This window comes from Hanstruepera marina (genome assembly GCF_019880635.1).
GTDB lineage: Bacteria > Bacteroidota > Bacteroidia > Flavobacteriales > Flavobacteriaceae > Hanstruepera > Hanstruepera marina.
Map to the genome: position 1 here is coordinate 1 of NZ_JAINVX010000004.1, position 230,686 is coordinate 230,686.

The 230,686-nt window shown below is 33.9% G+C and carries 223 protein-coding genes and 1 pseudogene (1 of these 224 cut by a window edge); 116 read left to right on the top strand and 108 right to left on the bottom strand.

The window, feature by feature from the left end:
• Window positions 1-1,140, top strand: a 1,140-nt coding sequence (locus tag K7G76_RS10785; RefSeq protein ID WP_223034232.1) for a T9SS type A sorting domain-containing protein, incomplete at its 5' end; no start/stop codon positions are given.
• A 74-nt stretch (window positions 1,141-1,214) separates the two neighbouring features.
• Here the strand turns inward: K7G76_RS10785 and K7G76_RS10790 are convergent.
• Window positions 1,215-2,597 carry a T9SS type A sorting domain-containing protein gene (locus K7G76_RS10790; RefSeq protein ID WP_223034233.1) on the bottom strand — a complete coding sequence of 461 codons (1,383 nt, stop codon included), beginning with the start codon at window positions 2,595-2,597 and terminating at the stop codon, window positions 1,215-1,217.
• 257 nt (window positions 2,598-2,854) lie between these two features.
• Between K7G76_RS10790 and K7G76_RS10795 the strand changes: the two genes are divergently transcribed.
• Window positions 2,855-3,802 (top strand): NAD(P)H-dependent flavin oxidoreductase, encoded by a 948-nt coding sequence (locus tag K7G76_RS10795; RefSeq protein ID WP_223034234.1) that lies wholly within the window; start codon window positions 2,855-2,857, stop codon window positions 3,800-3,802.
• Between the two features lie 148 nt (window positions 3,803-3,950).
• The gene (locus K7G76_RS10800) at window positions 3,951-4,943 is read left to right on the top strand and encodes a fasciclin domain-containing protein (protein WP_223034235.1); all 993 of its coding nucleotides are present in this window, start codon (window positions 3,951-3,953) and stop codon (window positions 4,941-4,943) included.
• Window positions 4,944-4,995: 52 nt separating this feature from the next.
• On the opposite strand, the gene K7G76_RS10805 is transcribed toward K7G76_RS10800, so the two are convergent.
• The gene (locus K7G76_RS10805; RefSeq protein WP_223034236.1) at window positions 4,996-5,571 is read right to left on the bottom strand and encodes a GNAT family N-acetyltransferase; all 576 of its coding nucleotides are present in this window, start codon (window positions 5,569-5,571) and stop codon (window positions 4,996-4,998) included.
• Window positions 5,572-5,576: 5 nt separating this feature from the next.
• Window positions 5,577-6,212, bottom strand: a complete 636-nt coding sequence (locus K7G76_RS10810; RefSeq protein WP_223034237.1) for an alpha/beta hydrolase — start codon at window positions 6,210-6,212, stop codon at window positions 5,577-5,579.
• A 53-nt stretch (window positions 6,213-6,265) separates the two neighbouring features.
• Here K7G76_RS10810 and K7G76_RS10815 point away from each other — a divergent pair, with 53 nt between their 5' ends.
• The 5 genes from K7G76_RS10815 (at window position 6,266) to K7G76_RS10835 (ending at window position 11,478) form a co-directional block, all read left to right on the top strand.
• The gene (locus tag K7G76_RS10815) at window positions 6,266-6,691 is read left to right on the top strand and encodes a PaaI family thioesterase (protein ID WP_223034238.1); all 426 of its coding nucleotides are present in this window, start codon (window positions 6,266-6,268) and stop codon (window positions 6,689-6,691) included.
• A 1-nt stretch (window position 6,692) separates the two neighbouring features.
• Window positions 6,693-7,814 carry a chorismate-binding protein gene (locus tag K7G76_RS10820; protein WP_223034239.1) on the top strand — a complete coding sequence of 374 codons (1,122 nt, stop codon included), beginning with the start codon at window positions 6,693-6,695 and terminating at the stop codon, window positions 7,812-7,814.
• Window positions 7,815-7,863: 49 nt separating this feature from the next.
• Window positions 7,864-9,624: a 2-succinyl-5-enolpyruvyl-6-hydroxy-3-cyclohexene-1-carboxylate synthase gene (menD, locus tag K7G76_RS10825; protein ID WP_223034240.1), complete on the top strand. Its 1,761-nt coding sequence runs from the start codon at window positions 7,864-7,866 to the stop codon at window positions 9,622-9,624.
• An 80-nt stretch (window positions 9,625-9,704) separates the two neighbouring features.
• Window positions 9,705-10,580: a DUF255 domain-containing protein gene (locus K7G76_RS10830; protein ID WP_223034241.1), complete on the top strand. Its 876-nt coding sequence runs from the start codon at window positions 9,705-9,707 to the stop codon at window positions 10,578-10,580.
• Window positions 10,581-10,647: 67 nt separating this feature from the next.
• A complete protein-coding gene (locus K7G76_RS10835; protein WP_223034242.1) occupies window positions 10,648-11,478 on the top strand; it encodes a CvfB family protein in 831 nt (276 codons plus the stop codon).
• On the opposite strand, the gene K7G76_RS10840 is transcribed toward K7G76_RS10835, so the two are convergent.
• Entirely contained in the window at window positions 11,473-12,591 is a 1,119-nt protein-coding gene (locus K7G76_RS10840; protein WP_223034243.1) for a C1 family peptidase, read from the bottom strand. The two genes, K7G76_RS10835 and K7G76_RS10840, sit on opposite strands and share 6 nt — an antisense overlap.
• Before the next feature lie 51 nt (window positions 12,592-12,642).
• Between K7G76_RS10840 and K7G76_RS10845 the strand changes: the two genes are divergently transcribed.
• The 4 genes from K7G76_RS10845 (at window position 12,643) to K7G76_RS10860 (ending at window position 15,707) form a co-directional block, all read left to right on the top strand.
• Window positions 12,643-13,482 (top strand): 1,4-dihydroxy-2-naphthoyl-CoA synthase, encoded by an 840-nt coding sequence (locus tag K7G76_RS10845; RefSeq protein WP_223034244.1) that lies wholly within the window; start codon window positions 12,643-12,645, stop codon window positions 13,480-13,482.
• Window positions 13,483-13,491: 9 nt separating this feature from the next.
• Window positions 13,492-14,394: a 1,4-dihydroxy-2-naphthoate octaprenyltransferase gene (menA, locus tag K7G76_RS10850; RefSeq protein WP_223034245.1), complete on the top strand. Its 903-nt coding sequence runs from the start codon at window positions 13,492-13,494 to the stop codon at window positions 14,392-14,394.
• Window positions 14,395-14,578: 184 nt separating this feature from the next.
• Window positions 14,579-15,256, top strand: a complete 678-nt coding sequence (locus K7G76_RS10855) for a metal-dependent hydrolase (RefSeq protein ID WP_223034246.1) — start codon at window positions 14,579-14,581, stop codon at window positions 15,254-15,256.
• A gap of 10 nt (window positions 15,257-15,266) precedes the next feature.
• A complete protein-coding gene (locus K7G76_RS10860) occupies window positions 15,267-15,707 on the top strand; it encodes an SRPBCC family protein (RefSeq protein ID WP_223034247.1) in 441 nt (146 codons plus the stop codon).
• An 11-nt stretch (window positions 15,708-15,718) separates the two neighbouring features.
• Here K7G76_RS10860 and K7G76_RS10865 read toward each other — a convergent pair whose 3' ends face one another.
• Window positions 15,719-16,453, bottom strand: coding sequence for a LytR/AlgR family response regulator transcription factor (locus K7G76_RS10865; protein ID WP_223034248.1), 735 nt, complete (start codon window positions 16,451-16,453; stop codon window positions 15,719-15,721).
• A gap of 120 nt (window positions 16,454-16,573) precedes the next feature.
• On the opposite strand from K7G76_RS10865, the gene K7G76_RS10870 reads away from it, so the two are divergent.
• Genes K7G76_RS10870 through K7G76_RS10880 form a run of 3 tightly spaced genes read left to right on the top strand, consistent with a single transcriptional unit; the run spans window position 16,574 to window position 19,928 of the window.
• Window positions 16,574-19,204, top strand: a complete 2,631-nt coding sequence (locus tag K7G76_RS10870) for an ATP-binding protein (protein WP_223034249.1) — start codon at window positions 16,574-16,576, stop codon at window positions 19,202-19,204.
• A 2-nt stretch (window positions 19,205-19,206) separates the two neighbouring features.
• Window positions 19,207-19,593, top strand: a complete 387-nt coding sequence (locus tag K7G76_RS10875; protein ID WP_223034250.1) for a response regulator — start codon at window positions 19,207-19,209, stop codon at window positions 19,591-19,593.
• Window positions 19,590-19,928 (top strand): Hpt domain-containing protein, encoded by a 339-nt coding sequence (locus tag K7G76_RS10880; protein WP_223034251.1) that lies wholly within the window; start codon window positions 19,590-19,592, stop codon window positions 19,926-19,928. The genes K7G76_RS10875 and K7G76_RS10880 overlap by 4 nt, the downstream gene beginning before the upstream one ends.
• On the opposite strand, the gene K7G76_RS10885 is transcribed toward K7G76_RS10880, so the two are convergent.
• Entirely contained in the window at window positions 19,925-20,866 is a 942-nt protein-coding gene (locus K7G76_RS10885; RefSeq protein ID WP_255572999.1) for a sterol desaturase family protein, read from the bottom strand. The two genes, K7G76_RS10880 and K7G76_RS10885, sit on opposite strands and share 4 nt — an antisense overlap.
• A gap of 44 nt (window positions 20,867-20,910) precedes the next feature.
• On the opposite strand from K7G76_RS10885, the gene K7G76_RS10890 reads away from it, so the two are divergent.
• The 8 genes from K7G76_RS10890 to K7G76_RS10925 all read left to right on the top strand — a co-directional run bounded on the left by K7G76_RS10890 (window position 20,911) and on the right by K7G76_RS10925 (window position 31,436).
• Window positions 20,911-21,615, top strand: a complete 705-nt coding sequence (locus tag K7G76_RS10890; RefSeq protein ID WP_223034252.1) for a DUF2490 domain-containing protein — start codon at window positions 20,911-20,913, stop codon at window positions 21,613-21,615.
• A gap of 5 nt (window positions 21,616-21,620) precedes the next feature.
• Complete coding sequence (locus K7G76_RS10895) at window positions 21,621-22,655, top strand: o-succinylbenzoate synthase (RefSeq protein ID WP_223034253.1); 1,035 nt, start codon at window positions 21,621-21,623, stop codon at window positions 22,653-22,655.
• 3 nt (window positions 22,656-22,658) lie between these two features.
• A complete protein-coding gene (locus K7G76_RS10900; protein ID WP_223034254.1) occupies window positions 22,659-23,636 on the top strand; it encodes a CPBP family intramembrane glutamic endopeptidase in 978 nt (325 codons plus the stop codon).
• Complete coding sequence (locus K7G76_RS10905; RefSeq protein ID WP_223034255.1) at window positions 23,620-24,684, top strand: AMP-binding protein; 1,065 nt, start codon at window positions 23,620-23,622, stop codon at window positions 24,682-24,684. The genes K7G76_RS10900 and K7G76_RS10905 overlap by 17 nt, the downstream gene beginning before the upstream one ends.
• Window positions 24,685-24,848: 164 nt before the next feature.
• The gene (locus K7G76_RS10910; RefSeq protein ID WP_223034256.1) at window positions 24,849-26,501 is read left to right on the top strand and encodes a TonB-dependent receptor plug domain-containing protein; all 1,653 of its coding nucleotides are present in this window, start codon (window positions 24,849-24,851) and stop codon (window positions 26,499-26,501) included.
• 156 nt (window positions 26,502-26,657) lie between these two features.
• A complete protein-coding gene (locus tag K7G76_RS10915) occupies window positions 26,658-27,305 on the top strand; it encodes a vWA domain-containing protein (protein ID WP_223034257.1) in 648 nt (215 codons plus the stop codon).
• A 78-nt stretch (window positions 27,306-27,383) separates the two neighbouring features.
• Window positions 27,384-29,078 carry a glutamate formimidoyltransferase gene (gene ftcD, locus K7G76_RS10920; RefSeq protein WP_223034258.1) on the top strand — a complete coding sequence of 565 codons (1,695 nt, stop codon included), beginning with the start codon at window positions 27,384-27,386 and terminating at the stop codon, window positions 29,076-29,078.
• A gap of 147 nt (window positions 29,079-29,225) precedes the next feature.
• On the top strand, window positions 29,226-31,436 hold the full coding sequence (locus K7G76_RS10925; protein ID WP_223034259.1) for a VWA domain-containing protein: 2,211 nt from the start codon (window positions 29,226-29,228) through the stop codon (window positions 31,434-31,436).
• A 36-nt stretch (window positions 31,437-31,472) separates the two neighbouring features.
• On the opposite strand, the gene K7G76_RS10930 is transcribed toward K7G76_RS10925, so the two are convergent.
• Both K7G76_RS10930 and K7G76_RS10935 read right to left on the bottom strand, forming a co-directional pair.
• Window positions 31,473-31,895, bottom strand: a complete 423-nt coding sequence (locus tag K7G76_RS10930) for a DoxX family protein (RefSeq protein ID WP_223034260.1) — start codon at window positions 31,893-31,895, stop codon at window positions 31,473-31,475.
• A 54-nt stretch (window positions 31,896-31,949) separates the two neighbouring features.
• Window positions 31,950-33,593, bottom strand: coding sequence for an acyl-CoA carboxylase subunit beta (locus K7G76_RS10935; protein WP_223034261.1), 1,644 nt, complete (start codon window positions 33,591-33,593; stop codon window positions 31,950-31,952).
• Between the two features lie 143 nt (window positions 33,594-33,736).
• Here K7G76_RS10935 and K7G76_RS10940 point away from each other — a divergent pair, with 143 nt between their 5' ends.
• From K7G76_RS10940 to ettA, 8 genes are all read left to right on the top strand, one after another.
• The gene (locus tag K7G76_RS10940; protein ID WP_223034262.1) at window positions 33,737-34,087 is read left to right on the top strand and encodes a DoxX family protein; all 351 of its coding nucleotides are present in this window, start codon (window positions 33,737-33,739) and stop codon (window positions 34,085-34,087) included.
• Between the two features lie 8 nt (window positions 34,088-34,095).
• On the top strand, window positions 34,096-34,626 hold the full coding sequence (locus K7G76_RS10945) for an NADPH-dependent FMN reductase (RefSeq protein WP_223034263.1): 531 nt from the start codon (window positions 34,096-34,098) through the stop codon (window positions 34,624-34,626).
• Between the two features lies 1 nt (window position 34,627).
• A complete protein-coding gene (locus K7G76_RS10950; RefSeq protein ID WP_223034264.1) occupies window positions 34,628-34,909 on the top strand; it encodes a GNAT family N-acetyltransferase in 282 nt (93 codons plus the stop codon).
• Between the two features lie 10 nt (window positions 34,910-34,919).
• The gene (locus tag K7G76_RS10955) at window positions 34,920-35,357 is read left to right on the top strand and encodes a MarR family winged helix-turn-helix transcriptional regulator (RefSeq protein WP_223034265.1); all 438 of its coding nucleotides are present in this window, start codon (window positions 34,920-34,922) and stop codon (window positions 35,355-35,357) included.
• 36 nt (window positions 35,358-35,393) lie between these two features.
• On the top strand, window positions 35,394-36,266 hold the full coding sequence (locus K7G76_RS10960) for a pirin family protein (protein WP_223034266.1): 873 nt from the start codon (window positions 35,394-35,396) through the stop codon (window positions 36,264-36,266).
• 11 nt (window positions 36,267-36,277) lie between these two features.
• Window positions 36,278-36,994, top strand: a complete 717-nt coding sequence (locus tag K7G76_RS10965) for a pirin family protein (protein WP_223034267.1) — start codon at window positions 36,278-36,280, stop codon at window positions 36,992-36,994.
• A 108-nt stretch (window positions 36,995-37,102) separates the two neighbouring features.
• Window positions 37,103-37,285, top strand: coding sequence for a CAL67264 family membrane protein (locus K7G76_RS10970; RefSeq protein ID WP_223034268.1), 183 nt, complete (start codon window positions 37,103-37,105; stop codon window positions 37,283-37,285).
• Window positions 37,285-38,976, top strand: a complete 1,692-nt coding sequence (gene ettA, locus K7G76_RS10975; protein ID WP_223034269.1) for an energy-dependent translational throttle protein EttA — start codon at window positions 37,285-37,287, stop codon at window positions 38,974-38,976. The genes K7G76_RS10970 and ettA overlap by 1 nt, the downstream gene beginning before the upstream one ends.
• Before the next feature lie 30 nt (window positions 38,977-39,006).
• On the opposite strand, the gene K7G76_RS10980 is transcribed toward ettA, so the two are convergent.
• The 3 genes from K7G76_RS10980 to K7G76_RS10990 all read right to left on the bottom strand — a co-directional run bounded on the left by K7G76_RS10980 (window position 39,007) and on the right by K7G76_RS10990 (window position 40,735).
• Complete coding sequence (locus K7G76_RS10980) at window positions 39,007-39,255, bottom strand: hypothetical protein (protein ID WP_223034270.1); 249 nt, start codon at window positions 39,253-39,255, stop codon at window positions 39,007-39,009.
• A gap of 77 nt (window positions 39,256-39,332) precedes the next feature.
• Window positions 39,333-40,238: an MBL fold metallo-hydrolase gene (locus K7G76_RS10985; RefSeq protein WP_223034271.1), complete on the bottom strand. Its 906-nt coding sequence runs from the start codon at window positions 40,236-40,238 to the stop codon at window positions 39,333-39,335.
• Window positions 40,239-40,267: 29 nt separating this feature from the next.
• Window positions 40,268-40,735 (bottom strand): GNAT family N-acetyltransferase, encoded by a 468-nt coding sequence (locus tag K7G76_RS10990; protein ID WP_223034272.1) that lies wholly within the window; start codon window positions 40,733-40,735, stop codon window positions 40,268-40,270.
• Between the two features lie 343 nt (window positions 40,736-41,078).
• Between K7G76_RS10990 and K7G76_RS10995 the strand changes: the two genes are divergently transcribed.
• Window positions 41,079-41,966, top strand: coding sequence for a chromosome partitioning protein ParA (locus tag K7G76_RS10995; RefSeq protein ID WP_223034273.1), 888 nt, complete (start codon window positions 41,079-41,081; stop codon window positions 41,964-41,966).
• 90 nt (window positions 41,967-42,056) lie between these two features.
• Here the strand turns inward: K7G76_RS10995 and hutI are convergent, their stop codons facing one another.
• The 3 genes from hutI to fumC all read right to left on the bottom strand — a co-directional run bounded on the left by hutI (window position 42,057) and on the right by fumC (window position 46,236).
• Complete coding sequence (gene hutI, locus K7G76_RS11000) at window positions 42,057-43,295, bottom strand: imidazolonepropionase (RefSeq protein ID WP_223034274.1); 1,239 nt, start codon at window positions 43,293-43,295, stop codon at window positions 42,057-42,059.
• 93 nt (window positions 43,296-43,388) lie between these two features.
• A complete protein-coding gene (locus K7G76_RS11005) occupies window positions 43,389-44,798 on the bottom strand; it encodes a T9SS type A sorting domain-containing protein (RefSeq protein WP_223034275.1) in 1,410 nt (469 codons plus the stop codon).
• Between the two features lie 40 nt (window positions 44,799-44,838).
• Window positions 44,839-46,236 (bottom strand): class II fumarate hydratase, encoded by a 1,398-nt coding sequence (gene fumC / locus K7G76_RS11010; protein ID WP_223034276.1) that lies wholly within the window; start codon window positions 46,234-46,236, stop codon window positions 44,839-44,841.
• 190 nt (window positions 46,237-46,426) lie between these two features.
• Between fumC and K7G76_RS11015 the strand changes: the two genes are divergently transcribed.
• Window positions 46,427-46,600, top strand: a complete 174-nt coding sequence (locus tag K7G76_RS11015) for a hypothetical protein (protein ID WP_223034277.1) — start codon at window positions 46,427-46,429, stop codon at window positions 46,598-46,600.
• Between the two features lie 76 nt (window positions 46,601-46,676).
• Here the strand turns inward: K7G76_RS11015 and K7G76_RS11020 are convergent, their stop codons facing one another.
• From K7G76_RS11020 to prfB, 3 genes are all read right to left on the bottom strand, one after another.
• Window positions 46,677-49,139 (bottom strand): TonB-dependent receptor domain-containing protein, encoded by a 2,463-nt coding sequence (locus K7G76_RS11020; protein WP_223034278.1) that lies wholly within the window; start codon window positions 49,137-49,139, stop codon window positions 46,677-46,679.
• A gap of 111 nt (window positions 49,140-49,250) precedes the next feature.
• Window positions 49,251-49,592, bottom strand: a complete 342-nt coding sequence (arsC, locus tag K7G76_RS11025; protein WP_223034279.1) for an arsenate reductase (glutaredoxin) — start codon at window positions 49,590-49,592, stop codon at window positions 49,251-49,253.
• A 9-nt stretch (window positions 49,593-49,601) separates the two neighbouring features.
• Window positions 49,602-50,712, bottom strand: a protein-coding gene (gene prfB / locus K7G76_RS11030; RefSeq protein ID WP_223034280.1) for a peptide chain release factor 2 whose coding sequence is annotated in 2 segments (ribosomal slippage) — window positions 49,602-50,648 and window positions 50,650-50,712 — 1,110 coding nt in all. Because the reading frame shifts where the segments join, the coding sequence is not laid out codon by codon here.
• 90 nt (window positions 50,713-50,802) lie between these two features.
• Here prfB and K7G76_RS11035 point away from each other — a divergent pair.
• Window positions 50,803-51,825 (top strand): threonine aldolase family protein, encoded by a 1,023-nt coding sequence (locus K7G76_RS11035; RefSeq protein WP_223034281.1) that lies wholly within the window; start codon window positions 50,803-50,805, stop codon window positions 51,823-51,825.
• A gap of 57 nt (window positions 51,826-51,882) precedes the next feature.
• Here the strand turns inward: K7G76_RS11035 and K7G76_RS11040 are convergent, their stop codons facing one another.
• Both K7G76_RS11040 and K7G76_RS11045 read right to left on the bottom strand, forming a co-directional pair.
• The gene (locus tag K7G76_RS11040) at window positions 51,883-52,212 is read right to left on the bottom strand and encodes a YegP family protein (RefSeq protein WP_223034282.1); all 330 of its coding nucleotides are present in this window, start codon (window positions 52,210-52,212) and stop codon (window positions 51,883-51,885) included.
• Between the two features lie 93 nt (window positions 52,213-52,305).
• Window positions 52,306-52,629 (bottom strand): YbaB/EbfC family nucleoid-associated protein, encoded by a 324-nt coding sequence (locus tag K7G76_RS11045; RefSeq protein ID WP_223034283.1) that lies wholly within the window; start codon window positions 52,627-52,629, stop codon window positions 52,306-52,308.
• Window positions 52,630-52,703: 74 nt separating this feature from the next.
• On the opposite strand from K7G76_RS11045, the gene K7G76_RS11050 reads away from it, so the two are divergent.
• From K7G76_RS11050 to K7G76_RS11060, 3 genes are all read left to right on the top strand, one after another.
• On the top strand, window positions 52,704-54,761 hold the full coding sequence (locus K7G76_RS11050; RefSeq protein ID WP_223034284.1) for a S9 family peptidase: 2,058 nt from the start codon (window positions 52,704-52,706) through the stop codon (window positions 54,759-54,761).
• A 79-nt stretch (window positions 54,762-54,840) separates the two neighbouring features.
• Window positions 54,841-55,881, top strand: coding sequence for a PLP-dependent cysteine synthase family protein (locus K7G76_RS11055; RefSeq protein WP_223034285.1), 1,041 nt, complete (start codon window positions 54,841-54,843; stop codon window positions 55,879-55,881).
• A 139-nt stretch (window positions 55,882-56,020) separates the two neighbouring features.
• On the top strand, window positions 56,021-57,280 hold the full coding sequence (locus tag K7G76_RS11060) for an aminotransferase class I/II-fold pyridoxal phosphate-dependent enzyme (RefSeq protein WP_223034286.1): 1,260 nt from the start codon (window positions 56,021-56,023) through the stop codon (window positions 57,278-57,280).
• A gap of 46 nt (window positions 57,281-57,326) precedes the next feature.
• On the opposite strand, the gene K7G76_RS11065 is transcribed toward K7G76_RS11060, so the two are convergent.
• Entirely contained in the window at window positions 57,327-58,445 is a 1,119-nt protein-coding gene (locus K7G76_RS11065) for a GTP cyclohydrolase (RefSeq protein WP_223034287.1), read from the bottom strand.
• Between the two features lie 18 nt (window positions 58,446-58,463).
• A complete protein-coding gene (locus K7G76_RS11070; protein WP_223034288.1) occupies window positions 58,464-59,453 on the bottom strand; it encodes a transporter in 990 nt (329 codons plus the stop codon).
• A gap of 103 nt (window positions 59,454-59,556) precedes the next feature.
• Here K7G76_RS11070 and K7G76_RS11075 point away from each other — a divergent pair, with 103 nt between their 5' ends.
• From K7G76_RS11075 to K7G76_RS11090, 4 genes are read left to right on the top strand one after another with little or no spacing between them, the layout of a single operon-like run.
• Window positions 59,557-59,835 carry a DUF4834 family protein gene (locus K7G76_RS11075; protein WP_223034289.1) on the top strand — a complete coding sequence of 93 codons (279 nt, stop codon included), beginning with the start codon at window positions 59,557-59,559 and terminating at the stop codon, window positions 59,833-59,835.
• 29 nt (window positions 59,836-59,864) lie between these two features.
• Window positions 59,865-62,291, top strand: coding sequence for a YfhO family protein (locus K7G76_RS11080; RefSeq protein WP_223034290.1), 2,427 nt, complete (start codon window positions 59,865-59,867; stop codon window positions 62,289-62,291).
• Window positions 62,284-63,561: a glycosyltransferase family 4 protein gene (locus tag K7G76_RS11085; RefSeq protein WP_223034291.1), complete on the top strand. Its 1,278-nt coding sequence runs from the start codon at window positions 62,284-62,286 to the stop codon at window positions 63,559-63,561. The genes K7G76_RS11080 and K7G76_RS11085 overlap by 8 nt, the downstream gene beginning before the upstream one ends.
• On the top strand, window positions 63,562-65,016 hold the full coding sequence (locus K7G76_RS11090) for a lipopolysaccharide biosynthesis protein (RefSeq protein WP_223034292.1): 1,455 nt from the start codon (window positions 63,562-63,564) through the stop codon (window positions 65,014-65,016).
• A 78-nt stretch (window positions 65,017-65,094) separates the two neighbouring features.
• Here the strand turns inward: K7G76_RS11090 and K7G76_RS11095 are convergent, their stop codons facing one another.
• Both K7G76_RS11095 and K7G76_RS11100 read right to left on the bottom strand, forming a co-directional pair.
• Window positions 65,095-66,186 carry a hypothetical protein gene (locus tag K7G76_RS11095; protein WP_223034293.1) on the bottom strand — a complete coding sequence of 364 codons (1,092 nt, stop codon included), beginning with the start codon at window positions 66,184-66,186 and terminating at the stop codon, window positions 65,095-65,097.
• Window positions 66,187-66,310: 124 nt separating this feature from the next.
• Window positions 66,311-68,470 carry a cytochrome c3 family protein gene (locus tag K7G76_RS11100; RefSeq protein ID WP_223034294.1) on the bottom strand — a complete coding sequence of 720 codons (2,160 nt, stop codon included), beginning with the start codon at window positions 68,468-68,470 and terminating at the stop codon, window positions 66,311-66,313.
• 147 nt (window positions 68,471-68,617) lie between these two features.
• On the opposite strand from K7G76_RS11100, the gene K7G76_RS11105 reads away from it, so the two are divergent.
• Both K7G76_RS11105 and K7G76_RS11110 read left to right on the top strand, forming a co-directional pair.
• Window positions 68,618-69,076 (top strand): RNA methyltransferase, encoded by a 459-nt coding sequence (locus tag K7G76_RS11105; protein ID WP_223034295.1) that lies wholly within the window; start codon window positions 68,618-68,620, stop codon window positions 69,074-69,076.
• Window positions 69,073-69,912 carry an alpha/beta hydrolase family protein gene (locus K7G76_RS11110; RefSeq protein WP_223034296.1) on the top strand — a complete coding sequence of 280 codons (840 nt, stop codon included), beginning with the start codon at window positions 69,073-69,075 and terminating at the stop codon, window positions 69,910-69,912. Before K7G76_RS11105 ends, K7G76_RS11110 begins: the two co-directional genes overlap by 4 nt.
• Window positions 69,913-69,958: 46 nt before the next feature.
• Here the strand turns inward: K7G76_RS11110 and K7G76_RS11115 are convergent, their stop codons facing one another.
• The 13 genes and pseudogenes from K7G76_RS11115 to K7G76_RS11170 form a co-directional block, all read right to left on the bottom strand.
• Complete coding sequence (locus K7G76_RS11115) at window positions 69,959-70,447, bottom strand: TlpA family protein disulfide reductase (RefSeq protein WP_223034297.1); 489 nt, start codon at window positions 70,445-70,447, stop codon at window positions 69,959-69,961.
• A 217-nt stretch (window positions 70,448-70,664) separates the two neighbouring features.
• The gene (locus K7G76_RS11120) at window positions 70,665-70,913 is read right to left on the bottom strand and encodes a DUF1428 family protein (RefSeq protein WP_223034298.1); all 249 of its coding nucleotides are present in this window, start codon (window positions 70,911-70,913) and stop codon (window positions 70,665-70,667) included.
• Between the two features lie 8 nt (window positions 70,914-70,921).
• A pseudogene (locus tag K7G76_RS11125) lies at window positions 70,922-71,528 on the bottom strand (DUF1287 domain-containing protein).
• 62 nt (window positions 71,529-71,590) lie between these two features.
• The gene (locus K7G76_RS15420; protein ID WP_255573000.1) at window positions 71,591-71,731 is read right to left on the bottom strand and encodes a hypothetical protein; all 141 of its coding nucleotides are present in this window, start codon (window positions 71,729-71,731) and stop codon (window positions 71,591-71,593) included.
• A gap of 21 nt (window positions 71,732-71,752) precedes the next feature.
• The gene (locus K7G76_RS15425; RefSeq protein WP_255573001.1) at window positions 71,753-72,064 is read right to left on the bottom strand and encodes a hypothetical protein; all 312 of its coding nucleotides are present in this window, start codon (window positions 72,062-72,064) and stop codon (window positions 71,753-71,755) included.
• Between the two features lie 64 nt (window positions 72,065-72,128).
• Window positions 72,129-73,304 carry a DmpA family aminopeptidase gene (locus K7G76_RS11135; RefSeq protein ID WP_223034299.1) on the bottom strand — a complete coding sequence of 392 codons (1,176 nt, stop codon included), beginning with the start codon at window positions 73,302-73,304 and terminating at the stop codon, window positions 72,129-72,131.
• Window positions 73,305-73,410: 106 nt separating this feature from the next.
• On the bottom strand, window positions 73,411-74,322 hold the full coding sequence (locus K7G76_RS11140) for an SPL family radical SAM protein (RefSeq protein ID WP_223034300.1): 912 nt from the start codon (window positions 74,320-74,322) through the stop codon (window positions 73,411-73,413).
• The gene (locus tag K7G76_RS11145; RefSeq protein WP_223034301.1) at window positions 74,306-75,028 is read right to left on the bottom strand and encodes a DNA alkylation repair protein; all 723 of its coding nucleotides are present in this window, start codon (window positions 75,026-75,028) and stop codon (window positions 74,306-74,308) included. Before K7G76_RS11145 ends, K7G76_RS11140 begins: the two co-directional genes overlap by 17 nt.
• Before the next feature lie 153 nt (window positions 75,029-75,181).
• Window positions 75,182-75,937 carry an endonuclease/exonuclease/phosphatase family protein gene (locus tag K7G76_RS11150; protein WP_223034302.1) on the bottom strand — a complete coding sequence of 252 codons (756 nt, stop codon included), beginning with the start codon at window positions 75,935-75,937 and terminating at the stop codon, window positions 75,182-75,184.
• Between the two features lie 194 nt (window positions 75,938-76,131).
• Complete coding sequence (locus tag K7G76_RS11155; RefSeq protein ID WP_223034303.1) at window positions 76,132-77,184, bottom strand: DUF6090 family protein; 1,053 nt, start codon at window positions 77,182-77,184, stop codon at window positions 76,132-76,134.
• Between the two features lie 152 nt (window positions 77,185-77,336).
• Window positions 77,337-77,843 (bottom strand): flavodoxin family protein, encoded by a 507-nt coding sequence (locus K7G76_RS11160; protein WP_223034304.1) that lies wholly within the window; start codon window positions 77,841-77,843, stop codon window positions 77,337-77,339.
• A 77-nt stretch (window positions 77,844-77,920) separates the two neighbouring features.
• The gene (locus K7G76_RS11165) at window positions 77,921-78,238 is read right to left on the bottom strand and encodes a winged helix-turn-helix transcriptional regulator (RefSeq protein ID WP_223034305.1); all 318 of its coding nucleotides are present in this window, start codon (window positions 78,236-78,238) and stop codon (window positions 77,921-77,923) included.
• 153 nt (window positions 78,239-78,391) lie between these two features.
• Entirely contained in the window at window positions 78,392-79,564 is a 1,173-nt protein-coding gene (locus K7G76_RS11170; RefSeq protein ID WP_223034306.1) for a cytochrome-c peroxidase, read from the bottom strand.
• 605 nt (window positions 79,565-80,169) lie between these two features.
• Between K7G76_RS11170 and K7G76_RS11175 the strand changes: the two genes are divergently transcribed.
• From K7G76_RS11175 to K7G76_RS11190, 4 genes are all read left to right on the top strand, one after another.
• Complete coding sequence (locus K7G76_RS11175) at window positions 80,170-80,844, top strand: dioxygenase family protein (RefSeq protein WP_223034307.1); 675 nt, start codon at window positions 80,170-80,172, stop codon at window positions 80,842-80,844.
• Between the two features lie 105 nt (window positions 80,845-80,949).
• Entirely contained in the window at window positions 80,950-81,843 is an 894-nt protein-coding gene (locus K7G76_RS11180) for a YitT family protein (protein WP_223034308.1), read from the top strand.
• Between the two features lie 2 nt (window positions 81,844-81,845).
• Window positions 81,846-82,421, top strand: a complete 576-nt coding sequence (locus K7G76_RS11185; RefSeq protein WP_223034309.1) for an HD domain-containing protein — start codon at window positions 81,846-81,848, stop codon at window positions 82,419-82,421.
• An 11-nt stretch (window positions 82,422-82,432) separates the two neighbouring features.
• Window positions 82,433-83,584 (top strand): adenylate/guanylate cyclase domain-containing protein, encoded by a 1,152-nt coding sequence (locus K7G76_RS11190; protein WP_223034310.1) that lies wholly within the window; start codon window positions 82,433-82,435, stop codon window positions 83,582-83,584.
• A 59-nt stretch (window positions 83,585-83,643) separates the two neighbouring features.
• Here the strand turns inward: K7G76_RS11190 and K7G76_RS11195 are convergent, their stop codons facing one another.
• Complete coding sequence (locus K7G76_RS11195) at window positions 83,644-84,351, bottom strand: hypothetical protein (RefSeq protein WP_223034311.1); 708 nt, start codon at window positions 84,349-84,351, stop codon at window positions 83,644-83,646.
• Between the two features lie 251 nt (window positions 84,352-84,602).
• Here K7G76_RS11195 and K7G76_RS11200 point away from each other — a divergent pair, with 251 nt between their 5' ends.
• A complete protein-coding gene (locus K7G76_RS11200; protein ID WP_223034312.1) occupies window positions 84,603-85,667 on the top strand; it encodes a DUF3667 domain-containing protein in 1,065 nt (354 codons plus the stop codon).
• Here the strand turns inward: K7G76_RS11200 and uvrA are convergent.
• Complete coding sequence (uvrA, locus tag K7G76_RS11205; RefSeq protein WP_223034313.1) at window positions 85,664-88,450, bottom strand: excinuclease ABC subunit UvrA; 2,787 nt, start codon at window positions 88,448-88,450, stop codon at window positions 85,664-85,666. The genes K7G76_RS11200 and uvrA overlap by 4 nt on opposite strands.
• 234 nt (window positions 88,451-88,684) lie before the next feature.
• On the opposite strand from uvrA, the gene K7G76_RS11210 reads away from it, so the two are divergent.
• Window positions 88,685-89,269, top strand: coding sequence for an RNA polymerase sigma factor (locus K7G76_RS11210; RefSeq protein ID WP_223034314.1), 585 nt, complete (start codon window positions 88,685-88,687; stop codon window positions 89,267-89,269).
• Between the two features lie 59 nt (window positions 89,270-89,328).
• The gene (locus K7G76_RS11215) at window positions 89,329-89,475 is read left to right on the top strand and encodes a hypothetical protein (protein WP_223034315.1); all 147 of its coding nucleotides are present in this window, start codon (window positions 89,329-89,331) and stop codon (window positions 89,473-89,475) included.
• 36 nt (window positions 89,476-89,511) lie between these two features.
• Here the strand turns inward: K7G76_RS11215 and K7G76_RS11220 are convergent, their stop codons facing one another.
• Window positions 89,512-90,168, bottom strand: a complete 657-nt coding sequence (locus tag K7G76_RS11220; protein ID WP_223034316.1) for an endonuclease III domain-containing protein — start codon at window positions 90,166-90,168, stop codon at window positions 89,512-89,514.
• Window positions 90,169-90,204: 36 nt separating this feature from the next.
• On the opposite strand from K7G76_RS11220, the gene bcp reads away from it, so the two are divergent.
• Window positions 90,205-90,654, top strand: coding sequence for a thioredoxin-dependent thiol peroxidase (gene bcp, locus K7G76_RS11225; RefSeq protein WP_223034317.1), 450 nt, complete (start codon window positions 90,205-90,207; stop codon window positions 90,652-90,654).
• Between the two features lie 145 nt (window positions 90,655-90,799).
• Window positions 90,800-91,216, top strand: a complete 417-nt coding sequence (locus K7G76_RS11230) for a hypothetical protein (protein ID WP_223034318.1) — start codon at window positions 90,800-90,802, stop codon at window positions 91,214-91,216.
• A gap of 62 nt (window positions 91,217-91,278) precedes the next feature.
• Here K7G76_RS11230 and K7G76_RS11235 read toward each other — a convergent pair whose 3' ends face one another.
• On the bottom strand, window positions 91,279-92,727 hold the full coding sequence (locus tag K7G76_RS11235; protein ID WP_223034319.1) for a TonB-dependent receptor: 1,449 nt from the start codon (window positions 92,725-92,727) through the stop codon (window positions 91,279-91,281).
• A gap of 91 nt (window positions 92,728-92,818) precedes the next feature.
• Between K7G76_RS11235 and K7G76_RS11240 the strand changes: the two genes are divergently transcribed.
• Both K7G76_RS11240 and K7G76_RS11245 read left to right on the top strand, forming a co-directional pair.
• Window positions 92,819-93,580 (top strand): MBL fold metallo-hydrolase, encoded by a 762-nt coding sequence (locus K7G76_RS11240; RefSeq protein ID WP_223034320.1) that lies wholly within the window; start codon window positions 92,819-92,821, stop codon window positions 93,578-93,580.
• Window positions 93,580-94,083 carry a hydrolase gene (locus K7G76_RS11245; RefSeq protein ID WP_255573002.1) on the top strand — a complete coding sequence of 168 codons (504 nt, stop codon included), beginning with the start codon at window positions 93,580-93,582 and terminating at the stop codon, window positions 94,081-94,083. Before K7G76_RS11240 ends, K7G76_RS11245 begins: the two co-directional genes overlap by 1 nt.
• Here K7G76_RS11245 and K7G76_RS11250 read toward each other — a convergent pair.
• The 9 genes from K7G76_RS11250 to K7G76_RS11290 form a co-directional block, all read right to left on the bottom strand.
• Window positions 94,076-95,794 carry a hypothetical protein gene (locus K7G76_RS11250; protein ID WP_223034321.1) on the bottom strand — a complete coding sequence of 573 codons (1,719 nt, stop codon included), beginning with the start codon at window positions 95,792-95,794 and terminating at the stop codon, window positions 94,076-94,078. The two genes, K7G76_RS11245 and K7G76_RS11250, sit on opposite strands and share 8 nt — an antisense overlap.
• A 2-nt stretch (window positions 95,795-95,796) precedes the next feature.
• Window positions 95,797-96,963 (bottom strand): DUF4249 domain-containing protein, encoded by a 1,167-nt coding sequence (locus K7G76_RS11255; RefSeq protein ID WP_223034322.1) that lies wholly within the window; start codon window positions 96,961-96,963, stop codon window positions 95,797-95,799.
• A gap of 53 nt (window positions 96,964-97,016) precedes the next feature.
• Window positions 97,017-99,755 (bottom strand): carboxypeptidase-like regulatory domain-containing protein, encoded by a 2,739-nt coding sequence (locus tag K7G76_RS11260; protein WP_223034323.1) that lies wholly within the window; start codon window positions 99,753-99,755, stop codon window positions 97,017-97,019.
• A 13-nt stretch (window positions 99,756-99,768) separates the two neighbouring features.
• Window positions 99,769-100,497, bottom strand: coding sequence for a hypothetical protein (locus K7G76_RS11265; RefSeq protein ID WP_223034324.1), 729 nt, complete (start codon window positions 100,495-100,497; stop codon window positions 99,769-99,771).
• A 93-nt stretch (window positions 100,498-100,590) separates the two neighbouring features.
• Window positions 100,591-101,238, bottom strand: coding sequence for an alpha/beta hydrolase (locus tag K7G76_RS11270; protein WP_223034325.1), 648 nt, complete (start codon window positions 101,236-101,238; stop codon window positions 100,591-100,593).
• Window positions 101,238-101,570, bottom strand: coding sequence for a DUF4870 domain-containing protein (locus K7G76_RS11275; protein WP_223034326.1), 333 nt, complete (start codon window positions 101,568-101,570; stop codon window positions 101,238-101,240). The genes K7G76_RS11270 and K7G76_RS11275 overlap by 1 nt, the downstream gene beginning before the upstream one ends.
• A gap of 4 nt (window positions 101,571-101,574) precedes the next feature.
• Window positions 101,575-102,828 (bottom strand): dihydroorotase, encoded by a 1,254-nt coding sequence (locus K7G76_RS11280; protein WP_223034327.1) that lies wholly within the window; start codon window positions 102,826-102,828, stop codon window positions 101,575-101,577.
• Window positions 102,825-104,750, bottom strand: a complete 1,926-nt coding sequence (locus K7G76_RS11285; protein ID WP_223034328.1) for a BatA domain-containing protein — start codon at window positions 104,748-104,750, stop codon at window positions 102,825-102,827. Before K7G76_RS11285 ends, K7G76_RS11280 begins: the two co-directional genes overlap by 4 nt.
• A 69-nt stretch (window positions 104,751-104,819) precedes the next feature.
• Window positions 104,820-105,851 (bottom strand): glycosyltransferase family 2 protein, encoded by a 1,032-nt coding sequence (locus K7G76_RS11290; RefSeq protein WP_255573003.1) that lies wholly within the window; start codon window positions 105,849-105,851, stop codon window positions 104,820-104,822.
• A gap of 78 nt (window positions 105,852-105,929) precedes the next feature.
• Here K7G76_RS11290 and K7G76_RS11295 point away from each other — a divergent pair, with 78 nt between their 5' ends.
• On the top strand, window positions 105,930-107,825 hold the full coding sequence (locus tag K7G76_RS11295; RefSeq protein ID WP_223034329.1) for a M61 family metallopeptidase: 1,896 nt from the start codon (window positions 105,930-105,932) through the stop codon (window positions 107,823-107,825).
• A gap of 56 nt (window positions 107,826-107,881) precedes the next feature.
• Here K7G76_RS11295 and K7G76_RS11300 read toward each other — a convergent pair whose 3' ends face one another.
• The 8 genes from K7G76_RS11300 to K7G76_RS11335 are packed head-to-tail and all read right to left on the bottom strand — an operon-like array spanning window position 107,882 to window position 116,454.
• Window positions 107,882-109,369 (bottom strand): S10 family peptidase, encoded by a 1,488-nt coding sequence (locus tag K7G76_RS11300; protein WP_223034330.1) that lies wholly within the window; start codon window positions 109,367-109,369, stop codon window positions 107,882-107,884.
• A gap of 60 nt (window positions 109,370-109,429) precedes the next feature.
• Complete coding sequence (locus K7G76_RS11305; protein WP_223034331.1) at window positions 109,430-109,726, bottom strand: hypothetical protein; 297 nt, start codon at window positions 109,724-109,726, stop codon at window positions 109,430-109,432.
• A gap of 38 nt (window positions 109,727-109,764) precedes the next feature.
• On the bottom strand, window positions 109,765-110,529 hold the full coding sequence (locus tag K7G76_RS11310; protein ID WP_223034332.1) for a TIGR02757 family protein: 765 nt from the start codon (window positions 110,527-110,529) through the stop codon (window positions 109,765-109,767).
• A 15-nt stretch (window positions 110,530-110,544) separates the two neighbouring features.
• Complete coding sequence (locus tag K7G76_RS11315; protein WP_223034333.1) at window positions 110,545-110,934, bottom strand: hypothetical protein; 390 nt, start codon at window positions 110,932-110,934, stop codon at window positions 110,545-110,547.
• A gap of 32 nt (window positions 110,935-110,966) precedes the next feature.
• On the bottom strand, window positions 110,967-111,533 hold the full coding sequence (locus K7G76_RS11320) for a hypothetical protein (RefSeq protein WP_223034334.1): 567 nt from the start codon (window positions 111,531-111,533) through the stop codon (window positions 110,967-110,969).
• A 54-nt stretch (window positions 111,534-111,587) separates the two neighbouring features.
• On the bottom strand, window positions 111,588-113,288 hold the full coding sequence (locus K7G76_RS11325) for an LIC_10190 family membrane protein (protein WP_223034335.1): 1,701 nt from the start codon (window positions 113,286-113,288) through the stop codon (window positions 111,588-111,590).
• Window positions 113,289-113,304: 16 nt separating this feature from the next.
• The gene (locus K7G76_RS11330; protein ID WP_223034336.1) at window positions 113,305-113,967 is read right to left on the bottom strand and encodes an ABC transporter ATP-binding protein; all 663 of its coding nucleotides are present in this window, start codon (window positions 113,965-113,967) and stop codon (window positions 113,305-113,307) included.
• Window positions 113,968-114,015: 48 nt separating this feature from the next.
• The gene (locus K7G76_RS11335; protein WP_223034337.1) at window positions 114,016-116,454 is read right to left on the bottom strand and encodes a DUF5916 domain-containing protein; all 2,439 of its coding nucleotides are present in this window, start codon (window positions 116,452-116,454) and stop codon (window positions 114,016-114,018) included.
• Between the two features lie 218 nt (window positions 116,455-116,672).
• Here K7G76_RS11335 and folE point away from each other — a divergent pair, with 218 nt between their 5' ends.
• Both folE and K7G76_RS11345 read left to right on the top strand, forming a co-directional pair.
• On the top strand, window positions 116,673-117,269 hold the full coding sequence (gene folE, locus K7G76_RS11340; RefSeq protein ID WP_223034338.1) for a GTP cyclohydrolase I FolE: 597 nt from the start codon (window positions 116,673-116,675) through the stop codon (window positions 117,267-117,269).
• Window positions 117,270-117,323: 54 nt separating this feature from the next.
• On the top strand, window positions 117,324-117,632 hold the full coding sequence (locus K7G76_RS11345; protein WP_223034339.1) for a hypothetical protein: 309 nt from the start codon (window positions 117,324-117,326) through the stop codon (window positions 117,630-117,632).
• A gap of 34 nt (window positions 117,633-117,666) precedes the next feature.
• Here the strand turns inward: K7G76_RS11345 and K7G76_RS11350 are convergent, their stop codons facing one another.
• From K7G76_RS11350 to K7G76_RS11385, 8 genes are all read right to left on the bottom strand, one after another.
• Window positions 117,667-118,251: a type 1 periplasmic binding fold superfamily protein gene (locus tag K7G76_RS11350; protein ID WP_223034340.1), complete on the bottom strand. Its 585-nt coding sequence runs from the start codon at window positions 118,249-118,251 to the stop codon at window positions 117,667-117,669.
• A gap of 20 nt (window positions 118,252-118,271) precedes the next feature.
• Window positions 118,272-120,674, bottom strand: coding sequence for a TonB-dependent receptor (locus tag K7G76_RS11355; RefSeq protein ID WP_223034341.1), 2,403 nt, complete (start codon window positions 120,672-120,674; stop codon window positions 118,272-118,274).
• 421 nt (window positions 120,675-121,095) lie between these two features.
• Window positions 121,096-121,590 carry a DUF6787 family protein gene (locus K7G76_RS11360; protein WP_223034342.1) on the bottom strand — a complete coding sequence of 165 codons (495 nt, stop codon included), beginning with the start codon at window positions 121,588-121,590 and terminating at the stop codon, window positions 121,096-121,098.
• A 47-nt stretch (window positions 121,591-121,637) separates the two neighbouring features.
• Window positions 121,638-122,069, bottom strand: coding sequence for a DUF6146 family protein (locus K7G76_RS11365; RefSeq protein WP_223034343.1), 432 nt, complete (start codon window positions 122,067-122,069; stop codon window positions 121,638-121,640).
• Window positions 122,070-122,186: 117 nt separating this feature from the next.
• Window positions 122,187-122,822, bottom strand: coding sequence for a DUF937 domain-containing protein (locus K7G76_RS11370; protein WP_223034344.1), 636 nt, complete (start codon window positions 122,820-122,822; stop codon window positions 122,187-122,189).
• Window positions 122,823-122,875: 53 nt separating this feature from the next.
• Window positions 122,876-123,838, bottom strand: a complete 963-nt coding sequence (locus K7G76_RS11375; RefSeq protein ID WP_223034345.1) for a D-2-hydroxyacid dehydrogenase — start codon at window positions 123,836-123,838, stop codon at window positions 122,876-122,878.
• A 76-nt stretch (window positions 123,839-123,914) separates the two neighbouring features.
• Complete coding sequence (gene serC, locus K7G76_RS11380) at window positions 123,915-124,976, bottom strand: 3-phosphoserine/phosphohydroxythreonine transaminase (RefSeq protein WP_223034346.1); 1,062 nt, start codon at window positions 124,974-124,976, stop codon at window positions 123,915-123,917.
• Between the two features lie 73 nt (window positions 124,977-125,049).
• Window positions 125,050-126,108 (bottom strand): acyl-CoA reductase, encoded by a 1,059-nt coding sequence (locus K7G76_RS11385; RefSeq protein ID WP_223034347.1) that lies wholly within the window; start codon window positions 126,106-126,108, stop codon window positions 125,050-125,052.
• Window positions 126,109-126,184: 76 nt separating this feature from the next.
• Between K7G76_RS11385 and K7G76_RS11390 the strand changes: the two genes are divergently transcribed.
• The 18 genes from K7G76_RS11390 (at window position 126,185) to K7G76_RS11475 (ending at window position 141,026) form a co-directional block, all read left to right on the top strand.
• Window positions 126,185-126,538 carry a 4Fe-4S dicluster domain-containing protein gene (locus K7G76_RS11390; protein ID WP_223034348.1) on the top strand — a complete coding sequence of 118 codons (354 nt, stop codon included), beginning with the start codon at window positions 126,185-126,187 and terminating at the stop codon, window positions 126,536-126,538.
• 153 nt (window positions 126,539-126,691) lie between these two features.
• Complete coding sequence (locus tag K7G76_RS11395) at window positions 126,692-127,468, top strand: DUF6090 family protein (protein WP_223034349.1); 777 nt, start codon at window positions 126,692-126,694, stop codon at window positions 127,466-127,468.
• A gap of 3 nt (window positions 127,469-127,471) precedes the next feature.
• On the top strand, window positions 127,472-128,236 hold the full coding sequence (locus K7G76_RS11400; protein WP_223034350.1) for a DUF6090 family protein: 765 nt from the start codon (window positions 127,472-127,474) through the stop codon (window positions 128,234-128,236).
• Between the two features lie 20 nt (window positions 128,237-128,256).
• Complete coding sequence (locus tag K7G76_RS11405) at window positions 128,257-129,021, top strand: DUF6090 family protein (RefSeq protein ID WP_223034351.1); 765 nt, start codon at window positions 128,257-128,259, stop codon at window positions 129,019-129,021.
• A 164-nt stretch (window positions 129,022-129,185) separates the two neighbouring features.
• Window positions 129,186-129,929: a DUF6090 family protein gene (locus K7G76_RS11410; RefSeq protein WP_223034352.1), complete on the top strand. Its 744-nt coding sequence runs from the start codon at window positions 129,186-129,188 to the stop codon at window positions 129,927-129,929.
• Window positions 129,930-129,943: 14 nt separating this feature from the next.
• The gene (locus K7G76_RS11415) at window positions 129,944-130,669 is read left to right on the top strand and encodes a DUF6090 family protein (RefSeq protein ID WP_223034353.1); all 726 of its coding nucleotides are present in this window, start codon (window positions 129,944-129,946) and stop codon (window positions 130,667-130,669) included.
• A gap of 53 nt (window positions 130,670-130,722) precedes the next feature.
• Window positions 130,723-131,490 (top strand): DUF6090 family protein, encoded by a 768-nt coding sequence (locus K7G76_RS11420; protein ID WP_223034354.1) that lies wholly within the window; start codon window positions 130,723-130,725, stop codon window positions 131,488-131,490.
• Window positions 131,487-132,242 (top strand): DUF6090 family protein, encoded by a 756-nt coding sequence (locus K7G76_RS11425; protein ID WP_223034355.1) that lies wholly within the window; start codon window positions 131,487-131,489, stop codon window positions 132,240-132,242. Before K7G76_RS11420 ends, K7G76_RS11425 begins: the two co-directional genes overlap by 4 nt.
• Before the next feature lie 229 nt (window positions 132,243-132,471).
• Entirely contained in the window at window positions 132,472-133,794 is a 1,323-nt protein-coding gene (locus K7G76_RS11430) for a metal-dependent hydrolase family protein (protein ID WP_223034356.1), read from the top strand.
• Window positions 133,791-134,030 (top strand): hypothetical protein, encoded by a 240-nt coding sequence (locus K7G76_RS11435; protein WP_223034357.1) that lies wholly within the window; start codon window positions 133,791-133,793, stop codon window positions 134,028-134,030. Before K7G76_RS11430 ends, K7G76_RS11435 begins: the two co-directional genes overlap by 4 nt.
• A gap of 6 nt (window positions 134,031-134,036) precedes the next feature.
• Window positions 134,037-135,353, top strand: coding sequence for a DcaP family trimeric outer membrane transporter (locus K7G76_RS11440; protein WP_223034358.1), 1,317 nt, complete (start codon window positions 134,037-134,039; stop codon window positions 135,351-135,353).
• Between the two features lie 41 nt (window positions 135,354-135,394).
• Entirely contained in the window at window positions 135,395-135,832 is a 438-nt protein-coding gene (locus K7G76_RS11445; RefSeq protein WP_223034359.1) for a hypothetical protein, read from the top strand.
• 323 nt (window positions 135,833-136,155) lie between these two features.
• Entirely contained in the window at window positions 136,156-136,308 is a 153-nt protein-coding gene (locus K7G76_RS15505) for a DUF5993 family protein (protein WP_223034360.1), read from the top strand.
• A gap of 4 nt (window positions 136,309-136,312) precedes the next feature.
• Window positions 136,313-136,840 (top strand): disulfide bond formation protein B, encoded by a 528-nt coding sequence (locus K7G76_RS11455; protein ID WP_223034361.1) that lies wholly within the window; start codon window positions 136,313-136,315, stop codon window positions 136,838-136,840.
• 237 nt (window positions 136,841-137,077) lie between these two features.
• Window positions 137,078-137,827, top strand: coding sequence for a hypothetical protein (locus K7G76_RS11460; protein WP_223034362.1), 750 nt, complete (start codon window positions 137,078-137,080; stop codon window positions 137,825-137,827).
• A 102-nt stretch (window positions 137,828-137,929) separates the two neighbouring features.
• A complete protein-coding gene (locus K7G76_RS11465; protein ID WP_255573004.1) occupies window positions 137,930-138,985 on the top strand; it encodes a linear amide C-N hydrolase in 1,056 nt (351 codons plus the stop codon).
• A gap of 169 nt (window positions 138,986-139,154) precedes the next feature.
• Window positions 139,155-139,817, top strand: a complete 663-nt coding sequence (locus K7G76_RS11470; protein WP_223034364.1) for a hypothetical protein — start codon at window positions 139,155-139,157, stop codon at window positions 139,815-139,817.
• Window positions 139,818-140,321: 504 nt separating this feature from the next.
• Window positions 140,322-141,026 carry a hypothetical protein gene (locus K7G76_RS11475; RefSeq protein ID WP_223034365.1) on the top strand — a complete coding sequence of 235 codons (705 nt, stop codon included), beginning with the start codon at window positions 140,322-140,324 and terminating at the stop codon, window positions 141,024-141,026.
• Here K7G76_RS11475 and K7G76_RS15430 read toward each other — a convergent pair.
• A complete protein-coding gene (locus tag K7G76_RS15430; protein ID WP_255573005.1) occupies window positions 141,019-141,150 on the bottom strand; it encodes a hypothetical protein in 132 nt (43 codons plus the stop codon). The two genes, K7G76_RS11475 and K7G76_RS15430, sit on opposite strands and share 8 nt — an antisense overlap.
• A gap of 52 nt (window positions 141,151-141,202) precedes the next feature.
• On the opposite strand from K7G76_RS15430, the gene K7G76_RS11480 reads away from it, so the two are divergent.
• A complete protein-coding gene (locus tag K7G76_RS11480) occupies window positions 141,203-142,807 on the top strand; it encodes an alpha/beta hydrolase (RefSeq protein ID WP_223034366.1) in 1,605 nt (534 codons plus the stop codon).
• Window positions 142,808-142,833: 26 nt separating this feature from the next.
• Window positions 142,834-143,511: a toxin-antitoxin system YwqK family antitoxin gene (locus tag K7G76_RS11485; RefSeq protein ID WP_223034367.1), complete on the top strand. Its 678-nt coding sequence runs from the start codon at window positions 142,834-142,836 to the stop codon at window positions 143,509-143,511.
• A gap of 89 nt (window positions 143,512-143,600) precedes the next feature.
• Here the strand turns inward: K7G76_RS11485 and K7G76_RS11490 are convergent, their stop codons facing one another.
• Window positions 143,601-143,804 carry a hypothetical protein gene (locus K7G76_RS11490; protein WP_223034368.1) on the bottom strand — a complete coding sequence of 68 codons (204 nt, stop codon included), beginning with the start codon at window positions 143,802-143,804 and terminating at the stop codon, window positions 143,601-143,603.
• A gap of 434 nt (window positions 143,805-144,238) precedes the next feature.
• On the opposite strand from K7G76_RS11490, the gene ychF reads away from it, so the two are divergent.
• The 4 genes from ychF to K7G76_RS11510 all read left to right on the top strand — a co-directional run bounded on the left by ychF (window position 144,239) and on the right by K7G76_RS11510 (window position 150,490).
• Window positions 144,239-145,333, top strand: a complete 1,095-nt coding sequence (gene ychF / locus K7G76_RS11495) for a redox-regulated ATPase YchF (protein ID WP_223034369.1) — start codon at window positions 144,239-144,241, stop codon at window positions 145,331-145,333.
• A 140-nt stretch (window positions 145,334-145,473) separates the two neighbouring features.
• A complete protein-coding gene (locus K7G76_RS11500; protein WP_223034370.1) occupies window positions 145,474-147,330 on the top strand; it encodes a DNA topoisomerase IV subunit B in 1,857 nt (618 codons plus the stop codon).
• Window positions 147,330-147,818: a hypothetical protein gene (locus K7G76_RS11505; RefSeq protein WP_223034371.1), complete on the top strand. Its 489-nt coding sequence runs from the start codon at window positions 147,330-147,332 to the stop codon at window positions 147,816-147,818. Before K7G76_RS11500 ends, K7G76_RS11505 begins: the two co-directional genes overlap by 1 nt.
• A complete protein-coding gene (locus K7G76_RS11510; protein WP_223034372.1) occupies window positions 147,815-150,490 on the top strand; it encodes a DNA gyrase/topoisomerase IV subunit A in 2,676 nt (891 codons plus the stop codon). Before K7G76_RS11505 ends, K7G76_RS11510 begins: the two co-directional genes overlap by 4 nt.
• Here the strand turns inward: K7G76_RS11510 and K7G76_RS11515 are convergent, their stop codons facing one another.
• The gene (locus tag K7G76_RS11515) at window positions 150,491-151,987 is read right to left on the bottom strand and encodes a YfcC family protein (RefSeq protein ID WP_223034373.1); all 1,497 of its coding nucleotides are present in this window, start codon (window positions 151,985-151,987) and stop codon (window positions 150,491-150,493) included.
• 65 nt (window positions 151,988-152,052) lie between these two features.
• Here K7G76_RS11515 and K7G76_RS11520 point away from each other — a divergent pair, with 65 nt between their 5' ends.
• Complete coding sequence (locus K7G76_RS11520; protein WP_223034374.1) at window positions 152,053-152,718, top strand: uracil-DNA glycosylase; 666 nt, start codon at window positions 152,053-152,055, stop codon at window positions 152,716-152,718.
• A 299-nt stretch (window positions 152,719-153,017) separates the two neighbouring features.
• On the opposite strand, the gene K7G76_RS11525 is transcribed toward K7G76_RS11520, so the two are convergent.
• From K7G76_RS11525 to K7G76_RS11545, 5 genes are read right to left on the bottom strand one after another with little or no spacing between them, the layout of a single operon-like run.
• Window positions 153,018-153,872, bottom strand: coding sequence for a substrate-binding domain-containing protein (locus K7G76_RS11525; protein ID WP_223034375.1), 855 nt, complete (start codon window positions 153,870-153,872; stop codon window positions 153,018-153,020).
• Window positions 153,872-154,741 (bottom strand): nucleoside phosphorylase, encoded by an 870-nt coding sequence (locus K7G76_RS11530; protein WP_223034376.1) that lies wholly within the window; start codon window positions 154,739-154,741, stop codon window positions 153,872-153,874. Before K7G76_RS11530 ends, K7G76_RS11525 begins: the two co-directional genes overlap by 1 nt.
• Entirely contained in the window at window positions 154,711-155,673 is a 963-nt protein-coding gene (locus K7G76_RS11535; protein WP_223034377.1) for a DUF1835 domain-containing protein, read from the bottom strand. Before K7G76_RS11535 ends, K7G76_RS11530 begins: the two co-directional genes overlap by 31 nt.
• A complete protein-coding gene (locus K7G76_RS11540; protein WP_223034378.1) occupies window positions 155,673-156,002 on the bottom strand; it encodes a translation initiation factor in 330 nt (109 codons plus the stop codon). Before K7G76_RS11540 ends, K7G76_RS11535 begins: the two co-directional genes overlap by 1 nt.
• A 2-nt stretch (window positions 156,003-156,004) precedes the next feature.
• Window positions 156,005-156,955: an isopenicillin N synthase family dioxygenase gene (locus tag K7G76_RS11545; protein ID WP_223034379.1), complete on the bottom strand. Its 951-nt coding sequence runs from the start codon at window positions 156,953-156,955 to the stop codon at window positions 156,005-156,007.
• A 209-nt stretch (window positions 156,956-157,164) separates the two neighbouring features.
• Between K7G76_RS11545 and K7G76_RS11550 the strand changes: the two genes are divergently transcribed.
• On the top strand, window positions 157,165-159,084 hold the full coding sequence (locus K7G76_RS11550; RefSeq protein ID WP_223034566.1) for an alpha-ketoacid dehydrogenase subunit alpha/beta: 1,920 nt from the start codon (window positions 157,165-157,167) through the stop codon (window positions 159,082-159,084).
• Here the strand turns inward: K7G76_RS11550 and K7G76_RS11555 are convergent.
• Window positions 159,078-160,397 (bottom strand): dipeptidase, encoded by a 1,320-nt coding sequence (locus K7G76_RS11555; RefSeq protein ID WP_223034380.1) that lies wholly within the window; start codon window positions 160,395-160,397, stop codon window positions 159,078-159,080. The genes K7G76_RS11550 and K7G76_RS11555 overlap by 7 nt on opposite strands.
• Window positions 160,398-160,465: 68 nt before the next feature.
• Between K7G76_RS11555 and K7G76_RS11560 the strand changes: the two genes are divergently transcribed.
• Together K7G76_RS11560 and K7G76_RS11565 are read left to right on the top strand one after the other, a co-directional pair.
• Window positions 160,466-160,879 carry a 3D domain-containing protein gene (locus tag K7G76_RS11560; protein WP_223034381.1) on the top strand — a complete coding sequence of 138 codons (414 nt, stop codon included), beginning with the start codon at window positions 160,466-160,468 and terminating at the stop codon, window positions 160,877-160,879.
• 64 nt (window positions 160,880-160,943) lie between these two features.
• Window positions 160,944-163,094 (top strand): S9 family peptidase, encoded by a 2,151-nt coding sequence (locus K7G76_RS11565; protein WP_223034382.1) that lies wholly within the window; start codon window positions 160,944-160,946, stop codon window positions 163,092-163,094.
• Here K7G76_RS11565 and K7G76_RS11570 read toward each other — a convergent pair whose 3' ends face one another.
• Window positions 163,095-163,649: an ExbD/TolR family protein gene (locus tag K7G76_RS11570; protein ID WP_223034383.1), complete on the bottom strand. Its 555-nt coding sequence runs from the start codon at window positions 163,647-163,649 to the stop codon at window positions 163,095-163,097. It abuts the gene before it with no gap.
• 643 nt (window positions 163,650-164,292) lie between these two features.
• Here K7G76_RS11570 and K7G76_RS11575 point away from each other — a divergent pair.
• On the top strand, window positions 164,293-164,769 hold the full coding sequence (locus K7G76_RS11575; protein ID WP_223034384.1) for an Hsp20/alpha crystallin family protein: 477 nt from the start codon (window positions 164,293-164,295) through the stop codon (window positions 164,767-164,769).
• Window positions 164,770-164,904: 135 nt separating this feature from the next.
• Window positions 164,905-165,597: a hypothetical protein gene (locus tag K7G76_RS11580; protein WP_223034385.1), complete on the top strand. Its 693-nt coding sequence runs from the start codon at window positions 164,905-164,907 to the stop codon at window positions 165,595-165,597.
• Here the strand turns inward: K7G76_RS11580 and K7G76_RS11585 are convergent.
• Window positions 165,587-166,177 (bottom strand): pseudouridine synthase, encoded by a 591-nt coding sequence (locus K7G76_RS11585; RefSeq protein WP_255573006.1) that lies wholly within the window; start codon window positions 166,175-166,177, stop codon window positions 165,587-165,589. The genes K7G76_RS11580 and K7G76_RS11585 overlap by 11 nt on opposite strands.
• Before the next feature lie 131 nt (window positions 166,178-166,308).
• Here K7G76_RS11585 and K7G76_RS11590 point away from each other — a divergent pair, with 131 nt between their 5' ends.
• Genes K7G76_RS11590 through K7G76_RS11600 form a run of 3 tightly spaced genes read left to right on the top strand, consistent with a single transcriptional unit; the run spans window position 166,309 to window position 169,792 of the window.
• On the top strand, window positions 166,309-167,865 hold the full coding sequence (locus K7G76_RS11590) for a DEAD/DEAH box helicase (RefSeq protein WP_223034386.1): 1,557 nt from the start codon (window positions 166,309-166,311) through the stop codon (window positions 167,863-167,865).
• Between the two features lie 29 nt (window positions 167,866-167,894).
• Window positions 167,895-168,896 (top strand): NADP-dependent oxidoreductase, encoded by a 1,002-nt coding sequence (locus tag K7G76_RS11595; protein ID WP_223034387.1) that lies wholly within the window; start codon window positions 167,895-167,897, stop codon window positions 168,894-168,896.
• A 50-nt stretch (window positions 168,897-168,946) separates the two neighbouring features.
• Complete coding sequence (locus K7G76_RS11600; protein WP_223034388.1) at window positions 168,947-169,792, top strand: universal stress protein; 846 nt, start codon at window positions 168,947-168,949, stop codon at window positions 169,790-169,792.
• An 88-nt stretch (window positions 169,793-169,880) separates the two neighbouring features.
• On the opposite strand, the gene K7G76_RS11605 is transcribed toward K7G76_RS11600, so the two are convergent.
• Complete coding sequence (locus K7G76_RS11605; protein ID WP_223034389.1) at window positions 169,881-170,720, bottom strand: OmpA/MotB family protein; 840 nt, start codon at window positions 170,718-170,720, stop codon at window positions 169,881-169,883.
• A gap of 151 nt (window positions 170,721-170,871) precedes the next feature.
• Between K7G76_RS11605 and K7G76_RS11610 the strand changes: the two genes are divergently transcribed.
• The gene (locus K7G76_RS11610) at window positions 170,872-171,309 is read left to right on the top strand and encodes an SRPBCC family protein (protein WP_223034390.1); all 438 of its coding nucleotides are present in this window, start codon (window positions 170,872-170,874) and stop codon (window positions 171,307-171,309) included.
• Window positions 171,310-171,313: 4 nt separating this feature from the next.
• On the opposite strand, the gene K7G76_RS11615 is transcribed toward K7G76_RS11610, so the two are convergent.
• The gene (locus K7G76_RS11615; RefSeq protein ID WP_223034391.1) at window positions 171,314-171,589 is read right to left on the bottom strand and encodes a hypothetical protein; all 276 of its coding nucleotides are present in this window, start codon (window positions 171,587-171,589) and stop codon (window positions 171,314-171,316) included.
• A gap of 338 nt (window positions 171,590-171,927) precedes the next feature.
• Between K7G76_RS11615 and K7G76_RS11620 the strand changes: the two genes are divergently transcribed.
• A complete protein-coding gene (locus K7G76_RS11620) occupies window positions 171,928-172,305 on the top strand; it encodes a hypothetical protein (protein ID WP_223034392.1) in 378 nt (125 codons plus the stop codon).
• A 20-nt stretch (window positions 172,306-172,325) separates the two neighbouring features.
• Here K7G76_RS11620 and K7G76_RS11625 read toward each other — a convergent pair whose 3' ends face one another.
• The 3 genes from K7G76_RS11625 to K7G76_RS11635 all read right to left on the bottom strand — a co-directional run bounded on the left by K7G76_RS11625 (window position 172,326) and on the right by K7G76_RS11635 (window position 174,890).
• A complete protein-coding gene (locus K7G76_RS11625) occupies window positions 172,326-173,342 on the bottom strand; it encodes a S1C family serine protease (protein WP_223034393.1) in 1,017 nt (338 codons plus the stop codon).
• A 60-nt stretch (window positions 173,343-173,402) separates the two neighbouring features.
• Window positions 173,403-174,251, bottom strand: a complete 849-nt coding sequence (locus tag K7G76_RS11630; RefSeq protein WP_223034394.1) for a DUF1853 family protein — start codon at window positions 174,249-174,251, stop codon at window positions 173,403-173,405.
• Window positions 174,252-174,473: 222 nt separating this feature from the next.
• On the bottom strand, window positions 174,474-174,890 hold the full coding sequence (locus tag K7G76_RS11635) for a GOLPH3/VPS74 family protein (protein ID WP_223034395.1): 417 nt from the start codon (window positions 174,888-174,890) through the stop codon (window positions 174,474-174,476).
• Between the two features lie 153 nt (window positions 174,891-175,043).
• Between K7G76_RS11635 and K7G76_RS11640 the strand changes: the two genes are divergently transcribed.
• The 6 genes from K7G76_RS11640 to K7G76_RS11665 are packed head-to-tail and all read left to right on the top strand — an operon-like array spanning window position 175,044 to window position 179,805.
• Complete coding sequence (locus tag K7G76_RS11640) at window positions 175,044-175,880, top strand: ABC transporter ATP-binding protein (RefSeq protein WP_223034396.1); 837 nt, start codon at window positions 175,044-175,046, stop codon at window positions 175,878-175,880.
• A 2-nt stretch (window positions 175,881-175,882) separates the two neighbouring features.
• The gene (locus tag K7G76_RS11645) at window positions 175,883-176,641 is read left to right on the top strand and encodes a hypothetical protein (RefSeq protein WP_223034397.1); all 759 of its coding nucleotides are present in this window, start codon (window positions 175,883-175,885) and stop codon (window positions 176,639-176,641) included.
• A 2-nt stretch (window positions 176,642-176,643) separates the two neighbouring features.
• Entirely contained in the window at window positions 176,644-177,321 is a 678-nt protein-coding gene (locus tag K7G76_RS11650) for a hypothetical protein (protein ID WP_223034398.1), read from the top strand.
• 5 nt (window positions 177,322-177,326) lie between these two features.
• On the top strand, window positions 177,327-177,986 hold the full coding sequence (locus K7G76_RS11655) for a CPBP family intramembrane glutamic endopeptidase (RefSeq protein ID WP_223034399.1): 660 nt from the start codon (window positions 177,327-177,329) through the stop codon (window positions 177,984-177,986).
• Window positions 177,987-177,990: 4 nt separating this feature from the next.
• On the top strand, window positions 177,991-179,097 hold the full coding sequence (locus tag K7G76_RS11660; RefSeq protein ID WP_223034400.1) for a sensor histidine kinase: 1,107 nt from the start codon (window positions 177,991-177,993) through the stop codon (window positions 179,095-179,097).
• Window positions 179,098-179,805 carry a LytR/AlgR family response regulator transcription factor gene (locus tag K7G76_RS11665; protein ID WP_223034401.1) on the top strand — a complete coding sequence of 236 codons (708 nt, stop codon included), beginning with the start codon at window positions 179,098-179,100 and terminating at the stop codon, window positions 179,803-179,805.
• A 78-nt stretch (window positions 179,806-179,883) separates the two neighbouring features.
• Here K7G76_RS11665 and K7G76_RS11670 read toward each other — a convergent pair whose 3' ends face one another.
• The 6 genes from K7G76_RS11670 to K7G76_RS11695 all read right to left on the bottom strand — a co-directional run bounded on the left by K7G76_RS11670 (window position 179,884) and on the right by K7G76_RS11695 (window position 188,874).
• Entirely contained in the window at window positions 179,884-181,698 is a 1,815-nt protein-coding gene (locus tag K7G76_RS11670) for a CocE/NonD family hydrolase (protein WP_223034402.1), read from the bottom strand.
• A gap of 15 nt (window positions 181,699-181,713) precedes the next feature.
• Window positions 181,714-182,325, bottom strand: a complete 612-nt coding sequence (locus K7G76_RS11675) for a hypothetical protein (RefSeq protein WP_223034403.1) — start codon at window positions 182,323-182,325, stop codon at window positions 181,714-181,716.
• Between the two features lie 118 nt (window positions 182,326-182,443).
• Entirely contained in the window at window positions 182,444-183,166 is a 723-nt protein-coding gene (locus K7G76_RS11680) for a LytR/AlgR family response regulator transcription factor (protein ID WP_223034404.1), read from the bottom strand.
• Window positions 183,153-184,136, bottom strand: coding sequence for a sensor histidine kinase (locus tag K7G76_RS11685; RefSeq protein ID WP_369412204.1), 984 nt, complete (start codon window positions 184,134-184,136; stop codon window positions 183,153-183,155). Before K7G76_RS11685 ends, K7G76_RS11680 begins: the two co-directional genes overlap by 14 nt.
• Window positions 184,137-184,413: 277 nt before the next feature.
• A complete protein-coding gene (locus tag K7G76_RS11690; RefSeq protein ID WP_223034406.1) occupies window positions 184,414-187,980 on the bottom strand; it encodes an ABC transporter permease/M1 family aminopeptidase in 3,567 nt (1,188 codons plus the stop codon).
• Between the two features lie 21 nt (window positions 187,981-188,001).
• A complete protein-coding gene (locus K7G76_RS11695) occupies window positions 188,002-188,874 on the bottom strand; it encodes an ABC transporter ATP-binding protein (protein ID WP_223034407.1) in 873 nt (290 codons plus the stop codon).
• 207 nt (window positions 188,875-189,081) lie between these two features.
• On the opposite strand from K7G76_RS11695, the gene K7G76_RS11700 reads away from it, so the two are divergent.
• From K7G76_RS11700 to K7G76_RS11720, 5 genes are all read left to right on the top strand, one after another.
• Window positions 189,082-190,209 (top strand): sensor histidine kinase, encoded by a 1,128-nt coding sequence (locus K7G76_RS11700; RefSeq protein WP_223034408.1) that lies wholly within the window; start codon window positions 189,082-189,084, stop codon window positions 190,207-190,209.
• Complete coding sequence (locus K7G76_RS11705) at window positions 190,202-190,906, top strand: LytR/AlgR family response regulator transcription factor (protein ID WP_223034409.1); 705 nt, start codon at window positions 190,202-190,204, stop codon at window positions 190,904-190,906. Before K7G76_RS11700 ends, K7G76_RS11705 begins: the two co-directional genes overlap by 8 nt.
• A 101-nt stretch (window positions 190,907-191,007) precedes the next feature.
• On the top strand, window positions 191,008-191,634 hold the full coding sequence (locus tag K7G76_RS11710; protein WP_223034410.1) for an ABC transporter ATP-binding protein: 627 nt from the start codon (window positions 191,008-191,010) through the stop codon (window positions 191,632-191,634).
• Complete coding sequence (locus tag K7G76_RS11715; RefSeq protein ID WP_223034411.1) at window positions 191,631-192,833, top strand: ABC transporter permease; 1,203 nt, start codon at window positions 191,631-191,633, stop codon at window positions 192,831-192,833. The genes K7G76_RS11710 and K7G76_RS11715 overlap by 4 nt, the downstream gene beginning before the upstream one ends.
• Complete coding sequence (locus K7G76_RS11720) at window positions 192,823-193,257, top strand: hypothetical protein (RefSeq protein ID WP_223034412.1); 435 nt, start codon at window positions 192,823-192,825, stop codon at window positions 193,255-193,257. The genes K7G76_RS11715 and K7G76_RS11720 overlap by 11 nt, the downstream gene beginning before the upstream one ends.
• A gap of 80 nt (window positions 193,258-193,337) precedes the next feature.
• Here K7G76_RS11720 and K7G76_RS11725 read toward each other — a convergent pair whose 3' ends face one another.
• From K7G76_RS11725 to K7G76_RS11760, 8 genes are all read right to left on the bottom strand, one after another.
• Window positions 193,338-194,891: a M20/M25/M40 family metallo-hydrolase gene (locus K7G76_RS11725; RefSeq protein ID WP_223034413.1), complete on the bottom strand. Its 1,554-nt coding sequence runs from the start codon at window positions 194,889-194,891 to the stop codon at window positions 193,338-193,340.
• 731 nt (window positions 194,892-195,622) lie between these two features.
• A complete protein-coding gene (locus K7G76_RS11730; protein ID WP_223034414.1) occupies window positions 195,623-196,312 on the bottom strand; it encodes a GOLPH3/VPS74 family protein in 690 nt (229 codons plus the stop codon).
• Between the two features lie 140 nt (window positions 196,313-196,452).
• Window positions 196,453-196,881, bottom strand: coding sequence for an organic hydroperoxide resistance protein (locus tag K7G76_RS11735; protein WP_223034415.1), 429 nt, complete (start codon window positions 196,879-196,881; stop codon window positions 196,453-196,455).
• A 93-nt stretch (window positions 196,882-196,974) separates the two neighbouring features.
• A complete protein-coding gene (locus K7G76_RS11740; protein WP_223034416.1) occupies window positions 196,975-197,790 on the bottom strand; it encodes a hypothetical protein in 816 nt (271 codons plus the stop codon).
• 125 nt (window positions 197,791-197,915) lie between these two features.
• Window positions 197,916-198,596, bottom strand: coding sequence for a hypothetical protein (locus tag K7G76_RS11745; protein WP_223034417.1), 681 nt, complete (start codon window positions 198,594-198,596; stop codon window positions 197,916-197,918).
• Window positions 198,597-198,695: 99 nt separating this feature from the next.
• Window positions 198,696-199,754, bottom strand: a complete 1,059-nt coding sequence (locus tag K7G76_RS11750; protein WP_223034418.1) for an NAD(P)-dependent alcohol dehydrogenase — start codon at window positions 199,752-199,754, stop codon at window positions 198,696-198,698.
• Window positions 199,755-199,843: 89 nt separating this feature from the next.
• Complete coding sequence (locus K7G76_RS11755; protein ID WP_223034419.1) at window positions 199,844-200,437, bottom strand: DUF6134 family protein; 594 nt, start codon at window positions 200,435-200,437, stop codon at window positions 199,844-199,846.
• 37 nt (window positions 200,438-200,474) lie between these two features.
• Window positions 200,475-201,338, bottom strand: coding sequence for a winged helix-turn-helix domain-containing protein (locus tag K7G76_RS11760; protein WP_223034420.1), 864 nt, complete (start codon window positions 201,336-201,338; stop codon window positions 200,475-200,477).
• A 124-nt stretch (window positions 201,339-201,462) separates the two neighbouring features.
• On the opposite strand from K7G76_RS11760, the gene K7G76_RS11765 reads away from it, so the two are divergent.
• Together K7G76_RS11765 and K7G76_RS11770 are read left to right on the top strand one after the other, a co-directional pair.
• Window positions 201,463-202,044 (top strand): hypothetical protein, encoded by a 582-nt coding sequence (locus K7G76_RS11765; RefSeq protein WP_223034421.1) that lies wholly within the window; start codon window positions 201,463-201,465, stop codon window positions 202,042-202,044.
• Window positions 202,045-202,079: 35 nt separating this feature from the next.
• Entirely contained in the window at window positions 202,080-203,540 is a 1,461-nt protein-coding gene (locus tag K7G76_RS11770) for a serine hydrolase (RefSeq protein WP_223034422.1), read from the top strand.
• 56 nt (window positions 203,541-203,596) lie between these two features.
• Here K7G76_RS11770 and K7G76_RS11775 read toward each other — a convergent pair whose 3' ends face one another.
• The 3 genes from K7G76_RS11775 to K7G76_RS11785 all read right to left on the bottom strand — a co-directional run bounded on the left by K7G76_RS11775 (window position 203,597) and on the right by K7G76_RS11785 (window position 206,909).
• On the bottom strand, window positions 203,597-203,977 hold the full coding sequence (locus tag K7G76_RS11775; protein WP_223034423.1) for a hypothetical protein: 381 nt from the start codon (window positions 203,975-203,977) through the stop codon (window positions 203,597-203,599).
• A 12-nt stretch (window positions 203,978-203,989) separates the two neighbouring features.
• Entirely contained in the window at window positions 203,990-206,107 is a 2,118-nt protein-coding gene (locus tag K7G76_RS11780) for an elongation factor G (protein ID WP_223034424.1), read from the bottom strand.
• A 172-nt stretch (window positions 206,108-206,279) separates the two neighbouring features.
• A complete protein-coding gene (locus K7G76_RS11785) occupies window positions 206,280-206,909 on the bottom strand; it encodes a dioxygenase family protein (RefSeq protein WP_223034425.1) in 630 nt (209 codons plus the stop codon).
• A gap of 299 nt (window positions 206,910-207,208) precedes the next feature.
• Between K7G76_RS11785 and K7G76_RS11790 the strand changes: the two genes are divergently transcribed.
• Window positions 207,209-208,132: a peptidoglycan DD-metalloendopeptidase family protein gene (locus K7G76_RS11790; protein ID WP_223034426.1), complete on the top strand. Its 924-nt coding sequence runs from the start codon at window positions 207,209-207,211 to the stop codon at window positions 208,130-208,132.
• A 6-nt stretch (window positions 208,133-208,138) separates the two neighbouring features.
• On the opposite strand, the gene arsB is transcribed toward K7G76_RS11790, so the two are convergent.
• Genes arsB through K7G76_RS11815 form a run of 5 tightly spaced genes read right to left on the bottom strand, consistent with a single transcriptional unit; the run spans window position 208,139 to window position 211,121 of the window.
• Window positions 208,139-209,173 (bottom strand): ACR3 family arsenite efflux transporter, encoded by a 1,035-nt coding sequence (gene arsB, locus K7G76_RS11795; protein WP_223034427.1) that lies wholly within the window; start codon window positions 209,171-209,173, stop codon window positions 208,139-208,141.
• The gene (locus K7G76_RS11800) at window positions 209,170-209,787 is read right to left on the bottom strand and encodes an arsenate-mycothiol transferase ArsC (protein ID WP_223034428.1); all 618 of its coding nucleotides are present in this window, start codon (window positions 209,785-209,787) and stop codon (window positions 209,170-209,172) included. The genes arsB and K7G76_RS11800 overlap by 4 nt, the downstream gene beginning before the upstream one ends.
• A 10-nt stretch (window positions 209,788-209,797) precedes the next feature.
• Complete coding sequence (locus tag K7G76_RS11805; RefSeq protein ID WP_223034429.1) at window positions 209,798-210,286, bottom strand: GNAT family N-acetyltransferase; 489 nt, start codon at window positions 210,284-210,286, stop codon at window positions 209,798-209,800.
• Window positions 210,287-210,294: 8 nt separating this feature from the next.
• A complete protein-coding gene (locus K7G76_RS11810; protein WP_223034430.1) occupies window positions 210,295-210,768 on the bottom strand; it encodes a DUF6428 family protein in 474 nt (157 codons plus the stop codon).
• Between the two features lie 20 nt (window positions 210,769-210,788).
• Window positions 210,789-211,121: an ArsR/SmtB family transcription factor gene (locus K7G76_RS11815; RefSeq protein WP_223034431.1), complete on the bottom strand. Its 333-nt coding sequence runs from the start codon at window positions 211,119-211,121 to the stop codon at window positions 210,789-210,791.
• Between the two features lie 139 nt (window positions 211,122-211,260).
• On the opposite strand from K7G76_RS11815, the gene K7G76_RS11820 reads away from it, so the two are divergent.
• The 6 genes from K7G76_RS11820 to K7G76_RS11845 all read left to right on the top strand — a co-directional run bounded on the left by K7G76_RS11820 (window position 211,261) and on the right by K7G76_RS11845 (window position 218,963).
• A complete protein-coding gene (locus K7G76_RS11820) occupies window positions 211,261-211,935 on the top strand; it encodes a TetR/AcrR family transcriptional regulator (protein WP_223034432.1) in 675 nt (224 codons plus the stop codon).
• Between the two features lie 3 nt (window positions 211,936-211,938).
• Window positions 211,939-213,606 (top strand): peptidase domain-containing ABC transporter, encoded by a 1,668-nt coding sequence (locus K7G76_RS11825; RefSeq protein ID WP_223034433.1) that lies wholly within the window; start codon window positions 211,939-211,941, stop codon window positions 213,604-213,606.
• A gap of 2 nt (window positions 213,607-213,608) precedes the next feature.
• Entirely contained in the window at window positions 213,609-214,961 is a 1,353-nt protein-coding gene (locus K7G76_RS11830) for an HlyD family secretion protein (protein WP_223034434.1), read from the top strand.
• A 5-nt stretch (window positions 214,962-214,966) separates the two neighbouring features.
• Window positions 214,967-216,364 (top strand): TolC family protein, encoded by a 1,398-nt coding sequence (locus K7G76_RS11835; RefSeq protein WP_223034435.1) that lies wholly within the window; start codon window positions 214,967-214,969, stop codon window positions 216,362-216,364.
• A 73-nt stretch (window positions 216,365-216,437) separates the two neighbouring features.
• The gene (locus K7G76_RS11840) at window positions 216,438-218,732 is read left to right on the top strand and encodes a DNA topoisomerase 3 (RefSeq protein ID WP_223034436.1); all 2,295 of its coding nucleotides are present in this window, start codon (window positions 216,438-216,440) and stop codon (window positions 218,730-218,732) included.
• 75 nt (window positions 218,733-218,807) lie between these two features.
• Window positions 218,808-218,963 (top strand): hypothetical protein, encoded by a 156-nt coding sequence (locus K7G76_RS11845; protein WP_223034437.1) that lies wholly within the window; start codon window positions 218,808-218,810, stop codon window positions 218,961-218,963.
• On the opposite strand, the gene K7G76_RS11850 is transcribed toward K7G76_RS11845, so the two are convergent.
• The gene (locus tag K7G76_RS11850; RefSeq protein WP_223034438.1) at window positions 218,960-220,078 is read right to left on the bottom strand and encodes a DEAD/DEAH box helicase; all 1,119 of its coding nucleotides are present in this window, start codon (window positions 220,076-220,078) and stop codon (window positions 218,960-218,962) included. The genes K7G76_RS11845 and K7G76_RS11850 overlap by 4 nt on opposite strands.
• Window positions 220,079-220,170: 92 nt before the next feature.
• On the opposite strand from K7G76_RS11850, the gene rlmF reads away from it, so the two are divergent.
• A complete protein-coding gene (gene rlmF, locus K7G76_RS11855; protein ID WP_223034439.1) occupies window positions 220,171-221,025 on the top strand; it encodes a 23S rRNA (adenine(1618)-N(6))-methyltransferase RlmF in 855 nt (284 codons plus the stop codon).
• On the opposite strand, the gene K7G76_RS11860 is transcribed toward rlmF, so the two are convergent.
• The 3 genes from K7G76_RS11860 to K7G76_RS11870 all read right to left on the bottom strand — a co-directional run bounded on the left by K7G76_RS11860 (window position 221,022) and on the right by K7G76_RS11870 (window position 225,986).
• Window positions 221,022-222,245 (bottom strand): class I SAM-dependent rRNA methyltransferase, encoded by a 1,224-nt coding sequence (locus K7G76_RS11860; RefSeq protein ID WP_223034440.1) that lies wholly within the window; start codon window positions 222,243-222,245, stop codon window positions 221,022-221,024. The genes rlmF and K7G76_RS11860 overlap by 4 nt on opposite strands.
• A gap of 16 nt (window positions 222,246-222,261) precedes the next feature.
• Window positions 222,262-223,062 carry a hypothetical protein gene (locus K7G76_RS11865; protein WP_223034441.1) on the bottom strand — a complete coding sequence of 267 codons (801 nt, stop codon included), beginning with the start codon at window positions 223,060-223,062 and terminating at the stop codon, window positions 222,262-222,264.
• 83 nt (window positions 223,063-223,145) lie between these two features.
• On the bottom strand, window positions 223,146-225,986 hold the full coding sequence (locus K7G76_RS11870; protein ID WP_223034442.1) for a M16 family metallopeptidase: 2,841 nt from the start codon (window positions 225,984-225,986) through the stop codon (window positions 223,146-223,148).
• A 119-nt stretch (window positions 225,987-226,105) separates the two neighbouring features.
• Here K7G76_RS11870 and K7G76_RS11875 point away from each other — a divergent pair, with 119 nt between their 5' ends.
• Window positions 226,106-228,292: a T9SS type A sorting domain-containing protein gene (locus tag K7G76_RS11875; RefSeq protein ID WP_223034443.1), complete on the top strand. Its 2,187-nt coding sequence runs from the start codon at window positions 226,106-226,108 to the stop codon at window positions 228,290-228,292.
• Window positions 228,293-228,296: 4 nt separating this feature from the next.
• On the opposite strand, the gene K7G76_RS11880 is transcribed toward K7G76_RS11875, so the two are convergent.
• The gene (locus K7G76_RS11880) at window positions 228,297-229,655 is read right to left on the bottom strand and encodes a T9SS type A sorting domain-containing protein (protein ID WP_223034444.1); all 1,359 of its coding nucleotides are present in this window, start codon (window positions 229,653-229,655) and stop codon (window positions 228,297-228,299) included.
• A gap of 181 nt (window positions 229,656-229,836) precedes the next feature.
• Between K7G76_RS11880 and K7G76_RS11885 the strand changes: the two genes are divergently transcribed.
• Together K7G76_RS11885 and K7G76_RS11890 are read left to right on the top strand one after the other, a co-directional pair.
• Window positions 229,837-230,112, top strand: coding sequence for a DUF3817 domain-containing protein (locus K7G76_RS11885; RefSeq protein ID WP_223034445.1), 276 nt, complete (start codon window positions 229,837-229,839; stop codon window positions 230,110-230,112).
• Between the two features lie 4 nt (window positions 230,113-230,116).
• On the top strand, window positions 230,117-230,686 hold the beginning of the coding sequence (locus tag K7G76_RS11890; RefSeq protein ID WP_223034446.1) for a mechanosensitive ion channel family protein. Its footprint extends 669 nt past the window's final position; 570 of the gene's 1,239 nt are visible here — the first part of the coding sequence; its start codon is at window positions 230,117-230,119; the stop codon falls past the right edge of the window.

Consider the following 230,686-nt stretch of genomic DNA (forward strand, 5'->3'; position numbering starts at 1 on the left):
AGATTGTACACGTTCACCATTACGGATGACTGTGGCAACGATGATACAGAGACCACGCGAGTATCCAGAGAGTACGACATGACCGATCCAGTTATTACATGTCCTGAAGATTTACCAAGATTGTGTAATGATGAATTCCCGCCATTATCAGCCACATGGACAGATAACTGTTCAGCAGGAGGAACATTAAATCTTGATGGTCCAACAAGAATTGTAATGTCAGAGGATGGTTGTTCACAAATTGGTTATTATGACTTTGAAGTATATGATGATTGTGGTAATTTAGGAACAGAAACCTGTACCATTATTAGAGATTTTGATTTGGTTGATAATTGCGAAACTGCTTTTGCAAAAGCAGATTCGGGAGACCAATGCTTTATTCCTGATTTTAGTCGTTGGGGTTGGACGAATTATTTACCAACTTATGGTGTGTATAAAATGGATTTATGGGCTGGAGCAGCACATTGTGATACCAATAGAGGTGAGTTAGTTGGTGTTGTTCATGTAACATATACTGAATCACAAGTAGAAATTACTTATGAAATTTTTGATGGCTTCACTATGAATGAGGCACATGTATACGTTGGTTGTGATCCGTATCCAGAAAATCGTGGAAGACCAACAGTAGCACCAGGACAATATCCATTTAACCCATCATTTGAGGGTAATGTACAGAGCTATACGGTTGTTATAGACAACGATATGGCAGATAACTCAGAAGGTATTTATGTTATAGCTCATGCAGTAACTTGTGAAATAGTATGTATGTGTAGCGTAGAAAAAGGTGATATTTACTCTGATGATTCAGGTGAAACTGAATATTTGGATGCCTTTGAATGTGAAGAAGGAAACGAGACAATTTTCGGAATTGTTAATACTTTCAAGGCTTATCCAGTACCTTTTGATAAGGAAGTGAATATTGCTTACAATATACCTTATGAAACTGATGTAACTTTAGAAATATTTGATATTAAAGGTTCATTGATTAAAAAGGTTGAAAACGTGAGTTACATCAAAGGAACTGAAGCGATAACTACTATCGACATGACTAATACAGATAATCAATTATTTTTAGTAAGATTAACTACTAAAAAGGGAGTCATGATTAAGAAAATAGTTTCGTTTAAACCTAGAAAATAAGTTGTATAACTTTAATATAAAAGTAAAAGCCCAGCTATTTAGCTGGGCTTTTTATATTAAGTCGATTAGTAATATTAATTTTTAATAAACTTATAAGTTAAGTTAGCATCCTTAATGGTTAGCAAATAAATTCCATTTTTTAAATGGGAGACATCTATAGATTCAATTTCAGCATTTAATTTGCTATTCAAGACTTTTTGTCCTAAAGCGTTATAAACTGTATAATCTAAAGCTTCATAGTTGTTTAGTTTGACATTTAAGATATTTGTCGTAGGATTAGGGTAAATAGAAATATCTTCTGCACTATAGTCATCGATAGAAAGGGTTGAGTTATAAGTTGTGTTTTCAAACCAGTTTAAATGATTTTCATTTGAAGAGATACTTGCCATATCAAGATCCCCATCATTATCAAAATCATTTACTGTAAAACTATAAATGTCATTTTGAGTATTATCGATGATGTCTTCATTACTAGGATTTGAATCTAGATACCATGTCATTTTATCCGTAGGATCTGTGCTAGAATAACCAATGGTAACATCGTTTACCGAATTATCATCTAAATCAGAAACCATTGCTGCTGCAGGATATACATTAGACGTAGAAAAAACAGTTTCTGTAAATGTTCCATCTGACTGCTTATCATAATAAGCAGTATTTGTTAATAAATCTACTTTCAAAATCTCTAAATCACCATCATTATCAACATCACCAAAGGATACATCATTAATATAGTAATTACCAGAGACCACATTATTAGTTTCAACGGTAAAAGTGGCATTTCCCGTTTGAGAAAGATTATTATTATATAATTTAACACTGTAGATTTTTCCGAAACCTACAACTATATCTAAATCGCCATCTAAATCATAATCAGCTAGGTCTAAATCTCGTGGGCCTGAATTATTAAGACTGCTTATTGTTTGAGCTGGTCCAAAAGATCCTGATCCATTATTAGAGTACCAAGAAACTAAATCTGCATCATACGCAACAACAGCTATATCTATTGTGTTATCTCCATTAATATCACCAACTTTAACAGATCCAGCCCTTAAAAGTCCGTTATCAATTAATTGTTCAGTTCCAAAATTACCACTACCATCATTTTCAAACCAAACTACTTTATTTAATGATTCTGAAGTGGCAATGATATCTTTATCATTGTCATTATCTAAATCTGCAATAGCCAAACCATTTACATTTGTTAATGTTGATGAAACTAATGTTTGTAATGTGAAAGTACCATTTCCATTATTTTTATACCATTCTATAGTTCCACCAAGATTGGTTCCAATGACAATATCAGCAAACTCATCATTATCTAAATGATCTGATTCAATAAGCTTTGGGAAATTACCAGTATTAGTTGAAATACTTTGTTTTGCTCCAAATGGTGCTTGAGCGTTTATTACAGAAACACCTAAAACCCATAATATTATAAGTAGTTTATTTTTCATAATTAATTAGATTTAGTTCGTTCCAAACGTATAAAACTTATTTTATAATCATCGATTAAACGCAAAAAAAATAGATAAAAAACTAAAAATCAGTAGTATTGCACCTACATTTGTAATATATTTCTTTCTTTTATTAAAAAATTTATGTAAGATTTTTCTAGCTTAACAAACATAATAAAAATGTTCCCAATTTAATTTCTGGCAATTATTATGCATGCATAATAAAATAAATTATATTTGTGCTTAATCAATACTTTATGCAAACACAACTTACAGAAATACTTAAAATTAAGTTTCCTATTATTCAAGCACCTATGTTTTTAGTTTCAAATACTGACATGGTTATTGAAGCTATGAAATCAGGTATAGCTGGTTGTATACCTGCTTTGAATTATAGAACATTGCCTGAATTAAGAAATGCTATTAAAGAGCTAAAGGAAGCAAAAGTTGAAGGTGGTTCTTTTGGATTCAATTTAATTGTCAATAAGTCCAATGTAAGATATAAAGATCAGCTACAGGTTTTATGCGAAGAAGGATGTGATTTTATAATAACATCACTTGGCAATCCTGAAGAAACAATACGGGAAGCTCATGCGGTGGGCATAAAAGTGTTTTGCGATGTAACGGATTTACATTTTGCGAAAAAAGTAGAAAAGTTAGGTGCAGATGCTATTATTGCTGTAAACAATGAAGCTGGTGGACATCGAGGAAATTTATCCCCAAAGGAGATTATTTTATTATTAAAGGAGCATGTGTCAATTCCAATTATATCAGCAGGCGGAGTTGGCTGTAAAGCGGATATTGAAGAGATGTTGGGTTATGGAGCTGAAGGTGTTTCGGTTGGTAGTCCGTTTATTGCCTCTAAAGAGGCTGGAGTTACTCAAGAATATAAGCAGGCCTGTGTTGATTATGGCGCTAAAGACATTGTTGTAACCGAACGTATTTCAGGAACACCATGTACAGTGATTAATACACCATATGTTCAGAAAATTGGAACGAAATCACCTTGGATAGAGCGCGTTTTAAATAAAAACAAGAAGTTAAAAAAGTGGGTAAAAATGTTGCGGTTTTATATCGGCATGAAAGCAACTGAAAAAGCAGCACTTAAAGCAACCTATAAAACAGTTTGGGTAGCTGGACCAAGTATTCAATACACTACTGAAATATTACCTACGGCTAAAATTATAGATAAATTAACTACATAATGTTTAGTTTCCTATATCTTCAAGTCAAGTTTAAAGTTTTTTGATATTTCGAATTTATTAATTTGATAAATCATTTTGTTTAACATTATTTTGAATATGTTAAACAAAAATGTATCTTTACCTATCTTTAATAAAAATACTTGATATTATGAAAACAATTAAATTTTTTAAAACCCCAAATTTCAAACTTATTAACCTATTATCGTTAGTGTTTTTATCGCTTTCAATGATTTTTGTTTCTTGTAGTACAGAAGAATATGATCAGAATGATTTGAATAGTAAAGACTTATCAATTGTTGAAGTACTCAAAACTTATGAGCTTCAAGAGGGTTCAGATAATAGAAGTTCTAAACCAACATTCAAAACTCTAAATGTTGCTTTAGCAAGAACCGGATTAGCAGGTGTAGTTTCATCAAATAGATTAACAGTATTTGCGCCTACAGATGAGGCATTTGCTGCTTTAGGGCTAGATCAAAGAAATATTGCTTCAGTTCCAAATTTAGAAGAAATATTACTTTATCATGTGCTGGGAGATATTGTTTATAGTACTGATTTATCAAATGGATTTGTATCAACGCTAAATGGCTCTGCTGTTGAAGTTAATTTAGACAATGGTGTTGTGATTAATGATTCAAATGTAATATCTGCAGATGTTGAAGCACGAAATGGGGTAATCCATGTTATTGACCAAGTCCTTTTTCCACCATCAAACAATTTATTAGAATTAGCTGAAAGTTTTGATCCCGAATTTTCAATACTTGTAGATGTATTAGAACTAACAGGATTAGACACTGTTGTTGCCAACAATGGCCCTTATACAATATTTGCTCCTACTAATGATGCTTTTGTAGCTTTACTTTCTGAATTGGATGGATACGATAGCCTTGAGGATTTTGATACGCCCGAGGATATTGAGTTACTTACAAATGTATTGTTATATCATGTTGTTGAAGGTCGCGTTTATTCAAGTGATTTAATGAGTGGGCCAGTAACTAATTTAAACGGTGTTTTTGATTTAGACGTTGAAACTCTTACCATTACTGATAATAATGATAGAGAAACAGGATTAGTTTCAGATCTATTAAACGTTCAAGCTACTAATGGTGTTGTGCACGTTATAGATCGTGTACTCTTACCTTAAAGTAAATAATGAAAAAGAAAAAATTAAAGACTATTCGCAAGAGTAGTCTTTTTTAATTACAATCTTGAAATATTGTATGTTTCAAATTTAGCCACTCATCCTTTAATATGCCATAACAACAGGTGCTACGTCTAAAGCCATCAAGCATCAAGGTATCTTTGCGCAAAATACCTTCTAATGTGGCACCTAATTTTTCGACAGCTTTTCTGGAGCGTATATTGCGTTCATCGATTCTGAATTCTACTTTTTCAAATTGTAATTCCTCAAAAGCATATTGAAGCATCAGGAATTTAACATGTTTGTTTAAACCTGTTCCTTGAAATGCTTTACCAATCCATGTCCAGCCAATGTGTAAGGTTTTGTTTTTCCAATTAATCAAACCAAACCTCGTAGAACCTGCATAGGCCTGTTTTTGTTTGTCAAAAATTATATAGGGAATGGTTGTCTTGTGATAGTAACCATCAACAGCAGTTTGAACATAGCTCTTAAGAGTTTCTGGAGTTGAAATATTTGAAGGAGAATAGAATATTAGGTTTTCTTCTTGCGAAATATCCAATAACTTGGTGTAGTTACTCAAATCCAAAAGCGATAATTTTACACGAGAGTTTTCTAAAAGCTTCTCATTCATAACAGTTATATTAAACGCTTAATGACATCAGTATTAACAACATGTTTTCCATCAAAAGGAATTACGGATAGTTTATCGTTAAATAGGCTTTTAGCTTTTTCAACTTCATGCTTTATTCGGTCTTCATTGAGATACTCATCTTGAGTACCATATATCAATGATACTTTTCCATTGTAATATTTAAAATCATCTTGATTTAATTCAACAGGAATACCACCTGAATGAATGATTAATTGACTACAGTTCATTTGATTTAATGCAAGATACCTCATAGCTATACTCACACCTTGAGAATACCCTAAAACAATTAAGTTTTTATTGCTTGGTAAGTTTTCATGTTGTAGTAAACTTTCAACATAATTCATAACATTTTTGGTTTCTTTTTTTGTATTTTCTTTTGTGAGCCAACTGGCACCAACATGTCTGTATTTCGGGCCAATATAATATTTGCTTGGAGCTTGTGGAGCGATAAAATAGTTGTCTTCAGAATTTAAAGATTCAAAGTATTTTAAAAAGTAACGACTCAAATATCCCATGCCATGAAAAACCAACCAGACATTTTTAGTTTTATCTGTGAGTTCATTTAATACTGCATAGGTATTGGTTGAAGTATAGGATATTTCTTTTTCTGATAGATTCATATTAAGGTTGGGTTTTGTACTTTTACAATTCGATTTAAAAATACAGGAATTTTATGCAATTAACTAAAGAAGAAAAGTTGAAAAAAATTAATGAAGTTGCCAAAAACACATTATTGGAAACTTTAGAGATTTCTATTGTTGATTTTGGTGATGATTTTCTAATTGCAAAAATGCCTGTTAATTCCCGTGTGCACCAACCTGATGGCGTGTTGCATGGTGGTGCTACTGCTGCTTTAGCCGAAAGTGTTGGTAGTTTTGCATCGCATTTGTTTTCTAATTTAGAAGAAGTATTTGTAAGAGGAATTGAGATTACTGCCAATCATGTAAAAAGTGTTTCAGAAGGACATGTGTACGCTAAGGCTAGCTTTCTTCACAAAGGTAGAACGACCCAGTTATTGGATATTCGTGTAACTGACGATCATGATAATTTAATTTCTATTTGTCGCTTATCAACCATCTCATTGCCAAGAAAAAAGTAGGATGACTTCAGAGTCTTTTTTTAATTCTTTAGAACAGCATTTCGCTCAAGATTTACCTTTTGTAGTATATCGAAAAAGTAATGAGGCCAATGTAAAAGGCTTACTTCAAAAAAGCAAGACTATTAATTATGTGTCTGATTTTAAAGAGAGCGGATTTATTATGGCACCTTTTGATGATAAGCAACTCCCTGTTTTAATACCAGTTGCTGATTCATCGCTCATGGAAACCAATACTTATCAGCCGAAAGCGATGCATGAGTCTGAAATGAGTATCAAGCAAGCGTCAAAGAATAAGCAATTTCATATCGATTTAGTTTCAAAAGGTATTACTGCAATAAAAGATAAGAAGCTTGATAAAGTAGTCTTATCCAGAAAGGAAACTGTAGAAATTAAAGAAAATAATCCGTTTGTTCTTTATAAGAAGTTACTCGATCATTATCCAAATGCCTTCGTGTATTGTTGGTTTCACCCTCAAATCGGATTATGGTTGGGTGCTACGCCCGAAACATTACTTCAGATTGAAAACAGTAAACTAACCACCATGTCATTGGCTGGAACAAAGCCTTACCAAGGCGCTTTGGATGTGAATTGGAGTGAAAAGGAAATTCGCGAGCAAAAAATAGTTACTGATTATTTGGTTGAGCAGCTTGAAAACGATTTAAAAGACTTACAAGTTTCAGCTATTGAAACCATTCGCGCAGGTAATTTAACGCATCTTAAAACTATGATTTCGGGTTTGTTAAAGCCGGAAGGGAATAGTTTACAAACGGTTATTAATAAATTACATCCAACACCGGCCGTTTGTGGTTTTCCCAAATCTGAAGCCAAGGATTTTATTCTTAAAAATGAAAATTACGACAGAGAATATTATACGGGTTTTCTGGGAGAATTAAATTTAGAAAAAAGTCAAACCAGAAATCGAAACAGACGGAATGTTGAAAACAATGCTTATTCCAGTGTAAAAAAAGTCACAAATCTGTATGTGAACTTACGATGTATGAAATTGGAAGACCAAAAAGCTCAAGTATATATTGGAGGAGGCATTACTTTAGATTCTGTTCCAGAACATGAGTGGGAGGAAACTGTTGCAAAATCGGCTACAATAAAAAAGGTATTGCAATAATTTTATTGAAGCTTCATATTGCTTACTTTTGTAAGAGATTTGATTGTATATGCAACACCCTAAAAATCCGCTAGCTCAAACCATTATTCAGCTATGTAAAGCAAAACAAATTGAGCATATAGTTATTTCTCCAGGAAGCAGAAATGCGCCTTTAACAATCGGTTTTTCAAACGATGATTTTTTTAATAGTTACAGTATTGTTGATGAGCGTTGTGCTGGTTTTTTTGCTTTGGGTATGGCTCAAAAAACAAGAAAGCCTGTAGCTTTAGTTTGTACTTCTGGTAGTGCTTTGTTAAACTATTATCCGGCTATTGCCGAAGCATTTTATAGTCATATCCCTTTGGTTGTGCTTTCAGCCGATAGACCAAAATACTTGGTTGGAATAGGAGATGGGCAAACCATCAATCAAAAAGACGTTTACAAAAATCATATTTTATACTCTGCCAATTTAAAGTTGAACATTGATAATTCTTTCAGCGATCAAGATGACGATGAGCCAGCAATAATTAAGAATATTGAAAATAAAATCGAACGGTTTTTAGGCATCAAGCAAGAGTTACAGCAAGAAAACGAAATTGAAATAAATAAAGCATTAAATAAAGCTATTCAGAAGTCTGGACCGGTACATATTAATGTGCCTTTCGACGAGCCTTTATATGAGTTGGTGGATACTTTATCGGTTAAACCAAAAGTTGTTCAATTAGATGCCAATTCAACAAAAATTGATGATTATATATTTAATGAATGTTTGGATGAATGGAATAGTGCGGCCAAAAAAATGATTTTGGTTGGTGTAAACTATCCCAATGATATTGAGCAAAAGTGGTTGGATGATTTGGCAAAAGACAATAGTATTATTGTTTTTACCGAGACCACTTCAAATTTACATCATGAGAATTTTTTCCCGAGTATCGATAAGCTTATTGCACCTTTGGATGATGAAGATTTTAAGGCCTTGCAACCCGACATTTTGGTAACCTTTGGCGGTCTTATAGTTTCCAAAAAGATAAAAGCGTTTTTACGTAAATATCAACCTAAACAACATTGGCATATTGGAGAAGGTCAAGCCAATGATACGTTTTTCAAATTAGAAAAACATTTGGAAATTCATCCGAATACGTTTTTTGAAAATCTGTTATCAGAAACTACACATTATGTTAAAAGTGATTATAAACCGCTCTGGGAAAAAGTAAAAATGAGACGTGCTGAAAAACATGTTGAATACGTTAAACAAATTCCGTTTAGCGATTTTAAAGTGTTTGAAGCCGTTTTTAAATATTTGCCCAACGATTCAGTATTGCAATTAAGTAATAGTTCAACGGTGCGATATGCTCAATTATTCGATTTAAATCCGACACTTGAGGTGTTTTGTAATCGTGGTACAAGTGGTATAGATGGTAGTACGTCCACAGCAGTTGGGTTCGCAATGGCTTCAAAAAAACAAACAACTTTGATTACAGGTGATTTAAGCTTTCTGTATGATAGTAATGCCTTATGGAATAACTATATTCCAAATGATTTTAGGATAATTATCATAAACAACCAAGGAGGTGGTATTTTTAGAATTTTGCCGGGCAATAAGGATTCAGAGAATTTTGACAGGTATTTTGAAACTAAGCATAATTTAACGGCCAAGCATTTATGTAAGATGTACAATTTTGAGTATGATTCAGCTTCAACCGAAAAACAACTCAAATTACAATTAAAATCCTTTTTTGAAACTTCAGATGTACCAAAACTATTGGAAATTTTTACACCAAGAACTATAAATGATGACGTGCTTTTGGAGTATTTTAAGTTTATTAGATAAGCCTTTCATTTTTTTTAGATAGTTTTTAAACACAATATAAATTTGTTTAGCCGTTATATTTAGTACTAACCAAGTTAATAATGAAGATAACTTTCTGTTTAATATTTCTACTTACTCTTTGTAAAGGTTTCAATCAGGAAAAATTAAACTACTTTCAAGGTGATTTTGATGAAGCCTTAAAACAAGCCAAAATAACTAACAAAGACATTTTTTTTATTACCAAAGGAAATCCTTGTCCGGTTTATGATGTGTTTCAGCTTAATCTTAACAATGACAATGAGACCATTAATTTTTTAAATGACAATTTTATTGTTTTTGAGTTTGACTTGAACAAATCCAGTGATGTAACAGTAAAAAGGCTTAAAGACTATTATGATTCATGGAGAGGTTCACCTCAATTGTATTTTATAGATCAAGATGAGAACTTAATTACAGAAATAACTTATACTCTAGAGTATTCTCACGCTGAAAACCTAGGAATATGGAAAGATTATTTAAACATTGAAGAAAATTGGAAAACCATTAAAAAAGAAAAACGTAATAATTTAACATTGAAAAACCTCAAACAATTTTTACTCTACAGAAATATAAAGTACAGTCCTTATGGTTTAATGCAGATTAAAAATGTAATTGATAAATATTTTAAGTCCTTACCAAAGGAAAACTATTCTGATAGTGAAAACTGGGATATAATTCAAAAATATGTTACCATTTGGTCTAATAATGACCTTTTTAGTTTTGTTGCTGACAATAAATCTAAATTCCAGAAGAAAAATGATCCTGTTGAAGTTTCAAAATACTTAAGTTTAAATTACAACAAATATTTAAGCTCAAAATCTAAAGCTGATATTGAGAAACTATCCACAAAATACCCATACACAACCATTGAAGAAGCTAAAATAGCCATTCAAGAAATTCAAAATAGTGCCAAACCTCAATTGTGGTTGGAAAACTAAACCAAAATTATCAGTTTCATTTTTTAACATTAGTATTTTCCAAAAGGAATATCCTTACCTTTGCCACATGATAAAAATTGGAGAATATAATACCCTTACTATACTTCGTGAAACAGATCCAGGCTTGTTTTTAGCTGATGAAGAGGATAATGAAGTTTTATTGCCTAACCGTTACGTTCCAGACGAATTTAAAATTTGGGATAAAATAGAGGTATTTGTCTATTTGGATAACGACGAACGTTTGGTTGCAGTAACTGATAAACCTTATATTAAACGAGGTGATTTCGCTTTGCTGCGTTGCAATGCAGTAACCAAAATGGGTGCTTTTTTAGATTGGGGCATGCTCAAGGAATTATTTTGTCCGTTTAAGGAACAAGCCTTTAAGATGAAAAAAGGCGGTTGGTATTTGGTGTATTGTTATTTGGATGAAAAGTCAGAACGCTTGGTTGCTTCAAGTAAAACCAACAGATTTTTGGATAATAAGGAATTGACTGTCGAGCAATTTGAAGAAGTTGATTTAATTGTATCACATCCATCAGAAATTGGGATGAATGTTATTGTAAACAAAAAACATTTAGGACTTATTTACAACGACAATATTTTTCAAGACATCAGTGTAGGTGATAGACTGAAAGGTGTGGTAAAGAAAATTCGTCCTGGTAATAAATTGGATATTGCTCTTGGTCAAGTTGGGTACAGAAATATAGAGCCCAATGCCGAATTGATTATGAAAGAACTAGAAGACAACAGCGGTTATTTAAATCTTTCAGATAAATCAGATCCTGAAGATATCAAGCGCATACTTCAAATGAGTAAAAAAAGTTTTAAGAAAGCTATTGGAACCTTATATAAACAAAAACTGATTAGAATAGAACCAGACGGTATCTATTTGTTATAATTTTAATTTTCCCTTCAAACTTTTAGGAATAGCATCTTTGTGTACCATAATGGAGATGGTTTTAAGCTTCATGTAGGCTTCACTCATATATACATAACCATTATTGGCCACACGGCTAGCATCTGTTCCCCAAGAATTTTTCACTTTGTAATAGACGGTTCCGTTTTGGTCTTTGAGCATACCAGTTATGTGCATTAAATGATCATCGGTAGTATTGTAATTCTCAAATTCTTGCTGTCTAAAAGCTTGCGTGATGGATTTTTCAGGTCTCACGCTAATTATGGCTTCGGCTTTTTTGGTATCATCTTCAGGAATTACTGCAACACCATGTTTAGCAGAGAACGTGGTTTCACTTACATCACAATCCAATTCAACCGTGTAGCCATTTTCAAGTGCATGATTTATGATTGAGATCATTTCATCCAGTTTTACGTTGTGAAAGCTACCGTTTGAAAAATTATCTGGAATATTTAGAATAAATTTTGAATAAAAAGGCTCATGGGTAAATGAAGTGATGCTCACATAATCGTTAGGGTTTAACTTGGTCATTTCTAAAAAAGACATCGGCGTGTATGGTACACCCTCGTAAGTAAACGTTTCAACATTTTCACCTAAATAAGTGTCAAGAATAGCATTAATAACGGGTTTCCATTTTGGTGAAAGATTTTTTCCAGGGTTGTCAACATACACATCTAAAACACCTTTTAAAACTGGTAGCATTTCAGAATGATTGTGTCTTGATGCATCATCATCCAAGCCTGTATAAACAACTTGAGGCACAATACCGTTTTTGGCAACACTGTTTATAACATCATGGGCTAATCCGCCTTGGCTAAATTGAGCTTTGCCCTGGCGCATGATATAGTTTTCAGCTTTTACGGGATACGTGTTTCTAACAGTGTACATTTCAGAAATATCAATATTTTTTCCGGTGATTCGCATGATTTCACTTTCTAAAAATGAAGACGCCGAAAAACTCCAGCAAGTTCCTGTATTGCCTTGACTAATAACATCAGTAGCTTCTAAATCAATTATTGTTTTAAATTCATAAGACTGTGAAAAACCGCAAAATGAAAGGAATAATAAAAAGGAAAGAGAGATAATATTTTTCATGGACTGTAGCTGTTAATATAAAATAATTTATTTTTGACTAAAATATAAAAAATGAGTGTAGCAAACTGGAAAACTGCTAAAGAATATGAAGACATTACCTATAAAAAATGTAATGGTGTAGCGCGTATTGCATTTAATAGACCAAATGTTAGAAATGCCTTTAGACCCAAAACCACAAGTGAATTATATGATGCTTTTTATGATGCTAATGAAGATACTAGTATAGGTGTCGTTTTGTTGTCTGCTGAAGGTCCTTCAACCAAAGATGGTATTTGGAGTTTTTGTTCTGGTGGTGACCAAAAGGCGAGAGGCCATCAAGGATATGTAGGAGACGACGGTTATCACAGGTTAAATATTTTGGAAGTACAACGATTAATTCGGTTTATGCCAAAAGCTGTTATTGCAGTTGTTCCAGGTTGGGCCGTTGGTGGTGGCCACAGTTTGCATGTTGTGTGCGATTTAACGCTAGCTAGTAAAGAACATGCCATTTTTAAGCAAACCGATGCCGATGTAACCAGTTTTGATGGCGGTTATGGTTCTGCCTATTTAGCCAAAATGGTCGGGCAAAAAAAAGCGCGTGAAATTTTCTTTTTAGGAAGAAATTATTCAGCACAAGAAGCTTTTGAAATGGGTATGGTAAATGCCGTAATTCCTCATGATGAACTTGAGAGTACAGCTTATGAATGGGCTCAAGAAATCTTGGCTAAATCACCAACTTCAATTAAAATGTTGAAATTTGCCATGAATCTAACTGATGATGGTATGGTTGGTCAGCAAGTATTTGCTGGTGAAGCTACTCGGTTAGCCTACATGACAGATGAAGCTAAAGAAGGTCGTGATGCCTTTTTGGAAAAACGTAAACCAAACTTTCCTAAAAAGTGGATTCCTTAAATTGGTTATATGAGTAATATAAAACATTGGGTTGAAGCTGCTCGATTACGGACCTTACCTTTATCGGTTTCTGGAATTATTTTAGCAGGTTGTTTTGCAGAATACAATGGCTTTTTTAAATGGTCAGTTTTTTTATTGGCTATATTAACAACTATTGCTTTACAAGTGCTTTCCAATTTTGCCAATGATTATGGTGATGGCGTAAAAGGTACTGATAATAATCAGCGTGTTGGACCAGAACGTGCGATACAAAGCGGTAAGCTGACACCAAATCAAATGTTACGGGCTATAAGGGCAAATATTCTAATTATAATTGCCCTAGTTTTTCTTATGCTATTAGCTGCATTTGGTGTTCGATACATTCTGTATACTATTATTTTCTTTGTCCTAGCTGCCATATCTATTTATGCCTCAATTAAGTACACCATAGGTGATAATGCTTATGGCTATAGAGGGTTAGGTGATTTGTTTGTTTTTGTTTTTTTTGGACTTGTTAGTGTTATTGGGTGCTATTTCTTATTTGCACGACAAATAGATCATTTGGTATTTCTACCTGCATGTGCTATTGGATTGTTAAGCGTTGCCGTTTTGAATTTAAATAACATGCGAGATATTGATTCTGATAGAGAAACAAACAAAAATACTTTGGTAGTTAAAATGGGACTACAGAAAGCCAAAATATATCATTTTGTTTTGGTAATTGGAGCCCTGTTTTTAACAGCATTGTTTGCTTTGCTTTATTATTGGTCTCCTTTTAATGTAATTTTTCTAGTTGTTTTTATTCCGTTAATAAAACATTTAAAACGCGTAAAAAATACCAATCAAGCTAAAGAATTTGATCCTGAACTTAAGATTGTTGCATTATCTACGTTTGCTTTATCTGTATTGCTTGGCGTTGGTTATTTGTTGTAATTGCAATAGTCAATAACTTTTACAATTAATTTGATTTTCAACAAACTATTGATTAACTTTATTAGGTTAATGCAAGTTGTTGACAAAATGAAGCTATTACAGTTTCAAAACAGGGATTGAAGACTCAAGTAGTTTTTATAAAATTACTTGAGTTTTTATATTTTTAAGTTTAAAACATATTCTCATGAAAATTACATTTTACGGCCACGCGAGTTTAGGAATCACAATTAACGATGTAAATATTTTAGTAGATCCGTTTATTTCTGCTAATGAAAAGGCTTCTCATATTAATATTGATACATTGGATGCTGATTATATTTTATTGACACATGCGCATCAAGATCATATTTTGGATGTTGAAGTAATTGCCAAACGAACCAATGCCGTAATTATTTCTAATTATGAAATTGTATCACATTTCCAAAATAAGGGGCTTGAAGGTCACCCTATGAACCATGGTGGTTCTTGGGATTTTGAATTTGGAATGGTTAAATATGTGAATGCCATACATACATCTTCGTTTCCAGATGGAAGTTATGGTGGACAGCCAGGAGGTTTTGTAATCGAAGGCGAACATAAAAACATATATATAGCAGGCGATACTGCTTTAACTATGGATATGAAGCTTATTCCTATGCAGACCAAGTTAGATTTAGCCATTCTGCCAATTGGTGATAATTTTACAATGGGAATTGACGATGCTATTTTAGCGAGTGATTTTGTTGAATGTGATAAAGTTCTAGGATACCATTTTGATACGTTTGGATATATTGAAATTAATCATGAAGAGGCCAAACGAAAATTCTTCGATAAGGATAAAGACTTGATGCTTCTTGATATTGGGGAAAGTTTAGAACTTTAATTCTGCAACTATGAAATTTACCTGTACTATTGAAATCCTTAAACCTAAATCTATAGTGGCAGAGTTATTTGGCGACCCTAAATACCTAAAAGAATACCAAGATACTTTTATAAGCAAGGAGTTGTTGTCTGGTAAAGTAGGAGAAGATGGTGCTATTTCCAAAATGTTATACAAAATGGGTAAAGGTGAAATGGAATTAACCGAGACTATTATTGAAAATAAATTACCAGATTCCTTTTATGCTGAATACCACCATAAGCATATGGACAATACTATGTTATGCACCTTTGAAGCTTTGAATGAAAATACCACGAGATATAATTCCGAAATTCATTATACAGTTTTTAGAGGTTTTGTGCCAAAACTTATGGCTTTTCTATTTCCAGGAATGTTTAAAAAACAGGTCGATAAATGGTTGGTAAATTTTAAGAACTTTGTGGAAAGCAACTAATAAGCTATATGTTATCGATAAAACCAATCTTTAGCTTCAGTTTTCTTACGCCTTGAAATAGGTAACTCAAAACCATTTTTTAATATAAAAGCATCATGACTAATTGCTTTAATATAGCGTTTGTTGACTAAATATGATCGGTGACATCTAAAAAAGGCTTTATCTTTCAGAATTTCTTCAAAATAAGCCAAGTTTTTTGAAGACAGTTCTTTTTTGCCATTAACTATATGAATATAGCTGTAATTACGTTCACTTTCAATATATATAATTTGCTTAAGAGCAATACGAAAGGTTCCTTGCTGTGTGGGTAAAATTAATTTTTGATCATCGACAGACTTTGCTTTCAAGTTCGATAAAGCTGTTTTTATTTCCTCGGTTTTATCTTTAGAATTCCCTAATCGCTTAACAGCTTCTTTTAATTCTTCTTCATTAACGGGTTTAACCAAATAATCTAATGCATTAAATCTAAAAGCTTTAATGGCATAATGGCTGTGCGCTGTAGTAAAAATGGTTTTAAAATTAATTTCAGGCAATTTGTTTAGTAATTCAAAACCTGTCATATCTGGCAATTCAATATCCAGGAAGACTACATTGGGCTTGGTGGCAACAATCATTTCAAGCGCTTTTTTACCTGAATTTGCAACACTTAAAACCGAAATTTCTTTGCTATGCAACTGTAACAAATCTTGTAGCACAGCTGCCATGAATGCATTATCTTCTACTATTAAAGCCTTGAATGTTTTCATCTTACAAGTGAATATACACAAATATTTTCTACCGTTTGATAATTGAGATGACCTTCAGATAATTCACATTTATATTTATATGAATTCTAATAGTATCTTGATGATATAAATACAGAACAAATGTTTAAAATTAAATCTTTATTACTCTTTTTGCTTTTAGTAAGCCTGTCTTCTATTTCTTTTTCCCAAGAAAAAAATAAGGATTCTTTGTTTGCTGTTTGGAGCAATACAGGTAACCCAGCCAAAGAGCGTGTGAAGGCCTATTATCACAGATTTTATCCATTACAACAAGAGACGGCAATACCTGAAGTAATACGTTGGGCAGAAGGAAGCGAACAGCTACCAGAAATGGCCATACAAGCAGGACTAACAGACTATTTGCCCTTTCTTAAATTACTGGCATACGGAAAATACTTTTTGCTAAACGATTTTGAGACAGCTTGCCCAATTGCTAAAGAAGCATTTTATATGGCTTTGGAATATAAGGATTATGAAACGCTACTTCTTACTTACGATATTATATATAGAGTTTGTTATGAACAAGGTATTGGGACTACAACTAAAGACATAGAGGCATTTGAAAATATACTCTTTGACGTACATCAAAAAATGACCGATTCTGAATGGAAAATAAAGCTTTCACAATCGTTGGCACTTAAATTCTTTAGGAAAAGTAAGTATTCGCAGGCGTTACCATTGTATCAAACAATAGTATACTACTATGAAACCCAAAAAACACAAGACTTCACCTATGGAAGAGCTTTAAGTGATATTGGTGCTATACACCAAGACTTGCAAAATTTTGAAGAAACAAAGGAATACTATCATAGAGCTAAAAGGGTTTTTGATGATTTAAATGATGAAAAAAGTAAAATGGGTATAGACATGAGCCTTGCCCAAACGTTTGCTTTAGAAAAAAACAGGGATAGTGCCCAAATCTATATAGACAATGTATTTAAGTATTATGCCAATGTTCCGGAGTGCGAGCCCTGTTTAGGACGTGCTTATGTAATAGAGGCACAGATTATGAATTTAAAAAACAATTACGCCCAGGTATTAGAACGCTTATTACCTTTAGATCCTAGATTTGATGATACGGTTAAAACCTCTAGTCATAAATTTGTGGAAGCCTATTATTTCACACTAGCTGAAGCCTATTTTGGTTTAGGGCAATACCAAAAAGCTATTCAATCTGCAAAACTCGGAATTAACTATAAAGAAAAACGCAATATTTCATTCCGATTACGTAATTACGATGTACTGTTTAGGGCTCAAGAAGCTACTAGACAGTACAAAAATGCGCTAACAACATATACACACTATAATAAATTGAACGATTCTGTGGCGCAACTACGTAACAGTCAAGAAGTATTGCGTAAGGAATTGGGCTTTCAATTTGAAAAACAACGTTTGGCAGACAGTTTGAGTTTGGAACAAAAACGCCTTGAAAGTGAATTGAGTTTACAATCAGAAATTAGTGAGCAGAAAGCCACCAAAAACATCTTGATTGGTTTGGGGATTTTGGCAGCTCTTTTAGTTTTTGGGTTGTATTACCGCTTAAAACATATTAGAAAAACACAAAAGATAATTCAGAAAGAAAAAGAAAAAGCCCAAGCTTCAGAGCGCGCCAAACATCAGTTTTTGGCCAATATGAGCCACGAGATTCGTACACCAATGAATGCCATAAAAGGCATGACAGATATCTTGTTACGGCGTAAACCCAGAAAAGACCAAACCGAGTATTTAGATGGTATTAAGCAATCATCAGATTCTTTATTAGTTATAATCAATGATATTCTTGATATTTCAAAAATTGAAGCTGGTAAGATTGAGTTAGAGCATGAACCATTTTCTGTAAGTGAACTGATTAATAATGTGCAGACTATTATGCACTTTAAAGCCGAGGAAAAAGGGCTTCAGCTAAAAAAGAAATTACCTTCAGAAGAAATTACTGTAAAAGGTGATGCCACACGCTTAAAGCAAATACTCATCAATCTAATAGGCAATGCCATTAAGTTTACCGTAAAAGGCATGGTGACTACAACTGTAAATCCCAAAGAAGAAAACGGTAAATTAAATCTGCACTTTACGGTTTCCGATACAGGCATTGGGATTGATCAAGACCGTATAGATAAAATTTTTAAATCCTTTGAGCAAGCCTACAGTGATACTACGAGAAAATTTGGCGGTACAGGTTTGGGTTTGAGTATTTCCAAAAAGTTGGTAGAACTGCACAATGGCAAGATTTGGGTAGAAAGCGAAAAAGGAAAAGGCAGTGTATTTCATTTTACTATACCCTATGAAATTTCGGAAGTTGGGGAACAAGCCACTAAACCAACTGCATCTGAAAGCAATATTGCAAGGCAATTGAAAGGTATTAAAGTATTATTGGTAGAAGACAATCAATTTAATGCTGTAGTGGCTCAAGAAGAACTAGAAGATGCTATAGAAAGTGTTGAAGTTGAAGTTGCCGAAAATGGTGCTATTGCAGTGGATAAAGTAAAATCTTCAGACTATGATGCCATCCTTATGGATGTACAAATGCCTATAATGAACGGTTACGAAGCCACAAAAACCATAAGAAATTTTAAAAATGGAAAAGCAAAAACACCAATCATTGCTATGACGGCTAATGTCCTCAAAGATGAAGTAGATAAATGCTATGAAGCAGGCATGGATGACTTTATAGGAAAGCCGTTTGACACGGATGAATTACTTCAAAAGATATATAAACTCACAAAAACTAATTAATTATGCAAAATCAAAACCCTACGATTTTTATAGTAGATGATGAGCCCTTATTATCAGAAATGCTCTCTGATTATTTAAGAGAACACCATAACGGCTTCAACATAAAATCGTTTCCAACAGGAGAAGCTTGTTTACAGCAATTGAACGAGAATCCAGATGTCATTATTTTAGATTATTACTTGAACTCAAAAGAAAGGGATGCAGCTAATGGCATTGATATTCTCAAGGAAATAAAACACAGAAATAAAGCTTTACCTGTAATCATGTTATCAAGTCAAAAAAGTTATGGTACAGCCTCACAAACCATTATGTATGGTGCGGTACACTATGTGATTAAAGGTCAGGATGCTTTTCATGAAATTTATGAATTGATTAAAGCTAATGTATGATAGTAGATTTATGTTTTCTGGAGAAATTTACAAAGGGCGATACCAAAAAAATGCAACGCTATATCAACCTCTATTTAGATGTTGCACCAAAAACTTTTGCACAAATGCAACAAAATCTTAAAGATAAGGATTGGGAGCAATTGCGTATCCATGCCCATTCGTTAAAGCCACAGGCAGAATTTATGGGCATCCAGGAATTGAAAAATGCGCTTATTGCAATTGAAGATTCAATAAAGTCCAATAAATGTGAAAATTGTGAGGCGCTTTATAATTCAGCTTTTGAAATTCATAAAACTTCTGAAGTCATACTTAAACAAAAGCTGGAATCTATTTAAGGATTATTGTTTAGCCATTCATTACGTAAATCATCACTTACTTTGCCTGTTCCATCATGTCTCCAACCAGGTGGTTTTATTAAGTAAAGAAATCTGTTTTTTATAGATTTTTTTCCAGAAAAAGTATCTTTAAACATATTGTACCATTCAATAAATGCAATTTTGACAGGATTGTAAGTATTTATATTGGTTACTAAACCATATTGTACTTTTTCATCTTCAAGCTCGGGTTGAAACGTACCAAAAAGTTTATCCCAAATAATTAAAATTCCTGCGTGATTTCTGTCTAAATAAATTGGGTTGCTGCCATGATGTACTCTATGATGTGAAGGTGTGTTCATAACTGCTTCAAACCATTTGGGCATTTTATTTATGGCTTCGGTGTGAATCCAAAATTGATATAACAAGCTTATTGACATTTGCAATAGAATCATGGCAGGATGAAAACCAACTAGCGGCATCCATAACCAAAAGATAAAAGAATAAAATCCGCCCGACCAAGTTTGCCGTAAAGCCGTGCTTAAATTATAATACTGTGAGGAATGATGTACCACATGCGAAGCCCAAAATAAACGGCACTCATGAGATATTCTATGGAACCAATAGTACGATAAATCATCTGCAAAGAAAATTAATACAAAACTCCACCATGCTATAGGAATCGTAAAGATTCTAAAGTTTTCATAAATCAATACAAATGCCCAAAGTACAATGGCTTTACTCAAAAAACCTAAAAACACATTACCTAGCCCCATGGCTATAGAGGCAAAGGCATCTTTGGCTTCATACCCTTTTGCTTCTTTAAACTTTTCACGAGTTGTAACATACAATTCCAATAACATGGATAGTACAAAAAACGGGATGGCAAAGTGTATGATATTTGGAAATTCAGGCATTAAATAGGATATTTGTGGTTTAAAAATAATGCTTTTTTTCAAAATCTAAAGTCTAGATTTAAATCATTCAAAAGAAATTTTCAACGATGACAAAAACTTCACGTTTCGTATTAATATTCAGTTTTTTATCAATTTTTTCATTTCAAGAACTTAAAGCACAAAATCCAAATCAAATGGGAGCTTGGTACATGTACTTTTTTGACACAAAATTTGGAGAAGGCCAGTTTGGGATTCAAGGCGATATTCAATATCGCAATTGGAATATTATTGGAGATTTGGAACAGTTGTTATTGCGTTCGGGTTTTACTTACAGACCAAAAAACACAACTATAAAGTTAACACTTGGTTATGCTCACATTACCTCTGGTGCTCTGGGCGAAAGCAACGATACGTCCAGTGAAAGTAGAATTTACCAAGAAGCACTTTTGCCTCAAAAAATAGGAAAACGTATATATCTTGCACATAGATTTCGCTATGAGCAACGTTTTGTAGAGAATCAGGATTTTAGAACACGATATCGCTATAATTTGTTTATGAATATTCCGTTTAGCAAGGAAGCCTCATTTCAAAAGAACACCATTTATGCAGCCTTATACAATGAGTTGTTTATTAACGGACAGCAAGATATTGGAGACGGCAGAACCGTTGAATTTTTTGACCGAAACCGCACCTATTTAGGTGTAGGTTATGTGTTAAACCCGAAAATTAAATTTCAATTGGGTTGGATGAACCAAAAGACCAATGCACAAGGAAAAGGACAGTTGCAAATCAGTATGCACCATAATTTTTAGCTACTATGAAGGCCACTTATCACAAATACACTCTTAATTTTAAACGCCCAAGTGGTACTTCAAGAGGTGTGTTAAACACAAAAGAAACGTGGTTTATTGTATTGGAAAGCCAAGGTGAGTTAGGTATTGGGGAATGTGGCATTTTACGTGGATTAAGTGCCGATGACAGACCAGACTATGAAGAACAATTAAAATGGACTTGTAACAATATTCATTTAGGCTTAAAAGCACTCTATCTTGAGAATATTGAATTCCCAAGCATCCAATTTGGATTGGAAATGGCGTTTAAATCAATTGAAGCAGACAATCCTTTTGAATTATTTTCATCAAAATTCACGCAAGGTAGTGACGCTATCAATATCAACGGATTGATTTGGATGGGAGATGAACTTTTCATGAAATCCCAAATAAAAGAGAAGATTGAAACAGGTTTTAGTTGTATTAAAATGAAGATTGGGGCTATTGATTTTCAAACGGAATTAGATTTGTTGAAATCAATTAGAAATGAATTTACATCTGATGATATTGAATTACGGGTCGATGCCAATGGCGCTTTTTCTCCTAGTGAAGCATTAGAAAAGCTAAAACGCTTATCAGATTTTAATCTGCATTCAATTGAGCAACCTATTAAACAAGGACAAATAATTGAAATGGCTCAACTTTGTGAAAGCACACCTTTGCCCATTGCTTTGGATGAAGAACTAATAGGCGTGTTTAATGTAACAAACAAGGCTAAATTGATACAAACTATAAACCCACAGTTTATAATTTTAAAGCCAAGTTTTATAGGTGGTTGGAAAGGTAGTCAAGAATGGATTGATTTGGCCAAAAAGCATAACATAGGATGGTGGATTACAAGTGCACTCGAAAGTAATGTAGGTTTAAATGCTATTGCTCAATGGACTTATACCTTAAATAATGATATGGCGCAAGGATTAGGCACAGGAAGTTTATTTACTAACAACTTTGATAGTCCTTTACAAGTTAAAAGTGGTACTTTGCAGTATAAAAATAATTTAGAGTGGAATTTTAAGATTTAATATATGTATATAGCTCAAGCATTTAAATCACATCATGAAGGTTGGCGATATTTTATAGGTCTACTTATTGTAATCATTGCAATTATTGTAGGTCAGATACCATTTACAATTGCCATTTTCGCGAAAGCAATGGCAAATGGAGATAAAATATTTGGAATGGAAGAACAAGAAATGATGGGTTTGTTAGAACCTAATTTAAATTTGTTTTTAATGCTTTTGTCATTTGCTGTTGGGTTGGTAGGTGTATTAATTGTTGCAAAATACCTTCATGGTCAAACTTTAATTAGTCTTACCACATCACGTCCAAAAGTTGATTGGAAAAGGTTTTGGTTTGCGTTTATAATTTGGGGAGTTATTTCATCAAGTTTCATTTTTCTAGATTATGTAATATCACCTGAAAATTATGTGCTTAACTTTAAATTAGTGCCTTTTATTATTTTATGCTTAATTGCCATTGTATTGGTGCCCTTACAGACAAGTTTTGAGGAGTATTTGTTTCGCGGTTATTTAATGCAGGGGATTGGAGTAGTAACAAAAAGCAAATGGATTCCTTTAATATCTACTTCCGTTGTATTTGGATTGTTACATATAGCTAATCCTGAAGTAGAAAAATTGGGCTACATTATTATGGTATACTATATAGGTACTGGATTGTTTCTTGGTATAATAACCCTTATGGATGAAGGTTTGGAATTAGCTTTAGGTTTTCATGCCGCTAACAATTTGTTTACAGCGCTTTTAGTTACTGCAGATTGGACAGCTTTTCAAACCCATTCAGTATTTAAAGATGTTTCCGATCCGCAAGCAGCCGAATTTATTGATATATTTATGCCAGTTTTTATTGTATTTCCTATTCTGCTGTTTATTTTTTCAAGAAAGTACAATTGGACCGATTGGAACAATAAATTGTTTGGAAAAGTAATTGAACCTGTAGAGATTAAACCTTTAAAAGAAGAACTTACAAGTGATACCGAAATTTGATAAAGTACACAGACGATTTAAATTAAACGGTAACAGTTATAGCCATGATGCTTTAAAGGACGTTGCGTATAGCTATATAAAGGAAGGTGAACCATTTGAGAAGGTTATAGGAAATTTTGTTGCAGATTGGCTAGACCATAACAATTTTATTAAAACAAGAACATCAGGTTCCACAGGAAAGCCAAAAACAATAGAGGTGAAAAAACAGGCTATGGTAAATTCTGCTATAGCAACTGGCGATTATTTTAATATTAGTCCTGGCGATAAAGCTTTACTTTGTTTGCCTTTGGAGTCTATTGCGGGAAAAATGATGCTTGTGCGTGCTATGATGCTCGGTTTGGAGTTGGATATTGTAAGTCCTTCTAAATTCCCAAGTTTTGATAATTACAAAGCTTACGATTTTTCTGCAATGATACCAACCCAACTCTATAATTCCATTGAAAGAGTTAATAATATAAAAACAATTATTATTGGTGGTGCACCTGTTCCAATCCATCTGTTAAAACGCATTCAAAATATACAAGCAACAGTTTACGAAACATTTGGTATGACTGAAACTGTAAGCCATATTGCTGTTAGGCAATTAAATCACTTACAAGGTGGGGAGCAATCCAATGTATTTAAGCTTTTGCCAAACATTATAATAAGTCAAGATGATAGAGGTTGTCTGGTAATTAATGCACCAAAGCTTAATGACGAAACTATTGTAACTAATGATGTTGTAAATATTATTGGTGATAATGAATTTGAATGGTTGGGGCGTTATGATAATGTCATAAATTCGGGAGGTGTGAAGTTGTACCCTGAAGCAATAGAGGCCAAACTACAACCTGAAATTAATCAACGCTTTTTAGTAGCATCTAAAACTGATAAAGAATTAGGGGAAAAACTAATTATGGTTTTAGAAGGAGAGCGTTTTGATATTCCAGAAACTGTTTTTAAAGGCTTGGATAAATATGAAAAGCCCAAAGAAATGCTGTTCATCCCCAAGTTTGTTGAAACGGTTTCAGGCAAAGTTCAGCGCGAAAAAACACTAGATTTACTGTAATTTCCACTTTACGCATTAAAAAAGCATCTTTACGCATTGAAATGATGCTTTAACTCATTGTTATTATTTCCAGTATGTCTTTTTCGTATCTTTATAGTACAAGAAACAATCAAAAAAACTCTTGTTATTGTTGAACTAACTGTTTAATTAAAAACTAAAAGAAAATGAAAAATTTACTACTATTATTGTCAATTGTTTTGATAATCCCGGCATCTTGGGCTCAAGAGAAAGAAGAACAAAAAGAAAAACAAATTACAGGTATTGTTTACGCAACTGGTAATAAACCATTTCCAGGTGTAGATATTGCCAAAATTGGTAATTATCCATCTGTTAAAACAGATGAGAATGGTGAATATACCATTTTAGCAAAAGCTACAGATACATTGGTATTTACTTATGAAGGCTATTATCCTAGTTTAGCACTAGTATCTAATAATAGTGCTATTGCGGTTTATTTACAAGAAGAGTTATCACAAAAAAGAACCAAAGCTATTGAAGGCGCTTTGGGCATGAAGAAGGATCCTTTGTCTATTACCTATTCAGAGGATGTTGTAGAACAAACCGAACTTTTAAGGGGTCGTAATCCAAATACTATAGAGGCTTTAAATGGCAAGGTTAGTGGACTAACAGTGCGTTATGATGGAGCTGGAAACCCGAATTCGATTAATATTCGTGGGAATAGAACCATAAGAGGTGGTAATGATGCGCTTATTGTTATTGATGGGGTAATATCAAACTACCAAGTCTTATCTACTTTAGATAACAACATAATTGAATCTATAACGGTTAATAAAGGTGCTAGTGGAGCTGCATTATATGGAAGTCAAGGGTCAAATGGTGTGATTTTGGTTAAAACCAAAAAATCTGCTAAATCTAAATCACAACTTAACTCTCAGGCTTATAATGATGAAACCGTACCGAGATATAGCAAACGGCTTAAAGTAAATTATAAGGAAAGCACACCAAATTATATTGAAGACTTAGCATCAGTTGAAGACGCCTATTCTCAATACCAAGCCAATAAAAATAACTTTTGGGGACACTCGGCATATTTTGTAGACATGTATGAGTATTTTAATGAAAATGGGAAAAGCGCTTACAGTCAACAAGTATTTGACGACGTAATTAATTCAGATAAAGCAGATTATGCAACATTACGATCTTTAGCATATTATTTAGAGAGTGAAGGTAATTTTGTTCATGCCAATATTGCTTATAACAAAGTACTCAACTTTAAATCTGATGATGCTAAATCGTATAGACATATGGCGTTAATAAATCAGGAATTAGGCAAAAATCAAATTGCATTTAATACACTTAATGTTGTTGTAGATAATGATTACATGTACAATCAAGGTATATATAATGCTTCAAAAATCAAAAATATTGCTTTGCATGAGTTAAATAATTTATTGCAAACAGATACAGCCGTAAATACTGAAGAGCTTATTGGTGTAAACGAAATTAACACGACTTTCGATTTAAGAATTGTTGTAGATGCCAATAGAGACGATGTTAATTTGAACATCAAAGTTGTAGAACCATATCTTGAAATTTCATCTGCAGAAAATGAAACTACAAGAATAGGCGGTGAAATGAATGTGCTAGAAGGGCTTTCTGAATACAGTTTAAGAAATGCTAGAAAAGGTTCTTATTATATTGTTGCAGATTATTCTCAAAATCCAGAAGAAGTTGTAACTTTTGTAAAAGTAACGGTTTACAAAAATTATGGTAAACCTAATGCTACAAAAGAGGTTAAAATGATTAGACTGACCAATAATAAAAAGGAACAAATAATAGAAGAAATAAAGTTTTAATTACTTTATATACACGTTTTTAAAGCTAAAAAGGTTAAACAATTGTTTAACCTTTTTTTTAAATAATTGCCTCAACCAATGCATGACTTTACTCATTTCAGGTTTTTTTCAATATAGTTTTGTTATAGGTTTATTATAAACTTAAAACAAAATACTATGAGAACACTAATCACTATTTCACTGGTTTTATTTGTAATACATACCAGTTTATCACAGGAAAAACCAATTGAAACAAAATCAGTATTGCTAGATGATTTTGTATCATTTATAGCAGAAAACTATTCATTAACATATAATGCAGAAGAAGAAGAAGTAGAGGGTGGAGAGGAGGTTAAATCGAAGAACATTACTTTTTTAATTGAGACATCAAAACGAAACCCGTCTCAAGAAGATATAATTTCACTAAAACAAGCCTTTAGGTTTCTATCTAAACGCCTATCAGAAAGCGATAATATTTCAATTGTTGCCTATTCAGGTATGAATGGGTTGGTGCTTGCCAAAACAACTCCAAAAAGCATTAAAACAGTATTGAATGCATTAGATGATATTAAAGCACAAATAGATAAAAAATGTGATGATGGTATTGCTTATGCTTATGAGTATGCCAATAAAATCCATGACGATTTAGCAGAAAATTATGTTGTAATGGTTCGTAATCCAAACCCCAATTTGAGAAGCTATAAGTCGGTAAGTTCAACTTCAAATTTTACAGAGGAAGAGCCAAATTCTAAAAAAAATGGAGGCGCAATTATCTTGACTGCTATAACTCTGTTGCCAGAAATTATTGCTGTAATAAAAGATTGATTAACTAAAAAAATCAATACCATAATATGTATATTTGAGGCCAATAATTATTAATCTTTTATATAAATATTTAATAGAATGCAAAAGCAACTTATTGAGTGCGTACCAAACATTAGTGAAGGTCGAGATATTAATAAAATAAATGAAATTGCACATATTGTAGAAACAGTTGAAGGTGTTAAATTACTTGATATAGATCCAGGTGCAGCAACCAATAGAACAGTTATTACGTTTGTTGGTGAGCCACAACAAGTTATAGATGCCGCTTTCCTATTAATAAAAAAGGCTTCGCAATTGATAGATATGAGTAAGCATTCTGGTGAACACCCTCGATTTGGAGCTACCGATGTTTGCCCATTGGTTCCAATATCTGGAATTACATTAGAAGAAACAGCAAAGTATGCTCATAAATTGGGAGAGCGTGTAGGACAGGAGTTGGATATTCCTGTTTATTTATATGAAAAAGCAGCGCAGGAAGACAAGAGAAAAAACCTAGCCAATTGTAGAGCTGGAGAATACGAAGGATTGCCAAAAAAATTGTCTGACCCTATTTGGAAGCCCGATTTTGGACCTGCTGAATTTAATAGTAAGGTTGCAAAAACTGGAGCGACAGCCATTTCTGCTCGTGACTTTTTGGTGGCCTATAACGTAAATTTAAACACGACTTCAACCAGACGCGCAAATGCTATAGCTTTTGATATTCGCGAGGCTGGTCGTGTTAAGCGTGAGGGTAATCCCATAACGGGTAAAAAAGTTTTAGATGAAAATGGAGAGCCTGTTAGAATACCAGGAAAGTTGAAAGCTGTAAAAGGTATTGGATGGTTTATTGAAGAATATGGTATTGCTCAAATATCTTATAACCTAACAAATATTAGTATCACATCAATGCATGAAGCTTTTGATGAATCTTGTAAAGCAGCTGAATCTAGAGGAATTCGCGTTACAGGGTCAGAGCTTATAGGTTTAATTCCTTTAAAAGCTATGCTGGATGCCGCAGATTATTTTCTTGTTAAACAACAACGTTCTTTAGGAATTGCGGAATCCGAAAAAATTAAAATTGCCGTTAAGTCTCTGGGATTAGACGATTTAAAGCCATTTAACCCTGAAGAAAAAATTATTGAATATGTTTTAAAGAACAAGGATTCTAAACAGCTAATAGACTTAACCCTTACTGATTTTGCCGATGAAACTGCAGGAGAGTCCATGGCTCCAGGTGGAGGTTCTATATCGGCGTATGTAGGTACGTTAGGTGTATCATTGGGGACTATGGTTGCTAACTTATCAGCACATAAGCCTGGATGGGATGACAGATGGAAAGAATTTTCAATCTGGGCAGAAAAAGGTCAAGGTTATAAAAATAAATTACTGGCTTTGGTAGATGAAGACACCAATGCGTTCAATAAAATTATAGAAGGTTTTAGAATGCCAAAATCTACTGAAAAAGAAAAAGCAGATAGAGCAGAGGCTATAGAACAAGCTACTATTTATGCAACAGAAGTACCATTGTTAGTTATGGAAACAGCATACCAATCTATGGAGGTTATGGATGCTATGGCCAAAATTGGCTTGCAAAATTCATTGTCTGATGCCGGAGTAGGTGCATTATGTGCTAGAACAGCTGTTTATGGCGCTTATTTTAATGTGAGAATTAATGCCAAGGACATAAAGAACAGAGAAACAGCCGAAACACTTTTGGATAAAGCCAAATCAATATTTGATAAAACACTTTCTCTAGAATCTGAAATAATAGATTACATCAACGAGAAGATATAAAAAATAAGTACTCATTATTGATTAAAGGCTAAACTTTTGTTTGGCCTTTTTTTATTGTTAACTCATTCAAATTACAGCTTCACTCATTGCTTATTTTAAAAAAGGAGTGTCAATGATAGTTTTACAGTGAATTTAAAACATGTAATCATGAAAACGATAACACTAGCCTTATTTGTAATGTTGTTTAGCATGCAAATCTTTTCACAAGAAAAAACTATATCTGGAACGATTTCAGATGAAAACGGATTGCCATTACCTGGAGTCAACATCATTATTAAAAGTACTACCAATGGTACACAAACCGATTTTGAAGGTAATTATGAAATTAAAGCCAATGTTGGGGATGTATTAAGCTATTCATTTTTAGGATATAAAACGGTAGAAAAAACTGTTGGAGTAGCTAGTAATATAAGTTTTGCTATGGTTGTAGATTCTGATGCTTTAGAGGAAGTTGTAGTTACAGCATTAGGTATACAGCGGAAACCTTCTAATTTAGCGTTTTCGAGCCATTCTGTAAAGATGAATTCAAATACCTCTAATTATAGTAGAGGTTATAGCAAAAGGAGTAACCGAAAATCAAAAAATAAAAATAGCTATCCAAATATCGCTCAAAGTTTATCAGGTAAAGTATCTGGTTTACAAATTAACTCAACTAATAGAGGAATTAATCAATCAACCCGTATTCAATTACGCGGGTCAAGAGCGATAACTCAAAATAATCAAGCTCTAATAGTTATTGACGGTAAAATAGCAACGTCAGAAGAATTGGCCAATTTAAACCCGAAAAAAATAAAAGATGTCAATGTAGTTAAAGGCGCCAATGGAGCTGCCTTATACGGAAGTCAAGGTGCTAATGGAGCTATTATAGTACAGACGAAATCTGGTAAATGGAAAATGCCTAAAGAATTAAAAAAGGTAATTAATTCACAGAAAACAAGTCTGGTTGTTAATCAAGAATATGATACTGAAGAATATGAGGAAATTGAAGAAAATCAGTTTGAAAATGTTCGTGTAAGCCCATTGTCAACATTCTCAATAGATGTCGATAAAGCGTCCTACAGTAACATTAGACGCATGATAAATAATGGGCAACCTATACCGCCAAATGCTGTTAAAATTGAAGAAATGATTAATTATTTTAAGTATGACTATCCACAACCAACAAATGACCATCCTTTTTCCATTAATACCGAATTAGTAGTGACACCGTGGAATAAGGAAACACAATTGGTTAGAATTGGACTACAGGGAAAAACCTATTCAAATGAAGAATTACCAGCATCAAATTTAACCTTTTTGATTGATGTTTCTGGTTCAATGAGTTCGGCTAACAAATTACCACTTTTAAAATCAGCATTTAAGTTATTGGTAAATCAATTGCGAGAGCAAGATCATGTGTCTATAGTAGTTTATGCAGGTGCGGCAGGAGTTGTTTTAAAACCAACTTCTGGTAGTAATAAAGATAAAATTATTGCAGCTTTAGATAAGTTGCAATCAGGTGGTTCGACAGCAGGAGGAGCTGGGATTAATTTAGCCTATAAATTAGCAGAAGCTAATTTTAAAAAGAACGGAAATAATAGAGTAATCCTTGCTACTGATGGTGATTTCAATGTTGGCGCGTCAAGTGATAAAGCCATGCAAGAATTAATTGAAGAAAAACGTAAATCTGGTGTATTTCTATCTGTTTTAGGGTTTGGTTATGGCAATTATAAAGATTCAAAATTAGAAACTTTGGCAGATAAAGGTAATGGCAATCATGCTTATATTGATACCATGCAAGAAGCACAAAAGGTATTTGGTAAGGAATTTGGCGGAACTTTATACACTATTGCTAAAGATGTAAAACTTCAAATTGAATTTAATCCTACAAAAGTTGAAGCATACAGATTGATTGGTTATGAAAACAGATTGTTGGCTGATGAAGATTTTGTAGACGATACCAAAGATGCAGGTGAGTTAGGAAGTGGTCATACTGTAACGGCGTTATATGAAGTTATTCCAGTTGATACTAAAAGTGATTATTTAAAATCAATACCAGATTTAAAGTATACTAAAACTCAAATTTCAGCTGACTATGAAGATGAATTGTTTACGGTTAAATTTAGATACAAAGAGCCAGATGGTAATAAAAGCATTGAAATGGTTCATGTTCAAACCGATAAGGTTAGTAAAGCTTCAGTAGATATGTACTTTGCGTCAGCGGTGGCCTTGTTTGGTATGCAATTAAGGAATTCTGAATTTTGCAATTCAACAAATTATTCTACTGTGCTAGAACTGGCTGAAAAGGGAAGAGGTAATGATTCTAGTGGTTATAGATCGGAATTTATACGTTTGGTATCTTCATACAATAACTTATAATTTAAAAAAATAGCGACACCATAGTGTCGCTATTTTTTATTGTTGCATTTTAAAATAGTAATCACATGAATGTTTTCCTGAACCATAGAACAAGAAAAACAAACAAACCAAAAATGTAAGTGAGGCCATAATTAAACTGGCAACGTCCATTTCGCCCGCAAAGTTTATTATTATAGCACCAATTAGAATTGGAAGTTGTGCTACTATTGCCCAACGCGTTAGTAAACCAAACGCAATTAAAATACCTCCTATAAAATGTGCTGGAGCTACATAGTGAATGGTAATCATGCCACCTGCCATATTTTGTATTGGAGAAAAAAGATCAATTAATATCTGACTGTTAGCCATAAAGTGAATGCCTTTAATAAATAAAAACACACCAAGCGCAACACGTAACAAATCTAATGGGTAGTACGTATGTGCATTTGCCCATTTGTTGAGTGATTTAATAGTTCCCATGATTTAAATACTTGATATTCAATCAATAAGATACAAAAAAAACTCCAATAATGATTACACTTGTAAAACCCCCAAATTAAAAGGTTTTTCGATAGGGGCGTGGTTGGCAGCCTCTATACCCATACTAATCCAAGTTCTGGTGTCTAAAGGATCGATTATAGCGTCTGTCCATAACCTTGCGGCCGCATAATATGGTGATACTTGTTTGTCGTACCTATCTTTTATTTTGTTGAATAATTCTTCTTCTTTCTCTTTAGTAATGGTTTCACCTTTCTTTTTTAGTGAAGCTGTTTCAATTTGCAATAAAACTTTTGCTGCACTATTTCCGCTCATAACAGCCAATTCTGCACTTGGCCAAGCAAAAATAAGTCTTGGGTCATAAGCTTTACCACACATGGCATAATTTCCTGCACCATAGCTATTGCCAATTACAACAGTAAATTTTGGAACAACCGAGTTACTAACTGCATTTACCATTTTTGCGCCATCTTTAATAATGCCACCATGTTCAGATTTGCTGCCAACCATAAAACCGGTAACATCTTGTAAAAAGACTAAAGGAATTTTTTTCTGATTACAATTAGCTATAAATCGCGTGGCTTTATCTGCACTATCGTTGTAGATTACACCACCAAATTGCATTTCAGCTGGCTTGGTTTTAACACCTTTGGTTTTCACGATATGTCGTTGATTGGCAACTATTCCCACTGCCCAACCGTCAATTCGTGCATAACAAGTAATGATAGTTTTACCGTATCCAGCTTTATATTCATCATATTCACTATTGTCAACCAATCGTTTAATAACCTCATACATATCGTATTGGTCAGCTCTAGATTTCGGAATAATACCATAAATATCTTCAGGGTTTTCTTTTGGTTTTTTTGAAATTATTCGGTTAAATCCAGCCTTATCATAGTCTCCAATTTTGTCAATAATGTTTTTTATGGTATTCAAAGCATCTTTATCATCTTTTGCTTTGTAATCGGTAACACCTGATATTTCACAGTGTGTTGTTGCACCACCTAATGTCTCATTATCTATACTTTCACCAATAGCTGCTTTCACCAAATAGCTACCTGCTAAAAATATGCTACCTGTTTTATCGACAATTAAGGCTTCGTCACTCATAATGGGTAAATAAGCTCCACCTGCTACACAACTCCCCATTACTGCAGCTATTTGAGTAATACCCATACTGCTCATAATGGCATTATTTCTAAAAATACGTCCAAAGTGTTCTTTGTCAGGAAAAATTTCATCTTGCATAGGTAGATAAACACCTGCGCTGTCAACTAAATAAATTATAGGCAATTTATTTTCTATGGCTATTTCTTGGGCTCTTAAATTTTTCTTACCTGTAATAGGGAACCAAGCACCTGCTTTAACAGTGGCATCATTAGCGACAACCATACATTGTTTACCCTTTACATAGCCAATTTTTACGACAACACCACCAGAAGGGCAGCCACCATGTTCTTCATACATATCTTCACCGGCAAAAGCCCCAATTTCAATAGATTTAGATTTAGGATCCAACAAATAATCAATACGTTCCCTGGCTGTCATTTTACCTTTACCATGATGCTTTTCTATACTCTTTTCGCCGCCTCCAAGTTTTACTTTTAAAAGACGTTTTTTAAGTTCAGAAACCAATAGTTTATTGTGGTCTTCGTTTTTATTGAAGTTTATATCCATAGATTTTAGTTTGCCACGAATTTACAAAAGAGTACCGTGTTTAAAAAGTGAATATTTTGTTAAATAAGATAACAAGGAAATATATTCCTAGGAAAATAAAATAATTTATTATAGATTTGTACCAGATTTAAAAAATAGGAATAATGAAACGTAATAAAATTGTATTTTATACTTCAACAGGATTATTAACAGCTTTAATGTTGTTTTCTGTGAGTATGTATTTATTTAATCATAATGAAATTAGTCAAGCCTTTTCAGGTTTTGGGTATCCATCTTATATTATCTACCCATATGCTGGAGCAAAACTATTAGGCTTGTTCGCTATCTGGAATACTAATTTCAAAACTATTAAGGAATGGGCATATGCAGGCTTCTTTTTTGCATTTGTGTTGGCGTTTTTTGCGCATTATATGATTGGTGATGGTGAGCAAACAGGAGCTTTAATTGCTTTAGTGTTGTTAATCATTTCATATGTTTTCTATAAAAAAAAGTAATAGTTAGAATGAAAAAAATTTTAGCCTTTGCGGGAAGCAACAGTAAAAAATCGATAAATAAACAACTGGTAGAATATGCATCGTCTTTATTGGATAATGTTGAAACCAACATTTTGGATTTAAATGATTTTGAATTGCCATTATACGGTATTGATTTAGAAAATAAAAATGGTATTCCTAAAACAGCACATCAATTATTAAATCTAATTAAAAATTCAGATGGTATTTTGCTGTCGCTAGCCGAACATAATGGCGCATATACAGCTGCTTTTAAGAATGCTTTTGACTGGATGTCACGAATAGAAGGTAAAACGTTTTTTGGTAAACCCATGCTGTTAATGGCAACATCTCCAGGAGGAAGAGGGGGTGCTTCGGTTTTGCAAATCGCTTTAGATAGATTTCCAAGGCATAATGCACAAATTATAGCACATTTTTCATTACCGTCATTTGGTAGCAATTTTTCTGATGGTAAAATTGCAAGTAATGAATTAAATAATGAATTAAAAGCAAAAGTAGAACAGTTTCAAAAGGCATTGTAAAATGGAAGTAAAACACACAATCAATGATCAAAAAGGTGTCTTTTTTGTTGAGAAAGACAATCATAGATTAGCTGAAATGACCTACTCAAAAGCTGGCCCTGATAAGATTATAATTGATCATACAGAAGTAGACGATTCTTTAAGGGGGCAAGGAGTAGGTAAGCTGTTAGTTAAAGCAGCAGTTGATTATGCTAGAGAATTGCAAATTAAAATTTTACCGTTATGTCCTTTTGCAGCAGCTGTTTTCAAAAAGCAAACAGAATATAATGACGTTTTATTTTAATTAGAGATCTATGGGTGATTTTTCAAAAGATATAAATTCAAAATTTCCAAATAATAAGGTAAAGGCAACTTTAAATATTATTTATACGGCTAATTGGATTAGTAGCCATCAGAATCAGTTTTTTAAACCGTATGATATTTCGCCTCAGCAGTATAATGTGCTACGAATCTTAAAAGGAGCAAAAAAAGCCTTAAAGGTTCAGACTATAAAGGAACGCATGATAGAACGCTCTCCAAATGCAACACGGTTAATGGATAAGCTGTGTGCTAAAGATTTAATTGAGCGCGAACATTGTCCAGATGACAGACGTGTAGTGTATATTTCAATAACCGAAAAAGGATTGGAGCTTGTTAATGAAATATCTAAAAACTTGAAGCATGATCTTTTAGAAAATTTAACCGAAAAAGAAGCTGAACTCTTAAGTGGACTATTGGATAAAATAAGATAATGATACCGTTTCATAAAAAAGGAAAGGAGCAAAAAAATGAAATTAAATACGATTAAACATATAGGTAGAAGTGATTTTGTTAACATGGGACCAATTAGGTTACGTCAACCATTACCAACTAATCAGGTTGAGATGATTGATCCTTTTATATTGTTACATCACTATGGACCATATGAAATAAACGAAAAAAGTAATCCTTTTGATTTGGGGCCTCATCCGCATAGAGGTTTTGAACCTGTAACATTTTTAGTTCAGGGCGAACAATTGCATCGTGACTCACTTGGGCATGAAAGTATTGTTAAAGCAGGTGATGTTCAATGGACAACTGCGGGTCGAGGCATAGTGCATTCAGAAGGACCAACAAAAGCATTTGTTAAGCAAGGCGGTTTTATAGAAGGGATTCAGCTTTGGTTGAATCTACCTGCGGAGAAAAAGATGATTCCGGCTAATTATCAACATGCTAGACACGAAGAATTCAATATAATAACTTCAAAAGACCAAAAAGTTGAAACACGAATTATAGCTGGAAACCTTAAGGGTAAATATGGTAAAATTGCCACACAAACACCTGTGAATGCTTATATGATTAATGCCAAATTTGGTGGTGTTGAATCCTTACAGTTTGATGCATCTCATCAAGGACTTGTATATCTTTTAAAAGGGAAAGTTATAATAAATGATGATGTGACTTTGAAGTTAAATGAAAACCAATTGGTTCAATTTAACCAAGATGGAGAAGGTTTTAAAATAGAAGCGCTAGAAGATAGTTTATTGCTCTTCATTTCGGGTAAGCCTTTTAATGAAAGTGTAGCGACATATGGTCCTTATGTTATGAATACCCAAACAGAATTATTAGAAGCCATGAGGGATTATCAGATGGGTAAAATGGGGTTTCTTCCTGCAAATTAAAAAATAAAGAAATGAAAACAGTTGTACATAAAGCAAATAGTAGAGGTTTTGCTGACCATGGTTGGTTAAAATCGCATTACACGTTTAGTTTTGCCAATTACCAAGATCTAGAACGTATGAACTTTGGAATGTTACGCGTTTTAAATGATGATGTGGTGCAGCCTAAAATGGGTTTTGGAACTCATCCGCATCAAAATATGGAAATCATATCTATTCCATTAAAAGGCGCGCTATCACACAAAGACAGTATGGGAAATAAGCGTGCCATAGAGGTAGGGGAAGTACAGGTTATGAGTGCTGGAACAGGATTAACACATTCAGAATTTAATGATAGTAAGACTGATGAGGTTAATTTTTTGCAGCTCTGGATTATTCCAGAAGAAGTAAATGTTAAACCACATTATGAGCAACGTAAGTTTGATAGCGAAGACCGCCATAATAGATTGCAGACCATTGTAGCTCCTAAAAATAGATTAGAAGGTAATGCATTGCCCATAAGTCAACAGGCTTATATTTACAGATCGCGTTTAGACGCAGATACTTCTATTGCATTAAATTTAAAATCTTCTAAAAATGGTCTCTATATTTTTGTTGTCAATGGTGCCATTGAAGTAGCTAATCATCAATTATCTAATAGAGATGCTATTGGCATTTTCGATACAACAGGAGTTAATGTACTAGCTAATAAAGTATCAGAATTAATAATTATTGAAGTTCCAATGTCATAATTGGTATTTGATTAATAGCGAAAAAGCATCCTGTATAGGGTGCTTTTTTTGTTTAAAAACACGATATTTGTATTTCGACTAACTATCAAAAAAAATAAAAACAAGATTATGGCGATGAATAAAAATACTGTGTTGGCTTGGGCCACATGGATAATGATTTTTGTAGGATTAGGTTTAATTGCTTTAGGCGCATTTAGATATGATGATGTAGCCGGTTGGGGATTTGCAGCGGTAGGGTTAGGTTTCTTTTCTATAGCCTGGGTGTTTAACGCATTAAAAGGACGTGTGTAATGAGTGATGATAAGAAAGTAATATTTTCAATGTCTGGTGTTACCAAGACATTCCAGAGTGCCAATACACCAGTTTTAAAGAATATTTATTTAAGTTTTTTCTACGGTGCAAAAATTGGAATTCTTGGTCTAAATGGTTCTGGTAAATCTACTTTACTTAAAATAATAGCTGGCGTAGATAAAAACTATCAAGGAGATGTAGTGTTTTCACCAGGTTATTCAGTAGGTTATTTAGAGCAAGAACCGCAATTGGATGATGATAAAACAGTAATGGAAGTGGTTCGTGAAGGTGCGGCCGAAACTGTTGCTATACTTGATGAGTATAATAAAATTAATGATATGTTTGGCTTGGAAGAGGTATACTCCAATCCAGACAAGATGGAAAAGCTAATGAACCGTCAGGCAGAATTGCAAGACCAGATTGATGCAGCTAATGCTTGGGAATTGGACACCAAGCTTGAGATTGCTATGGATGCTCTTCGAACCCCTGAAGGTGATAAAAAAATAGGTGTTCTTTCCGGTGGTGAACGTCGTCGTGTAGCTTTATGCCGATTATTGCTTCAAGAACCAGATGTATTACTATTGGATGAGCCTACCAACCATTTAGATGCTGAATCTGTACATTGGTTAGAGCATCATTTAGCACAATACAAAGGAACAGTTATAGCAGTAACGCATGATAGATACTTTTTGGATAACGTAGCAGGGTGGATATTGGAATTGGATAGAGGAGAAGGTATTCCGTGGAAAGGAAACTATTCATCATGGTTGGACCAAAAGTCTAAACGCATGGCTCAAGAGGGCAAGGCTGCATCCAAACGTCAAAAAACATTAGAACGCGAGTTGGAATGGGTTCGTCAAGGTGCTAAAGGCCGTCAAACCAAGCAAAAAGCACGTTTGAAGAATTATGATAAGTTAATGAGTCAAGACCAAAAGCAATTGGACGAAAAGCTTGAAATTTATATTCCAAATGGACCACGTCTGGGAACCAATGTTATTGAGGCCAAAGGAGTTAGCAAAGCCTATGACGATAAATTACTATACGAAGATTTAAACTTCAATTTGCCTCAAGCAGGGATAGTAGGTGTTATTGGTCCAAATGGTGCAGGTAAGACTACAATTTTTAGAATGATAATGGGTGAAGAACAACCTGACAAAGGTGAGTTTGTTGTTGGGGAAACAGCAAAAATAGCTTATGTAGACCAGAGCCATTCTAATATTGACCCGAATAAGACCATTTGGCAAAATTTTAGTGAAGAACAGGATTTGATTATGATGGGTGGACGTCAGGTTAATTCTAGAGCGTATTTGAGTCGTTTTAATTTTTCTGGAAGTGAGCAAAACAAGAAGGTGGATTTGTTGTCTGGTGGTGAACGTAACCGATTGCATTTGGCAATGACACTTAAGGAAGAAGGTAATGTACTGCTTTTAGACGAGCCTACTAATGATCTTGATGTCAATACATTAAGGGCTTTAGAAGAAGGTCTTGAAAACTTCGCCGGTTGCGCTGTTATTATTTCGCATGATAGATGGTTTTTAGATCGTATTTGTACGCATATATTGGCTTTTGAAGGGGATTCTCAAGTATATTTCTTTGAAGGTAGTTTTAGTGATTATGAAGAAAATAAAAAGAAAAGACTTGGTGGCGACTTAATGCCTAAGCGAATTAAGTATAAAAAACTAGTGAGATAAATAAAAAAAGCCTGCTATTGCAGGCTTTTTTTATTTATTTGAGTTGTCGTATAAATGTCCTTCAGTAAAATCGGTATAAGGTTTGTCTTCTTCATCTAAAAGGTTTGTACTTAATTCATTTAAACGCTCGTTTTCCTTTTTTAATTTGTAGGATTTTCTAATTCCGAGAATTAATAAAATTAAGAAGAAAACTACAGTAATGGCTAGCATTTTTACAATGCTTAATTGCTCTATAAGTATTAAGAGAGGGTATACCGATATACGAATTAAATGAATCATCGTAGGTGCAAATTGGGGTTATAGCATGTCAAATATAAACAAAAAATTATTAATCAACTATAAATCATACTATTAAGCTATTCGTACCAGTTTAATTGTACAACTTTAATGTTTCTATTTTTTGAGTTCACTAAACGTTTGAATTTTTTTACATCACTTAAGCCATTGGTGCCTCGGTAGTGGTAGGGTAATACTTTTTTGGGCTTAAAGGCCAAAACTGCATCTGCTGCACTTGAAACGGTCATAGTATAGGGTAAGTTCATACAGACTAACGCTATATCAATGTTTTTAAGCTGACGCATTTCTAAAGTGTCTTCAGTATCTCCTGAAATATAGATTCTTTTTCCATTTATGGTAAGAACGTAACCAATTCCACGACCTTTAGGATGGTATTGTTTAGCTTCTTCGCGAATATTATACATGGCTACGCCTTCAACATCTAATGACATTTTTGATGTAGAAAACCCTCGGCTTAATCCGCTAAATAATGTCGTAAAGTTATTTTGCAGTGATTGTGGTAGTTTTTCTTTAACGGCTTTAGGGCCAATAATTATCGTATTAGGTGTATTAATGGCGTTTAAGGTTTCTACATTTAAATGATCACCATGTATATCTGTAATTAAAATAAAGTTAGGGGGCTTATGGCCTACAAAAGCATCTTGACCTCCTACGGGATCTACATAAATAATAGTTCCATTATATTCAATTACTAGTGTACCATGATTAATGGGGCTAATGGTAATGTCAGACTCTACTAAATAGTTTTTAAAAGGTTCTTTGGGTTTTTGTACTACTACTTTTGGGTTTTCGACTTTTTTTTCAACTTCTATAATAGTGTCCATATCCAGTTCTTCAATAGGCTCTTCAACTAAAAGTGTATCAGAAACTATTTCTTCTACAGGTTGAACAGTTTCATGTTTTTTATCAGTTTTACAACTAAAAAACAACAAAGGAATAACTAACGAACAAATGTATTTTTTCATGGTACTTAATGTTTAGTGTTTATGTAAAGCTAGTTAAAATTTAAAATCATTTTAATATTACTTCGCTCGTAAGGAGAATTATCCTCCACAGGAACTTCTTCAAAACCATATTTCCTATAAATATAAATAGCGTTTTCTAATTTTGTATTAGAGTATAGCATTAGTGCCTTGAAATTATTTTTTTTGGCAAAATCTATACAATGGTTCATGAGCTTCTGTCCAATTTTTAGCCCTCTTAACTCTGGTAAAACAGCCATTTTAGTCAATTCAAAAATATGCGAATCAGCTGTGGGCATTAAAGCTACAGTTCCAAGAATTTCATCTTCAGATATTGCAAAGAAAATATACCCTCCTTTGTTGATAATATAATGGTCTGGTTTACTTAATACCTCTTCATCAAAAGGTTCAACATAAAAATAGGTTTTTAACCATTCAATATTAAGATCATAAAAGTCTTTAGCATAAATTGAACTAAAGGGAATTATGTTAATCTCCATAAGGTATTTTATTGTTTTTGTATGTTTAACAAAACTTTAAGTACTAAATCTCAATCTCTTATAACGCTAGTTTTTAATTAGGTTTAGTAATATTACAAACCTATTTTTTAGCCCAAAATAGTATGGCAAACATCCAAATATTTAAGTCAGACGTATATACTTGTAAAGTTGGTTAACTATTTTGATTTGTTCTTTCGATTTTAATCCAATAAATACTCTAAAAAAAGAGGAATGATTTCAGTCTGAACAAATTTATATGAGTTAAAAAACGACAGAGTAAAAGTATGTAAAAAATACTTTAAAATAATTTAACATAAAAAACTAAACCTAAAAACAAGTTAACATGGAGAATAACAGTAAAAACAACACGGGACTAAAAGTGGCGCTAGGTATTGCACTAGTGCTTTTTATTGCAACAGGATTTTATACCTCTAAGTTGTATACAGAGAAGAAGGAAAATGAGGCTCAATTGAAACAAGAAAAAGAGTTGGTAATGAATGATTTGAGCAATATGGCTAAACAATACGATATCGTAATTGGAGAAAACGACATAGCAAATAGTAAGCTTGTTGAAGCAAAGGAACGCATTGAAGGACTTATAGATTCTTTAAAAGTATCAGAAACTAATGTTAAGAGTTTGTACCGTTACAAGTCTAAATATTTAGCCTTACAAAAGGAAATGGACGTTCTTTTGACTGAAAACGATCGTTTAAAAATAGAAAACGAGTTACTTGCTGTTTCTTTAGACAGTACGCAAATACGTCTTGAGGAACGTACAATGTTTACGGACTCATTGCTGGTTCAAAATACAGCTTTAGCTGAAGTTGTTGAAAATGCATCTGTTCTTGGCGCCGTTAATTTATCTGGTGAAGGTGTTATTGAGCGTACATCTGGAAAATTAATACCTACCGAACGCGCAAGACGATCAGACAAAATTAGAGTGTGCTTTACAGTACCAAAAAATACTTTGGTTGAATCTGGCGAACAAGAATTATATGTTCAAGTTATCGACCCTAAAAACAATACTTTAGGAGTTAATGAGCAAGTGCAGTTTGGTGAAAAGACATTAAATTACAGTTTGGTAAGTAAATTCAATTATGAAAATGCCAGCTTAAAAGTATGTGAGTATGTAATGAGTAAAGGTGACGAAAATTTTGAAAAAGGACGTTATGTTGTTAATGTATTTAACCAAAAGGATTTGGTGTCTACAACAGAATTCACATTACGATAACACCTCATTTTAATTAGTTAATATCCATAGATTAGTTATTATGAAAAAGCCCGAATACTTTATTGTTTTCGGGCTTTTATATTTTTTTAATTATGATATTAATTGGCCATTTATTATTACCCGATCTATGTGGTTGTCACCAAATGCATAAGGTAAGAAATTATAACTCGGTACTTCTTTTGTAATTATTAGGTTAGCCTTTTTGCCTTTTGTTATGCTACCATAACGATGGCTTATGCCCATAGCATAGGCACCGTTAATTGTTGCAGCATTAATGGCTTCTTCAGGAGTCATTTTCATTTTAATGCAGGCTGTACTTAAAACAAAGTTCATATTTCCACTTGGTGTGGAACCTGGATTATAATCTGTGGCAAGAGCTAATGGCAATCCGGAATCTATTATTTTTCTGGCTGGTGTATAAGGAATACTTAAAAAATAGGAGCATGATGGTAATGCGACAGGTATCGTATCGGAATTACGAAGAACATCAATATCTTCATCGTTCAATTCCTCTAGATGATCAACAGATAATGCGTGATGTTTTACACCCATTCCAACTCCTCCAAATGCATTAAATTGATTGACATGGATTTTTGGAATTAAGCCGTATTTTAATCCGGATTCTAAAATTCTATCGGTATCTTCCAAATCAAAGTACCCTTTTTCACAAAAGACATCTATATATTTTGCTAATTCTTTGTTAGCTACTTCAGGAATCATTTTATTTATAATCAAGTCAACAAAACCATTTTTATTGTTTTTATATTCTTTGGGTACAGCATGCGCTGCTAAAAGTGTGGCTCTAATTTTTAAATTATAATGCTGTTTTAAACGCTTGATTACACGTAACATTTTAAGTTCAGCTTCTATAGTTAGACCATAGCCAGATTTAATTTCAATGGCTCCGGTTCCTTGTTTCATAACTTGTTCAAGTCGTTTAGCAGATTGGCTATAGAGGTCTTCTTCGCTTATATTTTGTAGTTTTTCTGCCGAATTTAATATCCCTCCACCTCGGTTAGCAATTTCCTCATAGCTTAATCCATTTATTCTGTCAACAAATTCTTGTTCCCTATTGCCAGCATATACAATATGTGTATGAGAATCGCACCAGGTTGGCAAAACTATTTTTCCATTGGCATCAATTGTGGTATCGGCTTCAATTCCATTACATTCTGTCATACTACCATATTGAACAATAGTATCATCATCTATTAATAAATATGCATTTTTTAAAGTTGGTAAGATTTTCATGTCTTTACCTTTAACTATTGAAACATTGGAATCTCTAACCTGAAGTAGTTCTTTTATGTTGGCTATTAAAGTGGTCACGTTGATATTTTTTTCAAAGTTGATTATTTTTTAGGTAATAAAAAAACGCCTTCAAAAAAATTGAAGGCGGTTTAAAAATTTACGATAAAACGTTTAGTTTTTTATGAATTTAATGACTTCATTTGAATTGTTCAATCGAATGGTATATAAACCACTAGATAACTCTGAAACGTCTAAAACGGTATTGTTGTTAACTGTTTGTGATAGCACAATTTGACCTAACAAATTGTAAATAGATAGATTTATGGGTTCATTAAATGAGCTTTTAAAATTAAGCACATTATTTGTGGGGTTAGGGTAAATGCTTATTTCATTTGAAAGTGTATAATCATCCACATCAAGGGTTTCTAGTAGATTCTCAATCCAGTAAACACCATCAGATGGAGCTTGATATGATATTGAAGCAATGTCTTGATCACCATCGTTGTCAAAATCATTAATGGTCATGGCATAAACCTGTTTTTGTATTCCCGAGCCATCTACCGTTTGTTCCGCACCTATGGTTGTTGGAGCTGCGCCTTCCGCTTTATGCCAAGTTATATCGTCACCACCAGTTGCACCATTTGATAAAACAAGATCATTTTTTAAATCTCCGTCAACATCAACAGCCTCGGAAATACCTGGGTTAGGAATTGTGGAAGTAATGGTTGTTTTGGTATATGTACCTGCTACTTCTCGTTTGTACCAAGCAAAATCACCATAACTATCAGATACTAATATATCTAAACCACCGTCATTATCAACGTCTACAAAATCAACATCAAAAAGATAAGTGTTTCCAGAGTTTGACACATTATTTGAGTCCACTATAAACGATACGGTTCCACTTGGTACCAGGTTATTATAATAAACATCAATTACACCGTTAGCCCATTCAGCTGTTGTAACAACAGCATCTAAATCACCATCACCATCAAAGTCAGCCATATCAAAATCACCTGGTTCAGTAATTGGAGAAACAAGTGTTTGTTCACCTCCAGTAAAAGTTCCGCCACCATCATTTGAAAACCAAACAATTTTATTGGCAGAATAAGCTGAAACAGCTACATCAATGTTGGAATCCCCATCAATTAAACCAGTATATATACTACCGGCTCCAGCTACTGTACTAGAAATAACATTTTCGGTTCCAAAGTTTCCTGAACCATCGTTGGCGTACCAAACTAATCGTCCGTCGTTATATGAACTTACTATAATGTCATTTCCGTTTATTCCATCAATATCAGCAATAGCAATATAAGAGACTCCGTTTAATGTTCCAATTTCTACTGAAGAAGCAAATGTACCATCACCATTGTTTTTGTATAGTAAGACTTTATTTCCTACTAACATCCCGACAACTATATCAGGGTAAGAATCAGGATCTAATTGACCCGATGCCATAGCATAAGGATTTTCACCTGGATCACCATCTACAGTATTGTAGGATGACCAAACTGTTTGAGAAAATGTATTTCCAATAAGTATTAATGTAAATACAGTAAAAAGTAGTTTTTGTTTCATAATTTATTTGGTTTATTTAATCTAATATACTGATTTAAATTTACTTAAGACTACCTACCATATCTTCAGGTTTTACCCACTCGTCGTATTCTTCAGCAGTTACATAACCTAAATTAATGGCTTCTTCTTTTAAGGTTGTTCCATTTTTATGAGCGGTGTTAGCAATTTCTGCAGCTTTATAATAACCAATTTTCGTATTCAATGCAGTAACAAGCATCAAAGAGTTGTTTAATAACTGTTTTATAATGCTATAGTTTGGTTCAATACCAGAAGCACAATGCTCATCAAAGCTTACACAAGCATCACCTAATAGTTGAGCCGAATGAAGAACATTAGCAGCCATAACTGGTTTAAAAACATTTAATTCGTAATGTCCTTGAGTACCACCCACGGTAACAGCTACATCATTACCCATAACTTGCGCACATACCATAGTCATGGCTTCACATTGTGTAGGGTTTACCTTTCCAGGCATAATAGAACTCCCAGGTTCATTTGCTGGTATAATTATTTCACCAATACCCGAACGTGGTCCAGAAGCCATCATCCGAATATCATTGGCAATTTTATTTAAAGAAACAGCTAATTGTTTTAAAGCACCATGGGTTTCAACTAAAGCATCATGAGCAGCAAGAGCCTCAAATTTGTTTTTAGCCGTAATAAATGGTAAATCTGTAAATTCTGCAATATACTTTGCAACAAGTTCAGCATAACCATCGGGTGTATTTAAACCTGTACCAACAGCAGTTCCACCTAAAGCCAATTCAGATAAATGGTGCATAGTATTTTCTAATGCTTTTAAACCATGATCTAATTGCGATACGTAACCTGAAAATTCTTGTCCTAGTGTTAAAGGGGTAGCATCCATTAAATGCGTTCTACCAATTTTAACAACATCTTTAAAAGCTATTGATTTTTCATGTAAAGTGTTTCGTAATTGGATAATACCAGGAATAGTAATTTCTGTTATTTTTTTATAAGCAGCAATATGCATCCCGGTAGGAAACGTATCGTTTGAAGATTGCGATTTATTAACATCATCATTTGGTTGAATGGTTTTTTCACCTTCGCCTATTACATGTCCTGCAATTTGGTGCGCTCTATTGGCAATAACCTCATTGACATTCATGTTACTTTGTGTTCCAGAACCAGTTTGCCAAATAACAAGTGGAAATTGGTCGTCATGTTTGCCTTCTAAAATTTCATCACAGACTTGAGCAATTAAATCACGTTTGTCTTCAGATAAAACACCAAGTTCACAATTTGTGTAAGCAGCTGCCTTTTTTAAATAAGCAAAACCGTACACAATTTCTAATGGCATGGATGCGGGTGCACCAATCTTAAAATTATTTCTCGAGCGTTCAGTTTGTGCTCCCCATAGTTTGTCTGAAGGAACTTTAACGTCTCCCATGGTATCTTTTTCAATTCTAAAAGTCATGATTTTAAATATAATAAGTTGTTTCGCAAAATTACAATTTTGATACTAAATTCAGCTTGAGATAATGAGATTTTTGTATTAAATTATTTATAACTAATTAAGTTAAAATAAATGTTAATAAAATAGTTTTTACTATTGCGAAACAAATGACTTTGTTTTATCTTTGCGGTAAATTATAAAAAAAGCCACCATGTTTGATTTTGACCAATATTTAGGATTTTTAGCGTTTTTAACCATTTTAACCATAGGTTTTTGGCTAATGATATTCTTAATCACTTTTGTTATTCCTTATTGGATTGGTGGAGCTTTATTAGAACGTATGAAGGAAATTCGTGAAGAAAAGAAAGCTAAAAGACAAGCATAGTATTTATTATAAGATTATAAAAAAAAACGTCTAATGATTTAGACTTTTTTTTTATGCTTTAAAGTATGGGTAATAATCACCCTTCAAAATCAAAATCACCGCCACCATTATCACCTCGGTTTCTATCCTGACGCTTTTTCTGCTGATTGAATCGGTATGTGAATGATAACATTAAACTGCGTTCACGCCATTGAAATTCAGATTCACTTCTAAATGTTGGTGTATTGGTTTCTGATATACGTTTTCTACTGTTTAAAAGATCGCTTACGTTCAATGCTATAGAGGCATTATCGTTAAGTAAATCTTTACTAAATGCCATGTTGGAAGAGAAAACACCTTCACGCTTATTTTGAGCATCAGCTGAAGGCCCTCGATAATTTAGGCTGGTTTGCCATTCTATATTCCATGGCAATGTATATTTGTTGTTAATTCTTGCAAACCAACTGGTGTTATCATTATCCAATGACAAACCGTTAGGTGTGGTTCCTGTGGTAGATTGTTGAAAAATATTGAAATTGGCATTAATATTCCATTTTCGGGATTGGTTATAGGTAACCGTAAATTCAAAACCAAAACGATCCTCTTCGGCTAGATTTATTGGCGATCGTTCTATTATGGGTAATACTTGACCACCTACATTAACCGTCTGTCCAGTATCATAACTTACAAAGCTAAAAGCATCTGTAGCGTGCTGGTAGTAAGCAGAGGTGTTAAGCGAGACTTTACCAAACTTCTTGTAATAACCCACATCAAATAAACCGGAATAGCTAGGAGCTAGATTAGGGTTACCTCTAAAAATACTCGTTACACTAGAACGTGATGGAAACGGATTGATAAACCATGATCTCGGTCTTCTAATGCGTCTGCTATAACCTAGGGTTACATTTTCATCTTCATTAATTTCGTAACTTAAGTTCACTGTAGGAAATAACCCCAAGTAGTTGTTACGGTTAAAATCACCACTGGTGGGTTGATCAATAGTGATACGAGTTTCTTCAAGACGCAATCCTAGTAAGTACGAAAATTTTTCGCCTATTTTACTACCAAACTGTGTGTAAGCGGCATTAATATATTCTCTGTAATTTAAAAAATTAGATAAACCCGTGCTTAATTCAAATTCATTACTGTTTTGGTCTAAAAACCATACCTTATAATCTGAACTTTGGTCATTAAAATTACCACGATAACCTAATTCAAATTGACTTCTTTCGCCAATAGGCAATACATAGTCTGCTTGAAGCAAAATACGTTGTTGATCTTCTAGGGTTGAAACACGCTCTGTATTTACACCTTCTAATAACACTTCAGAATACTCATCTTCAGAATTGTCCTCATATTGGAAGTCCATAGTTAGCTTATGACCACTGGTGTTAAAATCCTTTTGGAAGTTTAGGGAATATTGAATGACCTTGTCCTCCTCCTGTTCAGGATCAAAGCGGTTGCTTTCAGACTCAAAATTGCCATTTTCATCATACTGTGTTAAAATGTTTGTAGTATTACTTTCATTATTACCATCTCTATATGAAATAGCACCAGTTAACGAAGCGGAATCTGTAATATACCATTCTACTCCAAAGTTGGTGTTAAGCCCCTTTCTTATACGGTCGTAATCATTGGTTTCATTGGCATAGGTGTCTGGATTATCGGCAATTTCATTACCGTTATCATCAAATTCCTTATTGAAGTATTGTGTATAAGACGATGAATTCCCAGGTACTTCACGATAATTATAACTTGTTGTGTTAAAAATATTGATATCACCTGTTCTGTAATTGATATTACCTGAAATACCGGCAGCTTTAGGATATCCTGCACTTGCCGTTACAGCACCATTAAATCCTTGCAATTTACTCCTTCTAAGGATGATGTTTAAAATACCTGCAGTCCCTTCAGCATCATATCGTGCTGACGGAGAGGTAATTACTTCTACGCGCTCAATGGATTCGGCAGGTAATTGTCGCAGGGCATCTGTACTGTTTAACCCAACTAATCCTGATGGCTTACCATTTATTAATATTCTAACATTTTCATTTCCTCTTAAAGATACATTGCCTTCTACATCTACGGCTACCGATGGTACATTGTCCAATACATCACTAACTGTTCCTCCACGAACCGTTAAGTCTTTACCAACATTGTATATTTTTTTGTCAAGCTTTATTTCAACCGTAGTGGTTTCGGCAATTATTTCAACTTCTTCTAGGGCTTCAGCACCTTCAGCTAAACCTATTTTACCTAAATTTCTATCTGCAGTCAACTCTTGATTGGGAATGGTTAGTTTTTCAAAACCAATAAATTCAACAGTTATATCATATGTTCCACTTGGAACAGGTATACTAAAAGCACCTTCAGCATCGGTTATACTACCTGTTTCTAAACGATTTTCGGCTATGTTAAAAAAAGCTACTGTAGCATATTCTAATGGCTGATTGGTAGTTTTATCATATACATTACCTGTAATGGTGATTTCATTTGACTTTTGAGAATAAGAAATAAAAGATATACCTATAAATAATAGAGATAAGAATATTCTTTGCATTGTAATGGTTTTCGCTATTTGACCGCAAAAATAGCCTTTGGTTTAAACGGCTTTGGTTAAAACTATGTTAAATAAAAAAGCTTCAATTTTGAAGTATTGAAGCTTAATAGGTTAAATGATTTCTAATATTTTTTCGGGAGGTCTACCTATTACAGCCTTATTACCGTTAATTACTATTGGTCTTTCAATAAGTTTGGGGTTTTCCAGCATGGCTTCAATGATTTGTGAATCTGTCAATTCCTTGTTTTTATAGTATTCTTTCCAAATACTCTCGTTTTTTCTAACCAATTCTATAGGTTTTATCCCTAACATTACAATAATATTCTTGAGTTCTTGCTTTGAAGGGACATCTTCAAGATACTTTTTTGTTGTAAAGGGTTTTCCAGATTCTTCTAAAAGAGCAAGTCCTTGTCTTGATTTACTGCAACGGTTATTGTGATATATTGTGATCATATTTTTTATTTATAAAGTTTCAGATTCCGATTCTTTTTGTCCCATCATCATAAGGTAGGCCTTTAAAAACGGTTGTATATTACCATCCATTACAGCATCTACATTGCCCGTTTCATGACTTGTTCTTACATCTTTAACTAGCTTGTAAGGGTGCATAACATAATTTCTAATTTGGCTTCCCCATTCAATTTTCATTTTTTCAGCTTCAATATCATCACGCTGTGCCATTTGCTTTTGCAATTCAATTTCATACAATTGCGATTTCAACATTTGCAATGCACGAGCTCTATTATCATGTTGAGAACGCGTTTCAGAACACTGTATTTGAATACCAGAAGGCTTGTGTAAAAGCTGTACTTTAGTTTCAACCTTGTTCACATTTTGCCCACCTGCACCACTTGAGCGAGCGGTTGTAATTTCAATATCTGCAGGATTGATTTCAATTTCTATAGAGTCATCAACCAAAGGATACACATATACAGAAGCAAAACTAGTATGGCGCTTGGCATTACTGTCAAATGGTGAAATACGCACGAGTCTGTGAACACCGTTTTCGCCTTTTAACCAACCAAATGCAAACTCACCCTCAATTTCGAGGGTAACGGTTTTAATTCCGGCAACATCACCATCCTGTAGGTTTAATTCTTTTACCTTAAATCCGCTTTTTTCGGCATACATCAAATACATGCGCATAAGCATGCTTGCCCAATCGCAACTTTCGGTTCCACCAGCACCAGCAGTAATTTGCAAAACAGCACTCAAACTGTCGCCTTCATCTGAAAGCATGTTTTTGAACTCTAAATCCTCAATAAGGGTTTGTGCTTTGTCAAAACGATTTTCAACATCTTCAGCAGTAGATTCACCCTCTTTGAAGAATTCGTAAATGACTTCTAAATCGTCAACCAATACTTTGGCATCGTTAAAGTCTTCCACCCATTTCTTTTTACTTCTTAAGGATTGCATAATAGCTTCTGCCACTTTGGAATCATTCCAGAAATTGGGATCAAAGGTTTGTTCTTCTTCGTTTTGAATTTCTATCAATTTAGCATCTATGTCAAAGATAGTGCCTTAGCTTGACTAGGCGTGTGTTAAGATCTTTTATCTGATCTGAAGTAATCATAGATTTAATTTTAAACAAAAATAAAATTATTATCAGTCACATAAAATTTAACGTAATATATTTTATAGTTTTATGTTTTAAAATAATATCATGATAATAGATTTACGAAGCGATACCGTTACAAGACCATCTCAAGGCATGTTGGAAGCTATGCTAAAAGCACAAGTAGGAGACGATGTTTTTGATGAAGATCCAACGGTTAAAATGTTGGAAGAACGCTTGGCTAACATGTTTGGGAAAGACAGGGCTTTGTTTTTCCCTAGCGGCAGTATGGCCAATCAAACAGCTTTAAAACTGCATACCAATCCTGGTGAACAGGTTATTTGCGATAAGTATGCCCATATTTATAATTATGAAGCAGGAGGAGCATCGTTTAACAGTGGAATATCCTGTAAGTTGATTGATGGTAATCGTGGTATGTTTACAGCCAATCAGGTAAGCGAGGCCATTAATCCTAATGCGTTTTATTATGCTAAAACCACCTTGGTAGAAGTTGAAAACACTGCCAATAGAGGAGGTGGGTCGCTTTGGGATTTTGATGAACTTAAAAAAATACGAACAGTTTGTGATGACCATAATTTGGGTTATCATTTAGATGGTGCACGAATTTGGAACGCCTTGGTAGAAAAGAAAGAAACTCCTAAACAGTATGGTGAACTTTTTGATACCATTTCGGTGTGTTTAAGTAAAGGTTTAGGCTGTCCAATAGGGTCAGTGTTAATAGGAGATGAAGCTATTATGGAAGATGCTGTTAGAGTACGTAAAGTATTTGGAGGCAATATGAGGCAAGTTGGCTATTTGGCTGCTGCGGGTTTATATGCATTGGAAAACAATTTGGAACGCTTGACTGAAGACCATAAACGTGCTAAAGAAATAGGAGTGGTGTTAAGTAAGCAACACTATATAAAATCAGTTGAGCCTATAGAGACCAATATCATTATTTTTGAATTGAATAATGATGTGAATGAAGTCCATTTTATTAAGTCTTTAGATAAAGAAGGTATAAAAATGATTGGCATGGGAAGTGGAAAGTTACGTTTGGTTACACATTTGGATTATACTGATGCCATGCATGATAAGTTTTTATCAAGCTTACAAAATTTGAAATTCTAACATAAAAAAGCATCAGAAATTCTGATGCTTTTTGCTTTTGCTCTTTTAAATACTAACTTAAGCTGTTTTGTCAACAACTTCAGCACCTGGAGCATTGGTTTTTACAGACTCAATACCATTTTCCATTCCAGATTCGCCGGCATACATTTGGCTACTGCCTATAATTTGTCCGTTACCGGCTTTTATATTGAAATGAAATTTACCATTTGAAGCCGTTTTGCGCTCAAACTTACTGTCGTCACCACAATTCGTCTTAACCGATTCAATACCGTTTTTAGCGCCTGATTTATCCGCGTAACCTTGACTGGATAGAATAATCTGACCGTTTTTGGCCTTTAAATTAAAGTAATACTTTTGGTTGTTTTCGCTTTGAAATAATTCGAACATAATTTTAAAAATTTGGTTAATTCATCAACCCTTAAAATACAAAATATTTGCTTAGGCTTTTATTGTTAAATCAAATTTTTGTTAATTTTCTAATTACTTAAACATATCCATTCCAGGAATGTTAGGCATGCCATCTTTGGCTACTGCTGCAATTTCGGTTTCGTGAACATGGGTTGCGCGTTCTATAGCTTTGTTAAGCGTAAGAATTAAGTAATCTTCCAATTGTTCTTTGTCTTTCAACAAGTCGTCATCAATAACAAGGTTTTTAATAGTTCTATTAGCTGTTATGGTAACCTTCAATTTATTGTCGTTACTTGATTCATCAAGCAGAACCGTATCTAAACGTTTTTTAGTGTCTTCTACTTTTTTCTGGGTTTCTTTTAATTTACCCATCATTCCCATTAAATCTCCAAACATAATATTATCGTTTTAATTACTCTGCAAAGCTATTTAATTTTTATATTTTTGGTGCTTGATTAATACGCATTTTTTTGAAAAAAACACTAAATCCACCACGTGCCAAAAAAGTCCCTCATGCACTGATTATCCATGATGATGAACGAATCGATAATTACTTTTGGCTTAATAATAGGGAAGACCAAGAGGTTATAGATTATTTAAACGCCGAAAATAATTACACCCTGCAGATTATGGCTCATACCGAAGATCTGCAGAAATCATTATTTGAAGAAATGAAAGCAAGAATCAAGGAAGATGATACGTCGGTTCCTTATTTCTATAATGGGTATTGGTATATTACGCGATATGAGGTCGGTAAGGACTATCCCGTTTATACTCGAAAAAAAGAGAGTCTGGATGCACCTGAAGAAATCATGTTTGATTGTAATGCCATGGCTAAAGGTCATGCCTATTTTAAATTAGGCGGTATTTCTGTGAGTCCAGATAATACATTGGCAGCCTTTTCTGTGGATACTGTTAGTAGAAGGCAATACACCATCCAGATAAAAAATTTAAAGACTGGAGAAATATATACAGATAAAATTGAAAACACCTCTGGAAGTTGCACATGGGCCAACGACAATAGCACACTATTTTATTCAAGGAAGGATGCTGTAACATTACGAGCATTTAAAATATTTAAGCACCAATTAAATACAGACGCTGAAAATGATATTGAAGTGTATCATGAAACCGATGACACGTTTAATACTTTTGTATATAAAACCAAATCTAGAAAGTACATTGTAATTGGAGCTTCAAGTACGTTAACTTCAGAATATAGAATATTACCTGCGGATAAACCCAATCAAGATTTTAAGGTTTTTAGTAAGCGTGAGCGTGGTATTGAATACGGAATATCACATTATAACGATACATTTTATATTATCACAAATCGCGACAAAGCCACCAATTTTAAACTTCAAAAGACACTTGAAAACCTAACCGACAAATCGTTTTGGGAGGATGTAATTCCTCACAGAGAAAAAGTGTTATTGGAAGACATCGAAATATTCAAAGAGTACTTAGTGGTTAGTGAGCGTGAAAATGGACTAAATAAACTGCGAATAATCAGTTGGGATGGTCAGGAAGACTATTATTTGCCTTTTGATGATGAGACTTATACGGTTTACACTGGGAACAACCCTGAATTCAACAGTTCCACATTAAGATATAGCTATAATTCATTAACCACACCAAGTTCTGTAATTGATTACGATTTTAAAACCAAATCCAAAACAATTAAAAAAGAACAAGCCGTATTGGGTGATTTTGATAAACGCGAATACGAGTCAAAACGATTATGGGCAACGGCTGACGATGGTACAAAAATACCAATGTCCATGGTTTACAGAAAAGGCATGGAGTTAAGCGGTAAAAATCCTTTACTGCTGTATGCTTATGGATCTTATGGTTCTACAATAGACCCTTACTTTTCCAGTATTCGGTTGAGTTTGTTGAACCGTGGATTTATTTATGTTATTGCTCATGTTCGTGGTGGAGAGTATTTAGGAAGAAATTGGTACGAATCGGGCAAATTATTACAAAAGAAAAATACGTTTTCAGATTTTATAGATTGCTCTAAATTCTTAATCCAGGAAAACTACACCTCAAAAGACCATTTATATGCCTATGGTGGCTCTGCCGGTGGTTTATTGATGGGAGCGATAATGAATTGCGAACCAGACCTATATAAAGGCGTTATAGCTGCGGTTCCATTTGTAGATGTTGTAACAACTATGTTAGATGATTCTATACCTTTAACTACTGGTGAGTATGATGAATGGGGAAACCCTAATGAAAAAGATTATTACAATTATATGAAGTCGTATTCGCCTTATGATAATGTTACTGACCAAGATTACCCAAATGTATTGGTTACAACGGGAATTCATGACTCTCAAGTACAATATTGGGAACCGGCAAAGTGGGTTGCCAAGCTTAGGGAGTTAAAAACAGATTCCAATATACTCCTGTTACACACCGACATGGATACAGGTCATGGCGGCGCTTCAGGGCGTTTTGAAAGCCTTAAGGAAGTCGCTTTGGAATATGCTTTTTTGTTAGATTTGGAAGGAATAAGTCAATAGTCGAAAAAAAATTGTATTTTTGCGAGGTTTTGGACTGCGATTTAAATCAATAGTAATCGTAGCTGTTTAATAAGCATTTATGAAAAAAGACAACCAAGTTTTTGATAATGTTTTAGACTTAATAGGTAATACACCATTAATAAAACTAAATACAATTACTGAAACTTTAAAGGGCAATTACTTTGCCAAAGTTGAGGCCTTTAATCCAGGTCATTCATCAAAAGATAGAATAGCATTATATATTATCGAACAAGCCGAAAAAAAGGGTATTTTAAAACCTGGCGATACTATTATAGAAACCACTTCTGGTAACACAGGTTTCAGTATTGCAATGGTAAGTATCATTAAAGGCTATAATTGTATTCTTGCAGTAAGTTCAAAATCATCTGCAGATAAGATAGATATGCTAAAAACCATGGGTGCCAAGGTTTATGTATGTCCTGCTCATGTAAGTGCAGACGACCCCAGGTCGTATTACCAAGTAGCCAAACGTCTTCATGAAGAAATAAAAGGTTCGGTTTATATCAATCAATATTTTAACGAATTGAATATTGATGCACACTATAACTCCACAGGACCGGAAATTTGGAGCCAAACCGAAGGTAAGATTACGCATTTGGTGGCTTGCAGTGGAACAGGCGGAACAATTTCAGGTACTGCTAAATATTTAAAAGAGCAAAACCCTAATATTAAAGTAATTGGTGTTGACGCTTACGGTTCAGTTTTAAAGAAGTACCATGAAACCAGAGAGTTTGATGAAAAGGAAATCTACCCTTACCGTATTGAAGGTTTGGGGAAAAATTTAATTCCATCAGCTACAGAGTTTGATGTCATTGACGAGTTTGTGAAGGTTACCGATGAATCAAGTGCACATACAGCTAGGGAAATAGCAAAAACCGAAGGGCTTTTTGTTGGGTACACTTCTGGAGCTGCCATGCAAGCTATTAAACAACTAAATGAAGACGAGGTTTTTGGATCTAACGATGTTGTAGTTGTTATTTTTCCTGATCATGGTTCACGATATATGAGCAAGATTTACAGTGACAAATGGATGAATGAACAAGGCTTTTTTGATAGTATTCATGAAGAAGCTGCAGAAAGCATTGAACATATAAAGTAGTGTTATTTTAAAAATATGGAGACAGCTAGCTTTTTTGTTAAAAAGTTGGCTGTCTTTCTTAATAATAAGGCAGTAAATAATTATGCTGGAACTGTATAAATATTTAATTTTGCCCAACTAACCAGATTAATAGCTGTGTATGAAAGATTTATTTGAAAAGATATATAGAGACAAAGGGCCTTTAGGAAAGTGGGCCTCACAAGCCGAAGGTTATTTTGTGTTTCCAAAATTAGAAGGTGAAATCTCAAATAGAATGAAATTCCAAGGAAAAGAAGTAATTACTTGGAGTATTAACGATTATTTAGGTTTGGCCAACCACCCAGAAGTAAGGAAGGTTGATGCTGAAGCTGGAGCAAAATATGGTTCGGCTTATCCAATGGGAGCCAGAATGATGTCTGGCCATACCGAATTACATGAACAACTTCAAAATGAATTGGCGGCTTTTGTGAACAAAGAAGCGGCTTATTTGTTAAACTTTGGTTATCAAGGTATGGTATCAACAATTGATGCTTTAGTGTCTAAAGACGATATTATTGTATACGATGTTGATGCACACGCATGTATAATCGATGGTGTTCGCCTACATATGGGTAAGCGATTTACCTATAAGCATAATGATGTTGAAAGTTTGGAGAAGAACCTGGAACGTGCTACCAAAATGGCAGAACAAACAGGAGGCGGTATTTTGGTGATCTCTGAAGGTGTTTTTGGTATGCGTGGTGAGCAAGGCCGTTTAAAGGAAATTGTTGCCCTAAAAGAGAAATATAACTTCCGCTTTTTCGTGGATGATGCACACGGTTTCGGAACGCTTGGAGCTACTGGAGCAGGAGCAGGTGAGGAACAAGGTGTTCAAGATGGCATTGACGTATATTTTGCAACATTTGCAAAGTCTATGGCTAGTACTGGTGCTTTTATTGCTGCAGACCAAGAAATAATTGACTACTTAAAATATAACTTGCGTTCGCAAATGTTTGCTAAATCATTGCAAATGCAATTGGTTGTTGGTGCATTAAAACGTTTAGACATGTTACGCACCATGCCAGAACTTAAGCAAAATTTATGGACTATTGTTAATGCCTTGCAATCGGGCTTAAAAGAACGCGGATTCGATATAGGCACCACGCAAAGTTGTGTAACACCTGTGTATTTACAAGGTAGCATTCCTGAAGCCATGGCCTTGGTAAAGGATTTACGTGAAAATTACGGTATTTTCTGTTCTATTGTTGTTTACCCTGTAATTCCTAAGGGATTAATCTTGTTACGTATGATACCAACAGCAACACATACATTGGAAGATGTAAAAGAAACATTGGATGCTTTTGATGCCATACGGTCACGATTGGAAAATGGAACCTATAAGCGCTTATCGGCAGCAGTTGCGGCTGCAATGGATAAGTAAGCAATAAAATATATAAATAAAAAACCTCTCATGTCGAGAGGTTTTTTTATAGTGTTTTTTTAAACGTTTTTCGTCTTTTTATTATTTCAGAATTAAAATCTTTCCAAATTTGTTGTTCGGCTAAATTATCTTCCAATTCTGGCAACCGTATACAGGTTTCAATATCCTTTTTAACAAACACATCGTAAATATCTTTAAAAATAATAGCAGTAACACCCTTACTTTGGTAAGTTGGGTCAACGCCAATTAAATACAACAAAGCGGTTTTGTTGTGTTTTTTGGCCTTTAACAATTTTAAAAACCCAAACGGGAACAACTTACCCTTTATTTGTTGTAAGGCTTCTGAAAACGAAGGTAAAACAATGGCAAAGGCAATCATGTTATTGTCCTTGTCAAAAACAAACTTAATATATTCCGGATCTATAAAGTTTATAAACTTTTTCTTAAAATAGGCTTGTTGTTTTTTGGTAATTGGCACATAGGTAGGCAGTTCTTTGTATGATTCATTAAATAAGGCAAACATTTCATCTACATGGGGAATAACTTCAGAAGTTTTAGTGAAATTACTTGACCAAAGATTAAAACGCTTTTTTACAATGTCTGCAACACGGGTAAAACGCTCTGTAGGTACTTCACTTACCATAAACTTACTTTCAATATAAACCTTTTCAGGGCTGTAACCCAATGTTTTAAAGTGCTCAATATAATAAGGGTGATTGTACCAAGTTGCCATAGTGCCAATATGGTCGAAACCTTCGGTTAGTGCACCATTTTTATCTAAATTGGAAAATCCTACTGGGCCTTCTACAAATTCTAATTGGTGTTCTTTACCAATGTCTTCAACTTTATTGAGTAAGGCTTTAGATACATCAATGTCGTCAATGGCATCAAACCAACCAAAGCGCATTTTCTTGACCTGTTGTTCGTTAATTTCAATAGTATTAATAATGGCCGCAACACGACCAACCATGTTTTGGTTTTTATAAGCTATAAAAAATCGAGCTTCAGCCGATTCAAAAGCAGGATTTTTATCGGCACTTAAGGTCTCCATTTCATCAGAAATGATAGGCGGCACCCAATACTTTGAATTTTTATATAATTGAAAAGGGAAGGTTACAAATGCCTTTAATTCTTTTTTGGTTTGGACTTCTCGTAATTCTATCATAAATCGTATCACTAGGGCTTAAATGCCATCATCATCAAAATTGGTATCTTCTTTTTGGCGCTTATTCTCGCTTTTCCCACGCGCTTTATTTTCACGGCGTTCTAATTCCTCTTCAGCCGATGTACCATCTTTTCCTTCTTTATCCTTATGAAAATCCAAGCGGTACGAAGCACCCAAAGTAATGCCAAAAACAGCAGGTGTATCTTTGGTATTGAAAGTAAGGGCGGTATCGAGTTGGAAATTTCTGGTCCATAAATAGGCACCACCAAATCGAATTAAATTGTCAGCATAAAAATCGCTACTAATACCTTGAAATTCGCCAAAAACAGCCCACTGATCAAAAATAGATTTGGTTAGGGTTAACACATAGGAAAAATCTTGCTGATCGGTTCCAATGCGGTCCAACATAAAATTCATGACATAAACCCAACCACTAGAAAAGTTGTTTTGCGAAGCAATTAAAACACGCGGACTAATGCCTTCAACGCCTGCAGCTGTATAAGGATTGTCTGACGTATCATAGTTAATGCCTGCATATACAGATATGGCTGGAATTAAGTGCCTCCATTTAAAACTATGGTTGGCTTTCCAGCTATAAAGGTTAGGCTGTTCTTCTCCAGAATTTTTATAAGGATCGTAAACAAGATACTTAACACCAGCGGTAAGCGACTTAAAGTTGCTATAGGTTTCTTCGCTATTAGGAATATTCGTGTAATTGCGTTTTGTAGATTGAAAAGCACCGCCTACACTTACTTCCAACTGCGGAAATAAAAAGCCATAACGAACGGCAAAGTCAACACCATAACTTTTGTCTTCACGATTAAGTGGGTTATGGTTTTCGTTTAATAAATAAGGGCCTACTTCAAATTGAACCACATTGGTTCCAACAGAAAACGCACTTAATGAAACACCGGGACGATTTGAATTAATAACTTCGGTATATTGTGAGAAGCTATAAAACGATGACAAAAAAACGAATGCCAACAAATAGGTTTTGATAGATTTCATGAGTTCTTGTTTAATGCCAAATATATAGATATTATATTTTTTTTAAGTATTTAAAACAGATTTTAAGCGTTTAGAATTGTATTTTTGTTTAAAATTTTACCTCATGTTACAATACGCATCTTTAACAGGCGTGATGAAAACCATTCTTATCATTCTTTTAGTCTATTATGGAATAAAAATTCTTTCTAGATTATTTGCTCCTGCGTTATTGCGTTATGTTACCAAAAAAGCCGAAAAGCAATTTGGTCAACAATTCAATCAATACAACAATAACCAAGAGCAACAAAAAAGAGAAGGGGAAGTCTCAATTGATAAAATGCCGAATTCAAAATCTTCAAATAAAAATGTAGGCGAATATGTAGATTACGAAGAAATTGATTAATTTTCGCATTCATTCATTAATACGTATTCATGCAATTTTCTCTAAAGAAGAGTATTCCACATATTTTAGTACTTATAGGCTTTGTGGTTGTTTCACTAGCTTATTTTAATCCTGTATTAAAAGGTAAAGCGATATTTCAAAGTGATATTATGCACTATATTGGAATGTCTAAGCAGCAAAATGATTATCGAGCAAACACTGGCGAAGAAACCTATTGGACTAACAGTGCCTTTGGAGGTATGCCTACGTATCAATTAGGAGCAAAATATCCACATAATTATATTAAGAAACTGGATTTAGCATTAAGGTTTTTACCAAGGCCAGCCGATTATCTGTTTCTGTATTTAATGGGGTTTTATGTGCTGCTTTTGGTTATGAAAGTCGACTTTAAATTGGCTGCTTTAGGAGCGTTGGCATTTGGTTTTTCCACGTATCTCATTATTATTTTGGGCGTTGGACATAATGCCAAAGCACACGCTATTGCTTATATGCCCTTGGTTTTAAGTGGTATCCTATTAGTGTTTCGAAAACAATATGTTTGCGGATTTTTATTGACAGCTGTTGCTATGGCATTGGAGTTGGTGGCCAACCATTTTCAAATGACGTATTATTTAATGCTGTTGGTTATTGCTTTAGGCGTAGTTTATGCAATTGATGCTTACAAAAAACAGTGTTTGCCTCACTTTTTTAAATCGATAGGAATATTAGTGTTAGCCGTAGTTCTAGCTTTAGGTTTAAATGCGACAAATGTATTGGCGACAAAAGAATATGCCAGTGAAAGCACACGTAGCCAAAGTGAATTGACCATAAAACCAGATGGCTCGCCAAAAGAAGTGACTTCGGGTTTAGATAGAGATTATATTACCGAGTACAGTTATGGGCTATTGGAAACCTTTAATTTGTATATACCACGTTTTATGGGTGGAGGAAGCTATGAAGATGTTGGAAAGGAATCGGCTTCTTACGATTTCTTTTTAAGTATTGGAGCCACGCCCCTTCAAGCTTTGGAGCAAACCAAGCAAATGCCAACATATTGGGGCGAACAGACCATTGTGGAAGCACCAGCTTATATTGGAGCGGTTATACTATTTTTATTTGTTTTGGCCTTGTTTTTAGTAAAGGGTCGATTAAAATGGTGGCTAGTTAGTGGAAGCATCATGGCTTTAATTCTGTCCTATGGAGATAGTGAGCCTTTTACGTTTATAACCAATTTCTTTATAGACTATGTGCCTTTGTATAACAAATTTAGGGCTGTAAGCTCCATTCAGGTTATATTGGAATTGTGTGTTCCTGTTTTAGCGATTTTTGGATTGGTACGCTTGTTTAACGATTTTGACAATAAAGCTGAAAAGCTAAAAGCACTTAAAATAACGGTTGTTATTTGTGCTGGACTAGCATTGTTGTTCTTGCTCTTTAAGTCGTCATTATTCAGTTTTGTTGGGGCTAATGATGGTGTATATCGTCAGAATTACGGACCTCAATTTATTGATGCTATCATTAAAGATCGTAAAATGTTGTTTACTCAAGACACCATTAGAACTTTAGTGTTAGTGTTGTTGGCATCAGGAGTGGTGTTTCTGTATATAAAGGAGAAATTATCACAAACAAAAGTGATTGTAATTTTAGGTCTTTTGTTAGTCTTTGATTTGGTGGGAGTTGATAGGCGATATGTAAACAACGACAACTTTGTTTCTGCTTTAAAAGTTAATAAGCCTTATAATGCCAATCAAGCCGATTTGCTTATTCAAAAAGACCCAGAACACTTTAGAGTATTAGATGTAACTTCAGGAGGTGCTAGGGCGGCTTATTTTCATAATTCATTAGGAGGTTATCATGCAGCAAAACTAAAACGCTATAATGATTTATATGAATTTCATGTTTTGCGAAACAACTTAAATGTATTGAGTATGTTGAATACCAAATACATTATTGCCGAAGATGATGAAGGTAATATATTTCCATATACTAATACGGAAACAAACGGTAATGCGTGGTTTGTTGAAGAATTGAAACAGGTTTCATCTGCTAATGAGGAAATTCAGTTGTTGGATAGTTTAAACACAAAACGCGTGGCTATAACGACCATGCCTGATGTTTCTAGTAAAACATTCACTGTTGATTCGTTGGCAAGTATTGCAGTAGAAGAGTATAGGCCAAATTATATTAGATATAAATCAAATTCCAGTTCTGATGGTTTTGCAGTATTTTCAGAAGTGTTCTATGATAAGGGGTGGAATGCTTATTTAGATGGCAATTTGGTGCCGCATACACGAGTTAATTATGTTTTGCGCGCCATGCCTATTCCTTCTGGAAAGCATACCATTGAGTTTAAGTTTGAACCACAAGTTATTAAAACTGGAAGTAGTATTGCTTTGGCAAGCTCTGTTGTTTTGGTTTTACTAATTATTGGTGGCTTATGGTATCAATTAAAATCTAACACAAAAGAAAGTGCGTAAAGAGGCGCTTATTATTACGTATTATTGGCCACCCGCTGGTGGTCCGGGTGTTCAGCGTTGGTTGAAATTTGTAAAGTATTTACCCGATTATGGCATAAAACCAATTGTTTATATACCGTCAAATCCTAATTACCCCATAATTGACGAGAGTTTAGAGCAAGAGGTTCCTGCCGATGTGACTATCATTAAGCAGCCTATAAATGAACCTTATAAGTTTGCTGGCTTATTGTCAAGGAAAAAGTCGAAATCCATAAGTAAAGGTATTATCCCAAATGAATCATCGCAAACACTGGTTGATAGGTTGTTGCTTTTCGTTCGAGGTAATTTGTTTATTCCCGATGCCCGAAAGAAATGGGTAAGGCCTTCGGTTCAGTATTTAAGCACCTATATCCGTGACTTTAATATTGAAACAGTAATAACGACTGGTCCTCCGCATAGCTTGCATTTAATAGGCTTGGAATTGCAAAAAAGTGAAAATATAAAGTGGATTGCAGATTTTAGAGACCCTTGGACAACTATTGGTTATCACAAGCAGTTAAAATTAACAAAGAATTCTAAAAACAAGCATAAACAGTTAGAAAAGGCTGTATTGCAAGCTGCAGATCAAATTGTGGTTACGAGCCAAGTTACGAAACAAGAATTTTCAGAAATCACAAGCAGACCTATTCATGTAATTACCAATGGTTATGATGTGTTACCACAAAACGAAAAAAAATTAGACACTAAATTTTCCTTGGCGCATATTGGCTCTCTATTGTCCGAAAGAAATCCAGAAGTGCTTTGGAAAGTTCTTAAAGATTTAATAGATACACATCCAGGCTTTGCTGATGATTTTCAATTAAAACTTGTGGGTCATGTAAGTGAAGAAGTATTAAAATCCTTGAATGACTTTGGTTTAACCAATTATTTAATAAATTTAGGATACATAACACATAAACAAGCAGTTGTAAATCAAAAAAACTCGCAAGTATTGTTGCTGATAGAAATTGATTCGCCAGATACTGTAAGCATTATTCCTGGAAAACTATTTGAGTACATGGTTTCAGAAAGACCTATTCTAGCCATTGGCCCAAAAGGTTCTGACGTTGAAGGTATTCTAAAAGAAACCAATACGGGCTCGTATTTCTATTATGATAATTACAAGGCTATTAAAGATATAATTTTAAAGCATTATTTAAGTTATAAAGAAGGTAACTTACAATCACATGGTATTGGTCTTCAAAAATATAGCCGAAAAGCATTAACCAAGACTCTAGCAGAACTCATATAAATGGGAATAGTTATAAATCAGTCTATTAAAAACACCATTACAACCTATCTGGGTTTTGGTATTGGTGCCATTAATGTATTGTTTTTGTTCACGCAATTTATGAGCGATGAGTATTTTGGTCTGGTGACTTACATCTTGTCTACGGCGAATGTATTGATGCCCATTTTTGCTTTTGGTGTACATAATACCATAGTTAAGTTTTATTCATCCTATAAAACACGGCAAGCACAAAATAGCTTTTTAGTGTTAATGTTGTTTTTGCCTTTAGTAATTATTATTCCAGCAACAATTGTGCTTTTTATTGCTTTTGATGGTATTAGTCATTGGTTGGCTGGATCTAATACAATTGTGGAGGACTATGTTTGGGTAATTTTTATAACGGCTATTTGTTTCTCATATTTCGAAGTGTTTTATGCTTGGTCTCGCGTACAAATGCAAAGTGTTTTTGGGAACTTTATGAAAGAGGTCTTTCATAGGGTTTGTATAATGGGGTTATTATTTGCTTTGTATTATGAGATGCTAACAGTGCAAGAATTAATATATAGCATTATGATAGTTTACATGTTACGTACACTAATAATGAAATTATATGCATATAGTTTAAGAGTTCCTAGTTTTAAGCTTTATAAAATAAATAACCTGTCATCAGTTCTAAAGTACACTTCATTAATAATAATTGCAGGATCAGTAGCCAATGTTATTTTAGAGATCGATAAGTTTATGCTAAACCGTTATATAGCAATAGAAAACATAGCTTATTATGGTGTTGCTATTTACATTGCCAGTGTTATTAGTGTACCATCACGCTCAATGCATCAAATTGTGAGTCCGCTGACCGCAAAGTATTTGAACGAGAAGAATAAGTTTGAACTAAAAACTTTATATAAAAAAAGCTCCTTAAACTTATTTATAATCAGCGGATTTATTTTTTTACTCATTATTTTAAACATCAATGAGATGTATAAGCTAATTGATGATAATTATGCCAATGGATTGGTGATTGTTTTCATTATTAGTTTTTCTAAACTATTGGATAGTTTGTTGGGCAATAACAATGCTATTTTATTTAATAGCGATTATTATAGAATGGTATTGCTTCTAGGTGTTTTTTTGGCAGTTTTAACGGTCGTTTTAAATATAATTTTTATACCTATGTATGGCATTAATGGAGCTGCCTTTGCGACATTTGTTGCTGTTTTCCTTTATGATTTATCAAAAATTATTTTTGTCAACTATAAATTTAAAATGCTGCCATTTAGTAGTCATACAGGTAAAGTATTCATGCTTATACTGGTAAGTATTGGTGTGTTTTATTTTTGGGACTTTGCGTTTCACCCCATTCTAAATATTGCATTGAAAACAATCTTGGTGAGCTTATTTTATGGTTTGGTCGTTTATGTTTTTAATTTTTCAGAAGATATTACTGCCATAATCAATAAAGTCTTAAAACGTTAAATGAGAAAATCCCACGAATGTGCTTTGAGGCGCATACTATTCGCAGGACTTTCTAACTAACCAACCAAAACGTTTATATTATCTACCAGATCGACCTTTAGAGTTGTTTCTGGTTTTTCTATTGCTGTCTTTACTATATGTACGAGAATTTTGCGCTTTTGGTTTTTCATAGCGCTTATTATTTTTCATTTTTTGCGTTCTACCAGATCTATCAATGGAAGCTACTCTTCTTGATGAATTATTTGGACGCTTTGTTACTTGCGACCGCGTTCTAGAATTATTTTTTATAGTACGTCTCTCGTTTCTTGAATTTTCTCTAACTGTTGATCTAGAACTACGTTCAGATCGAGTGGTTTGTTCTACAGATCGTCTATTAGTAGAACGGTTATTGATTTGAGACCTTCCAGAGTTAGACGTAACTTGACGTCTGCTAGGTGTACTGTTATTGGCTACAGTATTTCGTCTACCAGTATTAGTATAATTCCTTGTAGCTAAATTTCTGTTTTTTTGAACTGTTGTTCCACGTCTGCTGGCTACTGCAGTAGTGCGTCTGTAGTTGTTTCTATAAGGCGTTGTGTAAGTATACCTCACCGGGTTGTAATATTGTCTGTAAGGTCTATTGTAAACTACACAATGGTTATAGGCAGGTACGCGGTAATATCTGTGCCAAGGTCTGTACACATAAACTCTATTAAATGGATTTATAAAACCCGTACAATAAGAAAAACGATTGTAACTGTTGTAATAAACATATAGTCCGCCAACGCGTGAAACATAACCTATACGATTATAGTTTATAAAAATATCACCAACTTGTCGTACACGACCATAATAGTCATAATAAATAGGAACATTTTCAATTTGAATGATTGCCCCAAACTCGTCGTACTGAACATAGGGGTTATAATCAAAGCCAGAATTAAAGCTGATGCTTACACCAGGTGCGTTTACAGCAACATTTACGTTGGGACCATAATTAGGCATGTAAAAATCAAACTGACCATCAGGAAAAACCGAAAACTCAATTCCTGCTTCTACAAATATGAACGAGTTACCATAACCTGATACATAATTTGAAGCTGAATGGTCATTTGTTTTATTGGTTGTGGCAGCGTTTACAGCAAAATTGGATGCTAATAGAACTGTAAAAAGTAATAGAATACGTTTCATAATCGTAGAATTAAGGTTTAACATATAATTACGTTTCAAACAACGTGCCAAAAATTGTAATAGGGGTAAGAATGAGGTGTTTTACTTATTATAAAACAGGTGTAAAATACTGAATTACAATTTGTTATTGTAATCCTTGCATGATTTGATTACTTAAGTCTGTTCGCCCTTGCTCTTTATAAATTAGGGCTAGTAAATATTGATAGTCTTTGTTTGCGGGATAAATGGCAATTGCCTTTCGTGCAAACTGTTCGGCTTTTGTATAATCTTTATTCTGATAATGATATGTGGCAATATTATAAAGTGATTGTGCATCACTTGGGTTTAATTTCACAGCTTGATCTAAATCTAATAAGGCTTGGTTGGGGTTATTTAATTCAAAATGAAGCAGACCCCTTAAGTAATATGCACGACTCATATCTGGAGCTTTATTGATTAAAAAATTAAGTGTTTCCAAGGCTTTTTTTGTATTTCCAATGATACTATAACAGGTAGCTAAATTAGGGTAAGCCATAAGTAGTAAACTATCCTTTTTTATACTTTCGTTATATTGAATAATGGCTGCATTATATTGTTTTTTCTTAAAATAATAATCCCCCAATTGTAATCGTCCCGTAGAAAAATCAGCATTTGTAAGTAGCATGGCTTCTAATTCAACCTCGGCTGTATTCAAATCAGATTGATTAATTGTAGCAAGCAATCCTGAATCGATATCCGTGAGTAACTGTGCGGCTCCAATACGAACCATTTTTGTGCTGTCTGAAAGATGTTTCGATGCAATTTGAACACGTAATTCAGGAGGGGCTGTATTAAACTTATTTAAAGCATTATAACGCACTAGCGGCGAGGGGTCCTCCAGACGTTTTAAAATAGTCTCGTATTGACTTTCGTTTATAATTTCAATGTTGTTGATGGCTGTTGCACGGGCAATAGCGGGATAATTTAAATCATTAATAAAGGCGTTAACCTGTTCAATTTCGCTAGCAGTTAATCTAGAATTGTTAGTCAGAATTAAATAATCAGAAAAATGATTTTTTCGGTCACTACCATACCATTTTTCAATGGCTTTGGCAGCCCATGAGTTACTTTTATCGGTATGGCATTGGTTACAGGCATTAGGAGTATTGGCACTTAAGCTCTGATCTGGTCTGGGAATTCTAAAACTATGGTCGCGTCTAAAATCGTTACCCATGTAAGTTTTACCAGTCATGTGGCAATTAATACACTGTGCACCATCAGTATCATTCTCATGAAAATGATGACTGGGTGAATTGTATTCAGGTTCATGGCATTGCATACATAAGTTATTGCCCTTCATTTTTAACTCAAGTGTATGCGCATTATGACAATCGGTGCAAGTAACACCTTTATGGTACATTTCAGACTGCAAAAAAGAGCCATATACATAATCTTCTTCTAAAATTTGACCATCAGCATGATAGAAAGGCGTAGAAATAGTTTGTACAATATATTGATCTTCAAAATTTAGATTCGGTTCAAGGGTTTGTGTTAATTTAGTACGCCTGGCATGACATGGTGCACAGCTATTCATTTGGTTCAGTTGTGTGTCAAGGGTTTTTAAATAGGTATTAGTGTCAGAAGACATACTATCAGACTTGGCCCATTTAACATGGTTTTTTGCAGGGCCATGGCAAGATTCACAGCTCACATTAATAGATGAAAAGGTTGTGTTATAACTATTGGCTTCTACGTTATAGTTTTTTTCTAAATGGGTAGAATGGCACTCGGCACACATGGTATTCCAGTTTTGTGAACCACGGGTCCAATGCATCCAGTCATGCGGATCCAGAGTGTCTCCTGAATATTGATGGTACCATTTTTTTTCTATAGTATCCCAAGTTACACGAAGCACCTGTTTCTTACCATCTTCAAAATCAACCAAATATTGCTGAAGGGGTTCTACACCAAAAGTGTAGCTAATGACATAGGTATTTTCAGAGCCATCAATTTCTTTAGATATTACAATATAATCTGATCCTTCTCGAGTAAACAAATAATTTACACCATCAAGAGTTATATTAACATTATTAAAGTTGCCTAAAACAGTTGAGTCGTTAGCGATTTGCATGGCAAGGTCATGATGGGAACCCTCCCAAGCTTTGTATTCTGAAGCATGACAAGCTATACATTGGTCATCACCTACATAATCATTTTCTAAAGTTGTATTATGGACAAATTGGTCATGAAGGGGTTTGTCTACAGTTTTATCGTCCTTACATGCAAAACTTAAAATGAAAAGAAGGAGTAAAGTGTGTTTTTGCATGTTGCAGTCTTGATGATATAAACTTTTGGTTAAAAACAAATGTAATAATTTTTTAATCTTTTATGCTGCTACTATAGAGTTTTAATATGCGTTGGAACATTACAGAATTGTTGGTAAGAATACGTATAGTTTAATTATTTTTGTGATATGGTTGATAACTTTACAAACGAATTTTTTGGCATAGGTATCCAAAATGGAAAAACACCTGAAAATCTAGGAGTGCTCTGGCGTTCTGCTCAAAATTTAGGCGCTAGTTTTATATTTACAATTGGCAATCGTTATGCTAAACAAGCTTGTGATACACATAATGCGGTAAAAGCTATGCCATACTTTCATTATGATACCTTTGATGATTTTTTTAACAATCTACCTAAAGGTGCTAGGATAGTGGGAGTGGAGTTAACAGATGAAGCCCAAAATTTAGAAACCTTTCATCACCCAAGGCGCTGTGTATATTTATTGGGTGCCGAAGACCATGGTTTATCAAAACAGGCTATAGAAAAAAGTCACTATTTGGTTAAGTTTGAGTCCGAGTTGAGTTTAAATGTTTCGGTTGCAGGAAGTATTGTAATGTATGATAGAAATCTGGATAAGCCACGTTCATGATACGAAAAAATGAAATATTAAGCAGAGAAGAAGGGAAACCTATAGTTTGGGATGCTTTTTTTAATAAAAATAGCCAAAAAAAACCTTTGGTTGTATTTTGTCATGGCTACAAAGGGTTTAAAGATTGGGGAGCTTGGAATTTGGTGGCCGAAGAATTTGTAAAGGCTAATGTAATTTTCGTTAAATTCAACTTCTCACATAATGGCGGAACAGTTGATAACCCTATAGATTTTCCAGATTTAGATGCTTTTGCAGAAAACAATTATTCTAAAGAACTGGAGGATTTAGATGCTATGCTAAACCATTTGTTGGCTGCAAACAACCCCTTTCGTAATGAAATAGATACGAGAAATATAACAGTTATAGGGCATTCTAGAGGTGGAGGCATAGCCATTATTAAAGCCAGTGAAGATAATCGTATAACCAAACTGATTACCTGGGCTAGTATTTGCGATTTTGGAAAAAGAACTGCTACAATCGGTGATTTGGAACAATGGAAAAAAGATGGCGTAAAATATGTTCTAAATGGTAGAACCAAACAACAAATGCCCCATCATTATCAATTTTATGAAGATTATATGGCAAATAAAGAGCGTTTAAATATTAAAAAGGCCATTAAAAACTTAACCATACCTGCTTTAATTATCCATGGAACTGATGATCCTTCTGTGTTCTTTTCTGAAGCTGAAAATCTGCATGCTTGGAATACAGCTACAGAACTTTTTTCCATGGCTAACGCAAACCATGTGTTCAACTCCAAACACCCATGGAAAGAAAACAAGTTGCCAGATGCTTTACGGCAGGTAGTATATAAAAGCATTGACTTTATAAAATGATACCTTTTTAAGTTGGTATAGAGCGTATTATAAATTAGCTGTTTGTTTAATTATTTTTAATAAGCTTGTCTATAACGTCTTCGGTTAGTTCGTGGCCTTCCAGGTGTGGCCAGCCTTCCCAAACAACTATCCCTTCAGGATTTATTAAAACACAATGCGGAATGCCTTGAACTTCATAAATACGTTTTAAGCGTGCTTGTGTGTCTATGGCGCTATAATAGTCCATTTTAGGACTTTTCATGCTTCTAACTTTAGAACTTGGTTCGTCACTAATGCCTATTACAACCAGATTGTCCTTAAACTTGGTTTGAAATGCATTCAATTCTGGAATGGCTTTTTTACAAGGCCCGCACCATGTTGCCCAAAAATCTATTAAAACAAATTTTCCTTCGGTATCAGGTTTATCCGTTAGCCATGTTTCAACTACCAGTTCAGGTGCTTCTTGGTTAATAAACGATTTAGCCCAAATCTTTTTCTCTTGTGCATTGATATGGCATATTGAAAGTAGGGCAATAAGTAGAATAATTGGTCTCATGCTTTTTGTCTAAAGTATTGGTTTGTTAGTTGGTTAAAGCACTAAAGTAATCAATACAAATCTAAAATGAAACTTAATAAACAAATTCTATTTCTTTGATTGCACAAGTGGTTTAAATCCACCATAAACCATTCTGCTAGTATCAAAAATTAGCCGTTTTTGGTTAAGTAGAGATGTTACTAACTCGGTTATTCTAGAATCTAATGGCACTTGTTTGTTAGCTGAATCGCGTACCCTTTTGAAGGGAAAACAACCCAACCAAATATAGTGACTTCCCTTTCGAAGCACCAATAGTATCTGTGAAAGATTTTGTGCCTTCTAAAGTCAAATCATCACCTACATACTCAAAGTAGGCAATAGCACCATATTCTTTCCAAATGTCATTCACTTGTTCTGCTATTTTTTTGCAAGCTTTCAAATGAATGCTTGGAATTGGTAGAACAAAACCGTCAATATAGTTTGTCATAATTTTTTTCAGTTATTATATTTATTATTTGAAGAGCTTTTATACCTATAATGTCCTATGATTTTATAACTAAAAAGGCAATCCTCTAAAACTTGACCATTGCCTATATTGTGAACAATTAAGTAGCGCTTTCCATCGCTGGATTTTTTATTGACAACAATTCCAATATGGGTTAATGCTCCGCCTAAATTCCAACATACAATATCTCCAGGTTTGTAGTCATTTGCCAGTGTTGATATAGGCTTTTCGATACCTTTACGTGTAAAAAAAAGTCATTAAATTAGGTACTCTACGATGGTCAATATTTTTATCAGTTGTTTTAAGTCCCCAAATTTTAGGATATACACTAAAATTCGCTTTCATATCTTCGTGAACTTCTTTTTGGAGGTCAACACCTATTTTCCGATAGGCACGAATCACGACATCTGTACAAACACCTTTGTTGCTTGGAACATCTCCATTAGGATAATCAATTGAAAAATAACTGGGATCATAAGTAACATTTTGCTTTGTCAGCTCCAAAGCACATTGAGATAAGTCAATTTGTTCAACTTCTGATTGAGCAAGACAAAAGCTAGTACTTAAAAAGAATAGTACAACACGTATTATGTTCATATGTTTCCTAACGACTCTTTATAGGATTTGTTGTATAAAAACTATGATTTAAAAATAGGATATTAACCCTCAACTATTTTTTTAAGAGTGCTTAAGGCTTTTGGCCATATGCCATTAAAATAGTCAATATAATCGTCAGCTGTATCCATTTCAACTGTTACAGTTGTAATACCATTGCTTTCTTGAAACGAATAGTTTTCCAAACCTCCTGCCCAGCTGTCAACTTATTCACCAGAGGTTATTTCAGTATCCCCATCAAGTATGCCGTAGTGTCTAATAGATACGAATTCAAACGGTATATTTTCTGCAATTTCAGAAACCATTCCACCACGCTTGCCATTTTCATCTGTTCCAATAAAATAAATTTTAGCACCTTTATTCCAACTGCCTTCATAAGTAGAAGTGGGATTAAATTCAGCTGTCCATTGTTCATATGTGGAGATATCATTTAACCCTAGCATAGTTTCATATACTGTTTTAGAAGAGGCTTTTATATGTTCTTTAAATTCTATTTTTTTCATGAGTTCAAAATTCAATTAGTGTAGCTATATGAAATGGTTTAATTAAAGGCCATTGTGGTTCCAGAATAGTTACTCTGTATTATTCTTTTAGTCTGTTGTATTGCTTTAGGGTTTCTATGAGTAAATCGTGAGGTAGGGCATAGGCCTTATTCCCATTAATGCCTTCCATAGTTTCAGCCGCTACCATGGCATTTATAATGGCTTCTTCAACAGCTTGTACAGTGGCTTCAAAAACGGGCATCAGTAAATCATTTGACATAGTTTCTACAGTTCTCATTTCATCACGACTAAACGCATTTTCATTGGCTGTTGAAAATGCCAAGAATATATCTCCAGAGCCATTACTGCCACGACCACCAACAATACCCACACCTAGAGGAATCCTCTGTGCAACTCTTTTTAATTGATGTGGTAATAAGGGTACATCTGTGGCGATTATTACTATAATAGAACCGTCTCCTTCTTGTCTTCTTGATTGTGGAGGCGCTTTGTACTCATAGCCTAAGGTATCTTTTAATGCTATACCCACTGGAACACCGGCTATCGACAGGTTTCTTTTGGCGCCAAAATTAGACTGCACAATGGCACCAACCGTATAATCAGTACCTTTTATTTTAAAAACGCGTGACGATGTTCCGGTTCCACCTTTAAAACCCAAGCACATCATGCCTGTTCCGCCGCCAACATTACCTTCAGCTAGTTTTCCACCTGAAGCATTGTTAATGGCTTCCAAAACATGTTCTTCCTTGACATGAAACCCGTAAATATCATTTAAAAAGCCATCATAAGTTTCAGCTACTACTGGATACGTATACCACCAATCTTCACCATTGTACCAATCGGTGTCAACATACCATTTCAATACAGCTTGTCTCACCTCTCCAACACTATTGGTATTTGTTATCATTATTGGAGTTTCCAAAAACCCAGACTCGGTTACCCAAGTTGTACCGGTCATTTCTCCGTTGCCATTTAAACTATACCAATTGGCATAAACGGGACTGAATTTTTTAGCTTTTCCTCGCGGAAATAGGGCAGTAACACCAGTTCTAATTGGGCCTTTGCCAACAATGTTTTTACCTTCGCCAGAAATAATGGTGCTATACCCAACCTCAACTCCTTCTACATCGGTAATGGCATTGAAGGTTCCCGGTGTTCCCACAAACGGAATTCCTAAATCTCTTGCTCTGGGTTTTTGCCCGTAAAAATGTGAGCAAATAAACAGGGCTACAAATAATAAAATAGTATTTTTCATATAGGCTGGTTTTTAAAAGTTCATATATTATTAGCAACAGTATATTAGTAAGGGTTTTTCTACTTATGCTTAAATATAAAAGCTTTAGAAGAAATACTCATTATGGTTATAGTCTTTCAAAGTTTTTTGCGGCTAATATTATATCATTATTTAATTCATATTCTTTACAAAGTTCATTCATTTTTTTTCTAAATGCTGTTTTATAATAATTCGGCATTTCTGTACTGTTGGCAAAAAACCTTTCATATTTCTCTTTTAATTCAGGATAATGCTTATTAATCACATTTTGCATTAATGTTTTACTATGTGCCTTCCCATTTCCGAATAATGTAATTGTTGCAGGCAAGATATAATGAACGTTCATTTGTTTGAATTTGGAAAATGCTAAATGGAGCTGCTCTGTTGTATCCGAAATATAAGGAATCAAAGGCATCAGATTTATACCTGATAGAAATCCTTGATTAAGTGTCTTTTGAACTGCTATGATTCTTTGGGTCGGAGGTGTTGCTCCTGGTTCAAAGATTTTAGCAACTTCATCGTTAAGTGTCGAAAATGAAAAACTGACAATAACCCCTTTGTTGAGTTGTTTTAGATCTGTTGGTAAAATAGCATTTTGTTCTATTTGTTTTAAGAGATCAAAATCTCGTTCAATTAAATCTGATTTTGTAATGATATGAACAGGAAATTTATGTTTAAGAATGATCGCTAAAGCCTGTCTTGTCAGTTCATATTTTTTTTCAATTTGAATGTATGGGTCGGTTACAGAAGATAAAACGATAATTCCATATTGGTTTTTCTTCGCTCGATTGGTCAATTGCCTGTCCAAAATTTCAATGGCGTTTGTTTTAACAGCCAGACTTGATTCAAGATTGGTTCCATATTTACTTCCCCTTATATAGCAATACAGACAGTTAAAGGAACAACTACTATACGGATTAAATGTATAGTCATCCAAAAACCATTTATCTCTTTTCTTGGTTTTGTTGAGAACCGACTTAACTTCAATTTCTTTTGGCATATTCGTTTCGGTTAAGTCCAATTGAAATTTTTGTTCTGAACCAGTTCGCTACCATTTCTTTGTTCTGAACTTCCTTATCAAATTGGTCAATAATTTCCGGGTGGAATTTTGCAGTTGTTTTTGCGGCCCAACCAACGCCTTGCCTTATTTCTTTGTCCCTTGTATTAGCCATCGAAAGAAGAATAGGAAACACTAATGCAACGTTTTCCTTATCCAATCCTTTTTTAATGGAATAGTGGATGCCCGCTCCTAATGCCCGCACTACCCAATTTGCTGAATGCCTGGAAAGTTTTTTTATCTGCGGAATAGTCTTTTCAGGATTGTTAAGTAAAGCATAACCATAAACTCTTTCTCCAATAATATCACATACATACCACACGTCAGCCCGAGATATGTATTCGGTAGCTTTTTTTATGGATTGTTCAAAACAGGTGTTAAGTCTATTCTGTAAAATAATTCCAAGAATTACATTTCCTCCTTCCGTTTTTAGTTCCTCGATTTTATTACAAAGATCAATATGTTCTTCTTGTTTTACTTTTTGGTATAATTCATCTCCACAAAATTCTAACAAAGGAAATTTTATTTTTTTTGTTAAAATATAATTTTCCATTTCTAGCAAGCAGGCATTCAATCCTTTGGATTCGTATTCTTTTGTGCAAATATTTATTAATTCCTTTATTTCAGATTTCCTAGTTACAACTTGCATTAAGGCTTGTTTTAGTTGAAGCTAATGATTTTGAATGTAATTGTTTTCAAAAAATCAATTATGTTTTTTACTGAGATTAAAGATAAAAAAATACAAGGACATTCTTTACTGAAAATCAACCCATAAGGATTGTGTAACATGTTATAGGCAGCGTTATTCCAATTCTATGAGTACAGGTAAGTGATCTGATAAATAATTAGAATTCTTCATTTTATCATCAATATGGCGATAGGTAGTGACTTTTAGGTTTTTTACAAATAGATAATCAATACGTTTTTCAGCAAGGGTATTTTTATCAAACCCCGTAAATGTACCTGCTGGTCCATAAATACCATGGCTTGATTTTTCAGAAGCGTCTCCAAATGCGTTTGTTAGTATTGTAATGGTTTGGCTATTTGGTTCTGAATTAAAATCCCCCATCAATATTACCGGATAATCATTGGTATTAACTTCTCTAATTTTTTTCAGTATGAGTTCCGATGATTTTTCTCGGGCTAATTTGCCTATATGGTCATAATGCGTATTAAATATCCAAACATTTTTCTTGGTACTTTTATCTTTAAACAAACCATAAGTACATATACGTTCCATAGAGGCATCCCATCCAACGGAAACCGTGTCAGGTCTTTCAGAAAGCCAGAAGGTTGATGACTTAATTAGTGATAACTTATTATGATTGTAATAAATGGCACTAAATTCGCCTTTTTCCAATCCATCATCCCGTCCTAAACCTATTCTCGAGTATTCTGTTAATTGTGCGTCTAGATAATGTAATTGATGTATTAACCCTTCTTGTATACCCAGTACATCGGGTTTATAATAGCTTATTAAATGTGTTAGTTCCAGCTTTCTATTATCCCATGCGTTCAAACCATCTTCAGGGTTATCATAGCGAATATTATAGGTCATTATTTTTTTTAATTGACCATATATCTGATTATGGAGTCCTGTTATAAGTAAAAAACATAAGAGTACTTTATAAATAGTATGCATAGTGTTTTATTGAGTTATGACTTATAGATTAGTTAAGGAAAATATGCAATAATCTTTCATTTAAAATTAAGCCACAATTAATTTTACACGTTGTTAAACTTTCGCTATTTTTATTTATTATCAGTCTCTTTGATAGTATATAAAACATGATTTAGTTGGTTAGCTTCAAATTTATACCCACTTATTTCTTGAAGGCTATTAGTTCTGAACTCAATTGATACTTTTATACCATCAAATTCTGAGTTAAACAATTTATTTTCTTTATGAAAAAAGTCTACAAAAGTTCGAGGGTTTTTTATTGGGTAAATGCGTAAAAAATTGTCATGTGCTTTTACAGAAAAAAGTTCATCTACTTCCATTCCCAAAGCCTCACCTTCTATTTTGTTTATTTTATAAGAACCTTCATATTTTTCCAATTCTTTCTTATTGATTTCCGAAAAATTAGGGTCTTCAATGATTTTCAAGTCAGTCCTTATTGTTTCAAGCCTAGGAATATAAATCTTAAGGCTAGGAATATAGTTATTATAAACACGATTATAGCCAGTGGCTACTCGGTTTTTGTATTCCATACTTGTAAGAAAATAATTTTGTAAATTTTTACTACTGTTATCTTTCATTATGGTTTTACTGATAAATTCTGGGTACCATATGTACTTATCTTGAAATATAGCCTGAAGTTGTTTTCCCTGTTCGTCTAATTCTTTTTCATGGCGTAAGATGCTAGTATTTTCCATAAGGTCATACGTATTGATAATACGTAAGGAAAGTTCATCTTTAACGTTTAAATCTTTTAATTGCTGAATTCCTGTATTATTTAAATTAGTACGAGGCATAATAGTTAATAACCTTGAAAGACCAACATCGAAAAGGTCAGCACTCATCGAATCATTCATTACTTTCTTAAAAATGGGTTCCTTTTCTTTCCAAAAAATTAATGCCGAATTTAAGTCTCTTATATCATTATCAATGTCAAGTATTATTCGCTGATGTGTTTCTGAAAGTTCGTTTTTCTGTTTTCTAGATTCATTCCAATTATTAATCTGTAGTGCAATTAATATTCCAATAACCACAAGAATAATTTCTCCAATTGCATATTTCAAATACTTTCCAGTTTTTCCTTCTGACAGTAAATTTTGTCTAATTTTTCTAAAGAATTTTATCATTGGTTATTGATTGGTTATAATGAAGCACAAAGTGTTTGTGTATGATTTTGTTGCGTGAAAATCCACTATAATTTTCTGCCAAAACCTAAAGATAGCAAATTGCTATGACACGAGGATCAAATGCCAAGCAATACAATTCAATATCAGGAGCTTTATAGTTTCTCTATGAATAGGTTTAATTCTTTCTGTAAAGATTCTGATATTGTTTCGTTTTCCAGCCAAGTATGAAAATTACCCAAATAACACATACCTAAATAGTTGGCACTTTCTACAAAGGGCATTTCAAATCCTTTTTTTAATTCTGAATCCGAACCGCAACTTATCACACCCATTGCTTTTCCTCTTAATTTTCTTCCAAGCTCTTTTTCAATTTTTAAACAGTCAGCTATTCGGTCAAAGAAATTTTTCATAATTCCACTCATGGAATACCAGTATACAGGCGTTGCAAAAATTATGGTGTCATATTTATTGACTATTTCGTTCATTATAGGTATAAAATCATCATCCTGATTTTTGAAATCATAGTCAAAATTGGAGATGTTTTTCGATTTCAAGTCTATAATATCAAACCCTGTCTTCTTTGTTATAAAAGTTACAATCTTGTTTGTGTTTCCTTGGCTTCTAGAACTACCTTGAATAATTACACCGTGTTTATGCATTTTTTAATGTATTTAGTTAATACGGCAAAACTATGGTGTTTAATTAGGTAATCAAATAAGGGGTAAATTTTGCCCTATTAAAGATTATCTCCAAATTTTGAAAGTTCGTTAAAAACTGGAGAAAGTTTAATTCCCAAGGGAGTGATTGAATATTCGGTTTTTTTGGGGAATTGATTATACTCTTTTTTTTCAATTAGTTTATCTTCAATCATTTCCTTTAGCTGTTGGGTTAATGCTCTTTTAGAAGCTTCAGGTAATCCTTTTTGTATATCTTTTAATCGTAAAGTTGTTTTTAGAAGTCCGCTTAATATAGCTGGCTTCCATTTACCAGAAATTACATTTAGAGTTTTTTCTATTGAGCAATCATTTTTTAATGGAGTCTTTCGTTCGTACAATTTAGTATTGTTTTGAGGTATGTAACAAGTTGTGTTTGCTATTAGAAAATCTACGCGGTTATACAGTTATTGTAATTGCTTTTATAAATATACAATAATCTTTAATTTAAAAATTTAGCCATAATGAGGTATACACGTTGTTGTAGTCAGTTTTTATTCAAATGGGTCACTCCATTTTTCCTCCAAACTTACGCTATTATCTGTCAATGTCTTTAAGAATGCTACTAAAGCGGATTTTTCAGCATCTGTAAAATTCAGTTGAACAGGATTACCATTGTCATCTGTTAATGCTGGTGATAGTGTGGGATGAGCTTGTATTCCACTATTGTAATGCTCCACAACTTCTTCTAAAGTTGCAAATCTTCCATCGTGCATGTAAGGTGCTGTAAGTTCAATATTTCGCAATGTTGTAGTTTTAAAACGACTTTCAAAGATTGGGTTATTGAAAACTGCTCCAGCGCCTTCGTCTGTTGTTGCTAAATCAAGTCCATTGTTTTGTGGGCCTGGATTTGCACTAACAAATGCTTCTGTTGTATGGCAGCCAAAGCAAGCACCACCTCCATTTGGGATAGTCTGAAAAAATAAATTTTTACCTAAATTTTCTTCATCTGTGAAGTTTGGGAAATTTGCTCCAGGTGAAGCAGATAAAGCTCTTCCTTCATCGTATTTACTCGAATAACTTACAATACTTCTTACGAATTGGGATAAAGCTCTTGAAATTCTATCGCTATTAATGTCTTGTGAACCAAATGCGTTTTCAAATAATTCAGGATAAAAATCCTGCTCTTGCACTGCATTTACCACTTGTTCTAAAGTCATTCCCATTTCTACTGGGTCTTGAAAAGGTTGCAGGACTTGTTCTTCTAAAGTACTTGCTCTTTCGTCCCAAAAAAAACGACCTCTTTGATAAAACCTTGAATTTATTAAAGTCATTGAATGGCGTCCTGTAAACCCACCATCAAAGCCAACACTCAAAACAGCATCATCTGAAAAACCTTTGTCCTGTTTATGGCAGGATGCACAAGCTATAGTTCTGTTAGCACTTAAACTTTTATCATAAAAAAGTACTCGACCTAAAGTTGCACCTTCATTGGTTATAGGGTTGTCATTTGGCGTATTGTCTAATCCATTAATAGATGTTGGCAAAGGTTGTCCTGGCACATCATTAGTAAAATGACTTGGTAAGTTTAAATTGATATAATCAAATGTTTCATCAGGAATATTGATAACATTATTTTCAATCGGAACGTAATTTTCATCATCGCTACAAGAAACTAATCCAAAAATTAGGAATAGAAAAATAATGCTGAAAGTTGGTTTAATCATAATTAAATAGGTTGAATTTCATGTTTTAGACTTGGAGTATTGCCAAAGGTTTAATTTGGAGTTAAAATGGTTTAGCAATTGTTGGGTCGGGTTTTTGGTGTTTTCGACAGTGGAGCAGTAGGCTTCCAGTCCCGACCGTTGTGGCAATTTGGTTTAGCAGGGCGTTGGGACGGATGTCCAAAGGGCGGGAATTGCGTAGCAATGTAGCAACTTGGTTGAAGCCGCAGGCTTTCAAATCCGTCCCAACTCCGGATAAGAGCACTTTTTTGTATCCATTATCAGATTTTTATCTTTATTATTTACCTTTTTGCATGCTTGGCTTTGTGTATACCATTTTTAAGATTAAGAAAAAGTGTTGTATAATGATATCAGGATTTATGTATTAACCTGTATAGCTATTTTAGGACGGGTCAAGGACGGGTCATGTGCGAATCTTAAGTATAGCTTAAGTATGGATAGTGTATGGATAACATCGATTTTTCCTACAAATTATAGAATCATAAAAAGCATGTTTCTTCAACTCTTAAAAGACGTTAATTAACAATATTTTATTACTACTCAAAATGGCTTCTTTGTAACTTAATAACCAACTAAATTTCAAGGCTATGCGTTTCTCAACTATCCATTCAACTATCATGCTTGGTTTAAGTCTGTTGGTACTATCCTGCCAAGGGCAAACCAAACAACCAACAAATACCAAAACTACATCACAAACAACCAACGCCCTTGTTGGCGGCCCGTTTGAAAACCGCGACTTTATGTTTATTGGTATGCCCAAGAACCTTAAACCAACAGACACCTGTCCGGCGTGGGAGCAAGAAGGGCAGAAACTCCTTATTTCGGGAACCATTTTTAAAAGCGATGGTAAAACACCGGCTCCCAATGTCATTCTCTATTACTACCATACTGATGTATATGGCAAGTACCCCAATGCCAAAACCTTGGATAGCCGTATAGCAAGGCACGGGTATATGCGCGGTTGGGTAAAAAGTGATGCACAAGGGCAGTATGCGATTTATACCGTTAGACCAGCAAGTTATCCCAATACGGAAATCATGGCACATATCCATCCAGCAATAAAAGAACCAGAAATAGATATACCATATTATATTGATGAATGGGTGTTTGATGACGATCCCTTTTTAACCCAAAGGCAACGCCAAAATATGCGCAATAGAGGAGGAAGCGGCATTCTAAAAACGACTCAAGAAGGAGATTTACAGGTTGCCAAGCACGATATTATTCTGGGGTTGAACATTCCCAATTACCCTAATAAGTAAAAAAAGAAGAAAATTCCTTAAAATATTTTTATATTTTAGTGAGGTAGTTAATCCTGCCTCCAAGCTCTGCCGTTTGCTTTATTACGTCAATATTTTCTTGAAAGTATGAGTTCAAACACGTCCAACAGTGCCTTTCGTCCTAAAACAATAATTTCCCTCAAGTCTCTTTTTTTAACTGTAATTGGTGTCGTTTGTGCCGTTGTGGCCATTAAGGGGTTCATGATTCCCAATCATTTTCTGGATGGTGGTTTATTGGGAATCTCAATTCTTATCCACGAATTTTATAATATAGATGTCAGTATTCCATTGGTATTGCTTAATCTACCCTTTGTATATATTGGTTATAAAAAAATAGGTAAAAACTTCGCTGCACATGCCTTTTTGGCTGTAATTCTTTTGGGCATAGTCATGAATGTATTACCAGTTCCAGAGATAACCAAAGACCATTTTCTTACAGCTGTTTTCGGTGGCGTGTTTGTGGGTTTGGGTATTGGTTTTGTAATTCGAGGTGGTGGTGTAATAGATGGTTTAGAGGTTATTGCCGAGTATTCCAATAAAAAATTTGGACTCTCCACCAATGAAATTATTATGGCTATAAACACAACTATTTTTCTAATTATAGCCTTTTATTTAGGACTCGAAAAAGCAATGTATTCCATTGTAACCTATTTTACAGCCTTAAAAGTTTCAGATTATGTGGTTGATGGATTTGAGAAATTGATATCACTAACAGTTATTTCTCCAAATGCTGATTTGGTAAAGAAACTTATTGTAAACAATTTTGATAAAGCCATAACGGTTTACAAAGGCGAACGTGGTAATCTGCCAGGCTCATTTCATGTAAAGCACGATTGTGATATAATAGTTACCGTGGTATCCAGATTGGAAGTTCATAAAATTAAGAAAGCCATTCAAGAAGCAGATCCTGAAGCCTTTACCTATGTACAGAATATTGGCGAAATTACGGGCGGAATAGTAAGTAAACGGAAAACACATTAACAATGACCCCATCTCAATTTCAGGAAATCTATAACGAAGCATTAGATATATTGGCCGAAAACCTGCCAGAGTATTTATGGTATCATAGCCTAGAACATACGTTATATGTATTTGATAGAGCCATATATATTGGCAAAAAAGAAGGAGTCTCCAACGAAAATCTATTACTCCTAAAAATTGCGGCTTTATATCATGATATGGGTTTTATTAACACCCAAGTTGAACACGAACAGGAGAGCTGTAAAATAGCTAAAGCAAATCTTAAAAAATACAACCTAACTAGTGCCGAAATACAAACTATTTGCGGTATGATTACGGCCACAAAAATACCCCAAAAACCCAAAAACCATTTGGAAGCCATTTTAGCAGATGCCGATTTGGAATACTTGGGTACCACAAGGTTTCAAGAGGCCAGTGATAGACTTTACAAAGAGTTAAAGCATTTTAATCCAGCATTGTCAAAAAGTAAATGGAATACCATACAAAAGACATTTTTAACCAACCACCATTACCATACTGATTTTTGTAAACGTTATAAAACCCATCGTAAACATAAAAATATGGAAATGTTGAATTAAACCATAGCATCATGGAAAACCTTGATCAAGACATCCTCAATACCTTTAACGAGTTTTGGTATATGTGGGCCAAACGTGCCAAAGGAGAGGCTACTATTAATGATTTAAAGCAGTATTTTGATTCCGAAGTAAGCAGTATTGGAACTGGTGAACATGAAATAGGAAAGGATTTAGAAACGGTTATTGAAAACTTTTCTTACGATTTAAAGGAATTACAAAAGCCTTTTAAATTGGATGTGTTTTATGAAAAAGCCAAAGTATTGTCACCAACATCAGGTGTTGTAGAGGCTGAAGCAAATGTTGAAATAGATTTGGATGCCAACGAACCGCTTAAGCTTCATATTAGGTTTTCAACTGTTTTTATATTGAGGGCTGGTAAATGGCTAATAAAGCACAACCATGTATCATTTCCATCAAAAGACCAAGGCGTTGGCGAATCCTATCCATTAGACGCCTTAACAGCGCAGAACAATAGACTTCAAGCATTGGTGGAACAACGTACGCAGGAGTTGGAGGAAAAAACGGTATTATTAGAAAAAGAAAAGGATAAAACAGAAAAACTCTTGTTTAACATTTTGCCAAGAAAAATAGCTAAAGAATTGTTGGATAATGGATATAGTGTCCCGGTACGTCATGAAAACGTGAGTGTTATTTTTACCGATTTTGTAGAGTTTACAGAAATTGCCTCTCAAATCACCGCTAGAGAATTGGTTGAAGAATTAAACGATATTTTCTTCCATTTTGATAGTTTAATAAAAGAACAGGAATTGGAAAAAATAAAAACCATAGGTGATTCTTATATGGCTGTATGCGGTCTGCCAGAACCGCATAATGAACATGCGTTTCGATGCATAGTGGTGGCAAGACAAATGTTAAGCTTTATTGAAGACCGTAATAGTAAACGCGATATCAAGTGGCAAATGCGTATAGGTATCCATTCTGGTCCAGTTGTGGCTGGAATTGTAGGGAACGATAAATTTGCCTACGATTTGTGGGGCAGAACCGTTAATTTGGCAAGTAGGTTGGAAGGTGCGGGCTTAAAAGGAAGAATTAATATTTCTGAAGACACATACCATTTAATTAAGGAGTCAATTCCATGTGAGTATCGAGGTAAACAACTAATTAAAGGAAATAAGGAAGTTGATATGTACTTTGTAAATTAAAAGCCCGAATAACCAAATGGTAATCCAGGCTTTTTAAGTAATAACTAAATAGGGTTAAGTTACTTTGTCTTTATTTTCTTTTGCTTCTTTACTTTACCGTTTTGTTTGTAATAGTAAAAGTCTTCATCGGTATTCCAATCGTGGTCCCAGTCATCATCATAAGTATCATGGTGCCCATTATGATTGGTTGTACAACTTAATTCACCACAAACACCACACATGGTACTAAACGGGTTTACAAAACCAAAAGTGCTCATTATTTCACCAAATCGGTTATACCTAACTGTTAATCCGCCTACGCGTTTTAATAAGCCAGACCTATTATTATATTGCATGTATACTGATCCAGCACGTTTTATTTTACCAAATCGGTCATAATTAATAAATACATTTCCAATGCGTCTCACTTTACCATCACGGTCATGTTGAATGATTACGCCTCGATTTCTTGGTGTCGAAAAATGAACGCGGCTAACCGTTCCTGGAGCTCCAAAAGTTGTGTTAACAGAGCCACGTCTTGTTACAGTTGTGGAGCTTCTATAATAATTGTCATGGTATGGTACAGTATTAACCACATTGGTGTTAAAATCAAAACTACCATCAGGAAAAATCATAAATTCCACACCACGCTCTACAAACATAATAGGTTGTGCATAACGATAGCGTGTAATTAAATCTTCACCTTGAACTGTAGCATGTTTTTCTGTTGCTGTTACAGTTGTTAATCCTATTAACAACACTGTAATAAAAAGTACTTGTTTTTTCATAATACTAGGATTTTAGATTTTGCCTACTCATTAGCTTTTCGGCTTACGCTATTTGTTTAGCTAGTTTCAATTGTCGTGCCAAAATTTTAAATCATTGATTTACAACAGCATATGAGTTTGTGTGCTCTGCTAAAATTAATGATTGTAACATTTTTGGTGAAAACCCTTCTAATAAATAGAACTTGAATTTGGCTTTTAAAATACTATTAAATTAAAATTTTAGTAAATTTAAATCCTACTAACCATCAATTATGGAAACTAAACAGACCACGTGTAAAAATTGTGAAAAAGAGTTTCAGGAAGGCTTTGAGTTTTGTCCGCATTGTGGGCAGAAATCTAAAGACGAACTTACCATAGGTGTTTTATTTTACAATACCATAAGTAATTACTTTTCTTTCGATGCGCGTTTTTTTAAGAGTTTTATTCCGTTGATGGTAAAGCCAGGGTATTTAGCTAAAAAGTTTTTGGAAGGTAAGCGTCTGTTGTATCTACATCCAGCACAGATGTATTTATTTATATCGGTTATTTTTTTCTTTTTGTTTTCGTTTGTAGCTAGAGAACAGGAAGAAAGTATTGATAGAGCATTAAAACGTGATTTTGAAAAGGCCAAAAAAGTTATAGATACGCTTTCTGAAAAAGGTTTAGATTCTGCACAAGTAGCCAAACTAATGAAACCTTATGAAGCCAATAAGGATAAGTTAGGCTTAAATGAAGATGAACTCAAAGAATTAGATTCAGTTATTAAGACAGGAGGTAATACAAAAACCAATATGAATTTTGGGTTTGATAAAAACAAAATAGATTCCCTTATTGATAGTGGTGCATCAGATAAGGTTATCTACAAAGAAATGGGAATGGATGATGATGCGGGCTATTTTATAAAACGATTTTATGAACAGATGCTTAAGTTTTATAAAACCAAAAGTGGAGGCTCGGTACTTAAGGCGTTTTATGATACCATACCAATTGCCATGTTCTTTTTGCTGCCAATTTTTGCATTGATTCTTAAGCTATTTTATTTTAGAAAAGGGCCTTATGCTTACCATTTGGTGTTTAGTTTTTACTTCTTTTCCTTTTTGTTCACAGTATTTAGTATTCTATTGCTGTTGAATTTTGCTTGGGAAGCTTTTCCAGGTTGGTTAATCACGCTGATAATTCTATCAACGTTCATATATTTGTTTTTAGCCTTAAAACGGTTTTATGATCAAGGTTGGTTTTTAAGCTTTTTAAAAAGTGGTATGGTTACCTTTACCTTTTTTGTGTTTTTATTTCCAGCTTCTTTGGCAGTACTTTTTGTGGCGTTTTTATCGTATTAAAGTTTGTCTTTTAAATACTTGCCAGTAATGGATTGTTTGTTTACTACTAGCTCTTCAGGTGTGCCTTCTGCTACAAGATTTCCACCGCGTTTTCCACCTTCAGGGCCTAAATCAACAATATAATCGGCGCATTTAATAAGTTCCAGATTGTGTTCAATAACAATAATGGAATGGCCCTTGCCAATTAAAGCTTGAAACGATGTCAATAGTTTCTTAATATCATGAAAGTGTAATCCCGTAGTGGGTTCATCAAAAATAAATAAGGTATTCGTTCCTCTTGTACCTTTACCTAAAAAGCTGGCCAATTTTATACGCTGCGCCTCACCACCTGAAAGGGTAGAGGAACTTTGCCCCAAAGTAACATAACCTAAACCAACATCTTGAAGGGGTTGTAGTTTACCTTGAATTTTGGTTTGGTTATGAGTTGAAAAAAATGTTATAGCATCATCAATAGTAAGATTTAGAATATCATCAATAGTTTTGTCCTTAAAAGTAACTTCCAGAACCTCTTTTTTAAAACGTTTACCATTACAAGTTTCGCAAGTTAAATGCACATCGGCCATAAATTGCATTTCAATGGTCACTTCACCTTCACCTTTACAAGTTTCACAGCGGCCACCATCTACATTAAACGAAAAATGTTTGGCTTGGTAATTACGAATCTTACTTAATTTTTGGTTGGCAAACAGCGCTCTAATATCGTCATAAGCCTTAATGTAGGTTACAGGGTTAGAACGCGATGATCGACCAATAGGATTTTGATCAACAAATTCAATGTGACCAATATTGTTAAAATTGCCTCTTAACTCCGAAAACTGTCCGGCTTTGTCACTAAAATCGGTTAGTTTTTTTTGAATAGCTGGATATACAATCTTTTTGATTAGTGTACTTTTACCGCTTCCAGAAACACCCGTTACAACTGTTAACATACCCAACGGTAAGGTAACATTAATATTTTTGAGGTTGTTTTCTTTTGCCCCAATGATTTCTATGGCATATTTAGACGTACGACGTTTTTTAGGGACTTCAATTTTAAGGGTTTCGTTCAAATATTGTGCAGTAAGTGAATCAGAACTTAAAATGGCATCGTAAGTACCAGTAGCTACAACATGACCACCAAAAGTACCAGCTTCTGGACCAATATCTATAATTTCGTCTGCCGCTTGCATAATGTCTTCATCATGCTCCACAACTATAACGGTATTGCCTAAATCGCGGAGCGCTTTTAAAACACCAATTAAACGTTCGGTATCTTTAGGGTGAAGACCAATACTTGGCTCATCAAGAATATACATAGAGCCTACCAAGCTACTCCCTAATGATGTTGCCAAATTTATACGCTGACTCTCACCGCCAGATAAGGTATTGGATTTTCGGTTTAGGGTTAAATAATTTAACCCTACATTGGTAAGATATGAGAGGCGATTATTAATTTCTTTTAACAATCTGCTGGCTATATTTAAATCGGTATCAGACAGTTCCAATTGGTTAAAAAACAAGCTCAATTCGTCTATAGGCATATCAACCAAATCGGTAATGGTTTTTCCACCAACTTTTACATAAGTAGCTTCTGGACGCAAACGTTTACCGTTACAGGTTTTACATTTAGTTTTACCACGATAACGCGATAACATCACGCGATTCTGGATTTTGTAGGCTTTAGATTCCAATTCGGCAAAAAAGCTATTTAAGCCTTCAAAATAGGCATTGCCTTCCCAAATAAGTTGCTTGTGTACCTCACTTAGTTCAAAATAGGGCTTATGAATAGGGAAATCGAATTTATGGGAGTTGTTAACCAATTGATCACGATACCAACTCATGCTTTCACCTCGCCATGGAAAGATGGCATTTTCATAAACCGATAAGCCGGTGTTGGGTATAACCAAATCATCATCTATACCTATAACATCGCCATAGCCTTCACATGTAGGACAAGCACCATAAGGGTTATTAAAACTGAATAGATGAACGTTGGGCTCTAAAAATGTTATGCCATCCAATTCAAAAGAATTACTAAAGATCTTTTGGGAGTTATTGGAAAGCTGTTCAATAATGCAATTGCCTTTACCTTCAAAAAAAGAAGTTTGAATGGCGTCGGCCAAACGATTGTAGAAATCTTCGTCGTCTTTTTTTATAATACGATCTATTACCAGAAACAAATCAGTTTCATCAATAGCATCTATTTCTACTTCATCAATGCGTACAACATTGTCATTTACCTTAATTCTCGAATAACCTTGTTGGTTTAAAACCTTTAGCTTGTCTGAAAGTTTACGGCCTTCTTCCAAATGTATAGGCGAGAGTAAAAGAAGCTTTTCGTTTTCTTCAAGCGCTTTGATATAATTTAAGACATCGGTCACGGTATCTTTTTTTACTTCATCTCCAGACTTTGGTGAATAAGTTTTACCAATCCGTGCATATAATAGCTTTAAATAATCGTAAATTTCAGTTGTAGTTCCTACCGTTGAACGTGGGTTTGTAGAATTTACTTTTTGCTCAATAGCAATGGCAGGCGCAATTCCTTTAATAAAGTCTACTTTAGGCTTGTTTAAGCGCCCTAAAAATTGACGCGCATAGCTTGAAAGACTTTCTACATAACGCCTTTGACCTTCAGCATATAAAGTATCGAAAGCCAAACTGGACTTACCTGAACCAGATAAACCAGTAATGACAACTAATTTGTTGCGCGGAATAACAACATCAATATTTTTAAGGTTGTGTAATTTTGCACCTTTAATAATAATATTGTGTTTTGGATTTACTTCCGAAATATGAGTAGTCATAGGCTATTTAATGGAATAATTTAGCAAAGATACTACAAGAAAATTGGCTTAAAAAATGGATTTTAATTCAATTTTTTATAAAAAAAAATAAAAATATTTTTGCTTTTTAGGAATGATTGTTGTTATATTTGAGTTCTATTAACCTAAAAATCACATAAGTAGCCTATAAGCAGAACATTACTTTTTTAAAATTTAACCCCAACCCGGAATTATTTCTGGTAAAAAGTAATGACTATGCAACACGAACTTATCACAGATGCTACTTTAGTTTCAAATTACATAAAAGGAGACGAACGCGCTATCGAAATTCTAATTACTAGGCATAAACAACGCGTTTATAGCTTTATCTATTCAAAAGTTTTTGATAGAGATGTAGCGGAAGACATTTTTCAAGATACCTTTATTAAGGTTATTCGAACACTTAAACACGGCAAATACAACGAAGAAGGTAAATTTTTGCCTTGGGTTATGCGTATATCACATAATTTGGTAATTGATTACTTTAGAAAAAATAACCGTATGCCTAAATTTAGTAATACGGGAGACTTTAATATTTTTTCTGTTTTAAGTGACTCTTCATTAGATGCTGAAAAAAGTATTATAAAAAGCCAGGTAGAAAAGGATGTGCGTCGTGTAATTGAAGAACTACCAGAAGACCAAAAAGAAGTATTGGTTATGCGTATGTACAACGAAATGAGTTTTAAGGAAATATCAGAAAAAACAGGTGTTAGTATCAATACAGCTCTAGGTAGAATGCGTTATGCCTTGATTAATATGCGTAAGATAATTGATAAACATAATATAGTTTTAACGAATTAATACAATAAATAAAAAAAAGATACGTTAATGTAGAGTAGAAAACCATAAAAACAATTTAAATGGCAAAACTTTACTCTCAAAAAAATCCTCAAAAACAACTTAATCTAAACCCAAAAGAAGAAACTGTAAAATTTCTTCTTGATTACTCGAAGGCTTTAAGTGTTATAAATTGTAATAAGATGAAGTTTGAAGCACTTCTCAACTAAACTTTGAAAAAGTCCTGATTAGTCTCGGGACTTTTTTTATTTCTTTTTTGTATAATAATCTTTCAATACCGATTTTCTACCAATAGTTTTGGTTATCACATCTTTTTCCAAATCCCAACCTCTTGCAGGCGAATATTCGCGACCATACCATATAATCTGTAAGTGTAAATTATTCCACAATTCTTTTGGGAACAAGCGTTTGGCATCTTTTTCGGTTTGGACAACATTTTTGCCATTTGTAAAACCCCAACGATACATTAATCTGTGGATATGGGTATCTACTGGAAAAGCAGGAATACCAAAAGCTTGAGATAAAACAACGGCAGCTGTTTTATGGCCAACAGCGGGTAAGGCTTCCAGTTCCTCATAAGTTTTAGGAACCTCGCCATTATGTTTATCAATTAATATTTGCGACAAACCATGAATGCCTTTGCTTTTCATAGGTGATAGCCCAACAGGTTTTATAATCTCTCTAATATCTTCAACGGAAAGCTTAACCATATCATACGGGTTATCTGCCTTGGCAAATAATAAAGGTGTTATTTGATTTACTCTAACATCAGTACTTTGGGCAGACATAAGAACAGCAATTAACAAGGTGTATGGGTCTTTATGGTCTAAAGGAATAGGTATTGTAAGATATAATGTGTTTAACGTTTTTATAACGAAATCTACCTTTTCTTGCTTGGTCATAAATTGTATTTTTGAAAAAAATCAAAGTTAAGAATTATGACACAATTAAAGCCAGGAGATAAGGCTCCAGATTTTACCGCAAAAGATGAACAAGGAAATGATATTTCATTATCTGATTATAGAGGAAGAAAACTGGTATTGTTTTTTTACCCAAAGGCGAGTACACCTGGTTGCACGGTAGAGGCCTGTAACTTAAGTGATAATTATGAGCAGTTTAATGCGAAAGGATATGATATCTTGGGTGTAAGTGCCGATAGCCAAAGAAGACAATCTAATTTTAAAAGCAAATATAACTTCCCTTACCCTTTATTAGCTGATGAAGATAAAGCGGTTATTGAAGCCTATGGTGTTTGGGGGCCAAAAAAGTTTATGGGTCGAGAGTATGACGGCATTCACCGAACAACTTTTGTAATTGGTGAAAACGGAATTATTGAAGATGTAATTTTAAAAGTCAAAACAAAAGAGCACACGAGTCAAATTTTATAAAATTTGTATCTATAAAGTAGGAAATTCATTAATTATTTATGTAGTACATCGGATTAAAATGACGTTTTATCGACATTAAATTTGTTAAGTCAATGATTTTTAACTATTTTGCCGATTGAAATATTCATTTAAAACCCCAATCAAAATGAAAAACCTACTTAAAACCGCTACGGTTATGGCTTTGGCGCTTATTGTGTATAGCTGTGATTCTGAATCTATTACTGAAAATAGTTTTGAAGAAAATGTAAATAACGAGTTTTCAGATCAAAACTTATTTAATTGTGATGACGTTTCTTCCGTTATTAAATTTGTTAATCAGAGTAATATTCCAACAGATTTTGCTTTGTATACTGATGATGGAGAAATGATAACATTTGAATTGAGCATACAGCCTATGAATTCATCTGATTTAAAGTCATTTAATTCTGAATTATCTTTAGAAATTAATATTAGAAATGAAGAATTTTATGTTACAAGAACAGCTAAATTTGAAAGTTGTAGATTAATAACTATTGTTATTGACCAGCAAAATCAGTTAGAGATTATAGAAGCACAATTTTAGAATAGTCTAATAATAAAAAAGGTCTTTCGTTTTGAAAGACTTTTTTTATTAAAATATGGCAATTAATTTCTTAAAACTTCATCAGTTTCGTAGCCAAATAGGCATTTGTCCTCAATTATTTTTGCAACCCCTTCGGGCAACATAGTTTCCCAGCCGTCTTCACCTTCACTAATCATTTTTAGTACTGTTCTGGAGAAGATAGATAATGTGGATTCATCATAATCTGTAATATCAACAACTTTTCCGTTGTATTTAAAGAATTTATATAATTCTTTCATACGTGGGTGGACTTTTAAATTTTCGCTAGTAGTAAGTGTACCATCGTCATTCTGCATAGGGTATAAGTATACACGTAAATCCTTAAAGAAAAGCTTACCAAATGCTTCTAAAATACCACCGCTTAAGTGTCGGTAATACTTTTCATCGAAAATATCGACTAAATTGTTAACTCCCATGGCCAAGCCCATACGACTTTTGGTATATTGAGAAAAATACTCAACCAGTTTATAGTATTCTTGGAAATTTGAAATTAAAACGGTTTGTCCTAAAGAACACAGTAAACGCGCACGATCCATAAAATCTTGTTCGTCTATTTCGCCTTCAGCTCTTAAGTTAGAAAGGGTGATTTCAAAAACCACTTGCGTCTTGTCTTCATCTACCTTATTCTCTTTTATAAACATTTCGTATGATTTGTGGAACATATCCATGTTTACTTTGGTTACCGGTCTAAAACTACCACGCAAGGCTAAAATGTTTCTTTTGTATAATACACGGGCAGGTAGCACGTTATTACCGTCTGGAGAAAACATGACGGCATCTGTCATACCATTTTTAACTAACTGTAAACTCATTAATCGGTTATCAACTTCCTCAAATACAGGTCCAGAGAAATTAATGGTATCAATTTCTAATTGATCTTTATCTAAATGATCATATAAATAGCGTAATAGTTTTTTGGGCTCATTATACTTATAGAATGCGCCATAAATTAGGTTTGTACCAAGAATACCCAATGTTTCTTGTTGTAAGCGTGCATCATTTTCCTTAAAACGAAGGTGTAAAATAATTTCATTATAATCTTGATCGGCTTCAACCTGATAACGAATACCTACCCAACCATGACCTTTGAATTTTTTTGCAAAATCTATGGTTGTAACGGTATTGGCGTATGAAAAGAATAATTTGTGTGGATGTTTATCACGAATTAAACGTCTCTCAATTAAATCAATTTCATGGTCTAACATTTTAAGAAGACGCGCTTCTGTTACATAACGTCCATCATCTTCAATCCCATAAATGGCATCACTAAAGTCTTTATCGTATGCAGACATTGCTTTTGCAATTGTACCTGATGCACCTCCAGCACGAAAAAATTGGCGAACAGTTTCTTGACCTGCACCAATCTCGGCAAAGGTTCCATAAATGTTCTCATTAAGATTAATACGTAACGCTTTGGTTTTCAGCGAGGGAATATCATCAAACTCTCTATCTCCTTTTAAGCTAATTTCCATTGTAAATTGGGATTATTTCTTAAAGACAAAGGTATTAAATTACCATGTCAAACAAAAAAATAAGCTTATTTTTGTTTCAAACTTTGTAGTATTGAAAGTAACATTTTTAGGTACTGGCACATCACAGGGAATTCCCGTAATTGGAAGCACACATCCTGTTTGCTTAAGTTCTAATCCTAAAGATAAACGCTTGCGAGTTTCTGTTTTAATTGAATGGGATAATTATACGTATGTAATTGATTGCGGGCCAGATTTCAGGCAGCAAATGTTACGTGCTAATTGCCATAAAATTGATGGTATAATTTTTACTCACGAACATGCAGACCATACCGCTGGTATTGATGATATTAGGCCTTTCTTTTTTAGACAAGGCGATATTCCCATATATGCCCACAAACGCGTTTTGGGCGAGTTAGAGAGACGCTTTGACTATATTTTTGAAACCGAGAATAAATATCCTGGAGCACCAGGTGTTGTTAAAAATGAAGTAAAGAACGCATCTTTTGTATTGGGAAACCTACCTGTCATGCCTATAAATGGTATGCATTATAAACTTCAAGTATTTGGTTATAGATTTGGTGATTTTGCCTATTTAACAGACATGAAGACTATAGAAGATCATGAACTTAACAAATTACAGAACCTACAAGTTTTAGTTTTAAATGCGCTTCGCGAAGGAGAGCACATTTCACATTTTAATCTTAACGAGGCTTTAGATATTATTGAACGATTACAGCCCAAGAAGGCTTATTTAACGCATATTAGTCATTTATTGGGATTTCATGATGAGGTGCAACAAAAGCTTCCTGATAACGTTTATTTAGCCTACGATAACTTACAAATTACATTATAATGAAGAGTAGAATTTTTATGTACTTGTTTATTTTTTCAGTGTTATTAGTCATATTTCAATATGTAAACTCTAAAAATATATTGGATAGTTACGAATCTAGAATTGAAAAAAAAGAAGCTAAAATGCAAAAATATGCCGATACGATAAGCAATTTACGCGACAGAGTATTAACGCTATCTGAATTTTCAATTACTGAAAGTGAATCTGCTATGAGTTATTTTGAAGCTCGTGGTTATCGTGTTGATGAGTTAATTCCGTTTATTACCGATGAGTTGTACGAACTTAACATGCTGAAAGGTGAGGAGCATCCTTTGATTCCTTATGCTTCAATGACAGGAGGGAAGATGCTTATTAATTCGGTTCGTGTATTAAACCACAAATGGATTATTGCTAACTTCTCTGATGGTAAATATTGGGGTGAAATATTTTTAAAATATGAATTAACAGATGACGAACAGCTAAAGTTTAATTTAGTAGAGTCGTTTTTGTACCCAATTAATTAACCGTAAAATATTTAAATACTTGTTGTGTTTCTCCGCTTGGTAGAATACATTCCAATACAATTTGATAGAGGCCTTTATTATCAGATGTAAAAAAACTAATGGTAGTGTTTTCATTGCTGTTAATATTTGGAACCCATAATAGTTGCTTTCTGTAATCTGGTATACGCTCTAATGCAGGATTATTATCATAATTTGGCTGATAGTATTGCTTATTAGGTAATAGTGATGAGTACTCGACTAGTTTAGAAAAAGGGAGTTGTTCAATTTTAAAATCGCCATTATAAGTTTTAAATGAAATAATACCGTTGTAAAGGCTATTCCCATAAACATACTGTCCCGTTACAGTACTAATACTTTCAATATGAGAATTATTATAGTTTACAATGTCTAAATTATCTTGAATTAAAATACCATCAACCAAGATTAAAGGCTCTATGTGATTAAGATCTCTATTGTAATCTAAATTCACTAAATCTGGCACATTAAAAACAAAAATTGAATCCTGTTTTGTAAGTGATGCTGTATTGACGATCTCAACAAATGTTTCCCTAATGGTTTTAAATCGGGTATAATCGTCAAGATTAAAAATTGTCTCTATGGAGTTATAGAAATCTTTATTTCCTGTATTAGGAATTATACTATCAGCTTTAACAGCGAAATAGGCATTTTCTATTTGATGATTTACACTTTCTTGTTCTATCCAAGTTTTTAAATCACTATTGAGTTTTAAATCAGAGTACCCAAATTGATTGTAAAAATTAAATGTTTTATCCTGAAGGGTGATTGAGTATTCGTTTCTTTTTGAATCTTGAACTTGAACTGCCAAAGGTTTATTGCTATAATTACCTGTTATAATGAAGTGAAACACACCTTTGCTATTTGTTACAGCATTTTTATAAATAGCATCTTTTCCTGAAAACGATAATGAAACGGCTATATCATTAACTGGTTCATTATTAGGAGATTCTATATAACCAGAAATGATTTCGCCTCGTAGCTCTGGTAAGTAATGTTTTGCAGGTTCATATTGTATTTCATTTTTAATGGGAGGATTAATAATAGCAATAGAATCTACTTTTCTGACAGACAAGGTGTTAATTGAAGTTGTATTCGCACTTAATGCTATTTGAAGACTTACTTTTTCTCGACTTCCAAAGGTTGATTGATTCAATTTAAGGGAAGCAAAATTTTGAGCAACTTCATCAAGATGAATTATAGAGTCAGTTTTATTAATTTGAGTGATGTTTTGAGTATTGTTAACTCCATCAACATTTTTATTATCTGACAAAAATGGATTGATAATAAAAATATCTTTTTCTGCGTAGTTATCTTTTAAATTGTTTTGAGACCACAGAGTATAAGAGATAAGTTTATAATGCCCGCTTCTTATAGAACCTGGTATAAAAAAGTCACCAAAGGCAAAGCTATTGCTAACCTTAAGTTTATGTTTAAAAACACGATTGTTGTTGGCACCAACTAGTTCAACATAGGTGATTTTGCTAATGTTGCTAAATTGCGCATCCTTGTTGTTAAATAATATGGTTTTATAATATAAATACTCTCCAGCTAAAAACACATTGGAATTTGTTGTTAACAAGCTGGTTTCTTCAGGAATGGACTGTTTTAAAATGTTGTATTCCTTTGGACTAATTTGGCTAAACCCATATAGTGAAAAGGTTAAAAGGTATAGTATAATTAAGGTCTGTCTCATTTTTAGTCTTCCCAAAAATCGGGTCTTATGTTTGATGAAATGGATGTGCAATCACCACATTCGGGGTTTACAATATCATATATGGTTCCGCTATTATCAATACCTGATGCTAGTTTGTAATTATTGATGGTAATAAGTCTGTATAATGCGTTACGCTCATTTATATCACCATCACGAGCAGAATTATCATTGTAGTCAAGAGTCAACAAATCACATTCGTAAAAATAATCAGGTTGTGGTATGTCAAAATCAGTAAAGTTGAAATAAATCCGTTCAGAGGAAATGGTTGCGGCTTCAAAGTAACCTATTACCTTTTCAGAACTTTCACTACTTGGTTGAATGTTTCCTAATACATAACCTGGCTGTGTTTGCGATAGAATATTATTTAAGCTACCTAATTCATCAATGGTATTGTAATAGGTATATGCCTCTAGACTTTGTATGTATTGGTTAACTAAAATACTATAGCGCTCTAGTATTTTACTATCATTAATTGGTATAAAATTGACTTCAAATCTAGAAACATAATTGTTATTCAATTCGTTAGTAGTGGTTTGTATAATACCAACAGACCTTTCAGTTGAATAGCAAACACGTTCTTCTTGTTCGCGTTCAGTAACTACAATATCATATTCAATACCATTGGCATCTTGGGTTAAATTTGTTAGTTCAATGTCAAAATCAAAATGGTTGGGAGCAATCACTTTGTAGGTTTCTTCATAATCATATTTAAAGTAATTGGCTTCACCTGAAGTGTTATCACTATCTACAAAAATAGATATGCCTTGTTCGCCATTATCTTTTGTTGTTAATTCAGCATATAGATTTGAAATTTCTGATATTGGTGTTAATGTTACTTCAGAAGATTGATAGGTTTTACCATTTTGTGTTGTTATAAATAACTGATAAATTAAATCTTCTTCAGCTTGGAATTCTACATCAGAAACATAGATTCCTTCTTGATTTTGGGTGAACGCATAAATGTTGTTGTTACTATCATGTACTGTTACTTCAGCATTATTCTCTACTAAAGGCTCATTGTCTTCTAATTTATATGTGCGCGTTAACCTGACCTCTTGATTTTTTAGTTCATTTGTAATTACACTTTCAATAACTAATGCATCTAAAAACTCAATAGATTCTGGCTCAAAAGGTTCGCGGCAACTCATAATTACCATGAGTACTGATAAAAAAATTGAAATATGTTTGATTTTTGGCGACATTAGAATTTAAAATTATAGGTTATGGTAGGTATTGGAACTGCAAAAATTGAGGTTTGATATGCTTGTATTCTCCCTTCTTCATTAACGAAATATACGGAATACGGATTGTTTCTTCCCAAAACATTATAAACACTTATATTCCAAAAGCTATGGGCTAATTTTTTTATTTTATGATTGCCTTCAATATTAATACCTAAATCCAAACGGTAATAATCAGGAATTCTATATTGATTTCTATCACTATAAACAACTTGCTCTTCGTTTGCGATAACATATTTTCCAATAGGGTAGGTAATGGGTCTTCCTGTTTGGTAAGTGAAGTTTGCCGAAAAACTAAAACGATGGGTAAGCTTGTAGTTTAATACAGTTGTGAAATCATGGGGCTTGTCGTAGTTTGCAGGAAAGAAATCACCATTATTAACAGTTTCTTCATTTATTTTACTATCTAACTTTACAAATGACCTGGAATAACTGTATCCTAACCAACCATTAAACTTTCCTTTCTTCTTTTTTAATAAAAACTCAATCCCGTAGGCTTTACCTTCTCCTTGAAGTAGTTCTTGTTCCAAAAACTCATTTAAAATTAAATCAGCTCCAACTTTGTAATCAAGAATATCGGTCATTCTTTTGTAATATCCTTCTAAACTTATTTCAATATTTCCAGTATCAAAATTTTTGTAGAGCCCTAATGAAAATTGGTCGGCCTTTTGTGGTTTGGTATTAAAATCTGAAAGCTTCCAAGTGTCAATAGGAGATTCGGTTGTGTTGTTTGACAACAAATGAATATATTGAATAGTCTTGTTATAAGCGGCTTTTATGGATAATTCGGGAGCTAAAAAGTACCTTAAGGATAATCTGAATTCTGGTCCACCATAAGTTTTGGCAAAGGCATTGTTGCCATAGGTTTCCTGATCTATTATTGTTGATGGGTTTTTAGGCTTTCCTTCTTCATAAATATTTACGGTTGTTGGGCCTAATGAGGCATAAAAGGAATAACGCAAACCAAAATCCAGTAGTAGTTTGTCGGTCACTTCAAACAAATCAGCAATATAAATTGCAGACTCCAAACCTTTTTCCTTTTCAAGCGATTTGTATTCAATATCAGAATTGTTATCAGTAGGTTTAATGGTACCTGGGTTGATGTTATAGAGTTTACTGCTTATGCCGTACTTAAACTTATGCTTTTTACTATGGAAATAATCAAAGTTTAATTTTAATTGTGTTTCGTTTATTTTATAACCAAAATCAAAATTTCTATTGGCATCAGCTTCATAATCAATATTGTACTTATACTGACTATTTACCAAAATTAGCTCTGCTTTGTTTTTTTCATTAAAGGAATGGTCCCATTTTAATGAGGCCAGTCTATTATTGTATTTATAAATAGAATCTGAAGTTATACTAAACTTGTCATTACTATAATAAAAGGACGTTTGAATGGTGTTCTTTTCATTAAAACGGTGCTTGTATTTTACAATACCATCGTAAAATGAGGCTTCACTATTTTTTAAATTTTCATCGTCTATCGCTCGTAATATCCAATCGGAATATGTAGCTCTAAAGCCTGCAATAACTGATGATTTTTCTTTTATCACGGGAGTTTCAACAGATATGTTTGCAGTAACTGGACCTATAGAGCCTTCACCTGAAAATTTATTTATATTTCCATCTTTTGTTCTAATATCAAAAACAGATGATAAGCGACCACCATATTCAGCCGGAATACTGGCTTTATAAATATCTAAACTTCCTGTTGTAAAAGGGTTTAAAGCCGAAAAGAATCCTAAAAAGTGAGAAGGGCTGTAAATAACTGCATTATCCAATAATATCAGGTTTTGATCGGTTCGTCCGCCTCTTACATTAAAACCCGAAGCACCTTCACCAGCTGTTTTAACACCTGGCATAGTAGTTGCAATCTTTAATATATCTCTTTCGCCCAAAACAACAGGAATGTTTTTTAGTCCAGCAACATCTATAGTTGTTACACCAACTACTGCAGTTTTAACATTATCGTCTTTTTTGGCTTCTATTAGGACTTCATCCAGCTGCTCTGCACCTTCTAATACCTCAAAATTTAATGTGCCATTGCCATAAACAAGTACATTTTTTATAGTTGACTCATAGCCTAAAAGATTGGTTTCTATAACATTTATTCCAGCCGGAACCTCTAACGAAAAATAACCAGCACTATTGGTTGTTGTATAATTAGCTTTGTTATTGGTTGAAATAACCAAATTTTGAATGGGTTCGTTAGTACTTTCGTTTTTAACTATTCCCGTAATTGTATAGAACTCTTGTGAAGAATTTTCGTTTTGTTTGCCAATTGTTACAACGTCTCCTTTTATGTTGTTTGCTTCATATTCATTGTAAAAAACAGCAGATTTATCTTCTATAACGTTACTGTCCGTATTAAAATAATCATCAGGAAGAGTGTTATAAATATAGCTGTTGTTTGTAAGGATAACACGGTTTTGAGTAATATAGAAGTTAATAGATGATTCTTTAAAAACTCCTTTTAAAACTTGCTGTAATGGTGCATTGTCAAAACTTATGGTAATGGTTTGATCTTTTAGCCATTCATCTTGAAAGAAAAACGGGTAATTGGTTATCTGTTCTAATTGACTAACTGCCTCATTAAGCGGTGTGTCATTAAAACTTACGGTTATGGATTGGTTGGTCTGTGCGTATAAAAATTGACAAAACAAAACGCTAATTATGTAAAAACACCTCTTAATCATTTTGCTTATTTGTCTAATTCAGATTATTGATTAATTCAGAAAGCCTTGTAATAAATAAATCTGGGTTGCTTTTGTTCAATGATTTATTATTCTTGTAAAATGTATTAACAGCTTCCATTTTGTCTGGAAAAATTGATTTGAAATCTTTTTTTGATTTTATTGTAGCAATGGTTGTTCTATTGGTAACTATAAAGCTAGTTATAGGTTTAAATTCATAAATAACAGATTGCTCTTTAATTTTGTCTGTTTTCTTTTTGTCATGCTTTTTTAAAACAACAATATGTTCGCCTTCATATAGTAATTCTGCAAAGCCGGTAAAATCTTTAGAATTGATATAGTTGTTGATATTTACAAAACGTGAGTCATGAATTTTAAATTCTTGAACATCATTGGTAATGAATACCATATTAAAAAATTTCTTATCACCTTTTAGTTTGGTAATCAGAACACCTTCAAATAAATCATACTTTAAATTTAAATTGTAATAAGGCTGGTTGTTATATACAACATAACCATTAACAAACGTAAAATCTTTATAAAACCTATGGTTTTCTTTTGAAGAGCGAAACCTATCCACATAGCGCTTACCATTGTATAGTTCAGTGTTTTCAATACCTATTATGGAATCGAAAGCGACATAATAAACTTTTTCAGAATTAAGATTATTTGATTGAGAAAATCCAAATTGGAATAAGCCTAGCAAGAATAGGTAAACAATTAGGACAGATTTGTTATTAGGCATGGGTAAAGATTAGTCTGTATCAAAACTAATAAAATTCTTACAAAGCCCTGCCTTTAATTGTGTTAATTATTGTCTCAAAAGTATTATTGAGACTCAAATTTTATCAGCCAACCAATTCTTGAACTCATAAAAATTTTGAGGAGCAACGCCATGTCCTACTGGAAATTCAGAATATTTATGATTAATGTTTAGCGCTTCTAAAAACTGCGGAGCTTTTCTGGCCCAATCAACGGGAATCACTTGATCAACACTGCCATGGGAGCAGTAAAAATGTAGAGAGGAATAGTCTTTGCTTACTACATCAGCTGGTATAATATTTGGGTTGATGTATCCACTTAAGGCTACAATATTACTCACTGTTTCAGGGTAGGTTAGTGCTACAGCATAGCTTAATATTGTACCTTGGCTAAAGCCTAATAGCGTAACATTATTAGAATTAACAGGGTATTTTGTACAGGCATAGTTAATAAATCCTGCAATTTTATCACGAGATTCAATAGCTTGTTCGTCATTACTCCATTTTCCCTGATTTGTATCAAAATTTATGGCATACCATGCATTTCCAAAGGGCTGTAATGAATAAGGCGCACGTAACGAAATTATAAACAATTCTTCTGGCAATTCTGATGCAAACGAAAACAAGTCGTTTTCGTCACTCCCATAACCATGACACATAATCATTAATGGTGCGTTTTCCTTTAAACTTGAAGGTCTAGTAATATAGTATAAATCAGTATTCATTATTGGCCGATTCCTTTAAAGATTTTTTGAAAAAAATCACCAATAATAGGAACACTGTTTTCCTTTTTTGTAGCAGCTCCAATAATTCCGTAGATAAACAACACAAAAAAAACAATCCAAAAAGCATAGGTAATCATCCAGTTGTTAAAACCACTTATCACAAAGCCAAGAATCATGTAACTAACGCATAAACCAAGTCCTTGTCTGGAGTGAAATGCGACAAATGGATTCTTCATATCACTATTCATTATTATGGCAATTACAGCGCCTATTATAGTTAAATAGCTTACGATAGCCATGGTTTTTCCTTCTTCACGAATTTGATCTGTCATAGTTTTAATTTAAAACGGATTTGTTATTTGAAATAATCCCATAAGCTTTTCCTTTTAAGTTGAAGCCTTTAAAAATGGAGTTTTTAGATGTTGATACAATATTTTCATTTGAAAAAGTATAGCTGCAATCAGGATCAAAAAGTGTTAAATGGGCTTTGTTGCCTATAGAAATACTTGGCGTTTCTATACCAAACCGTTCACTTCCTTTAGTTAATAGTTCTACTGTTTTTTTAGTAGAAAAAATAGTATGCAAAGCGCCAAAGGCAGATTCTAGACCTATTGTGCCGTTTTTGGCATAATCGAATTCAATTTTTTTATGCTCAATATCAATAGGGTTGTGGTCGCTTGTGACCATATCAATGGTGCCATCTTTTAAACCTGCAATTAAGGCATCAATATCCTCTTGTGTTCGTAAAGGCGGGTTTACTTTAAATTGGGTATCAAATGTGCGTAATTCATTATCCGTAAAAATTAAATTATGAATAGCTACACTACAAGTGACATCCAGTTTTTTCGTTTTAGCTTCTCGAATTAAATCTACAGACCTTGCAGTAGAAATCGTTTGAACATGTAATTTTCCGCCAGTATACTCCAACAAAAATAAATCCCTCGCTATTTGTAGTTCTTCAGCTAAAGCAGGATTTCCTTTTAATCCTAGAGAAGTACTCATAACATTTTCGTTCATCACACCAGTACCGGCAATTTTAGGTTCTTGAGGAAACGAACATACTAAGCCATCAAAATTGGCAGCGTACTGCAACGCAATTTTCATGAGGTTTGGATTCTCAATTGGCTTTTTATAATCATAAAAACCAATAGCTCCTGCTACATGCATATCATACAACTCGGCTAAATGCTCGCCTTTGGATTGCTCTGTTACTGCGCCATAAGGAAAAACTGATACAGCATGTTTTTGAGATTTAGATTGTATAAACAATATATCTGCCTGCGAATCGATTACGGGATTGGTATTGGTATTAATACAAACACTTGTAAAACCAGAACAAGCAGCTGTTCTTAAACCGTTTTTAAGTGTTTCACGTTCTTCGTAACCAGGCTCACCAAAACTAACGCTACTGTCAAACCAACCTTGGGAAACATGAAGGTTTTTGTTTGAAATTTCTTTGTAGTTGTTGGTGTTGTTTATGCGTTTTGAAATCTTGGTGATAACGCCTTTTTCAATTAAAATATCTGCGGTTTGATTATGGAAATCACTTTTGGAATCAATTATTGTGGCAGATTTTATAAGTACGTTCATTTAAAATATTTTAAGATGAGCATTTCAATAATTAAAAAAGCTAGTGCAAAAATAATAAACCATTTCCATAGCTCATTAATTTTCGACTCACTTTTTATGGTTGTAAATACTTTGGCAACCGAATTGCTTATTGAAGCCTGATTAAAGTTTGAAATATCTTGATACGTTAAATTACTTTCTTCACGGTTATAATTATAGCTAACGTTTTCAATAACGGTATCTTTATCAATTACACTGTAAACACCTGCTTCATCAGGCACTTCATGGGTGAAAACAGATACTTTATTGTTAAAATATTGCTGCTGTGGTATAAGGTTTAAATCGCCTTTTTTCAAACTCAATACAGCATCTTGTTGCAAGGTGGTAGCTATGTCAAAGCTGTTGGGATTTCCAATTGTGTAGTACAGTTTAGGCATTTGTAAGCTTTGTTGGGCTATATTATAAAATGTTGGAACTATAAGAGGCGATTGCTTGAAGTTTGAATTTTCTGAATTTAAAGCAGCAGAAAACACAAATACACGCTGCGCTTGTAATAAAAAAGCTCTGTTATCCTCAAATGAAAGGGCTTGGTTACTTGTATTGGTGTTAACTATATGATAACTGTTAACTTTTGGATATTGAAAATTAGATACTTGCTTATCAAAAACATTGTCAAAAATAGGATGCGAAAAGTTAATTTTGGTAACATGCTTTTCTGAATTTAATAAAGGCATGAAATTAATGCCATAATGATTTAGAAATGAAGCATAGGATTCTACTTCAGCATCTAGTGAGGGTATAACAATAACAAGTCCGCCTTTTTCCTCAAATACTTTTAAGGAATTTGATAAGGAATTGGGAATATTACTCAACTCATTTAAAACTATGAGATTTTGCTTATCAATATCACTATAGTTTAATTGTGCTAAAGTGGTTTCGGTATGTTCAAATTCATTATCGTTATAAATTTTACTTAAAAATGAAGCATCTTCTTGCGATATTACTAGTGTATTGATTTTTGAGGGCTTATTAATATTAAAGTAAAACGTGTTGTCAAATTGTAGGCCATTATCGTCAATACTAATCAACCCATTGGATAGTAAAGGATTAGTTATGGTAAATTCTGCCGTTGCAGCACCATCAACGAGTTCTACAGCAGTTTTAGCCAATAAGTTTTCACCATCATATAAGGAAACAGGTAAAGTATTGCTGTTGGGTGTATTACTGTTTATAACGGCTTTTAAAACGGTGTTATTATTGGTGTAATTTGCAATAAATACACTGTCAATACTTGCGTTGGAAGAGTTGACAGGTTTTAAATGAGCTAGCTTTATGTTGAATAAACTATCCACATTAATTGGAAAATCATTATCCTTTAATTGAAAATCTGAAATAAAAACGAAATTTTTTAATCTACTGCCGTCTTTACTAAATAGTTTATTGCCTTTCAGTAATGCAGCCTCATATGGTAATTGATTTGATGAATAGGACAATTGTAACAATTCATTCTGTATGGCTTTCAGATTTGTGTTTTTAAATGTTTTATCGTTAGTAATTAGCGTAAACTCTTCAGTTTCGTCCAGATTTTCTATTATTTCCTGAATGGCTCGATTTAATAAAGTCCCTTTTTCTCCTTTAGCTTGCATGCTAAAAGAATTGTCTAAATAAATTATATTTTCAGGTTTGGTGTTCTGTACATTTTTTTGCGAAAAATACGGTTGGGCAAATGCTATAACAATACAGGCTAATAACAATAATCTGGTAAGGAGCGTTAACCATTTTTTTATTTGTGAGCTTTTTCGGGTTTGTAGTGTAACTTTTTTTAGGAAAGCTACATTGGTAAACGCTTGTTTTCTAAAGCGCCTTAACTGGAATAAATGAATTATAATAGGAATGACTAGGATGAAAATGGCGTAAAGAATTTCGGGATGTTTAAATTGCATTCCTAGTTTGTTTAATACAAAAATAGTGTTTACTCTGAAATAGAAAATCTTTTAACAACAAATTAAAAACTAACAAAAGAAAAAATAATCCTGCATGGATTGCATACCCTGAATACTAAAATATGCCTTTATTTCTTTTTGTGCTTTAGAATTGGCAACAGTTACAATACTTTGTGGTTTACTCAATTCGTTTAAAAACTCAAAGGATTTAAGTGTTTGACCATATATGTCTTTGCCTATTTTTTTGGGATTGTCACAAATCCAATAAAACGGAATATTACTGTCAACCAATTTTTTTGCAATGGTTTTTCCTTTGTAACCTGCTCCCCAAACTGTAAGCGGTCTACCGTTATCAAAATCTAAATTTAAAAAATAATGCAGTTTAATATCCAAAAAGTAATTTTGGGCATAATGCTCATGTGTTCTGGATGTTCTTGAACTATAATCGCGCCAATAGTGCAATAACTCATTACAAGGGATACATGTTAAATGATGTTGGTAAAACCTAAAGGTCAAATCGTAATCTTCAGGGTAACGATCAGGATTAAAAGCATCACAAGCAATTAAGTCTGTTCTATGAACCATCCAACACGGTGAAGGAATGACACATTCTTTATATATTTCGGAATAATTTACACCTTGGCGTGTTAATGTATTGAGCCATTTTTCATACTTATAGTAGCCATTACTTATGCCTTGTTTGCTAAAATATTTCACTAACCCAACTGCAACATGCTTTTCACCATGGCTCATTAGATTATTTATAAGTATTTCCAATTTATTAGGAGCCATAATATCATCGCTATCCATACGTGTAATATACGTACCATCACTCTTGCTAAAAGCGAATCGTAGGGCGTCAATTATACCATGTCCAGGATTACGATAGAGTTTTATTCTGTGATCAGATTTTGAGTACGCACTAACAATGCTAAAACTATTGTCGGTTGAAGCATCATCAATAATGAGTAACTCCCAATTTTTATACGATTGATTCTGAATAGATTCAATACATTCTGATAAGAAACCTGCAGTGTTTTTAAACGGGGTTAGTATGCTAATAAGTTCGCTTTGCACAGAGCGAATATAGCAAATACTCATTTTAACAAAAAGTTAAGGTTTAAAATTGTAACACATTGTACATTTGGGCGTCAACTTAAAAGACATAAATTAATTAACATGAAAAAAATATTTACCATTTTTAGTTTGAGCCTGCTATTGGTAGCCTGCGGTTCCTCTAACAAATCGGCTACTTCTAACGATTTAGCTACAAGTACTGCCATTGAAACATCAATAGATTTAACCAAAGTTACCGACGATAAAGCACCAGTAACAATTAATCCAGGACGTTTTACTGTTGAAACCGTTACCTATAGATTGCCTAAAGTAGTGCAAGGAACGTATTCTGTAAGTGATTTTGGAAAATATGTAGATGATTTTAAGGCGTTTGATTACAGCGGAAACGAATTATCGGTAACAAAAGAAGACACCAACACGTGGACTATAAGTAACGCTAAAGAATTGGACTACATTACGTATTATGTAAATGACACCTTTGATATTGAGTCTACAGGTGGTATAGGTGGTGAGCAACCTTTTTCTCCTGCAGGAACTAATATTGAACCAGATAATTATGTATTGAACTTACATGGTTTTATTGGTTATTTTGATTCATTAAAGAATAGTCAATATAAATTAGATGTGACTGCCGATGTGACTTTTAAGCGTACATCAGCTTTAGAAACAGTAAAATCTACTACAAGTGCTGATGGTAAATCTATGACCACAAGTTATTTTGCGCCACGCTATTTTGACATTACAGATAACCCAATGATGTATGGGAATTTAGATGTTGAAGAATTTCAGGTTGGTGATATCAAAATTGTATTGAGTGTGTATTCACCTAATGGAACACATTCCGCTACATCTATGCGAAATGCCATGGAAACCATGATGCAAGCTCAAAAAACCTATTTGGGCGACATTAACAGTACACCTCGTTATGATATATATGTGTATTTATCTGAAGGAACTGCTAAATCACCAAAAGGGTTCGGTGCTTTAGAGCACCATACGTCAACGGTTGTGGTAATGCCTGAAGCTATACCTGCAGCTGCATTGGACAAAAGTATGGTCGATGTAGTGTCTCATGAGTTTTTCCATATCGTAACGCCTTTAAGTGTACACTCTGAAGATGTTCATTATTTCGATTATAATGCACCAACATTCTCAAAACATTTATGGATGTACGAAGGTGTAACCGAATATTTTGCAACTTTATTTCAAGTAGATCAAGGCTTGGTTACTGAAGACGAGTTTTATAATACCATCATGGGTAAAATAGGAACTGCAAATGGTATGAACGATTCCATGAGTTTTACTGAAATGAGCGAAAACGTGTTGGATGAGCCTTACGCCAGTCAATATTACAATGTGTACCAAAAAGGTGCATTAATTGGTATGTGTATCGATATTTTAATTCGTGAAGGGAGTAATGGTAATCGTGGTGTTTTATCATTAATGAAAGAATTGTCAATGAAATATGGTAAAAACAAACCATTTGAAGATGACAAAATCATTGATGAAATAGTGGCCATGACCTATCCGTCTTTAAGAGGATTTTTTGATACACATGTTATTGGTGATACACCAATTGACTACAATGAATTTTTTAATAAAGTAGGTCTTGAAATTACTGAAGGTAGAGTTACAACAAACTATATTCAAGCTGGAGGAGGTTTAATTGTAGCTCCAGATCAAGGTAGAGGTGTTATTTATTTTAATAATGCTGTAACCGATAATAGTTTTTGGAACGAGCAAGGTGTAAAACCTAACGATGTTATCAAATCTATTGATGGCACAAAAGTAACCATGCAAACAGCTAATGAGATATTTCAAAAAGTTTTCATGTGGAAACCAGGAACAGATGTTGAAGTGGTTTTAGATAGAGATGGTGAAGAAATTGTAATTAAAACAACACTTACACAATCTTATACTACAGGAAAAGGGTTGATGCCAAAAGCTGATGCTTCTCCAGAGCAAAAAGCGTTGCGTGAAGCTTGGTTAAAAGGATAAACAAATAAAACTAGATTAATAAAAAAAGCCTGACTAATCTGTCAGGCTTTTTTATTTTAATACTTTGCAGATTTTCCGTTGGGTAAAGAATTTTTAATAAATGTTCTTAAGTCCTCATTGGCTTGAATTAAATCTTCCTTGCGCAAGTACATCATATGTCCACTTCTATAGCCTTTAAAGGACAGACGATCTTTCATTTTACCACTTGGGTCTATTTGCGATAAAGAGTATTTAGCTGCAAAATAAGTTGTCGCACCATCATAATATCCAGATTGGGTCATTACATGTAAATAAGGGTTTTCAGCCATGGCTTGACGTAAATCCTCTCGTACTGTATTGTTTTGCCTGTTCCATGGGTGAACATCTCCAAACATATTGTACTTAATATCGGTTTTAAAATTAAGATGCTCACGTATATAATAGTTTATGGCGGGTGTAAACGAATGTAGCCAAGAACTTAATTCAGCATTATAATCCGGACTCGATCCAGCTTCAATCTTGTCAATTCCTAGGTAGCGTGAGTCCAATCTACCAATAGTTTGACCCGTTTTGTCGCGTAATAGTTCTTTCCAAAAATATGGTGTAGGGACATTTAAGTTATGTTGTAGTATAACTTTTTTTGATATGCCTGAATACATAGCCATCTGCTCGGCCACTTGTTCTCGTTCGTTTTGAGTAATTGAGCTTCCTTTTGCAAGAGCTGGCATTAACGTATTGATGGCAAAGTTTTCAGCACTTGGTAAAACATCATTTAAATCTTGGCTCAGTAAGTTGGCATCCAACATATTGTGATACCAAGCTGCTGCAGTAAAATAAGGCAGGTTTAAGGCAGAATAAATAGGTTGTCCAGTACTGTAAATATTATAATCAGCTGGTGAAACCATAATAACACCATTTAAGTACATCCATTGGTTGTCTTGTAACGCTTTTGCAAGCCCCATAACACGCGTGCCTCCATAACTCTCACCAATAATATATTTTGGTGATTTCCAACGGTCGTGTCTACTAACAAAGGTGTTCATCCAATCAGCCAAATAACGGATGTCTTCGTTAATTCCAAAAAACTGTTTTCTATCTGGATATTCGCCATCTTTATTTTTTACCATTCTAGAATATCCTGTATTTACGGGATTAATAAAAACTATATCGGCTACATCAATAATGGAATGGTTATTCTGTTTAACACCATAAGGCTGCACTGGATAGCCTTCATCATCAATATTCAATATCTGTGGTCCTGTATAGGCAATATGCATCCAAACCGAAGCAGAACCAGGTCCACCATTAAATGAAAAAATAATGGGTCTGTTTTTTCTGTCTTTTATATTATCACGGGTGTAATAGGTATAAAACAATGTGGCCATAGGATTGCCATCTACATCCCAAATAGGTTGTGTACCAGTTTCGGCTGTATATGAAAAACTGACACCTTTAACTGTGGTGTTATGTTTAGTAATGACTGTGGTGTCTAACGGGATTTGTATGTTTTGAGCTAAATTTAGTCCGGAATAAAAAAGCAAAAATAATAGTGTAAGGTGTTTCATTATATTATGAATTGATTTATTATAAATATAATGAAGAATAATGGAATACAACTATTAAAATTACTTAACAGGTTGTTCTTGTTGAGTTATTACTTCCTCAAATTTTTTAATTGATTTGAAAAATACTTTTTTTTCATGTCCTGGCAATAGTTCAAGCTGAAATGTAACATAATCATTAATAAGATTATAAGTACAATAGGTAGGTTTTAAGTTGGATTCAAGCTCAATAAAATTAAGAATGGTAATTATTGAGTTGTAAACATCGTTTTTGTTCTGAATGGTTAGACTATTAAACCCAAGTTCGTTTTTAAATACAGCTTTTAATACTTTTCTTTTAATTCTAAAAGAATGCTTCATGAATAAGTAGGTTAGATATTTTGGCAAATATACTAATTCTAGAATTTTTCAAAAACGCCTAGTCCAAAAAGCGCAAAATCATATTTTACAGGATCATTTGAATCCATAGCTCTTAAACTATTGTCTAGTTCTTGTAGGGCTTTGGCATCATTTTGTTTCCGATTTAGTAAACCTAGTTTTCTTGCCACATTCCCAGAATGAATATCTAAAGGGCAGGAGAGTTGAGATGGTTTAATATTTTTCCATATACCAAAGTCAACACCTGTGGTATTGGGTCTTACCATCCATCGCAAAAACATATTGATGCGTTTGGCTGCAGAATTTTTTAAGGGGTCTGAAATATGTTTTTGGGTTCTGGGCAGGTGCTCTATTTCAAAGAACACCTTTTTATATTCGTGAATAGCATTTTGAAGACTGGTTTTTTCAGCATACTTTTCAAAAACAGACTCTAGACCTTTATGGTTTTTATAAACATGTTTCAAACCTGATATAAAGGTTATAAGGTCAATACCATTAAAGGTACGGTGTACAAAGTTTTCTAGTTTTTTCAAGTCGGTTTCTTGATGGTTTATAACAAAGTCATAAGGAGCATTGTCCAGCAAATCCATCATCTTTCTGGAGTTATTGATAATACTCTTACGGTTTCCCCATGCAATAGTAGCTGTAAGAAAACCAGAAATCTCAATATCTTCTTTATTAGAGAATTGATGAGGAATTTGAATAGGATCAGATTCTATAAACTTGGGATTGTTGTATTGAAAGACTTTGGAGTCTAAAAAGTCTTTTAATTCAGAATTTCTCATAACTATACATAAGGCTTATGGTGTCTTTTTTTGGACCATTTTTACAGTAACTGTAGTAACGCAATAATGATAAATTACAATACCTAGAATTAATAAAATTAATGGCACAATTAATGTCAATATGATACTCATAAGATCTTGGTCAAAATAAATTTTTATTAAGCCGCCAATGAATGTTATAGATGAAGAAATAATAAGTAATGCAGCAAAAATTTTAATGCCAAGTTTTGCATACTGACTTTTAGTGAATATTAGCATTAGGATTAAAAACTGAAAAACAGCTCTTAAAATAGATGGCGTTGAATCTGAAACTAAAAAAGTATAAATATTCCATAGTACTAGTAAGGACAGTAAAAGAATTACGAAAATTTTATATAATTGACTATTAAAAACAGTTTCTTTCATATTTTAAGTTTGTAAATGGCATTCGAATTTAATTACTCAATAGTAATCAAATCTGTAGTGCTTTCCAAACTTCTGTTTCTATCCAATTCAATATTTATAGTGAAGTTTAATGTAATATCACTTTGCAACGTTTCATTAAAAACCATTGTTAAAGGAGATGTAGAATACCCTTTATTGTTATTTATAAAAACTATCATCTCTTCTAAAGGTTCCTGTTCTAAAGTATTTGGATTAATAAACAATATGAATTCATTTAAAGATTCACCAGGATCGACATTGAAAATTTCCTCGTTAGATGAGATGTTAACATTTAGAACTGTATCTCTATAAAAGTATTCGTCGTCACAGCTCGTAGCGTAAGCAGAATTTGAAAGTTGCTTAATTTCTTCCAGTTGGGAAATTTGAATATAATCAAACAAAAAATTTAGACTTAACTCTAAATCTTCTACAGCTACTGATGATGCGTCTAAATCAATACGATCATATGCATAAAAATTAACAGATTCATAATATACATTGTAAGTATTACTGCAGCATGAAAAGATGAGTACCTGCAATACGGCAAAAAAGATAAAAGCCTTGAAAGTCTTTTTTATCATAATTGGGTTTTCTAGTTAGATGCAAAAACATAAAAAGGTTGCGTAAAGAGATGATTATTTTTTTAATGCTTTAGAATAAAATCCATCGTCTAGGCTGTTAAAGTGTTTTTGAGGAACGACTTTAAAATGAGTTTTAAAATAGTTGAGTTGTTCTTTATTAAGTGCTGGTAATGGAATATTGCCAGTTCCCCAAAAGAAATCCATTTGCGTTGGTGAATTGAATTTTAAGTTACCTTCTTCTATAACCTCATAACCCGAAGGATATTTACTTAATCCAAATGGTTGAACTAAATAATCAGTCGAAAATTGACTGTTGACAATATGATATTTGTTGTTTGTAACTTGTTGATTGTTAATAGCGAATAAGATTGGTACTGCTGCTAATAAGGTGCAAAGAACTAATATCACACGAATAGTATTTTTATGAAAAACAAGGAGGGCTAATACTAATAAGCCAAACAGCATGATAAAAGGAAAAAAGAAACGGTATTGAGGTGAAGTGGTCAACAATAATAACATGCTAAATACTGTAAGACTATAAATAAGCCAATACACTTTTTTATTATAAAACCTCATTAAAACAAAAGGAGCAAGAACTAAAATAGCAACTATGGCTTTGTTAAATACACCATGCAAACCAGAAGCCAGCAACCAGTGTTTTAAACGACTTACCCAGGAGGCATGTTCAAAATTTTCTGGCAACATATTATAAGTGCTAGCTTTACCATATAATGAAAAATAGGATTGTATGTTTTCTGGAAGGTTCCAAGACGCTTGAAATATATCGAGACTCTTTATAGGGAATAACGGATTTCCGGTTATAATTATATTCTTCACAAGTATTAAAAGTATAGTTAATGTTGTTAGGCCTAAAGTTTGAAGTCTTATACCTCTGGTGAATACATAATACCGTTTAAAAAGTATTATAGGTAGCAAACAAAACGGTAACGCAGTAAGTTTAATGAAAATCATAAACAACACTAGAGACAAAATAATCATAAATGTAGAGCGATTATATTCATTAAAACACAAAATGAATTGGTGAAACACTATAAGCGCTAATACATAAATGGCTATATCTGGTGAAGGTGTACTAATAAATTGAAATAAAAATATATTGAAAGCAGGAAATAAACCTATAGCTAAATTAACTTTTGATCTATCTGTTTTCTCTGTGTAAAGGTTTAATTGATTAATAGCGTAAAAATTTCCTAAAAGCAAGGCTAGACCACTTATATCGTTAAATCTGTCATATAAAAAACTAAAATTAAAAGCACTTTGTAGTATATGCCAGCCAGATGTTTGTCCTAAAAATAAATGTAAATTTACTAGTCCCTTTACATAGCCATATTCATTAAGCCATTTTATGGTTTGAATGTAGTATGATTCATTATCAATTACAAAGGGAGGTGAAGCGCATTGCGCTAAAATTAGAATAGATACACAAGCAAGAAGTATTTTGTTGAAAACATTTATATTTTTTATTTTTTGTTTAAGTAATAAAGCGTAACTGATTGTTAATGATTTATTTACGAAAAACGAAATAATGGTTAAAAATATTACTATAATTTGAAAATATACATTAATAGGAAACCAAATTGCATAAAAAGCTGCCAGAAGGGTAATGCTAAAAAAACCCAAGAAAATTGTTACGCTAGGGTGTTGTTTGTTAATCTTGAATAGGCGATTAAAACTTATGCCAATTACACTTGAAATGGTTAGAATATATATCCATGATAGTAGAATAAATAGCATGTACTAAATGTACTATTTAATTTATAATCTTACCATCAACCATGGTTAATTTTCTGTCAGCCATATTGGCCAATTCTTCATTGTGGGTAACAATAACAAATGTTTGCCCGAATTCATCACGTAGTTGAAAGAATAGTTTGTGAAGGTTTTCAGCAGATTCTGCATCTAGATTACCAGATGGCTCATCGGCAAAAATAATTTTCGGATTATTTATTAGAGCTCTCGCTACAGCAACACGTTGTTGTTCGCCTCCAGATAATTCATTTGGTTTATGGTCGTAACGATGCGATAATCCAAGAAAGTCTAATAATTCTTTAGCACGTTTTTCAGCATCCTGTTTGTTAGTCTTTTTTATAAAAGCAGGTATGCAAACGTTTTCAAGTGCAGTAAATTCTGGTAATAGCTGATGAAACTGAAAGATAAAACCTATTTGCTCATTACGGAACTTCGCTAGTGCTTTTTCGTTAAGCACATTAATGTTGGTATTGTTTAATTGGAATTCTGTATCTGAAGTAATTTCAGGCTTGTCCAGTGTGCCTAATATTTGAAGTAAAGTTGTTTTACCTGCACCAGAGGCGCCAACAATTGAAACTATTTCACCATGTTTAATATCTAAATCTACACCTTTTAAAACATGTAAATTGCCGTAGTACTTATGAATATCTTTAGCTGTTATCATCTTGAGTTATTGCTGTAGCAAGGTAATACAATAAAAGCTGCTGTACAATTAGGCATCTGTTTTCTTACGGAAGATTTTTTTAACATTGTTATAGTCAATAAAGTATTGAATTTTCAATGAAAATGTATTGGAAATAGGCTGTTCAAATAATCTGTCTAAACTATCAATATAACTCGCCTGCGACTCACTGTTACTATTGAATAATTGATTTCTATATAAAGCCGTAATAAAACTACCGGGAGCAAATTGCCATGAATAACTTAAGTCTAAATTCCAAGTACTAAAGTTAATATTGGGATTAGATAACCCAGCATCTTCAAAACTGGTTTGTGTTTCTTGTAAATGGCCATTTTCTTGAAGCAGATAAATGTTATCATCATAATCAACTGTACTCCAATAATTCCTAAAGGTTAACCCTACAGTATGAAACGGGTTAAAGCTGTAACTGCCAGATAAACTATTTACCATGGTATAGCGATCTCGCTGACCAAAAACTATCTCGTCACCCAACATATTGGCGTAACCCCTGTCTTTTTTGTTATCATCTACGCTAAACGAATACACAATTAACATTTTATCATTAAATCGCACTCTTGGACTTATACTATACCATAGATTTGTAGTTTCTCTGTTGTCTTCAAAAAATACAGCTCCACCAATATTAGCATCTAAAGCAAATTTTTTATTGTAATTTGAAGAAATCCAAAAGTTTCCATTTAGCCTGTTTTCATAAATAAAATAACGACCTTCTACTCGTGGTTCAAAATAGTCGTACTGTTTTCCTGGTTGAAAATTTAAGTTACCACCAAAACTATGTAGTGATTTTAAGTTTCCCCAGGCACTAACACCAAAGTTGCTACCAGTGTAAGTATTAGGAGTAGCTAATCGTCTATGCTCGTACCAAGCTTGAATGTTATAATTATTAAACTTACCTTTAGGCTCAAACGTTCTGTAGGTAATATTAGCACCATAATTGCTGAAATTGTTTCTAAACTGCAACCCTAAATCATTAATGTCGTAAATATCATCAGCATATTCATGACCAACCCAAAACTGCAAATTACCATAAACCTTACTAAACTCTACCTCATAACTGTATCCTGTTTCAGTGCCGGTTTCTTTATTGACATTACTCATTTTAGCTTCGATACCAAGATTGTAAGTATTCTTTTTTGTTGTTAAATCGGCTAGAATTCCAGTAACATTAGCATCTCTAAAATGACCGTTCCGTGTTACGTTGGTGTTAATTATTCCTACAGATGAATTTTGATTGAACTGTTGGTCTACCACAAGAATATTATAGTTTGTAAAGGGTTCTACTACAGCACTTCGTACAGTGCCAGTATTAACATTTCTAATATTTGCGCTTGTTTTCTCTGTTATTGCATTAAAAATACCTGCACCAAATCCGTTTTTTGTTCTACCCGATACCTTTATGGCATTTAGTACTTTAACAGATTTAGGGTATTCCACAAACTCTTCTTCGCTTGTAATATCTCCATCTCCTGTTGGCCCACTACCAACACGTCTGGAAAAAAACAAACCGCCTTTTGTGAACAAATCAACTCCCTCTGTAAAAAATTGCCGTTGTTCAGAGAACGTTTGCTCAAAAGGGCCTAAATTCAATACGACATTATCAAAGCCAGCTTGACTAAAATCTGGTATTAAGGTAGCATCTAATGTGAAATTTTCTGTTATGCCATACTTTACATCCATACCTGCATTGAACTCGGTTTCGGTTTCACCATCATAAGAATTTACAATTCCTGAAACAAATGGGTAAAATGTTAGACGAGTAGGAGGGTCTATATTCTCAATACCTTTTATTTCACCATTGTATATACCAATATTACCTTTGGACACATCAACAGGACTCCAAGTATATTGCGAACGATCACGTCTAAAATGCCTATGGATTTGCATGCCCCAAGTTTGTACTTCCTGATTGGAAAAACGGAGTGTTCTATAGGGTAATTTCATTTCTACTATCCAGCCATCATCCACTATTTTCACTGCACTGTCCCAAACGGCATTCCAACCAAAATCCTCACCAATACTTGGGGATTCTAACGCATCAGCTTGAGTACCCGAACTAAAAACAAAAAACTCGGTGTTGTTTTGGCCATCATTGTTTGGGTTTAAGATAAAACCAAAAAAATCAGATTGACCAAAATTGTCACGACTAGTAAACTGTCGCATTATTTTTGAAGGATCATCATATAAATAGGCGCCAACATAAATGGCGTCATCATCATAAGTTATTTTTACTACCGTGCGTGTTTCTGGAGTTTCTTTTATGCCCATTTCTGGTCTAAACTGAACAAAATCTGTAGCGGCTTCTTGAGTGTTATTCCAAACGGCATCGTCTAAAATACCATCTATTTTTGGTGGCGTAGAAGTCTTGGAGATATTTAAGACTTTCTTTTCTTGAGCTATTGTTGATAACGTAGACAGCAAGAATAATACAATAAATAAGTAACGGTTCATTTAAGTTTGGTTGATCCTAATTTTTGATTGATGTTATATAAAGACAATCAAAAAAACAGATTGTTACAGTATACAAAGCAAATCTAATAGGCTTCCCGTTCTGAAATTCATAACTAAAAGTTAAATACATATGTATTATGTTAATCTTTTGGTAAGGTTATATTAAAATTTAAGACATAATTGTTTTTCACTACATTTATAATTAATTATTTTCAACTATGCCATATAGAAATTTTGAAGAATACAATATTCAAGTTACCGATGATGTGAAAGCGCGTTATAAAAAAATTATTGAAGATTTAGGTGAAGACACAAATAGGGATGGTCTGCAAAAAACCCCTGAACGGGCTTCAAAGGCTATGCAATTTTTGACTCAAGGGTATAATCAAGATGCTGCAGCAATTCTTAAAAGTGCTATGTTTAAAGAATCGTATAACGAAATGGTAATTGTAAAGGATATTGAATTGTATTCATTGTGTGAGCATCATATTTTGCCTTTTTTTGGCAAAGCACATATTGCTTACATTCCAAATGGGCATATTGTTGGTTTAAGTAAAATTCCACGAATTGTTGATGTTTTTGCAAGACGCTTACAAGTTCAAGAGCGATTAACCGAACAAATATTGGATTGCATAAACGACACTCTTAAACCACAGGGCGTTGCTGTAGTAATTGAAGCATCGCATATGTGCATGATGATGCGTGGTGTTCAAAAACAGAATTCGGTAACCACTACATCTGGTTTTCGTGGTCAGTTTGAAAAAATTGAGACCCGAAATGAGTTTTTAAAATTAATTAGTGAGAAATTGTCATAATCAATATTTTGGAACGTTATTTGTTTGTTAATGAATAGTTTATAATAGTTTTATATGTCATTACAAAATAGTTCAAAATCAAAAAAGCTCATTTTTGGGATTGTATTTGATTTGTTAGGTTATGTTTCCATTATTTTTCCACCTTTTGATATTGTTTGGGCACCGTTATCGGCCTATCTTATGATAAAGATGTATGAGGGTACACCTGGTAAAGTGGCTGGTGTGATTTCTTTTGTAGAAGAGGCTTTACCGTTCGTTGATTTTATCCCATCGTTTTCACTTATGTGGTTATACACATTTGTTTTCACACGAAAAGAAACCGATTCTGAAGATTTAGTTGAAAAAAAAGACGACCCGCAATAGGTCGTCCTTTTTTTATTGACTTACTTTTATTTAATTACTCTACTGTAACAGGTGTAAACGTTTCTTCTATATCTGTTTCACCACCTGCGTTGGTAATATCACCATCACTAACACCTGCTGCATCTTTGTTAGGCTCATGTCTCAAGGTTACAGTTATGTCACCATCAACTGCAGATCCAGTGTCTATGGTTTGAAATGTAATATCTAAACCAATTGGGTTTCCATCTGCATCCATATCATTATAAGTTACAGTACCCAAGCTATTTGTTACCGTAAAAAATACTTGGTGTTCTAAACCTTCTGCCTGTACTTCTTCAGTAATGTCTTCAGCAGGATCTTCCAATTCATTTAAAAACTCAACTGAACCTGTGTATGTAGTATTACTTGCAAAAGGTCCAGAAATGGTCACTACTGGTGGATTTGGTCCATCACCATCTAAATCTTGTGTTTTTAAAACAACGTCTGTTCCACCGCCTTGAGGCATAAAAGTTATGGTCATAGTTGTAATAACTTCTTCTTCATTTACAGGAGGTGGTGGTGTATTGTCATCATCGTTTGAACACGATACAATAAGATTTGTGATTAATAATAATGTCAATAATTTTAAAAATGATTTCATAATTTCTTTTTGTTTTTTATTTAATAATTAAGTTGTAATTGTATAGTTATATTCCTTCCGGTATCATCAGCAAAATACCTTAACCTGTTTAAATACTCTCTATACGATGTATTAAAAATATTATCCACTCGTGCTAAAACATTAAGTTTACTTTTCTTAAATACATCAAACGTCATGTCTGCCTGAAAATTAAATAGGTTGTAAGCAGGAGGAGGTGTGCTTATATCGACTAATTCATACGAGTCTGTAGTGGGAATATAGGTTTCGAAATTATAATCGGGATACCTATTTTGCTCCGCAACAAAAACATAATTTAAGCTTGCATTAAATGTGTTCCACTCCTTCTTACTGTAAAACACTGCGGTGTCTAACCTAAATGAAGGCATATCTATTAGTGGTAAATCTTCATCAAGATTTTGCCCATGGATGTAAGATGTTTTAACGTTAAATGAAATAGCTTTATTGAGATAATAATCTATGTTAGCATCCAATCCAATGAGATTGGCATCTGTTTTAGTGTATTCCCATACAGGGAAGGCACCTCTGTTGGTTTCTTCTGTTCCAATAGGTTTTAAAAAAATAAAATCATTAACCCTATTGAAGTAAGAATCTAAAGTTATGTTGAATTTGTTGCTGTTAAAAAGATAGCTCAAACCAAATCTGTTAGAAGTCTCCTTACCTAATCTTAAATCACCAAGTTCTATTCTTGCAGCAGAGTGGTGTAAGCCATCACTGAATAATTCAGATGGGTTTGGAGGTCTTGAAGACAGGCTATAATTAAATTTAATTTCATGGTTTTCGTTAATATCAAAAAGTAAACCTGTTGAAATGGCAAAATTATTAAATGTAAAAACAGGATTGGTTAAATATTGAATCCCAACCTCATCTATAATAATATCTGAAAAGTCGTCATCATAACCACGTTCTTCCCATCTGCTTTTATAGTAGTATTTATACGCATCTATATGGTTTAAATCGTAACGCACTCCAAAATCACCAATTAAACGTTCAGAAATATTTGCCTTTAAAATAAAATAGGCTCCTAAATCGTATTTGGTATAATCTGGAATAAGACGTTTAACACCAGTATCTGGATTGGCAAAATTATCTTGAAAACGACCAGACACCCCGAAGTTTATTAAGTATCTGCCTAGTTTGTCAACTTTTGCATCACCTTTGATACTGTGTGTTTGCAGTCTTAAATCAACAGCAGCTTTATCTCTGTCATTACCAACACGTTTATCAAATTCATACCTATGGTTGTTTTGGTAATCATATTGGAAAGTTACCTTACCAAATGATTTAAAACGCATATAGCCTTTAGCTTTAGCTAGTAAATGACTAACGTCTTGTTTTGGCGCATTTATAGTATAACTGAATGGCTCATTAATTAAAGGTTCATCACTATTTATGGCATTTACCAAGTCGGCTGTATTCCCAATATGAGAACTGCTTAATATACCTAGTTCACTATCTATATAACTTAAATAGACTTCAAAGCCTTTTTCAAAACTTTTATAGCCACTTTGGAAACTACCCGATAAATTTTTGGCGCCTGTATTATTCAAATAATAATCAGGAGCCTTTAAATCACCATTCTGTTTATATCCTAAATTTCCGTTTAAATACCAACCCGAATCAAAGTTTTTGGCCAACGAACTATTAACATTAAAACCTCTACCGTTACTTTGATATCCCATAATTGTTTTGCCAAAAAGGGTGTCAATAATGGCTATGTTCTTGGGTTCTAATATAATAGTGCCACCTATGGCATCACTACTATAGGCCAGCGCACTAGATCCTTTGATTACTGAAATAGAATTTGCCGAATTAATATCAATATTGGGTGCATGCTCAATTCCCCATTCTTGGTTTTCAAGCCTTACTCCATTGTTTAGAATGACAATTCTACTACTATGTAATCCGTTAATCACAGGTTTAACAATTTCGTTACCTGTGTTTATTGAGCTAACACCAGATACTTGCTTAATAACATCACCAAGACTAGCCGAACTGTTATTATCAATGTAGTCCTTTCTAATAATAGTTTCTTGGCCAGTATCTGTTTCTTTAGATACTGATGCACCTTCTACATTTACAGTTTCCAACTCTTCTACATGATGTTCCAAATACACAACTTTATATGAATCATCCTGTAAGTCTATCTCAACAACCTTTGTTTCACATGAAATATGCGAAATAGAAAGTTGATAAACACCTTTACATAGATCGTTGATATTAAAATTACCTTCTAAATCAGATGTTGTATACGAATCTGTTGTCTTATTGTATATGGTAGCATTAACTATTGGTTCACCATTATGAAAATCTTGTACTTTGCCAGATAAATTCAGTTTACAGGTTTGACCAATTGCACTAAAACCTATAATAAACACAGCTATTGTAGCAATGCAGTGCTTCATGTTTTAATTTATTAGTTTTTAAATTTAATTTTAGTGTACGTTTTTTTGTGGATATATTATTCACAAAACGTCACATAACTTTATTAAACTAATATTTGAGGAGGTGCCCTTAAGGAAAAGTATAAATGCTGATGATTATATATGAAGTTATATAACCCAAAAATTTCTATAGAAGAATAAAAATCCATGAAAGGAATTTTATACTGAAAGTCTGGAATTAGTAAAGGATTACTTATATTGAATTTATAGAACTCACACTCTAAATCTAATGTATGCAGGTGAGTGGTAGAACTATCAACACATACTTCATGCTTATGGTCTTCAAAGGCATGGCCTAACTTAACAACAGAAGGTGCCAATAAGGTGAGTACAATACTTATTGTAAGGCATTTAAAAATTATATGTTGTAATAGGTTGTGCATTAATCTATAAACCGCTTAAAACCAAATCTACGTAGCATCTTTTTTTCAAACGTCCAGAAAAACTGAAATTGTCCAAATAACCATCCGAAAAACACCAATAGAATTTGGTAGAAAATTAGCCCAATAATAATGAATAATATCCAATAAACAATAGGGTTTAAGTTTTCTTTAGTTATACCAAGTAGTTTAATTATCGGTCTTCCAACAAAAAGAGAAGATGTTCCCGTAATGGCAAAGACAATAAAAATACGTATCATTTCCCATTTGTAATCTACAACCCATTTGTTTTCAAGTTTTTTAAACAGGAACAATGTTATTTTAAAAAAAACAAAATAGAGTGCCAGTGTTACTAAAACAGTAAAGGCAAGATGGTAATCTGACGTGAATTTGTATGCCAATTTAAACGAACTATAAAGGAGGCCCACTATACCAAGAAAAGGGAACAATAATTGCCAATTCTCTTGTATTTCCCAACGCTCTTTAAATTGCTTCATGGTTTAAATTTGGGTGCAAAGATAATTCAAAATAAAGGAATGATAAACTAAAATCGTGGATTATGGGTCGTTAACTTTTGATTGTATTTTTCTTCAAAAAACACAAAGTAATGATAAAGTGTATAATTTACGTCAAAGCCATAATCAACACCTTGGGCATAATTTATTTGCATGTCATATAAACGCGTACTATAGCCAGACGTTACCACACGTCTATTCCATTCAGTGACATATTGAATATTTCTGGCTTCTAAAAACGACTGCGTATAATATGATTTTGGTCTGGCACGACGTAGCATCCATGAATCAAACCCAGAGTCAATAATGATAACTTCATATTCCAGTTCATCATTGGCAATACGAATAGTGTCCTGGGTTTCTTGTTTATTAACTTGAGTGTTTGATGATACACCAGTATTTTTTGTTTTACAGCTTGCAAATAGGAGAACAATAATCAAGATGGGAAATAGCTTTTTCATTTTGCAATTTTTATTAAAAATACAAATAATAACCGGTTTTGTAAAAACTCCAATGCCCTAAAATTAAAAAGCCAAACTTGAAAAAGTCTGGCTTTAATTAAAATATTTCATCAAAAATCATTTTCCGAATAGTCCGCCTAATAAGCCTCCAAGGCCGCCTTTCTTTTTGTTTCCGCCTAGTACCATTCCTGCAACATCGTCAACAACACTGCCGTCACCATCAGCATCTAAAATGGATTCCAAAAAGCTTTGTTCTTGTTGTTGCGAATTCCCAGTTAACAAACCACCTAAAAGACTTTCTAATCCAGAAGGACTACTGACTTGTTTTTCGCGGGTTTGTTTCCCGAGCATACCCAATAGTAATGGAGCAGCTATTTTCAATATTTGAGCAACCGAGTTTGAATCTACACCTGCTTTTGCTCCAATAGCATTTTGTACGTTGGCTTGTTTGTTACCTAAAACATGACCCAAAATTTTACTACCATCATCTAAAACACTACTATCAACACCGCCTCCAAATAAGCCGTCTAGGTTATCTAGAATACTACCATCGTGTTTGCTGTTTAATGCTCCCATTAGGCCTTCAGCACCTTGAGGTGTTGAAGCATTGCGCTTCATGGCTGCCATTAAAACTGGTAAAGCCATTGTTAAAACATCGTTTGTTTTATTCTCTGATTCGTTAGTTTGTCCAGCAACACCACTGACTATGCTCTTTCCAATATCATTGTTTAATAAATCTAAAATTCCAGACATGTGTACTTAATTTGATTAATAGATGTTCAAGATACTAAATATCAATGAATTGTTTACTTGTCTTTAACTTTTAATAAGCTAATAATTTGCGATGCCAATTCTGTTCCAATTCTATCTTGAGCTTCGTTGGTTGCAGCACCTATATGAGGTGTTAGTGAAATACGACGATCCATTAAAACTTTGATGGCTGGTTTAGGTTCTTCTTCAAACGTATCCAATCCAGCAAAGGCTACTTTTCCAGACTCTAAAGCTTCAATTAGTGCTACTTCATCAATTACACCACCTCGTGCAGCATTAATGATACCAACACCATCTTTCATGATTTCAAAATGATTCTTCCCAATTACATAATCGTCTTGTGCTGGTACATGCAAGGTCACAAAATCAGAATGTTTCAAAACTTCTTTCATGGGCTCGGTTTCAATCTCGACATTAATATACTGCCCATTATAAAACTCAACCTTAATATCAGCTTTGCCAACAAACTTATCACTAGCAATAACTTTCATGCCAATACCTAAAGCTATTTTGGCGACTTCTCGACCAATACGTCCAAAACCAATAATACCTAAAGTTTTACCACGTAATTCAGTACCATTGGCATAATTTTTCTTTAATGACTTAAATTGGGTGTCACCATCCAACGGCATGTTTCTATTGGAATCGTGTAAAAAACGAGCACCACCAAACAAGTGTGCAAACACCAACTCCGCCACAGATTGCGAAGATGCTGCAGGCGTATTAATAACATGAATGCCTTTTTCTCGTGCGTAATCTACATCAATATTATCCATGCCAACACCACCACGTCCAATGATTTTTAAAGATGGGCAACTATCAATTAAATCTTTTCTAACTTTAGTAGCACTGCGTACTAAAAGCACTGCAATTTGGTTGTCGTTAATATAGTTAGCTAATTGCTCTTGGGCTACTGTTGTTGTTAGCACTTCAAATCCACCGGCTTCTAACGCCTCAATTCCGCTTTTTGAAATACCATCGTTTGCTAATACTTTCATAATTATTTCCCACGTAAGTGGAAGTTCATTTTTAATTAAACTTAATATTTAAAAGTTTTCCAAGGTTGTGGAAACACTATGCTTTACGTTCTAATTCACTCATAACATCAACCAAAACACCAACGCTATCTAAAGGCAGGGCATTGTACATTGAGGCGCGGTAACCACCAACACTGCGATGTCCATTTAGGCCATTAATGCCTTCTTCCTTTAACATGGTTTCAAAGGTTTCCTTTAAGTCCTCATTGGTTAGGTTAAAGGTAGCATTCATAATTGAGCGATCTTCTTTTGTTGAAAACCCTTTGAACAATGGGTTTAAATCAATTTCAGAATAAATTAATTGCGCTTTCTTTTCGTTTTCTTTTTCAATAGCTTCAATACCGCCTAGATTTTTAAGCCACTCTAAATTAAGCATAGAAGTATACACTGCAAAAACAGGAGGCGTATTAAACATGCTACTTTTACTGATATGTACCTTATAATCCATCATGGATGGTATTTTACGGGATACTTTGCCTAAAATATCTTCACGTACTACTACTAATGTGGTTCCTGCAGGACCCATGTTTTTTTGTGCACCTGCATAAATTAAATCAAATTTTGTGAAGTCTAACTGACGTGAAAAAATATCACTGCTCATATCACACACCATAGGTATATCACACTCTGGAAACGCTTTCATTTGTGTTCCAAAAATGGTATTGTTGGAAGTACAGTGAAAATAATCGTAATCTTCAGGAATATCGTAACCCTTTGGAATGTAATTATAGTTCGCATCTTTAGATGAGGCGACTTCGTAAATATCATCAAAAATACGGGCCTCTTTTATAGCTTTGTCGCTCCAAGTCCCTGTATTTAAGTAGCCTGCTCGCTTTTCCAAAAGGTTAAGGGCAACCATTAAAAATTGTGTACTGGCACCACCCTGCAAGAAAAGTGCTTTGTAGCCTTTGCCTTCAAGACCTAACAATTCTAAAACCAAAGCACGTGCCTTTTCCATGACATCTACAAAAGGTTTGCTTCTGTGCGATATTTCCAATAATGATAAACCGTTATCGAAATCTAAAATAGCTTCAGATGCTTTTAGCATAACTTCCTTTGGTAAAATGCATGGTCCTGCACTAAAATTGTGTCTTTTCATAGTGAGTTTTTTAATAAGCACAAAGGTGCTAAATTCTTATAAGAATGCCGTTAATAAATTGATAATTTATCAACTATATTTTTAACAAAAATGCAATGGTATCCACATTATCGGCATAGTCCCAAAGCTGTGGATTTTGAGTTTGCCCAAAACCAACAGACTGTTCTATTATGTCTTTTGATACCACGCATTGAATTTTGTCGGTTTCAGCTTGTAATCTATCCTGTAACTGTTCTAAACTATCGTAGTATTCGTAAAAAACGGTAGCAATCGGCGAGGCGTAGCTTTTATCTTCCTTAATCATTAAAAAGCCATTTTCAAGCATATCAAATTCGCTCATTAAATACACGGCTTTGTTATAGTCGTAATTGTTGGCATATTTAGTTTGCTCGATTATAGGATGCCATTTATACATGCCTTGAAAAAAGCCATCAAAATTATAGTATTTAGGCACAAATAATTTCGATACATTTCGGCAACCCAGACCATAATATCTAAAAATATCTTCAGATAGGTTTTCAAAGTCTTCAGGCGTTTCATTACCAGTCAATACCGCAACTGAATTTCTGTTCTTTCTAATTATGGAGGGTTTTCCTCTAAAATAATATTCAAAATAACGCGCTGTATTATCGCTACCAGTGGCAATAACCGCATCAAAGTCGTTTAGTTTGTCTTCGGTAAATGTAATTTTACCTTTAAAGCTTGGTTCAACATACTCCAAATATTTGCTCAAATAGGGTAGTAGATGCTTATCGTTAGACGACTGTTTAACCATAACCTCATGGCCAGAAATTAATACTGCCAAAAAATCGTGAAAACCAACCAGCGGAATATTCCCTGCCATAATTATAGCCACTTGTTTGGGCTTGTAAACATTAAAGTTATACTTTGAAACCCAGGTTGTAATATTGCTTTTAGTCAAGGCATTAGCCCAATTATTAAAAGCAAAGGTTATATTTTCTATCGTAAACCAACCGTTGTGTTCTTCAGCCAGTTTTATTTGGTGTTTAAAGCCATCAAAAAAAAGATCGTTATGTAGCACAGCATCATTTTTGGTAAAATTAGGTGTGCTAAATTGCCCAAGAAATTTTCCCAGTTCTACAAACACATTAATTCTTTTTTCTAAATCCATAGTTCATTTGGTTATGAATGGTTTTGGCTTTATTTTTGCAGCTGCAAATTTAAGCAAACTAAAACGAAAAATTACTATGGCAATTATAATAACAGACGAATGTATTAACTGTGGCGCATGTGAACCTGAATGTCCAAACACGGCTATTTATGAAGGTGCAGACGATTGGCGTTATAACGACGGTACAAGTTTGTCGGGAAAAGTGGTGCTTCCAGATGGAAAAGAAGTTGATGCTGACGAAGCCCAGGAGCCTATTAGTGATGAGATTTACTACATTGTTCCAGATAAGTGTACCGAGTGTAAAGGCTTCCACGAAGAACCACAATGTGCGGCTGTATGCCCTGTGGATTGCTGTGTACCAGACGACGACCATGTAGAAAGTGAAGAAACCTTATTGGGCAAACAACGTTTTATGCACCCAGAAGATTAATATATTTTTGTGACAACTATATTTAAAACCTCAAGTATTTGCTTGAGGTTTTTTGTTTAGAAGCTTTAATAAAATCTTTTTCCTAAATTAGACAACAAACTCATTATGAACAAATAAACCTATCCACATCCTTAACAGATAACCAACCAACCCATGATAAAATTCTTTAGGAGAATACGCCAGCAATTACTATCAGAAGGCAAAACAGGCAAATACTTAAAATACGCCATTGGCGAAATCATTCTGGTAGTCATCGGTATTCTAATAGCCTTACAAATAAACAACTGGAATGAAAAAGAAAAACTAAAAGTTGAAGAAGTCAAGTTTCTAAAAAACTTCAAGCAGAGCCTAATTGCTGATATGGATTTCAATAATTTTAGATTTGAAAAGTATGCGCTCACCAAAGAATCTATTTCTTTTTTGTTAAACCATATTGAACAAGATTTACCTTATCAAGATGCCTTGAAATATCATTTTGGAAGAATTACACAAACTTGGACACCTAAAATAAATACAGAAGTGTTTGAAGCATTAAAATCAAATGACTTAAACCTCATATCCAATGATGAATTGAGAGATAAATTAATCAGCTATTATTCTTGGTCAAGTAATGTGTTAGATGCACAAATTAATAAATATGTTCAAAGAATTGAAGATGCGAATTCAACTATCTTTAGTACACGATTTAATGCTTTATGGAACGGAGACTATAAAAAATATAAATTAACTGGAAATTTTGCCGATTTAAAACTGGAAATGACGCCTAACAACTTTGATGAGCTTAAAAGCGATTTGGAATTTATGTATTTTCTACGCAGCCTTAAGAACCAATTTTATTGGGACGTAGAAGTGAGTCAAAATGAGATTAATAAAAAAATAGACGATTTAATAAAGTCAATCGACAATGAATTGAATGTTAACCATAATTAACCCATGATAAAATTCTTCCGTAAAATCCGCCAGCAATTACTTTCCGAAGGTAAAACAGGCAAATACTTAAAATACGCCATTGGCGAAATCATTCTGGTGGTTATCGGTATTCTCATTGCGCTACAAATCAACAATTGGAATGAGACTAGACAAACTAGAAAAATTGAAAAAGAAATTCTGAATGTATTACTGGAAGATTTAAACTCTGCAAAAGCTTATTCATCTCAATACATTAAAAGTGAGCAAAGCTACCTCGATATTATTGAAACAATACTACATAACGATTCCATAAAAACAATTTTAAACAGTAATGATAGAACGATAGAATATTTCAACAAAGCGTTTTGGGACTTCGAAATAAAAATTCCTGTAATTAATACGTATTCAGATTTAAAAAATGCAGGAAAAATTGCCATTGTTCAAAACGATTCTATTCGAGATCGATTAAGCATTTTAGAGGCAAATATTTATAATTTAGATAAGCTAATCCAAGATAGGATGAATGTTCATCAAATAAGGATTGATGAAATATGCGTGGAAAATGTTAATTTTCTTCAACTTTTAAAATTTAAAATGCCTGATTATAATATTTCATTAGGTACCCAAAACGACTATATCGAAATTATGGCACAACCAAAAGTACGTAACTTAATGGGAATTAAAGCTGTTCTGACCAATGAAGCATTAGGATATAGAAAAAACCTTCACAACGAAATAGTATCTATTATTCAGTTGATAAAGACCGAACTAAATGAAAGTCAAAATTAAAAAGCATAACCAACTATTCCATGATAAAATTCTTTAGAAAGATTAGACAAAACTTACTGTCAGAGGGCAAAACAGGTAAGTACCTAAAATATGCCATTGGCGAAATCACCCTCGTAGTAATTGGTATTCTAATTGCCTTACAGATAAACAACTGGAACGAAAACCGAAAAAACAGGATAACAGAAGCAGACTATTACTGTAGAATTTTGGACGATTTTGAACTCAATGAAAAATTAATAGATGATACCGCGGAGCTCACAACCCGCAAAATAAAGCTTTGTAAAGAGCTGATTTTAGATTTAAACACCATTCCTAATGATAGAAGTGACATACTCAATAAATTTGTATTGGCCTTAAGACAGGACGTTTTTGTACCCAGTAATATTGCCTTTGAAGAAATAACATCCTCTGGCCAATTAAAGCTGTTAACAGATTTAGAACTTAAAAACAGACTGATTAGGCATAGTACCTTTTTAAATAATATTTTAAACCTGCTTCAAGAGAACAGGAATGAAATTATTAGCAGAATGGGAGATTTTGATTCAGTTACTAATTTTGGCTTTCAAGATTTAGATTATCTCAATAAAGCACTTGATAAAGAACATTTAGACCTATTGCCAAAAAACAACTGGAACAACGAGCCTGATAACCCTTTATTTTTAAAGTTTCAAGACAATCTGATTTTTTTTGTAGGTATGCTTGTTAGGCAAAAACAGCATTTAGCAAACTTAAAGGCCGAAATGCAAGAACCTCTAAAACTGTTAAAAGCCAAAAATTGTCAATAACGTAAGACCAGACCAACCAACCCATGATATTGCCGCAATGTAGTTTTGCCATGCAAAACCGAGCGTCTAGTAGACGTTCGATGGAGGCACCCGCGTTAGCGGATAACTTATACTTATTTAAAGATAGCCGCTTGCGGAAAGCTCAAAATTAAAATATGTGAAATATGATTAAGTTTTTTAGACACATACGATACAACCTTATGGAACAAAACAAAACAGGCAAATACCTAAAATATGCTATTGGTGAAATAATACTGGTGGTTATTGGTATTTTGATAGCGCTTCAAATCAATAATTGGAATGAAGATCAAAAAGCCAATCATAGACAGTCATTAGTTTTAAAGGAACTTGTCAATTCAATAAACAACGATTTAAGTGAATATGAAAAATATCTAGACCCAAGGCTTAAGAAAAAGAAAAGCGGTCTTGATAGCCTTCAGGCTTATATTCTTGGAAACAAAAAAATTGAAGATTCCCTTTTCTTTAAATTTTTCAACAAGATACAACAAGATGTTCATTTTCGTTATGGCAATGGTCCTTTTGAAGCGCTTAAATCAAGTGGTTTGGATTTAATTAGGAATGATGCCTTAAGGTCACAAATCAATAACACCTACACAGGAGATTTACCTAATGTGGTATTATTCGCCAATGAGTTATACTATGAAACCAAGCCTAAAATAGACGAGTTGTACTATAAATTTATCGGAATCAAACCTATTTATCTCGAAGATGGAACAAAAGCCCTTGCTGAAACCTTAATTGTCGATGATATCCTAAACAATCAAGATTTTCTTTTGGCTTTTCATTTAGAGAAAAACAAATACGAACAATATATATCTCGTTTAGAACAAATTAGATCTATTTTATTAGGCATAAAATCAGTAATAGAAAAAGAATTAAATAAATAACCAAAGCACAACCCATGATAAAATTCTTTAGACATATTCGCCAAAACTTGCTTTCAGAAAACAAAACAGGCAAGTACCTAAAATATGCCATTGGCGAAATCATCCTTGTAGTTATTGGTATTCTTATTGCACTTCAAATAAATAACTGGAATAATGACAGAAATGACAGAAAGTTGGAAAAGCAGTATTTGGCAGGCCTTCTTAATGACCTTCAATCGGACTCTATCGCGATTAATGATCTCATAATAATGTCTAATGAGCAAGTTCGAAGAAAAGAAAAATTGCACAACTATTTTGATGGACATCAGTTTTCAAATGATTCTATTGCTCACTTCTTTGCACCTCAATGGGGAATGCCTGTTGGATTCGTTCCAAATACTGTCACGCTTGATGAAATGAAGAGTTCCGGTGGGATTAGTTTGATTGGGAAACAAGACATTCGAAAGAATATTATTGAAATGTATAATACGTACCAAGAATTTATAAATGGTGACCAAGCATACTATGAACGAAACAGGTTCGAATTGAGAAAAATGGCATTTAAAATTCCTCACGTATTTGACAGCGCATCATTGAATAATGCAATTAAGCCAGATATAGTAGAAGCTTTAAAAAATGATGAATTAAGGAATGGTATTTTGGCTAATTATGCCATTGGGGTGAATAAAGAACTTATAACGTTGCAAGAGAAAAACCACGAATTATTAAAACTACTAACTACATATCTATCCCAACTTTAAAAAATAACAAAAGCACAATCACGTTGTGCTTCATTATAACCAACCGCTAACCAATGATTAAATTCTTTAGAAAAATTAGGCAAAATTTAATTTCAGAAGGAAAAACTGGAAAGTACTTTAAATATGCCATTGGTGAAATCCTTCTCGTTATGATAGGCATTCTATTGGCCTTACAGGTAAACAACTGGAATAATAGCAGAATTGAGGATAATCGTGAACAAACGATTTTAAGGAATTTACATTCCGATTTTCGTGAAAATATTACCGAATTGAATAGAATTTATGAAGGCACAGAGGAATCGTATAAATCATCTGTAAGACTTCTAGAAATTGTTAAAGATAGCATTCAATTAAAGCCCAAAGAGATAGAAGCTCTTCTTAATTCTATTATTAATGGTTTTTATTCCTTAGATCTAAATTCTGCCTCAGTGGATGAAATTATAAATACTGGTTCACTTAATATTATTAAAGATGTCGAGCTAAGGAAACATATTTCCAATTGGTCATTTATAGTAGCAGATTCGGAAGATGATATTGAAATTTTCTACGATTATATGTTCAATTTTTTTATTCCTTCGTTAACAGACAAAACAACTTTAAGAAATATAGGCATTCCAGATTTCTTAATGAAACGACTTGACATTCCACAAGTCTCTCCTTCTAATTTCAAATTAGATCAAAACACTACATTAAGGACAGTCGAATTTGAAAATGAACTTTACAATAATTCTTTGAACCTTGTTTATATTTTGGATAATTATAAAAAAATAGAGGAATACTTAAATGACACATTAAAACTCATTGAAAAAAATATTAAATGATCAAGTTCTTTAGAAAAATTAGACAAAATTTACTTTCAGAAGGTAAAACTGGAAAGTATCTAAAATATGCTATTGGAGAGATTATTCTTGTTGTCTTTGGAATTTTAATTGCACTTCAAATCAATAATTGGAACGAACAACGTAAAATTGAAAATAAAGGCAAAGATTATATTCAAGAAATATATAAAGAATTAAAAATTGAGAAATCAAATATTGATTTAATACTAAATAGTTTATCAAATCAGTATAATGGTACAGAACATGTATTGTCTTTTTTCGAATCTGAAAACAAGCAATTAAAAGACACTGTTCAATTCACAAAGAATTTTTGGTCAACAACAAGATTATTTATTGTAGATAGAGACTTAAATACATTTGATAAATTAAAAAGTTCAGGGGAAAGCATACTACTCAAAAACGACTCTTTATCAAACTTGTTAGACAGGTTCTATAAGAATTTTGATATTCGAATTTTGAATTTCAAAGAATTTCCAATACAAGTTAGAATGGATTTAAGAAGAAAATCGTTTCCTATTGGAAGTATGAAAGACTTTAAATATGAAAATGAAAGTTCTAAATTAACACATCCATATATTAAAGAATATTTAAATAATAGTGAGGTATATGAACTTCTGTTGTCTATTTTAAAGACCTGTCAATACAACACTCTTTTTTTCGAAGAACTATCGGAAGAGGCTTTACAGGTAATTAATTATATGGAAGAAAAATATCCTGATTTAAAGCTAAAATAACGAAAGCACAACAACTTGTATAATTAATTACTTCTGAATTTCCTCATCGGAAATTCCTCGGAATTAATTAACTTGTGTACTCATCGGAAAATCAGTATGATTTTCCGTAACACAATTATACACGAACACGTTGTGCTTCATTATGACCAACCACTGATAAAATGAAATTAATTTTGCATATCTTTAAAACAAACATTTAACATAATCACTAACTCAAAATTTTATTATTATGAAAAAAATACTTTTAATCTTTTTACTGTCAATTCTACAATTTTCGGTGTTAGCTCAAGAATCTGAAGTGATTCTTTTTAAGAATGTCAATATTTTTGATGGAACCACAAATAAATTAATAAAAAATCTAGATGTACTTGTTGAGGATAATTTAATTAAAGAAATTGGATCAAATTTGTCAAGTAGTACAGCAAAAATAATTGAATGTGAAGGAAAAACATTGATGCCTGGATTAATCGAAGGGCATTCACATTTAGCGCTATCGGGTGTTACTTTTGGTGATATTTTGTTTCAAGAAAATGAATACACAACAATACAATCTACACTAATAGCACGTGATATGCTTATGAATGGAGTCACAACAACACGTGACATGACTGGCCCTGTGTTTGGCTTGAAACGCGCTATTGATGAGGGCATCATTCCTGGTCCAAGAATTTACGCTTCTGGAGCTATGATTTCCCAAACAAGTGGTCATGGTGACTTTCGTTTTCCTGCTCAACAAAACCCTAATTTAGGAGGACCTATACCAATACCTGATATGAAAGGATTTGGTGTTCAGGCAGATGGAGTTCCAATGGTACTAGCAGCAGTAAGAGAGCAATTACGTTTGGGCGCTTCACAAGTTAAATTGGCTATTGGTGGCTCCGTAAGTGGCCCGAATGACCCTATAGATACTACACAATTTACATTGGCTGAAATTGAAGCAGCTACTGCTGCAGCAGCTAATTGGGGGACTTATGTTACTGTACATGGATATACTAGTCGTGCAGTGAATCAAGCCATAGATGCTGGTATAAAATGTGTAGAACATGGACAACTTTTGGACAAGGCAACCCTAGAAAGAATGGCCAAAGAAGGAATTTGGTTAAGTATACAACCATTTACTGAATGCCATGAAGATGGCCTCACGGAAGCGCAAAATGAAAAGCAAGCTGTTGTTTGTGAGGGAACTGGAAAAGTATATCAGTGGATCAAAGAAATACCTAATTTAAAAGTAGTACATGGAACAGATATTTTTATTAGCCCTGGTCCAGGAATAGGTGTAAGCGAACAAGTTGAGCAAATGGAACGGCTCTTGGATTGGTTTAGTCCATATGAAATCCTTAAAATGTCTACAGGAAATTTTACAGACCTTTTAAATTTGTCTGGTCCTCGTAATCCTTATCCTGGGGATTTAGGTGTTATTAAAGAAGGTGCTTTAGCCGATATTTTAATTGTTGAAGGCAATCCGCTGGATGACATTAAAGCAGTTACCAATAGGGATAATATAAAAATAATCATGAAAGACGGTAAAATTTATAAAAACACATTAAAATGAATCATGTAAAAGAAGTACTCAAAAAGAGAGGACGATTGCAAGAGGGTGCTGTTGCAGATATAACGATATTTAATCCCGAATCAGTTACAGATAATGCAATTGCCAAAATTGGAGAAAACTCTTTACCGTCAACAGGAATCCCTTATGTTATAGTAAATGAAAAAGTTGTAGTTGACGATTCTAAAATTCAACGAATTCCTGCTGGAGTAGCCATCAGAAACACTTCAACTGATTAATAAATTATGATATCAAAAAAATATAAAATGGACAGGTTTTTAAAACAAGGAGCTTTTCTTTTATTGCTATTAGGAGCTTCATCGGTTATTGCGCAAGAAAACATCAAGTCTACCGATACTATTGCTTCAGGCATACAAGGCTCTATCAATCCTTTAACTGACAATACAGCAGTCTTAACAGGAATAGAATTACTTGATGAGAGTTTTCCTAATTCAATACCATTATTTGGATCTGACGTACGTATGAAAATTGGCGGCTATGTAAAGGCCGATTTCATACATGACCTTGATTATGTGGGTGATCGCTATGAATTTGAGTTAGGAAGTATTGCCGTTGAAGGCAGTCCAGAACGTGAACTTGGTGGAATAACAACCTTTCACGTAAAGCAAACAAGGTTAAATTTTGATTTCCGATCAAAGGCAAAATGGAAAAATGGCAAGGAATTTCCTATGCAAGTGTTTCTTGAAATGGACTGGTTCTTTGATTCAGATGACTTAAAACTAGTTCCAAGAATGCGCCATGCCTATGGTGTGATTGGACGATTATTGATTGGTCGAACTTGGACCAATTCTGGAGACTTGGCTACTTTGCCTGGAACAATCGATTTTTCTGGTGGCGATGCTCTCTATGGAGGAAGAGTATCACAGATACGTTGGCAAGATTCTTTTGGAAAGAACTTTACCTATGCTATTGCCTTGGAAGAAGCTGGCGGACAAATAGACAACCCAAATGCATTAGACGGAGCTTTTAGAGCTCAATATCCTAATCTTGCAGGTAATGTTAAATACAAAACAGAAAATGGATCTTCCTTCCAACTTGGTTTTGATCTTTTTACTTTGAATTGGAAAGGATCAACAACCACACCAAATGTTACTGAAACTGGCTATGCAATTACAGGCACTGGGCGATTTGCATTTAAACTTTCACATTATAAGGATGCATTTATGTATGGAGCTGGATATGGAAAAGGTCAAGCTCATAGAATTATAGCATTGTCTTGGGATGGTAAAGCATCAGGAGTTATTACTGAGAACGGTTTAGATCTTTCACCATCATGGTTTGCTTATGCAGGTTTCAATCATTATTGGAGTAAAAGTTTGAATTCTACAGTGTCTACAGCTTGGGCTGGCACAGAATTATCTGAAGACCAACTTGATAATACAATTCAAAAAGCTGGTTCTGTTCATGCTAATCTTATTTGGTTTCCATATCCAAGAATTTCAACAGGAATAGAATACATGTGGGGAGTTCGGGAGAATAAAAATGGCATTGAAGGCACTGCCAATAGAATACAATTTATGGCAAAGTATAAATTTAATTAAAGTTTTTTTAATTAAAATAAATAAAGGGATTGTAATTAATTATGACTACAGAAAAAATCCTAAAAAAGAACTACACAAATAAAAAAATCAAAAATACTAGAAGGATAAATATGTTATTTATTGCTTTGATGTCAATAATTGTACTTTATGATTCATTTATTTATGCCCTACCTTTTTATTACATAGTCTTTTTTTTCTTTGGGGTGTTCATTGGTCATTTTGTTTCTTATACAGAAACAATACTAGTTTTGGAAAATGAGAATATAATGACTCTAAAAGTGAATAGGTTAGGTATTGTCATTAAAGTTCTTTTATTAATATTAAGATTTTATATTGGAAAAATAATTTTGCTTAAATTATCTGTAGTTTGGATTACAGATGCTCTGTATTTGTTTTTTATAGGTATTTATTTCTCTAAACTCAAAGGTCTTAGCAAACAAATTAATGAACAATTTTTCAAATTTTTGTATAAGAATTAGAAAATAAAAATAACGAAAGCACAACAATGGCTATAAGTAATTGCTTGAGATTGGTAAGTGCCAATCGGAATATTCTCCGAATATTCCTCACTCTGTGTCTTTTTGCTAACTTTAGTACTTTAAGCAACTACCCATAGCCTAACCGTTGTAGGTAATTGAAACGAGCTATACCAATAAATTAATAGTTGCCTAACTTATTGCGCCTTATGCAAAAAATGCTTCCACTTATTAATTTATAGTAAGCAACAAACAGCATATAATCCACATAAGTCTTTTTTGATGACATAAGAATTAAAGTTAACTTCGAAAAAACAATCATTACTATGAGTTTAATATTTCTGACATACGGAATTTCATTTTTCATGCTTTTTAAGAAAGATAAAAAAAAGGCGTATTTCTTCTTCATCGTATCTATAAGTGCTAGTTTATGCATGTTTTTTTACCACTCAAATTCTTCACTTAATTTAAACTTTTAAGTCTATGAAACTCTTGAAATATTTGAATAGTGCATGTATCCTTGTTGTATGTAGTATTTTAATCGGAGCATTTTATTTTCAATTTGGACTCAATGAAGCCCCTTGTCCATTATGTCTTTTGCAACGCATGGCTATGATAGGTGTAATTTTCGGGCTTTCATTAAATATTTTCTTTGGGTTTGACGCAAAACATTTTGGCGTGGTAATTATTTCAGCTATTGTGGGTGCAATATTTTCAGGAAGGCAGGTATTATTACATATTAACACAATAGATGGCGATATTGGCTATGGGACACCTTTTTTTGGAATGCATTTATATACTTGGGGTGTACTTATTTTTATAACGAGTATTTTAGGTTCTGCCTTATTTCTATTTTTTAATGATAGGTTTAAAACAGGAGCTTCACATATGATTCTAAATTTTGAAAAATATGTGGTATTTCTGGCTACTTTACTTGTTTTGGTAAATGTGATTGCTACATTTTTCGAATGTCAATTAGGTCCTTGTTGTGATAACGGGCCATGCAAATAATTTTTTTATTAATATTAATGCGTAAGAGCATTAATTAGTAGATATAAATTGCTGTTTTCTAAAAAGTTGTAAGACCACAACTATATTTTTTGAAAAAACTAAATTTATGTACCAATTGTTTTAGGTAATTATGACCCATCCTTATTACAGGCTGCATGAAACAACAATTAAAATTTTTATTATATTTTTGGCTAATTATAATTCTGTAAGAATTAATCAAAGTAATTTAAAAAAATCATGATAAAATTATATCTAGCGATAATCCTAGTTTGTATAACATGTAATATTAACTCACAGTCCAAATTAAGTAAAGAGAATTCAGAAAAGTGGGAGTTGAATTTAACACCATATATTTGGACAGTTGGTATGAAAGGTGACATTATAGTTAATAACATAGATGCACCATTGAATTTGCCGTTTTCTGATGCTGTAGAGAATTTTACAATTGGAGGTATGTTCCATGCAGAAGCTAAAAAAGGTAAGTGGTCAGTTATGACAGATATATTTTATGCAAAATTAAATCAAAATGAATTCCCTATCCAAGAGTTAGAATCTCTTAATACAGAAATAACTGTAACACAAACAATGATTGAATTAGGCGGTGGATATACTTTTGCAGAACTCAAAACACTAAAATTTGATGTTCTTTTTGGTGCCAGATATTTTGATCTCGATATGGAAATCAGTGCCGATAATATTTCATCAATTGCAATTGATGAAAATTTTATTGATCCATTTATAGGATTGCGCATTATGAATTATTGGAACAAATTCTTTATTCAAGGTCGGATCGACGTAGGAGGCTTTGGAGTTGGGTCTGAAGTTAGTTACAAATTCAATGGTATGCTTGGATATCAATTCACAAAATTATTCCAACTAAGTTTAGGCTATCAAGTTTACAATCCGAGATATGAAAATAAGAGTCAAGACTTAATTTATGATTTAGCATCTCAAGGATTTATTTTAGGAGGTAATTTTAGATTATAACTAAATTAAAAACTATCAATTAAGCTCAAATTATTTAAAAATTAACAAATGAAAAACTCAAATACTTTATCCCTAATAATTATTTTCATTCTCACGATAAATATGCCAGTACTTGCTTGTACTGGAATTACATTATGCTCTCAAGATGGAGGTATCGTTGTTGGTAGAACAGTAGAATGGGCTTTAAGCAACGCACATCTTAATGATATTTTAGTAGTCCCAAGAAATAAAAAATTCAGAGGTTTACCGCAAGAAAGTCTTCAATGTAAAGAATGGACAGGTAAATATGGGTTTATAACAATGACTGCTTATGGCCAAGATTTTGGACCAGATGGATTAAATGAGAATGGTCTCTATGTTGGTGTATATTATTTGCCTAATTATACAGACTATGCCGAATATTCTGTTGAAGATGCTAAAAAATCCCTAAGTTTAGGAGGATTGATGCAATGGGTACTGTCTTCCTTTAAAAATGTTGATGAGGTAATGGAAAATCTTGACGACATTAAAGTGGTTCAGTTTGATAGCAAAGAATATGGAGGAGCGCCAATGCCATTTCATATGAAAATAGCGGATGATAGCGGAAATAGTAAAATAATTGAAATCGTCAATAATGGAGAAATCAAAGTATATGATCCCTTTTTAGGTGTTATTACTAATGCTCCTACTTACGATTGGCATATAACAAACTTAAGTAATTACCTTAATCTTTCAACCTCACCTAACCAAGCAAAAACTTTAGATAATTTTAAAATACAAAATTTTGGAGGAGGATCTGGTTTAATTGGATTACCTGGTGACTACACATCACCTTCTAGATTCGTTAAAGCGGTAGCATTAACGGCTACCTGTAGACCTTTAAAAACAAGTACTGATGCCGTTTTTGAATCGTTTAGAATATTGGATAATTTTAATATTCCAATTGGAGTTCATGTGCCTGCTGAAAAAATCCCTGAGAATATGGAGAGTGTAACCCAAATCACAAGTTCTTCTGATTTAAAAAACAGAATATATTATTTTCACACAATGGGAAACAGAAATATTCGGAAGATTGAATTAAATAAAATTGATTTCGCAACAGTTAAAGAATCATTAATTAAAGATAACTTTGGTAATAATCAAGAAATAATAGACGTAACACCAATCAATAAAAAATAACTACCTACAGCAATGGCTATAAATAATTGCTTGTTCTCGCTTACTTCTGAAAATCCTCGGGGATTTTCAGTTTGGTGTGTACTTGCAAAGTTAAGTGCTATCCCACGCAACTACTCATAGCCCAACCGTTGTGGGCAATTTAAACCAACTGTCAGAAGCTAAATACTGAATGAACAAAATTTTATTAATACTACCCTTTTTTCTACTGACTATTTTAGGCTGTAAAGCACAGGATAAAGAACCATCTGATTTCATTCCAAAAGGGTATGCTGAATTTGAAAAATATTTTGGAGACCTAAATAAAGATGGATTGGAGGATTGTGTTCTTATAATCAAAAATACTGATACAACTAACATTGTCACAAATCGATTTGAAAAAGAAGTTGACAGAAATAGACGTGGAATTGTTGTCTTATTCAAAAATGAGAAAGGTTATGAACTTGCCGATAAAAACTACAATTGCTTTTCGTCAGAAAATGAAGATGGTGGAGTTTATTTTCCACCAGAATTATGGATTAAAATTGAAAACGAAAAACTTTATATCCATTACGGACACGGCAGGTATGGATATTGGGAATTTACCTTCCGATATCAAAACTCGAATTTTGAATTAATTGGATATGATTCAAGTAGCAATCGTGGACCAATCACAATGACAGAAACAAGTATCAACTTCTTGATAAAAAGAAAATTAGTCAAAGAGAATACAAATGAAAATGCAGAAGGTGGAGATGAAATATTTAAGGAAACTTGGAATAAAATTAAAATAGAAAATCTAATCAAACTGTCTGAAATAAAAGACTTTGATGAATTAGATATGTATAATTATTAAAAAAAACTGCCCACAACAACGGCTATAGTTCATTACGGCTGAAATTCCTAATCGGAATTTCGAGCCTTTTTGCTAAATTTATGGTTACGGCGGAATGATACTCGCGTACCATTCCGTAACGAAACCATAGCCAAGACCGTTAGAGCACATTCAGCTGAAGCTGACTTGTGTTGCTACGTTCTACGAACTCCCACACCACAAGTAAATGTGCTCTAATGACCTGCTAAACCAAATTGCCCTCTAACAATCAGCCTAATACAGCTCCAGCTGACGGACTCAAGTCCTTAACGTGCCATAACAATAGCTAAAAGCAATTTGGATCGTCTTCTCTAACTCCCAATACAAATAAGTGACTTACACTATCAACTTCGTTGATCGGTAAGACGAATAATGGCTATCGTGCTACCGCACGATTTAACGCTTCATTATTATTCACTTTTTGTATCTTCGTTTTCAAAGTCGAACTGCGTTTAGCAGGTCATTGTAGGTAATTAAAGCAAAAACATGAAAAAATCAATATTCTCTTTAATAGTCATTCTTTTATTATTTGGTTGTGAAAATAAATCAACAATTGAAGGATTATGGATTATTAAATCGGTAAAGGTGGGAAAGGAAGAAATGACCCCAAATGCAAGATGGACTCGTTTTAATTCCGATTTAACACAAGAATCAGGCAATGGAAGATTTCAACATTCATACGGGACTTGGAATTTGGATAAAAAATCAAATGAGTTATCAATAATAAACGCAAACGGATTAGAGGATTTAAATGATCCCTTTGTGATATCGATTAATGAAAATGAAATGATTTGGGAGAGAACTGAAGAAGGACAAAACATCAAAGTCACTTTAGAACGTTCATCTAAACTTCCAGAAACATATGGTGATAAAATACTTGGGCTTTGGAAATTAGAAAAAGTAGTAAGTAATGGCAATTATTTTGAGGAATCGGATAAAAAAGAAATTAACGGTTATATATTTTTTAGATGGGACAGACGATTTGTTATAGAGTCTGAAAAAGGAAGAGTAAATGGGGTTTATAATGTTCATGGACATAAACCTGAAGTTGAATTAATTCCATATGGGGACCAAGTCAAAAGAGATTTTTGGAAGATTCAATTTGAGGAGAACCTGATAACTTTAAGGCTCTTGAATTCTGACACGACAGTAATAAGACAGTTTAGAAGAATTAATAAGTTTCCTAACTAAAAAAACTACCTACAACAATGGCTATAAGTAATTGCTTGTTCTCGCCTACTTTGGAAATTCCTGCGGAATTTCCAACTTGGTGTGTACTTGCAAAGTTAAGTGCTAAACCACGCAACGAAATCATAGCCGAGACCGTTATGTACAAGTCAAACAAAACAACATAGAAACATTAAGTAATGAACAAACCTTATTACCTTACTCTTCTCATCTCTCTTTTATTTATTTCAATTTTCACTTTTCCAATTTCAGCTCAAAATAATAATGGAAAAGAACTTATTGCTGGGGAAAAAATTGACAAGACTATTTCTGCACTAGACGAACATACTTATACTGTTGAATTAGAAAACGGAATGGCAATAGTTGGAGAAGTTCTTCAAAAAGGAATAGACCTTGTAATTGATGTCTATAGACCAAATGGCGAACTTCTAAAACAAATTGATAGTCCAAACGGAACAAATGGAGTTGAACCTATTGATATTACTTCAGTTGAATCGGGAGAATATAAATTGATAGTTCATACTCTAGATAAAAACGTAAAAAAAGGAACGTACACTTTGACTACTAAAAAAATCTTAAGTTTATCAGACAACACCAAGCGTATTACAAAAAAAGAGCTGCCAACAAAGACATTATACAACTTATGGGAATCTTCGCTAACTGATAAAAATGCCATAGACACCTTCATTGCCAAGCAAACAGACAAACATATTATAGAACCAATTGAAGGGAATGACACAGATATGTTGGTTACATACTTTTGCATACCTAATGATAATACTGAGTATGTAATGTTAAGTGGCGGTCCTGATTTTTTGGGATTAAGATTTCAGCGATTACCAAACTCAAAACTTCATTTTGTAACGCAGAGAGTTCCTAAAGACGCTCGATTCAATTACGGGTTCAATTATTTCAATCTAGATAAAGCTGGGCCCCATAATGAAATTGAATCAAGGAATATAGAGCACGCTTATGATGGAACAGTTGAGATGCCAAATGCACCCAAGCAAATTTACATTGGTGAAAGAGAAAATGTAGCTAAAGGAAAAGTACTACCAACTTCAATTAAAAGTAAAATTTTAAATGAAGAAAGAAAAATCACAATACATACACCAGCTAATTATAATCCAAAACAAGCACATAATTTAGTAATAATATTTGATGGAGAATCATATGGTGCAAGGTTAAATCGAAGGTCGAGAATTCCAACACCTACAATTATGGATAATCTTATAGTAGACAACAAAATAGAACCTACTGTGACGGTTTTAGTTTGGAATCTTGGAAAGCGAGGTCAAGATTTAATTAGTAAAAATTTTGGAGATTTTATTGCAACCGAACTTATTCCTTGGGTTCGTTCAAAATACAACATTCATACTACATCAGATAAGATAATATTAGCAGGTTCAAGTCGAGGTGGTTTTGCTGCTAGTTTCATTGCCCTTAATCATTCAGATATTATAGGAAATGTTCTTTCGCAATCTGGTTCCTATTGGATTAAAGGCTCGAATAATGAAAATCACTGGATTTATCCTGAAGATAATGGTAAACTTATAAATGCATATATGAATAGTGAACGTCTACCCATAAAATTTTATATGGACGTAGGACTTTATGATGCAGGAGCTTCTATGCTTGGAATGAATAGACAGTTTCGAGATATTCTTAAAGTAAAAGGTTATGATGTGGATTATCAAGAATTTAAAGGAGGACACAACTATGTGAATTGGCGTGGAACTCTTTCTGACGGATTGATATCTTTAATTGGAATAAAAGAAAAATAAAAACTAATAAAGACCTGTACATAACAATGGCTATAAGCAATTGCTTGTTCTCGCCTACTTCTGAAAATCCTCTCGAATTTCCAACTTGGTGTGTACTTGCAAAGTTAAGTGCTAAACCACGCAACGAAATCATAGCCGAGACCGTTGGCAACAATATGAAAAAAGGCATTTTCCATATCATAATTCTTCTAATTTTAACTAGTTGTAATAACCAACCTAAAAAAGTGGTGATAGAAACGACCGAATCGATTCAAACGGAAAAAATCGATAGCGTGGTAGATTATCGTGCTGATGGAACGATGGAATTTAAAGTCAAAACTCAAAACGGACTGAAAAACGGAAACGGTTATTATTTTGACTCAAATGGAAACGTTATCGGATTTAAACACTTTGAGAATGACTCTGTGAATGGTTACGGATTAATTTTAAACGAAAACACTTTACGACCGAAATACTTGTATGAATCAAACAACGGAAAACGAGACGGAGTGATAATCGAATTCTATGAAAATGGAGTTATTAAAAAGTTCAGAAGTGCCGACATTTTTAATGATAGCCAAACTATCAGGTTTCACGAAAACGGAACAATAAAAGAAATAGGACAAACAAAAACAGGAAGAGGACACGGAACAGTTTACTATTTCGATGAAAGTGGTAAATTAGAAAAGACTGTGGAATACGAAAATGGGAATATTAAAAAATAATAAACTACTTCCAACAATGTGTAACCGCAATTACGGCTATTCATTCCTGTATTTTTATTGACCATGTTCCACTTTTTATTGACTATGTTCTACTTTTGATTACCCATTCCAGACTTTTGATTAACCGTTCCAGTCTTTTGATTGGTCGTTCTAGACTTTTGATTGGTCGTTCTAGACTTTTGATTAGTCGTTCCAGACTTTTGATTACCCATTCCAGTCTTTTGATTAACCACCGCAAACTTGTCATTCCGCACTTGATGCGGAATCCATATAAGGTCACAGGGTAGAAGCACAACTACCCACCTTGTCCCGACCTATAGCGTCGGGAGATTCAGCATCTCACAGTCAACAAGCAAACAAACAAATTACTTCGGTCGTACCTCACTTGTCATTCCTGCGCAGCAGGAACCCGCTGTAGTCAGTATAAACAACCAAATACCGTTAAAAATTTTCGAAGCCTTGTAGCAAATTTAGGTATTTGGTTATGGTTTTTATGGTTAGTGTATAACCATAAAAAATACCTACCTACAGCAAAGGACTTTTTGGTTCGTTTTTGGTCCCTCAAAAATGAACATACAATAAAATACCACGACAAACTTGTCATGCAACCAACTAACACCTAAAAACTAAACTTTTTGTTTCCACTAACGGTAACTATAATTATATTTGCATCCTGCAAAAACCACTGTCTAGGTTCTTGCTACTTGAATCTAATTATCTAAAGAAAATGAAAGCAGGTATTGTCGGGTTACCAAACGTAGGAAAGTCTACCTTATTCAATTGTTTAAGTAATGCCAAAGCGCAAAGTGCCAACTTTCCGTTTTGTACCATTGAGCCCAATATTGGTGTGGTAAACGTACCAGACCCCAGACTTCAAAAATTGGAAGAACTCGTTAAACCAGAACGTGTATTGCCAGCAACCGTTGAGATTGTTGATATTGCCGGCTTGGTAAAAGGTGCCAGTAAAGGCGAGGGGCTGGGCAACCAGTTCTTGGCAAACATCCGCGAGACCGATGCCATTCTACACGTATTGCGTTGTTTTGATAACGACAATATTGTGCATGTAGATGGTAGTGTAAACCCCATACGCGACAAGGAAACCATTGATATGGAACTCCAATTAAAGGATTTGGAAACTGTAGAGAAAAAGTTAGACAAAGTAAAACGTGCAGCCAAAACAGGTAATAAAGATGCCCAAAAGGAAGAAGCAGTTTTGTTGCAAATAAAAGCCGGTTTAGAAGAAGGAAGGTCAGTAAGAGCATTGGAGTTTTCTGAAGACGACGATAGAGACTTTGTAAAACCAGCACAGTTCATTACCGATAAGCCCGTTATGTACGTGTGTAATGTAGACGAAGGTTCGGCAGTGTCGGGCAACAGCTATGTAGAAACCGTTCGCGAAGCCGTTAAGGACGAGCAAGCCGAAGTATTAGTGTTAGCCGTTGGTACCGAAGCCGATATCAACGAACTAGACGATTATGAAGAGCGCCAGATGTTCTTGGCAGATATAGGGTTAGATGAACCAGGTTCAGCAAAATTGATTCGTGGAGCCTATAAACTCTTAAATCAGCAAACGTATTTTACGGCAGGTGTAAAAGAAGTACGTGCTTGGACTGTGGATATAGGAGCAACAGCACCACAGGCGGCAGGCGTGATCCATACCGATTTTGAAAAAGGCTTTATTCGTGCCGAAGTCATTGCCTACAATGATTATGTGCAATATGGTAGCGAAGCCAAAGTAAAAGAAGCTGGTAAAATGCGCGTAGAAGGAAAAAATTACATTGTAAAAGATGGCGATGTCATGCACTTCTTGTTTAATGTATAAATTACAAATAAAAAATTAAATAAAAGGCCAATGTTCTCAACAAACACTGGCTTTTTTTGTTAATTACTTTAGTAAAATCGGGTTTCATTTTTTAAAGTGAAAATGTATATTAGCAAGGTCTCAAAAAATGCACCCACATAATGGCTAAAGAAACCAAATACACCGAAGATAATATACGTTCACTCGATTGGAAAGAACATATCCGTATGCGTCCTGGTATGTATATCGGGAAATTGGGTGACGGCTCTTCTGCAGACGATGGTATTTATATCCTGATTAAAGAGGTTTTAGACAACTCTATTGACGAATACGTTATGGGAGCTGGAAAAACTATTGAAATATCAGTTCATGGCAACAAAGTAACCGTTCGTGATTATGGACGTGGTATTCCGCTAGGAAAAGTGGTTGATGTAGTTTCTAAAATGAACACTGGTGGGAAGTACGATAGTAAAGCGTTTAAGAAATCAGTCGGACTTAATGGTGTAGGTACTAAAGCGGTAAATGCTTTGTCAACCTATTTTAGGGTAGAATCGACGCGTGATAATAAGTCGGCTTCAGCAGAGTTTGAATTGGGTAATTTAACCAATCAAGAAGTTTTAGAGGAAACCACACGTAGAAAAGGAACTAAAGTATCTTTTGTGCCTGATGAAACCATTTTTAAAAACTACAAGTTTCGTAATGAGTATATTGTTAAGATGCTCAAAAACTATGTGTACCTTAATCCAGGTTTAACCATAGTTTTTAACGGCGAAAAGTATTATAGCGAAAATGGTCTAAAAGACTTATTAAGCGAAAACATTAAGGAAACCGATTTGCTGTACCCTATCATTCATTTAAAAGGTGATGATATAGAAGTGGCTTTAACACACAGTAAAACCCAGTATTCCGAAGAATACCATTCGTTTGTAAACGGACAAAACACCACACAAGGTGGAACACATTTAGCGGCTTTTCGTGAAGCATTGGTAAAAACGCTACGCGAGTTCTATGGCAAAAACTACGATGCATCAGATGTTCGTAAGTCAGTCGTTTCTGCTGTATCCATTAAGGTTATGGAGCCAGTATTTGAGAGTCAGACCAAAACCAAACTGGGGTCAACTGATATGGGTGGTGATTTGCCAACTGTAAGGACTTACATCAATGATTTTGTAAAAACACACCTCGATAATTACTTACATAAAAATCCAGATGCTGCTGAAAAGATTCAGCGTAAAATCATGCAAGCCGAGCGTGAGCGTAAAGAACTGTCTGGTATCAGAAAACTAGCGAAGGATCGTGCTAAAAAAGCGAGTCTGCACAATAAAAAATTACGCGATTGTCGCGTGCATTTTGGTGATACTAAAAACGAACGCAATCTGGAGACCACACTATTTATTACGGAAGGCGATTCGGCTTCAGGGAGTATAACAAAATCTCGTGATGTGAATACGCAAGCCGTATTTAGTTTAAAAGGAAAGCCTTTAAACTGCTATGGCTTAAGTAAGAAAATTGTGTATGAAAACGAAGAATTCAATCTTCTGCAAGCGGCATTGAATATTGAAGAATCACTTGAGGATTTACGGTACAATAACGTCGTCATAGCTACCGATGCCGATGTAGACGGTATGCATATTCGTTTGTTGCTGATTACGTTTTTCCTTCAATTTTTCCCTGAACTGATAAAAGAAGGTCATTTGTACATTTTGCAAACACCTTTGTTTAGGGTTCGCAACAAAAAGAAAACCATTTACTGCTATTCAGAAGAAGAGCGCTTAAATGCTATAGAGGAATTAAAGCCCAAGCCAGAAATTACCCGATTTAAAGGGTTAGGTGAAATTTCACCGGATGAATTCAAGCATTTTATAGGTGAAGATATTCGCCTAGACCCTGTAATGCTCGACGACAACATGTCAATTGATGAATTGTTGCAGTTTTATATGGGTAAAAACACACCAGACCGTCAAGAGTTTATAATTAACAACTTAAAAGTGGAGTTAGATTTAGTTGAGGATAATTAATGAGGACGAACAACGCTAAAGTTAAAAATGTAATTATATCGGTATATTTTATACTGATTGTCTTGGCTATACTTTTGGTGACAGTTTTTAGCGCATTTAAAGACATGACCGATAATCCATTAACAGCATTTTTAATTATATTATTAATATTGGCAGCTTTGTTTTTTGTTATTCATTGGATAGCCAAATATTTTGAATATGATAGTGATGGTTTAAAAGTGGTCATAACCAACAAAGGGTTATTGCTCTCTGATTACTTTAACTATCGTGAACATACTATAGAATTTGAAAAAGATAGGTTGTCCGGTTTTAAAATCCACAATTATTTAATTTACAGAGAATTAGTTTTATACATTAAAAACAAAAAACATGACCATGTTAAAAAAGAACGTTTCAACGTTACTTTGGTCGCTAGAAAAAAGCGCAAATACATGAAACAATCTTTGAGTAAAATGGTTAAACACAATAGAAAAGCCTACAATTCATGAGTGAAGAGAACGACGATTTGATAAATGAGCAAGAGGAATCTAACGAAACCATTACTAGGGTAACTGGTATGTATAAAGATTGGTTTTTAGATTATGCCTCTTATGTTATTCTTGAACGTGCTGTACCAGCCATAGAAGATGGTTTTAAACCGGTACAACGACGTATCATGCATTCTATGAAAGATTTGGACGATGGTCGTTATAACAAGGTAGCCAATATTGTAGGGCATACCATGCAATACCATCCGCATGGAGATGCCAGTATTGCGGATGCCATGGTGCAAATTGGTCAAAAGGATCTGTTAATTGACACGCAAGGAAACTGGGGAAATATTTTAACTGGCGATAGTGCAGCTGCTTCGCGTTATATTGAAGCGCGTTTATCAAAATTTGCGTTAGACGTTGTTTACAATCCTAAAATCACCGAATGGTCTGCAAGTTATGATGGTAGACGCAAAGAGCCTGTTAATTTACCAGTAAAGTTTCCATTGTTGTTGGCACAAGGAGGAGAGGGAATTGCTGTTGGGTTGTCCACAAAAATACTACCTCATAATTTTATAGAGTTAATTGAAGCTTCTGTAAAGCATTTACAGGGTAAGCGTTTTAAGTTGGTTCCTGATTTCCCTACAGCCGGAATTGCAGATTTCACGGATTATAAAGATGGACTTCGGGGTGGAAAAGCGCGTATACGGGCTAAAATTTCACAGGTTGACAAAAACACCTTGGTTATTACCGAAATACCATTTGGAACCAATACATCATCTTTAATTGATTCTATTTTAAAGGCTAACGATAAAGGTAAAATCAAAATAAAAAAGATTGAAGATAACACAGCTGCTGATGTTGAAATTTTAGTGCATTTACCATCTGGAATATCGCCTGATAAAACCATAGATGCACTTTATGCGTTTACAAACTGTGAAACATCTATTTCACCTTTAGGTTGCGTGATTGAAGACAACAAGCCTTTGTTTATTGGTGTTTCTGAAATGCTTCGACGTTCAACAGATCATACGGTTCAATTGCTTAAAAATGAGTTGGAGATTAGATTGGGTGAGTTTGAGGAACAATGGCACTTTGCATCTTTAGAGCGAATTTTTATTGAAAATAGAATTTATCGTGATATAGAAGAGGAAGAAACTTGGGAAGGTGTTATTTCGGCTATAGACAAAGGACTACAACCTCATATCAAACATTTAAAGCGAAAAGTTACAGAAGAGGATATTGTACGTTTAACCGAAATTAGAATTAAGCGTATATCTAAATTCGATATCGACAAGGCTCAACAAAAGATTGAAGCTTTAGAAGAACAAATAGCTGAAGTAAAACATCATTTGGCAAATTTGATCGATTATGCTATTTCATATTTCGAGCGTCTAAAAAAAGATTATGGAGAAGGGAAAGAGCGTAAAACGGAAATTCGCACGTTTGCTGATGTAGATGCTACTAAAGTAGTTATTAGAAACACCAAGCTTTATGTCAATAGGGAAGAGGGTTTTATAGGTACTTCGTTGCGTAGGGATGAGTATGTCTGCGATTGCAGTGATATAGACGATATTATTGTGTTTACCAAAGAAGGGAAGATGATGGTAACCAAAGTAGACACTAAAACTTTTATAGGTAAAGACATCATTCATGTTGCTGTATTCAAGAAAAAAGATAAGCGCACCATTTATAATATGATGTATCGTGATGGTAAAGGAGGTCCGACCTATGTCAAACGTTTTGCGGTGACATCGGTTACTAGAGATCGTGAATACGATTTAACCAATGGAAACAAAAACTCTATGGTTTGGTATTTCTCGGCCAATCCAAATGGTGAAGCTGAAGTGGTCACCATAAACTTGCGTCAAGTTGGGAGTATCAAGAAATTAAAATGGGATTTGGATTTTGCCGATATTCTTATAAAAGGTCGTGCTTCTAAAGGAAATTTAGTAACTAAATATGCGGTTAAGAAAATTGAACTCAAAGAAAAGGGTGTTTCTACCTTAAAACCGCGTAAAATTTGGTTTGATGACACAGTTCAGCGTTTAAATGTCGATGGTCGTGGTGATCTAGTAGGTGAGTTTAGAGGTGAAGATCGCATTTTAATTATACGACAATCAGGTTTAATCAAAACCATTATCCCAGAAGTAACCACACATTTTGATGATGATATGATTGTTATGGAAAAATGGATTCCCAAAAAACCCATTTCTGCTATTTATTTTGACGGTGAAAAAGAACGGTATTATGTTAAACGTTTTTTAGTTGAAAATGAGGCGAAAGAGGAAAGTTTTATTTCCGAACATCCAAAGTCCCAATTGGAAATCGTTTCAACAGATTGGCGTCCAATGGCTGAAATTGAATTTACTAAAGAACGTGGTAAAGACCGTAAGGATAATGTACAAGTAAATCTAGAAGAATTTATTGCTATCAAAGGCATTGGCGCGCTTGGAAACCAATTGACCAAAGAGAAAATAAATCAGGTTAGTTTGCTTGAACCATTGCCCTATGAAGCTCCTGAAGAAGTTCATGCCGAAGATATTGAAGTTGTAGGTGAAACTGAAATTTCAGAAGATGCAACTGAAAATAGCGAATCTAATACAACTAATGAAAAACCGAGTGAGACGTCAAATGATGAAAGTACTTCAGATAATCATGATGACCAAGGGCAAATCACTCTATTTTAGTTACATAAGATAGGCAGATACTGTCATTACAATTAATGTAAATACCACTAATATTATAAATAACGGCATTACAAATTTCAACCATTTGTCATATCCAACCTTGGCAATAGCTAATGATGGTAAAATAAGCCCTGTAGGACTAATTAAATACAATAACCCCATTCCATACTGATAAGCATTGACAACAAGTTCTCTGCCCACACCTACTGTATCTGCTAAGGGTGCCATAATGGGCATGGTTAAAACAGCCATGCCAGATGAACTTGGTATAAAAAAGGACAGCCCAGAATAGGTTAACGTCATAACGCTTGCAAATAAACCTTTGTCCATACCCGAAGTAACATCACTGGCATAATACAACATGGTATCACTGATTAAACCATCAGACATAATTACAGTAACACCTCTTGCAATACCAATAATTAGCGCAACACCCAATAAATCGCCAGCACCTTTAACGAAAACTTCAATAAAAACGTCTTCCTTTATTTTGGTAATGATCCCTATTACTATTGCACCAACCAAAAAGGTAGTAGTCATTTCTAAAAACCACCAGTCTAATCTGGAAACACCTATAATCATAACTATAAAACATGCTGTAAAAACAAAAAGCGCTAAACGTAAGCGCCAATTAAAAGAGGATACTTTAACATCACCTTGGTGAAAAAGAGCTTCAATTTGTGCCTTTTGATTGTAAATTATGGATTTTGTCGGATCTTTTTTTACACGGTTGGCATAACGCAAAACAAAGATAAGAGTAACAAGTAATGTCATACTTAACATAAATACACGACCTTGCCAGCCGGTTGTCCAGTTAATGCCAGCAGCATCGGATGCTATAATGGTGCTAAATGGATTTATTGTTGAACACATTGTACCTATGGACGACCCCAAAAATATACAGGCAATAGCCACAAGGGCATCGTATTTTGCAGCCAAAAATACAGGGATGAGAATAGGGAAGAAGGCAATGGTTTCTTCAGCAAAACCAAAAGTTGTACCACCTGCAGCTACTAAAGTTGTAACTAAAATGATAAGAATATACTCGTGACCTTGTAAGGCTTTGGCCAACCAAGCTATACCAGCATCAAAAGCACCTGTATGGTTCATAATACCAATTAGGCCACCTATAATTAAAACAAGAAAAATGATGTCGGCCGCATCAATGATTCCTTTAATAGGTGATTTTAAAAAGGCTAAAAGCCCTTGAGGCTGCGCATCCAATTTCTTATAGGTATTAGGAATATTAATGGCTTTGTAAATATCACCATTGGTAAACTTCTCTAATGGGATTATGATATTCAAGGATTCTAACGTGGCTTGAGTCGCCGGAAGCGTTTCTTTGTTTTCTTGACTTATTTTAATAAAAGAATTGGCGCTACTATCATAAGCTAGTGTATCGTATTTTCCTGCAGGCACAAAAAAAGTCAAAAGCGCTACTAATCCAGCAATAATTAATAAGATGGTTTGGGCAGAAGGAAATTTTAGTTTTTTCAAGGTCATTGGTTTTAATAAACTAAAGATAGTATTAATTTAGAAGTCTCTTAATAAAGTCTGTAAAAATGACCGTAAATATACACGATAGCTGGAAACCGTATTTAAAATCAGAGTTTGAAAGCCCTTATTTTAATCACTTGGTGAGTTTTGTAAAAACGGAATACCGTAGTCATACTTGTTATCCTCCAGGAAAACAAATTTTTAATGCTTTTGAACATTGTCACTTTAATGATTTGAAAGTAGTTATAATAGGTCAAGATCCTTATCATGGCCCCAATCAAGCAAATGGATTATGTTTTAGTGTTCACGATGGTATTCAACATCCGCCTTCGTTAATCAATATTTTTAAAGAAATAGAGCAAGATATAGGTGTTTCTTATCCCAAAAGTGGAAATTTAGAACGATGGGCAGATCAAGGTGTTTTATTATTAAATGCAACTCTAACTGTTAGAGCCCACCAAGCTGGCAGTCATCAAAATAAGGGTTGGGAACAATTTACCGATGCCGTAATAAAGGCAATAAGTGATAATAAAGAGAATGTTGTTTTTTTGCTTTGGGGAGGATTTGCTAAAAAAAAATCAAAATTGATAGATACTGACAAACACTTTATTTTACAAAGCGGACATCCATCCCCATTAAGTGCTAATAGAGGATATTGGTTTGGCAATAAACACTTTAGTAAAACTAACTCCCTGTTGGAGCAAGTTGGGTTGAAGTCTGTGGTTTGGTAGTGTTTTTGGTTACGGTAAATGTTGGGTTTTTCTCAACTATAGCTTTACGTTTTGTAGTTTTATTACAACTAAAAAATAGTAATAAAAAATTTATAGCTACTAGTATTGAAAGTATTAAAGTAATTGTTAATAGCATAAGCAATTGTGATTTGGTTATAGAACAAATATAAAGCTTTTGTGTTAAAAACATAGAAAAAATTAACATTTATCCATTATTTTATTTAGTATAACTCTGTGATTGTAAGTGCTTTTAAAAAAGTGAAAATCAAAAATTGTTAAAAAAAGTAGTTTAAAATAATTTAGATTTTTACTACTAAATTCTCATATTTTTCAATTTTTGGTATAATGTTTAATGCGTAGAGTTGCTTTTGAACTTCCGTTATAGTATCAGAAGATATAAGACTTTGCGACCATTCTGTTAGAGATAACCATTCTTGAACGTCTTCTAATTTTTGGTTATAACGTTTCGATATCATCTTATCTATATCCTTAAGGTCTTTAAATTCTGTTGTAGCGTTATTAATAATACGCAAAATGGCTTTTAAGTCATCTCCAGAGTTTTTTATAAAATTATCGCTAGCAGCAATTACAAAACAAGGCCAAGGAGTAGGGCAAGTGCCAATTCGATTAAAAATACCATCATCAACAATAGGTTTTGTTGTAAACTTTTCCCACATAAAATAATCCGCTTCACCATTTGTTAGCCCTTTAATAGCACCTTCAAGGTTTTCAATAACTTCAAACTTTAAATCTTTATCTAAATCCCAATTGTTGTTTTCTGCATTGATGTAGGCCATTAAATGTGAACCCGATCCATAACGGCTAATAGCGGCTTTTTTTTCTTTTAACTGGTTGATGGTTTTGAAATTTGAATGTGCAGCTACATGTATTCCCCATATTAATGGCGATTTAACAAAAGTCTGTACAATTTTACTGGGATTACCATTGATAATGTCTTTAATAATGCCTTCGGTTAAAATAACAGCAATATCTATAGCGCCAGACTCTAATGCTTGGCACATAGCGCCAGTGCCTCCATAGTAGTCATGCCATCGTAAATTAATACCTTCTTTTTTATATAAACCTTCTTTTAAGGTAAGGTACCAAGCTAAATTAAAATGTTCAGGAACACCACCAATATTAACTGTTCTCATTAACTTATAAGTTTATTTAATGTATAGTTTATTAGCGATTCCACCACTTGTTTAGGATCTTTACTAAACTCGCCAGTTGCTCTGTTGGCTATAATAGCATTTAGAGATAATGCTTTATGCCCCAAAAGTTTTGACAAACCATAAATAACAGATGTTTCCATTTCTAAATTTGATATTCTATGGCCCTCAAAGTAAAAAGAATCAATTTTTGAATTTAAATTGGCATCTTGCAATGGTAGGCGTAATACACGACCTTGAGGACCATAAAAACCTCCGGCCGTTGCTGTAATACCCTTAAAGGTTTGGTTGCTGTAAAACTTGTCCTCCAATTCTTTGCTATTATTGATAACAATTGGTCTTGCCTTGTCTACGTTCCATTGTGTATGATTAATAAAAGCATTTTCAATTTCCGGATTGGAAATAGTTTTTACCTGATAAAAATGCAACATACCATTAATGTCAAGGCCATGTGAACTTAATACAAATGAATCAACAGGTATATCTTTTTGCAAGGAACCAGAAGTACCTACCCTTACAATATTTAGTGAGGTTAAATTAGGTTTTGGCTTTCTGGTTTGTAAATCGATGTTTACTAAAGCATCAAGCTCATTTAATACAATATCGATATTGTCTGGGCCAATTCCAGTTGAGATAACCGATAAGGTTTTTCCCTTGTAAACGCCCGTTTGTGTTTTGAATTCACGTTTTTGCGTAGTAAACGTTACCGTATCAAAATGTTTTGTGATTTTTTCAACCCGGTCTTGGTCACCAACAAAAATAATATCATTTGCTATGTTTTCGGGTTTTAAGTTTAAGTGGTAAACACTACCGTCAGGATTTAATATAAGTTCAGATTCTTTAATTGGCATGGAATGGGGTTTTTAATAAGCTTGTTTTCTTCATCACTAAAAAAGAAATCTAATCGGTTTACTCCGCCAAATGGAATATTGTTATTGATTTCTAGTGCAAAATTATTTGTGTTGTGAAGTGCTTCGTGTCCTTTTCTATTTAGGGTTATACTATCTTCAGATTCATTAAGAAACAACCTAAGGTTTTCAATTATTCGATTGATTTGTATGTCACCAAAACCATAGTAACCCTGATAATTTAAAGCATACCCAAGTAAATGATGCCTGGATTTTATATCATTATCCTTAACGATTCGTAATATATTCTCTTCTAAATCTGAAAGGCCATTTTTTAAATTCGGAAACCGTTTTAAATGGGCCTTTAAACAACTGCTTAAATAAATAAATGATGATTTTTTAACAATATAGGGCTTGAGTAAGTTATGATCTCTGCCACAATATATTCGCCAAACATCTTGGGCTAATTCAGTATCGCTTTCAGAAAGTAAAATCTTATTTTCATAATGCTCAATTAATGCATGTTGCGATAGTTCGCTTAAGCCTTTTAAACTGCTTTCGCCATCAACGCGGCCACTACAAACCAGGTAAATGGGCAAGTCGATATGTTTTTCTTTTAAAAGACTTATAACCGCGATAAGGTTTATGTGGCAAAATAAATCATATTCAAACCAAAGAATAATTTCATCAAACTTTTCGGTGTGGTTTAATATATCTAACTCTTTATGGAAGGCATTTTCATCAATTTCAATATCGTAATAGGTACTCAAAAACGCTTTTCGTTGGTTTAAAAACTCTTGACTGTCAACTTTAGAAAAGGTATTCCCTTCGCACAACATTTCATGCCAGGTAAGCATTTCGCCCTCTATATCTAATTCTTTTAGATAATTAGTAAGACTAGTGCCATTTGTGATATGTAGGGTTTTGTTAGCCATTAACCACCAACACGCTTAACGTTAAAGCCTTTTTCTTTTAAGATGGTCATTATTTTATCGCGATAATCACCTTGAATTATAATTTTATCATCCTTAAAGCTACCCCCAACACTTAAAGTTGTTTTTAGCTCTTTGGCCAATAATTTAAAGTCTTCAGTAGCACCTGTATAACCTTCTAAAATTGTAATAGGCTTACCTTTACGTTTTTCGTATTTACAAATTATAGGGTCGTCTTGAAGCCAAATTTTAGACTCGTTTTCTTGAGATTCCGGAGTTTCTTCTTGAACATGATCTGGAAAAAGATTTTTAAGCTGATCTTGTAAATCCATGTTTATTTCTTAATTAAACCTAATTCAATTAAGCGTTCATTTAAAAATTCGCCTGCAGTAATATCATCAAATTGTTTTGGATTGTTTTCATCAATACAACTGTCTAAAACATCTAATTTCATATCACTTATAGGGTGCATGAAAAATGGAATGGAATAACGTGACGTCCCCCAAAGTTCTCTAGGTGGATTAACAACACGGTGTATGGTTGATTTTAATTTATTATTGGTGTGACGTGAAAGCATATCTCCAACATTTATCATCAATTCGTCAGGTTCTGCAATGGCATCCAACCATTCACCTTTATGATTTTGAACTTGTAATCCACGACCTTGAGCTCCCATTAACAAGGTAATTAAGTTAATATCGCCATGGGCAGCTGCACGAACTGCGTTTTTTGGCTCTTCAATAATGGGTGGATAGTGTATTGGTCTTAAAATACTATTCCCGTTATGAATATATTGGTCAAAATACGTTTCTTCCAATCCTAAATGCAAGGCTAAAGCTCGTAATACATATTTGGCTGTTTTTTCGAGCATTCTGTAAGTTTCTTTACCAACTTTATTGAAGTTTGGCAATTCTTCAACTTCTACATTTTTTGGATATTCTGCTTCTAATTTAGGATTGTTTTCAACATACTGCCCAAAATGCCAAAACTCTTTTAAGTCGCCTTCTTTTTTTCCTTTAGCACTTTCTTTCCCAAATGAAATATAGCCACGTTGTCCGCCAATACCTTCAATCTCATATTTTTGTTTGGTCTCTAACGGTAAAGCGAAAAAGTTTTTTACTTCTTCGTAAAGATTGTCTACTAATGTGTCATCTAAAAAATGGCCTTTTAAAGCCACAAACCCAATTTCTTCATAGGCTTTACCTATTTCATCTACAAATTTCTGTTTACGTTGAGGGTCGCCTGAAGTAAAATCGTTTAGGTTAACGCTAGGTATATTATTCATTTCTATAAATTTCTTGTGAATCCTTACAAAGGTACAAAAACATTATAAAGTTTCGTACAGATATTCTTTATGGATTTTCGTTTTGTAATTATCATTTTATGCTATATTTGACAAACAATTTTTAAAGTTCCCAAGTGACTTCAACTAGCGAATTACAGTACGATATTTCAGGATTAGAAAATAAAGAGCTTATTACATTATATACAAATATGCTCAAACCGAGATTGATAGAAGAGAAGATGTTAATTCTATTGCGTCAAGGTAAAATCTCCAAATGGTTTTCGGGTATTGGTCAAGAAGCTATATCTGTGGGTGTAACCATGGCTATGCGAAAAGATGAATATATATTGCCTATGCACCGTAATTTAGGTGTGTTTACAACCCGCGAAATTCCGTTGTATCGCCTATTTAGTCAATGGCAAGGGAAAGCCAATGGGTTTACCAAAGGACGAGATAGATCATTTCATTTTGGGACTCAAGATTATAAAATTGTGGGCATGATTTCGCATTTAGGACCACAATTGGGTGTAGCAGATGGTATTGCTTTAGCCAGTAAATTAAAAAACCTAAACCAGGTCACAGCAGTTTTTACAGGCGAAGGCGGAACTAGTGAAGGTGATTTTCACGAAGCCTTAAACGTAGCTTCAGTATGGCAATTGCCTGTGATGTTTTGCGTAGAAAATAATGGTTATGGGTTGTCAACCCCTACAAGAGAGCAGTATAATTGTGAACATATAGCCGATCGAGGATTGGGTTATGGTATGGAATCGCATATTATTGATGGCAATAATGCAATAGAAGTTTATACTAAAGTTAGTGAAATAGCAGATAGTATTCGTGAAAACCCGCGTCCAGTGTTATTGGAGTTTAAAACTTTTAGAATGCGTGGCCATGAAGAAGCCAGTGGTACAAAATATGTGCCACAGGATTTAATGGACGCTTGGGCAAAAAAAGATCCTGTTGAAAATTTTCAGGCCTTTTTAAGAGATGCCAACATATTATCAGAGCGTGAGGAAGTAGCTATTAAAGAAGCTATTGTTCATGAAATTAACGAACATTTACAAAAGGCTTTTGATGAAGAAATTATCTCACCAATTGAAAGTGTCGAATTAAATGACGTATACAAACCATTTGATTATCAAAATTTTGAAGTAAATTCAAAAACTGAAGAGCTACGACTGATAGATGCTATTTCTCAAAGTTTAAAGCAATCTATGGAACAACACGAAGATTTGGTTATTATGGGTCAGGATATAGCTGAATATGGTGGAGTGTTTAAAATAACAGATGGGTTTGTAGATCAATTTGGAACCGAACGTGTGCGTAATACACCCATTTGTGAATCTGCTATAGTAGAAGCTGGAATGGGCTTATCTATTGCAGGTATGAAAGCTGTAGTTGAAATGCAATTTGCAGATTTTGTTTCTTCGGGTTTTAATCCAATAGTTAACTATTTGGCCAAATCACATTACAGATGGAATCAACATGCCGATGTGGTAGTTAGAATGCCTTGTGGAGCTGGAGTTGCTGCTGGACCATTTCATTCACAAACCAATGAAGCATGGTTTACCAAGACTCCAGGATTAAAAGTGATTTATCCGGCATTCCCTTATGATGCTAAAGGTTTATTGGCAACAGCTGTCAATGACCCTAATCCGGTATTATTCTTTGAACATAAAGCCCTCTATAGAAGTATTCGCCAAGAAGTTCCCGTTGATTATTATACGTTGCCGTTTGGAAAAGCTTCCGTATTACGAGAGGGCGAATCTGTTACGATTATTTCTTATGGCGCTGCTGTACATTGGGCATTAGAAACACTGAATGCCAATGTTGATATACAAGCTGATTTAATTGATTTAAGAAGCTTACAACCATTAGATACTGAAACTATATATGAATCGGTTAGAAAAACAGGCCGTGTGATAATATTGCAAGAAGACTCCTTGTTTGGAGGAATAGCTTCTGACATTTCTGCACAAATAATGGAAAACTGTTTTGAAGATTTAGATGCACCTGTAAAGCGTGTGGCGAGCATGGAAACACCTATACCATTTATCAATCAATTGGAAGAACAATATTTAGCAAAAGGGAAGTTTGAAAACGCTTTAAAAGAACTTCTAGCTTATTGATTTAATTCTTTTGCTATAGCCTGAACTTCATCTAAAACACGTAGTAGGTTGCCACTCCAAAGCATGGCAATCTCATCTTCAGTATAACCACGCTTAACCAATTCCAGAGTCACGTTAAAGGTTTCTGATGCATCATTCCAGCCTTCAATACCACCACCACCATCAAAATCACTACTAATACCAACATGCTCAACACCTATTTTTTTAACCATATAATCTATATGGTCAACAAAATCTGACACATCAGGAGCCGGAGGGAATCCTTCAACTTTTGCCGCTTTTTTGTTGGCTAAATCTATAACTTTTCTATAATATTCAAAAAACGCATCTTGTTCATCATTACTCAATGCCATAACTTCCTCACGAGTTGTGTACCACATAACTCCCAAAGAGTCCGCTACTTCAAGAGCAAGTCTTTGCAAATGCCCATCTCTTTCTTTCACTTTTTGAGTGTGTACATAACTATCTAATGCAACGGTTTGTACAACGCCTCCTTTTTCTTTTAACCATTGTAATTGCTCATCATCTAAATTTCGACTTTCATCACTAACAGCTCTTGCAGCAGAGTGTGAAGCTATTATTGGTGCTTTACTTATTTCTATCATTTGCAGCATAGCTTCTTTTGATGGGTGCGAAACATCGATCATCATACCCAAGCGGTTCATTTCTTTAACAACCTCAATACCGAGTTCACTCAAGCCATTGTGTAGCCACTTGTCTCTGGCTTCACCTGTGTGGCTATCACATAACTGGCTATGACCGTTATGTGCTAATGACATATAACGGCCACCTAAATTATAAAATTCTTCAACACGGCTAATATCCAAACCAATAGGGTAACCATTTTCTATACCAATCATGGCTACTTTTTTGCCAGATGCATGAATGCGACGAACATCATCAGAAGTTAATGCCAATTCTATATCGTTTGGTGCAATTTCTTCCACAAGCTTATGAATAGCATTAAATTTGGATATCGCATTATCATAAGCTTTAGCATAACCTTCAGGAGATAAGGAGTCCTGACCTGTATAGACTATAAACCACGCAACATCTAAACCGCCTGCTTTCATTTTGGGAAGCGTTACCTGTGACGATAAGTCCTGCGTGTAATTAATAGAATCTGTAAAATTTTTAACATTAATATCAATATGAGTATCAAGGGTAATAACTTTATCATGAATAGCCTTGGCACGTTCAATAAGTGCTATTGAGTCTTTATCTTTTGTGATGGATTCTTGTAATTTAGGTTCATTTTTACAAGAGGTTGATATCAAAATAATAAGACAAACTAAAGTGGATAATTTATTCATAAATGGTTGGTTCAATTAGTTATGGTCAAGTTACAAAAAAGAAATCTTATATTTAGAATTGTAAAACTATGAGAAATCAAATTTTTATAGCCATCTTTTTTGTTACACTTAACTGTAACAGCAAAAAACCTGAAGTAAATTATTCTTGGAAAACTATTCAGGTAACAGCCACGGCATATAATTCGCTACCTAGTCAAACTTATGGAAATCCAATAATTACAGCTTATGGAGATAGTTTGAAACCTGGTATGAAGTGCATAGCCATTTCAAGAGATTTAATGAGCTTGGGTTTAACTCGCAATACTCCTGTTGCTATTCAGGGTCTTGAAGGGCTCTACATTGTCAACGACAAAATGCACAGTCGCTGGCGCAACAGAATTGATATATATATGGGTGAAGATGTTCAGGCTGCTAGAGCTTGGGGAAGACGTAAGGTTGAAATTACGTATGGCACGATAAACGAAACAATTAAGCAAAACTAAATGAATTCTTATCATTTATTTTTTGTTTCTTTAAGCTTATATAAACACTAAATTAATATATCGTATGAAAATTTTAGGCTACTTTTTTGCCTTATTATTGGTGTTGGGTTGCAAATCAGAAAAAGAATCTGATACAGATAAATCAATCCAGCCACCAATCGCAAAAAAAACTCCAAAGGAATTAACAATTCATGGAGACACCCGATTAGATAATTATTTCTGGATGCGTTTAAGTGATGAGCAAAAAAATGCCGAAACACCAGATAGTCAAACGCAAGATGTACTAGATTATTTAAATGCTGAAAATGAGTATTTAAACCAAGCTATGCAGCATACTGAAAACTTACAAACACATTTGTATTCTGAAATAGTTGGACGTATTGAAAAGGATGATCAATCAGTCCCTGTAACAGAAAACGGATATGCTTACTATACACGTTACGAAGAAGGAAAAGAATATCCTTTGTATTGCCGTAAAGCCATCGATTCAACTCAAGAAGAAATTATACTTAATGGTTCAAAAATGGCAGAAGGTTTTGCATACTATGGCATAGGCAACCGTTCAGTAAGCCCTAATAATGAACTTTTAGCATTTGGTATAGATACCATTTCAAGACGCCAATACACCATCCATTTCAAAAATTTGGTAACAGGTGAGTTATTAGAAGACAAATTGTCTAATACGAGCGGTAGTGCTGTATGGGCTAATGATAATAAAACCGTTTTTTATGCTACAAAGGACCCTGAAACTTTGCGCCAAAATAAAATATGGAAACACATTCTTGGCACACCTCAAGAGGATGATGTTATAGTGTATGAGGAAACCGACGAAACATTTAATTCGGGTGTTTATAAAACCAAATCCAAAGCTTACATTATGATTTATAGTGGGCAAACCTTGTCTACAGAATTTAGATATGTTGATGCCAATAAACCTGATGGTGATTGGCAAGTTATTCAATCAAGAGAGCGAAATTTAATTTATCAACCTGATCATTTTGGTGACCATTTTTATATTCGGACAAATTTAGACGCTACTAACTTTAAACTTGTTAAAACTCCTATTTCGTCAACAACCAAAGACAATTGGGAAGATGTTATTGCCCATCGTGATGATGTACTTTTTGAGGGGTTTGAGTTATTTAAAAATCATTTAGTTCTTCAAGAGCGTCTAAATGGCTTACGCACTATTAGGGTAACCAGTTGGGAAGGTGAAGATTATTACCTTGACTTTAAAGATCCAGCTTATGTGGCCTATACGACATCAAATTTGGATTTCGACACTAATGTTCTTCGTTATTACTATACATCCTTGACTACTCCGGGTAGTACTTTTGATTATAATATGGATACAAAAGAACAAGTGTTATTAAAACAAGAGGCTGTATTAGGTGGCTTTAATTCCAATGATTATTCTTCAGAACGTTTGGAAGCACCAGCAGCAGATGGTACAAAAGTACCAGTTTCCTTGGTGTATAAAAAAGGGGTAACGTTAAGTTCAGATACGCCATTACTATTATATGGTTATGGATCGTATGGAAATAGTTCTGAACCGACCTTTCGTTCCGATCGTTTGAGTTTGTTAGATCGTGGTTTTGTTTTTGCAATAGCCCATGTGCGTGGTGGTCAGGAAATGGGACGATATTGGTATGAAGACGGAAAACTATTAAATAAGAAAAATACATTTACCGATTTTATTAATGCTGGCGAGTATTTAGTAAATAAAGGTTACACTAGTACAGAACATTTATATGCAATGGGAGGAAGTGCAGGCGGACTATTAATGGGCGCCATAGTTAATATGAAACCAGAATTATGGCATGGTGTTATAGCTGCAGTTCCATTTGTTGATGTGGTTTCAACCATGCTAGATGAAAGTATTCCCCTGACAACGTTCGAATTTGATGAATGGGGAAACCCAAAGGATAAAACATATTACGATTATATACTTTCGTATTCACCATATGATAATGTGGTGGCTCAAGATTATCCTAACATGTTAATTACAACGGGTTATTGGGACAGTCAAGTACAATATTGGGAGCCTGCAAAATGGATTGCTAAATTGCGTGACATGAAAACCGATGATAATCTATTGGTAATGGATTGCAACATGGAAACTGGTCACGGTGGAGCTTCAGGGCGCTTCGAGCGTTATAAAAGAACGGCATTGTACTATGCCTTCATATTGGATTTAGAAGGCATAGAAGAATAATTATTTCACAATTTCAGAAATTGAAATAGGGTAGGCCTTTTGAACTATAATTTGGTCTACGGCTTTTAAATCTGAATAGGGTTGATTAAAACGATTAAGGCTATAAGCTTCACGGAGTTCCATTATAGCCTTTGTTGTTTCATCTTGCACTTGAATGAAAACCTCATAAGGGGTTTGGCGGGTATGCGTTATAGCGATTACAGCTTTTTTTGGATTATCAGAAGCTAACGGGTTTTGAATACCATGGCAATAAGAACAACTAGAATCTCCATTGTTATCAATAAAATCCATAAGAATTTGTTTTAATTTTCCAATTTCAATTAGTTGCTCATTTACTAGAATTTCATTACTGGCATTTAATTCAATATTAATGAGGTTACGCTCAGCAACTGTTTTTGTGCAGTCATCGAGATCGGAACAGGGCGATGGTAGCTGTCTTTTAATGCCTGCGTCTATGCTTATGGTAGTAGTTACCAAAAAGAAGATTAGTAATAAAAATGCAATATCTGCCATTGATCCTGCATTAACTTTTTCTGGAGTGCGATAGTGTTTCATAATAGTGTGTTTTAGGTTATCGAATAATTAAAAATTATCAAAAACGATTCCATTATTTTTTTAAACAAAAAATGCCAGTATAAATTACTGGCATTCTTCACTTTAACTAACTAACTCAAACTATATCATTAATGGATATGTCTTTTAATTCCTGTCCAAACAGTATCACACCGGTTAATTGTGCTCACTTTTATTTTGTGTTTAAGAGCATGATTTATAAAATCACTGGAATCTCTTGATATTTTAACTAACGCTTGCATGATACTGTTTTTTTTGATTGATTAATTTTTTAAGACGTTTATCTAAAACGTCTTTTACTGTTCCAAGTATTACTTTTTGTTTTACTTAATCTACTTGTTAATTGGTTGCTGTCTAAAGTTCTCATGATTTTATGTTTTAATTGATTGATGTTATACCTAATAGACGACCAAAAACCACAATTGTTACAGTACTATGCATTACAAAGTAGTAATTTAACATTTTTTAACAATTTTAGTATTAATAATCAATGGGTTAGGAGTGAGCTTGAAATGACATTTTGACGAATAACATTGTAAAATTGACAGTTTTAAGACCTAAATTTTACTTGGCATTTAATTTGTTACTCAATTAATAAAAATGTTTAACTAAAAATTTGATAGACATGAGAGCATTAGTAACATTGCCTAAAAATGACACAAATCATGAACAAAAAAAAGTTACTGGTTTGCCAAGTTTTTCATCTTGGATAGACAACTTTTTTGATACCGATTTAGAAACCGGTTTATTATCTAACTTTAATCATGGTATAACGTTACCAGCAGTCAATATTAAAGAAGACAATGAAAATTATAGTTTAGAATTGGCTGTACCTGGTATGACCAAAGATGATTTTAATTTGGAGTTAGATAACGAAATACTATCTATTGCAGTTGAAAAGCAAACGGATAATAAAATAGAGAACGAAAACTATACAAGACGAGAATTTGGATATTCATCATTTAAAAGAACATTTACATTACCAGATACTGTTGATACAGAAAAAATTAATGCCAAGTACGAAAACGGTATATTATATGTTCATATTCCAAAACGAGAGGAGGCCAAAAGAAAGCCTGCTATGCGTATAGACGTTTCTTAATTACGACCGTTTTATAATGTTATCTTAAAAAAAGAGAAGCTTATTAAGTTTCTCTTTTTTTAATTTATATTTGAAACGTTAGTTTTAGGTATAGTTTTTGTTTGTATTGCAGCATATAGCTATAATAATAAGGGGTTGAAAAATTTAGTATTAACATATTGTTTAATAATATTTAGCGGTTTATTTGCTTTACATGCTCAAATAACTGACTCTAATAATTCGTCATTATCTATACCTGCAGAATCCAATTCTAAAGGAGAAAATAATTCCACTTCTTTTGATATCAATCCAATTTATAATTCTGGATTAACAAAGCCTAAATCCAATACCGTAAATGGTATGTCTGTCCCCAATTCATCATCAAATTCCAATAGTGAGTTTTCCATGTTTGAAAAGGAAGAGTATGGTGATCCTGGTGAAATCTATGAAAGGAGAATGGCTAAAGTTTCTAAAGAATTAGAAAAAAGACCAGATGAAAGTGTAAGTGGAAAAACGACTGATCAGTATTTGGGAGACTTTAAAACCAAATCAAGATCTGTAACTGTGGCTTATAGGGATTATGGAGGAGTTGATGGAGACCGTATTCGAGTTTTTGTTGAAGGTGATGTTGTTAAATCGAATGTGTTACTGGGTGGAACGTTTAGTTCATTTAAATTGGATTTAGTTACGGGTTTTAATAAAATAGATTTCAAAGCCTTAAATCAGGGCGAGGTCGGTCCAAATACCGCAGAATTATTAGTACTTGATGAAGACGGCAATATATTGGCTTCAGAATATTGGGCTTTGGCAACAGGTGTAAAGGCAACAATTATTTTAGTTAAAGAATAATATCCAATTCTTTTACTGCTCCAGCTTCTAGATTTTGTAGCATTATTGTACCTATTCGTACTCTAACTAATCTTAAGGTTGGAAAACCAACGGCCGATGTCATTTTTCTAACCTGTCTAAATTTCCCTTCCCTTAGTGTTATACGTATCCAAGTAGTTGGACCATGTCTGGCATCGCGTATTTTTTTCATGCGTTCAGGTAGGTCAGGAACTGTCTCTAGTTTATTTACATTACAAGGCTTGGTTACATACTTTTTACCATCAAAACCAATTTCAACACCTTTTCGCAAGTCATTGATGGCCGTATCTGTAATGGCACCATCAACTAGCGCATAGTATTCCTTTTCATATGCACCACTGGTAATTTTGGTACTAACCTTTCCATTTGTAGTTAGTAACAACAAACCCTCTGATTTTTCGTCTAATCGACCAATAGCCATGGTTCCTTTAGGAAAATCAAACAATTCTCCCAATAATTTTTTCTTACGTTTTTGTTTCCCATTAATTACAAACTGACTGATGTAACCATAGGGTTTGTAAAGCATAAAATGTCTATGGTTTTGATTGTGAATGGTTTCCATAAAATAAATAATAATTCCTGCTTGACAAAATTAAGTTTTAAACGACAACTGTTGAAAAAGTCTACATTTTAATTGAAAAATATGCTACAAAAACTTACAAAAGAACTTATTTTTGCACATCGGAAAAATTTATGAGTCAGCATATTTCAACATTAGAGTTAGAAGATAGAAAGGTAGGGAAGGACCTCTATAGTTATCAAAAAGGAGCCATTAACAAGATATTCAAGAGTTTTGAAGAAGCTCCTGAAGACTATCATTTACTATACCAGCTACCAACTGGTGGTGGTAAAACTGTTATTTTCTCCGAAATCGTACGCCAATATTTAAAACATCATAAAAAGAAGGTTTTGGTAATGACACACCGTATTGAGTTGTGTCGTCAAACCTCTGGTATGTTAACCGAGTTTGGTGTGGAAAATAAAGTGGTTAATAGTAAGGCCAATCTGGACGATCAAGATCAGTATAGCTGTTTTGTGGCTATGGTTGAGACACTAAATAACCGATTGAACGAAGACAAACTGGATATTTCAGATATTGGTTTGGTAATTATTGATGAGGCACATTACAATTCATTTACCAAACTATTTAAGTTTTTCGAAAAGTCATTTATTCTTGGTGTAACGGCAACACCTTTAAGTTCAAACATTAAATTACCAATGAAGGATAATTATGATGAACTTATTGTAGGCGAAAGTATAGAGTCTTTAATAAAAAACAGATTCTTGGCTAAAGCAGATATATACTCATATAACGTGGGCTTAACCTCATTGGTGGTTGGTGCCAATGGTGACTATACCGTAAAGTCATCTGAAGATTTATATACCAATACCGATATGCTTTCCAAGCTTATCATAGCCTATGAAGAGCGTTCAAAAGGAAAAAAGACACTAATATTCAATAATGGTATTAATACATCCTTACATGTTTACGATGCCTTTAGGCGTGCAGGATATCCAATTGCACATTTAGATAATACCAATTCAAAAAAAGAGCGAAAAAAAATATTAAAATGGTTTAAAGAAACTCCAGATGCCATTTTAACTTCTGTAAGTATTTTAACAACAGGGTTTGATGAACCTACAGTTGAATCTATTATCCTTAATCGTGCCACCAAATCGTTAACACTCTATTATCAAATGATTGGTAGAGGTTCACGTATTCTAAAAAACAAAGACCGTTTTTCGGTCATAGATTTAGGAAATAATTTACACCGGTTTGGACCTTGGGGAGCAGATTTAGATTGGCACCGTATTTTTAGAACACCAAACTTCTATCTGGATGGTATTTTAAGCGACGAAGAGATTGAAGAAAATTTCCGTTATGTTATGCCAGATGAACTACGTCAATCGTTTGCAAATTCGGAAGATGTGTATTTTGATATAAAGAAGACGTATATTGATGCCGTGAGAGCAGGTGAGTCCTCCAAAGTTGTATTGGAACGTTCTATAGCTCATCACGCCAAAATATGTATTGAAAATAGCGAAGATGTCTATGACGCTCTAGACCTTGCCAAGCAATTAGGAGAAGATATCGATTATCGTATTCAACGCTACACCAAATGCATCAGTAAGAGTACATTTAATTTTGTAGAGTGGTTAAAAGACGATTACCGCAAAAAACTACGTGCTTATTTACGCACTAATTTTGATGACGTGTTTTTGGAAATTCATGGCAGGCCTGCAGAGTAAAATTCCATTTTATGTTGTAAATTTAGGGTATGAACAAACAACTTATCCTAAACGAACGTCCCAAAGGGATGCCAGACAGCAACACATGGAAATTGCAAGAGTCACCAATTCCAGATATTAAAGAAGGTGAACTTCTTATACAAAACCACTACATTTCTTTAGACCCTGCCATGCGTGGCTGGATAAATGATTCTAAATCATATATAGAACCTGTTCAGTTGGGTGATGTCATGCGTGCTGGAGCCATTGGTAAGGTAATACAATCTAAAAATTCACATTTTAAAGTAGGGCAGACTGTAACAGGTTGGTCAGGTGTGCAGCAATATACCGTTTCAAATGGAGAGGGTATATATTCAGTTGATGATAGCCAGTTGCCTATGCAAAAGTTCTTAGGCATATTGGGAATGCCAGGTATGACGGCCTATTTCGGTATTTTAGAAGTTGGAAAAATACGGGAAGGCGATATTGTGGTCGTTTCGGGAGCAGCAGGAGCAGTAGGTAGCGTTGTAGGGCAGATTGCAAAAATTAAAGGCTGCTACGTAGTAGGTATAGCAGGAGGGAAGAAAAAATGCGATTATATTGTTAACGAATTAGGCTTTGATACTGCTATTGATTATAAGTCCCAAAACATATTCGAGGCCATTAAAGAAGCCTGCCCAAAAGGGTTGGATGTCTATTTTGATAACGTTGGTGGTGAAATTCTTGAAGCAGCATTATCTAGACTTAAAAAACATGCACGAATTGTAATTTGTGGCGCTATTTCGCAATACAATACTATTGATGACATGAAAGGACCTCGAAATTATATGTCGCTATTGGTCAATCGAGCAACCATGCAAGGTATGGTGGTTATGGATTACGCTGAAAAGTACCCTATGGCTATGCGAGATATGGCAGGTTGGATCATACAAGGTAAACTAAAGAGTAACGAGAGTGTTTATGATGGTATTGAAAATTTTCAAGAAACTTTTAAACGCTTATTTACTGGAGAAAAATTAGGTAAACTACTCTTAAAGGTTATTGAAAAATGATAATTTTAAACTAACTTGTACACAATAAAAATAAGAATAAAACTAAATTCATGAAAACCATACTACTCCCAACTGATTTTTCAGAGAACTCATGGAGAGCAATACAATATGCCTTACAGTTGTTTAAAAGTAATGACTGTAAATTTTACATTATGCATGTATTTGAACCACAAGCCTCTGCACCTTCAACAGGTATAACATCTAAACGGGCTTATCAGGCTATTCATGATTCTAGAGCCAAATCATCACAAGAAGGTTTAGATAAGATTTTACAGCAAGTTCAAGACTACTCCAATAATCCAAAGCATACATTCGAAACCAAGTTGGCATACGGTTCGCTTACAAATTCTGTTCAAGGGTTTGCTGACAATAATGATATAGATCTAGTTGTGGTAGGGAACAAAGGGGCAAGTGCCATACAAAAAGCCACTTTTGGAAGTAATGCAGCACAGTTAATCCTAAAATTAACATGTCCAATCATTGCGGTTCCAGAATCAGCTACCACCAACATTAATGAAATTGGCTTTGCCACTGATTATTCCATTGATGATTACGGTGAAGGGCTAAACCTTCTTAGAGAAATAACCTTGTCTAATAAGGCAAGGCTTGCCGTAGTAAATGTTGTTAATAATTCTGAATATATAACAGATTTAAATGCAAAACGCGAAATGTTGGAGCAGGTTTTAAAACCATTAACATTAGAATATTACACATTGACTGATGTACCTGTAGAACAAGGGATCCATGTATTTACTGAGAGTAGAAAGCTAGATATGTTGGTACTCATCACCAAAAAAAGAAGCTTTTTCGAAAAGCTAACAACCAGGAGCCATAGTAAGGCTATTAGCCACAATTTGGATGTGCCATTGATAGTGTTTGATCAACGATCATTTTAGTAACATAAAATAGCAACAAAAAACGCTCCAACAATATCAGTTGGAGCGTTTTTTTGAGGGACTAATTAAAATAATATATAATATTGTATTACTGGTTATTGCTTTCCATCAAGGCAAAAAACTTATTGATGTTTGGCAATATAATTATTCTTGTACGTCTGTTTCTAGAACGGTTTTCTTTGGTATCGTTATCAACCAAAGGCTGGTAAAAACTTCTACCGGCTGCAATCAACTTTTCTGGAGCTACACCAAAATCCTCTTGTAACTTTTTAACTACAGATGTCGCACGAAGTACACTTAAATCCCAGTTATCTTTTACAGCAGCGCCTGGAACCATAGTTTTATTATCTGTATGACCTTCAACCATAACTTCAAGGCTTTCTTCTGAATTGATAACATCTGCCAATTTCTGTAAGATACCATTAGCTTTATTGCTCACTCGGTAGCTTCCAGAATTAAATAACATTTTATCAGATATGGAGATCATAACTACAGTTTCATCAATATTGATGGCAATGTCTTCATCTTCATTCATATCGCTGGTGTCCATAGACTTACGCAAGTTATACCCAACAGCCAAGTTCATGGAATCCTTTAAGGTTTTAGCTTCAGCTAAAGCAGCAGGATCAACATGTTTAAGTGTTTCATTCATTTGCTCACGCACATCGTTAGAAATAACTAAATCGTCACCAACGGTTACGAGTTTTGCATCATTTTCTTCAGAAAGGGAATTAATTTTAGAATTGTAAGTGTCAATTCTAGCTTGTATTTCAGCAAACTTGGCCTCTAAATCTTCTTTTTCAACACGTGTTTTGGTTAATTCGCTTTTTATTTCACCATTTTCCTGTTGTAGTGCAACATACTTCTTTTTTGACACACAGGACATTACAAAAAGACTTGATAGTACAAGGATTGAAATTTTTTTCATAATTGTTATTAGTTTTTATTAAGGTTATATCTCTATCTACGTCCAAAAGCACATATTAGACGTTGAAAAGCCTTTTTTATATTTTTTTTAACAATTATATGAGGTCACAATAAGTTTACATATATTTATAAACCTTTACATCTTTCAAATCATGAAAAAAGTAGAAGTAACCGTTACCATCAAATCCAAGCCAGAAACCATAATAGCAGCTTTTATTGATCCTGATATGCTAAAAGCCTGGTGGAAAGTCGATCGTACTTTTATTAACACCGAAGTAGGAGGTGTGTACGCCATTACTTGGCAGACTACTGCAAACGGATTTAAATATGTTACGCTTGGTAATATTAGACGGTATCAACCGAATAGGGAATTGGTCATTAACAACCTTACGTACTTTAATCCCGAAAAAGAAATCATGGGAGAAATGACCCTGACCATAATAGCCAAACAAAACGGTGAAAGTGCCGTATTATATTTATGCCAAGAAGGCTATCAAACCAGTGACGATTGGGATTGGTACTATAATGCCGTAAAAGAAGCTTGGCCTTTGGTAGTTCAAGATTTAAAGCAGTATTTAGAAAACCTATAGGCAATTAGGCACTCTGCAATTTTTGTCTATGAAGCACAGTATCTTTTATATGTAAAAGGCTATTTACTACCGCAATCAATTCAAACTTTAAAAAATTCTTATTCTTTTTACTAAAATGGCTAATTAAATGGGTGTAGAGAATGCGTTTCCCTTTCTTAATGGTAACATAGTATGTGTCCTTTTCGGCATCAAGTACTACAGAACATTTGTAATTACTTTCAACTAAAAACCAATACGATAAACTGTTAATTTGATTAAAGAGAGATAAATTCGCTTCCATAATACATAAGTTTTATAGGTTTGGGACCCTGTTATAAATTAAATATACAAATGGAAATAAAGTGATTTCTAAAATGTTTGTTATAACACCGTTTTTTTCGTTGTAAAACAGTTCGTTACCGTTTATCGATGATTTTCTTAACTGTAAAATATAATCTTACTATCAATAGTTGCAAAAGCCAAATAGAGCATAGGGTGTAAATATCCAATCAGACTTTTATAAATATAATTTATAGCCCTATAAGCTACTGTAATACAGTTGTTTATAGTGTTAAAAAATAGTAAAAAACTTGTGAATACGGATTATGATTTGTATTTTAAATAGAAAACATAACAACTATGAAAACAATATTAATAACACTTGTAACATTTTTTACGATCCAAACATTTGGTCAAGAGCGTTTGAGTAGATTTACTGAACGAACCATTGATAGTGAAGCCAAAGCTTTAGCTACAGAATACAATAAGGAACTGTCCCTGAATGACGATCAAATAAGAATATTTGAAATTAAAATTGATAAATTCTTAAAAAGGAGAAAACAACTTGAAAGTAATTTAGTTGGGCGCGAATTACTAACAGCCTTATATCATGTAAGAATGAAGGAAATAAATGAAATGTCTACCATTTTAACTTATAATCAACTTAAAACATATGATAAGGTCAAACAAGAATTACAGCCATTACAAATAAATAATAGGGTTTTAAGTACGCTGTAAATTTCAAAGCGTCAGACTATCTATTGCTTTAATGTAACGCGTTTACCTTGTCGTAAAACTTCAAGTGTTAATTTTACATTATCATTTAAACTTTGCGCTAATTGTGCTAATTGTTCAAGGGTTTTTTCATCTGTGTTAAATGTTATTCCGTTTATCGAAAGAATAACATCACCACCTAAGATTAGTTTTTTATTCCCCAATAGCCCTTCAACAGTACCACCTTGTACACCCATTTTACCAAAAATGGATTCTTCAACAACGCGCTGTACTAGAATGCCACTGCTTTGTGGCACATTAAGGAGCATAGCTTCTTGAGGCGTAAGCGTGTGCATGTCTGCACCTACCCAAGGTAAATTATCATTTAATAATAGGCGAGCGGCCAAATTTGAGCTTGTGGCATAACCTATTCCATCTGAACCACCGGATTGTGTGATAATTTGACTAACAATACCCACAACTTCACCTTTTAGGTTAAACATGGGACCGCCAGAATTCCCTTGATTTATTGCTGCATCGGTCTGAATAAAGTCGGTAGTGGTAAACGGATTGCTCATACCTGCGTTACTGCGTCTAAAACTGCTAACATACCCTGAAGATAATGACGCATCAAGTCCAAAAGGTGCGCCAATAACAAAAATGCGTTCTCCAATTTTTAAAGCATCAGAATCTCCAAAGCTTACTGTAACAGGGTTTATTCGCGGCCTAAACAATTTAATTAAAGCAATATCTGCACTTTTATAAAAAGAAACCACTTTGGCAGGAATAACATCGCCATCAGGAAATAAAACCTTAATGTCTTCGGGTACGGTAACCACATGTGCAGCCGTAACAATAAGCCTATCAGATATCATAAAACCAGAACCTAATCCATTTTGACTCACTTTATGGGAAATATGATTGGAGTCTGGAACTATTTGCTGTTCAGAGGTGTATATTACTACCACCGCTGGACTAACCTTATTGTAGATTTCCGAAAGGTCTTGAGCAGCAAGAGTTGTCGTAAAAAGGCCTAGAAAAAAGAAGAACAATAATCGCATAATAATTGGTATGTATTAAAAGGCTAATGTAAACATTTATAAGGATAACAGGTATTGAAATTACCACCAAACCACAAATAAACGTTCCAATTCACCATCAGGATGGCGTATCCAAATCAATGGTGATCGTTGTGCATCCAGCAAGTCCCGTAATTCCTGTTGAAACAGGGCATAGGGCATCCAGCTGACTGTATTGTGAGCCATAACCAACCAATCTAGCTTACTGGGTATATAAAAACTACAGTCGGTATAGGCTGATAAATCAGGTAAACGCACATAGGTTCCTAAAACGGCTTTGGCATTCAGTTGCTCTAAAGGTATGGCAGTCGCGGAAGCTCTGGGCACAAACAGTTGGGCTAGAAACAACACTTGCTGCTGTATGGAAGCCGGATTCAATCTATGACCTTCTAAATACGGTTGTGTTTCTGGAGCATATAACAAGGGTAGTTGCTTGTTCCGTAATTTATCTAGCTTATAAATCAGACTATCTTTTCGGTTAGGGCCAATCCAATGATCCAGTTCGGTGGTACCAACTAGCGGATCGCACAAATAGAACTTATAAATGATCTCTAAATGAACGGGTTGTTTATTCACCAGAAGCAAAGCATCCAGTTCACCCAAGGTTTGCTTATTCTGTTGTATCTGCAAATTAGTTTCCAGAATCTGGATGTGCGATTGCTGTGCCAAACTCTGAAACACAAAATATTCTACACGGTTGCCCAAACGATTGGGCGCATCTTGAGGATGCAATGGCACCGAATTATCTAAAGCCACATGACCAAATTGCTGTAAGTTGGTATCTAACTGGCCAAACCATAACGGTTGCGTTTGAATAAAACCCTGATATTGCAATTGCAATTGTTGTTGCTGTGAGGTGAGCGTATCCATAGAATGGATTAAAGATACCATTTCTAGATGATTCTCATGAATGTTATATAACCATGGAATAGGTGTGTTCTGAAAAAACTATTTTACATACTATCAAGTAGCGAACATCCAGTGGATTTTTGATGGCTAGATACAAAAAGGGGAAGTAAACACTTCTATTAAGAAATAGTCTATTTTACATAATATAAATTATAGTACATTTATAACAAGCTGTATTTATCATAATTCCAGATATCTTTAGAGTTATATCAATAAGGAATTTGTTTTAACGTGTTTATGAATGACATCATTATTAAATACCCAAAACACCTTTTTTTCCTTCTTGACCAAAATACCACTTGCGATAAGCTTATCTAAAATTTCGTTTTTTATCGTACGTTGCTTACTTCCTAATTTTTGTAACAAATATTTAAGTGAATGTTCTTTTTTTGAGTTTCTTATAACGTCTAAATATTTGTTCAGTAACGGGTAATTAATCCTGCTCCTAGTATTAACAACAACTTTTTTGTCTACTATTTTAATTTGCTCTTGTAATGAAAGTTCTAATAATATAGCACCAGCCATTCCATAAGTTAAAGCAAATGGTTGAGCGGTAAAAGTTCCTTTGCCATCATCTAATGCCAATAGCAGCAATTTATCTGCCAAGTTTAAGTCTGTCATAAAAATACGTTTATACCTATATCGTAGATAATAACATAAAAATGTTACATACTATTAAAATCCTCTTATTTATTGATAAAAAAACCGCGTTCATTGATTTTTTTTTATTGAACAACCACTACTCTATAATATTGTAGTGTCAATAAAAAAGATATGATACATATAAGCAATTTAAGTTATCGATATTCCAAGAAGGTGGAAATCTTAAATGATCTTAATCTTGAATTTCAACCTGGGAAAATTTATGGTTTATTGGGGAAAAATGGCGCTGGGAAATCTACTTTAATTAAGAATATTACTGGCATGCTTTTTCCTACGAGTGGAACCTGCCAAATCTTTGAAGAAACGCCTAAAAATCGTAGCGTTAACTTTTTAAAAAATTTATTCTTTGTTCCCGAAGAATACTACTTACCAAACTTGTCTATTGTTGAGTTGGTGAATATATACAAAGATTTTTATCCCAATTTTGACACCAATCAGTTTGATGGTTATATCGAACAATTTAAAATTGAAAAACACAAAAGGACTACCGAGTTATCCCTAGGTCAGAAAAAGAAAATCTTAATAGGTTTTGCGCTTTCTGCAAATACCAAAGTGCTCATTATGGATGAGCCCACTAACGGACTTGATATTCCTTCTAAAATCTTGTTTAGAAACATGATTAACGATTCTTTTAATAAAGACAGAATTGTGATCATAACCTCACATCAGGTTAGAGATTTAGATGAGTTAATCCATTCTATCATTATTATGAATGATGGAAAAGTACTTTTAAATGATGATAAAGCGCATATTGCTAAAAACCTAAAATTTCAGTTAACAGACGCCAAGCAAGAATCGACTGATTTAATTTATCAGGAGAAAGTGAGTAACGGTTTTGCGTCTATTAAAGAAAATAAAACGGATACTGCGGGCTATATAGACATTGAGCTTCTGTTTAACGCTGTATTAACCAATTCGAATACCATTAACAACTATTTAAACGCTTAATTATGACTATTTCAACCATTCAATTATTAACAAAAAGGCAGTTTAGAGAGCATTCTAGAATTTACATCATTGGACTTTTAGTATTAGTTGCTCTGCTATTATTTATGTTTCTTATTGTGCATCAATGGAAAGATAGTTTTGCTGGTGCTGTACAAAATGGTGTGTTTGTTATTGGTTTATTTATAGCTGGAGGCGTATTTACAAACTCCATGTTTCAAGAGTTTTCTAATCCGCAAAGTGGTATGTGGTTATTGAGCATTCCGGCAACACATGCAGAAAAGTTGGTCACTAGTTTATTGTTTTCTGTTGTTGTTTTTCTCCTAGCCTATTTTGTTGTGTTCTATGCTGCAGATGTAATGTATTTATTAGTAACAGGGCAGTTGAGTTTAGAAACAATTTTAAATCCGTTTAAAGATGGGTTTTATCAGTTTTTATTTTTATATCTCATCTTTAATGGAATAATTCTTTTAGGGAGTGTCATCTTTAAAAAGCATAGTTTTATTAAAACCTTATTGGCAGGAATTTTACTCCTTGTTGTATTTAACTACGTTAACATGTTTATCCTTCAATTTCTAATACCAGATGCGAACATTGTTTCAGGAACTGCATTCGATAGCTTTTTATTTTCTCATGAAGGAGAACGCGTTAAAGTCTCTTTACTTGGAAATTCTAATTTAATAAGTTCAGTGTTTGTGAGGTTTATATTACCAGTTGCTATCTGGTTTACTGTTTGGTTAAAATTAAAAGAAAAACAAATTTAGTGATGAAAAGAAGCAATGTATTTATCAGCGTATTATGTGCTGTAGTTATAGGTGGAATGTTCATGTCAAATTCGGTTTTAAAACAGGAATTTGAAAAGATAGATTTATCTGATGTGTATAAAAATTATATGTCTATAAATCATGGTGCATACTCTGTACTTGATATTTCTGGCAGCAATGGATATCCAATTCAAATTGTTCAAAAAGACAGTAGTACTATTAAAGTATTACGATCAAGATTAGATCATTTTAAAAAGGAATTAAAAAACGATACATTATTTGTGAAATTTGCGGGATCTAATGTGCCTTTGGAGCAACGCTATAATTCGTCTACTCCTTACGGAATTATCATTGAGAGCAACACGCTATCAACCATTATTAGTACCAATACACACAATCGCGTTTTTAATTTTGAGGATACCGATTTACAGGTTTTCCTAAAAGGGAATTCGTTAATGGAAATGAGCAATTGCAATATCAATACATTGGAAATGGATTTAGAGGATTCGAGTTATATCAATTTCACAACTCAAAACAAAGTAGATTCTTTAGACTTAAAAATGAATCACAAATCTGTGGCTTCTATTCAGCATATTGAGTTTAAGTCCATTCATCATGCTTTAAGTGATAGCATTACCATTGTATTGTCTAAAGATGCATTTAATAAAATTTTAAAGTAACTATCATGCAATCAAAACCGTTAAAAATTGCACTTAACTTATTTACAATACTCTTTATTGTAGTCTTTCCTCATTTAGGATTGATAACATTCTTTCCAATGGCCTATACAATTCCTGTATTATTATTGGTTTGGTTGTGCATAAAAGTAAATAAAGAAACATTTAAAGATATTGGATTTAGCTTTAAAGCGCTAAATATAAAACCTGTTTTAATAGGCATTGTATTAGCTGTATTTATCTTTTTATTTATGAGAGGTATCTTCTTCCCTATTTTAGAATACTTTATTGAATTTAAAGAGGTTGAAGTTGATCTCTACAATGACTTAAGAAATAATGATACAACCTATTATATTAGTATGGTAATTCTTGCCTGGGTTGTTGGTGGCTTCTACGAATCCATTGTGTTTCATGGATTTATGTTTACACAATTAGAACACGTTGTTATTGAAAAATATAAGACACCTATCAGTTTTATTATTACCAGTCTTTTGTTCGGAATTTATCATTACCAATTAGGAACAGCAGACATGATTAATGCGCTTATAATTGGTGCTGGTTATTTGGGACTATTTTTGTTTTATAAAAGAAATCTGTGGTATACTATAATTTGTCATGGTGCATATAACACAATAGCAATGACTTTACTATATTTAGGCTACTTATAAATCTATGGGGTTAGAGGATATACTTAAAAAACGAAACGAATCTAAAACAGTTAGAATAGTTTCTCACATACTATTTTGGTTTGCCTTTGTAACCAGTACATATTTTATTATTCAAAACTCGTTAAGTGTCTATAAAGACACACCTTTAATCTATATCACTCCTATTAGAAATACTATTGGATTGGTCATGGTTTTTTACCCATTAATGTATGTAGTTATCCCAAAATTCTTAAAGAAAAAACGATTGCTGTATTTTATCGTATCGTTTCTCTTTTTAGTGTTTTTGCATGTCTCTTGGGATGCTTTAAGTGAAAAGTTAACCTTTTATTTTTGTGAGAGTTGTACAGCCATGGCTCAAAATTACAATGCTGATTATTTAAGTGTAATTCAAAAAAGTCTAATTGATAATATTTTATTTAAAGGCTCCAACTTTGGATTGTATTTTAATTTACTTTCTGGTCTCGTATTACCAATAGCTATAAAAACCAGTTTAGGGTATTATCAGTTTTACATAAAAACATTGGAATTAGAAAAAGAGAATGTTCAGTTAGAGCTTAACTTTTTAAAGGCACAAGTAAATCCTCATTTCCTATTCAATACATTGAATAATTTATATGGTTTAATCTTACAAAAACGTACTGAAAAATCATCGGAAACGGTTACTAGATTATCAAACTATATGCGTTATTCCTTGGACAATGCACATAAAACGGCTATCAAACTTTCAGAAGAGATTGCTTTAATCAATAATTACATGGCATTAGAAAAATTACGATTAAACCATACTGACATAGCTTTTACAACTGAAATTGATAATCAAAATCAAAGCATTCCACCACTCTTATTTATTCCATTAATCGAAAATGCGTTTAAGTATTCTGTAGATAAAGATGGTGCTGAAATTGTGATTGACTTCAAAGTAAAAGAAAACAACTTAGTATTTACAATTATAAATAGTTTTAATAAAGACAAAGAACCAAATTCTATAGGTGGATTGGGCTTGAGTAACCTTAAAAAACGATTGAATTTATATTTTGCTGATAAATACGATTATCAAGTAAAACTTGATGGTTCAATTTATGAAGCCTGTTTAAAACTCAAATTAGATTAGATGAAAACAGTAAATGTTTTAATTATAGATGATGAACCTCTGGCTAGAGAAATCATTCAAACGCATTTAGAAAAAGTTCCTAATTGGCATGTTGTAGATACCTGCATTAATGCTGAAGAAGCATACGAAGCACTTTTAAACAATGCCATTGACGTTATTTTTTTAGACATACAAATGCCAGTAATTACTGGAGTTGAGTTTTTACAGTCTTTACAAAATCCACCATTAGTCATTTTTACTACTGCTTACAGCGAATATGCTTTAAAAGGTTTTGAACTTAATGTGATTGACTATCTATTAAAACCCATTACTTTTGGGCGTTTTTTACAAGCTACAGAAAAAACAAATGACAAATTAGCTTCTCTTTCAAAAGTACCAGAAACTAAAAATGAACCCACCTACTTTTTCGTAAAGCAAGATGGTAAGCTGTTAAAAATAAACTTTGATGATATACTGTATGTAAAAGCAGAACAAGAATATAGTTTTGTGTTTACTAAAACTGAACGCTTATTAGTTAGTATGCACCTCAAACTATTAGAGAACATTATACCAGAGTATTTGTTTACAAGAGTACACAGGTCTTATATTATAGCACATCAGAATGTAGTTTCTATCTACGGCAATAGAGTTCAAATAGATGAAGAAACGCAAATTCCCATTGGTAACACCTACAAAGACGCTTTATTTAAAAAGCTCAACATCAAGTAATAATCACTTGATATTGAGCATTCAATTTAATTGTTAACTCCCAATTCTCATTGGGAATTTTAATGGTATCTTTTAAAATTAGTTTTTATTAATTGGAATGTTAATATAACTATCTGTATACCATTTAATCTCTAAAGGCTCTCCAGCATCTTGAATGGTTTCATCACTAACATTTTTACCAGTTCCGTAGTTTATTTGCGAAAACGGATGCTTAATCCCATTAATAACAACAACTATGCGACTTCCTTTTTTAATTTTCTTACTAGTCATTCTAAAATTTCTAATGGGTATGGGAGTCTTTTCATTTGGAGTCAGCAAGTGTCTGTTTTCTATATCGTTAGACATACTGGCTCGTGTAGTAAATGGCAGTGTCAAACTAAAGAACTTACCATCTGCGGTTTGTTCATATAGTAACACATTACAATCAAAATCCTTTTTATTGATAGCCACGTTTAAAACACCACGTACTGCTCCTGTAATCTTCGTATCTTCATCAAAGGGTTCTGTAGCAAACGAAAACCCTTGACCAAGCGTTAAAGTTTCTGATACTATACTACGATCACCACTTAAGTTCCATGAGAATTGACTGCGGTCAGACATATCTATCGTTTGCTCTATATAATTGGTGGCATCAGCATTATGAGTTAAACTAAAGTGTTCATCTACACCGAGATTTCCGGTATCATATGTCGATTTAAACACCACTCCAGAACGTTGCTTACTAAAATATACCTGCAATGAGTCCGTAGCCATGTCATCCAGTGATGGTGCATGTTTCCAGGTATTGGTACCCATCATTTGATAATTGATTTTATCCTGTAATAAAGCGGGTTTCTGGGCACCTTTAAATATGTAATCAAACCATTCAAAGATGATATTTTTAATATCTATCTGCGCTACGGGATCAATATCATAACCCAGAATATGCTTTTCAGGAAGTTCTTGCGCCCCAAAATGCGAATAAGGTCCAATCAAAAGATAATGCTCGGCATTAGGATTATATTGATAATGGGATTTCAAATAATGCATCGTCCCAAACTGCCCGCCATCATAATACCCTGTGGTACTTAAGATGGGTATATCAATTTTTGAAAAATCTGCTTGATTATAAAGTGTCATATTTTTCCAATAGGCATCAAAAGTTGGATGCTCCAGTGTCTTATTAAATCCCGGATTGTGTACACCATCTAAACTATCCAATTGTTTATACGCCACACCGTTTTGATACCAATCAACATACAAATCATTCCAGCGCTTGCCATTATAATACGACACGGTATCCAGGGTTTTGTTATTCGTCACATAATGCCACCACGGATAATGAAAGTTAAAATAAACCCCATTTTCCATAGGTTCAGCAATACCTGGAGCCGCAGCAACCGATGGCACAATTGTTTTCAAGGCCGGATGCACAGCTTCCTTCATCGAAGCCCACTGTACAAAACCGGCATAACTACCACCATACATCCCCACTTCAGCACTGCTCCATGCCTGTTCTGATATCCAATCAATAACATCGTACACATCTTGACCTTCATACTCATAAGGCGTTATCTCGTTCGGACTTAAGTACTTCCCTCGCGTATACGACACCACACCTACATAGCCTTTATCAGCTGCTTCATAAGCCCTACTTATGTCCTCTGCTCGAGTATATATGGTATGAAATAGTATGGCTGGCTGTGGTTTTGTTTCCGATTTGCTCCTAACAACTATGGCAGATACTTTCGCACCATCTCTGGTTGTGATTAGCACAGAATCCTGCACCAAATACACTTTACCATCTCTACTTACGATTCTAGGCTCTTGCTGTTCTTCTGGTGTTGAGTTACAGGAAACCAACCCGACTAACAGTAGAACAAATGCGACCTTTAATAATTTAAATGCTGTCATGGTTATGGATTGGTTTTATTTGGAATATTCAATTAACTCTTCGGTATAAGAAAAACCATCTTGCACTTGGGTCATTCTTATAAAGTTCTTGACTTCTGGAGCATACACCCATACTTCATCTGTTTGGGCACTATAGCCTCTTGAATTGGAAACAGTTCCTTTATACTCAATCGTATAAGCCATAAACGTCCCTGCTCCCACGGTTTCTTCTTTATAGGATAACACGACTACGTTCTGACTTTGTTTCCCGGTAGTACCATCTTGACTGGTCCAGTCCTTTTCATAGGTCCATGTTTTACCAACTCCCAAAGGCCATTTATAGCGTGGTGTGTCACTCGTTTCGGGCTTTACAATGTCAGACACCATTACAGTATCCGTCCCTACCGTCATTGCCAATGCGCCATTTAAATCAACAATTCTTCTGGTGTCGGTTCCATCCGATCGTACTTCGCCTGCATCAGTAACACCTTTGTATTTCCACACCCACTTCTCACCTAGCGAATAATCAGCTAATACAGGTTGTTTTGCCACGGTTGATGCCTGATGACTTTTACACGATGCCAAAACCAATAGTGTTAAAGCCACTATGAATGTTACAATGTAATGTTGAATAAAAAAAGGTTTCATAATTCTAGTTTTTAATGATTAATGACACAAAGTAAAGGCCATTAAACGTGGCAAAAAACAAAAAGTACAGGAGCGTAACATAACGCCATTAAACGTCAATAATTGGGGTATTTTACCCTTACAGACTATTCCAATTCCGAAACTTAACCGACTGACGGCTAGACACATCTATCGTTTCACCCGACGTCAGTTTAATCTGCAACCTATTATTAAAATGCGGATGAATTTCTTGTATGTAATGAGTATTGATTATCTGACTTCTGTTCGCTCTAAAAAACACCGTAGGATCCAATTTTTCCTCCAAAAGATTTAACGAGCGCTTAATCATAGCCTTCTGCTCGCCAAAATACAAGCGCGCATAATTCTCCATAGATTCTATATACCGAATGTCAGCCAACGGAATAAAATAACAAGCCTCACCATCCTTGATAAATATCTTGCGGTGCATGGGCAACACATCAGGTGTCGCCTGACGTTTTTTAAGCAATTCCTGTTTTACCTTGGCAATGGTTTTGGCAAAACGCTCTTCACGCAACGGTTTAACTAAATAATCTAACGCATTCAATTCAAAGGCTTTAACGGCATACTGGTCGTAAGCCGTGGTAAAGACCACCTCTGGCACCGTACCCAGCTCCTCCAACAAATCAAAACCCGACTTTTCAGGCATATGGATGTCCAGAAAAATAATATCGGGCGCTTCGGTTTCTATCAGTTTTATAGCCTCGTCCACATGCGAAGCCTCCCCAACTACATGAAATTCTTGGTGTGGCTTTAAAGCACGCTTCACCTCTTCTCTGGCCAAACGCTCATCGTCTATAATTAGGGTTTTAAATGTCTTCATGGGTTTTTAAAGGTAAAATAAGCTGCGCCTCTACAGTATGGTCATCCAGTGCTGTTAAGGTGCAGGCTGCTGTTGTTTTGTATTGCAAGGCCAGGCGTTCTCTTAAATTCTTTAGCCCTACCCCTTTCGTGTTCCTTGCTGTCAGCTTTCCAGGATTTTGTACGCTTATCAATAATTCATCATCACGTTGACTAATCACCAATCTCACAATCCCACCTTTAACCGACTTATCTATACCGTGTTTAATGGCATTCTCAACCAGTAATTGAATACTTAAGGTCGGTATTTTAACAAGCTCCAGACTAGGGTCTAATGTAATGTCTAAAGATAAGCGTTCTTCAAATCGCAGTTTCTCCAATTCTATATAATCGCTTACCAAGGCCAGCTCGTCCTTAATGGTTATTAATTCGGCATTGGTTTCATAGAGCGACGAACGTAATAAATCCGATAATAAATCTATAGCCCGTCTGGCTTTACTGGGGTTCTCTTCTATTAAGGACTTAATGGAGTTTAACGAATTGAACAAAAAATGCGGATTCAATTGCGCCGAAAGATTATCCAGCTGTATCTGTTTGGTCAATATAGATAGTTGGGCATTTTCCTGGGCAGTAGCCACCTCTTTTTGGTAATAATGGTAAAGGTGGTACGCCAGAATCCAGATAGACATCAAGCGTAAACCCGTAAGCAATATAGGATCCCAATACACCAGGGCTTGCCCCAAATCTTTATCTTCGCCGGCAATAGCCGTCCAATATACGTACCATTTTATATTGTTCAGCAACACATATAACACGGCCAAAACAAGGATGCTGGGCACCACGCGATACAGCAAGCGCTTCAGGGGCAGTTGGTTCCACTGTCTATGTAACGCAAACCGTCTGTAAGCATGTGTTAAACAAATACCAATGGCAATATCCAGCACATAGTTTATAAGCGTGTAAAACGCCCCATAGTTATCGCGTGTATACACCGTATAGGCCCAATAGATGGACACCAGGCTCCATCCCAGGAGCTGACAGGTCCAATACAGCGATAGTTTGGTCGTACGGGTATGTTGGGTGTTGCTAGTAGCCATGATGTAACAAAGCAACAAAATACTTTTTAATACTAAAAATAAAAGTACAAGGACGTCAGTTATCAGGGTTAAGCGTTATTAATTAAAACCATATGCTATTTAACAACTATTATTACACCAGATTGCGATTAACTCCTTGCGTATAAAACTTGTTTTATTGCCTCTATATCACCTATAGCTTTACTAAATTATCAACTAAATTCTCATCAGATCGTGTTCCATAAGCATCTATGGCTACATAAACAGGTTCTTCATCTACGATTATCGTAATTTGTGACTTGTCTTTGTTAAAAACGTAGTTTGATGTGTAAATAGGCGTTTCATTTAACCCATAGCTTTTTGGATGTTTTTTGAATATGCCAATTTTTATAGGTTCGTTAATTGCAATTTTTGTTTCACTGCCATCTTTATTGACTTGAAACCTTTCAGTACTGACATCGATAACGACTTCAAATTGATTACTAGATTGTTTTTTGGTTACAGATACATTATCAATTTTTAAATCATAAGTAATAACACGTTTAAACCAATCGTCAATTAACGTATGATGCTCTTGAGGTGCTACTTTATAAATTTCGTTTAAAAAAGCTACTGAAGTAACTTCTAATTCAACTTGATTTCTATATGTATCTGTAAAGATTTTTATGACTTTATTCAGAACATCTTCTCCAATTAAATCCCTTAAGGCAAGCATAACTGTGTAATTCTTACCATAAGATAAAAACCCTTGGCCACTAACTTGATAAATTGGCGGTTCAACCGCACTATCATAGGTTCGCCATGTAAAGTACTTTTTATTGGCATTTCTGCTTAATTCCCAAATGGCCGATTTCCCATACATGTTTTCCATGACTACGGCTTCAGCGTATTTTGCAAAACCTTCAACAAACATTGAGCCGCCTTCTACGGGTTTTGGCCCTAATATATGACCAAACCATTGGTGTGCCACTTCATGAATGGTACGTTTGGCTACTAAATCAAAATCTGTAGAATCTCGTAAATCAACCAAATGCAGCATATCTTCTGTCATACTAATAGTTCCAGGGTGTGCAAATCCACCAAAACTCCAATGCGATGGTATTTGGGCAATACGGATGTGCTTAAATGGATATGGACCAAAATTTTCAGTACAATAGTCTAAGGTATTTATGGTACTCTCTTCTATCCTGTCATTATTATAAGCACTTTCTGGCATAAAATACTGTTCTATCTCAATGCCATTATGTGTTGTGCTTTGCAGGTCATAATTTGCTGAAAAATAGCCCATCATAGGCATGATTAACCCTTCGGAAGCATACTCAAAATAGTTTCTATTATTATCAGTCCATTTTTTCTTTAGCTCTCCTGTTCCTAAAGCAATTTGGTCGTATTCTGTAGATACCACCGTTTTATAATACACGCGTCCCACACTACTCTGCGTAGTTACAATATGATCATCAGAAATAGTTTCTTCTTCGCGTTCTGGCAAGCCTCTCTTCTTTCGTTCTATCGGGTTAGAAATCTCTAAAGCTGTTCTATAACCCAAAGCTGGTTCAAAATCTCTGTGCTGCATATAAGTGCCATTGTCAACGATGTTTTTTGAGGTCTCAAAGCCTTTAAGTTGTTTATCTAATGTATAAGTAAATAGCACTTCATCATCAGGCTCAATGGGTTTTTTAAAATCAAATACGTAGGTGCCAAGATCTTCATTATGTTCTACTAATTCTCCTCCAGCAATACTGATGCTTTTTAGTGGTTCTTTTTCTGTTATTAGGTATTGCTTTAATGTTTCCGAGCTTTTATTTTTAAGAATATATGTGGCCTTAACCACATAGCGTTTGTCTGAAGGATAAAGATCTACTTCGGTTTCCATTTTTACAGGAAATAAACCTCTTAATTCTTCATATTTCTTAAATAATCGTTCATAATCTTTACGTAAATCCAAATTTTCTTGACTTGTGATATAGTGAGTTTCTACATTTGTATTGTAGTATACAGCCGTAGCGGATGTACCAAATAATAGCAATAATGACGTAAAAACTATCGTAGATTTTTTACTCCAATTAGAAAACATGAGTTTAAATCTAAATTTCAAACTCGTAGATACGCCTCTTTTCCATAGTTTAAAAGACAGGAAAGCGAGTAAACTTCCAAATAGCAACCAGTAAACCGCTAAATAATTATAGCCTTTTACAATACCACTAAAACCATTCATTCCAGAGATATTAATTTTTGGCAAATTTCCTAATAAAAGCATAGGGTGTTGCAAGCCAATTGATGACGATAAAGAGGTTCCCAGAAATACGATTATTAAGCCCGTAATTCCCATTCCTAAATATTTATTTGGGATTAGAGATTGAATAACTAAAGCCAAAAGCGCATAAAATACTAAGGTTAACCCTGGGTTATAAAAGAGAGAAAGGTATGAGCCTATTTCAAATTGATCATAACCAAATACACCTTGTAATAGCATTGAAACTGCGATTCCCATAACAATTAATACCAATGGTAAACCCAGAATGGCTAAAAACTTTGAAAAGAAAAAAGGCAGGTTTTTTGTAGGACTACTATCTATGATACCATTAAAATTCAAACTGCGTTCGCGCCACACAATCTCACCACTATAAAATATGATTAGAATGTAACTTAAAAATAATAAGGGATCTACAAACAGCTCAATGAGCTTGTACATAGCTGGGTATAAACTATCATTATAAGGGCCACCTTCAACAATTCTGGAAAACACTTCTATAATTACAATTGCAATCCATAATAAAACCACACCAATAAACGGCAAGCTCTTCATACTGTTGGCCATCTCCAATTTGAATAAGGAAAAAAACGCCCTTATTTGTGATTTGTTAGAGGTATTTACCATAACTGTACGGTAAGGGACTGTATTAATAAGCTCTTGGTCTTGGCTTACGCTTTTCTTTATTTTTTTCTGAATGGTTCTGAATGAAAACAAGCGATACGTCACTACAAGTGTGATTACACCAACGAGTACCCATAATAGTCTATTCCACATAAAGTTACCAGCAAACGCAATGTATTTACTATTCTTCTCAAAAACAGTCCAGTATTGTGTCTGTTCGAAAAGCGCAGATAAGCCAAACGGATCTAATAAGGCTGCCATAACATAACTATCTGCTGACAATTGCGCTGAACTTGCCATTATTGGCGAATTTAAAAACAAGGAACAAAGAAAATAAAACGCATAAATTAAGATGGCACTGGCATAGGTAGCAACGTTACTTTTGGTTAAAATACTAACCGAAAAAATAATAGCCGTGCATATAAAAATATTAGGCAGCACTATAATGAGAATTGTCCAAAGGTAATCTGTAATTTGAAACGCATTTACCAGTTCGGGATCCAAATTAGGGAGTTCAGTTGTTATTGCAAAACCTATTAAAAAGGAACAAAATGCTAATACACTCGCCATAAATACGCCTAAAAACTGACTCCAGAAATAGTGCTGTTTTTTTACAGGAGTACTAAACATAATGGGTTGCATATTATAGCGACTATCTTTCAGCACACCATTTATAACAAAAAACATGATGATAAAAACAGCACCTAATGTTAGAATTCCTGTGATTTCTGAAATAGATTGTGGTGAATTGTAAATGGTAGCACCTCTTCCATAGCCTTGTCTACCTATTTGAATTCCAATTATTAAAAACAATAGTGACAGGAAGACAAAAGCTTTTTGTTTAAACTGATACGATATTTCAAATTGAATGAGTTTTTTAAACATAATGTTGCGTTTTTTGATTGATTAATGAGTCGCTAGCGTGGTAAAATAAAAATCTTCTAAATCTGCTCTAACTAGAGAAAACCCTTCTTCTGGTTTAGTTTCAGACAACACTTTTATTTGAGTTTCACCAGACACTAACGTTGATGAAATAACAGAGAAAGCGTTTTTATAAGCTTCTACATCTGTTTTAGCTATAATTTTAGACCATATTTTACCCTGAATACCGTTTACTAGTTCTGCAGGGTTTCCAGTTACTAATATGTTCCCATTAGATAGTATAGCCATGTTCTTGCAGAGATTATGTACGTCTTCAACAATATGAGTTGATAAGATGACAATTACACTCTCGCCTATTTCGCTTAATAAGTTTAAGAAACGATTGCGTTCTTCTGGATCTAATCCTGCAGTTGGTTCGTCAACAATTATTAATTGCGGATTACCCAAAAGCGCTTGGGCTATTCCAAACCTTTGGCGCATGCCTCCAGAAAAAGTGGCAACAGCTTTTTTGCGATGTTGGTATAAATTGGTTTGATGCAGTAAACTTTTAACTTGTTGTTTTCGCTCCTTGGTATTAATTATCCCTTTTAATATGGCTAAATGATTTAATAACTTTTCAGCTGATAATTTTGGATATACACCAAATTCTTGGGGTAGATATCCTAAATTTTCGCGAACATATTGAGGTTTTGATATAATATCAATATCATTGAATGTAATCGTCCCATTTGAGGGTTCTTGTAAAGAGGCTATTGTGCGCATTAAAGACGATTTTCCAGCACCATTAGAGCCGAGTAAACCAAACATACCGTTTGATATTTCTAAAGAAACACTTTTGATGGCTTGTACACCATTAGGATATGTTTTACTGATATTATTAATTTTTAATGTGTTCATTTTCTTTAGTTTAATAATTGTGAGACAAATAAAACAGGAAATAAATCATTACGAAATTAAAAAGGACACACAGGTCATTTTATGCTATAAACACGGTCGGTTTTAGGTTAAGTGTGGTTCAACTAAAATAAGACGGTGTTCATGCCATTTTTTATACTGTACATCAATATAATTGTGTTTAGACCCTAACATTTGTAATTTCGCTTTATGATTAAGTTTTTTAAAAAATATAAAGCCTTTGTTATTGGCCTAGTTGTTACCAAGGTTTTGGCATTACTATTAGAATATAAGGGTGCTATTATTGTTGATGAAGATGAACACCTAACTAATATACTAGGGTTTCTATTTTACTGGTTTTTAATCTCAATTTTCATTCATAAAATCGCTTACTTAAAAGAAAACTTTAAAACAGTCATTAAGGTTATATGTCTAATCCTCTTTTTAATAGCCATACTCGTAATAGATTCTAACGCTGATATGCCAGATAATCCAATTACCATCTTATTGATAATTGTATTTTATTTGGCTGTAGTTTATGTCATTGTTCCTGCCTTTTTTAAAAAGTACAAAGTGGCTATTCTTTCCACTTATGCTTTGGCATATTCCGTTTTTCTGTATTTCAGATTGTTTTCTGATAGTTTTGAATTGTACAGACAGCAAAGCAAGGAATTGTTTATTCTTTTTATGTTGCCAATCCCAATTTTTGCATCGCTATGGGCTTACCAGCAATGGAAATGGTTTCAAAATTTGAAAAGTGAAAAGTCTCAAGCCGAATTAGCCATGCTGCAAGCGCAAATGAACCCACATTTCTTTTTCAATACCCTAAATAACTTATATGCCTTAACCATTAAACAGTCTGATAAGGCACCTGAAGTCATTTTAAAATTGTCTGATATGATGCGCTATACCATTTATGAAGGCAAAAAGGACTTTGTTACCATAGGTGAAGAAATAGCCTATTTAAATAATTATATCCAATTGCATAAAATCCGTTATAAGAAAGAGGTTGATATTCAATTTAACCATGAGGTTGATAATGATTTAAAAATAAAACCCTTACTATTCATTATCTTGTTAGAAAATGCCTTTAAACATGGCGTTGAATCTTGGTCTAAAAACAACGCATACATTCACATGAATCTGACGTATACAGATGATTTTGTACAATTTGAAATTGAAAATAATTTCGATGGAACTCATACTAACAAAGTTGGTATCGGTCTGGAGAATCTCAAAAGGCGCTTACAGTTATTGTTTGGAAAAAACTATGCTTTATTAATTAATAAAACGGAAAACACCTATAAAGTAACTTTAAAAATACCACCACATGCTTAAGTTTATAATTGTAGATGATGAACCGCTAGCTCATGAAGTCATAACGGAATTATGCAATATGATTCCGCATATAGAATTGGTTCATAATTGCTATAGCGCTATGGAAGCTATGCAGTATCTTAATGAAAACAAGGTGGATTTTATGTTTTTAGATATTAATATGCCAAAATTAAAAGGTCTCGACTTCCTCAAAACCTTGAGCCAACCACCAAAAACAATTATAACAACAGCGTATAAGGAGTATGCTTTAGAAGGTTATGAATTAAACGTGGTCGATTACCTTTTAAAACCCTTTAGTTTTGATAGATTAGTAAAAGCCGTGAATAAGGTTTCAGAGTTGCAGGCATCTAAACCGTTCATTCAAGAAGTATCAAAAGATGATACGAATCCTACTAGCCTATTTGTAAAAGGTGATAAAAAATACCATCAAATAGAATTAGACAATGTGTTATATATTGAAGCCTATGGTAATTATACCAAGCTATACCTAAAGGATGACATGATTGTAAGTCATGAAAAAATATCGCACTATGAAGACTTTTTAAATCCTTCGCATTTTCTGCGTGTTCACAAATCCTTTATCGTTGCCATTGATAAAATAAAATTTATTGAAGGCAATCGCATGGTCATACAAGATCACAAAATACCCATTGGTCAAACCTACAAGAGCCATGTCAACAAGCTCGTTAACAAGTAAAAGCATCCTGCTTCCCACCTGCTTAACTTGAAGTTTACTCTAAAGGAATTGTTTAAAAAATACGCTAAAACTTAATATATTTACACTCTTATATAGTTTTTATGCTTAAAACAGTAGATGTCACTTTTTCTTATACTAAAGACACTTCTTTTAATTTTCCTGATATTGAATTATCTCCTAGTCAGCCATTATTAATTCTAGGTAAATCTGGCATTGGCAAGACCACTCTTTTGCATTTACTGGCTGGAATATTAAGTCCGGATAAAGGCAGTATTTTCATCAAAGACACCAATATTGCCAGTATGAGTATTAAAAAATTAGACCGTTTTAGAGGAAAGCATATTGGCATTGTTTTTCAAAATACCATTACAGTGTCGTCATTGACTGTTTACGAAAACCTGCAAGCTAGATTATATTTTAGTGGCATTTCCAATCAAAAAGGGGCCATTGAAAACATATTGGAGCAATTAGATTTAGTTTCTGTTAAAAACCAAAAACCTAATACATTAAGCACAGGTCAATTGCAACGTTTAGGAATTGCTTTAGGAGTTATTCATAAACCAGATATTATTCTTGCGGATGAACCTACCTCAAGTTTAGATGATGAAAATTGCGAATTAGTTATTGAATTATTAAAAAGTCAAGCAAAAAAGTCGCATGCGAATTTGATTATTATTACCCACGATCAACGTATAAAAAATTCATTTACTAATACTATTGTTTTATGAACTTTATAAAGCTTAGTTATAAAAATATTATTGCAAAACCCTTGCAAACGTTTTTAACAGTCTTGATACTGTCTTTAAGTATTGGACTACTCCTTGGGGTTAAACAATTAAACAAAGTATTTGAATCTCAATTACAGCAAAGTTTAAATGGCGTTGATATGGTTGTTGGCGCCAAAGGAAGCCCCTTACAATTAGTACTTTCTGCTGTGTTACATATTGACAATCCCACTGGTAATATTCCTTATAATGAAGCAAAAAAGATTGCAGACAACAAGTATATTGGTGAAGCGATTCCCATTTCAATTGGCGATAATTATAAAGGTTATAAAATTGTTGGAACGACTGTTAGTTTCGTCAATCTACATAAAACGGGTATAGCTACCGGAACCATGTTTAATACTACTTATGAAGTGGTTATAGGTAATGCTGTTTCAGAAAACTTAAACCTAAACATTGGCGATACGTTTTCTAGTTCGCATGGCATGATTGAAAATGCTATTGAAAGCCATGATGAACATCCGCTTAAAGTTGTAGGGATTTTAAAGCCTACACAAAACGTCATTGATAGATTGATTTTAACAAATCTAGAAAGTATATGGCATATGCATGAGCATGAAGGTGTAAATAATAGCCCTGATCACAATCACGATAATGAAGAAATAACAGCATTATTAATAAAGTTTAAAAACAAAAGGGGGTTGCTGCACCTTCCACGAAATATTAATAAAAACACAAACTTTCAAGCAGCATTACCAAAATATCAGTTAGATAAACTTTTTAAACTTACTGCAATTGGTGCAAAAGCCATTACATGGATTGCGTTTTCTATTTTATTTGTCTCAGGTATAAGTATGTTTGTCAGCTTATATAGAATGGTAAAAGAAAGAGCTAAAGAATTGGCTTTAATTAGAACTTATGGAGCTAGTCGAAACAAGTTAATTTTACTCGTGTTTTCTGAAGGACTATTAGTTGGTCTTTTTAGTTTTATCCTCGGAGCTTTGTTAGCTACTTTTTGTTTACAAACAATATTTTCTTTAATTAAAGATACCTATAAACAACAAATCTATTTACTGGAATACCATAAAGATATTTTAGATTTGTTTTTGTTTATTTTTGGCATCATTATTTTTGCAACCTTAATAGCCATTCGTCCAATATTTAAAATGGATATTTCTAAAATTATAAGTCATGAAAGTTAAATCTGTATTAGTTCTTTTAATATTTACTTTAGTTTACACTACGGCATTTAGTCAAAAAAAAATAACTTGGAAAGAACTCAGTACCGCATATCGCAATGAGCTTTTCCCTAAAGAAAGTGACGACAAAAACACATTATCTCTAAAAGATATTGAAGGTAAAGAGGTTACCGTTAGAGGCTATTTTTTAGATTTAGGTGCAGACTCCATGTGGTATATGCTCTCAAGATTTCCTTTCGAAAATTGCTTTTTTTGCACCGGTGTTGGTCCTGAAACCGTTATTGAACTTGGAGAGTTTAAAAACGAAAAGTCAGAATTTAAAACCGATGACATTGTTATAGTTACTGGCACCTTATATTTAATGGAAGTAGATGGAGAATATTTCTATATTTTAAACAATTGTACTGTAAAACTTTTTGAATCTTAATTAATAGGTTTTGAGTAAAATTAAAAAAAGCCTTTTCATTATGAAAAGGCTTTTTTTAATTCATTAGTTACGCAAAAATGTTACATCCCTCCCTTTCTTGTTGGTGATCTTTGCGCTGGCCATTCGCGAGGTTCTCCCGTTCCTGGATTAATGGGCATGACTATTTTTTCATTTGAAGCTCTTTCCGGATCTTCAGATGCCATATAAGCTAAAATCGCCGTTAGAATAACATTATTTCGTACATCATCAAATACTACTTTATCGTATGTATCACGATTTGTATGCCATGTATAGTTCCAGTACGACCAGTTTAAAGCACTTAAATTAAATGCTGGCACACCCGCAGCTAAAAAAGATGCATTATCAGAACCTCCTCTACTTGGGCTTCCTGGAAAGCTGGTTTCTATATGTGTGGTAATGCTTCTCGGTACCGCATTTAGCCAACGTCCTAAATAATCATAAGCATGTAAAAATCCAGCTCCTGAAATATCTATAACACGTCCTGTTCCATTATCTTGGTTAAAAGATGCTTGTATATTTTCTACAATCTCTGGATGATCCTCAACAAAAGCTCTGGAACCGTTCAAGCCTTGCTCTTCACTTCCCCAATGACCAACAATAATAGTACGCTTTGGGTTCGGATAAAACTTTTTAAGTAAACGCATGGCTTCCAGCATCACAAGAGTTCCTGTGCCATTATCAGTAGCTCCTTGGGCGCCATCCCAAGAATCAAAATGTGCAGATAGCACAATATATTCGTTTGGTTTTTCGCTTCCTTTAATTTCGGCTATGGTATTAAATGTAGGTACTTCTCCTAGCTCTTTGGATTCTGCCTCTACTTTAATTACGGGTTTGTTTCCGTAAGTAGCCAAACGATATAACATACCATAATCTTCTAATTCAACATCAATAGTCGGTATGTTTTTAACGCGAGAACTAAATATTTTGTTAGACCCAAATGCTTTAGACCAATAACTTGATACGAGACCAACGGCACCTGCTTCTTCCAAAGCGCTACCAATAGATCGTGATGTGTAACCCGTATTTCTTATGTTTTCACGCCATGCCTCTGTTTGTGCATCGCGCGCTTCCTTCATTTTTGTAAATGACTCTTCTGTTGCGAATTCTTCCCAGTTATAATCTGGACGGCCTGTTGGTTGTGGCATCGAAATCATCACAAACTTACCTTTTACACTAGGTAACCAGTTTTTAAATGCAATGGAATCCTTAATATTCTCTGGTAATGTAACAACCTCTGCGGTCACGCCTCCTTTTGGAGTACTGGCACTCCAAGCCAATTGCGTTCCATCAAGTGATTGTACCCTTGGTGAGACCATATCTATATGTGTAATCCCACGTTCCCATCCACGCCATGTTCCATAGTTTTCTCTTCTTGCTGGAATTCCCCATTCGGCATATTGGTCAATGGCCCATTGACTGGCATGTTCCATTTGAGGCGTTCCTACTAATCTTGGTCCAACAACGTCAAAAAGTTCATGGGCTAATCGTTCAAGTTGAGAATTTTCGTTGGCTTCTTTAATCATGCCTTCAATCACTGGGTCTTTTTCCTGCGCAAAAACTATTCCGCTCGTTAATAGAGCAAAAGTCATTAAGAATTGAATGTATCTTTTCATTTAAAAAATTAATTGGTTATTAAGACTAAGATACAATATGATTAGTAGTTTGTAACCACCATTATAAAATTTAACAAAAAAAGAGCCTTAATGCTTATGGCTCTTATAAATTATGACTTTAGTTAATAGATGAATCAAAAGATATTCCAAGATACAATTCAAATCTTATTTAGATGCAACCCGAGCACCAAATCAAGTTATTAAAATGAATTAGTAAAACGTTGTTTTCCCCATTTGTAAGTTCGAAATGAACAACTACTTAAGAGTAACTAACTATTAAAAACAATTGAAACCTTCCCAACCGCTATCATAAGCACCAACGGTCTTAAGAAATAATGAGCCAACAATAACTAAATAAATGTAATAAACAATCCCAACCACGCTGTCGTAAGCACCAACGGTCTTAAGACATAATGAGTCAACAAAATAGTTTAAGCAATCCAAAACAAGGGAGTAATTCAAAAAATAAAGTGAACACGTTCAGAATTGCTTAAAGAAAAAGGCGAATGGTCTGAAAGAATGTCCTAAAGACCGTTTTGATTTTTTTGGTTCGTTTTTGTATCAAGACAAAAATGAACAAAACAAAATACTACCTCACCTTTTGGTTCTTTTATGTGCTTTATAAAAGAACATATAAAAAAAGAAAAATTAAAAACCCCTACACAACCCGTTCCTCTAAAAGAATATTAACCCGCGAATAAAAATGAACATATAAAAAAATATTTAGCGTATTAGGTACTAGCAGCCGTTGTAGCCGCAATGGAAGACGAAATAATCACAACCAGCATGGCTAAAATAATCTCATGCACCTCTTTAACAGTTGCACTAATAACCTGACTGTTTTTGGCATCAGCTATAACGGTTTTTATTTGGTCTTTGCAGCGCTTGGCACGATCCTTACCATAAACCGTTCGGTTTAAATTACAGGCATCAATAAGGCTTATAAGCATAAGCTCATCTAACTCGGGCTTTTTATCATGTTCTATAATGTCATATAAACGATGTCGTAGGCTGTTTTCGGGCTTCGCGTTAACGGTTGGAAACTTATCATTATTAAAAACCCATAAAAACTTTTCTTCGCGTTTGGTTAAAATACCTTTTAGAATAAGCTTATCCAAACTATCTTTTTTAATAGCACGCTCTTTATTTCCAAGTTTTTCTACCCAGTATTTAAGCGAGCGTTCTTTTTTTGAATCCCTTATGACCTCTAAATAACTATTAAGCAACCCATCATCCAGACCTTTTGTGGTAGTTACCACCACCTTTTTGTTGGCTATGCTTATACAGTTCTGTAATGAGAGTTCCAACAATATAGCGCCTGCCAATCCATAGGTTAAAGCAAATGGCCCAGAAACAAAGGTGCCTTTATCATCATCTAATGCCAATAGTAGTAATTTATCTACCAAGTTTAAGTCTGTCATAATATAAATTTGATTACTTCTATAGGTTGTTTAAAATTAAGAAATGTTACAGGAAACGAGTTAGTAATTAGCATGCTCCTTGTCATCCAGCATTTGTCACCCTGAACGGAAATTGAGGTCCTCGAAATGCGTTTCAGGGTCTACTCGTCCAATAACAAGTTTAAGGTCACCGTAATATTATCACGAGTAGCCTTACTAAACGGACATATTTCATGGGCTTTTTCAACCAGTTCCTCACCAGTTTCTAAATCGACACCCGGGATATAACAGTCCAGCGTAGCTTCTAGGCAAAAGCCATCCTCGTCCTTACAGAACCCAATAATAGCCGTTACACTCAAGGCTTCATCATCAATATCCAGACCTTGCTGTTGGGAAATAGCTTGTATGGCTCCTCCAAAACAGGCGCCATAAGCCGCACCAAATAATTGTTCCGGGTTGGCACCGTTACCGCCATCGCCACCCATAGATTTAGGCACAGACAAGCTAAAGTTTACGGGGCTGTTTTCAGATTTTACGTGGCCTTTACGCCCACCAACCGCTATTGTGGTTGCTTCATATAATGTTTTCATGATTTGTTTTTTATGATTTATCCTAAAGATACCAAGCTCTGTATATTTAGTAAAAGGATTTGTCTTAAAGTTCTCTTAAATTACTTTGCTACACTAATAAGGTAGACTGTTTATTTGGTTAATAACGACGTCTATTTCTTGGTGCAATCGGTCCAAGTTGTTAAAGTATATATTGGTGTCTTCCTTAATGGCCTTTCTAAAGAGTTTAAAGGTTTCTAGACGTAGTTCGGCATAATCCAACAGCAGGGCATTTCGTTCTATCAGTTCAGGTGGTAAATTAGCTATCTCGTTGGCTTTTTTTGCAATGGTTATGTTTTCTACCCATTTGGGAATGGTGCTAGAGTCTAATTCATAAAGCTGATCGTTTCTAGTGGCTGTATCCATACGGTCGTAAAAGCCCAGTGTTTCCGATTCGTTCCTGAAAAATGGCTCCATTTGTGCATCATACTGCTCATAAACTTCATCATTGTCCAATAAAAAGACACCAGCAAACAGGGCTATAAAAGTAATTATAAGCGATATGAGCCCAATACCTGCGGCTCGCCATCCCGAGTAAAAGGGTTTGTTTTCTTCTTTATGATTTTTGAGTAGGTCGCCCATTTGCCATTCCACCAAAGCCATTCCAATAGCTGTATATGCAAAGGGTATTAAAATATTAGGTATTTTATCTAATATGTCTTGAGGAACAAAAAATACAACTGAAAACACGGCAATAGTTACTAAAATACCAATCAGTAATGCGTTACGCCCTTCGGCTGGTTTGTTTATGGCCTTAAAGTTTTCACTAACCATATAGCCTCCTGCCAAGGGGCCTGCTAAAAAGGTTGCACCACTTATAGCTCGTGATGAATAGAGTTTAATGTCTTCTGAAGGGCTTTCGATTTCTGGTTGCTGTGGGTTTTCGTTCATGATAATTGGTTAGGCTATTTGCGTAGCAAATATAGCAGTTTGTAAATAGTAGGCACAAAAAAAGGCGCTCAAACTGTCTATTTAAGCGCCCTATTTAAGTAACTATTTCTTCTTCAATCTGTTATTTAAAAACTTCTAACAATTACCACCGCATTACTGGCAAAGCAGGTACCTAAAAATGCCGAACCACCAAACATACTTGGGTTAAAACTCATAACATAAGGCTGGTAACCGTCTTTAGTTGATGTCCAATAGAATTGGGCTTCATCAAAATTACCCATACCCTGTGCATGCACATTATTAAAAATGGCTTCCATAGAACCGCTGCTAGGCACATACCAATCTGTGTAGCCCTCATGTTCTAAATCGGTTACAATTTTAAAGGCATAATCGTCACTACCAAACTCGAGTCCGTTTGGTACATTGCTGTTATCATTTAGGTTGCCATCCACTATTTGTTGGGTGTTGTCGCGACCGGCACCAATTTCGGCACTATTGGTTAAATCGAAATGATCGCCCCATGACTTTGTACCAATAGAAGAATAATCGGTAGCAACCATTAGCGTACCATCGGTTTCGTTAACATGGAATATATAGCCGCCACCATACTCAATGCCATATAGAGCTTCTATGCCCACTTCTGCAGTAATATCCAATACCGCTACACCATTATCCAGATTCTCAACAATGGTGAGATCAGGGTTGTATTGTGTAAGGTCTATGGTAGGTTCTATTTGGGTGTTGTTGTCATCAGTTGAGCAGTTAAAAAATGCCACTGCAAAAAGCATAAAGAGTACCTTTTTCATGTTGTATATTTTTGGTTTATACCTATATAACAACTGAATACTTAAAAATCCTGAACGAATTTTGGTTTTTTACAGTTTAAGCCTAAAAATATAAGCGCATTAGCCTTTTAAGGACTTCATATCAATTACAAAACGGTACTTAACGTCGCTTTTCAGCATACGATCATAAGCTGTATTGATGTCTTGCATATTGATAACCTCAATATCGGATGTAATGTTATGCTTGCCGCAGAAATCCAATAGTTCCTGGGTTTCTGCAATACCTCCAATTAGAGAACCCGCTACGGTTTTACGCCCCATAATCATAGGTACGGTAATTAATGCTGGGTCTAAAGGTCCTAAATACCCCAGGATCACTAAAGTTCCGTTTGTGCTTAAGGTATTGATATACGGATTAAAATCATGCGCATAGGGTACGGTATCTAAAATCACATCAAAGCGACCAGCAGCAGCTTCCATTGCAGCAGGGTCGGTTGATATAATCACTTCATTTGCACCGAGTTGCTTGGCATCATCTATTTTATTAGTTGAACGAGAAAACAAGGTGACATGAGCTCCTAAAGCTGATGCTAATTTAATAGCCATGTGACCTAAACCGCCTAGTCCAACAACAGCTACTTTACTACCCTTGCCCACATTCCAGTGTCGCAATGGTGACCACGTGGTAATGCCAGCACATAGTACTGGAGCGATACCGGCTTTATCCAGATTTTCAGGAACACGCAACACAAAGTCTTCGTCTACCACAATAGTTTCAGAATACCCTCCATGGGTGTTGGTATCTAAATGTTTGTCGTAACCACCATAGGTGCCAACCCAACCACCAGTACAGTATTGCTCTAAATCGGCTTCGCAATTACTACAGGTTCTACAGGAATCTACCAAACAGCCCACAGCAACCAAGTCACCTACCTTGTATTTGGACACCTCACCTCCTACTTGTGTAACGCGCCCAACAATTTCGTGACCTGGAACAACGGGATACACGGTCATACCCCAATCGTTTCGGGCAAAATGTAAATCGGAATGGCAGACACCACAGTATAATATATCGATTTCTACATCCTTTGGTAGAACGGTACGACGGTCTATTTGCATTTGTTTTAAATCGGCTTCAGGAGAATCAGCACCAAAGGCCTTTACGTTTTTTACTGACATGATATTAATGTTTTTATGATTAGAATTTATATTCAAATAACGCTATATAGGTCGTTTATGAAATGAGGAAACTAAAGGTAGTGAATATTTTAGTTTGTTGGGCTAACAATGGAAAACTTAATAATACCTGCATCTGTTTCGGTACGTTGCAGTACGCCATTTTGATAGTGATAGGTACTTTTATGACCACTGTTGGTAGTTTTTAAATAGGTACTATCCTTAATTTTTTTCAAGGTGTGAAACGTACCGTGTTCTTCTGAATATATTCTTGTAAGTCCTATAGGCTCTTCAAACAGTAATTGTACAATACTATGGTTAATACTGGTTTCTGGAATGTTTTTTTGTAATTGGCCATCAGAATAAAAATTGTAGCCTTTATTGGTTATTAGGGTTTTAGTATTGGTTTTTTCGTTACCCTTTACCATAATATTCGCTTTAGCTTCACGAAGCTCTTTATTATTAAATGACACCTGGTAATCGTAAATTATCTCTATGGGAACAATTAAATGATATTGAATTTTAGTGTGGCTTGCGTAAGTTGTAATATCACCATCAGTGGTTTTGGTGGCTTTTAAAGTACCCAACGATTTACCATCATGAAGAATATTAAATTGTTTGGTTTGCGTTTGAGCTGATACCAATTGATAACTTACAAAAACAATACTAAATAACCATCTTTTCATAAACACTAAAGTACAAACAATTTTAGAACCTAAATGCTTAATCGATTTCTAATTTATAGCCTACACCATGTACATTAGTTAATTTAATGCTTTTATCATCTTGAAGCTTTTTACGCAATTTTGAAATATAGGTATCCAAACTGCGACCAACAATTACACCATTATCTTCCCAAACGGCTTTTGTAAGCTCATCACGCTTAATAATTTCGTTAGGTCGCTCTACAAACATAGCCAGTATCTCGCACTCTTTTTTAGAAAGACTGATTTCTGTAGCTTGTTTTACCAATTTGTTTTGTTCTGGATAAAAATGAAAGCTTCCAATTGTTACATGGTCATTATCTTCATTGATTTGGGTTTTATTGTACTTTCCTTTAATAAAGCCTAAGGCTATTAGTACAAATCCTGAAATCAACAAAATATACCACCATATCGTGTAATTGTTTAGTTCTTGTGTGGTGCCTGTAAAACGAACGGTTATGGTATAGCAGCTTTTTGGTAGATCTCGAGTCCTGCAAGGTATAATATCAGTATCTACATTCTTTTTCATATCGAAACTGTATGCCACTTCCCTATCGGAACATTGTAAAACTTCAGTTAGGTATTTATCAGGGAGATTAACTTTTTTGATGCTTCTCGACATGATATTCACTAAACTATCTGGTTCAATAGCCAAAGGCTTTTCAAACGAGAGTTCGTATTTTAAGGGTTCTAGCTTTTTAATGGGTAGAATTACAGATGTTGAATCTTTAAGGTTTAGTAATAATTGATTACCTGCATCTCGTAATGCCAATTTTGCCTTTTCGGCGAATGTTATAGGATTTGTTTTTGTACTTGACAAATTGTACACAGATAAAACAATGATAATCAAACCTATACCAATATAAATGCCTTTTTTACTCATAATAGTGGTAAATTACAGACAATTATAGGACTTTTTACACCTATTGACAGTTCTTTTACATTTTTTTGACACTTTAAACACTTGTTAGGCCTAGTTTTACGAATGAATCTAAAATACTAATATTATGAACAAATATCTTGTTATTCTTGGAATTGTACTGATAACTAGCTGTACTACCAAAACCGAAAAACCTGGAGAACTCGCACTAGCTATTAACCACACTGATGCTATTAACGCTGAAAACAATCCGCTTTTGTATTCTGTTTTTAATAAACCTGATATAGAAAAGGACTTGTATGCCGTAAAATTTAGTGCCTATTCACATGGTAATGCTTTACATGACTTAACAATTGATATGCGGTTGAAAAATGATGGCCATTTTGTATCGCCAAACGCAACAAGAGACTTTAAAGGAAAATTCACTATGATAATTGATAAAAATTCAGATTTTAATTTAGTAGGTAATCTTATTGAGTCGCCACGCTCTGTTGAAGAAATTGATTTGCACCCTTTTGTTAATGGTCCCGTTAACTGGGTAAGGAAAAATACAACATACACTCAACAGATACGGCTAAATAGCAGTGATGACTTTGAAGTTATAGGTTTTATTCAGTTTACTATCGAGCCTGCTTGTACATTAGAAAAAGTTCCCTTTATTATTAAACAAGTTAATGGTGTTTTACAATTTGAATTTTTTGAATGTTAGTTCCTAAATCAACCCTAGAAAAACTGAAGATTACCATGAAGAGACTTGCAATACTGCTTATTACATTACATCTTTTTGTCATAGGTTCGTCCTGTAGCCAAGAAGCAAATAGTACAACACCTACTAATGATAAAGCCCATAAAATAGATTCCCTAATAAGCCTTTATGCCGATTATGAAGGCTTTAATGGATCTGTTCTTGTAGCTCATGAGGGAGAGGTTATTTTAAAAAAAGGTTATGGTTCTGCCAACAAGGAATGGGATATTCCTAATACTGTTGATACCAAGTTTCAAATTGCATCGGTTACCAAGCCTTTTACAGCGTTCTTAATTTTACAGTTGGCTTCTGAAGGCAAGATTGATTTGCATGAGCCTATAACGACCTATTTACCGTCATATCCTAATAAAATTGGCGATAGTATAACTGTGCAGCACCTTCTTACCCATTCATCTGGTTTGTCTAGAAGTTTTATAAGCACACAGAAAGGCAATAACCCAAAAGTTATGATGGAAGATATTGCAGCTATGCCTTTAGAGTTTGCTCCTGGTGAAACGTTTAAATATAGTAACTCGGGTTATAACCTTTTGGGCTATTTAATAGAAACCCTAACAGGCATGGCCTATGAAGATGCTCTACAAGATAGAATTTTCAATCCTCTTGGCATGAAAAATTCTGGGTTATTTAATAACAGGGCCATAATAAAGCACATGGCATCGGGTTACTATAAGGGTTTTGGTGATTATTTTAATATTGAGCGTAATTACAACTTATTAGCTTATGCTTCAGGAGGCATTTACTCAACCGTTGAAGACCTTTTTATTTTTAATCAAGCCCTAAATAACGATGAAATACTATCTAAAACCTATCGCGATTTGATGCAGAAAAAACACATTGAAGATCCTGGGTATAGTGGCTATTATGGATATGGTTTGGAAATCATGGAAAAGCCCATAGGTAACTCTGGAAAAATGATAGAGACTTACGGACACAGTGGAGCAATTGATGGTTTTTGTGCATTATTCACTACAATTCCGTCTAGTAACTCCACAATTATATTTTTAAATAATACACGACGTGCTTTTTTAAATAGTATGACCACTGCTATTACAGGTGCTTTGTATGATGAAACTTATGATTTTCCTAAAATACCTTTGGCCAAGTTTATGTCTCAAACTATTGATAAAGATGGTATTGACGCTGGGATTTCATATTACAAAACGCATCAAGACCACCCGGATTATTATATAAGCGAACAAGAGCTTATTGTAGCAGGCTATAAATATTTACAAGCAGGAAATGCACAATATGCGGCTGATATATTTAAATTGAGTATAGATGTTTTTCCAGACAAAGACAACCCTTATGACAGTTATGCGGAAGCTTTAATGGTTTTAGGGCGTAATGACGATGCTATTAAAAACTATAAGAAATCTTTAGAACTTAACCCGAACAATCATAATGCTAAAGCCATGCTTAAAAAATTGCAGAACAAATAATAGCTATAAAAAAACCACCTTGAACTAGGTGGTTTTTTTATAGTGAAAAGTTATGATTAGAGTACTTCTCTAAAGAAGTCCATCATTTCTTCCTTTAAATCGTAATGCAACTTTATGTATGTACGCATGTCTTCCCGCAATGGGCGTTGCTCATTAGATAAGCGACCATCAATAGTTTCGCCAATATCAGCATTATTTATGGCGACCATCTTGTTACGACAACGATGCAACAATTTTGATATGGCATCTTTTTCAATCATAATGCGATTTTGAAAAACTTCTAATTTCTTAAGCGCAATAGGATCTTGCTTATATTGTACTACTTCCTCTAATTTTTCTTGAAAAGTATCCATTTCGGTAAAATGAAATCTTAACTCACGTCTCCAAGTTTCAATGTTAAACTTCAAATCGCTTAAATACATTATTTTTTCTTGCATGATAATTTTGTTTTATGAGGTTATTACTTCTTGTTTTACTATTTCTTTTTGAACATGAACAGGCACAGCGCCATAGTTTTCAAATTCAGATGTATAAGTCGCTCTACCTTGTGTTAGGGAACGTAATTGCGATGAGAAATCGGTTAATTCAGCGCTAGGAATATTACATTTTAACTGTTGGTAATGTGCTTCAGATTCTATGCCCTGAATAATGGCGCGTCTACTTTGCAGTTCTGTCATTACGTTACCAATCATGTCTTCAGGAACACGTAAAATCATTCTTTCAATAGGCTCCAATAATTTTGGCTTGGCGTTTAAAAAGGCTTCTCTAAAGGCATGAGAACCGGCTATTTTAAACGATATATCATTTGAGTCTACTGGATGCATCTTACCATCGTAAACCATAACGCGAACATCTCTGATAAATGAATCGGTCAATGGTCCTGATTCCATAACCTCTAATATACCTTTCATGATAGACGGTAAATAACGTTGGTCTATAACACCACCAACTATACAGTTGTAAAACACAAGCTTTCCACCCCAAGGCAAGTTTACTTCTTCTTTACCGCGCAATGAAAACCCTTCAGGGTCTGGCATGCCTTCATAAAACGGATCTATCTTTAAATGAACCTGACCAAATTGACCAGAACCACCACTTTGTTTTTTGTGTCTATAGTTGGCTGTGGCACTACGCTGAATAGTTTCTCTGTAAGAAATTTTTGGGGTTTCGAATCGGGCTTTTACATCGTAAATGTTTTCTAAAATCCAGACCAAAGTCGCTAAATGCAATTCACCTTGTGTACCCACTAAAGTTTGGTGTGTTTCCTTATTGTACTTAACATCTACTGTTAAATCCTGACTATGAATACGTTTTAAGGCATCACTTAATTTCTCTTCTTCAGTTGTACTTTCTGCAAAAACAGCTTTCACCAAACGTGGTTGTGGAAATTTAATTGGTCTGATAATACCAGCACTTTCAGATTGGGCTAACGTATCATTTGTGTTGGTGAACTTTAATTTGGTAGTTGCACCAATATCTCCAACGGTTAGCTTTTGAACGGCATGTTTTTGTTTGCCATCCATAATATATAATTGATTGAGCGTTTCTAAATCGCCTGTACGAGCATTATACAGCTTATCGTTAACGCTTACTTCGCCAGACATGACTTTAAAAAATGTAATCTGACCTAAATTAGGTTGGTAAACGGTTTTAAAAACAAACAATGCTGTTTCAGCATCTTTTGTAGGGTTTAATATTTTTCCATCAAGTGTTTGCTCGGGTTTTAAATCGGCTGCAGCTGGCGCTACATTATCTATAAAGCCCATTAAACGTCCAGTTCCCATATCGTTTAAGGCTGAAACACAAAATACAGGAAAAACATCATGGTTAAGCATTCCTAATTTAATGCCTTTTCGAAGTTCATCTTCATTAAGTGTGCCTTTATCAAAATACAACTCCATAAGCTCTTCATCATTTTCGGCTGCTTTTTCAACCAATTCATTATGCAATTTATTGGCGTATTCCAATTGATCATCAGGTATTGCCAATTTTTCAGGCTTCCCTCCTTCAGGTTTAAACTTGTAGCACTTCATTTTAAGAACATCAATAATGCATTGTGCGCCATCTATCTTAATTGGGTATTGAATGAGCACAGCGTTATTTCCCACGAGTTCCTTTAAACTATTCACGCTCATATCGTAATCAGCTTTTTCGCTATCAATTTTATTAATAACAAATAATGTGGGTTTGTGGTAGCGATCTACATAGTTCCAAATTATTTCTGTACCAATGTCTGCACCATGCTTTGCATTAATAACTGTAACAATGGTATCTGCCACACGAATGGAAGACATAATTTCTCCAATAAAATCATCTAGACCTGGTGTGTCGATAATGTTGATTTTATAGTTGCGCCATTCAGTATGCAAAGGGGTAGCAAAAATAGAAGCACCGCGTTGGTGCTCAAATTCATGGTAATCGGAAACTGTGTTTTGCTGCTCTACAGTACCTCTTCTGTTTATTAGGCCAGCCTCAAAGAGCATGGTTTCAGATAAGGTTGTTTTCCCAGAGCGGTGTGTACCTACGAAGGCCACATTTTTGATGTGTTTATCGTCAAATACTTTCATAAGTTGTATGTTTTAATTAAGAAAATTGGTGTGTAGGTTTTATGGTATTAAAGGTATTAATTGTCCAGACCATAAAACATGACATAAGTTAGGTTTTTTTAATTTGAAATGCAAAAAGGGTTGATTATATTTAATTAATAATCAACCCTTTAAAAAAAACTACAACTAAAACTTATTTACTTTCTGAAGTAAAATTTGGTAAAACAATATTGTATTCAGCTACATAAATATCTCCTTTTTTGGGTGTTTTAAGAATGTTATTTATGCCTTTTTTGCTTAATTTTTTGCGACATGCTTTTGTTAAAAATGGATCGTCATCAAATAACCATGCATTTAAAGCGTATTCAGGTTTTCCGGCTTCTTTAATTTCTGCATGAATTATACGTTTTTCTCGACTATGAGGATAAGAGCCTGGCACAAAAGTGTAAAAGGTATACTGGCCATCTGCATCGGTTTTAATCCAACCTCTATTGTACACATAACGTTTATCGTCTTTGGTTTTCATATCAAAATAACCATCTTGGTCTTGATGCCAAATAAATAAGATAACATCTTTTGCTGGTGTAACACCATCACTCTTATAAATAGTTCCGGTTATCTTAAGCTTGCTTTCCTGCAATTCATAAGTTGGTATGGTATCTACATTACTTAATGTATTGGGATTGTAATCGTAAATAGGACTTCTATGTAAATAATCAAAAGGAACTTCTTCTAAAACATTAGAAGCTGCATCTTGTGCGCTCAACTTATGAAAAACTATTGAAACAAATAAACAGACGAAAAGAAGGATTAATTTTTTCATGGAGCTTTACTTTTATAATTCGTTCAAAATTAAGCACTTCAATAGGTTTCTACCTAAAAAATCATGTAAACTCAAAAATATTACGACAAAAGGATTGGAGTTGTAAAAATCTTCGATGAATAACTAAAATAATTTAAAACAAAGCTCTAATTCAAGTTTGAAGTAACATGGTATAATGTTAATTTTTAATAATCTAACAATACATTAACACACTTTATCGTTTATTTTTTTAATTTCGTCGATTGAAAATTTAAAAATCGATACATTCATCAATCAATATAGAATAAGATTAATAGCAAATGAAATCACTTTTTTTTAACCTACTTATCGTTGGTTCAGTACTAACAAGTTTTGCCCAAAGTAGCCCAGAGTTTAAAAAAGCAGATAAAATATTAGAACTTTTTGAGGGCATTGAAAATCAAGAATTTTCTCAAGAAGCACAATCTGAAGATCAATTTTCAGTATTTGATATCACGGCTGAAAACTGGGATACCAAACACGTAAAAATTGAATATAATAAAAAAGTTAACTTTCCTTTACAGATAGCCTTTAACGATTCTGTTTATGTATCACCCATTTCAAAAAACAAAGTTATTACTTCGCGTTATGGATGGCGTTGGGGTCGTGCACATAGAGGTATTGATATTGACTTAATAACTGGCGATAGCCTTTTTGCCATGTTTGATGGTATTGTACGTTTTGCTAACTACAGTTCTGGACATGGGCGTACTGTTGTTGTAAGACATTATAATGGTGTAGAAACCTTATATGCGCATTTATCTAGCTATGGCGTAAAAGCCAACGATACTGTAAAGGCTGGTGATTTTCTTGGTAAAGGTGGTCGTTCGGGTAATGCTCGTGGAAGTCACTTGCATTTAGAGATGACCTATAACGGTGTTCATATCAATCCAGAGTATCTATTAAAATTTGATGATAATAATGATGTTAATGCATCTGAACTATGGGTTACAAAAAAATGGACACGTCCTGAACTCCATAACAGTAAACGACAAAGTAAATTGGATTTGTTAACAACAGAGGAAGAACTTGAAGCATATCTAGAAAGGCCAACCGAGGTTTATGTTGTTCGTAAGGGTGATACACTGTCTAGAATATCTGCACGAAATAATGTGAGTATAACAGCCTTGTGTAAAAGTAACCACATTCGCGAAAATTCAACATTGCGTATTGGGCAAAAGCTGGTTATTGAGAAAACACTTTAATTTTTTTTAATAGTACTTTTTACGCAACCAAAAAGCAACACGTACTAATAAAATTAAAGCGGGAACTTCTATAAGCGGTCCTATTACTCCTGTAAATGCCTGACCTGAATTCAAACCAAAAACGGCTATAGCAACGGCTATGGCCAATTCAAAGTTATTACCTGCTGCAGTAAAGGCAATAGCCGCATTCTTATCATAACTTGCTCCAACGGATTTACTAACAAAAAACCCAATAAGAAACATAAAGGTAAAGTAAATCAGCAATGGAATAGCTATAATTACTACATCCATTGGAATCTCTACTATTAGCTCTCCTTTTAATGAAAACATAACAATTATTGTGAACAATAAGGCAATTAACGTTATTGGAGAAATAGTTGGTATAAACGTTTCCGTATACCACTTCTCACCTTTCCATTTTACTAATAATAGTCTACTTAATATTCCCAAGACAAATGGAATACCTAGATAAATGGCGACACTTTCAGCTATAGTTGCAATTGAAATATCCACAATAGCACCATCAAACCCAAAGTAAGGTGGCAAAACGGTTATAAACAACCAGGCGTAAAAACTATAGGCAAATACTTGAAAGATACTATTTAGAGCTACCAAACCAGCTCCATATTCACTACTGCCTTCTGCTAAATCGTTCCAAACCAAAACCATGGCAATACATCGTGCCAAGCCAATTAATATTAATCCAACCATATATTCTGGATAGTCTTGCAAAAATATTATGGCCAAAACGAACATAAGTACTGGACCAATAATCCAATTTAAAACTAGGGATATAGATAAGGTTTTGACATCTGAAAATACTTTGGGCAATAGAGCATAATTTACTTTAGCCAAAGGGGGATACATCATTAATATTAAGCCAATTGCAATTGGAATATTAGTTGTACCACTGCTTAAAGCATTAATATTGTTAGGTATTGACGGTATAAAATAACCTAATGCAACACCTAGAGCCATTGCCAAAAAAATCCAAAGTGTTAAATATTGATTTAAAAAGCCTAACTTCTTTTGCTGTGTCATTTTACCAGAATTTTAGAGAATACGGCATATAATTCGGTTGCTATTTGTAAGCTACGCTCATTGTATTTTTCTATTTGCTTGGGAGTTCCATCAAATAGTTTGGGGTCATCAAAAGTCAATGGTATTCTAACATCGGCATTTGGAATAAAAGGACAATCGGCATCAGCTTCAGAACAGGTTAAAACAGCCACAAAATCTGAAGATGGATTAAATTCATCATGGTATGTTTTTGAAAACCCAATGATTGGTTGCCTATTAGAACTGTATTTAATGGCATAAACTGGGTTTTCGCCTTCGGCAAGTGTTTGAAAAACAAAGCCTTGGTCTTGTAATATTTGAGCCGTCATTGGAAACATGGCTGTAGCTTCTGTTCCTCCCGAATAGCAATTAACATTTGGAATGTTGAAATATGAAGCCATAGTTTGTGCCCAAATTTGTGATAAATGACTTCGCCTTGAATTGTGGGTGCATATAAAATTAAGATTGATATCCTCTTTTTTGTCAGTCTTATTTTGAATATACGTAATGAGCCGATTGTGTGTATCTTCTCTATTTGGACGAATTGTTGATAAATCTAGATGGTCTATAACGTCCTGAATTTTTTGATATATCATTTTTTGCTTTTTATACTCCAATTATTTTACTGCGCTTTTCCATAATAACATTATCATGCCAAACGTCTTTTAATTTCCCTATACGTTCTCTGTAACCTATAGTTCGAAAGCCACAATTCTCGTGCATTTTTATGCTAACCTTATTATTACTAAATATGGCAGATTGCAGTGTCCATATTCCATTTAATTCGCTTTCTTCTATTAACTTTTTTAGAAGCGTCGTTCCAATACCTTTTTGTTGAAAGTGTTTTGCAACATAAACACTAACCTCTGCTACCCCATAATATACTTCCCGTTTAGAAACAGCACTTAACGCTGCCCAACCAACAATTTGGTTTTGTATTACTAAAGCTATTCGAGCAAAGGGTAAATATTTGGAATCCCATTCTTTCCAATTAGGGATTTTAGTTTCAAAAGTTGCAGAGCCTGTTTTAATACCATACTCATATATTTGAGTGATTTCGAGGTAATTTTCCTTGCTTATGGTTGTAAAGGTCATACTTTCAATTAACAGCAACCTGAATCTGGTGTGCAACAACTCTCAACTTCACGACTTAAATCAGACAGAGCTACTTTTGCTTTAGAAACTGGAACACCACAAGCACTTTTTGCCAAGCAGTCGGTTTTTTTTGTTGTCAACAAAAAATTAGTTCCATCAAAATCCAATCCGTATTTGCCTATTGTTTCTCCTTGATATTCAACTTCAATTTCAGAATCTGGTAAGTTTAGTGTTTTCTCAGATAATTCAATAATATGAACAAGCTTTTCAGGGTGCAACCTATGGTTATAGTCATTGGCTTCCCAAAGCTGAAAACTAACAACATCCTCTTTCCTAACTGTTCCGCCACAATCAATAAAATGTTTGTGTATTTTACCTATTTCTGTAACATGAAAATGACTTGCAACCAATTCGTCATTAGGTAATTTAAATGCAATGGTCTCTAAATAGTTTAAGTGTTCTTTAATTTCTGATAGTTTCATAATATCGCTTTTTATATGTTTTAACAGCAGTCTCCTGCCCTATTTACTTTTTGCCCAAAAAAGACCTGAAACAGTTCCGCTACTTCAGACCAAGTATCTTGATCTATACAATAGCAAACACTAGTGCCTTCTATATTGCCTTTTATGATTTTTAAATTTTTTAGCTCTTTTAAGTGTTGAGAAATGGTTGGTTGCGCCAATCCTATTTCATTAACTAAATCACCACATACACAACTATTGGTTTTAAACAAATGCTGCATAATGGCTACTCTGGCTGGATGACCTATAGCTTTAGCCAATTGGGCTATTCTATTTTGTTGCTCTGAAAATATTTCTGTTTTAGTGAGTCCCACAAATTATTTAATTTATTTATTGCAATATTACGATTAATATTTTTATTAAGTGTTTGTTTTTCGAAAAAAAATATAAATAAAAGTTAAAATTTCTTTATTAATAGTATTACTATTATATTTGCAATATAAATAACTTTTAATGAAAAATTTATTATCCACTATTAAAATAGTCGTACCAGAAAAGATATTCATTAAAGATCCAGAAACATCTGACCTCGGTAAACGAATAATAGAGCATAGTATTCAATTGATTGATGAAATTGGTTTTGATCATTTCACATTTAAAAAATTAGGTGCAGAAATAAAATCAAATGAAAGTTCTATTTATCGATATTTTGAAAGCAAACATAAACTGCTACTTTACCTATCTTCTTGGTATTGGTCTTGGATAGAATATCAAATGGTATTTGAAACCCATAATATCTCTGACCCCAAAGAGAAATTAAAAAAAGCTATAGAAATAGTAACTAGAAGTGTTGTTGAAGACTCAAACTACAATCATATTAATGAAATTGCATTACATAGGATTATTGTAAATGAAAATTCAAAATCTTTCTTAACCAAAGAAGTTGACCAAGAGAATAAAGACGGTTACTTTATAGTCTATAAACGCATTATTGGCAGATTGAATGATATGATTTTAGTGGTTAATCCTGATTATGAGTATTCATTAAGTTTAGCCAGCACTATAACCGAAGGTGCTTTACATCAACATTTTTTGAATGATCATTTCAAATCCTTGACAAATTGTAACGGTTTAAAAACACCAGCAACTTTTTTTGTAAAGCTTGCTATTGACACTTTAACTCATTAAAATATGAATAAAGAAAATTTAACGCCTTGGAATCGGTTTTTGGGTTTATTACAACTTGAACGAAAAGATATTTTTCAAATATTTTATTATGCCATTTTCTCGGGAATTGTAGCCCTATCTTTACCGCTAGGTATTCAAGCCATTATCAATCTCATTCAAGGGGCACAGATATCAACCTCCTGGGTAGTTTTAGTTATATTGGTAACATTGGGAGTTGTTTTTTCTGGCGCATTACAAGTCATGCAACTTCGCATAATTGAAACCATACAACAGCGTATTTTTACTCGTGCTTCATTTGAATTTAGTTATCGCTTTCCAAAAATTAGAATGAGTGAACTACGTGATTATTATCCACCAGAGCTTGCCAATCGTTTTTTTGATACGTTGACCATTCAAAAAGGGCTTTCAAAAATACTTATAGATGTGCCTTCAGCCCTATTGCAAATAATTTTTTCATTAATCCTCCTGTCTTTTTACCACCCCTTTTTTATTGTATTTGGCATGTTTTTATTGCTACTGGTATACATCGTCTTTAAATTCACAGCAAAAAGGGGTTTAGAGACAAGTTTGGAAGAATCAAAACACAAGTATATGGTAGCGCATTGGATTCAAGAAGTAGCTAGAACCATTGTAAGTTTTAAACTGTCTGGAAATACAAATCTTGCCATCACTAAAAATGACGCTTATGTAACCGGTTATCTAAAAGCGAGAGAAAGCCATTTTAGAATATTAATAATTCAATTCATACAAATGATAAGCTTTAAAGTTGTAGTAACTGCAGGCTTATTATTAATTGGCGGTGCACTTGTACTTAATCAAGAAATGAATATTGGACAGTTTGTAGCTGCCGAAATTATCATTCTGCTGGTCATTGGCTCTGTAGAAAAACTCATTTTAGGTCTAGAATCATTTTACGATATTTTAACATCTATTGAAAAACTTGGGCAGGTAGTTGATAAAAAATTGGAATCACAAGAAGGAGAAAGACCCAGCTACAACGAACATTTAGAAATAGAATTAAACGATGTATCTTTTAGTGTTGTCAATAGAGAAAAAGCAATTTTAAATAATATAAGCTTACATATTTATCAAAAAACTAGAGTTCTAGTACGAGGAGAAAGTAGCTCAGGAAAATCAAGCTTGTTGCGTCTTATTTCTGGCATTATAAAACCTACCAAAGGTCAAATTACGGTAAACCAACATTCCTTAAAAAGCATTAACCTTAATCACTATAGGTCACATCTCGGCATGTCGCTTTCAGAAGAAACCCCTTTTATTGGAACCATAAGGGAAAATATTACATTTGGGAATACTAATATAACTGACGAGGCCATATATTGGGCTCTTGATAATGTCGGCTTATCAGAATTCATTAAAGAACAAGACGAAGGATTACAAACTATATTACATCCTGAAGGCAGACAGATGTCATATACAACATCCAAAAAAATTATTTTGGCAAGAGCAATAGTCAATAAACCAAAAGTATTGATTCTAGAAGATCCATTGGATCAATTTAGTGCTCACGAAACAACAAAAATCATAAATTTTTTGACTCATAAAAATCAGCCATGGGCATTAATTGTTGTGAGTAGCAATCCAGAATGGGAAACTGTATGCGATCAAATTATTGAGTTGGAAAACGGAAATATTAAAAGCAATACCAAATAGTCATGCTAAACATTTCAAATAACGAATTGCATAAAAAAATACCATTATCCGATTTTAATTCGGGTAAAATGGTATTTAATAAAAACTACTATAAAGTTTTAAACAAATTTTTATTGGTATTTGCCATCATTGTTTTAATCATATTGTTTTTGCCTTGGACCCAAAACATAACTGGTCAAGGTCAAGTAACAACATTAAAGCCCAACCAAAGACCACAAACCATTCAATCCCAAATACCAGGCCGTATTGAAGAATGGTTTGTACAAGAAGGGAACTTCGTGAGCAAAGGCGATACCATTTTAAGAATTTCAGAAGTTAAAAGTGAGTATTTTGATGACCGATTGGTAGAACGAACAGGAGAGCAAATCAATGCAAAGACCTCCTCTGTTTCTGCCTATCAGGGGAAAGTTGAAGCTTTAAACAATCAAATTGTAGCCTTACAACAAGAGCGACAATTGAAATTAAAACAAGCTGAAAATAAGCTTTTACAGTCAAAACTGAAGGTTAAAAGTGATAGTATTGACTTTGAGGCTGCTAAAACCAATATGGCTATTGCAGAACGCCAATACAATCGTACTGTCACACTTCAAGAAGAAGGGCTTAAAGCGGTTAAAGATGTTGAAGAAAAACGCTTAAAACTTCAAGAAAATCAGGCAAAATTAATTTCGCAAGAAAATAAATTACTGGCAAGCAAGAATGATGTCATTAATGCTGAAGTTGAAATAGGTCGTACTCGAGCAGAATATACCGATAAAATATCAAAAGCTCAAAGTGATATGTTTACAGCTCAATCCAACCAATTTGATACGAAAGCTCAAGTAACAAAATTAGAGAATGATTATACCAATTATCAAAAGCGAAATAATTTACTATACGTTACGGCGCCTCAAAGCGGCTATATCAATAAAGCATTACGTGGTGGTATTGGCGTAACTTTTAAAGAAGGTGACGAGTTGGTTGGTATTATGCCCTCTCAATTTGAACTTGCAGTTGAAACCTATGTTCGGCCAATTGATTTGCCGTTACTACATATAGGTGAAAAGGTACGCGTACAATTTGATGGTTGGCCTGCCATAGTATTTAGTGGTTGGCCCAATGTATCCTACGGAACTTATGGTGCAAAAGTTGTAGCCATTGAAAATTTTATCAGCGACAATGGGCGTTATCGTGTGTTACTAGCCCCAGATGAGACAGATTACGAGTGGCCAGAAGCCATTCGCGTTGGTTCAGGTGCGAGAACCATTGCTCTATTGAACGATGTCCCAATTTGGTATGAGGTTTGGAGGCAGCTAAATAGCTTCCCTCCTGACTATTACTCTCCCCAAATAAAAGAATCTAAAGACAAAAAGAAATAAATTCCATGAAACAGATTGTATTTGGCATTTTCTTATCCTTTAGTTTGAATATATCTGCTCAACAACCTGTCGATTCCATATTGACCTTGTCAGAATATTTGGGCTATGTAAAAGCTTTTCATCCTATTGTAAAACAAGCCAATTTAATTGTAAATGAAAGTGAATTAAAGCTATTAAAGTCTCGTGGCGCCTTCGACCCCAAAATTGAAGTCGATTATGATCGTAAGAAATTTAAGAATACGGAGTATTATGATAAACTGAACGCCACTTTTAAGATTCCTACGTGGTATGGTATAGAATTTAAAGGAAATTTTGAAGAGAATGAAGGTGTTTATTTAAACCCTGAAGCCACATTGCCAGACAACGGACTATATAGTGTTGGTGTTTCCATAGATATTGCCAAGGGATTAATTATGAATGAACGCATGAATATGCTTAAACAGGCAAAATTGTTTGTTAAACAAGCAGAAATGGATAGGCAATTACTCGTCAATGACATACTATTTCAAGCTTCTGTAACTTACTTTAATTGGCTTAAAGCCTACAATGAAAAACAAGTTTTTGAATCTTTTGTAGAAAATGCACAATTACGATTTAACGGAGTTAAAAAAAGTTATGAAGTTGGTGAGCGGGCTGCAATAGATACAACCGAAGCCAGAATAGCACTTAACGATAGACGCCTAAACCTTGAAAAAGCACGCATCAATTACATAAAAGCAACCCTTGATTTGTCAAACTATCTTTGGCTGGACAACAATGTACCTATTGAATTACAGGATAATATTATACCAGATGTAAATACACTTGTACAAATTGATGCAGTATTAAGCACTTCAGAATTTGATATGGCTACATTTAATATTGACACACATCCTAAAATGCTATCATTAAACTATAAATATGAAGGTTTAGATATTGAGAGCCGCTTTGCTTCTAATAATTTATTACCCAGAGTGAATCTTGAATACAATTTTTTATCAGAAACACCAGAGATTATTAATTCCTTTAACACAGCAAATTATAAAAGCGGTTTAAATATTAGCATGCCTTTGTTCTTAAGAAAAGAACGTGCCGATATAAAACTGGCAAATCTTAAAATGCAGGATACTGAATTTGAAATTGAAGCTACTAGAGTTACGCTTAAAAATAAAATTTCAGCTATAGATCAAGAGCTTGATTCATTTCAAGTACAAAATGCTTATAATAGTGATATAGTTACAGATTATGAAAAGTTATTATCTGCAGAAGAGCGCAAATTCTTTATAGGCGAAAGCTCTATATTTTTGGTAAACAGCCGTGAATCTAAATTAATTGATGCCAAATTGAAAGCCATAAATTTAGAATATAAATTCTTTGAAACTAAAGCCAAATTATTTAATGTGCTATCTACTTTGCCCTTCTAAAAAAGTAGGTGTTATACATCTGTTATTTTAGTAAAAACTGTTATTTTGCAGCTTTCAGAATCTAATCTTTTTAATGAAAGTTTGTATAGCAGAAAAGCCTAGTGTAGCTAGAGAAATTGCCAATGTTTTAGGAGCAAAAACTAAACACGATGGTTATTTTGAAGGTAATGGCTACGCAGTAACATACACTTTTGGACATTTATGCACGCTTAAAGAACCTAATGATTACAAACCACATTGGAAACGTTGGGATTTAAACAACTTACCCATGTTGCCTGAAAAATTTGAAACTAAAATTGCAGGCGATTCAGGAATTAAAAAACAGTTTAACATAGTAAAATCGTTGTTCGACAAAGCCGATGTTGTTATTAATTGCGGTGATGCTGGTCAGGAAGGAGAGCTTATACAGCGTTGGGTATTTAACCAAGCTAATTATAAGGGAAAGGTGCAGCGCTTGTGGATTTCATCCTTAACTACTGAAGCGATAAAAGAAGGCTTTGAAAATTTAAAATCTTCTGAAAACTACAACAATCTATATTATGCTGGATTTTCTCGTGCTATTGGAGATTGGTTGTTAGGCATGAATGCTACGCGGTTATATACGCTTAAACACGGTGGCTACAAACAAGTATTGTCTATAGGACGTGTGCAAACACCAACCTTGGCTATGGTGGTGAATCGGTTTAAGGATATTGAAAATTTCAAGCCACAACCCTATTGGGAATTGCAAACCATGTACCGTGATACACTGTTTGCTTATGAAGATGGACGGTTTACCAAAATGGAAGACGGTGAAATTCTTGCAAATAAAGTCAAGGAAAAAGATTTCGAAATTATATCTATAACCAAAAAGAAAGGAAAGGAATACGCACCTAAACTGTTCGATTTGACGGGTTTGCAAGTGTATTGTAATACCAAGTTTGGGTTTTCAGCCGAAGAGACTTTAAAGATAGTTCAACGTTTATATGAAATGAAAGTGGTTACCTATCCAAGGGTTGATACCACATTTTTACCCAATGACATTTATCCAAAAGTCCAAGGTATTTTGCAGAAATTAACCAATTACAGTGATTTGGTTCAACCACTTTTAGGCAAGAAAATAAAGAAGTCCAGCAAAGTTTTTAACGATAAAAAAGTAACCGATCACCATGCCATTATTCCAACTGGCATACAAACCAGTTTACAATACAACCAACAACAGGTTTATGATATTATCGTTAAACGTTTTATTGCTGTGTTTTACGACGAGTGTTCGGTCTCCAATACAACGGTCATTGGAAAAGCAGCTGAAGTAAATTTTAAAGCTACAGGAAAAGAAATACTTAAAAAAGGTTGGCGTATTGTTTTTGAAACTGAAAATACAGTAAAAAAAGAATCTGGGATTCTACCTACTTTTACAAAAGGAGAAAAAGGACCGCATGAGCCTTCGTTTCTAGAAAAGCAAACCAAACCACCTAACCAATTTACTGAAGCCTCTCTCCTACGCGCTATGGAAACTGCAGGTAAACAAGTTGATGATGATGAGCTTCGCGATTTGATGAAAGAAAATGGCATTGGAAGACCATCAACCAGAGCCAATATTATTGAAACCTTGTTTAGGCGTAAATATATTAAGCGGAATAAAAAGCAAATCTTACCAACGATAACTGGAATTCAATTAATTGACACCATTCAAAATGACCTTTTAAAATCTGCTGAATTAACCGGGACTTGGGAAAAGCAATTAAAGGATATTGAAAAAGGTACCTATAGCGCCAGTGACTTTATTAAAAATATGAAACAGATGGTTGATAATTTGGTCTATGAAGTCCGTAGTGAAACCCAGCGTGCCAATATCACACACATCAATAATAAGGCTAAAGTTCCAAATTCTAAATCAACTAAAAAAGCTATAAAAGAATTAGCTGGAAAATCATGTCCTAAATGTAATCAAGGTACTATTTTAAAAGGGAAAAAGGCTTATGGCTGTTCCGCATATAAAACGGGCTGCAACCTTGTGCTTCCGTTTAAATATAAAGGCAAACACATTTCAGAAAAACAACTTATTAGATTATTGGATAAGGGCTCTACAGTAAACCTAAAAGGCTTTAAAACAGATTCAGGTGCCATTGAGGGATTGTTGCGTTTTGATGAAAAATTCAACTTAATACTTGAACCCAAACAGATAAAACAAAACATTCCTAATAAAATTTCCTGTCCAAAATGTAAAAAAGGAACAGTTATCAAAGGCAAAACAGCCTATGGTTGTTCTGAATATAAAATGGGCTGTGATTTTGTTTTTTCCTTTGAAGCTATTAAGGAGCATGCCAATGGAAAAAAACTGACTAGAGAATTAGTTTATAATATAATTTCTAAACCCGTAAAATAAAATGTGATAAATGTCATTTTTATGACAAGACTCACGTTGTAAATTTACAGTCAGTTAATTTAAAAATCTATCGATATGATCAATCAATTTCTTACAATGTCTAATTGGAATAACGGCGTAATCATGATAGCCATTTTTGCTCTAGTATGTATTGTTTTAATTGGTGTATTAGTAAATTTTATGATGGGAGGTAAAAAGAATTCATCTGGAGATGATAGCGATACAGATTAAACTGTAAGCTCCTTAAACTGAATATCTAGTGCCTTTTGTATATCATATACGGGTTGTAGCTCATTGGGCAATATAAGAGCTATGGAACGGCCCGTTTTACCTGCTCTGGCAGTGCGTCCACTTCTATGTGTATAGTATTCCAACTGTTCGGGTAACTGATGGTGAATTACGAAGGCCAAATTATTAACGTCTATTCCACGTGCTGAAACATCTGTAGAAACCAATACCTTTAGTGACTCATTTTTAAAAGCACGCATCACTTTATCGCGTTCTTTTTGTTGCATATCTCCTTCCAAAACATCAACCGCAAAACCTTCATTACGCAACGTTTCTGTTAGGTTTTTGGCGCCTGCTTTTGTACGGCAAAAAATGATGCCGCGTTGCTCATCAAAACGATCCAACAAACCCGTTAGAACACTTGTTTTATCCTTTATAGATGTTTTTATGAATTGATGCGTAATATTGGCATTTACCAAACTATTTTTATTGACTTCAACCTTTATTGCTTTGGGTGACATATAAGTCTTAATTATACGTTGAATGTCTTCAGGCATAGTAGCTGAAAACAGCCAAGTATACCGTTTCCCAGAGGTATATTTTAAAATTTTGTTCAAATCGTGTTTAAAACCCATACTCAACATTTCATCAGCCTCATCAAGCACCAAGGTTCTTATGTTCTTAATATCAATATGACCTCTTTCAATTAAATCCAATAACCGACCAGGAGTTGCCACAACTATATGTGTTGTACGTTGCAGGTTTTTAATTTGTCTATCAATTTTTTCACCACCATAAACCCCTTCTGCAAAAATTTTAGAATCGCAATATTTTGTAAACTTAAATAACTGTTTCTGTATTTGTTGGACCAATTCCCGTGTTGGTGCCAAGATTAAAGCTTGAATATGAGAATCATCAGGATTAATTTGATGTAGAACAGGTAAACCATACGCTGCCGTTTTTCCAGTGCCTGTTTGTGCCAAACCAATAAAATCAGTTTCTGTAGTTAATAAATTAGGTATTGTCTCTTCTTGTATTTCAGTTGGCGTTTTAATATTAAGTTCTTTTAAAGCTTTAATAAACTCTTTTCTAACACCTAAATCTGCAAATGAACCCATAACGATAAAATTGTAACGCAAAGGTATAGTTATTTATATGTATGGCTCTATGGTATTTCAATTATATTTGCTTTTATCCAGCATAAATAAACATGCATAAACATAATAAACATCAAAAATCTTATGATTTTAGTGCTTTAGTGAAGGCTAATTCAAGTTTGCATCCCTTTGTGTTTACAAACAAACACAATACAAAAACTATTGATTTTGCTAATGCTGAAGCGGTTTATCAACTGAATAAAGCAATACTCATTTCGGATTATGAATTGATTGATTATCAGTTACCACAGGGTTATTTATGCCCACCAATTCCTGGACGAGCAGATTATATACACCATTTAGCTGACTTATTACAAAAAATGGACTCACAAATAACAGGATTAGATATAGGAATTGGTGCCAATGGCATTTATCCTATTTTGGCTTCCCAAATTTATGATTGGAAAATGGTTGGTTGTGATATTAATCTTGATGCTGTTAAAATTTCACGGCATAATGTGAGTTTAAATGATTCACTTTCAGAAAATATAGACATTCGCCTTCAAGAAAATCCTGCCCATATTTTTAAAAATATTATTAAACCAAATGAGTACTATCATTTTACTATGTGCAATCCACCTTTTCATGCATCTGCAATAGAAGCTCAAAAAGGTACGCAACGTAAATGGAGTAATTTAACGGGTGAATCTAGTTCTGAATTAAATTTTGGTGGGCAAGCTCATGAATTATGGTGCAATGGTGGTGAAGCACTATTTATTAAGCGTATGATAAAGGAAAGTGCACAGTTTAAAGCACAGGTTGGTTGGTTTACAACTTTAGTTGCTAAAGGATCTCACTTGCCAAAACTTATTAAGCAATTAGACAAACTAAAAGCAACTTACAAGATTATTAATATGGCTCAAGGTCAAAAACAATCACGGATTTTAGCATGGCGTTTTGAAGATTAATCGAATTTATAATATCCACATTTTAAATAAGCACCTTCAGGAAATCCTATAGGATGATCCGAGTCGTGTTGCGTCTTTAAAACGACTTTAAATTTTCGATTTGTAGCTTTTAAAACCTGTTGATTGATATCAAAAAACGAATCGGCTAAAACACGAGACGAACATGATGCTAAAACCAATAGACCTTTTTTTGCGGTTAGCTTCTCTCCAAGTCTAGCCAATTGAGTATATTTTTTCTTGGCCAGAGAAATTTCAGATTGTTGTTTTGCAAAGCTAGGCGGATCAATCACAACCACATCAAAGGTTTTTTGGGATTGAATAAGTTTTTCAATTTCTTCAAAAGCATCGCCAGCAATAGTATAATGTTTTCCAGAATAGTCATTGAGCTTGCCATTTTCTACTGCAATCTCTAAAGCCTGTTTACTAATATCCAAACTTGTAACTTCTTTGGCTTGGTTGGCCAAGGCATGAACTGAAAAACCACCAGCATATGAAAACACATCTAAAACGGTTTTGCCTTTACTTAATTCACCTACTCGTTTTCTATTATGTCTATGATCTAAAAAATAACCCGTTTTATGACCTTTAATGACATTAGCAGAAAAATGCACACCATGCTCAATAAACTGAACAACCTCATTCTCTAATTTACCGTAAATAACTTGACCATCTTTTAAAATAGAAGCCGCTTGCTGTAAACTGCGGCTTAATCTTACGACAACAGTTTTTGCTTTAGAGATATCGATTAAACTTTCAATAATTGGCTTTAAATAAGGAAACCAAATAGCTGAATACAACTTTACAACCAGTACATTGGCATAAACATCAGCTATGAGTCCAGGAAAACCATCATTTTCTCCAAAGAGTAAACGATAACTGTTGGTATTGGTTTTTAAAAGCAATTCCCGTTTTTTAAACGCCCTCTGAACAGACTTGTTAAAAAATACACTATCAATTTTTTGCGAGCCGCCATGATGCAGCATTTTTATACGAATAGGTGAAGTTTTATCATGTAAACCAATACCAATAACCGAATCATCACGTTTTCTGAAAATGATACAAATATCTCCTGTCTGTCCTTCCTTGTTCTGTTTGACAATACTGTTTTCAAACACCCAAGGATGCCCTTGCAATACACTGCGTTCGCCATTAGTGTTGAGCTTGATAGCCAAACGATAAATAGGTTTGTTGTATTCTGGTATGCTTAATGAGTTTTTCAAAATAAAAAAGTAATTACTAAATATTTATTTCTATCGGAATTGAATAGCTTACATTAATTTTTGTTTCACCTCGTTTAGCAGGTTTAATTATTATAAAATCATTCTTTATTATCTTTTCAATTTTCTTGTCAAGAGAAGTATTGCCAGTATGGCTAATTACGGTATTGATAATTCCGTTTTCATTAATATTTATTTCAACAATACTTGATATTTTATGTTTTATAAATTTACTTTTTTTAAGTTGCTCGTATAACAGATTATTTATGGCTATTTTGAAACATTTTTTAAAATCTTCAGCTTTTTCACATCCTTCACAAACAGCATGTTTAAAATCCCAGTCAGCTAGATTTGGATATGGAGTATTTTTTGGGTCAAATTTAGTTTTAGCTCCCATCAAAGAATACTTTCCCTCTTCTCTTTTAATTCTTACATAAAAACCCCATGACCGAGTTATTGGTTTAGATTTCTCTTTAGAGAATGCTGGTTCTATGATCGGAATATTTTCAAGTGCTTTATGGGTAATGAGCTTTAATTGTTGATTTTCAACTTCATTTTCCAAAACAGTAGCATTTCCTAAATTGTCAACACGAATTAATAGCTTGATAATTTCTTTATCAAAAAGAACCTCACTTTTATTTAATTCATTAATAATTAGATTACCTATTGCTTTTTCAAAGCATGAGTCTTTGTCTTCAGCATTTTCACATCCGGGATAAGTAAAAGCTATTTCATTTAAATAATCTAAATATGTTTTCTCTTGTCCTTGAATATTGAAGGTAAAAAAGAATACGAGAAAATTAAGTAGTAATTTCTTCATTTAGTTTCAGCTTTTAATAGGCTAAAATAAAAAATGCACAGCAAACAAAAGCCTACTGTGCATTTATATTATTTAATAAGTTATTATTTTGAGATAACAGGATTACCAAAGATATCCAATTCAATAACGGTTTTGCCCAGTTTTTGAACTTCGTCCCATTGCGTGGCTTTGTCACCAACAACAACATAAATCATATCGTCCTCAACTAGATATTTATTGATAATGTTTTTGTAATTGTCAACTGTCATGGCAATAAGTTCGTCTTGGTCTTGCTCTATATAATCCATGGCATAACCATATTTGCTAATATTGCGTAAAATGCTCAACTTGGCTCCTAAACTTTCGTAAGCTCTGGTATTGGCTTTTAACAACTTGTTTTTAGTTAACTCGACTTCTTCTTCACCAAAACTTTCAGCATACGTGACTAACATATCTTCAATAATTTCCAAGGATTTTAAAGTAGCATTGGCTCGTACACTTGAGCGAACGGTGTAAGGTGCAATTTCTAAACTATTTCCAACTCCAGAATAGGCGCCATAAGTATAACCTTTTTCAATTCGCAAGGTTTGAAACAAACGTCCACTTGAGCCTCCACCAATAATCTCGTTGGCAAAATCTAGATTGTTTGCTTCAGGATTTTTCGCTGATAATGCCAATTTTCCAATATTTAAAACCGATTGTTTAGAGTCTGGAACATCTATAAAGAAGAGTAGGTCCTTTTTATCGTTACCGGAAATAGTGTAATCTAACATTTCTGGTGCTTCTCCTGTCCAATCATTTAGAGTAGCTAAAACGTTCTTCGTTTTTTCAGGAGTAATGGCTCCTGCAATATGAAATGACGCATTAGCCGGAACCAAGTTTTTATAATAGGTTTTTAAATCATCCATTGTAATATTTTCAACGGTATTCAACATACCGCTTCCTGGTACAGCAAACGGATGGCCGTCTCCATACAATAATTTGTTATAAGCCAGACTAGCAATAGCATTTGGGTTGGCTTCACGATCTTTCAATCCTGTTTCTAAAGCTTGTTTTAATCGTGCATATTCACTTTCGTCCCAACGTGGTTCCAAAAGAATTTCTTTTACCAATGCTATGGTCTCTTCAAAGTTTTTTGTTAAACAAGAACCTGTAATGTGAAAATCTTCGTTAGCACTATACATACCAATACTTGCACCTAATAAACCTATGGCCTCCTCTAATTCAGCTGGTGTTTTAGTAGCAGTACCTTCCATCATTAAATCACTCAACAAATTAGCAACTCCAGCTTTACCTTCCGGATCTAATACATGACCACCTGGAATAGTAATATCAAACTGTACTAATGGAATTTCGTTGTTTTCAATACCAAATAAATCCATGCCGTTTTCCAGTTCTGCGGTCCAAATATCAGGCATTTTAAATTTTGGTAAATCACCGAACGGCGGTTCACTTCTATCATATTTGCTTGGTGTTTTTTCGTACTCGGCTTCTTCACCTTGGCTAACCTCTTCGCTGGCAACGTTCTGTTTAACTTCTTCAATCCAAACGGTTGCCTCATTAGAGTTTTCAACAGCTAAATCTAATTGACCTTTCGGTACAACGCTAGTCATTACATAGTTCTTACCTTTTATATATTGGTTGTAAACACGCATAACGTCTTCGGCCGAAACTGCATTTGTTAATTTCGCTGTTTTGGTAATATAACTAGGGTCTCCTCCAAACTCATTATCCTGTCCTAATTGAAAGGCTTTATTTAAAACAGTACTAATTCCTTGATATAAGTTGGTTTCCAATTCCGCTTTAATGCGCTTTAAGTCACGCTCATTAACACCTTCGGTTTCAAACTTCTGCAAACCAGTATTGATTGCAGCTTGTACAGCATCTAGATCGGTACCAGCATTCGCACGTACACGGAAAATGAACTCTCCAGCTAGTTCACTGCTATATTGATAAGTTCCAATATTAGGCGCTAATTTCTGTTCTTCAACTACTGTTTTATACAACGGTGATTTTTTACTGCCACTCAACAATTGGCCTAAAATTTGAAGTGCATAGGAATCTTTATTGTATTCTTCAACTGTTGGATAAACCATTCGAAGCTCTGGTAACTTGGCAAAGTTATCTTCAAAATACAATGATTTGGTCTCGCTTAAAGTCACTAGCATTGGATTTTGCTTTTCAACTTCAGGACCACTAGGTATTTCACCAAACCACTTCTCTACTTGTTCTTTGGTTTCATCAAAATTTATATCACCTGCAATAACCAACGTAGCATTGGCAGCACCATAATATTTCTTGTAAAACTCCTTAACATCATCAATAGTAGCAGCTTGTAAATCAGGTAAAGAGCCTATAACTGTCCAATTATAAGGATGTCCTTCTGGATATAAATTTGAACGAATAATTTCATCGGTATAGCCATAAGGTGCGTTATCTACACGTTGGCGCTTTTCATTTTTAACAACTTGTTTTTCACGTTCTAAAGCCGCTTCGGTAACTGTATTAATCATATATCCAAAGCGATCAGAATCAATCCACATGATCTTCTCAAAAGCATCTTTTGGAACCACTTCATAATACACGGTATAATCATTTGATGTGCCTCCATTACGGCTACCTCCCCATTCTGGAATCATTTTCCTGTTGGCCCCCACAGGCACATTTTCAGAATCGTTGAAACTCATATGTTCAAAAAAATGTGCAAAACCTGTCTTTCCTGGTTTCTCACGATTTGAACCCACATGCATGATAGTGGCAACTGCGACTATAGGGTCGCTTTTATCTTGGTGTAAGATGACTTCAAGACCATTATCTAAAGTGAATTTTTCATAATCGATAGCAAATTCTTTTTCAACTATTTCTGCTTGGGCTGTTTCTTTATCGTCTTTACAAGAAAGAGCAACCAATAAAATAGCAAAAAGGCTTAATTTTAAAATACGCATGGTTTAATATTTTTGATTGAAATAAAACTTAATCTATAAATGTCAGATTTTTATCGATAGAATCGACGAAAAGAGAGTATAATTAACATTTTTTTATACATTTAAAAAAATTTTAAAACATGCATAAAATTACCCGTATCATAGTCTTTACAATTGTTCTATTAACTTTTAAAACTCAAGCCCAACAGTCTGTTGCTAGGGAATGGAATGAACAATTGTTAGAGGCTATTAGAAATGATTTTGCAAGACCTACTGTTCATGCGCGGAATTTATTTCACACATCATTGGCTATGTATGATGCCTGGGCTGTGTTTGACCCACAAGCTGAAACAATTTTTTTGGGTAAAAATTTTGGAGGTTACTCGTGTGCTTTTAATGGAATAGCTACACCTAGTGATGTAGAATCTGCAAGGCATGAGGTTATAAGTTATGCTATGTTTCGATTACTGAGCCATAGATTTCAAAACTCACCAGGTTCTGTAGAAACATTAGCTGCATTTAATAATCACTTTACATCTTATGGTTATGATGATACATTGACATCTACTGATTATAGTTCTGGCTCTTATGCTGCATTAGGTAATTATTTGGCTAGTGAAATAATAGCTTTTGGAAATCAAGATGGTGCGCATGAAGAATCTGGATACAATAACCTTTATTACTCACCACAAAATCCACCTTTAGTTTTAGAGTTGTATGAAGATAATACTGCAATAGACCCAAGTAGATGGCAACCATTAGCTTTTGATGTTTTTGTGGATCAAAGTGGAAATGTTTACCCTTTAAATACCCCAGATTTTGTTAGCCCTGAATGGGGTGAAGTTGTTCCGTTTAGTCTTACGAGTGATGAACTTGAAGTATTAAACAATGGGTTTGACAGCTATATTTATCATAATCCCAGTCCTCCACCAACAATACAAAACTCTAATGAAGATGGATTTGATGACCCTTACAAATGGTACTTTTCATTAGTGGCTTCATGGTCTTCACATTTAGACCCCAATGATGCAACTATGATAGATATTTCGCCTAATGGTGTTGGAAACGTAAATTTTAATGATTTTCCACAAACATTTGAAGAATACCGTTCCTTTTATGACTATATGGAAGGAGGTGATCCTGGCACTGGACATAGCATAAATCCTTATACAAATATGCCTTATACTCCACAAATGGTTAAGCGAGGAGATTATGCACGAGTGCTTGCAGAATTTTGGGCTGATGGTCCAGATTCTGAAACTCCACCTGGTCATTGGTTTACCATTATGAATTATGTTAGTGATCATCCATTGATTGAAAAGCGTTTTAATGGTCAAGGCCCTATTTTAAGTAATCTGGAATGGGATATAAAATGTTATTTAACACTTGGTGGTGCTATGCATGATTGTGCTGTAACCACTTGGGGCGTTAAAGGATACTATGATTATATTCGACCAATTTCGGCTATTCGCTATATGGCTGGGAAAGGTCAAAGTTCTAATGCAGCATTACCCAACTATGATCCTCATGGCTTACCATTAGTTCCTGGAAGAATTGAACTTATTGAATCTGGCGATCCTCTTGCGGGTTCTGGTGATGAAAACGTTGGACAGATAAAGATATTTGCTTGGAAAGGTCCTGATTTTATTGCAGATCCAGATACAGATGTTGCACATGTAGATTGGATTTTAGGGACGCATTGGTGGCCGTACCAAAGACCTACTTTTGTGACTCCTCCTTTTGCTGGCTATGTATCTGGTCATTCTACGTTTTCAAGAGCAGGTGCTGAAGTTTTAACATTATTGACTGGTGACGCATATTTCCCTGGAGGTATGGGAACTTTTGAAGCGCCACAGAATGAATTTTTGGTTTTTGAAGAAGGGCCTTCAGAATCTTTAACGTTACAATGGGCAACTTATAGAGATGCATCAGACCAATGTAGTTTATCACGTATTTGGGGTGGCATTCATCCTCCTATTGATGATATTCGAGGACGAATAATTGGCGAGGAAATTGGGGTTGAAGCTTATAATTTAGCTTTAAGCTATTTTAACGGTACTTTAAGTACTGATGAATTTGCCCAAATTGATGATATCATATCAATTTATCCTATTCCATTTGAAAACGAATTTACTGTGAAGCACCATTTAAATGAACCTCTTAAAATGGAACTATATAGTATTGATGGTAAAATTGTAAAAAGCGATACTATTTTGACCAACAACCAAAAGGTTACAATAACTTCACTACAAAAAGGCATCTATTTTGTGAGATTAAGTAATTCACAAAATGAAATAGTAAGTATTAAAAAAGTTATAAAGCAGTAAGGAGTTAGTCTATTATTAACTTTTTCATTAAGGACTGATTCTCATAATAGACTTTAAGCATATATAATCCTGAACTAATGGTACTTAAATCTATTTGATTAAGACCTTTGTTTAAGCTTTTTGATATAACTGACTGTCCATTTATGTTGTAAATCTCAAAATGGCTCGCAGTATTCGTTATACTAATATTCAGTATATCGGTAACTGGATTTGGGTACATTTCAAAAGCTATATCGGCTTTAATATCATCTTTAACATTCAATGCATTACACTCTTGAGGTGTTTCCACAAAAGTTGTTGCGGCATCTATATTCCAGTCATTTAAATACACTGCATCTATATCATCAACAAATAAACAAGTCATATTTGGATTATTTGTTGCGTTAAAATCAGAGATTTCAGAATTCATTGCATTACGTATATCAACTGAATGCAGATTATTACCATCAAGATGTACGTACTTTAAGTCTGAATTATTAGATAAATCTATTTCTGTCAATTGGTTTCCACTAGCATAAAACAATAACAAATCATCAGCTGTGCTTAATTCAAAATCTGAAATAATATTGTTGTTACATAATAATCGCTTTAAAAACCCATTAGAGCTTATATCAAGTTCACTTAAATCATTACCACTAGCATCTAAATATTTTAAGTCAAAACAATTAGAAATATCTAATGTTTGAAGATTATTGCCACCACATGAAATAGATTGCAATAAACTGTTGTTACTGATGTCTAGATTTGTAATATTATTTTCTCCACAAAACAAGGATTCCAATAATACATTGTTATTGAAATTCAGTTCAGAAAGATTGTTTGAGTAACACCAAAGCACTTCTAAATTTAAATTTTGAGATATATCAAGTTCAGAAATATTGTTCAAATTACAGGATAACAACTCTAATTCTAAATTATTAGAAATATCAAGCTCATCCAATAGATTATTACTGATGTAAACTTGTTTTAAGTTTACATTGTTTGAAATATCCAACCCTTCAATACTATTGTTTTCAATATCCAAAACCTCTAATTCTAAATTATTCTGAACATTTAAATACTCAATATTATTAAAATAGCAATACAAATATTTTAAATCGATAAAAGCTTCAATGCCTTCTAAACTGGTTATATTTTTATTGAAAATATTTAGAGTAATAACGCCTTCGGCATCAGTGTTTAGTATGTTTCCGTTAAAACCATTGGAATCAATATTAGCTTCAATTAAAGCTTGTTCAAAACTTGGATCAGGAATTAAAGTCGTTTGAGAAAAAGTGGTACAATGAAATATTATAACACATAAAATGGTTACTATACGATTAGATGCTAATATTACTAGTTTTGAGGCCACTACTGAATACATATTCGTTTCTGGCGCTAAAAATATGCGTTACAACCTCTTGTAACGATTATATTCGTTATTCGTAACTTTTAATCGGTAACCGACTTGATTGTATGATTTTTACAGATTAAAAACACTTATTCATAAAATTATAGAATTGTAGTTATAGGAATTGTATTTTTGTACCTATAAAATTTAACCTATGTTACAATTGTTTCGTGTCATTGCACTTTTTGAAGGTATTTCATATATATTATTACTATTTATTGCTACTCCAATAAAATACTTTTTAGATGAACCAAAATATGTAAAATGGCTTGGCATGCCTCATGGTTTGCTGTTTATTGCCTATATAGTGTTAGCTGTAATAGTTGGGGCAAATTTAAAATGGGATAAAAAAATAATGCGCGTAGTATTATTGGCTTCAATTATTCCTTTTGGTACTTTTTATGTGGATAGAGCATATTTAAAACAATAAAAACATGTCCAAATACTCACGTTTTTTTTACGATTATTTTATAAGTTCAAATATATCTGAATCTACAGCAGAGTTTTTGAACATGGCTATACTTTTGGTTATACTAATTGTAGTGTTATGGATTACTGACTTCATTACAAGAAAAGTATTGGTTCAAGCGTTTAATAATTTTGCCTCAAGAAGCTCTACCAATTTTGATAATTTATTAGTTAAACATAAAGCTCCAAGGAATATTGCCCATATTGTTCCGCTTCTAATAACTATTAAATTCTTTCCAATTGTATTTTATGATTACCCGCATTTTGAGCAACCCATAGAAACCATTTTAAAACTTTACACAGTTTTTTTAATCATCTGGATTATTAGAAGTGTTTTAAAAACCTTTGAGTCTTATTTTCAAAGTATAAAAAGATTAAAAGACAAGCCTATAGCAAGTTATATACAGGTTGTAATGATTGCTCTTTGGGTTTTAGGCATTGCTGTAGCTGTAGTTATTGTAACTGATATTTCAATACTAAAATTTTTCACCACACTAGGAGCTGCATCTGCAGTAATGCTATTGATTTTTAAGGAT

What these genes read in the sequence shown, in the direction of transcription:
- K7G76_RS11090 (WP_223034292.1), top strand. Translation starts at nt 63,562, where the DNA reads ATGGGAATAGTTATAAATCAGTCTATTAAAAACACCATTACAACCTAT.
- K7G76_RS11630 (WP_223034394.1), bottom strand. Translation starts at nt 174,251, where the DNA reads ATGGTATCTTTAATCCATTCTATGGATACGCTCACCTCACAGCAACAA.
- K7G76_RS11420 (WP_223034354.1), top strand. Translation starts at nt 130,723, where the DNA reads ATGATTAAATTCTTTAGAAAAATTAGGCAAAATTTAATTTCAGAAGGA.
- K7G76_RS11020 (WP_223034278.1), bottom strand. Translation starts at nt 49,139, where the DNA reads ATGCAAAGAATATTCTTATCTCTATTATTTATAGGTATATCTTTTATT.
- K7G76_RS11820 (WP_223034432.1), top strand. Translation starts at nt 211,261, where the DNA reads ATGAAAAATTTATTATCCACTATTAAAATAGTCGTACCAGAAAAGATA.
- K7G76_RS11315 (WP_223034333.1), bottom strand. Translation starts at nt 110,934, where the DNA reads ATGAAAGAAACTGTTTTTAATAGTCAATTATATAAAATTTTCGTAATT.
- K7G76_RS11365 (WP_223034343.1), bottom strand. Translation starts at nt 122,069, where the DNA reads ATGAAAAAGCTATTTCCCATCTTGATTATTGTTCTCCTATTTGCAAGC.
- K7G76_RS11655 (WP_223034399.1), top strand. Translation starts at nt 177,327, where the DNA reads ATGCAATCAAAACCGTTAAAAATTGCACTTAACTTATTTACAATACTC.
- K7G76_RS11175 (WP_223034307.1), top strand. Translation starts at nt 80,170, where the DNA reads ATGCGTTTCTCAACTATCCATTCAACTATCATGCTTGGTTTAAGTCTG.
- K7G76_RS11290 (WP_255573003.1), bottom strand. Translation starts at nt 105,851, where the DNA reads ATGAGTATTTGCTATATTCGCTCTGTGCAAAGCGAACTTATTAGCATA.
- K7G76_RS11550 (WP_223034566.1), top strand. Translation starts at nt 157,165, where the DNA reads ATGCTCAAACCGAGATTGATAGAAGAGAAGATGTTAATTCTATTGCGT.
- K7G76_RS11105 (WP_223034295.1), top strand. Translation starts at nt 68,618, where the DNA reads ATGGTTGATAACTTTACAAACGAATTTTTTGGCATAGGTATCCAAAAT.
- K7G76_RS11470 (WP_223034364.1), top strand. Translation starts at nt 139,155, where the DNA reads ATGAACAAAATTTTATTAATACTACCCTTTTTTCTACTGACTATTTTA.
- K7G76_RS11575 (WP_223034384.1), top strand. Translation starts at nt 164,293, where the DNA reads ATGAGAGCATTAGTAACATTGCCTAAAAATGACACAAATCATGAACAA.
- K7G76_RS11760 (WP_223034420.1), bottom strand. Translation starts at nt 201,338, where the DNA reads ATGAGTAAAAAAGGCATTTATATTGGTATAGGTTTGATTATCATTGTT.
- K7G76_RS11425 (WP_223034355.1), top strand. Translation starts at nt 131,487, where the DNA reads ATGATCAAGTTCTTTAGAAAAATTAGACAAAATTTACTTTCAGAAGGT.
- K7G76_RS10995 (WP_223034273.1), top strand. Translation starts at nt 41,079, where the DNA reads ATGGAGAATAACAGTAAAAACAACACGGGACTAAAAGTGGCGCTAGGT.
- K7G76_RS10910 (WP_223034256.1), top strand. Translation starts at nt 24,849, where the DNA reads ATGAAAAATTTACTACTATTATTGTCAATTGTTTTGATAATCCCGGCA.
- K7G76_RS11210 (WP_223034314.1), top strand. Translation starts at nt 88,685, where the DNA reads ATGCAACACGAACTTATCACAGATGCTACTTTAGTTTCAAATTACATA.
- K7G76_RS11485 (WP_223034367.1), top strand. Translation starts at nt 142,834, where the DNA reads ATGGCTATAAGCAATTGCTTGTTCTCGCCTACTTCTGAAAATCCTCTC.
- K7G76_RS11525 (WP_223034375.1), bottom strand. Translation starts at nt 153,872, where the DNA reads ATGAGAACAGTTAATATTGGTGGTGTTCCTGAACATTTTAATTTAGCT.
- K7G76_RS10950 (WP_223034264.1), top strand. Translation starts at nt 34,628, where the DNA reads ATGGAAGTAAAACACACAATCAATGATCAAAAAGGTGTCTTTTTTGTT.
- K7G76_RS11725 (WP_223034413.1), bottom strand. Translation starts at nt 194,891, where the DNA reads ATGAAAAGATACATTCAATTCTTAATGACTTTTGCTCTATTAACGAGC.
- K7G76_RS11520 (WP_223034374.1), top strand. Translation starts at nt 152,053, where the DNA reads ATGACCGTAAATATACACGATAGCTGGAAACCGTATTTAAAATCAGAG.
- K7G76_RS11455 (WP_223034361.1), top strand. Translation starts at nt 136,313, where the DNA reads ATGAAACTCTTGAAATATTTGAATAGTGCATGTATCCTTGTTGTATGT.
- K7G76_RS11680 (WP_223034404.1), bottom strand. Translation starts at nt 183,166, where the DNA reads ATGAAGACATTTAAAACCCTAATTATAGACGATGAGCGTTTGGCCAGA.
- K7G76_RS11195 (WP_223034311.1), bottom strand. Translation starts at nt 84,351, where the DNA reads ATGAAAAAACAAGTACTTTTTATTACAGTGTTGTTAATAGGATTAACA.
- K7G76_RS11395 (WP_223034349.1), top strand. Translation starts at nt 126,692, where the DNA reads ATGATAAAATTCTTTAGGAGAATACGCCAGCAATTACTATCAGAAGGC.
- K7G76_RS11625 (WP_223034393.1), bottom strand. Translation starts at nt 173,342, where the DNA reads ATGCGATTATTGTTCTTCTTTTTTCTAGGCCTTTTTACGACAACTCTT.
- K7G76_RS11015 (WP_223034277.1), top strand. Translation starts at nt 46,427, where the DNA reads ATGTTTGATTTTGACCAATATTTAGGATTTTTAGCGTTTTTAACCATT.
- rlmF (WP_223034439.1), top strand. Translation starts at nt 220,171, where the DNA reads ATGCATAAACATAATAAACATCAAAAATCTTATGATTTTAGTGCTTTA.
- K7G76_RS15505 (WP_223034360.1), top strand. Translation starts at nt 136,156, where the DNA reads ATGAGTTTAATATTTCTGACATACGGAATTTCATTTTTCATGCTTTTT.
- K7G76_RS10955 (WP_223034265.1), top strand. Translation starts at nt 34,920, where the DNA reads ATGGGTGATTTTTCAAAAGATATAAATTCAAAATTTCCAAATAATAAG.
- K7G76_RS11065 (WP_223034287.1), bottom strand. Translation starts at nt 58,445, where the DNA reads ATGATAGAATTACGAGAAGTCCAAACCAAAAAAGAATTAAAGGCATTT.
- K7G76_RS11660 (WP_223034400.1), top strand. Translation starts at nt 177,991, where the DNA reads ATGGGGTTAGAGGATATACTTAAAAAACGAAACGAATCTAAAACAGTT.
- K7G76_RS11095 (WP_223034293.1), bottom strand. Translation starts at nt 66,186, where the DNA reads ATGAAACGTATTCTATTACTTTTTACAGTTCTATTAGCATCCAATTTT.
- K7G76_RS10925 (WP_223034259.1), top strand. Translation starts at nt 29,226, where the DNA reads ATGAAAACGATAACACTAGCCTTATTTGTAATGTTGTTTAGCATGCAA.
- K7G76_RS11405 (WP_223034351.1), top strand. Translation starts at nt 128,257, where the DNA reads ATGATAAAATTCTTTAGAAAGATTAGACAAAACTTACTGTCAGAGGGC.
- K7G76_RS11570 (WP_223034383.1), bottom strand. Translation starts at nt 163,649, where the DNA reads ATGAAACACTATCGCACTCCAGAAAAAGTTAATGCAGGATCAATGGCA.
- K7G76_RS15430 (WP_255573005.1), bottom strand. Translation starts at nt 141,150, where the DNA reads ATGATTTCGTTGCGTGGTTTAGCACTTAACTTTGCAAGTACACACCAA.
- K7G76_RS11255 (WP_223034322.1), bottom strand. Translation starts at nt 96,963, where the DNA reads ATGAGTTGCCGCGAACCTTTTGAGCCAGAATCTATTGAGTTTTTAGAT.
- K7G76_RS11080 (WP_223034290.1), top strand. Translation starts at nt 59,865, where the DNA reads ATGCAATTTTCTCTAAAGAAGAGTATTCCACATATTTTAGTACTTATA.
- K7G76_RS11690 (WP_223034406.1), bottom strand. Translation starts at nt 187,980, where the DNA reads ATGTTTAAAAAACTCATTCAATTTGAAATATCGTATCAGTTTAAACAA.
- K7G76_RS11465 (WP_255573004.1), top strand. Translation starts at nt 137,930, where the DNA reads ATGCCAGTACTTGCTTGTACTGGAATTACATTATGCTCTCAAGATGGA.
- K7G76_RS10865 (WP_223034248.1), bottom strand. Translation starts at nt 16,453, where the DNA reads ATGAAAACATTCAAGGCTTTAATAGTAGAAGATAATGCATTCATGGCA.
- K7G76_RS11810 (WP_223034430.1), bottom strand. Translation starts at nt 210,768, where the DNA reads ATGAAACTATCAGAAATTAAAGAACACTTAAACTATTTAGAGACCATT.
- K7G76_RS11220 (WP_223034316.1), bottom strand. Translation starts at nt 90,168, where the DNA reads ATGACCAAGCAAGAAAAGGTAGATTTCGTTATAAAAACGTTAAACACA.
- K7G76_RS11330 (WP_223034336.1), bottom strand. Translation starts at nt 113,967, where the DNA reads ATGATAACAGCTAAAGATATTCATAAGTACTACGGCAATTTACATGTT.
- K7G76_RS10820 (WP_223034239.1), top strand. Translation starts at nt 6,693, where the DNA reads ATGACTTCAGAGTCTTTTTTTAATTCTTTAGAACAGCATTTCGCTCAA.
- K7G76_RS11610 (WP_223034390.1), top strand. Translation starts at nt 170,872, where the DNA reads ATGAAAAAAGTAGAAGTAACCGTTACCATCAAATCCAAGCCAGAAACC.
- K7G76_RS11145 (WP_223034301.1), bottom strand. Translation starts at nt 75,028, where the DNA reads ATGCAAGTTGTAACTAGGAAATCTGAAATAAAGGAATTAATAAATATT.
- K7G76_RS11590 (WP_223034386.1), top strand. Translation starts at nt 166,309, where the DNA reads ATGAGTCAGCATATTTCAACATTAGAGTTAGAAGATAGAAAGGTAGGG.
- K7G76_RS10965 (WP_223034267.1), top strand. Translation starts at nt 36,278, where the DNA reads ATGAAAACAGTTGTACATAAAGCAAATAGTAGAGGTTTTGCTGACCAT.
- K7G76_RS10960 (WP_223034266.1), top strand. Translation starts at nt 35,394, where the DNA reads ATGAAATTAAATACGATTAAACATATAGGTAGAAGTGATTTTGTTAAC.
- K7G76_RS11150 (WP_223034302.1), bottom strand. Translation starts at nt 75,937, where the DNA reads ATGACCTATAATATTCGCTATGATAACCCTGAAGATGGTTTGAACGCA.
- K7G76_RS11695 (WP_223034407.1), bottom strand. Translation starts at nt 188,874, where the DNA reads ATGAACACATTAAAAATTAATAATATCAGTAAAACATATCCTAATGGT.
- menA (WP_223034245.1), top strand. Translation starts at nt 13,492, where the DNA reads ATGAGTAATATAAAACATTGGGTTGAAGCTGCTCGATTACGGACCTTA.
- K7G76_RS11375 (WP_223034345.1), bottom strand. Translation starts at nt 123,838, where the DNA reads ATGAAAGTATTAGCAAACGATGGTATTTCAAAAAGCGGAATTGAGGCG.
- K7G76_RS11840 (WP_223034436.1), top strand. Translation starts at nt 216,438, where the DNA reads ATGAAAGTTTGTATAGCAGAAAAGCCTAGTGTAGCTAGAGAAATTGCC.
- folE (WP_223034338.1), top strand. Translation starts at nt 116,673, where the DNA reads ATGCCATATAGAAATTTTGAAGAATACAATATTCAAGTTACCGATGAT.
- K7G76_RS10860 (WP_223034247.1), top strand. Translation starts at nt 15,267, where the DNA reads ATGAAATTTACCTGTACTATTGAAATCCTTAAACCTAAATCTATAGTG.
- K7G76_RS11235 (WP_223034319.1), bottom strand. Translation starts at nt 92,727, where the DNA reads ATGGAAATTAGCTTAAAAGGAGATAGAGAGTTTGATGATATTCCCTCG.
- K7G76_RS11605 (WP_223034389.1), bottom strand. Translation starts at nt 170,720, where the DNA reads ATGAAAAAAATTTCAATCCTTGTACTATCAAGTCTTTTTGTAATGTCC.
- K7G76_RS11640 (WP_223034396.1), top strand. Translation starts at nt 175,044, where the DNA reads ATGATACATATAAGCAATTTAAGTTATCGATATTCCAAGAAGGTGGAA.
- K7G76_RS11560 (WP_223034381.1), top strand. Translation starts at nt 160,466, where the DNA reads ATGAGAAATCAAATTTTTATAGCCATCTTTTTTGTTACACTTAACTGT.
- K7G76_RS11160 (WP_223034304.1), bottom strand. Translation starts at nt 77,843, where the DNA reads ATGCATAAACACGGTGTAATTATTCAAGGTAGTTCTAGAAGCCAAGGA.
- K7G76_RS11170 (WP_223034306.1), bottom strand. Translation starts at nt 79,564, where the DNA reads ATGATTAAACCAACTTTCAGCATTATTTTTCTATTCCTAATTTTTGGA.
- K7G76_RS11440 (WP_223034358.1), top strand. Translation starts at nt 134,037, where the DNA reads ATGATATCAAAAAAATATAAAATGGACAGGTTTTTAAAACAAGGAGCT.
- K7G76_RS11200 (WP_223034312.1), top strand. Translation starts at nt 84,603, where the DNA reads ATGGAAACTAAACAGACCACGTGTAAAAATTGTGAAAAAGAGTTTCAG.
- arsC (WP_223034279.1), bottom strand. Translation starts at nt 49,592, where the DNA reads ATGATCACAATATATCACAATAACCGTTGCAGTAAATCAAGACAAGGA.
- K7G76_RS11595 (WP_223034387.1), top strand. Translation starts at nt 167,895, where the DNA reads ATGAACAAACAACTTATCCTAAACGAACGTCCCAAAGGGATGCCAGAC.
- K7G76_RS10970 (WP_223034268.1), top strand. Translation starts at nt 37,103, where the DNA reads ATGGCGATGAATAAAAATACTGTGTTGGCTTGGGCCACATGGATAATG.
- K7G76_RS11045 (WP_223034283.1), bottom strand. Translation starts at nt 52,629, where the DNA reads ATGTTTGGAGATTTAATGGGAATGATGGGTAAATTAAAAGAAACCCAG.
- K7G76_RS11115 (WP_223034297.1), bottom strand. Translation starts at nt 70,447, where the DNA reads ATGAGACCAATTATTCTACTTATTGCCCTACTTTCAATATGCCATATC.
- K7G76_RS11770 (WP_223034422.1), top strand. Translation starts at nt 202,080, where the DNA reads ATGAAGAGACTTGCAATACTGCTTATTACATTACATCTTTTTGTCATA.
- K7G76_RS11755 (WP_223034419.1), bottom strand. Translation starts at nt 200,437, where the DNA reads ATGAAAAGATGGTTATTTAGTATTGTTTTTGTAAGTTATCAATTGGTA.
- K7G76_RS11740 (WP_223034416.1), bottom strand. Translation starts at nt 197,790, where the DNA reads ATGAACGAAAACCCACAGCAACCAGAAATCGAAAGCCCTTCAGAAGAC.
- K7G76_RS11830 (WP_223034434.1), top strand. Translation starts at nt 213,609, where the DNA reads ATGCTAAACATTTCAAATAACGAATTGCATAAAAAAATACCATTATCC.
- uvrA (WP_223034313.1), bottom strand. Translation starts at nt 88,450, where the DNA reads ATGACTACTCATATTTCGGAAGTAAATCCAAAACACAATATTATTATT.
- K7G76_RS11505 (WP_223034371.1), top strand. Translation starts at nt 147,330, where the DNA reads ATGAGGACGAACAACGCTAAAGTTAAAAATGTAATTATATCGGTATAT.
- K7G76_RS11040 (WP_223034282.1), bottom strand. Translation starts at nt 52,212, where the DNA reads ATGTTCGAATTATTTCAAAGCGAAAACAACCAAAAGTATTACTTTAAT.
- K7G76_RS11535 (WP_223034377.1), bottom strand. Translation starts at nt 155,673, where the DNA reads ATGGCTAACAAAACCCTACATATCACAAATGGCACTAGTCTTACTAAT.
- ftcD (WP_223034258.1), top strand. Translation starts at nt 27,384, where the DNA reads ATGCAAAAGCAACTTATTGAGTGCGTACCAAACATTAGTGAAGGTCGA.
- K7G76_RS11635 (WP_223034395.1), bottom strand. Translation starts at nt 174,890, where the DNA reads ATGACAGACTTAAACTTGGCAGATAAATTGCTGCTATTGGCATTAGAT.
- K7G76_RS11545 (WP_223034379.1), bottom strand. Translation starts at nt 156,955, where the DNA reads ATGAATAATATACCTAGCGTTAACCTAAACGATTTTACTTCAGGCGAC.
- K7G76_RS11280 (WP_223034327.1), bottom strand. Translation starts at nt 102,828, where the DNA reads ATGAACGTACTTATAAAATCTGCCACAATAATTGATTCCAAAAGTGAT.
- K7G76_RS11300 (WP_223034330.1), bottom strand. Translation starts at nt 109,369, where the DNA reads ATGAAACACCTTACACTATTATTTTTGCTTTTTTATTCCGGACTAAAT.
- K7G76_RS11805 (WP_223034429.1), bottom strand. Translation starts at nt 210,286, where the DNA reads ATGACCTTTACAACCATAAGCAAGGAAAATTACCTCGAAATCACTCAA.
- K7G76_RS10855 (WP_223034246.1), top strand. Translation starts at nt 14,579, where the DNA reads ATGAAAATTACATTTTACGGCCACGCGAGTTTAGGAATCACAATTAAC.
- K7G76_RS11870 (WP_223034442.1), bottom strand. Translation starts at nt 225,986, where the DNA reads ATGCGTATTTTAAAATTAAGCCTTTTTGCTATTTTATTGGTTGCTCTT.
- K7G76_RS11585 (WP_255573006.1), bottom strand. Translation starts at nt 166,177, where the DNA reads ATGGAAACCATTCACAATCAAAACCATAGACATTTTATGCTTTACAAA.
- K7G76_RS10895 (WP_223034253.1), top strand. Translation starts at nt 21,621, where the DNA reads ATGAAGGCCACTTATCACAAATACACTCTTAATTTTAAACGCCCAAGT.
- K7G76_RS11370 (WP_223034344.1), bottom strand. Translation starts at nt 122,822, where the DNA reads ATGTCTGGAATTTTAGATTTATTAAACAATGATATTGGAAAGAGCATA.
- K7G76_RS10870 (WP_223034249.1), top strand. Translation starts at nt 16,574, where the DNA reads ATGTTTAAAATTAAATCTTTATTACTCTTTTTGCTTTTAGTAAGCCTG.
- K7G76_RS11310 (WP_223034332.1), bottom strand. Translation starts at nt 110,529, where the DNA reads ATGAGAAATTCTGAATTAAAAGACTTTTTAGACTCCAAAGTCTTTCAA.
- K7G76_RS11620 (WP_223034392.1), top strand. Translation starts at nt 171,928, where the DNA reads ATGAAAACAATATTAATAACACTTGTAACATTTTTTACGATCCAAACA.
- K7G76_RS11475 (WP_223034365.1), top strand. Translation starts at nt 140,322, where the DNA reads ATGAAAAAATCAATATTCTCTTTAATAGTCATTCTTTTATTATTTGGT.
- K7G76_RS10980 (WP_223034270.1), bottom strand. Translation starts at nt 39,255, where the DNA reads ATGATTCATTTAATTCGTATATCGGTATACCCTCTCTTAATACTTATA.
- K7G76_RS11275 (WP_223034326.1), bottom strand. Translation starts at nt 101,570, where the DNA reads ATGACAGATCAAATTCGTGAAGAAGGAAAAACCATGGCTATCGTAAGC.
- fumC (WP_223034276.1), bottom strand. Translation starts at nt 46,236, where the DNA reads ATGACTTTTAGAATTGAAAAAGATACCATGGGAGACGTTAAAGTTCCT.
- K7G76_RS11190 (WP_223034310.1), top strand. Translation starts at nt 82,433, where the DNA reads ATGGAAAACCTTGATCAAGACATCCTCAATACCTTTAACGAGTTTTGG.
- K7G76_RS11865 (WP_223034441.1), bottom strand. Translation starts at nt 223,062, where the DNA reads ATGAAGAAATTACTACTTAATTTTCTCGTATTCTTTTTTACCTTCAAT.
- serC (WP_223034346.1), bottom strand. Translation starts at nt 124,976, where the DNA reads ATGAAAAGACACAATTTTAGTGCAGGACCATGCATTTTACCAAAGGAA.
- K7G76_RS11445 (WP_223034359.1), top strand. Translation starts at nt 135,395, where the DNA reads ATGACTACAGAAAAAATCCTAAAAAAGAACTACACAAATAAAAAAATC.
- K7G76_RS10845 (WP_223034244.1), top strand. Translation starts at nt 12,643, where the DNA reads ATGAGTGTAGCAAACTGGAAAACTGCTAAAGAATATGAAGACATTACC.
- K7G76_RS11480 (WP_223034366.1), top strand. Translation starts at nt 141,203, where the DNA reads ATGAACAAACCTTATTACCTTACTCTTCTCATCTCTCTTTTATTTATT.
- K7G76_RS11185 (WP_223034309.1), top strand. Translation starts at nt 81,846, where the DNA reads ATGACCCCATCTCAATTTCAGGAAATCTATAACGAAGCATTAGATATA.
- K7G76_RS11615 (WP_223034391.1), bottom strand. Translation starts at nt 171,589, where the DNA reads ATGGAAGCGAATTTATCTCTCTTTAATCAAATTAACAGTTTATCGTAT.
- K7G76_RS10795 (WP_223034234.1), top strand. Translation starts at nt 2,855, where the DNA reads ATGCAAACACAACTTACAGAAATACTTAAAATTAAGTTTCCTATTATT.
- K7G76_RS11800 (WP_223034428.1), bottom strand. Translation starts at nt 209,787, where the DNA reads ATGATATATCAAAAAATTCAGGACGTTATAGACCATCTAGATTTATCA.
- K7G76_RS11060 (WP_223034286.1), top strand. Translation starts at nt 56,021, where the DNA reads ATGAAAGATTTATTTGAAAAGATATATAGAGACAAAGGGCCTTTAGGA.
- K7G76_RS11385 (WP_223034347.1), bottom strand. Translation starts at nt 126,108, where the DNA reads ATGGATTTAGAAAAAAGAATTAATGTGTTTGTAGAACTGGGAAAATTT.
- K7G76_RS11785 (WP_223034425.1), bottom strand. Translation starts at nt 206,909, where the DNA reads ATGAAAAAATTAATCCTTCTTTTCGTCTGTTTATTTGTTTCAATAGTT.
- K7G76_RS10800 (WP_223034235.1), top strand. Translation starts at nt 3,951, where the DNA reads ATGAAAACAATTAAATTTTTTAAAACCCCAAATTTCAAACTTATTAAC.
- K7G76_RS10815 (WP_223034238.1), top strand. Translation starts at nt 6,266, where the DNA reads ATGCAATTAACTAAAGAAGAAAAGTTGAAAAAAATTAATGAAGTTGCC.
- K7G76_RS11885 (WP_223034445.1), top strand. Translation starts at nt 229,837, where the DNA reads ATGTTACAATTGTTTCGTGTCATTGCACTTTTTGAAGGTATTTCATAT.
- K7G76_RS11435 (WP_223034357.1), top strand. Translation starts at nt 133,791, where the DNA reads ATGAATCATGTAAAAGAAGTACTCAAAAAGAGAGGACGATTGCAAGAG.
- K7G76_RS11035 (WP_223034281.1), top strand. Translation starts at nt 50,803, where the DNA reads ATGATAATAGATTTACGAAGCGATACCGTTACAAGACCATCTCAAGGC.
- K7G76_RS11140 (WP_223034300.1), bottom strand. Translation starts at nt 74,322, where the DNA reads ATGCCAAAAGAAATTGAAGTTAAGTCGGTTCTCAACAAAACCAAGAAA.
- K7G76_RS11645 (WP_223034397.1), top strand. Translation starts at nt 175,883, where the DNA reads ATGACTATTTCAACCATTCAATTATTAACAAAAAGGCAGTTTAGAGAG.
- K7G76_RS11845 (WP_223034437.1), top strand. Translation starts at nt 218,808, where the DNA reads ATGATCAATCAATTTCTTACAATGTCTAATTGGAATAACGGCGTAATC.
- K7G76_RS11350 (WP_223034340.1), bottom strand. Translation starts at nt 118,251, where the DNA reads ATGAAATCATTTTTAAAATTATTGACATTATTATTAATCACAAATCTT.
- K7G76_RS11230 (WP_223034318.1), top strand. Translation starts at nt 90,800, where the DNA reads ATGAAAAACCTACTTAAAACCGCTACGGTTATGGCTTTGGCGCTTATT.
- K7G76_RS11345 (WP_223034339.1), top strand. Translation starts at nt 117,324, where the DNA reads ATGTCATTACAAAATAGTTCAAAATCAAAAAAGCTCATTTTTGGGATT.
- K7G76_RS11460 (WP_223034362.1), top strand. Translation starts at nt 137,078, where the DNA reads ATGATAAAATTATATCTAGCGATAATCCTAGTTTGTATAACATGTAAT.
- K7G76_RS11715 (WP_223034411.1), top strand. Translation starts at nt 191,631, where the DNA reads ATGAACTTTATAAAGCTTAGTTATAAAAATATTATTGCAAAACCCTTG.
- K7G76_RS11430 (WP_223034356.1), top strand. Translation starts at nt 132,472, where the DNA reads ATGAAAAAAATACTTTTAATCTTTTTACTGTCAATTCTACAATTTTCG.
- ychF (WP_223034369.1), top strand. Translation starts at nt 144,239, where the DNA reads ATGAAAGCAGGTATTGTCGGGTTACCAAACGTAGGAAAGTCTACCTTA.
- K7G76_RS11355 (WP_223034341.1), bottom strand. Translation starts at nt 120,674, where the DNA reads ATGAAGCACTGCATTGCTACAATAGCTGTGTTTATTATAGGTTTTAGT.
- K7G76_RS10830 (WP_223034241.1), top strand. Translation starts at nt 9,705, where the DNA reads ATGAAGATAACTTTCTGTTTAATATTTCTACTTACTCTTTGTAAAGGT.
- K7G76_RS11565 (WP_223034382.1), top strand. Translation starts at nt 160,944, where the DNA reads ATGAAAATTTTAGGCTACTTTTTTGCCTTATTATTGGTGTTGGGTTGC.
- K7G76_RS11215 (WP_223034315.1), top strand. Translation starts at nt 89,329, where the DNA reads ATGGCAAAACTTTACTCTCAAAAAAATCCTCAAAAACAACTTAATCTA.
- K7G76_RS10900 (WP_223034254.1), top strand. Translation starts at nt 22,659, where the DNA reads ATGTATATAGCTCAAGCATTTAAATCACATCATGAAGGTTGGCGATAT.
- K7G76_RS11650 (WP_223034398.1), top strand. Translation starts at nt 176,644, where the DNA reads ATGAAAAGAAGCAATGTATTTATCAGCGTATTATGTGCTGTAGTTATA.
- K7G76_RS11320 (WP_223034334.1), bottom strand. Translation starts at nt 111,533, where the DNA reads ATGATAAAAAAGACTTTCAAGGCTTTTATCTTTTTTGCCGTATTGCAG.
- K7G76_RS11265 (WP_223034324.1), bottom strand. Translation starts at nt 100,497, where the DNA reads ATGCCTAATAACAAATCTGTCCTAATTGTTTACCTATTCTTGCTAGGC.
- K7G76_RS11705 (WP_223034409.1), top strand. Translation starts at nt 190,202, where the DNA reads ATGCTTAAGTTTATAATTGTAGATGATGAACCGCTAGCTCATGAAGTC.
- K7G76_RS11700 (WP_223034408.1), top strand. Translation starts at nt 189,082, where the DNA reads ATGATTAAGTTTTTTAAAAAATATAAAGCCTTTGTTATTGGCCTAGTT.
- K7G76_RS11325 (WP_223034335.1), bottom strand. Translation starts at nt 113,288, where the DNA reads ATGCTATTTATTCTACTATCATGGATATATATTCTAACCATTTCAAGT.
- K7G76_RS10915 (WP_223034257.1), top strand. Translation starts at nt 26,658, where the DNA reads ATGAGAACACTAATCACTATTTCACTGGTTTTATTTGTAATACATACC.
- K7G76_RS10985 (WP_223034271.1), bottom strand. Translation starts at nt 40,238, where the DNA reads ATGAAAAAATACATTTGTTCGTTAGTTATTCCTTTGTTGTTTTTTAGT.
- K7G76_RS11530 (WP_223034376.1), bottom strand. Translation starts at nt 154,741, where the DNA reads ATGCCAATTAAAGAATCTGAACTTATATTAAATCCTGACGGTAGTGTT.
- K7G76_RS11305 (WP_223034331.1), bottom strand. Translation starts at nt 109,726, where the DNA reads ATGAAGCATTCTTTTAGAATTAAAAGAAAAGTATTAAAAGCTGTATTT.
- K7G76_RS11665 (WP_223034401.1), top strand. Translation starts at nt 179,098, where the DNA reads ATGAAAACAGTAAATGTTTTAATTATAGATGATGAACCTCTGGCTAGA.
- K7G76_RS11835 (WP_223034435.1), top strand. Translation starts at nt 214,967, where the DNA reads ATGAAACAGATTGTATTTGGCATTTTCTTATCCTTTAGTTTGAATATA.
- K7G76_RS11110 (WP_223034296.1), top strand. Translation starts at nt 69,073, where the DNA reads ATGATACGAAAAAATGAAATATTAAGCAGAGAAGAAGGGAAACCTATA.
- K7G76_RS11410 (WP_223034352.1), top strand. Translation starts at nt 129,186, where the DNA reads ATGATTAAGTTTTTTAGACACATACGATACAACCTTATGGAACAAAAC.
- K7G76_RS10945 (WP_223034263.1), top strand. Translation starts at nt 34,096, where the DNA reads ATGAAAAAAATTTTAGCCTTTGCGGGAAGCAACAGTAAAAAATCGATA.
- K7G76_RS11180 (WP_223034308.1), top strand. Translation starts at nt 80,950, where the DNA reads ATGAGTTCAAACACGTCCAACAGTGCCTTTCGTCCTAAAACAATAATT.
- K7G76_RS11780 (WP_223034424.1), bottom strand. Translation starts at nt 206,107, where the DNA reads ATGAAAGTATTTGACGATAAACACATCAAAAATGTGGCCTTCGTAGGT.
- K7G76_RS11850 (WP_223034438.1), bottom strand. Translation starts at nt 220,078, where the DNA reads ATGGGTTCATTTGCAGATTTAGGTGTTAGAAAAGAGTTTATTAAAGCT.
- K7G76_RS11600 (WP_223034388.1), top strand. Translation starts at nt 168,947, where the DNA reads ATGAAAACCATACTACTCCCAACTGATTTTTCAGAGAACTCATGGAGA.
- K7G76_RS11765 (WP_223034421.1), top strand. Translation starts at nt 201,463, where the DNA reads ATGAACAAATATCTTGTTATTCTTGGAATTGTACTGATAACTAGCTGT.
- K7G76_RS11360 (WP_223034342.1), bottom strand. Translation starts at nt 121,590, where the DNA reads ATGAAGCAATTTAAAGAGCGTTGGGAAATACAAGAGAATTGGCAATTA.
- K7G76_RS11135 (WP_223034299.1), bottom strand. Translation starts at nt 73,304, where the DNA reads ATGAAAAATACTATTTTATTATTTGTAGCCCTGTTTATTTGCTCACAT.
- K7G76_RS11510 (WP_223034372.1), top strand. Translation starts at nt 147,815, where the DNA reads ATGAGTGAAGAGAACGACGATTTGATAAATGAGCAAGAGGAATCTAAC.
- arsB (WP_223034427.1), bottom strand. Translation starts at nt 209,173, where the DNA reads ATGACACAGCAAAAGAAGTTAGGCTTTTTAAATCAATATTTAACACTT.
- K7G76_RS11880 (WP_223034444.1), bottom strand. Translation starts at nt 229,655, where the DNA reads ATGTATTCAGTAGTGGCCTCAAAACTAGTAATATTAGCATCTAATCGT.
- K7G76_RS10805 (WP_223034236.1), bottom strand. Translation starts at nt 5,571, where the DNA reads ATGAATGAGAAGCTTTTAGAAAACTCTCGTGTAAAATTATCGCTTTTG.
- K7G76_RS11100 (WP_223034294.1), bottom strand. Translation starts at nt 68,470, where the DNA reads ATGCAAAAACACACTTTACTCCTTCTTTTCATTTTAAGTTTTGCATGT.
- K7G76_RS11260 (WP_223034323.1), bottom strand. Translation starts at nt 99,755, where the DNA reads ATGATTAAGAGGTGTTTTTACATAATTAGCGTTTTGTTTTGTCAATTT.
- K7G76_RS11070 (WP_223034288.1), bottom strand. Translation starts at nt 59,453, where the DNA reads ATGAAATCTATCAAAACCTATTTGTTGGCATTCGTTTTTTTGTCATCG.
- K7G76_RS11735 (WP_223034415.1), bottom strand. Translation starts at nt 196,881, where the DNA reads ATGAAAACATTATATGAAGCAACCACAATAGCGGTTGGTGGGCGTAAA.
- K7G76_RS11745 (WP_223034417.1), bottom strand. Translation starts at nt 198,596, where the DNA reads ATGAAAAAGGTACTCTTTATGCTTTTTGCAGTGGCATTTTTTAACTGC.
- K7G76_RS11790 (WP_223034426.1), top strand. Translation starts at nt 207,209, where the DNA reads ATGAAATCACTTTTTTTTAACCTACTTATCGTTGGTTCAGTACTAACA.
- K7G76_RS11055 (WP_223034285.1), top strand. Translation starts at nt 54,841, where the DNA reads ATGAAAAAAGACAACCAAGTTTTTGATAATGTTTTAGACTTAATAGGT.
- K7G76_RS11335 (WP_223034337.1), bottom strand. Translation starts at nt 116,454, where the DNA reads ATGAACCGTTACTTATTTATTGTATTATTCTTGCTGTCTACGTTATCA.
- K7G76_RS11670 (WP_223034402.1), bottom strand. Translation starts at nt 181,698, where the DNA reads ATGACAGCATTTAAATTATTAAAGGTCGCATTTGTTCTACTGTTAGTC.
- K7G76_RS11710 (WP_223034410.1), top strand. Translation starts at nt 191,008, where the DNA reads ATGCTTAAAACAGTAGATGTCACTTTTTCTTATACTAAAGACACTTCT.
- K7G76_RS11295 (WP_223034329.1), top strand. Translation starts at nt 105,930, where the DNA reads ATGAAAAAAATATTTACCATTTTTAGTTTGAGCCTGCTATTGGTAGCC.
- K7G76_RS11555 (WP_223034380.1), bottom strand. Translation starts at nt 160,397, where the DNA reads ATGAATAAATTATCCACTTTAGTTTGTCTTATTATTTTGATATCAACC.
- K7G76_RS10990 (WP_223034272.1), bottom strand. Translation starts at nt 40,735, where the DNA reads ATGGAGATTAACATAATTCCCTTTAGTTCAATTTATGCTAAAGACTTT.
- K7G76_RS10935 (WP_223034261.1), bottom strand. Translation starts at nt 33,593, where the DNA reads ATGGATATAAACTTCAATAAAAACGAAGACCACAATAAACTATTGGTT.
- K7G76_RS11270 (WP_223034325.1), bottom strand. Translation starts at nt 101,238, where the DNA reads ATGAATACTGATTTATACTATATTACTAGACCTTCAAGTTTAAAGGAA.
- K7G76_RS11875 (WP_223034443.1), top strand. Translation starts at nt 226,106, where the DNA reads ATGCATAAAATTACCCGTATCATAGTCTTTACAATTGTTCTATTAACT.
- K7G76_RS11075 (WP_223034289.1), top strand. Translation starts at nt 59,557, where the DNA reads ATGTTACAATACGCATCTTTAACAGGCGTGATGAAAACCATTCTTATC.
- K7G76_RS11775 (WP_223034423.1), bottom strand. Translation starts at nt 203,977, where the DNA reads ATGCAAGAAAAAATAATGTATTTAAGCGATTTGAAGTTTAACATTGAA.
- K7G76_RS11390 (WP_223034348.1), top strand. Translation starts at nt 126,185, where the DNA reads ATGGCAATTATAATAACAGACGAATGTATTAACTGTGGCGCATGTGAA.
- K7G76_RS11720 (WP_223034412.1), top strand. Translation starts at nt 192,823, where the DNA reads ATGAAAGTTAAATCTGTATTAGTTCTTTTAATATTTACTTTAGTTTAC.
- K7G76_RS11540 (WP_223034378.1), bottom strand. Translation starts at nt 156,002, where the DNA reads ATGGATTTACAAGATCAGCTTAAAAATCTTTTTCCAGATCATGTTCAA.
- K7G76_RS10840 (WP_223034243.1), bottom strand. Translation starts at nt 12,591, where the DNA reads ATGAAAAATATTATCTCTCTTTCCTTTTTATTATTCCTTTCATTTTGC.
- K7G76_RS10835 (WP_223034242.1), top strand. Translation starts at nt 10,648, where the DNA reads ATGATAAAAATTGGAGAATATAATACCCTTACTATACTTCGTGAAACA.
- K7G76_RS11005 (WP_223034275.1), bottom strand. Translation starts at nt 44,798, where the DNA reads ATGAAACAAAAACTACTTTTTACTGTATTTACATTAATACTTATTGGA.
- K7G76_RS10880 (WP_223034251.1), top strand. Translation starts at nt 19,590, where the DNA reads ATGATAGTAGATTTATGTTTTCTGGAGAAATTTACAAAGGGCGATACC.
- K7G76_RS10890 (WP_223034252.1), top strand. Translation starts at nt 20,911, where the DNA reads ATGACAAAAACTTCACGTTTCGTATTAATATTCAGTTTTTTATCAATT.
- K7G76_RS10790 (WP_223034233.1), bottom strand. Translation starts at nt 2,597, where the DNA reads ATGAAAAATAAACTACTTATAATATTATGGGTTTTAGGTGTTTCTGTA.
- K7G76_RS10940 (WP_223034262.1), top strand. Translation starts at nt 33,737, where the DNA reads ATGAAACGTAATAAAATTGTATTTTATACTTCAACAGGATTATTAACA.
- menD (WP_223034240.1), top strand. Translation starts at nt 7,864, where the DNA reads ATGCAACACCCTAAAAATCCGCTAGCTCAAACCATTATTCAGCTATGT.
- K7G76_RS11250 (WP_223034321.1), bottom strand. Translation starts at nt 95,794, where the DNA reads ATGAGACAGACCTTAATTATACTATACCTTTTAACCTTTTCACTATAT.
- K7G76_RS11730 (WP_223034414.1), bottom strand. Translation starts at nt 196,312, where the DNA reads ATGACAGACTTAAACTTGGTAGATAAATTACTACTATTGGCATTAGAT.
- K7G76_RS11825 (WP_223034433.1), top strand. Translation starts at nt 211,939, where the DNA reads ATGAATAAAGAAAATTTAACGCCTTGGAATCGGTTTTTGGGTTTATTA.
- K7G76_RS11155 (WP_223034303.1), bottom strand. Translation starts at nt 77,184, where the DNA reads ATGATAAAATTCTTTAGAAAAATTAGACAAAATTTACTGTCAGAAGGA.
- K7G76_RS11245 (WP_255573002.1), top strand. Translation starts at nt 93,580, where the DNA reads ATGAAGAGTAGAATTTTTATGTACTTGTTTATTTTTTCAGTGTTATTA.
- K7G76_RS11285 (WP_223034328.1), bottom strand. Translation starts at nt 104,750, where the DNA reads ATGCAATTTAAACATCCCGAAATTCTTTACGCCATTTTCATCCTAGTC.
- K7G76_RS10930 (WP_223034260.1), bottom strand. Translation starts at nt 31,895, where the DNA reads ATGGGAACTATTAAATCACTCAACAAATGGGCAAATGCACATACGTAC.
- ettA (WP_223034269.1), top strand. Translation starts at nt 37,285, where the DNA reads ATGAGTGATGATAAGAAAGTAATATTTTCAATGTCTGGTGTTACCAAG.
- K7G76_RS10810 (WP_223034237.1), bottom strand. Translation starts at nt 6,212, where the DNA reads ATGAATCTATCAGAAAAAGAAATATCCTATACTTCAACCAATACCTAT.
- K7G76_RS11120 (WP_223034298.1), bottom strand. Translation starts at nt 70,913, where the DNA reads ATGACAAACTATATTGACGGTTTTGTTCTACCAATTCCAAGCATTCAT.
- K7G76_RS11500 (WP_223034370.1), top strand. Translation starts at nt 145,474, where the DNA reads ATGGCTAAAGAAACCAAATACACCGAAGATAATATACGTTCACTCGAT.
- K7G76_RS11400 (WP_223034350.1), top strand. Translation starts at nt 127,472, where the DNA reads ATGATAAAATTCTTCCGTAAAATCCGCCAGCAATTACTTTCCGAAGGT.
- bcp (WP_223034317.1), top strand. Translation starts at nt 90,205, where the DNA reads ATGACACAATTAAAGCCAGGAGATAAGGCTCCAGATTTTACCGCAAAA.
- K7G76_RS11675 (WP_223034403.1), bottom strand. Translation starts at nt 182,325, where the DNA reads ATGAAACCTTTTTTTATTCAACATTACATTGTAACATTCATAGTGGCT.
- K7G76_RS10875 (WP_223034250.1), top strand. Translation starts at nt 19,207, where the DNA reads ATGCAAAATCAAAACCCTACGATTTTTATAGTAGATGATGAGCCCTTA.
- K7G76_RS11415 (WP_223034353.1), top strand. Translation starts at nt 129,944, where the DNA reads ATGATAAAATTCTTTAGACATATTCGCCAAAACTTGCTTTCAGAAAAC.
- K7G76_RS11750 (WP_223034418.1), bottom strand. Translation starts at nt 199,754, where the DNA reads ATGTCAGTAAAAAACGTAAAGGCCTTTGGTGCTGATTCTCCTGAAGCC.